We start from the raw sequence: 217950 nt of genomic DNA on the forward strand, positions 1-217950 counted from the left end.
ATCGGGGACTGGCGGACCTCGACGCCCGCCTCGGTGAACAGCTGGATGACCAGCGGGTTGTTCGAGTAGGCCACGTCGAAGGCCGGACTCATGCTCTGGACGTGGCTGACCCACACCGAGTTGCGGTCGAGGTCCTCGATGGGCACGGCGTAGGTCACCAGGTCGAGGTCGACCAGCGACTTGGTTATCATCATGATTCGCTCGCCCGCCGTGAACGGGTCGTGGCGGGAGTGTGAATCCCCCGCGCTCCCGATGCCGAGGACGAGCTCGTCGACCTCCTCGGCGATGCTCTGGACCACGTTGTGATGGCCGTCGTGGTACGGCTGGAAGCGACCGATGTAGAATCCCCGCGTCATACCTATCGTTGCGGCGGGACATTTTATAAGGGTGGCGAGTCGACTCGTCCGAGCGAAACGGCTTTTTCAGACCGTCTCCGACCGATTGGGCCGCTCCACTCTCGGCGAATTCGAGGGAGAAAGTATATCAATTCTCCGGCCCTCCATTCGGACACGTACAGGACAGTTCTATGAGCAAGGACACCGACAACGAGGCTCCGCCGCCGGAGCAGACCCGCGAGCGAGCGGACGTGGTCCGCGAGCGCGCGAACGAGCCCCGCGAGCAGACCCCGGACGCCGACCGGGACGGCCCGGAGAGCGACCGGAACGACTCGGGGTTCGAGGACCTCGGCAGCGACGTCGCGCCGGACGTCGACGACGAGGAGGTACTCGAGGACGACCTGCTCGGCGGGTTGGACATCGAGACGACCGACGAGATAGAGATTCCCGACCGGCTGGTCGACCAGGTCATCGGCCAGGACCACGCCCGCGACGTGGTCCAGAAGGCGGCCAAGCAGCGCCGCCACGTCATGATGATCGGTACGCCCGGGACGGGCAAGTCCATGCTGGCGAAGGCGATGAGCGAACTCCTCCCCAAGGAGGACCTCCAGGACGTGCTGGTCTACCACAACCCCGACGACGGCAACGAGCCGAAGGTCCGGACCGTCCCGGCGGGGAAGGGCGAGCAGATAATCGACGCCCACAAGGAGGAGGCCCGCAAGCGAAACCAGATGCGGTCGTTCCTGATGTGGGTCATCATCGCCATCGTGGCGGGCTACGCGCTGCTCATCGCGGGTCGGCCGCTGTTGGGCATCCTCGCGGCGGGGGTCATCTATCTGGCGTTCCGGTACGGCTCGCGGGGCAACGACGCGATGATTCCGAACCTGCTGGTCAACCACGCCGACCAGGCGACCGCGCCCTTCGAGGACGCGACCGGCGCGCACGCCGGCGCGCTGCTGGGCGACGTCCGCCACGACCCGTTCCAGTCGGGCGGCATGGAGACCCCGAGTCACGACCGCGTCGAACCCGGGGCCATCCACAAGGCCAACAAGGGCGTGCTGTTCGTCGACGAGATAAACACGCTCGACATCCGGTCCCAGCAGAAGCTGATGACCGCGATCCAGGAGGGCGAGTTCTCCATCACGGGCCAGTCCGAGCGCTCCTCGGGCGCGATGGTCCAGACCGAACCCGTCCCCTGTGACTTCATCATGATCGCGGCGGGGAACATGGACGCGATGGAGAACATGCACCCCGCGCTCCGGTCGCGCATCAAGGGGTACGGCTACGAGGTGTACATGGACGACACCATCGAGGACACGCCCGAGATGCGTCGGAAGTACACCCGCTTCATCGCCCAGGAGGTCGAGAACGACGGCCGCCTGCCCCACTTCGACGAGGAGGCCATCGAGGAGGTCATCCTCGAAGCCCAGCGCCGCTCGGGCCGGAAGGACCACCTCACGCTCAAGCTCCGGGACCTCGGCGGACTCGTCCGGGTCGCGGGCGACATCGCTCGCGCCGAGAACAAGGACAAGACCGAGCGCGAGGACGTGTTGCAGGCCAAGCGCCGGAGCCGGTCCATCGAACAGCAGGTCGCCGACGACTACATCGAGCGCCGGAAGGACTACGAACTCACCGTCAACGAGGGGGACGTGGTCGGGCGCGTCAACGGGCTCGCGGTCATGGGCGAGGACAGCGGTATCGTCCTGCCCGTGATGGCGGAGGTCACGCCCTCGCAGGGGCCGGGCGAGGTCATCGCCACCGGTCAGCTCAAGGAGATGGCCGAGGAGTCGGTCCAGAACGTGTCGGCCATCATCAAGAAGTACAGCGACGAGGACCTCGGCGAGAAGGACGTCCACATCCAGTTCGTCCAGGCCGGCCAGCAGGGCGTCGACGGCGACTCGGCGTCGATTACGGTCGCCACCGCGGTCATCTCCGCACTGGAGGACCTCCCCATCGCGCAGGACCTCGCGATGACCGGTTCGCTGTCGGTCCGGGGCGACGTGCTCCCGGTCGGCGGCGTCACCCACAAGATAGAGGCCGCCGCCAAGTCGGGGCTCGACCGGGTCATCATCCCGGCAGCCAACGAGGACGACGTGATGATAGAGGCGGAGTACGAGGACCAGATCGAGATCATCCCCGTCTCGCACATCAGCGAGGTGCTCGAAGTCGCGCTGGCGGGCGAGGCCGAGAAGGACAGCCTCGTCGACCGACTCAAGAACCTCACCGGCTCGGCACTCGACCGGCAGGTCGGTCGCTCGGGTACCGGCAGTCCGAGCCCGCAGTAGCCCCGCCGTCGTTCGGTTTTTCGGGGCTGGGCGTCCGGGGGTCCCGTGGGCCGGGGCGCGTCGGAATATACCGAAAGCGACAGACATTTCTTGGGACCGACCTATCCTTCGAACTGATATGGCACTCAAGAAGAGCCTCCTGAAGGGTCTCGTCGCGTTCGCGGTCGTAACGCTGCTCGCACGCAAGGTCGGCATCGAGGACCTCGCCACTCGCCTCGGTCTGGTGACCGGCGGGTCGGTCGTGGTCGGGTCGTGGCTGACCTCGGGCGAGGACGACGCCGAGATCGAGTTCGAGGACGAAGCGACCGTTGCGGAGTAACGCTACACGTCCCGTCCGGGCACCCGCCCGAAACGTCCCGTTCTACCGGCCGTCAGATTTTCCGGCCCCGCGTCGGCCCGAGCATCACGTACCCCAGCGTCTGGGCGAACCGGTGGAGCATGGCGAACTCGAACATCACGACGACCGCGCCACCGACCACCGTGGCGGTCCTGAGCTCTCCTTGGAGGCCGAACCTCGTGATACTCCAGTAGACCGCTGTCCCCGTCGCGACCAGCGTCGGCACGGTCACGGCCACGCAGATGGCGGCGTACGTGGCTATCAGGGCGAACTCTCGGAGGTACGCGACCGCTCGGAGGGCCGACCGCCGTCCGAGCTTCACGGCTCTCGCTCGTATCGACATGTCCGCAACGCTACGTGTCTGGATACATAATATTTGGGGTCCGGGTCGCGTTCCGGTCGCCGGCCCGACGGCGGCGAATCGACGCCGCTTTTTCCGCGCCGGACCGAGCCCCGGACATGGACGCTCCGGACGCGGACGCGCTCGGCGACCTCGTCGCCCGGAACCGGCGCTCGGACGACCCCGCACTGGTGGCGGCTCGGACGAACCGGCGGTACGACTACCGTCGGTTCTGCACGACCGCGTGGAAGACCGGCAACTTTTGGCGGCGGCTCGGGGTGCACCGCGGTACCGCGGTCGCGGTCGCAGCCGACCCCGTCCCGGAGCCGGTGTTCGCGCTGTTCGGCGCGGCGCTACTCGGCGCGCGGACCGAGTTCGGACTCCCCGAATCCGCGGCGACGCTCGACGCTCGCCTCGCGGTCGCGGCCCGGGAGGCGGTCGCCGACTACGAACTCCCGCCCGGCGGCCGGCGCGTGGCCTACGGCGGGCCGCCCGACGACCCCGGCGTCGCCCACTTCGAGCGCGACGTCTGGAGCGAGAATCCGGCCTTTCCCGACGCGTCGGTCGACCCGGATTCGGTCGCGCTCGCGGCCGGCGACCGGGCGTTCTCCCACGCCGACCTGCTGTCGGGTGCCCGCCGGGTCGCCGACGAGTGGGCGCTCGAACCGGGCGACGAGGTGGCGGTCCGCGCGTCGCTGGCCGACCCCGGCGCGGTCGTCGCGGGCGTCCTCGCGCCGCTGCTGGCGGGCGCGACGGTGCTGTTGCCCGGCGACGATGCGACCGGCGACGTCGCGGTCGTCGGCGAGGGACGCGCCGACGCGCCCGAGTCGCGGACGCTCGCGGCCGCCGAGTTCCCGTAGCCCGTCACGGCGGGGTCGAATCGCTCGGCTCCGGAGGGAAATCGGTTTACGTCGACGCGAGGAGGTCCCGATATGCCAGGCGTTGCCTTCGAGCGCGGCGAGCGCGTCGCGCTCTACACCGTCGAGCGCGACGACGCGACCGTCTTCCAGCGCGGGCGCAACCACCCCGACCTCCGGGGACCGCTCGGACTGGCCGACCCGACGAACGCCGCGCAGGTCGTCGACACCGTCGAGGACTGGGTCGAGCGCGACGACAGCGCCAACCTGCTGGTCTGTCTGCCCCCCGACGAGTCGAATCCCGAGGCCGCGACCGCCATGGGCGCGGGCGGCGGTCCGACCCCCGTCGGTGCCGTGAACGCGTGGGACCTCGACCGACCCCACGGACAGCTCTCCTACTGGCTGTTCCCCGCGTATCAGGGCGAGGGGTACGCTACCGAGGCGACGACCCTGTTCCTCGATTACCTGTTCGACGCCCGCGAGATTCGGGGCGTCGAGGCGCGCGTGTTCTCGCACAACGACGCCTCGGCCGCCCTGCTCGACCGGCTCGGGTTCACCCGGGAGGGACGCCTCCGGGAGCGCAACTTCGTCGACGGCGCGTACCGCGACGAACTCGTCTTCGGACTGCTCCGCGAGGAGTGGGTCGGGAACGAGTGAGTTTCCGGGGCGAGCGCCTACTCGGCGTCGGCCAGTTCGTCCAGCGCCTCGGGGTTCTCGATGCTGCTCATGTCGCCGAGGTCCTCGCCGGTGTACGTCGCCTCGATGGCCCGCCGGATTATCTTGCCCGACTGGGTTTTGGGGAACTCCTCGACGAACAGGACCTCGCGGGGTCGGAACGGCTTGCCGAGCTCTTGGCCGACCTGCGCGCGCAGCGCCTCCCGGAGGTCGTCGCTCTCGTCGTAGCCGTCGTCGAGGATGACGTAGGCCACCACGGCCTGTCCGGTGGTGTCGTCCGGCACGCCCACGGCGGCGGCCTGATTCACCGCGTCGTGGTCGATGAGCGCGCCCTCGACCTCGGCGGGACCGACCTTGCGACCCGCCACGTTGATGGCGTCGTCGGCCCGGCCGTGGAGGAACCAGAAGCCGTCCTCGTCCTTCTGGGCCCAGTCGCCGTGGTCCCACAGCGGCGGGTCCTCGAAGCTCGACCAGTACTCCGCGAGGTAGCGCTCGTCGCCCGACCAGAGGCTCTTGGTCATCGACGGACAGGAGTCCCGTGCCACGAGGAAGCCCCGCTCGTGGGTGTCGGCGATGGACTCGCCCGACGAGTCCACGACGTCGATGTCCATGCCGAGCCCCGGCCCGCCCAGCGTACAGGGCTTGAGCGACTGGATCGGCATCGGCATGAGAAAGCAGCCCATTATCTCGGTGCCGCCCGAGATGTTGATGATGGGCGCGTCGCCCCCGCCGACCTTCTCGTGGAACCACCGCCAGCTCTCGGGGTCCCACGGTTCGCCGGTCGAGCCCAGCAGTCGGAGCGTCGAGAGGTCGTGGCCCTCCAGCCACTCGTCGCCGTGCTTGCGGAGCGCGCGGATGGCGGTCGGCGAGATGCCGAACACGGTCAGCCCGTGGCGGTCTATCATCTCCCAGAACCGGTCGGGTTCGGGGTGGTCGGGCGCGCCCTCGTACATGAAGATAGTGCCGCCGAACGCGTGGTTGCCGATGAGCGTCCACGGTCCCATCATCCAGCCGATGTCGCTGACCCAGAAAAAGCGGTCGCTGGGCTTGTGGTCGAACCCGAAGTACATCTCCTTGGCGGCCTGCAGCAGCGCGCCGGCGTGGGTGTGGACGATGCCCTTGGGTTTGCCCGTCGTCCCCGAGGAGTACAGCAGCATCGACTCGGCCGAGGAGTCCAGCGACTTGGTGTCGTACTCGTCGGCCCGGGTTGCGACCGCGTCGGCCCACGTCGCGTCGCGGCTCCGCCAGGAGATGGACTCGCTCTCGCTGGAGACGAGCCCGAGTCGCTCGTAGACGACCGTGTGCTCGACGTGGCCGGCCTCGGCGATGGCGTCGTCGGCCGTGCCCTTCAGCCGTACCTCGCTGCCCCGCCGGTAGAAGCCGTCGCCGGTGAACAGCACCGAGCACTCGGCGTCCGCGATGCGGGTCGCGGTCGCGTCCACGCCGAACCCCGAGAAGATGGGGACCGCGATAGCGCCCACCTTGAAACAGCCGTAGAGGATGGCCTGGACCTCGGGCACCATCGGCATGTACAGCCCCACGGTGTCGCCGGTGCCGACGCCGACCGATTCGAGGTAGTTTGCCACCTGGTTCGACTGGCGGGCGAGTTCGTGGTAGGTGGTCTCCCGGACCTCGCCGCCCTCGCCCTCCCAGATGCACGCGACCTTGTTTCGGGTCTCGCTGTCGGGCGCGGCGTGGCGGTCGACCACGTTGTGCGCGGCGTTCAACTTCCCGCCGGGGTACCACTCGGAGAACTGCGGCCCGTCGCTGTCGTCTCGTACTGCGTCGTAGTCCTCGTCGAACTCGATGTCGAGGTAGTCGACGAGTTCGTCCCAGAACCACTCGACGCCCGAGGCCTCCTCGCCGGGCACCTCCGTCGTGGTCCGCTCTATCAGTTCGTCGTAGTCGTCGATGCCGTACTCCTGCATGAACTGGTAGACGTTGGTCGACTCCACGAACTCCTCGCTGGGTTCGTGGACGATTTCGTCGACGTCTTCGAGAGTCTCCATGATCTGAACCTCCTTGCGGCAAGAATCGACCACCAGTACAAAGTAAGTTACCGAAATCCCGTCACCTCGCCCACCCTGCGAGCGAGGCCCGCGTCGGCGGCCTCGCTCCGTTCGCGACCGTCAGGCCTCGCGCGGGGGCAACGCTCGGTCGAGCGCCGCCGCGACTGCCTCGACGTCCGCGACGTCGTCGCGGTCCCGACGCACGTCCCGCAGTCCCCACGCCGACCACCCGGCGCGGTGGACGACCACGGCGTCGTCCGTCACCTCGTAGCTCTCGAACGCCGACCACGGGCGCAGGTGCTTGGCGACCGGATTCCCGGTCAACAGTCCGGCGTCGGTGACCGCGACGGTCCGCTCGGCCAACGCGCCGGTCAGTCCCGCCCCGCCCGCGACCGCGACGTTGAACAGCCATCGGAACGCTTCGAGTTCGGGGACGAGGACCGACGCCGCGAACCCGACCATCCCGCCGACCATCAGCCCGGCCACGGCCCACCTCGCCACTCGCCGGTCGCGCTCGGGGCCGCGTGCCTCGAAGCGGGCGTACTCCTCGGCCGCCGAGACGACCGCCTTCGCGTGGCGGTTGCGGGCCGCGACCGCCAGTCCCATGCCGACGAACACGCCGCCCAGCGCCGCGAGCATCGAGACGGCCAGAACGCTGCCCGGCACGCCACCGTTCGGAATCGCGACGACCAGGGCCACGGCGTAGCCGGCGGGGACGACCGTCCCGAGCCACACCCACGGCGTCGACCCGAGGCCGACTGCGAGTCGCTCGGAGCGCGCGAGGTAGCCCACGACCGCCACGGTCGCGGCGACGCTCGCGAGCAGGACCGGGTACAGCGTCGCTCCGTCGGTGGTCACGCCGAGCGCGACCGCCGCGACGGCCGTCGGCGCGACCAGCACGGCGGCGTACAGCCCCACGAGAACGCCGAAGAACTCGTCGGTCCCGTCGAGCGGGAGGTCGGCGACTTCGCGGCGGTCGGTCTCGACTGCCATCGTCGGTAGTTGTCCGCGTTCCCTGAAAAGCGTTCGCACGCCAGTCCTCCCGGCGTCTCACGCCCACTCGATGCCCAATCCCTCGTGGACGGCGAACTCCAGCGCGTTGACCACGTAGTGGGCGACCACCACGACCAGCAGGCTCCCGGTGAGGACGTAGGCGGCCGCGAGCGCGAACCCGAGCGCGCCGGTCACGACGATTCCGCCGGGCCCCTGCGCGCCGTGGCCCGCCGCGAACGCGACGGTCGAGGCGACCGCGAGCAGCCACGGGGAGACGCCGAACCCGGTCGCGAACGCGCCGATCAACGCCGCGCGAAAGAGAAGTTCCTCGAACCCCGCGATGACCGGCAACACGACCCCGAGCAGGACCACCCATCCGCCGGTCGAGTCGGGCGCGAGCGAGTCCCGGACGCTCTCGGCGTACTCCACCCCGGCGGCGTCGAGGGCAGCGGCCGCCAGCTCGTCGGCGACGTACAGCGCCACCCCGACGGCGACGCCGAGTCCGACCGCCGGGAGGCCGGCGTTCCACGCCGCGCCCGGAACGACGCCGAGCGCCGACAGCGGGACGTTCCCGAGCCATATCGCGCCGACCAGCACAGCACCGAACAGCCCCTGACTCACCGCGACGTTGAGTAGCAACGCGGCGGGCGAGAGGTCGAGTCGCCGGACGTCGGCGTCGGTCCGACTGGTGTCGCCCCCGGCGCGCCGAGCGTCGGCTTCCGCCGGGTTCTCTCCCCACGGCGACGCCTCGGCGTCGGTCACCTCCACGCCGGCGTCATCGGCCCACGGACTCCCGTCTTCCGGTCGGTCGGCCTCGTCGTCGAGAACCTCGCGCTCGATGCGCTCGGCCCGCGACAGGCCGGTGTCCCGGTGGCGCTCGATTCGGGCCGCACCGGTCGCGGGGACCTCCGGCGATTCGCGGTCGCGGGTCCCGGCTCGCTCCGCCTGGCCGTCCTCACCGTCCGCGGGGTCGTCGAACATCGCCTCGGAGGCACGCGCGAGGAGAATCAGGAGCCCGAGGACCAGCAGCGTCACGGCGGCGAACGACTCGTACATCGGCGCTGGTGCCATCGGTTCGGCGTAGGGAGCCCGACGACAAAAATCGGTGGTTCGAGAAGCGGGTCGGGGAACGATGCCCGTTCAGCGAACGAGCCCGTAACGTCGTCGGGAGCCGGGCGCGCGTCTCGTCGCGCGCCCCGCGACCGCAGCAAAAGGTCGTCTTAGAAGGAGTTCTTTATCTTCTCGAAGAAGCCCTCGTCGACGCTTATCTCCTCGCCGCCGGCCTCGGCGAACCGTTCGAGGGCCTCCTGCTGCTCGTCGTTGAGGCTCTCGGGCGTGACGACCTGCACCTGCACGTAGAGGTCGCCGTGGCCCCGCCGCCGGAGCCGCGGCATCCCCTTGCCCTTGAGCCGGAAGCGCTCGCCGCTCTGGGTGCCGGCGGGCACGTCCATCTCGACCGTCCCGTCGAGGGTCGGGACCTCGACCGTGTCGCCGAACGTCGCCTGCGGGAACGAGATGGGGTGTTGGTGGTGGAGGTCGTCGTCGTCGCGCTCGAAGTCCGGGTGGTCCTCGACAGCGACCTCGATGAGCAGGTCGCCGTTGGGTCCGCCGTTGGGTCCGGGCGCGCCCTCCCGCTCCATCTGGAGGGTCTGGCCCGACTGGATGCCCGCGGGCACCTCGACCGACAGGGTCGCCTCCCGCCGGACGGTCCCGTCGCCGCCACAGTCCGAACAGGTCTCGCTGTAGATTTCGCCCTCGCCGCCACACCGCCGGCAGGTCTGGGTCTGCTGGACGCGGCCCAGCGGCGTCTGCTGGACCTGCGTGACCTGCCCGCGACCGTTGCACTCCTGGCAGGTCCGGGAGTCGGTTCCCGGCGGGTGGCCCTCGCCGTCGCAGGTGTCACACCGCTCGGGCCGCCGGACGCTGACCTGCTTCTGGACGCCCTCGTAGGCCTCTTCGAGGTCGATGGTCAGTTGCGTCCGGAGGTCTTGTCCCTGCTGCGGGCGGTTGGACTGGCGACCGCCGCCGAAGAACTGCTCGAAGATGTCTCCCATGCCGCCGCCGCCCATGCCTCCGAAGGGGTTCTGCCCGCCCATGCCGCCGGCCCCGCCAGCGCCGCCGCGACCGCCGTCGAAGCCGCCGCGCTTCTGGGCCTGCTCGAACCGCTCGTGACCCATCTGGTCGTAGGCCTGGCGCTTTTCCTCGTCGGTCAGCACTTCCTTGGCCGTCTGGAGCTTCTTGAACTTCTCCTCGGCGTCCGGGTCGTCGCTCACGTCCGGATGGTACTCGGTAGCCTTCTCGCGATAGGCCGCCTTGATATCGTCCTCGTCGGCGTCCCTGCTCACGCCGAGTATCTCGTAGAAGTCCTCGCTCATTGGTTGTCGTTCCGTAATCGGTTCTGCCACTTGAAGGAACGGGTTTCCGGGAGTTGGCGGCCCAGCCCCGGTCGAGGGTAACCGTCGGCGACGTCGCTCGACCAGTTATATGAAAATACATAGACTAAAAATTTATGTATCTGAAGTATAGTTCTTATTCTGGGTTAGACGATGAACTACAGACGATTCGCGATCACGCTCGTCGTCACGCTGAGTCTCCTGACCGCCGGTACGGGCGCGGTGTCGGCCGCCGACGCTGGCACGGACAAGTGCATGCCAGCTCAGGACGTCCCGACGACCGACTCCGGCGCGGGTGCGCAGGGCTGTACGCCGCCGCCGTGCGCGTACCTCTGTGACGACGTGCGGGCGAACGACCGCGTGAACGACGGTGGCCCGAGCGGCGGCCACCTGGCGTAAACCAGACCGGGAACGAGAACCGCGGCGGTACTCTCCCGCCCCCGATTCTCGCCGGGAGAGGCCGCTCCCGACAATCAGCGTCGCCGCAGTCGCGTCACGAGTTGACGTTGGTGACCGCGAAGTGGAACGTCTCCTGAGTGTCGTCGCCGTACTTCAGCGTCGCACCGACGTAGCTGCCGGCGGGCCTATCCGCGACGGGGTCGACGGTCAGCGCGACGTTCCCGCCGTCGTACTCTCCGAAGTCGACCTGACCGCTGGTACCCGGAGCGAGGGTGGCGGTGGCGTCCAGCGCCCGCAGCGCGTCGTCGGCCGGGAAGCCGGTCGCGTCGTCGGCACTGCCGTTCACGTCGCCCGCGATGGTCACCTCGGCTCCGGAGCGCTCGATGGTGGAGACGCCCACGTCGGTTTCAAGCGCGAACTCCTCGACGGTGACCGACTCCTCGCCGACGTTCTCGATGGTGAAGGTCAGACTCTCCGACTCGCTGGTCTGGGCCGAGACGCGACCGATGCGACCGGCGTCGCCGGACTGTCCCCCGCCGCCGCTGCCGGGGTCGGCGTCGGCGTCCGGATTCGTCTCGACGATGGTGCCGGATGCGCCGACGGCGATATCGTTGTTCGAGGCGTCGACGATGGCCTTGAGCCCCTGGCTGGTGGGCGTGTCGTCCTGGGACCACTGGCCGTTCGCCCGGTCGAACACCGCGCCGCCGTTGCCGACGACGTAGCCGTCGCCGCCCTCCAGCTCCACGTCGCGGAGTCCGGCCTCACCGAGCGTCTCCGAGGTCCACGTCGGTACGCCCTGGTCGTCGAGGGCGTAGTGGTAAACCGTGCCGCTGCCGGCCGCGACCCCCACGTCGTACTCGCCGTCTGAGTCGACGCCGTAGAGGGACACGTCGGCGTCGGCGATACCAATCCGGTTCCAGGAGGCTCCGTCCGCCGTGTGGAACACCTTCGCGTTGCCGTTGACGAGGTGGCCGGACTTCTCGCCGTAGAAGTCGATGGCCTTCAACGCGTTGCCCTGACCGACCGAGGCGGCGTTCCAGGTACCGCTCGCACCGTTGCCGAACGAGTAGTGGACGCTGCCGGAACCGCCGGCGACGTAGACGTTGGCGTCGCCCTTCGGCCCGGTGACGGCGATGTCGCTGAAGTTGTTGGTCACGTCGTTGGGCGCGGAGTGGTCGACGAGGCTGCCGGTCTCGACGTCGTACTCACCGATGGCGCCCGAGGACCCGGCGAACCAGAGTCGCTTGCCGTCGTCGGTCACGTCGGCACCGTAGAGGCTGTTACCGTTGCTGGTCGGGCCGCTCTGGAGGACCGTCGTCCAGCCCTGCTCGGTGCGCTCGACGACGATGCCGCCGCCGCCGACCGCGAACTCGTTCCGGTCCGTCTTCGCAACGTCCCACAGCGTCACGTCGACGGGGCTGGTGACGGACTCCCACGGGGCCGTCTCGGCGGCCGTCGGCATCGCGCCGACGGTTGCTACCGCTGCTATCCCACCGCTCGCCTGCAGGAACTCTCGTCGCGTCGTATTCTGTTCTCTACGCATACTACGTTCAACACTCGGTAGTAGTATCTTTTTAATTTTTTGGCAGCGTAATATATTGTGGAACCTTCCCACGGCTCGGGGTCTGGCGGCGTTCTTCCATCACGACACACCACCGACGAGACACGCTCGGCGACCCATCGTGGGGTAGACGCGGCCGGGACCCGCAAGAGGCAGGCCCGAGGCTATCGAGCGAAAGCGTCGGAGAAACCGGGGTCGGCCCGCCCGACCAGTGCTACTCGTCCTCGTCGTCGACGTCCTCGAAGTCGGCGTCGACGTAGTCGTCGTCGCCGGGTTCCGCACCGCCGGGACCGGCCTGACCCCCCATGCCGCCGGCCGCGCCGCCGGGGCCAGCGCCGGCCGCACCAGCGCCGCCGGCACCGGCCTGGGCCTGCTGTTGGTACATCTGCTTGCCGATCTCCTGTAGCTCCTCGCTCAGGGACTCGGTGGCGTCTTCGATATCGTCCTTGGTCGCGTCCTCGTCCTCGAGGACCGCCTCGACGCTCTCGATCTCGGCCTCGATGTCGGCGCGCAGGTCGTCGTCGACGTTCTCCTCGTTCTCGTCGAGCAGGGTGTGGGCGCGCTGGACCGCGCTCTCGGCCTCGTTGCGGGCCTCGATGCGCTCGCGGCGCTGCTGGTCCTCCTCGGCGTGCTGTTCGGCCTCCTGTTGCATCTGCTCGATCTCGTCGTCGGAGAGGCCGGCACCGCCCTCGATGGTGATCTCCTCCTGGTTACCGGAGCCCTGGTCCTCGGCCGAGACGTTGACGATGCCGTTCTCGTCGATGTTGAACGCGACCTCTATCTGGGGCGTGCCGGCGGGCGCGGGCGGGATGCCGGTCAACTGGAACTCGCCGAGCAGTTCGTTCTCCTCGGCGATCTCGCGCTCGCCCTGGAACACGCGGACCTGCACCGAGGTCTGGTTGTCGGCGGCCGTGGTGAACACCTTCGACTCCTCGGTCGGGATGGTGGTGTTCTTGTCGATGAGCCGCTCGAACAGCCCGCCCTTGACCTCGATGCCCAGCGAGAGGGGCGTCACGTCGAGCAACACGATGTCGTCGACGTCGCCCGCGAGGACGCCGCCCTGGATGGCCGCGCCCAGCGCGACCGCCTCGTCGGGGTTGACGTTCTTCTTGGGCTCCTGGTTCGTCATCTCCTCGACCTTCTCCTGGACCTGTGGCATCCGCGTCGAGCCGCCGACCAGGATCACTTCGTCGATGTCGGACTTGTCGTAGCCCGCGTCCTGGAGGGCCTGCTCGGTCGGGCCGACCGTGCGCTCGATGAGGTCGGCGGTCAGGCTCTCGAACTTCGCGCGGGTGAGGCTGTCTTCGAGGTGGACCGGACCCTCGTCGGTCGCCGTGATGAACGGCAGGTTGATTTCGGTCTCCTTGCGCGAGGAGAGTTCGATCTTGGCCTCCTCGGCCGCGTCCTTCAGGCGCTGGAGCGCCTGCCGGTCCTCGCGGAGGTCGATGTTGTGGTCGTTCTCGAACTCGTCGGCCAGATAGTCGATGACGGCCTCGTCCCAGTCGTCGCCCCCGAGGTCGTTGTCGCCGTTGGTGGCGACGACCTCGTAGACGCCGCCGCCCAGGTCGAGGATGGAGACGTCGAAAGTGCCCCCGCCGAGGTCGTAGACGAGGACCGTCTGGTCGGACTCGTCGTCGAGCCCGTACGCCATCGACGCGGCGGTCGGCTCGTTGACGATGCGCTCGACCTCGAACCCGGCGATCTCGCCGGCGTCCTTGGTGGCCTGGCGCTGCTTGTCGTTGAAGTAGGCGGGCACCGTGATGACCGCCTTCTCCACGTCGTCGCCGAGGTACTCCTCGGCGTCGCGCTTTATCTTCTGGAGTATCATCGCCGAGATCTGCTCGGGCGTGTACTCCTCGCCGTCGACCTCGACGGTGTAGTCGTCCTCGCCCATGTGGCGCTTGATCGACTGGATCGTGCGCTCGGGGTTCTGGACCGCCTGATTCTTCGCCGGCTTGCCGACGAGACGCTCGCCGTCGTCGAACGCGACGACCGAGGGCGTGGTGCGGTCGCCCTCGCCGTTGACGATTATCTCCGGGTCGCCGCCCTCCATCACCGCGAACGCGCTGTTCGTGGTCCCGAGGTCGATTCCCAGAATCTTGTTACTCGCCATCTTGTTCGGTATTTGCGCGTTCTGACCTTTAAGCCTTGCTAGTCCGGGCGTGAGCCGCCAGCGAGCTGCCTCGGCGCTTTCTTGCGGTTTCCTGTCGGGGCGTGTCCACGGATGCCATACTTATATATCCGACCGCAATTCGACCGGTCGATTCGGGGTTGGTGGTCGAGTGCGTCGACTCAATTCCGGACTTTCGCTCGCTGACTTGCTTTTCCACGTCGGCGCGCGATGGCGCGCCTTCTTGCCGCGCCAATTCGCGCGAGGGAGGCGAGCGCGTCGTCGGGAGCGAAGCGACCGACTGCTCGTCGGACGCGGATTGTCCGACGGCGTTCAGGCGCTCGCCGAGGCTGGGGCGGCGTGAGGTCCGCCGTCGCGGTGCGGATGCGGGTGCGGTGCGGTTACGGGACGGTGCGGATGCCCTCGGTGGACTGAACTGCACGCGAGCGCGCCGAGGGCTTTCGAGGCTGTGTTTGCGTCGCAGTTGTTGCTGAGCGTGCCGAGGGCGTTCAAGACTCCATCACACTGCCCCATCCGACCCCGATTCCACCGACGGGCACGCAGGTTAAGTTTCCGGGCGGCGTCCGTCCACTCGACCACTCATGGGGGACGTAGACAAGCGCGAGGCGGCCCGCCTCGTCGACCGCGTCATCGAGCAGGTGGCGGCGTGGCCCCACGTCAACACCGAGGAACACCGCTTCGAGGGCCGGGAGTTCACGCTCGGCCCGCGCGAGGTCGGCCACGTCCACCGCTGGGGCATCGTGGACGTGCCGTTCATCGAACGCCTGCGCGAGCAACTCGTCGCGGAAGGCAAGACTGGCGAACATCACGTCGTCCCGGAATCGGGGTGGACGACCTGCTACGTCGAGACCGAGGCCGACGTCGAGCGGTGCGTGTGGCTGTTGCGGCTGTCGTACCTCTATCACGTCGCCACGCTCAAGCGGACGCCCGCAGGGGCGGAGACGTTCGCGGCGGTGGACGTGAGCGAGGAACTGGCGGCGTTGGACGTGAGCGAGGAGATACGGACGGCGTTCGAGGAGCGGGAGTAATCGTGGGGACGCGTTCGATACGGATTCTGAATCCTTAAACGCGCCCGCCCGTTTGTATCGGATATGACCGACGAGGAAGCCACCGAGCAGGTGCGAGCCGACGCCGAGGAACCCGCGGCCGACGCGGAGCGAGCCGACGAGGACGCCGAGGAGCACTCGGACGCGGACGCGCTCGGGCCGACCAGCACCAGGCTCGTCGCGGAAGTCGCCACGGCGGACGCCGAACTCGCGACCGACCTCGAAGCCCACCTCGGGGACCTCGAAGCCGACCGGGACGACGCCGAGGCGCGCGCCGACGACCTCGAATCCAAGCTCAAGCGCGAGCGGGCCGACTTCCAGAACTACAAGAAGCGCGCGAAAAAGCGCCAGGAGCAGCTGAAAGACCGCGCCACGGAGGACCTCGTCGAGAACCTGTTCGACGTTCGGGACAACCTCGTGCGCGCGCTCGACGCCGACCACGACGACGTCGAGAGCCTCCGCGAGGGCGTCGAGATGACCCTCGACGAACTCGACCGCGTGTTCGCCGAGGAGAACGTCGACGAGATCGCGCCCGACCCCGGCACTGAGACCGACCCCCAGCGCCACGAGGTGATGATGCAGGTCGACAGCGACCAACCAGAGGGGACGGTCGCGGACGTCTACCAGCCCGGCTACGAGATGGACGACAAGGTGCTTCGGGCCGCGCAGGTGACCGTGAGCGAGGGCGGGGACGACTCGGATTCGGCGGAGTAGTTCGGAGCGACGGTTTGGGAACCCCCGCTCGCTACGTCTTCGAGACGTTGAAACGCGGGCGAACGCCGTCGAGAACGACGCCCCGAAAGCCCCGCCCGCTCGCCGCCGTCGGAAGCGAGTTCCGACGAGCCCTCGTTCACATCCACTCACGAGGACCTCGGACGCTGGCGCGGTCATGAACGACCGCCCCAGCGCGCGCCGACGTGGAAAAGCAACTCAGCGCGCGCCGACCGACGACGAGGACCACCAGCGCGGTCCCAGGGCGTTACGAAAGAGGTCGGGCTGAACACCTGAACGCCGCCTCTGCCGGCGGGCGAAGCCTTAACGCCCCGCGCCGCCACAGACGAAGGTATGCAGTGCATCGAGGTGGAAGACGGTGGCCGATAGGTCCCCGGTCGCACTGGTCGCACAGAGTCTCGCCATGGTGGTCGGCGTGGCCGCGGCGGTCGCGCTGGGATGGGTCCTGTTCGTGGACGTGCCCGACGGGAACCTCGCGCGACTGCTGGGCGTCGTGCTGGCGCTCCTCGCTGGCGCGCTCGGCGCGCGGACCGCCGGCCGAATCGCGTCGACCCAGTTCGCGCCCTACGACGTGGCCGAGGTGGCGGTCGAAGGGGCCATCACCCGCGACGGCGGCGGCGGCCGACTCCCGACGTCGACCGGCGGCACCCCCGCCGACGATATCGTCGAGCAGATCGAGGCGGCCGACGCCGACGACGCCGCGCGAGCGCTCCTGCTGAAGCTCAACACGCCCGGCGGCGAGGTTGTTCCCAGCGACGACATCAGGCTCGCGGCCGAGCGCTTCGACGGCCCCACGGTCGCGTACGCCACCGACACCTGCGCCAGCGGCGGTTACTGGATCGCCAGCGGCTGCGACGCCATCTACGCCCGCGAGGGGAGCGTCGTCGGCAGCATCGGCGTCATCGGCTCGCGAGTCAACGCATCCGAGCTGGCCGACACGGTCGGACTGGAGTACGAGCGCCTCGCGGCCGGCGCGTACAAGGACGCCGGCACGCCGCTGGCGGAGATGAGCGACGACGAGCGCGAGTACCTCCAGGGAATCGTCGACGGCTACTACGAGGAGTTCGTCGACCGCGTGACCGACGGCCGCGACCTCAGCGACGAGCAGGTCCGGGACACCGAGGCGCGCGTCTACCTCGGCGAGGACGCCGAAGCCATCGGGCTGGTCGACGAGCTCGCGACGAGGGAAGGAGTCGAAGACCGGCTCGCCGCCGACCTCGGCGAGGAGGCGGTCGAGGTCCGGGAGTTCGAACCGGACCGCGGCGTCGTAGAGCGGTTGCGGGGCGGCTCGCAGGCGGTCGCGTACGCGTTCGGCGCGGGCGTCGCCAGCGCCGTCGCGGGCGGGGACGGCTCGGGCGCGGACGGCTTCGAGTTCGAGTTGCGGTGAGCGTCGGGGCGCTGCCGTCGGTCACACGCTCCGAATCAGGTCGGTGACGCCGACGGTTTCGGCGACGACCCAGCCCACGAACAGGAGATAGGACAGCAACAGCGCGTACGACTCGCCGGTGGTCAGCGTGAGGTCGGTCCGCAGGACGACGAACAGCAGGATGGTCGCGAGCGTCAGCACGCCCATCATCGGGACCGCGACCGCGAAGTTGACGGGCGCGCTGCCCGCGATGAACACGCCGACCGGAATCGCGACGAGCAGGTCGAACGTGTTCGAACCCAGCACGTTCCCCAGGCTGGTCGCGCCGTTGCCTCGCCGCGCCGCCCGGACGCTGACCAGTGCGTCCGGGAGGCTCGTCGCAGCGGCGACGATGGTGACGCCCGCGAGGAACTCAGGGATGGCGAACGTGTGGCTCAGCCCCTCGACCGCGCCAACGAGTTGCTCGACCGCCACCAGGATGACGAGGAGTCCGACGGCCAGTTTCGCCCAGTGTCCGAGTATCGAAACGTCGCCGGAGGCGGCTTCGGCCTCGTGGTCCTGGACGTCCTGCCACTGGATGAAGACGTACAGACCGTACAACAACAGCGGGATGGCCGCCAGCGGTCGCACCAGTCGCCCGCCCAGCGCCGGCTCGCCCGCCGTCGGGAAGTAGATGACCGCCAGCGCGAACGTGACCAGCAGCGCCGAGACGGCGACCATGTAGAACTGGGCCTCCTTGTAGACGATGGCCCGGCTCGACTCGACCGGGTCGCCCGTCGTAATCCCCGAGAGGCCGGGAACGACGAGGATGTTGAAGATGGCCGAGCCGACGATGGCTCCGACGCCCATGTCGAACGAGCCCGCGAGCGCGGTGAAGACGACGCTCGCCAGTTCGGGGAAGCTCGACCCGACCGCGACCACGACCGAGCCCTGGATCACCGCCGGGAGCCCGTAGTACGTCGAGAGGTGTTCGGCCGAGCGTTCGAGCCAGCCGCTACCGAACCAGACGAGCCCGGTCGCGACAGCGACGACGGCGACGTTGGCGACCGGCGTGTTCGGGACGAGACCGTCGAGCGCCATCGAACCGACCAACCCAATCGGGCGACAAAATACGTTCGCTTCCGGTCGCGGCGCGGGCGTCGGGCCGCGTCACTTGAACCGGAACGTCTCCAGGTTCTTCGGCGCGAACGTCCGCATGTTGAACTCGTGGTACAGCGCCGACGAGAGGTCCTGCACGCTCGACTCGTCGCCGTGGACGCACAGCACCTTCTCGGGGCGGGGACTCATCGTCTTCACGAAGTTCATCAGCCCCTGCCGGTCGGCGTGGCCCGAGAAGCCGTCGACCGTCTCGACGTCGACGTTGAGCGTCAGGGTGTTGTTCCGGCCGCCCCGGCCGCCCGAGTGGCCGGTCGCGCTCGTCGGAATCTCGTCCCAGCCGTTCTGGATGCGCCGGCCGAGCGTCCCCTGGGCTTGATAGCCGACGAACGCCAGCGTGGAGTCGGGGTCGCCGCCGACGTGTTCGAGCCACGACATTATCGGGCCCCCCGTCACCATCCCGGACGTCGAGAGGATGATGCAGGGGTCGCCGTCGGCGACCTCCTGACGCTCGTCCTCGCCGCCGTCGATGTGGTTGAACTGGTCGGCGAGGAAGGGGTTCTCGTCCTCGTGGAAGATGCGGTCCCGGAGGTCGTCCCGGAGGTACTCGGGGTAGGTGGTGTGGATGGCGGTCGCCTCCCATATCATGCCGTCGAGGTGGACCGGCATCTCGGGAACGTCGCCCTCGCGCATCGCCTCTTCGAGGACGAGCATGAGCTCCTGGGAGCGACCCACCGCGAACGCGGGGATGAGGACCTTCCCGCCCCGCTCGTACGTCTCGTTGATGACCTCCTTGAGCTTGCGCTCGGAATCCTCCTGGTCGGTCTGGTAGTCGTTGCGACCGCCGTAGGTCGACTCGAAGACGAGGGCTTCGACCCGCGGGAAGTCGTTGACCGCGCCGTTGAACAGCCGGGTGTCGTCGTAGTGGATGTCCCCGGAGAAGGCGACGTTGTACAGGCCGTCCCCGATGTGGAAGTGCGCGATCGAGGAGCCGAGGATGTGGCCCGCGTTGTGGAGCGTGAGCTTCACGTCGGGCGCGATGTCGGTCACGTCGCCGTATTCGAGCGGGATGGTGTGCTTGATGGTCTCGCGGACCATCTCCGAATCGTACGGCGGCGCGCGGCCCTCCTTGGCGGCCACGTCGAGGTAGTCGAGCTGGAGCAGTCCCATCAGGTCCCGGGAGGGCTCGGTGGTGTAGATGGGACCGTCGTAGCCGTACTTGAACAGCAGGGGCAACAGCGCCGAGTGGTCGAGGTGGGCGTGGGTGAGCACCACCGCGTCGATGGTGTTCGCGCCAGCACCGAGCGCCTCCTCGACCTGGAGGTAGGGCACCTCGCCCTCCGCGCCGGGCTTGTCGCCGCAGTCGACGAGGACGCGGGTCTCGGGCGTCGAGAGGATGAAGGAAGCGCGGCCGACCTCCCGACAGCAGCCAAGCGTGGTCACGCGGACGTACTCCTCGTCGTCGGCCATCTTCTCGCGGTGAATCTGGCGGCCCACCTTCTCCAGGATGTCCCGGCGCTCGTCGCGCTCCTGCTTGAGGAAGTTCCGGACGTTCGAGACGGTCGAGGACTCGATGGGCGGCGTGCGGACCACCTCGGGCGTCCAGCCGACCTCCTGGGTTATCTCGCGCAGCGTCGAGCCGTGCTTGCCGATGACCATGCCGGGCTTCTCGGCCTCGATGACGACCTCGCCGGTGTCGGCGTGGAAGTCGAGGTCGGTCACGCCCGCCTCGTCGGGGACGACCCGCCTGATGTCGTCGCGGGCGTCGCTGGGCCGCGACAGCACGTCCGGGTCGGGCCGGACGGTGATGCGCTTGCGGAGCTGGCTCGCCAACTGCCGGACGAGGTCGCCGTTCCGGGCGAACCTTTTGGGGTCGCGCGTGTACACGACCAGTTCCGGCCCCTCGTACGTCACGTCCGACACCGAGATGTCGCTCGGTAACTCGCTCGTGATCTCTGCTCGCAGGTCCTCTAACTGTTGGTCTACGTTACTCATAGTGAAAAAGTCGCTCCGTCTGTGGGCCGTGTCTGCGCTCCGCAGTCCCGTCCGCCGGTCGGGCGGAATCTCGGTCCGCCGGTCGGGCGGGATTCCGGTCCGCCGGTCGGGCGGAACCCCGGACTACCTCGTCCGGGGGGCTCGAATCGGTCGTACCGCCGTGGGGACTACGATGCGAAGTACAACACAGCATAGATTTTTCCGCGGGATGTGGTAACTCGCGCGCGGCGAGTCGTCCGCGTCCCCGGGTCCACCGGGGATGACGGGACGCTCGTTCGGGGACGCAGGAAAACCCGCTTGGTCGGTAATACTCCCCGGCGTTATAAAAGCCTTCCCAAAGCGGACGACCCAAGCCCCCGGGGCCCGTCGCCCGGCGCATGCGCGTGACACCGGAGACGGTCGCCGAGGAGTACGAGTGGGTTCGCGAGCGCGACGACGCGGTCGTCGCGCTCGTCAACGACGTGCGCGACCACCTGGGCGACCTGTTCGACGCCGACGTGGACGCAGTGGCCGCCGGCCAGTACCGGGAGGAGGTCGACGCCGTCTTCGCTGACGGCGACCGCGCGGTCAACGTCGCCGCGCTGGTCGCCATCCTGCGGGAGTTGGACGTGGCCGACGACTACCCCGGGTTCGTGGTGGACGAGCTCCTCGGGCGCGAGCTCGCGGGGACCGTCGCCGGAACCCAGCCGTTGCGACTGCTGGGCGAGGCCACGTTCCACGTCGCGGACGTGCACGCCCACGGCGACCCGAGCGACGCCGCGGGCGCGGACGACCTCGACGCCGCCCTCGCGGCGGGGTTCCAGACCAGACTGCCGGGCTGGGACTGGACCGAGGCCAGGAGTCCCTTCGCGGTGAGGGACCGAGAGTAGCCCGGATACTCACCCGAGGACGTCGACTGCCGCCTGGGCCCGGGAGACGAGCGCCGGGTGCGGGTCGGCTTCGGGCCGGGACGCCCGGACCTCGGCGAGTGCGGTCTCGACCGAACAACCCCGGCGAACCGCGAGCGCGGCGGCCGCGACCGCCGGACTGCGGGAGCTCCCCCGCGAACAGTGGACCAGCACGGTCTCGTCGTCGCCGAGCGCGGCCACGACCGCCTCGACCGCCCGCCGGAAGGCTTCGGAGTCGTTTCGCGGCCCGTCCATCATCGGCGCGTCGACGACGACGCGGCGTCGGGATAGCCGCCGGCCGGCGGGTCGTGGGTGAGCGCACAGACCGTAGTAACTCCGGCCGCCCGCTGGCGGGACGCGTCGGCGGCCGCCTCCGCGCTCCCGACGAACAACCCCGGCGCGATGCGGTCCATGCGTGAGGGCTCTCGGTCGCGGTGCTTAACCCTCGGGTTTTTGCTCCCCTCGGGCCCACGGACCGAGTATGCAACCCGCGACGCTGTGTTACCTCCTGCGGCCCGACGACGAGGAGGTCCTGCTCATCCGGAAGAAGCGCGGCCTCGGCGAGGGAAAACTCGTGGGGCCCGGCGGCAAGGTCGAGGACGGCGAGACGCCCCGCGAGTGCGTCGTCCGCGAGGTCGAGGAGGAGGTCGGCGTGACCCCGCGCGACCCCGAGAAGGTCGGCGAGTTCGAGTTCGTGTTCGGGGCGGACGCGGAGATGTTCGTCCACGTCTTCCGCGCCGAGGCGTTCGCGGGCACCCCGACCGAGAGTCCGGAAGCCGACCCCGCGTGGTTCGACTACGACGCCGTGCCCTACGACGAGATGTGGGAAGACGACCGCTACTGGTTCCCGTACCTGCTCGACGGCGAGAGCTTCGCGGGCGAGTTCGTCTTCGACGACGAGGGCGAGGAACTTCGGGACTGGGCGGTCGAGACGGGCGTCGAGTGGTGAGGTGCAGTCGGGACGCGTGCCGCCGGCCAGTCGGGACCGACGGTACACCCGGACCTCGAGTTGAAGGTGTCCGAACTAAGGCCGACGGGCGAGTCCGTACGGAACGGGCGAAGATACCGCATGCCAGGGGACGACCGTTCATCGGAGGGTGACGCGGAGAACGCCGATACCGACGGGCACCGCTGGGAAGTCCGTCTCGAAGTCCCGGAGTCCGGGTCGGTGTCGGCGACCGTCACCGACGCCGTCTCGGAGGCGACCGGGAAGGACCTCCGGTCGCTCCGGCCGCTCCACGACGTCGTCGACCCCGATGCGCTCGACAGCCTCTGCTCGTCGGTTGACGACGCCGCCGGACGACCCACGGGCGGGTGTCGAGTCACGTTCCGTTACGAGGGACACCGGGTACGCGTGGTCGCCGACGAGCGAGTCGTCGTGATCCCTGTCCGCGACGAGTAGTCGGGCCGGACGGCGGCCGTCAGGAGTCGTCCGACCGGCCGCGATTCCGCGCGTCCGCCGTCGACGGCTCGAACAGAGTTGCGAGGAGCTTCCGCTCGGCGGCGTGGACGTGCTGGGAGAAGGTCGCCGACGTGATTCCGAGCGTCTCGGCCACCTCCTGGCCCGTACACTCGCGGGGCCAGTCGTAGTATCCGGCCTCGAACGCCGTTTCGAGTACTTCGTACTGCCTGTCGGTGAGCCGTTCCCGAACCACCCGCCGGAGTCCGTCGTAGTTCAACGGGGCCGCCGAGCGGTCCGTCTCGCGCTTGGCGACGAACTCCGCCGCGGGATACTCCTCGAGGAACGCCTCGACGACCGCGCCCGGGTCGGAGCCGGCCGGCAGTTCCCCGATTATCGTCCCCTCGCCGCGAACCCCCCGCACCGTCCGGGGAAGCGCCCCCTGCTCGGCCAGGGTCACCGCCGGACAGTCGTCCACGACGGAGAACTCGAACAGCCCGCCGTCCTCGTACTCGCGGACGAGTTCCGGCGAGACCGACTCGTGCTGGGTCGCGAGCGAGAGGATGCTGGCCGGGTCGGCACCCGAAACGCTGAAAAACTCCGCGTACTCCCCGTCGTCGCGGGGGACCATCTCCTCCAGTTCGACCCGACACTGCTCGGCGGCCGACGCGCCGACGAACGGATACGCCGGGTCGGTCACCGCGAACTCGAGTTCCACGACGCCGTCTCCGGGGTCGGAGTCGCCACGCTCGGACATTTGCCGTCACTGGTCGCTCCCGTCTCATTACCGTTCTGGCCCCACACGAACCAGTACCACAGCTTCATCGCCTTTAAGGCCACCTCGGCGGAACCTACACCCAATGAGCGACGACGAACAGGAACTCGGCATCACCGAGCGAAAGGAGTACAACCCCGGCGACTGGTACGCCGAGGTCGTGACGAAGGCCAACCTCGCCGACTACGCGCCCATGGGCGGGTTCATCGTCACCCGGCCCCGCGGGTACGCCCTCTGGGAGGCCGTGCAGGACAACCTCGACGAGTGGTTCAAGCAGACCGGCTCGCAGAACGCCTACTTCCCCGCGCTCATCCCCGAGAGCTATCTGGAGCGCGAGAGCGACATCGTGGAGGGGTTCGACCCCGAGGTGGCGTGGGTCACCCACGGCGGCCACGACGAACTCGACGAGCGACTCGCGTTCCGGCCCACCAGCGAGTCCATCATCACGCCGTTCATGAGCGAGTGGGTCCGGAGCCACCGGGACCTGCCCCTGCGGCTCAACCAGTGGTGTAGCGTCATCCGGTGGGAGGCCACCGAGACCAAGCCGTTCTTCCGCACCAAGGAGTTCCTCTGGCAGGAGGGCCACACCGCCCACGAGACCGAAGACGAGGCGTTCGAGGAGACGATGCTCCGGCTCGACCAGTACCAGCGCCTCTACGAGGACGTGCTGGCGATTCCGGTGCTTCGCGGCCGCAAGCCGCCCCACGACAAGTTCCCCGGCGCGCACACCACCACCACGGTCGAGGCGCTGATGCCCGACGGCAAGTCCGTACAGGGCGGCACCTCCCACTACCTCGGACAGGGCTTCGCGGAGGCGTACGACCTCACGTTCACCGACGCCGACGAGAACGAGCAGGTGGCCCACACCACCTCGTGGGGCCTCTCGTGGCGCGCGCTCGGCGCGCTCATCATGACCCATTCGGACGACCAGGGACTCGTACTCCCCCCGACCGTCGCGCCCGAGCAGGTCGTCGTCGTCCCCATCTGGAACGAACAGAACCGCGAGGAGGTGCTGGACTACGCCGAGGGCGTGGCCGACGACCTCGAATCGGCGGGCGTCCGCGTGGAACTCGACGACCGCGACGAGCGCAACCCCGGCTTCAAGTTCAACGAGTGGGAGCTGAAGGGCGTGCCCGTCCGGCTCGAAATCGGCCCCAACGAGGTCGAGGACGAGGAGATTACCGTCGTCCACCGGCCCGACGGCGAGGACTCGGTCGAGGACCGCGCTGGCATCGCCGAGACGGTCGACGAGCACTTCGACGCCGTGTACGACAAACTCTACGACGCCGCCGAACAGAATCTGGAGGAGAACGTCCGCGAGGCGTACGAGACCTCCGAGATTCTGGGCACCATCGGCCGGTACGGCGGCTACGTCAAGACGCCGTGGTGTGGCGACGAGGCCTGCGAGCAGGTCGTCAAGGAGGAGATCGCGGCCGAAATCGTGATGGTGCCGATGGACCGCGACGAGGAACCCATCGGCGAGGAGTGTGGCGTCTGTGGCGACGAGGCCGAGGAGACGGCGTACTTCGCCAAGTCGTACTGAGCGTCGCTCGTCGGGGTTCGATTCGGCGTGACGCGCGGGATTTTTGGATTGACAATGCGACGGCCGAGCGCGGAGATTCGTTCAGATGTTTGTCCAGATTATTAGACAGACAATTAGACAAACAATAGATGATTCCGGCGCGCGCGAGCAACGCGCGCGAGGGAGGCGGTCGCGCGGTCGGGAGCGAAGCGACCGACGGCGCGACCGTCGAGGCTGGGGAGGGGTGAGGCTCGCCGTCGCGGTTGCGGTGCGGTCGCGGTCTCTCATTGGTCGAGGCAGTAGCTAGCTTCGTGACGTGTTCAGTTCGTCGAGCATTCTGATCTTCGAGTGCATTCCGAGCTAGCTACTCCCGTCACCTATGAGAAGCCGCAACCTCGTCCTCCCCAGCCTCCTGCGCGTCTCCCTCGTCGCTCCTTTCAGTCGCTCCTCGGTGCGATGCTCGTCCCTCGCGCGCGTTGCTCGCGCGCGCCGGGCGGAGAACTGTCGACCTGTCCCTCCGGTCGTGAAGGGCCAAACCGGTCGACCGTTCCCATGTCTCGGTCGCAGTGCCATCGACGCCTCCGGACACCCCGACTCGACCGTACCAACCCTTAAGAATTCAGTCCCCTTACGCGCTACCGAATGGACGGACTGCGAGACAGCGTGCTGGACCGGGTGACCAAGCCCGAACTGGCGGTGTTCGTCTCCGGCGTCGCCAGCATGGGCCTGGAGATTCTGGCCGGCCGCGTCGTCGCGCCCGAGTACGGCAACAGCATCTACACGTGGGGCAGCATCATCGCCGTCTTCCTCGCGGCGCTGAGCCTCGGCTACTACCTCGGGGGCAAGCGAGCGACCCACCGAGCGACCAACGCCACGATGGTCCGGTTGCTGCTCGGGACGGCGGCGTACGTCGCGGTCCTCATCTTCGCGGGCGACCTGCTGTTGAACGCGGCGTCGACGATTCCGCTGCCCGCGCGGTTCGCGCCGCTGCCGGCCGTGACGCTGCTGTTCGGCCCGCCGACCTACCTGCTGGGATTCATCAGCCCGTACGCCGCCGAACTCTCGGGCACCGACGGCGTCGGGGAAGCCTCGGGGAGAGTGTACGCGGTCGGCACCGTCGGAAGCATCGTGGGCGCGTTCGGGACGACGTTCTTCCTCGTGCCCGCGATGGGAATTCAGGCCATCGAACTCGCGTTCGGCCTGTTGCTCGTCGCGACCGCGCTCGCGCTGCTGGCTCCGACGTTCCCGCGCAGGCAGGTGGTCGCCACGCTCGGGGTCGGCCTGCTGTTGAGCGCGGCGGTCGCCAGCGGGTCGCTCGGCGTCTCGGCCGGCGGGCAGGTCGTCCACCACGCCCAGACGCCGTATCAGGAGTTGGAGGTCGCCGACCTCGGGGACACCCGGACGCTGTACCTCGACGGCCAGCGCCACAGCGCCATGGACACGACCGACCCCGACCGCCACGTCTTCGAGTACACGCGCTACTTCCACCTGCCGTACCTGTTCGCCGACGACCCCGACGACGTCGACCGCGTGCTGTTCGTCGGCGGCGGCGGGTTCACCGGGCCGAAACACTTCGTCAGCGAGTACGAGAACGTGACGGTCGACGTGGCCGAAATCGACCCCGAGGTCATCGACGCGGCCGAGCGGTATTTCGGCGTCGAGGAGTCCGAGCGACTGAACATCCACAACGAGGGCGGTCGGCAGTTCCTCGAAGACACCGACCACGAATACGACCTCGTCGTACTCGACGCCTACAAGCGCGACAAGGTGCCGTTCCAGTTGACCACCGAGGAGTTCATGCGGCTGGTCGACGACCGACTCTCCGAGGAGGGGATGCTGATGGCGAACGTCATCTCCGCGCCCGACGGCCCGGCCTCGCAGTTCTACCGCGCCGAGTACAAGACGATATCGCAGGTGTTCCCCAACGTGTACGCCTTCCCGACCGCCGACGTGAGCGCGATACAGAACGTCGAGGTGGTGGCGACCAAAGCCGAGACGCCGATTTCGCAGGCCGAACTCGAACGTCGGAACGACCGCCGGGACATCGGCATCGACCTGTCGAGCGAGATCGAGTCCTACCGCGACAGCGCGCCGACCGACGACGTGCCGGTGCTCCGGGACGACCACGCGCCGGTCGACTCGCTGCTCGACCCGATGGTCGGCCAGCGGTACGTGATTCAGGAGTCCGGGGAGAACGCGAGCGTCGAGAGCCGGGTCGCGCCCTCGGGTCACTCGCTGGTCTCGCACGGGACCCACGAGTAGCACGGACGAAAATCCTGCAGGAAACTGATAGTCCCGGGCGGATTCGAACCGCCGTCATAGGCTCCAAAGGCCCATATGATTGGCCACTACACCACGGGACTGCATCCATTCGTAATCGGATAACGCACTTGAACGTATCGCAATCGAAAACGCGACACCGCAGTTTCAGTCCGCCTCGCTCTCGCCCACCAGTTCCGCGCACATGTCCGCTTCGGCGTCGAAGCAGTCCGGACACTGGGGTTCGCGCTCGATGATGGTGTCGAGTCGCTCGGCGACCGTCTCGTCGATGACGCTCTCGAGGGCCTTGGCCTCGCTCGGGAACTCCTCGACCTCCAGCACGTTGTGGAGGAAGCGCTCGATGATGCAGTAGGTCTGGAGCGCGTCGCGGGCCTGCTCGATGCCCTCGTCGGTGAGCGTGACGCCCTTGTACTTCTCGTGGTCGGCCAGCCCTCGGTCCTGAAGCTTGCCGATCATCTCGTTGACGCTGGCGGGGCTCACGTCGAGGCGGTCGGCCAGCGCGCCGGTCGAGGCCGGGCCGTTCTCCATCCGTTGTACGAGGTAGATCGCCTTGAGATACTGGTCTGCCGTGTTCATTCTCTGGCCTCCATGACCGCGGTCACGTCCTCGACGCCGTCGGCCTCCTCCTCGCGGATGTCGGTCAGCGTGGCGAGTAGTCGCTCGCGGTCGAGGCCGAACTCGGCGTCGCTGGCCTCGACTGCCTCTATCAGGTCGTCGTAGAACTTGTAGGCGGTCTCCTCGCCGTGCAGTTGGTCGTAGAGCACCCCGTCGAAGTCCTCCGGACCGGTCCGGGCGTACTGGCCCTCGACCAGCGCCTCGATTTCCTCGATCGGGACCGCCTCGGCGTCGAGTTCGTCGATGAGCGCTTCGAGTCGCTCGCGGTGGTCGGCCGACTCCTCGCGGGCGTCTTCGAGCAGTGCCTCGATGGCGGCGTCGCGCTCGCCGGGAGAGAGGGCCTCGTAGTGGCGGGCGGCTCGCACTTCCACGACCTCCTCGAGCACGACGCCGATCTGGAGCAGACGGGCGAGCTGGGTGTCCGTCGAGACGCGATGGGCGACGCTCACGCCGACCACCCGCGCTCGAACGGCGAGACGTCAGTCATCGGGCGTACGTCGGAGACTCGGGAACTTAACAGGTGTGGTTGTGACGCGAGTCGCGGCGAAAACGAGCCGTTCGGGACCGGGAGTCCGGTCGGCTCGACCTACCGGAGCCGTTCGCGCACGCGGGTTTCGAGGTCGTCGCGCAGCTCCTCGACCTCGATTTCCTCGAGCACCGGCACGAAGAAGCCCTCGACCAGCATGTTGCGCGCGGACTCGGGGTCCACGCCGCGGGAGGTCATGTAGAACAGGTCCTCCACGTCGATCTGGCCGACCGTGGCCGAGTGGCTGGCCTCGGTGTCGTGGTTGTTGATGATGAGCTTCGGCGACGCGTCGGCCTCGCTCTCGTCCGAAAGCATCAGCGTGTTCTCGCGCTGGTAGGAGTTGGTGTCCCACGCCTCGCGGCCGACGTCCTGGACACCCTCGTACACCGACCGGGCGTCGTCGTCGAGGACGCCCCGGGTGACGAGGTCGGCGGTAGTGTGGGCGGTGTTGTGCCACACGCGAGCGGCGATGTCGAAGTGCTGGTCGTCGTGACCGAAGAAGGCCCCGACCGTCTTGGTCTCCGAGCCCTCGCCATCGAGGTTGGTCTCGACCGACGACTTCGTCAGGCGCGAGCCGAGGTTGCCGTCCACCCAGTTGAGGGTGGCGTAGTCGGCGGCCTCGCCGCGCTTCAAGGCGTAGTTGTACGTCTCCTCGTCGAGGTCCTGGAGCGAGCCGTACTGGACGTGGCTGTTCTCGCCGGCCGCGACCTCCACGATGCCGCTGTAGTACTGGTCGCCCTCGACCGACTCGCCGGTGTCCTGACGCTCCAGAATCGTCACGGAACTCGACTCCTCGGTCACGACCAGCGTGTAGTTGAACAGCGACCGGGAGTTCTGCGTGGTCCGGATGGTCACGTCCTCGGCGTCGACGCTGCTGGGGACGTAGACGACCGTCCCGGTGCTGAACAGCGCGGTCGACAGCGCGGTGAGGTAGTTCTCCTGCGGGTCGATTACGGACCCGAACTGCTCGCGAAGGAGGTCCTCGCGCTCGTCGACTGCCTCGGCGAACGGCAGGACGTCGACCTCGTCGGGACCGACCTGGTCCTTGTCCTCGGCGGCGTTCAGCGGGTCGACGAGGCCCTCGAAGTCGAGCGCGTGGAGGTTGGTCCAGTCGCGGCCCGGCGTCCGGATGACGTCGGGCATGTCGAGGTCTTCGAGCGCGTCGAGCGCGTCGAGGCGGGTTTCGAGCAGCCACTCGGGTTCGCCGAGCGACTCGGATATCTCGCGGACGGTCTCCTCCGAGATGGTCTCGTGAATCTGGGTCGCGGTCATCCGAGGCTCCCCTCCATTTCGAGTTCGATGAGGCGATTGAGTTCGACGGCGTACTCGATGGGCAGTTCTTCGGTGATGGGTTCGATGAACCCAGAGACGATCATCTGCTTGGCGTCGTCGTCATCGAGGCCCCGCGATTGGAGGTAGAACACGTCCTCGTCGCCGATCTTCCCGACCGTCGCCTCGTGAGCCACGTCGACCTTGCTCTCGTCGATCTCCATGTACGGCATCGTGTCCGACGTACTCTCGTTGTCGAACATCAACGCGTCACACTCCACGCTCGTCGAGGCGTTCTCCGCGCCCTCCGAGATGTGGACCAACCCACGGTAGTTCGTGCGGCCGCCGTCCTTGCTGATGGACTTGGACTCGATGGTGGAGTTGGTGTCAGGCGCGTTGTGGTAGACTTTTGCGCCCGTGTCGATGTTCTGGCCCTCGCCCGCGAACGCGATGGTGATGTTGTTCGCCGACGCGCCTCGGCCCTTCAACACCGAACACGGATACAGCATCGTCGCTTTCGAGCCCATACTGCCGGACACCCACTCCATGCGCCCGCCCGATTCGACGAGCGCGCGCTTGGTGTTGAGGTTGAACGTGTTTTTCGACCAGTTCTGCACTGTCGAGTACTGGACGTGGGCGTCCTCGCCCACGAACACCTCGACGCCGCCACTGTGGAGGTTGTGCGTGCCGTATTTCGGCGCGCTACAGCCTTCGATGTAGTGGACCTCGCTGCCGGGTTCCGCGATGATGAGGGTGTGTTCGAACTGGCCCATCCCCTCGCTGTTCATCCGGAAGTACGCCTGGACGGGCATGTTGACCGTCACGTCCTCGGGGACGTACACGAAGCTGCCGCCCGACCAGACGGCGCCGTGCAAGGCTGCGAACTTGTTGTCGCTCGGGGGCACGCACGACGTCATGAAGTGCTCTTTGACGAGGTCTTCGTGTTCTTGGACGGCTTCGTCCATGTTCATGAAGACGACGCCTTTCTCCTCCCAGCGTTCCTGCATGTTCTGGTAGACGACCTCGGACTCGTACTGGGCACCCACGCCCGAGAGGGCTTCGCGCTCGGCGTCCGGAATCCCGAGTTTCTCGAAAGTGTCCTGGATTTCGTCGGGCAGGTCCTCCCAGTCGTCCGCACCCGAGCGCTTGTCGACGTCCGGCCGGATGTACGGCACGATCTCCTCGACGTCGAGTGCCGAGAGGTCGGGCTGGCCTGGCCAGTCGGTCGGCAGCGGCATCTCCTGCCAGTGCTCCAAGGCCCGGAGGCGTCGGTCGAGCATCCACTCGGGCTCGTCCTTGTCCTCGCTGATGAGGCGGACGACCTCCTCGGTCAGCCCCTTCTCGGACCTGACCGCAGAGTGTTCCTCTTTCTTGAACGCGAACCGCTCCTCCGTGTCGGTCTCTTGTAGGTGGTCTTGTTCCGAACTCATTGTATCACCTTACGCGGCCTCGTACGCTTCGTCGCGGACCCAGTCGTACCCCTCGTCTTCGAGCTTCTCGGCGAGTTCCGGACCGCCGCTCTTGGCGATCTGGCCGTCGAGCATCACGTGGACGTGGTCTGGCTCGACGTAGTCGAGAATGCGCTGGTAGTGGGTGATCTGGAGGATGCCGGTGCCCTGCTCGTCCCGGAGGGCGTTGATGCCCTCGGAGACGTCCTGTAGCCGGTCGATGTCCAGCCCGGAGTCGATCTCGTCGAGCACCGCGATGGACGGTTCGAGGATGGCCGCTTGCAGCACCTCGTTTTGCTTCTTCTCGCCGCCCGAGAAGCCCGCGTTGAGGTATCGCTGGGCGAACGCCTCGTCCATGTCGAGCAGTTCCATCTTCTCGGAGAGAATCTGCTGGAACTCGGCGACGTCGACCTCGCCCTCGTCGGCGGGGCCTTCCATCGGGCTGGTCTCGTAGCCGGCGTCCTCGTCGTCCGCCTCGCCCTCGTCGTCCTCGAACAGCTCCTCGCGCTCCTCGAGCTTGGCGTTGAGCGCCTGCCGGAGGAAGTTTACCATCGTGACGCCCTCGATCTCGGCGGGGTACTGGAACCCGAGGAAGATGCCGAGCGCGGCGCGCTCGTTGGGTTCGAGGTCGAGCAGGTCCCACGTTCGCTCGTCCTCGGACAACTCCTCGCCGAACTCCTCGTCGTCGAGTTCGAGCAGGACTTCGCCCTCGGTCACCTCGTAGGCCGGGTGGCCCGCGATGACCTTCGCCGTGGTGGACTTCCCGCTCCCGTTGGGACCCATCAGGGCGTGAATCTCTCCGGACTCGACCGTCAGGTCGACGCCGTCCAGAATCTTCTCGTCGGCCTCGACGACCTCCGCGTGCAGATTGTTGAGTTGTAGCGTTGCCATTGTTAGGTTCACCTAGGTCGTTCGGACGAAGGGGTGAGCGACCCATAATGCTTTCGCATCTTAGCGAAGATGGTTTCGCGCAGCGAGAAATAACTTTCGCGAATGGGGAAACGTGCCACACCCGGCGAGGGGCCAGACCGGGTCGCCGACGACGGCCGCAGTCAGACGAAACTGCCGAGTCCGGTCTGCTCCTGGCCGGTCTTGACCTCCTTCCAGGAGACCCCCAGAGCTTCGATGATGCGCTCGATGGGACCCTCGAGGGTCTTGTCGAGCATCTCGTCCCAGTCGACGTCGAACTCCTCGGGAATCTGGTCGGCGAACTCGAAGCAGATGACGTCCGGGTCCCGCTTGAACTCCCGGTAGAGTCGGTCCGCCCTGGAGTTGCCGCTGGGGTCGAGTCCGCGCTCGTCTTCCATCCGCTGCCAGAAGTCCGGATGCACCCCGTCGAGGTAGAGTCGCTTGGGCTTGCTGCCCCGCTGGAAGTTGGTGCCGAGCAGGAGGTTGGCGTACTTCGCGCCCCGGACCTGCGCGGTGTCGGTGTCGTAGTTGTCGAGGCGCTTGCCGATGCCGCCGGGGATGCCCACGTCGTCCAGATTCACGTTGCCGCTCTGGTAGTCCTCGATGACGTCGGCGACGTACTCCTTGACCGCCTCGGTGTCCTCGCCGTGGACGATCATGTCGATGACCTCCTTCTGGACCTCCTTGGTGATGGGCGCGATGTCCGAGCGCTTGTACTCGAACCCGGTGATGTCGACGTCGTCGACGTCCTTGCCCTCCTTCCACACGATGTGCCCCGCGTACCGTTTTTTCGTCCCGGCCTGGAAGAACCGGCGGTAGAGCTTCTCGAACTCGATCTGGAAGCGATGCTCGTCGGCGTCGAGGCGCTCGCTGGCGAACGCGTCGTACGACTCGTTGATGCGTTTTTCGAGTTCGAAGGAGTTCTCGATGGCCTCGGCCTTCGACACTTCATCCCCGATTTCTAACATGACGGAGTCGGTGTCCCCGTAGATGACGTCGTAGCCGAAGTCGTTGACCGACTCCTCGGTGTAGTTGATGACCTCCCGGCCGGTCGCAGTGACGGCCGCCGCGTTGTCCTTGTCGTACAGGCGGAAGCGGTCCCAGCCCGACACGCCGTAGAGGCTATTCATAACTACCTTGACAGAAGCTTGCTGGTTGTCGAAGCGCTCGTACGGCTCCGTCCCGGGGTCGTGCTGGTCCCGCAGGTTCTTCTTCTCCTCGCGTTCGGTCAGCAGTTCGTCTATCATCTCCCGCATCATGCCGGCGGGCTCTTTCTTGAAGTGCTGGCCCGTGGGCGTACGGTAGGTCTCGCCCTCGTACTCGTCGGGGTCGACCTTGGTCTCGGGCGAGGCGTTGACCGTCCACATGCACATCGGGTAGAGGCTCTTGAGGTCGAGTACCGAGACGTTCTCCCGGACGCCCCGGATGGGTTCGAAGACCGCGCCGCCCTCGAACTCCTCGCCGGACTCGACGGTCCCCTTCGAGGGGAGCGCGAACTCGCCGTGGGCCTTGTGGAGGACGTACATGTCGACCGCGTCGCCCGCGGTCGGGGCGTCTTCGAGCTTGCAGCCGACGAACGACGCCACCTCCTCGAAGAAGGCCACGATGTCCTGCTTGCGGTCGAGTTCGACGCACAGCTCGACGTCCCGGAGGTTGTACTCCAGCAGGCGCTCGGGGTCGTCTTCCCAGAGGTCGCCGATGTCGCCGCTGTACCGCTCTTTCCCGACGCCGAGTTCGACCTCGCCGACCGCGTCGAGCCGGTAGGACTCGAGTTCGGTGCGCTGGGTGCTCTTGTACGCCCGCAGCAGGTCGAAGACGACCCGACCCTTGACGTCGGGGCCGTTCCAGTCGCTCCGCCACACCTCGTTCACCCGCGAGAGGCGGTCGACGTCGAGGTCGTACTCGTGGCCCCGGTCCTGCAGTCGCTCCATCCGGTCGATGAGGTAGGGCGCGTCGAAGTCGTCGACGTTCCACCCGGTGAGGATGTCGGGGTCGGTGTCTTCGATGTACTCGACGAACTTCGCCAGCATCTCCTCCTCGGACTCGAACACCTTGACCTCGGCCTCGAAGTCGTCCTCGATGGGTTCGTAGTCGGCCAGCGCGTCGGGGCCCTCGACGACGTCCGACGACCGGTAGAGCCAGTTGACGTACTCGTCGCGGTACGAGTCGTGGGACGTGAGACAGACGATGGTCTCCTCGCCGTCTTCCGGGAACCCCTGCCGGTCGTCGACCTCGATGTCGAAGGTGTTGATGCGGGGCGTGGCGTTGACCTCGGCCGGCGTTACCTCCTCGTGGTGGACGTGGACGCCGCCGTCGTCGTCGCGGCGCTCGGGGACGCGCACGCCGCTGTTGACGTCCTTGTCGATGAGCAACCGGTCCGGGAACAGGATGTCGGCCTCGTAGTGGTCGAACTCGTCGCGGACCTGCCCGACGTCGCGGGGCGTCCGGCCGATGACCTTCACCAGTCGCTCGCCACGGATGGACTCGAACGGCTCGCCGTCCGCGTCGGTCTCGCGGTAGTCGACCAGCCCGTCGTACTCGGCGATGCGCTCGTCGTCGACGGTCCCGGCGGGCGCGTAGAAGTACGGCTCGAACTCGTGGACGTGGACGTGTTCGAGTGTCGGCTGACCGTCGTCGGTCGGCCGCCTGCCGAACACGTGGACGACGGGCTCCTCGTCGTCGCCCGACCCCTCGACGGTGTAGTCGACCTGCATCACCGACAGCTCGAGCTCGCCGTCGGCGTCGGGAAGCCAGTCGGCGTCGTCGACGACCGAGTCGGCGCGCTGGCGGTCGCCGCCGGCGACGGCGCGGGCTTCCGCCTCGGCGTCGCGCTCGTCGCCGCCCCCGGAGAACCGAGTGAGGTCGGCCTGACGCTCGGGAGACCCGGAATCGTTCATGTATTCCGGGTTTGGTGCGTTCGGGATAAAACCCCTTGCTTTCACCGGGTTCGGCGGGGGAGCCGGTTCCTCGACCGCCCCCCGGTCGCGGCGGCGAGCGCGGACGCCAGCGTCCTCGAATCGCGGCCGACGACGCGGCCCGCTTGCGGTTCCGGCGAGCGTCTGCCCGATGGAAAGACATATAACGTGTTAACACATACCACAGGCCGAGGTGACGCCAATGTCCGACCACGCCAACGCAGGCGACGAGCTGGACCGTGCCGAAGCGGCGCTTCCCCAAGGCGACGACGCCGACGCCGCCATCGAATCCTACGAGACGAACGACGGGGTCGTATTCTACGACGCGGGCAATCCGCTGGCGTGGTTGAAGGCGGGCGAACCGCTCGCGCTCGACGAACAGGTCTGACGCGCCGGTGTGACCGACTCGGGGTCGCCGACGCCGCGAACGAGCGCGGGACCCCGGACGAAGCGCTTTTGCGCGTGCCGTCTCGACTGTCGGGTAGTGGCTGACGACGACCCGATAGACGACCCGATTCCGGACGGCACGGACGAGACCGAGGCCGAACTACGGCCCGACGACCCCTCGGAGGGGCTCGAACCGGACGCGCCGACGGTGTCGGACCCGTCCGAGGACCTCGGCCCGGAGATTCCGGAAGTCGCCGACTTCGACGAGGCAGACGCCGACCCCGAACTCCAGCGACAGTTCTGGACGCTCGTCGTGCTGTTCAACGTCGCGCTGTTCGGCGCGAGCCTCGGCCTGATGCTGGTCGGCTTCGAGGGGCGGTGGCGCGTCGGCGGCGCGATGTTCGCGACGGGCGCGCTGGCGTTCGCTCGCGGGTGGCGCAAGTACAGGGCCGTGACGAGCGACCTCGGGGGCGAGTCGGTGCCGGCCGACGATTGACCCGCGTCGCTGGTGCGGTCGGCGTCGCGGTCGCTGTTGCGGTCGCTGATGCGGTTCTCATTGGCTCAAGCATAGTTGCGGTCGTCGTCGCTATTGCAGGTGGTGTTGCGGTCAGCGTCGCGGTCGCTGTTGCGGTTCTCAATGGCTCAAGCATAGTCGCGGTCGTCGTTGCTGTCGCTGTTGCAGGTGGTGTTGCGGTCCGCGTTGCTGTTGTTGTCGCTGGTGCGATTGCGGTCGCGGTCACAGATGCGGTCGCTGCGGTTACGGTCGCCGTCACAGATGCGGTCGCTGCGGTTACGGTCGCTCTCACAGATACGGTCGCTGAGATACGTCCAGACGCAGGTGTGGTCGCTGTCGAACCCCGTCGACTCCTGGACCCCGTCTCCGCAAGGGCTAACCGCGATTCCCACCAACGCCCACACATGAGAACCGTCCGCGACGGAAGCGGGGAGACGTACCTGGTCGTCACCGAGTCCAGCGACGCCTGCAAAGTCCGGGACCCCGAAACCGGCGAGGAGGGCTACCGCGACCGCGACGAACTCGAACCGGTCGCGGGCGAGTCGCCGCTGGCCACGTCCGCCCGCGCGGTGCCCGAACCGGTCAGGCGAGTGCTCACGGCCGCGCCCGACGAGCGCGCGCTGGGCCTGCTCGTCGAACTCCACGAGCGCGGCCCCCTCTCGGTTCGGTACCTGCTCGACGCGACCGACCTCTGCGAGAGCGACCTGCTCGGCCTGCTGACCGAGTTCCGCGCGGCCGGACTTCTCGCGGAGTCGGCCGTCGCGGGCGAGCGCGGCTACGCGACGACCGAACTGGCCGACGACGGACTGGCGTCGCTGCTGGACTGACGAGCCGCGAGAACGGTTCGTGGGCGAGGACGCGCCCGAGCGCCTACTCCTCGGTGTCGTAGGGCTCGCCGACAGCGTCCGGAACTCGCGTGTAGCCGACCAGCGTGAGCACCACCAGCACCGCCGCGTAGGGGAACAGGCCCACGAGGCTGTTGGGGATCGAGATGCCGACGGTCTGGAACTGGACCTGGAGCATCTCCGTGCCGCCGAACAGCAGCGAGGCCGCGAACGCCCCGACCGGGTTGTAGTTGCCGAACAGGTACGCCACGATGGCGATCCATCCCCGGCCGTTGACCATCGTCACGCCCGTCCCGGTGAACCCGCTCCCGATGCCGATGGCCAGCACCGCGCCGGCCAGTCCGGCCATCGCGCCCGAGAACACGACCGTCGCGTAGCGGACGCGGTTCACGTCGACGCCGGAGGTGTCGAGCGCCTCGGGGTTCTCGCCGGCGGCCTGCACCCAGTAGCCGTACCGGGTGCGGTAGAGCACGACCCACGCGGCGGCGACGACGAGCACGGTGAACAGCACGAGCGGCGACGCGTCGAAGAACAGCCGGCCGACCACCGGCACCTCCGACAGCACCGGCACGACCACGTTGTCGAGGTTGGGCATCGACGGGCTCGACACGCCGCCCCAGATGACGGTCGCCGCGAACGGACCGAAGCCCAGTCCGATGAACCAGACCGCGAGTCCGGCGACTATCTGGTCGGCCTCGTACCGGATGGTCAGCACGGCGAACGCCACGGTCAACAGCGCACAGACCGCGACCGACGCGAGGACGCCGACCCAGAGGTCGAGTTGCGTTATCGCGTCGCCGGAGACGAGCCACGCGACGGCCGCGGCCGTGACCGCGCCCAGTATCATGAACCCCTCGAGGCCGATGTTGAACACGCCGCTCTTCTCGGCGTACAGCCCGCCGACCGCCGCGAGCGCGATGGGCGTCGCGGCCCGGAGCGTCCGCTCGAACATCCCGACCGTCAACAGCTGGTCGACCGGCAGGTCGAGCGCGACCGCGAGCACCGCGAGCAGGGCCAGCAGGGCCGCGCCACCGCCCAGCGCGGTCCGATTGCGGGCGGCGTAGTCGGCGACGCTCATCGGCCCTCACCTCCGACGGCCGCGACGAGGGCGTCGCTCGCTCCGGGTGGAAGGGCGCTCATTCGTCGTCACCTCCCAGTCCGGTTCGCCGACCGGCCATCCGGAACAGTTCGGGCGCGGCGACGAACAGAACCACGAGTCCGACTACGCCGTCGACCAGTTCGGGCGGTACGTCGAGGGTGAACCCGATGTACTGGCCGCCGGCGTCGAGCCCGCCGAACAGCAGGCCGGCCGGCACGACGCCCAGCGGGTTGTTGGCCGCGAGCAGGCTCACCGCGATGGCGTCGAAGCCGAACCGCGGGAACGTGTTGGGGTCGCTGTAGTAGCCCAGAATCATGATGGTGAACATCGCGCCCGCGAGGCCGGCGACCATCCCGGAGAACGTCATCGTGGTGACGACGTTGCGCTTGGGGTCGACGCCCGAGAAGGCGGCCGCCGACTCCTGATGGCCGCTGGTGACGAGGTCGTAGCCGAAGCTGGTCCGGCTCATGACGACCGCGACGACGGCCACCGTGGCGAGCGCCACGCCCAGCCCCACGATCGAGAACGAGCTACTGTCGAACACCACCGAGGGGAGCGCGGCGTACTCGGGGAACTGCTCGGTGTTGGGCGCGGCCGCACCCTCCGCGCGGAGGTAGTTGTCGACCACGAAGAAGACGACGCCCGACGCGATGAAGTTGAGCATGATGGTCGTGATGACCTCGTTGGCGTCGGCGTACGCCTTCATCACGCCCGGCAGGGCCGCGTACGCGCCGCCCGCGAGGACGGCCGCGAGAGCCCCCAGAACCAGTAGTCCGACGCCTCCGACGACCCCGTCGGGAAGGTACGGGGCGGCGAACAGCACGGTGACGGCCGTCGCGAACCCGCCGACGACGAACTGCCCTTGCACGCCGATGTTGAACACGCCGGCCCGGAACGCCACCGCCACCGCCACGCCCGCGAGGATGAGCATGGTCGACTGACGGAGCGTGAACGCCACGTTCGACTCGCTGCCGAACGCGCCGTACGCCAGTGCGGAGACGAACTCGACCGCGTCGTAGCCGGTCGCGGCCACGACGACCGCGCCGAGCGCCAGCGCCAGCAGCGTCGAGGCCACCGCGATGGCGAGCCGTTCGAGCGCCGTCGCCCGGAGCATGCGGTCGGCCGCCCGGTCGAGGCTGGCGCGTACGCCCTCGCCGCTCACGACTCGACACCCCCGTCCTCGACCGTGCCGTCGGGAGGCGAGCCGGCGGCGTCGTCGGCCCGCGTCGCGTCGTTCGCCCCGTCCGTCGCGGTCGCGTCCCCGGGCTCGTCGGTGCGAACGTCCGCGCCCGACTCGTCGACCCGTGCCGCGGTCTCGACCTCGTCGAGCGTGCGCCCGGCCATCAGCAGGCCGAGTTCCTGCTCGGTCACGTCGTCGGGGTCGACCACGCCCACGAACTCGCCCTCGTACAGCACCGCGATTCGGTCCGAGAGCTTCCGGACCTCGTCGAGCTTCGAGGAGACCAGCAACACCGCCAGCCCCTCGTCGCGCATCTCCAGCAGGCGCTCGTGGATGAACTCGATGGAGCCGATGTCGACCCCGCGGGTCGGGTGGGACGCGACCACGAGGTCGGGCTGATGTTCGAGCTCCCGACCGACGACGAACTTCTGCTGGTTGCCCCCCGACAGCGACGCCGCCTCCGCGTCGGCGTCGGGCGGCTGGACGTCGTACTCGTCGACGATGGCCTCGGCGTGGTCCCGGACCGCGTCCCAGTCGACGAAGCCGTTCTCGACGTACGGCTCGACCGTCTGGTTGCCCAGCAAGGCGTTTCGGACGAGGTCGTAGTCCTGCACCAGGCCCTCTTCTTGGCGGTCCTCGGGCACGTACGCGATGCCGGACTCGATGCGACGCCGCCGGCTCGCGTCGGTGACCTCCGACCCCTCGAACGTGACGGTGCCGGCGTCGACGTCCCGGAGGCCGGTTATCGCTTCGACGAGTTCGGCCTGCCCGTTGCCGTCGACGCCCGCGACGCCGAACACCTCGCCCTCGCGGACGGTGAAATCGACGCCGCCCACCTGTTCGAGCCCCCGGTCGTCGCTGACCCGGAGGCCGTCGACGTCGAGGGCGACCGCGCCGGGTTCGGTGTCGCGCTCGGGGTAATCGAACAGCACGTCCCGGCCGACCATCATCCGCGCGAGCTCCTCGCGGTCGGTCGCGTCGGCCGCGACCGTACCGACCGACTTCCCGTCCCGGAGGACAGTGATGCGGTCGGCGACGCCGAGCGCCTCGTCGAGCTTGTGCGTGATGAAGATGAGCGAACGCCCCCGGTCGGCGAGTTCGTTCATCACGTCGAACAGCGACTCGACCTCCTGGGGCGTCAGCACGGCGGTCGGCTCGTCCAGGATCAGGACGTCCGCGCCCCGGTAGAGGCTCTTGACGATCTCGACCCGCTGCTGGACCCCGACGCCGACGTCCTCGACGCGCGTGTCGAGGTGCTCGTCGACGTCGAAGCCGTAGGTCGAGCAGATGTCGGCGATGTCCTCGCGGGCGCTGTCCTCGTCGACCAGTCCGCGCCGGGACGGCTCGTGGCCGAGGACGACGTTCTGGACGACCGTCATGGTGTCGACCAGCTGGAAGTGCTGGTGTATCATCCCCACGCCGGCGTCGATGGCGTCCCGGGGCGAATCGAACCGCCGGGGACGACCGTCGATGGATATCGTGCCGGCGTCGGGCTCGTAGAGACCGTAGAGGACGCTCATGAGGGTGGTCTTGCCGGCCCCGTTCTCGCCGACGAGCGCGTGGACCGACCCGGACTCGAGCGTGAGGTCGACCGCGTCGTTGGCGACGACGTCGCCGAACCGCTTGGTGACGCCGTCGAGTTCGACGGCTGGTTCCTGTGTGTCGCTCATGGAAGTGATATGGTATCGTAGTGCATAAAGTGGCGACGGAGAGAGCGCCGGGTCAGTTCTGACAGCCGGCGGCGCTACACGGCACCGTCACGTCGCCGTTCACGATGGCCTGCTTGGACTCTTCGAGGTTCTCGGTCACGACGTCCGGGAGTTCCTCACCGACCGCCTGCCCGAGGACGACCTCGACGGCGTCCTCCTCGAGGCCGACGACGTTGTTGCCCTGGACGCTGTCCCAGTCGTCGTTCACGATGGCCTGGGCGACCTCGCGGGTGCCCTCGTTGATGAACTTGACCGCCGACCCCATGATGACGTCCTGGTAGTCGGGCAGGGTCTGGGACTGGTCGGAGTCGACGCCGATCGCGAACCGATTGGCGTCCTGGGCCGCCTGGAACACGCCCTGTCCGGCCGCCGAAGCGGCTTGGTAGACGATGTCCGCGCCGGCGTCGTACTGGGAGGTGGCGATGTTGTTGGCGGTCTGGGTGTCGGAGTAGTCGCCGATGTAGCCGACCCGGACGTCGGCGTCCTCGTTGACCCACTCGACGCCCGCGGTGTAGGCTCGCTCGAAGGCGTTGATGAGCGACTCGTCGACGCCGCCAACGAAGCCGACCGTCGCGTTCCCGGGGTCGGTCGAGTTGCCCTCGTACTCCAGTTCCCGGGTCGTCATCGTGCCCGCGAGCACGCCCGCCTGGAACGACATCTCGTGGTTGGCCCACGTGTAGCCAGCGACGTTGGGCTGGTCGACGTGGTCGTTGATGAGCATCCACCGCTGGTCGGCGTAGTCGGCGGCGTTCGATTCGAGCGCCTGCGTGTGGTTGTACCCGACCATCACGATGAGGTCGTAGTCGGGGTCGGTGCTCTCGGCGAGCCGCGACTGGACCGTCCCGTACTGGGACTGGTCGGTCTCCTCGACCTGCTGTATCTGGATGTCGTCGTCCTCGGCCGCGCTTTCGAGTCCCTGAAGCGCGAGGTCGTTGAACGCGCCGTCGCCGAAGCCGGCGGGGCTGGAGATGATGGCGACGTTGGTCGTTCCGCCGCCGCCCGAGTCGTCGGACTCGGTGGTGGCGTCGCCACCTCCGCCGTCGGTCGTCGTCCCGTCGCCGTCCTGCCCGCCCACGCACCCAGCCAGCGCCATGCCGCCGGCGAGCGCCGCGCCCGACTGGATGACCGAGCGTCGGCTCACGTTGGAACCCGTCAGTTGCTGTCGATACGTATCCGAAAATCCGTCGTCTGCGCCGGTATCGCTTGTCACAGTGCTCCCCTGAGCATATTTACTTGGCCTTGCATAAATAATTACCTAGGAGAGTTTAATCGGGTATCAGGCGTTTAACTCGGCCGCGAAGCCGCGTCGAGCAGTCGAAACGCCAAGGCTAATGTGGTCCCGACCCCGTGATGACCACGATGGACGACAACGAGCGCCGCGTCCGCGTTCGGCTGGTGGACGCGTTCACCGACGACCCGTTCGCGGGAAACGCCGCCGGGGTGGTCCCCGAGGCCGACGACCTCACCGAGAGCCAGATGCAGGCCGTCGCGAACGAACTCGGCGCGAGCGAGACCGCCTTCCTCCGGGAGAGCGACCGGGCCGACCGCCGCGTCCGGTACTTCACGCCGACGACCGAGGTGGACCTCTGCGGTCACGCCACGGTCGGGCTCCACGCCCACCTGTTCGAGGACGGGACTATCGAGGCCGGCACGCACAGCCTCGAAACGAACGTCGGCGTCCTCGACGTCGACGTGACCGACGACGGCACGGTGTGGATGACCCAGGACGACCCCGAGGTCCGGCGGGTCGACCTCGACCGCGAGCGGCTGGCCGACGCGCTGGGGGTCGACCCCGCCGCGCTGGCGGACGTGGGCGCCGACCTGCCGATGGCGGTGGCCACGACCGGCCTCCCGTTCCTCGCGGTGCCGGTGAACTTCCTCGAACACGTGAGCGGTCTCGACCCCGACCTCGGGGCTGTCGAGGCGCTGAGCCGCGAGATCGACGCCACCGGAATCTACGCGTTCACCTTCGACGCGCTCGGAGCCGACTCGACGCTGCACGGTCGGATGTTCGCGCCCGCGGCCGGCGTGCCCGAGGACCCGGTGACCGGCACCGCCAGCGGCGCTGTCGGGGCGTACCTGCGCGAGTACGAGGTATTCGACGGGGATTTCCCCGAGGAGATGGTCTTCGAGCAGGGTCACTTCGTGGACAGGCCGGGGTACGTCCGCGTGCGCGTGGGCGAGCAGGTCCGCGTGGGCGGGCAGGCGGCCGTGGCGCTCGACGGGGAGTTGCGGGTTCCCGGCGACGACGAAGAAGAGTTCATCGACGCGACCTGACGGGGAAAGCAGGGAGTCGCTATCCGCCGCCGCCCGCGACGGCGCTACCGATGGCCGCGCCACACTCGTTGCAGGCCACGACGTAGAATCGCTTGGAGGACCGGAACAGGCCAGCCATCTTGGCGTCGAGGTCGAGGAATTCGACGTCCGACTCTTCGGCTATCTCGCCGTCGCATTCAGGGCAGTGTACCATGCCCTCGGCGATAACGCGGGCCGTGGTATATGCTTTCTGTGACTCACCCGAGCAGTTGGCGGGCCGCGCGTCGATGGCGCGCGGCCGTCCGCTCGCGCTCGGCGTCGGACTGGTCGCCGTACCACAGCGAGAACCACGCCAGCGGGAACAGCCGAGTTACCGCGAGGTAGAGGTCCCGACGGCGCTGGGCGTCGCCGTCGCGTTCGAGGGGGCTCGCGGCCCCACCGTCAACGCCGCCAGTCGTCCGCCCGTACCCCTCGCGCAGGGCCGCGCGGACGCGCTCGCGGCGCGGGTCGTCGTGGGTCGCCCACCCGGCGAGGTACTGCTCGGCGAGGACCAGATTGTACTGGGGTTCCAGCGTGTGTGCGTTGCCCCAGTCCAGCACCGCCCGCGTCCGCCCCGAGTCGGCGTCCACGAGCAGGTTCCCGAGGCGGTAGTCGTCGTGGCCGAGCACCGGGGCGAACGACCGGTCGAGCGCGTCGAGTCGGGCGTCCGCGAACGCCCGGAGGTCGCCCGCGCAGTCGGCGAATCGCTCCTCGACGCCGTCGAGCGCGCCGTCGGCGAGGGCCTCGACCTGCGCGCGCCACGACTCGCGGCCGGCGTCGCCCACTGCGAGTCGTCGGTCGCCGACCGCGACGCCGCCGGCCGGCTCGCGGTCCGCGTCGCTCGCGAGTCGAATCGGCCCGAACGCCTCGAAGTCGCCGAGTCGGTGGAGTTCGCCGAGGTGTTGGCCGGCCTCGCGAGCGAGCCGTTCGACCGTTTCGACCGGGAGGTCCCCGGCCTCGTTCTCACGGACCTCGCCGTCGAGTCGCTCGATCAGGAAGAACGGCGCGGGCAACTCCGAGTGGCGGTCGACCGCGCCCGCGACGCTCGGGACGGGAATCGAGGTCCGGGACTCGACCAGCGACAGGAGGTGCGGTTCCGGCCGGAACTCGGCGGGGTCGAGGAACTCGCAGGCCTTCAGCACGCACTCGCGGGGCCCGGCGGGCGTCTCGACCGCGAGGAAGTACACCGCGTCGGTCCCCTCGGCGGCGGGCGTCGCCTCGCGGAGCGACCACGCCGGGCGAACCGCCCGGACCATCCGGTCGAGGGTCGCCTCCGAGAGCATCGCGTCGGCGGCGTCGGACTCGTCCATGCCGGACGGTCGAGGTCGGTCGGTAGAAATCTTGTCTCGGCGTGCGAATCGATGGCGGTCGTCACCACCTCATCCGTCCAGCACGGCCGCGAGCGCGTCCATCGTGCGCTCGACCCGGTCGGGGTCGGCGTTGTACCCCATGTGACCCACGCGGAGCAGGTCGTCGGCGCGCTCGCCGAGTCCGGTCGAGAGGACGACGTCGTGGTCGGCTTCGAGTCGGCGCTTGAGGTCGGTCGCCCGACCGTCGACCTCGAAGGCGGTGACGGTCGGCGAGTAGCGGTCGGGGTCGGCCGGGAACGGCTCCAGTCCGAGGTCGCGACCGCGCGCCCGGCACTGCTCGGCGACCGACTCGTGGCGGTCGAAGACGGTCGCCAGCCCCTCCTCGAGCAGGCGGTCGAGCGACGCTTCCAGCGCGTAGAGGTTCGACACCGAGTGGGTGTAGGGCAGCAAGACCGGCTCGCCGTCCTCGAACGACGGGTCGCGCCACGGTTCGAGGCTGGTGTAGAAGGTGTCTTGCTCGGTGTCCTCGACTTTCGCCCACGCCGGGTCGCTGACCGAGAGCGTCGTCAGTCCGGGCGGCGAACTGAAGCACTTCTGGGACGCGCCGAGACAGACGTCGACGCGGTCGACCGGCACCGACGTTCCACCCAGCGACGAGACGGCGTCGACCACGGTCAGCACGCCCGCGTCCTGTAGCACGCCGAGCACCTCGTCGAGGTCGTTCAACAGCCCGGTCGGCGTCTCGCAGTGGACGGCGGTGGCGACCGCGAAGTCGTGGGCCTCGACGGTCTCTTTGACGGCGTCCACGTCGAACCCCTCGTCGTGGGGCGTCTCGTGGACCACCGGCTCGCCCCCGTGCATCTCCACGAAGTCGGCGAAGCCAGCGCCGAAGAGACCGTTGGCCAGACACAGCACCTCGTCGCCGGGCGAGACCAGCGAGGCGACGCTGGCCTCCAGCCCGAGCATCCCCTCGCCGCTCAGCACCACCACGTCGTCGTCGGTGTCGTAGACCCGGGCCAGTTTGTCGAGCAGCGACTCGTAGTACGTGGCGAACTCGGCCTCGACGTCGGGGTTTATCAGCGGACGGCTCGTCGCCTCCCGGACCGCCGGGGGCAGCGCGGTCGGGCCGGGCGTCATCAGGAGTTCGTCGCGGTCGTCCATGCCGGCGGGTTCGAACCGGGCCTCCCTAAAGCTGGCCGAACCGGCAGGTCGGAATCGAGCGCGGTCGCCGGGATTCCAAGGCGGTCGACGCGACGGCCCCCGGCTCACGAGTCGCCGAGTCGGACCGGGCCCGACCGCTCGTCGGCGTCGGGGTCGAACAGCCGGACGAACGCCGGCACGTAACAGAGCCACGCGAGGACGTACGCGACCCCGACCGCGACGCTCGCCGTGTCGACGACCGCGAACAGGCCGTCGACCACCCCGACGACGAGGACGACCGCGACCAGTACCGGCAGCGACGGTCGGTCGAGCCAGTCGTAGAGGACGCCGACGAGCGACCCGACCACGTAGCAGATGGCGTAGCGAGCCACCCCGGCGAGGACGGCGTTGGCCCAGAACAGCGCCGACACCGCGAGTCCGGCCTCGACCCCGGCCGCGCCGAGCAGGACGTCCATCATCCGATAGAACGAGTCACGGCCCTCGTGCAGGCTGGCGATCACGACGACGGCCGTCAGCAGGCCGACGACGCGGCCGGCTTTCACGCCCGCGCGCCCGGGGTCGTTGCGTTCGACCATGAGTGGAGAAAGTCGTCTCGTGGCCGGTTGCGGTGGCCTACGCGAGTCGGACGGCGGTGCCGTACGCGATGACCTCGGAGCCGCCGTTGGCTATCTCGGAGCTCTCCAGCCGGACGTTGACGACCGCGTCCGCGCCGAGCGACTCGGCGTCCTCGGCCATCCGCTCGAGCGCCTCGTCGCGGGCGTCGGTCAGCAGTTCCGAGTAGGCCTTCAGCTCGCCGCCGGTGATGTTCCGGATGCTCTGGGTGATGTCCCTGCCGACGTTTCGGGCCTTGACGGTGTTGCCGCGGGCGATGCCGAGGGTCTCTTGGATTTCGCGACCGGGGACCGTCTCCGTGGTGACAAACTCCATACGTGACGACTCGCGCGAAGTGGACATAAAACCTAGCACGGGCGGCGGTCACGTTCGGATACGCAGGCCGGACTCGGTCGCGAACCGTCCTCGCGCAGGCTCCTCAAAGAGCTGAACGCTCCCGCTTGTCCGCCCCAACTGCTAAGTCCGGGCTCGGCGAACGACCGCCATGGGAATCCTGGAGATACACTTCCACGACGCGCAGTTCGAGTGGACGTTCGACGCCGGGACCGACGACGAGCGGTCGTTCGCCGTCGGGACGGGGAGCGACTCCCGATCCGAGCGCGGCGGGTCCGGCGACGCCGCCGGCCCGTCGGCCGCTTCGAAACTCCGGTCGGTCGGACTGGTGGCGCTCGTCGTCGGCGCGGCCGTCGCACTCGGGCGATTCCGGTCGCGGCGCGCGCGAGCGGCGGCCGAGTCCGACCGGGATTCGGGGACAGGGAGCCGCCTTCGGTCGCTGACTCGATAGGCCGACCGACTCGTCGCACCGTCGTCCGACCGCCCCGCCGCCCCTCGACCCACCCGCCGCCGCTCGCCCGCCACTATGCTTTTCGCCCGGCGCGTCGAACTCGACGCGATGTCCGAGCACACCTACTCCGTGTACCTGGTCGAGCGAGGCAGCGAACAGGGCGGCCAGCGGGCGATCACGTCGCCCATCGAGGGCCACGAGCTGGAGTTCTACGACGCCGGCGTCTGGCTGAACCGCGAGCGGGGGCGGAACTTCTTCCCGTACGAGCAGGTCCGGACCGTCCGCGAGCACGCGAGCGAACAGCCGGCAAGCCCAGCGGACCAGCCCGTCGACGGGCGAGAGTCCGCGGACCGCGACCCCGAATCCGGTCCCGGCGATGCGCCCGCGGGGACGGGCCGCGACCAGGGAGCCGAGGAGGACCTGCTGGAGTAGCTCCGCCGGGCGCGGCCCTCGACGGGTCGACCGGACACGGGGTCACGCGGCCGGTTCGTAGACGACCACGCCGCCGCGCTCGCGGGTCTCGACCGCGCCGCGGTCGACCAGCACGTCGAGGTGACCGACCGCCTCGCTCATGCCCGCGAAGTACTCGGTCGCGGGGAGGTCCTCGAACAGTTGGTCCATCACCTCGCGAGCGGTGGTCGGGCCGTCCGCGACGACGTCCCGGACGTTCTCGGTGCGGTCCTCGTGGGCCGACAGAATCGCGTCGATGCGCCGGCGGGGGTCCGTGATTTCCTCGCCGTGGCCCGCCAGCAGGCGGTCGAACGCCCGGTCGCGGAGGGCGGCCAGCGAGCGGTTGTACGCCGGGAGGACGCGGGGGCGCTCGCCGCCCGGCTCGGCGGGCGGCTGGAGCAGGGGGTTCGGCGTGACGTCCGGGAGGACGTGGTCGCCGACAACGGCTCGCAACTCGTCGGACTCGCGCCCGTAGGTGAAGATGGTCTCGCCTACCGCGTGGCCGTCGACGCGCTCGGCGGTGAGCGTGGTGCCCGCCACGTCGACCGCGTCGCCGTCGCGGAGCTCGCGGTCGGTCTCGACGCCGGGCGCGACCCGGAGGAACGTCTCGGGGAGCTCGGTGACGGTCTCGGCGGTCGAGCGCGCCATCCCGTGGCGCTCGAAGAACTCGACGAAGTACGAGCGCTCGTACTCGAACCGGGCCTCGAAGTCCGCGACGACCGCGGCCGTCGCGGGGCTGGCGAGCACCCGCGCGCCCTCGGCCCGCAGGCGCTCGGCGAGGCCGAAGTGGTCGGGGTGTGGATGGGTCACGAGCACGCGCTCGACGTCGCCCGGCGCGAGCCCGCGCGCTTCGAGGCCGTCGAGCAGCGCCGCCCACGCCTCCTCGCTTCCCGGCCCGGGGTCGACCAGCGTCCGGCCGGCGAGGTAGGCGTTCACCGGACCGACAGCGAACGGCGTCGGAATCGAGAGCCGCGCGAACATACGGTCACACTGGGCGGCTCCCGACATACAGTTTGTGACCTGGCGGGCGGACCGCCCGGCGGACGCGAGACTCCCCCGGCGACCGGGCCGAGCGAAAGACGTATATCTGTCGTCTGCGTAAGAACATAATGGTGGACGAGAAATGAACAAGCACTTCGAAGACGCGTGGTACTACGCCCGACGCGCCGGCACCAACCTCTCGCGGGGGCTCCGCGAGGAACTCGAACCCGTCGAGCGCCGCGTTCGCGCGGCGGCCGGTCGCGAGGTCGAGGACCAGTCGCGTTCGCGACGCTGGCGGTCGAAACTGAACGAGGCCGAGCGAACAGTCGAGCGCCGCGTCCGACGTGCGCTCCGGCGCGTCCGCCGGGGCGCGTGAGCGGTCTCGACGGCCCGTCGGGCGGATTCCCCGACCGCTCGGGTTCCGGCGTAAAGTAAGTCTTAAGTCCGGGAAGAGGGAAAGGCCGGATGCGCGGGTCGGTAGTCTAGTCCGGTTATGACAGCTCCTTCACACGGAGCAGGCCGGCGGTTCGAATCCGCCCCGACCCACTTCTGACGGCCCGACGCGACGAGCGACGCGAGAAGGCTGGGCCGGGAACGGGAGTCGGGTGAATTCGAACCCCGTCAGCCACCCCAGCGGGACCTTTCCACCGATTGACGGGGCGATACTCCTCGGCCGGACCAACCGGTTTACTATCTCCCGTCACTTCCGGCGAGGCCGCCAGACCGCCGAACCACCCCTGAAAAGAGCGGGGGAGCGAAGTTTCCGCAAAAACACGTCCTCGAGCGACGAGCGTCTTGTTTACGGCGCTCGGGGAGCATCGCTCGTCCGAGCCGGGGCCGATAGGGTTATTGAGTACTACGTTGCGCTATTGTGCGGTGTTATCTCGTGAAGGGAGTTATCTTAGCGGCCGGCATCGGGTCTCGCCTGCGGCCGCTAACGTTGCACGAACCAAAGTGTTGTATCACAGTGGGGAACGTTCCGGTACTCGAACGGCAGTTGCGCGCGTACGTCGACGCCGGGGTCACCGACGTCACGGTCGTCGCGGGCTATCTCGCCGACGACGTGCGGGCGCTCTGTGCCGCAGTGGCCGACCGGCACCCGGACCTCGACGTGACCGTGGTCGAGAGCGAGGTGTACGCGAACACGGACAACATGTACTCGCTGTACGTCGCCCGCGAAGCGGTCGCGGGCGAGCCGTTCGTCCTGAGCAACGGCGACGCGGTCTTCGACCCCGGGCTGCTCGCGGACCTCGTGGCGGCCGACCCAGAGAGCGCGGTCGCCGCCGACCCGGGGACCTACACCGACGAGGCGATGAAGGTCACGGTCGACGACGCGGGCTCGGTGAGCCACATCGCCAAGGACGTGCCCGCTGACGTGGCCCGCGCCATCTCGAACGACGTCTATCGGTTCTCGGCCGACTTCTCGGAGCAACTGTTCGACGAGATCGCTCGGACCATCGAGCGCGAGCGCGAGTACGGCGAGTGGACCGAACTCGCCATCGACCGGGTGGTCCGGACCCGCGACCACGACCTCGAACCCGTCGACGTGGGCGACTACCGGTGGGTCGAGATCGACGACCGGGAGGACCTCGCCGAGGCCGACCGCCGGTTCTCGGCCCTCTCGACGCTGGCCGACAAGGAGGCGGTCTTCTTCGACCTCGACGGGACGCTCTACCTCGACGACGACCTCGTGGCCGGCGCTGACCGCGTCGTCGACGCCCTCCGAGCGGCGGGCACGGACGTCTACTTCCTGTCGAACAACTCCTCGAAGTGGAAGGACGACTACGCGGCGCGGCTCTCGGACCTCGGCATCTCCGCCGGGCCGGAGGACGTGTTGCTCTCGACCGACGGCGTCATCGACTACCTCGCGGCCGACGTCGGCGGGGCCGAGGACGCACGCGGCGGGACGACCGCGAACGGGGGAGCGATCGTCGAGGGAGAAGCGACCGACGACGGGGAGACGACCGCCGCAGACGGCGGGGCGGCGGTGTCGGACGCCGGCGCGACCGCGCCCCGGCCCGGCGAGACGTACGTCCTCGGGACGGCGGCGATGCGCGAGGCCCTGGCCGACCGGGGCGTTCCGGTGACCGACGACCCCGGCCTCGGCGCGGACGCGCCCGAGCACGTCGTGGTCGGCTTCGACACCGAACTCACCTACGAGAAGGCCCGGCGGGCGACGCTGGCCGTCCGCGACGGCGCGACGTTCCTGCAGGCCCACCCCGACGAGGTCTGCCCCACCGCCGACGGGTTCGTGCCCGACTGCGGGTCCATCGCCGCGATGGTCGAACGCGCCGCCGAGCGGACGCCCGACCGGGTGTTCGGCAAGCCCGACGCCGCGATGGTCGACCACGTCGTGGACGCGAACGGCTACGACCCTGCGGACGTGCTGGTCGTGGGCGACCGACTCGAAACCGACGTCGCCCTCGCGGAGAACGTGGGTTGCGAGTCGGTCTGCGTCCTGACGGGCGACGCCACCCGGGTCGGGGTCGAGCGCAGCGACGTCGACCCCACGCTGGTCGTGCCGACCGTCGGCGCGCTCGCTCGACTCCTCGACGCCGACGCTTCCGCGAGCGCGAGCGGCGACGGGAGTGGGAGAGGCGACGAGGGGCCGAGCGCGGACGAGGCCCCCAGCGCCGACGAGACCGCGACGCCGTCGGCGGTGCGCGGAGGCGACTCGACGTGAGTGCGGACGGGAACGGGACCGACGCCGAGAACCGGGTCCGGACCGGGTACGTGACCCAGACCCACACGGGCGCGGTGTCGTGGGAGCGGGCCGTCAGCGACGGGGAGCGACTCGATTTCGACTTCGTGGAGCTGTACATGGACGGCGCGACCGAGCGCACCAACCTCGACCCGAGCGCGGTCGCCGCGGCGGTCGAGGCGGCCGACCTCGACCTGCTGGTCCACCTCCCGTTCGCCGACCTCGAAATCGGGTCGCCGCGCGCGCCGGTCCGGCAGGGGTCGGTGACCGAACAGCGGGGGTGCATCGAAATCGCGGCCGAAATGGGCGCGGAGAAGGCGGTCCTCCACGCCGGCACCAGCGCGAGGCCGCCCGAGTGGGAACTGGACGCGGTCGCGCCGACCCTGCTCGCGTCGGTCCGGGAACTCGACCGGTTCGGGGCCGACCGGGGCGTCGAAATCTGCGTCGAGAACCTGCCGGGCGTCCCGCTGACCGTCCACCAGTTCGACCGGGTGTTCGCCGACACCGAGGCGTCGATGACCTTCGACACGGGCCACGCCCGCGTGGACGGGATGAGCGCCGGGGAGATGGCCGCGTTCCTCGACGACCACGCCGACCGCGTGAGCCACGTCCACGCCAACGACTCCCGGGAGGCCCGCGACGAACACGTCCCCACGGGGTCGGGGACGCTGGACTTCGAGACGGCGCTCGCGCCCCTGCGCGAGGGGTGGGCCGGCACGGTCTCGGCGGAGGTGTACACCTTCGACGCCGACTATCTGGAACTCAGCGGGCGGAAACTCGACGAGGCCCTCTGAGGGGCGCGCGGACCGCCCCGGCGGCGCGGCGACCGGACACCCCTCTCGACCGACAGATTTAATATCTCGTGTAAAGCAGACTTTACTGTAAAACGTACTTTACAGTGATTCCCATGAGCAGTGAACTACCGATGGAGGACCGAAGGCGGTATCGTGAGTTGATGAGTCGGTCGATGGGCGCGGGCGTGGTCGCCCTCCTCGCCGCGACGGTGGCCGCCGTGGTCGTCACGGGGCGAGCGAGCGACTCCCTGCTTCTCGCCGGGGTCGGTCTCTACTACCTCGGCGTCGTCGGCTACCTCGTCGTCTGGCAACGCACGGGCGTCCGGCTGTTCGACGAGCGCGAGCAGCGAATCGAGCGCCGGGCCGGCCAGTCCGTGGCGCTCCTCGTGGCGTTCGTGACGATTTTCGGAATCCCGGCCGACGTGGCGCTGGACGTGACCGGCGTGGTCGAGGTCCCGCTCGCGCTCCGAGGAGCCATCTGGGGGTACGCGCTGCTGGCGGTCGCGTTCCTCGTCGCCTACGGGTACGCCGAGAACCAGCACTCGTGACCGCCGTGCCGAAGCGAGCGCGCCTCCGACGACCGTGGGGTCACGGCTCCGTGGCGTTCCCGGTCGGATTCTCGTCGAGCCATCGTTCGAGCGCGTCCCCGTGAGCCCGCCACTCCGCGAGCAACTGCTCGTACTCCTCGCGAGCGGCGTCGGCTCCCCGGTAGCTGGCGATTGACTTCAGCCGGTTCCGGAGCATCTTCCGACACGCGGTCGTCTCGTCGTACCAGTCGTATCCGCACTGCACGAACAGGTCGTGGAGTACCGCCCAGAAGCCGAGTTCTATCGGGTTCCCGTCGCGGTCGTCGCCGACCGCCGGGAGCGGTTCCCCGAACTCCCGGCGGTACGCGAGCGCGAACCGCGCGGCGAGGGGTTTCGCCCTGTACTCCCACTCGCCGCCGATTTCACCCTTGGCGTCCCGCTGCTGTTCGAGGAGGCTGTCGTACCCCTCATCGTCGTACCGTCGGACGCGCCACGACGCGAGGCCGTCGAACTCGTCCCACCGGTCGGATTCGGCCGCGACGAGTCCGTCCGGGTCGCCCTCGAACACCAGTCTGACGAGTCCGCCGTCCGGTCCCGAGTCGTACTCCGCGAACTGCGCGTACGACCAGAACCAGCCCGTGGAGTCCAGACGGAGTTCTGATATAGTTTCTGTCCGGGCCGGCGGTCGGTCACGACTGCAGGCGCGAGTGGGGCCGCGACTCACGCCGAGGAGTAGAGGTCCGACCCGTGCCAGACGACCGCCCAGTCGGCCGGACTCGGGAGCGCGCAGGCGGTCACGGTCACGAGCGCCACGGTCGCGACCGAGTCGCCGGTCGCGAAGGGATTGGGCGCGAGGCCCGCCGCGACCAGCGCGAACGGGACCGCGAGCGCGAGCGGCGCGAGCGCGGCCGCCCGGAGCAGCCACTCGGGCGTGGCACGCGGGAGGCGAGTGACTTCCACCCGGACGAGACTGCCCGCGAGGACGTGCTTGAGCGCGGGCCAGTCGGTCGGCGCGGACGCGCCGCGCGCCGCGACCCCGGCACGCGGGAGGACGCTGACGGTGTACTCGGCGTTGGTGAAACTGAGCGGGACGACGTGACAGAGCTCGTGTGCGCAGATTCCCGCGGCGAGCGTTGCGACGAACGTCAGGCCGAGCGCGAGCCAGTGGCCTGCGGCGTCGAGCGCGAACAGGGGACTACCGGCGTCGAGCGCGAACCGGTGGAGGGCGGCGTGCATCGACGGGGCGGTGCTCGGTCAGGGGACTCGAAGCTTTCGGAATCGGGCCTCGCGGGTCAGGAACGGGCGCGGTCGACAGCTCGAATCCGCCGTCACTTCCACTTGATGGAACAGCCCCGCGAGGGCATGAACTCGAGGGCCACGTCCTCGCCCGCCAGCACCGCGTCGATGGCGTCCTCGACGTAGCGTTCGGTCGGCTCGTCGTCGGGGTTGAGGGCGTCGTCGAGTCGGCCGTGGTACGCCAGCGTGAACTCCTCGCCCTCGTTGCGCAGGAGGAACGGGTCGGGCGTGCAGACCGCGCCGTACGCCTCGGCGACTTCTTGGCTCTCGTCGCGGAGGTAGGCGTCGTACCCGACGGTCCCGTCCTCGACCCACTCGACCATCGTCTCGAAGTCGTCGTCGGGGTACTCCGCGGCGTCGTTGGGGTTGATACCCACCACGGCCGCGTCGTCGTACTCCTCGGCGACGCGGTTCAGCAGGTCGAACTTGGCCTGGGCGTACGGGCAGTGGTTGCAGGTGAACACCACCAGGACCGCCTCGTAGTCGGCGAAGTCGGCCAGCGAGTGCGTCTCGCCGTCGGCTCCCGGAAGCTCGAAGTCGGGAACCGGCTCGTCGCGCGCCAGTTTCTCCTCGGACTCTTTTGCGACCATGTTCGTTCGCGGGTTGGTCTGCCGGCGGAAAATACGTTGGGCTTGCGGGTCGGTTCGCCGGGCTCGCGGCTCAGCGCACGACCGCGTCGAGTTCGGTTGGCGGGCCGCCCGGCAGTTCGTCCCGGTCGTGGGACGCCTCGAAGTCGGGGTCGGGCCCGAGCGGGACGATGCGCTTCGGGCTGACGTCCGGGTGGGTCGTGTAGTAGTGTTCCTTGATGTGGTCCATGTGGACCGTCTCGCCGAACCCGGGCGTCTGGTAGAGGTCCCGCAGGTACGGCCAGAGGTTGTCGTACTCCCGGACGAACTGGCGGTTGCACATGAAGTGCGTGTGGTAGACCTCGTCGAACCGGACCAGCGTGGTGAACATCGCCACGTCGGCCTCCGTGAGGCGGTCGCCACAGAGGTAGCGCCGGTCGGCCAGCAGGTCGTCGTAGCGGTCGAGCGCGTCGAACAGTTCGGTGATCGCCCGGTCGTAGGCCTGCTGGGTGCCGGCGAACCCAGCGCGGTAGACGCCGTTGTTGATGGGGTCGTAGATGTCAGCGATGACCTCGTCGACCTCGTCGCGGTAGCCCTCCGGGTAGAGGGTCACGTCCCGGTCGGCGACGCTCGCGAGCTGGGTGTCGAACATCCGCATGACCTCCTTCGACTCGTTGTTGACGACGGTCTCGCGCTCGGTGTCCCAGAGGACCGGCACCGTGACCCGGCCCGTGAACTCGGGGTCGGCGGCGACGTACGTCTCGCGCAGGTAGTCGAAGCCGTTGACGCGGTCCTCGGTGCAGCCGTCCTTCTCGGGGCTGAACTCCCAGCCGTCGTCCTCGCGGTAGGGGTCGACGACCGACACCGCGACCGCCTCGTCCAGTCCGAGCAGGCTCCGCGTCACCAGCGCGCGGTGGGCCCACGGGCAGGCGTACGAGACGTACAGGTGATAGCGACCGGCTTCGGCCGGGAACTCGGCGTCCGGGTCGTCCTCGATTCGGTCCCGGAAGCTGGTCTCCTGGCGGTCGAACTCGCCGTCCTCGTCGGTGTATTCGTCGACGTCCACGCGCCACTCACCGTCCACGAGCATGTTCATGCGTCCGAATAGGCCTCGTGGGCGTAAAGAGCCACTGCCTTCGGCAGGTGGGGCCGCGAGGCGGGTCGAGTCGCTCGGAGGTCCCGACGTAGGCTCGCCCGACCCACAGACTCAACAGCCCCGGCCGCGAACGACGCGACGACGATGGCTCGACGATGGGAGACGCTGAGCGTTCTCGTCGCGTTGGAGTTCGTCGTGGTCGCCGGTTTGCTGCTCCTCCTGGTTCCGTTCGAGGTCGCGGCTCCGGTCGTGCCGCTGTTTCTGGTCCTGCTGGTCGCGCTCCACCTGTATCGCTCGTGAGCGCGACCGCCCGAATCACGCGCGCCGACCCCCGACGTACAAGTCCGGCCTCGCCCAACTCCGGGCATGCACCTCTCGGACGCGACGTGGACCGACGCCGACGCGGCCGCGACCGACCTCGCCGTCCTCCCGGTCGGCAGCACCGAACAGCACGGCCCGCACGCGCCGCTCGGGACCGACGCGATTACGGCCGAGGCGGTCGCGAAGGCGGGTGCGGCGGCCTACGAGAGCGGGGCTGACGGCCGGGCGGTCGTGGTCGCGCCCGCGATTCCGGTGGGCGTGGCCGCAGAACACCGCCAGTTCACCGGGACGCTGTGGGTCAGCCCGGACACCTTCCGGGACTACGTTCGCGAGACGGTCGCCAGCCTCGCCCACCACGGCTGGGACCGGGTGGTGCTGGTGAACGGCCACGGCGGCAACGTGACCGCGTTACGCGAGGTCGCGGGCACCATCGCCCGCGAGGACGACGCGTACGCCGTCCCCTTTACGTGGTTCGAGGCGGTCGGCGAGTACAGCGACGAGATGGGTCACGGCGGCCCGCTCGAAACCGCGCTCTTGCGCCACGTCGCGCCAGAAACTGTCCGCGAGGACCGCGTCGAGGCCGCCCGCGAGGGGGCCAGCGACGGCTGGGGCGAGTGGGTCAGCTACGCGAACCTGGCGTTCGACTCGGCGGAGTTCACCGACAACGGCGTGGTGGGCGACCCCGGCGAGGGCGACGCCGCGCTCGGCGAGGAACTGCTCGACCTCGCGGCCGCGGCGCTGGCCGACCTGCTGGCGGCCGTGGCCGAACGCGACGTCTCGCGGCCGGCCCACAAGTAGCGCAGGGTCAGATGGACGACAGCCGCGCGATGTAGACGAGGCTCGTGACGTGGTCGTCGACGTCGAGGTCGGCCGGGCCGGGTTTGTCGGGGTCGAAACTCTCGACCTCCGAGAACCCCCGCATGTAGTTGCGGAGGTCCTCGCGGACCGACCCGGTTATCCAGTCGACCTCGGCGTAGTACTCGAGGGCGTTGCCGGTGTTCTCGAATCCGGCCTTGTTGATGAGCAGGTCGAGCCACTCGAAGACGACGACCTCCGCCGCGTAGCGGTCGGGGAGGCCCTCGAGGTAGGGACGCTCCGGGAGCGCCCCGACCGACGCCAGTTGGCTCTGGAGCCGGACCAGTTCGTCGCGCTGCTCGTGTCGCAACACCTCGCCGGGGTCGGCCGGCAGGTCGGCGTCCTCGAACTCGGCGGGCGACTCCCGGTCCGGGTCCGCGAGGCGGCGCAGGTCGTTCAGGTCGTACGCTCCGGGCGTCGGCGGCATGGTCGGGTACGTGGCGCTAACTCACACGCGCCATTTAAACTTTCGTGCCCGCGGCTCGCGCTCGCGAGCCCCCGCTCGCAGCGGCCACCCGACGCAGTCGAGCGAATCCCGGCGAGTTCGGTTCGAGGGCGACCCGCAACTTTCAACAGCCTCTCATTCGTTTCCCGAGTCAATGGAGCACGCCGACGACTCGATAACCGAGGGCGGCCTCGTCCGCCCGATGTTCCGGCTGGCGTGGCCCATCGTCGTCATCCAGCTGTTGCAGGTGACGTACAACATCGCGGACACGTTCTGGCTCGGGCGGCTGTCGGCCGACGCGGTGGGTGCCATCAGCCTCGCGTTCCCGCTGGTCTTCCTGTTCATCTCCATCGCCGGCGGGTTCACCACTGCGGGCTCGATACTGGTGGCCCAGTACACCGGCGCGGACAGCGAGGGGTCGGCCGGCAAGGTCGCGGGCCAGATTCTCGGATTCGTCGCGGTGCTGGCGGTGATACTCGGGGGACTCGGCTACTTCGCCACCGAGCCGATGCTGTCGGCGCTCCCGAGTCAGGGCGACACGGCCGCGCAGGTCATCCCGATGGCAGCCGACTACATGGAGGTGTTCTTCCTCGGACTCCCCTTCCTGTTCGGGTTCTTCGTGTTCTCCGCGCTGATGCGGGGCTACGGCAACACCCGGACGCCGATGCGCGTGATGTTGGTCAGCGTCGCCATCAACGTCGTCATCGACCCGGCGCTCATCTTCGGCTGGGGACCGTTCCCCGCGATGGGCATCGAGGGCGCGGCGCTGGCGACCATCTTCTCGCGGGCCATCGCGAGCGTGTTGGGCTTTTACGTCCTGTTCGTCGCGCGGGCCGGCCCGGACGTACAGGTCGGCTATCTCGTGCCCGACCTCTCGTACATCCGCGACATCGTTCGCATCGGCGTCCCCTCGACGGTCGAGCAGTCGATGAGCGCGCTGGCGATGATAACGCTGACCGCCATCGTGGTCCAGTTCGCGCCGCCGGTGGTGTCGGCCTACGGGCTGGGCAACCGGCTCGCGTCGCTGGTGTTCCTGCCCGCGATGGGGCTGGGCCGAGCGACCAACACGATGGTCGGCCAGAACCTCGGCGCGCGCAGGCCCGACCGGGCCGAGCGGGCGGTCTGGCTCGCGGCCAAGGTCGGCGGGGCCGTGATGTTCGCGGTCGCGGTCGTGGCCGCGCTCGTCCCCGAACCCATCGTCTCGGTGTTCATGGCGACCGGGACCGACGCCGCCGCCCAGACGGTCGCGTACGGCTCGGAGTACCTCCGCATCCGGTCGGTCGAGTTCACGTTCATGGCCGTCCTACAGGTGATGCTCGGGGCCTATCGTGGCGCGGGCAACACGAGGACCGCGATGGTGTTCTCGATGCTCGCGCTCTGGATCGGCAGGGTGCCCGCCGTCTACGGACTCGCGTTCGTCGCCGACTGGGGGCCGACCGGCATCTGGGTCGGGATGGCGCTGGGCAACGTCCTCGGCGCGATCGCGGCCGCGCTGTGGTTCACGCGCGGGACGTGGAAGGACGTGGTCATCGACGAGGAGGAGGCCGAGACTGCTCCGGCGGACGCGCCCGACGTCTCGGACGCCCCCGACGGAGCCGACGCACCGGAGCCGTCCGAGGGGAAGTGACCGGTCGGCTCACGACCCGGTTTCGATGGGACCGCCGACCGCCTCCCACTCGGTCAGGCTCCCCTCGTAGAACGCCAGTCGGTCGTAGCCCAGCGACGACAGCACGACGTAGGTGTGGCTGATGCGCCGGGCGGTGTTGCAGTACAGCACCACGCGCTTGTCCGGGGTGACGCCGTGGTCGGCCAGAATCGACTCCAGTTCGGCCCGGGGCTTGAGCCCTCGCGTCCCCTCGTCGACCAGTTCGCGCCAGTCGAGGTTGACCGCGCCCGGAACGTGACCCTCCTCGAACTCCCAGTCGTCGCGGGTGTCCACGATGACGGCGTCGGGGTCGTCCATCGCGTCCTCGACCGCCTCGCGGCCCACGAGCGGCGATTCCTCGGACTCGCGGCTTCCCGCGACGGTACCACTCGCACCTTCGGCGGTGCCGTGCACCGTCCGGACCTCGTACGTCGTCGGCTCGATTTCGGGGGCCTCGCTACTCGTCTCGTGGTCGCGCATCCACGAACTGTAGTCGCCGTCGAGCAGGTGGAGGGCCTCGTGGCCGTAACACTCGGCGGTCACGAGGAAGCGGGCGGCGAACACCCCGTGAGTGTCGTCGTAGGCGACGACGGTGTCGTCGGCCGAGACGCCCGCCTCGCCCAGCAGGTCGGCCCACGCGTCCGCGCCCGGTAACATTCCCTCGTCCGCGTCGCCCCCGCTCCGGAACTCCTCGAAGGGAATGTTGACCGCGCCCGGAACGTGGCCGATGCCGTCGTACTCCCACGCGTCGCGGACGTCCACCACGGTCACCTCGTCGGGACCGTCGAGGCGGTCGGCGAGCCAGTCGGCGCTGACCACGACGTTCTCGTGCATCGCGCGAGGGTAGGTCGCGGGCCGGTAAAGATGCCGCGTTTCGAGGGGTCTTCGCCCGGTCTCCCAGCTACCGGAAGGTTCTGCCGGCTCTCTCCGGGCGACCTGTTCGACCCGACCGCCGCCCCGCCGTCGGGCCGGCAGGTCGCGCACGAGACGGCAAGAATCTCCGGCAAAGGCGACAGGGGGCGGAACCTACCGTGAGTAACAACGATAAGGGTCCGGGCCGTGTAGTCGTACCTGCAATGAGTGATTCAGAGTACGCGAACGACGTCCTCGTCTCGGCCGACTGGGTCGAGGACAACCTCGAGGAGTTCGAGAGCGACGACCCCGAGTACCGACTCGTGGAAGTCGACGTCGACACCGAGGCCTACGAGGAGGCCCACGCGCCCGGCGCTATCGGCTTCAACTGGGAGACCCAGTTGCAGGACCAGACGACCCGCGACATCCTGACGAAAGAGGACTTCGAGGACCTGCTGGGGAGCCACGGCGTCTCCGAGGACTCGACGGTCGTCCTCTACGGCGACAACTCGAACTGGTTCGCGGCCTACACCTACTGGCAGTTCAAGTACTACGGCCACGACGACGTCCGCCTGCTCGACGGCGGCCGCGAGTACTGGCTCGACAACGACTACCCGACCACCGACGACGAGCCCGACTTCTCGGCGGTCGAGTACGAGGCCTCGGGTCCGCGCGAGTCCATCCGCGCCTACCGCGAGGACGTGGACAACGCCATCGAGCGCGGCCTCCCGCTCGTGGACGTGCGCTCGCCCGAGGAGTTCTCGGGCGAAGTGCTGGCACCGCCGGGACTCCAGGAGACCGCCCAGCGCGGCGGCCACATCCCGGGCGCGCAGAACATCTCGTGGGCGGCCGTCACGAACGCCGACGGCACGTTCAAGGACTTCGACGAGTTGCAGGAGCTGTACGCCGAGGAGGGCATCGACGGCGACGAGACCACGGTCGCGTACTGCCGCATCGGCGAGCGGTCGTCGGTCGCGTGGTTCGCGCTCCACGAGCTGCTGGGCTACGACGACGCCGTCAACTACGACGGCTCGTGGACCGAGTGGGGTAATCTCGTCGGCGCGCCGATAGAGACCGGCGAGGCCGACGACTGAACGAAGTGACGGAGGAGGCCTCGCAGTAGAGCCCGAAAAAGCGACTCGCGGAACCAGTCTTGCCGACCGATTTCTTCCATCGGTAGTCGTTTTCGGAGACGCCGAGTACAGCAACCGCATCCTCGAACGCCCTCGGCGCGCTCGCCGATAACGCTGGAACAGCAACAACAGCCTCGAAAGCCCTCGGCGCGCTCTCAAACAACAGAATCGCAACCGTATCCTCGAACGCCCTCGACGCACTCTCTGACACAGAACCGCAAACACGTCCTCGAAAGCCCTCGACGCGCTCGCGGTCGCTGAGCGGGATATCCGCGCTCTCCGCACCGCCCGCGCGGATAGTGCCCGCTCAGGCGACTGAACTGCACGCGAGCGCGCCTCGCCCTTTCAGTCCACCGAGGAGACCGCACTGCGTCCGCACCGCCCCGCGCCCGCATCCGCACCGCGAGGGTGGGCCTCACGCCTCCCCAGCCTCGGGGCGCACGAGCGCGCCCCTCCCTCGCACGCTTTGGCGCAGTCACGAGGACCGCGCCAGCGCGCGCCAACCGTGGAAAATGGAGCCAGTGCGCCGCGTGGAACGAGAATCAACGGCCGAGCCGTGGAACGTGTCGGAGTCCGAACTGCGTTCCTGAACGCTGCCGTACGTGTTCGGGCCAAGAGCGAAATACGGTCCCCGTCAATTCGAACCTGGGCGAGACGCCCGGCTTCTACCATTTCCCGACGAGCAGTCTGCCAGTATCGGGGAGCGCCGCAGTTTTCCGTCTGGAGTGTGACCATTCAGTCCATCCATGTCACTGCTCGGGGAACTCGTCGCCGGACCGCTCGTCGCGAACGCGCGGTCGTCGAACGCGACGCCGAAGCATCGCGACGACTACCGGCGGGCCGCAGCGTGTGCGGTCATCGCGCTGACCGGCTTCGCGCTGCTGGTCCCGACCGTCACGCGACTCCTCTCGCCGGGCGAGTCGCTGGCCGCCACGATTATCGCGGCGCTCGGGACCGCCGTGGCGGTCGTCCTCGTGGCGGTCAGCTACCTCATCTATCGCGCCGAGTTCCCGGCCGACGACACGCTCCGCATCGCGGCGTGGAACACGCTCGGGGTGGTCGTGCTGGGGCTGGTGCTGACGCTGGTGTACCTGTACCGGCCCGAGGCCATGCCGCCGTTCGTCGTGGCGACCGTGCTGGGCGTGAGCGCGGCCGCTCACGTCATCATCGGGGTCAACGACGTGCGCCGCATCCGCGCCGAGGAGTTGGCGACCGAGCGCGAGAAGACGGCGGTGCTGAACCGGCTCATCCGTCACAACCTCCGGAACGACGTACAGGTGCTGGGCGGGTTCGCCGAGCAGCTGTCCAGCGAACTCGAGGACGACGACCTCGCGAGCGCGGCCGACCGCATCCACGGCAAGGCCGACGACCTCGGCGGAATGTACGACAAGGTGGCGGCGGTCCAACAGACCATCGAGGGCGGCCCCGCCGCGACGACCGCCGTCGAACTCCGGCCCGTGGCCGAGTCGGTCGCGGCCGAGTATCGCGAGGCGTATCCGGACGCCGACATCGCGGTCGACGTGCCGGCCGGCCTGTCGGTGACCGCCGACGACGAACTCGACCGCGTGCTGGCCAACCTCGTCGAGAACGCGGTCGTCCATCACGACGGCGACGAGCCCGAAATCACCCTCTCGGCGGCCGCGACCGACGACGGCCGAGTGACCGTCCGGGTCGCCGACGACGGGCCGGGCATCCCCGACGACGAGGTGGCGGTGCTGACCGACGACCGGCCCATCACGCAGCTCGACCACGGCAGCGGCTTCGGCCTGTGGCTGGTGAAGTGGGTCGTCGACTCGTACGACGGCGAGTTGCGGTTCGAGACGTCGGCGTCCGGCGGGACCGTCGTGGCGCTCGAGCTCGACCGGGCTGCGGCCTGATTGGTGTCGCCGTCGCTACTTACAAGCGACTGCTGTTCGTACACCCGAGTATGAATTCCGACGAGTTCCTCGACGCAGTGCGGGACGACAACGAGACCGCGCTCTCGCGGCTCGGCTCCTCGAAGTCGCTGTACGCCGAGACCGAAGGCGAGATGGAGGCCGAGGGCGTGTACCGCGCCGCCGCGGCGGCCGAGCACGCCGCGAGCGAGACGTTCCAGAACTGGGCCGACGACGAGGCGGGCGGCCAGCAGGTCCGCGAGGCGTTCGCGGCGTTCGCCGAGCAGGAGCGCGACCACTACGAGCAGGTCGTAGCGAAGCTGGACGGCGAGACAGTGGACGACCACGACCCGGGCGAGGTCCCGGCCATCCACGAGTACCTGCGGGACCTCGACGGCGACGCGGCCCGAGTCGGCGGGTTTTTGGGACGCACGCTCGCCAGCGAGAAGTCCAAAGAGCAGATGGTCGGCTTCTTCGTCGGGCAGGCCGACCCGCAGACGGCCCAGTTGTTCCGCGACCTCGGCGGCGACCTGGACGGCCAACTGGAGCGCGGGACGGAAGTGCTGGCCGCGGTCTGCGACGGCGAGGACGACTGGGACGAGGCGCTGGCGGCCGCCAGCGGCGCGATTCAGGCTGCCTACGAGGAGTACACCGAGACGCTGGAGGGGATGGGCGTGAATCCGAAGCCGGTGTGTTAGACGGTCGTTCGCTGCGCTCGGGAGCGGCGAGCCATCGACTCGCGGTTCCCGGGCGAAGCGTGACCACGACGAGAGCGTAAAGTAGCTCCAATCCCTACCTCGCTCTACAATGAGCGACGCCGACAGCGGCCCCCTCTCGCCCGACAGGCCCGAGGCCGAGACCGAGTTCCGGGTCGACGCGCCCTTCGAGCCGGCGGGCGACCAGCCCGACGCCATCCGCCAGTTGGCCGACGGGTTCCGGTCGGGCATGGACAAGCAGACGTTGCTCGGGGTGACGGGGTCGGGCAAGACCAACACGGTCTCGTGGGTGGTCGAGGAGGTCCAGATGCCCACGCTGGTCATCGCCCACAACAAGACGCTGGCCGCCCAGCTCTACGAGGAGTTCCGGAACCTGTTCCCGGACAACGCGGTCGAGTACTTCGTCTCCTACTACGACTACTACCAGCCGGAGGCCTACGTCGAGCAGACCGACAAGTACATCGAGAAGGACGCCTCCATCAACGAGGAAATCGACCGCCTGCGCCACTCGGCGACCCGGTCGCTGTTGACGCGCGAGGACGTCATCGTGGTGGCTTCCGTCTCGGCCATCTACGGACTGGGCGACCCGCACAACTACGAGGACATGAGTCTCCGGCTCGAAGTCGGCGACGAGGTGGGCCGGGACGAACTCCTCGCGCGGCTGGTGGACCTCAACTACGAGCGCAACGACGTCGACTTCACGCAGGGCACCTTCCGAGTGCGCGGGGACACCGTCGAGATATTCCCGATGTACGGCCGGTACGCCGTGCGGGTCGAGCTGTGGGGCGACGAGATAGACCGCATGACGAAGGTCGACCCTCTGGAAGGCGAAGTCGTCTCACAGGAGTCGGCGGTGCTGGTCCACCCCGGCGAACACTACTCCATCCCCGAGCAGACGATGGAGGGAGCCATCGCCGAGATAGAGGACGACCTCGACGACCGCATCCGGTACTTCGAGCGCAACGACGACCTCGTGGCGGCCCAGCGCATCGAGGAGCGCACCACCTTCGACCTCGAGATGATGAAGGAGGCGGGTTACTGCTCGGGCATCGAGAACTACTCGGTGTACCTCTCGGACCGCGAGCCCGGCGACGCGCCCTACACCCTGCTCGATTACTTCCCCGACGACTTCCTGACGGTCATCGACGAGTCCCACCAGACCGTCCCGCAGATAAAGGGCCAGCTCGCCGGCGACAAGTCCCGGAAGGAGAGCCTCGTCGGCAACGGTTTCCGGCTTCCGACCGCCTACGACAACCGGCCGCTCTCGTTCGAGGAGTTCGAGGCCAAGACCGACAAGACGCTGTACGTCTCCGCGACGCCCGCCGACTACGAGCGCGAGCACTCCGAACAAATCGTCGAGCAAATCGTCCGCCCCACGCACCTCGTCGACCCCAAGGTCGAGGTCACGGACGCCAGCGGCCAGATAGACGACCTGATGGACCGCATCGACCGCCGGACCGACCGCGACGAGCGCGTGCTGGTCACGACCCTCACCAAGCGCATGGCCGAGGACCTCACCGAGTATCTGGAGGAGGCCGGCGTCGCGGTCGAGTACATGCACGACGAGACCGACACGCTCGAACGCCACGAACTCGTCCGGGGCCTGCGCCTCGGGGAGTTCGACGTGCTGGTCGGCATCAACCTGCTGCGGGAGGGACTAGACATCCCCGAAGTGAGTCTGGTCGCCATCCTCGACGCCGACCAGCAGGGATTCCTGCGCTCGGAAACGTCGCTCGTCCAGACGATGGGCCGGGCCGCGCGGAACGTCAACGGCGAGGTCGTCCTCTACGCCGACGAGACCACCGACGCGATGGCGGCCGCCATCGACGAGACCCAGCGCCGGCGAGCCATCCAGCAGGAGTACAACGAGGAGCACGGCTTCGAGGCCACGACCATCGACAAGGAGGTCTCGGAGGCCAACCTGCCGGGGAGCAAGACCGACACCTCCGGCGTCGCCGACGGCGAACCCGAGACCGACGACGAGGCCGCCCGCCGCATCGAGGAGCTAGAGGAGCGCATGAACGAGGCCGCGAGCAATCTGGAGTTCGAGCTTGCAGCGGACATCCGTGATAGGATTCGGGAGTTACGCGAGGAGTTCGAGGTCGACGTGGACGTGGAGGGTGGGGTTCCGGAGCCAAACGGGGAGTTCTGAGAGGTGAAATAGGACTAAACGACCCATCCGTCGAAGTACAAATAGATTGTAAGATCCACGTGATATATAAAACACATATGGTGGGTCACATGTGGGTGAAGAATAGCATAATTGCGATAAAGAGCGAGAAGAGCCTGAATATATGGAATATAAAAAATTGAGATATGTTACGCCATAAAAGGGGTCGCGTTTCAGGTGTGATGCAGTCATCCGGCCTCTTTCGACATATCTGTCGATTTTTATTCCTTTAGTTCACCGGATATAATTGACTGAATACTCATATGAGGACGTAGAAGTGGCCAAAATGGATCACTCGTTTTGCGGTTCGAGTGGCAGCCGTTCGACACCGACCTCGTCGTAGTCCTGCTCGGACGACAGCACGGCTCGCTCGCGCGTTTCGGCCGTGGCTGCATGGAAGGCGTCGAACGGCGTCATCCCGTCAGCGTAGTAGTTCACGGCCTTCAGCACGATCTGGTACTCCTCGTCGTCCCGCACCGGGACGAGTTCGAGCAGGTTCGCTATCAGGGGGACGTAGTCGAACTCGTAGCGTTCGCGCGCGAGGAGGACTTCGAGATAGGCGAACGCCGAGGTCTCCACGTTGCGTTCCGCGAGCGCGTCCTCGGCTTCCGACTGGAGCCAGTCGGAGTCTTTCACGAGCGCAATCAGGAAGTCGGACTCGACGTAGACAGTCATTCGTCAGTGTTCCGGGCGGCGTCTCGTTCCGCTTGATCGGCGATAGCGTCCTCGATCTCCTCGTGGGAGGCATCTCGAAGCCCCCCAGCCGCGTCTCGGGCAGCGGCGAGCGGATCGTCGGCGATGGGGACGAGTTCGATCTTCTCTTCGTACTCGATGACGTGGTACCTCTCGCCGTACTTCTCACGCACGTCCTTCGACAGGTAGAGCCGTCCCTGCGAGTCGGTCTCTGTAGCCATATGTACGCATTTTGTGTCACGACATAAAATTCTTACCACCACTTCGAGTATAGTGGTATAGATTCGGCCCCGAACCATCATCTGACGGGGCGCTCCCGTCGAGAGCTACTCCGATTCCGAGAGCTCCGTCGATTCGAGGTCCGACTCGCCCCCAGCGACCTCCACCTCGCTGTCGCCGTTCAACCCCGCCACCATCCCCTCGACGTCGTCCATCCCGAGCAGTTCCGCGGTGTCGGCATCGAAGTCGAGGCTCTCCAGGGACTCGCCGCCCTCGCTCACGTCGCTGCCGGTCAGATGCTTGCCGTACCGGCCCAGCAGCGACGACACCTCTTGGGGAAGGACGAAGGTGGTGGACTCGCCCTGGCCGATGGATTCGAGCGTCTCCATTCCCTTGTCGATGACGGCGCGCTCGCCCATCGACTCGGCGGACTTCGCGCGCAGGACCGTCGACACCGCGTCACCTTGGGCTTCCAGAATCTGGCTCTGTTTCTCGCCCTGCGCTCGGATGACGTTGGATTGCTTGTCACCTTCGGCCTGCTCGATCGCGCTCCGGCGCTCGCCCTGCGCCTCCAGAATCATGGCGCGACGCCGGCGCTCGGCGGCGGTCTGCTGTTCCATCGCGCTGACGACCGTCGCCGTGGGCATCACCTCCTGGACCTCGACGGCCTCGATGCGGACGCCCCACTCGTCGGTCGGCCTGTCGAGTTCCCGGCCGATGCGGGCGTTTATCTCCTCGCGGCGCTTGAGCGTGTCGTCGAGTTCCATGTCGCCGATGACCGCCCGGAGGGTGGTCTGGGCCAGGTTCGACACCGCCTTCCGGTAGTCATCGACTTCCAGATACGCCTTCTCGGCGTCGACTACCCGGACGTAGATGACCGCGTCGGCGGTCACGGGCGAGTTGTCCTCGGTGATGGCTTCCTGGGGCGGGACGTCGAGCATCTGCGTTCGCACGTCGAACGAGTGGGTCCGGCTGATCAGCGGCGGGACGACGTTCAGGCCGGGTTCGAGCAGCTTTCGGTACTCGCCGAACACGGTGAGCGCGCGCTTCTCGGTCGCGTCGACGACCTCGACAGCGCTCGCCAGCACCGCGACCGCCACCCCGAGCGCGAGCAGGCCGACCAGCGCCGCCGGGTTCGACAGCGGCAGGACGAAAAAGAGCGCGAGGACGGCGACGCCGACCGCCAGCGCACCCGAAAGGTCCACGCCGGCGGTGAGCCGCCCGAGCTCGTAGAAGGGGTTGCTCATGTCGTGTACTCGACGCTATGGACGTTTAGCGTTTGGCATTTATGTCGGTGGACGAACAAGGTGACTGCATGGCGAACGCGCGCGCTGCCCTGGCCCGGGGGTTTTCGGTCGCGGTCGTGTTAGTCCTGCTGCTCGTCGGTGCCGCCGTCCTCGGCGGCGGCGGGTTCGCGCAGGCGGGGCTACTGTCGTATCTGCTCGCGCTCCTGCTGGCGACCGCCGGCGCGGCGGGCGTCTGGACCGACCGCTATCGGGTCGCGCTCGTCGGCACCGCCGGCGTGGCCGCGCTGGCGTTGTTGCAGGGCGCGCAGGGCGCGTTCCTGCTGGGACTGGCGGTCCTGCTGGGGGTCGCGGTGGTGGTCGGGTACTCGGGGCGGACGCGCGAGCGATTGGACGCGGACGACTAGAGCCGCGTCTCGATGGTCTCGGCGGTCTTCTCGCCCACGCCCTCTACTGCCTGCAACTCCGCGACCGACGCCGACCTGACGCCGTCGACGCTCCCGAACCGCCGGAGGAGCCGCTTTCGCGTCTCGGGGCCGACGCCCGGCACGTTGTCGAGTTCGGTCGAGACGTCGTCCCGGACCGTCTGGTGGTATCGGACCGCGAACCGGTGGGCCTCGTCGCGGACCCGCTGGAGGACGTGGAGGTGGTCGGCGTCGTCGGGCCAGTCGAAGGTTCCGTCGGGGGTGACCACCACCTCCTCGTCCTTGGCGAGCGCGACCGCGGGGACGTCCCACCCCGCGTCCGCGAGCGCGTCGCGGGCCGCGCCGAGTTGTCCCCCGCCGCCGTCGATGAGCAGGAGGTCGGGGTCCGGTCGGTCGTCGCGGGCGTCCCCGACGTCGGCCCCCGCCGCGCGTCCGGCCCGCCAGCGAACGAGGTCGTACATGTTGGCGTAGTCGTCGTTGCGGTCGTCGAGCTTCTTCCGGCGATAGTTGGCCTTCTCCGGCGAACCGTCCGCGAACGTCACGTCGCTGCCGACGGCCGCCCGGCCCTGGGCGTGGCTCACGTCGAACCCCTCGATGCGGCGGGGCACGGCGTCGAGGTCGAGGGCGTCTCGGAGCGCGGCGAGCGCGTCGGGCTGGCTGGCTCCCCGCCGGGCGTTCTTCAACGCGAGGTCCACCAGCGTCGCCTCCCGACCCGCGCCGGGGACGCGGGCCGCCACGCCCTCGCGGTCGAGCCAGTCGAGCACCTCGCCGTCGTCGGGCCGGTCCGAGAACAGGAGCGCGTCGGGCAGGTCGCGCTCGGCGTAGAACTGGGTCACGAACGCCGAGAGCACCGCGCCGGCCCGGGTGTCCGTGGCGCGTGCCTCCGCCCGGCCGTCGCCGCCCGGGTCCGGCTCGCCCTCGGGAATCGTCACGGCGTGACGGTCGCGCTCGACGAGCTGGCCCGACTCGCTGTGGAGTCGGGCGACCGTCGCCGACTCGCCTTCGAGCGCGACGCCGAGGACGTCCACGGAGCGCTCGTCGGCCTCGCTGGCGACGGCCTCGCCCGCGCCGCCGTGGAACCCCTCGACGGCGTCGAGCCGGTCCCGGAGGTTGGCGGCGCGCTCGAACGACCTGTCGGCGGCGGCTCGTTCCATCTCCCGGCGGAGCGGGTCGGCCAGCACGCCGGTCTCGCCCTCGAAGAATCGGACGACCGACTCCACGTCCGCGACGTACGACTCGCCGTCGATTTCGCCCGTGCAGGGCGCGGTACACAGCCCGATGTCGTAATCGAGGCAGGGCCGCTCGCGGTCGGCGAACTTGTGGTCCGAACACCCCCGGACGCCGTAGGTCTCCCGGAGCGCCTTCACCACGGTCTCGACGCGGGTCTTGTTCGTGAACGGGCCGAACACGCGAGGCCCGGACGTCGTGGGGCCGGTTCGGCTGCCCCCGCGAGTGCGCGTCCCGCCGTCGCTCCGCGCGCGGGCCGCCGGGTCGGGGTCGCGGGTAATCTCGATGCGGGGGAACTCGTGGCCGGTAAGCTGGACGAGCGGGTAGGACTTGTCGTCCTTCAGCCGGACGTTGTACCGGGGCTGGGACCGCTTGATGAGGTTGGCCTCCAGCAGGAGCGCCTGGGTCTCGGTGTCGGTGATGGAGTAGTCGATTCGGTCGGCCCGGTCGACCATTCGCCGGATGCGTCTGCTCCGTGGCTCGCCGTACGACCGCACCCTGTCGCGCAGGTCCACCGCCTTGCCGACGTAGACGACTGTCCCCCCGTCTTCGAACTGATAGACGCCGGGCTCGCGTGGCAACTCCCCCGCTCGCTCGCGGACCGCGTCCCCATCCATCGAGCGCGGCTAGTCGCTCGGCGATGTTGAACCTGTCCCTACCGCCGCGCGGAGCCCGCGAGCGACCTGCTCGCCCGCCTCGCCTCGGACGGGGACCCGCATCGGGTCCCTGCCCGCGCGCTCGATGACGAGTTCCTGCTCGCGGGACCGCGCGTAGAGGCCGACCAGCGCGCCGGCCGCGAGCAACAACAGTGCGCCGACCAGCAGCGCGACCGTGGTCAGCGTCGCCAGCGCCGACGGGAGCAGCGAGACGAGTTCCGAGACTCCGGTCGCGCCGGTGTCGCTCGCGGCGTCGAGTTCGTCGAGGACGCCGCTGAGGTCGAGGACGAGGCTGCCGCCGAGCAGGACCGTGCCGTAGACCGCCGACCGGACGCCCCACTCGACGTACGACTCCCGACCGGTGGTCTCGAGGCTCGCGCCGAGGACGTTCGGCCGGTCGGCGTGGTCGAACCGCCGGCCGTCGCCGTCCGGGGTGAACACCAGAGCGCGGTGGGTCGTGACCGCGACGCGGGCGTCCGAGACCGTAAACTCCTCCTCGATCTCCTCGCCCTGAAACAGCATGTTCGAGAGCCGGTCGTCGGTCGCCTGTGACAGCGGGGACTGAGTCACCGTCATCTGGTCGTCGACCGCCGACCGCGACGGTTGGACCCGATACACCGTCCTCCGCGTTCCTGCCACCCGTACTCGGTCATCGTCACACGATACGCCGTTTTCCGTCTTAACGCTACTGGCGGTGTCAGCCCCCGGATACGTCCGGCCGAGCCGGGCTGGGCGTCGAAATCGGGGCTTTGCAGAGTCGGCACGACCGCACCGCCGCCGGCCGGACCCGATGGATTCAATTCCGTCGCCCCGAAGCGTGACCCATGGACGAGGGAGACGCTTCCGACGCGGCGAATGGCGACGACTCCGACGCGGAGGGCCGACGGCTCTGGCTGGTCGAGCGCACCTACACCGACAAGGGGCTGGTCTCGCTGGTGTACGCCACGCCCGACGGCGCGTACGCCGTCCAGCGCCAGCGCTCGACAAACATGCTCCGGCGGGGCGGGGGCGTCACCGCCGCCACGACCGTCGATGGCGGGAGCCTCGACCCCGTCGAGGACGAGCGGACTCGCGAGCAGTACGCCGACGAGGCCGAGCGGATGGCCGACCGCCACGACCCGGACGACGCGGTCTGAGCGGGTCGGCGAGCGCCCGGAAAGGAGGACGGGTCCCTGGGCGTCAGTACGACCGGCTGTCGGCTTCGTCGCCGTCCTCGTCGTAGAGGTACGCCGTGTCGCCGTAGTCGTTCCAGACCTCGTGGCCGAACTCGGCGTAGAGGTCGTCGTAGTCGGCGTCGCCGCTCCCGGAGTGGACCCAGACCGACGCGCCGGGGGCGAGCGTGAAGCCGTCGGGGAACGTGTAACTGTTTCCGGCCGCGTCTTCGAGCGTGTACCCCGACAGGTCGAGGTCGCCGTCGCCGGTGTTGGTTATCCGGACGCGCTCGTCGTTCAGATAGTCCGCCTCGGCGTACACCCACTCGATAGTGGCCTGTCCGCTTTCGCCGCCGTCGCCGCCGTCACCGCCGTCGTCCGTCCGGCAACTCCAGAGTCCGGTGCGGTCGTCTTGGGCGGTGGTCTCGGCGCTGTAGAACGAGTCGCTCTGGCTGAACGTGCTGTCGTAGACGCGGGCGTGGCCGAGCTCGACGAGGTCGAGGTTGAAGTTCTCGCCGTCAACGTAAATGTAGCCCAGCAGCCGACCGTAGCCGCCGCGGCGGTCGGACGTGCTATCGAACTTGAGCGTGACCTGCTCGCCGAGCAACTGGTCGGTGGCGTACTGGCTGGCGTCCTCGCCGTAATCCCGGAGACAGTCAGCGCCGGCCTGCGTGTCGGGCACGCCCTCGAACTCTTCGGGGGTGTTGTCGACGTTGACCTCGGGCGTGTCGACGCCGAGCAGTCGGACCGTCTCGGTCGTTCCGTTCTCGTACTGGACGTCGACCGTGTCGCCGTCGGCGACGCTGGTCACCGTCACCGTCACCGACCCGCTGATGGTGCTCGCGCTCGCGTCGGCAGTCGTCGGCGCGACCGCCCCGCTCGCGGTCAACGCCGTGCTTCCGACGAGCGCGACGACCAACACCGCCGACAGGAGTTGTTTTCGAGTCACTTATGGTAGATTAGAACGCCCAGCCAAGTAATTTTCTATTTTATTTAGAGTGAATAATATCTTCCGGGCCGCCGCTGCTATCGTCTGGGAACGGTCGTCTCCCAACCGGCGAGCGAGTTCACGGGAAGTCGGCGCAACAAGACAAGGGTTTACATACGAGAGCGAAAAATCCGCAATCATGACCGCCATCGAGATCGACGGCGTAACGAAGCGGTTCGGCGACGTGGTCGCCGTCCGTGACCTCTCGCTCGACGTCGAGTCCGGCGAGGTGTTCGGCTTTCTGGGGCCGAACGGCGCGGGCAAGTCCACGACCATCAACATGCTGCTGGACTTCGTGCGCCCGACCGAGGGCGAGATACGGGTGTTGGGCCGCGACGTCCACGACGAGAGCGTGGCGGTGCGCCAGCACCTCGGCGTCCTGCCCGAGGGATTCTCGACGTACGACCGGCTGACCGGCCGCCAGCACCTCGAATTCGCCATCGAGTCGAAGGGGAGCGACGACGACCCCGACGCCATCCTCGAACGCGTCGGCCTCGACGACGCCGGCGACCGGACGGCCGGCGGCTACTCGAAGGGGATGGCCCAGCGGCTCGTCCTCGGGATGGCGCTGGTCGGCGACCCGGACCTGTTGATTCTGGACGAGCCCTCGACCGGACTCGACCCCAACGGCGCGCGCCGGATGCGCGACATCGTACGCGAGGAGGCCGACCGGGGCGCGACCGTCTTCTTCTCCAGTCACATCCTCGGACAGGTGGAGTCGGTCTGCGACCGGGTGGGCATCCTCCGGGACGGCGAACTCGTCGCCGAGGACTCCATCGAGGGCCTGCGCGAGGCCACCAGCGCCGACACCGTGCTCCGAATCGACGCCGACGGCGTGACCGACGACGCGCTCGCGGCGGTCCGCGGAATAGAGGGCGTCTCGGAGGTCAGCGACTCCGACGAGGCCCTCCGGGTGTCCTGCCAGAGCGACGTGAAGACCACGGTGCTGTCGACGCTCGAAGACGCCGGCGTCGACGTCCGGGACTTCGAGACAGAGGAAGCGTCGCTGGAGGACCTGTTCGTGGCCTACACCACCGACGGGCGGGAGGTCGAAGCATGACCTGGCAGGCCATCGCCCGGAAGGACTTCCGGGACGCGGTGCGCTCGCGGTGGCTGTGGGGGCTGTCGGCCGTCTTCCTCGGCCTGTTCGTCGGTGCCGCGTACGTCCTCGGGTCGAACCTCTCGGCGGAGGCCCAACAGCAGGTCACGGTCAACGCGTTCTTCCAGTCGATAGTCGGGCAGGTGCTCATCACGTTCATCGTGCCGCTGGTCGCCATCGTGGTCTCGTACGGAGCGCTCGTGGGCGAGCGCGAGTCGGGGTCGCTGAAGCTGCTGCTCTCGCTGCCCCACTCCCGGCTGGACGCCGTCGCCGGCAAGACCGTGGGTCGGAGCGGCGTGGTCGCGCTCCCGATTCTGCTGGGCCTCCTGTTCGCGCTCGTGGTGTTGGGCATCTACGGCGTAGGCGTGGACGTGATACACTTCATCGTCTTCGCCGCGCTGACGATGCTGCTGGGCGTCGCGTTCGTCAGCATCGCGGTCGGCGTGTCGGCGGCCGCCTCGACGAACCGCCGGGCGATGCTCGGGAGCGTCGGCCTCTTTTTCCTGTTCACGTTCCTGTGGAACCGGGTCCGACAGATACTCTCGGTCGCCAACGAGCAGTTGTCGCTCGGCCTCGAGATCACCGAACTCCTCCAGTACGGGCTGTTCGTCAAGTTCCTCAACCCCATCCGGGCCTACCAGACGCTGGCGGCCCGCCTCTACACCGACTCGGTGCTGGGCGCGCGCCTCTACAACACCGGGACGGCCGGCCAGTTGGCCCGCCAGCGAATCGGCGAGGTGCCGTTCTACCTCTCGGACCCCGCGGTCCTCGCGCAGTTCCTGCTGTGGGTGCTCGTCCCCGTCGCGCTGGGCTACTGGGTGTTCAAGGACGCGGACCTCTGAGCCCCGGCGAGAAAAGATATATTTCCGCCCCAAAATATTACTTTTCCGAGTCCGTGGTCTCGTCCATGCCGACCGACGACGAGGTCGACGCGCCGCCGTCCGTCGACGACGTCGAACCGTTCGACTCCGACGAACTCTCCGGCCGCGTTCCCGACGACCTCGACGACGCGGTGACCGCCGAGTGGACGGAATCGACGACCGCGTTCGAGCGCATCCACGCCGTCCTCAAGGACACCACGGAGCCGCACACGACGGGCGAACTCGCCGACGCGGCCGCCACCACGAAACCGACCGTGCGAAAACACGTCCGGCCCCTCGTCGACGCCGGAATGGTCGAGGAGGACGCGAGCGCCACGGCGACGCGATACGTCTGGAGTTCGACCCAGCGACGCGTCGACCGCGTGGCCGACCTCGCGGCCGACCACTCGCCGAGCGAACTCGACGCCAAACTCCGACGGACGAAAGAGCGACTCGCGTCGCTCGAAGAGACGTACGGCGTGGATTCGCCGTCGGAACTCGTGGCGCGGCTCGACCCCGACGACGACGCTGGCTGGGCGGACCTCTCGGTTTGGCGGACGCTCGAAGCCGACCTGAAGCGACTCAGGGCCGCCCAGTCGATGACGGAGTACCTTTCGAAGTCGGACCCGGCCGATTCCCGCGGTGACGCGTCCTATCATGCGTAGGGCCGAGCGAGGGGGCATCTCCCGACGCAAGCTCGAAACCGTCGAGACGACGTTCAGGAAGCGGCTCGACGGGCTGGTCAAATCCGTGGAGTGGGTGCCCGAATACGACGTTGGCCTCGAAGAACTCCGAATCGAACTCTGGGACGGGATTCTGGGCGATGAATCCCGATTCGACGTCGCGTGGTGGACCCGCCACGGGTACAAGTACCACTACGTCGAAAGCACGGAGAGCGACGCGACCGACGAGGGCAGCGACCGCCTTCAGTTCCGGTTCGGGTGGGAGGAGCGGCCAGGCGTCCCCGACAAGCACTTCCATCCACCCGAGAACCTCGACGCTCACCGGGAATCGTGCGTCAGACACGAAGACCCGAAGCGAGTGACGCTCGCGGTCCTCAAGTGTTGGCACACCGCCGCGACTGCGGGCGACCCGGCGAAGCTGAACGCGCTCGCCGACCCGCCATAGCGTCCGGCTACAGCGCGCCGTACGCCTTCAGTTTCTCCTCGAATTCGTCCGCGCCGTCCAGCACCGGCACGTCCTCGGCCTCGGCGTCGTCAATCTTCGTTCGCCCCGGACTGTCGCCCGCGACCAGATAGTCGGTGTTGCCCGAGACGCTGGTGGTGGCGTCGCCGCCGTGGTTCTCGACGAGTTGCTGGGCTTCGCTGCGAGTGTAGCCCGTTAGCGACCCCGTGAACACGAAGGTTTCGCCCGCCAACTCGTCGCCCGTCTCCGCGGCGTCGGGCGTCTCCAGGGGCCCTACCGCGTCGAGCAGGTCGTCGATGGCGCGCCGGTTCTCGGGCGACTCGAAGAACGCCGCGATACGGTCGGCCACCGTGGGGCCGATGCCGTCGACCGCCGCCAGTCGCTCGCGGTCCGCGTCCCGAATCGCGTCGAGGTCGCCGAACTCCCGCGCGAGGTCGTCGGCCGTCGCCGGCCCGACTCTCGGAATCCCGATGGCCGACAGGAACGCCCCGAGTCGCGGGTGCTCGGACGCGTCCAGTTCGCGGACGAGGTTCTCGGCGCTGGTCTGGCCCCAGCCGTCGAGTTCCGCGAGGTCCCCAACGTCGAGGTCGTAGAGGTCCGCGATGCCGTCGGCGACGAGACCGGCCTCGAGCAACTGGTCGACCCGCTCGCCGCCCAGCCCCTCGACGTCGAGGCCGTCCTCGCTGGCGTAGTAGGCGACCGCCCGCCGAAGCTGGGCGTCGCAGGCCAGCCCGCCGGTACAGTAGGCCATCGGGCCGTCGAACTCGACCGGGCTCTCGCAGACCGGACAGACCTCGGGGAACTCGTAGTGGCCCGGCGCGCGCTTCTCGACCACCTCGGCGACGTAGGGGATGACGTCGCCCGCGCGCTCGACCCGGACCTCGTCGCCGACGCCCACGTCCATCGCGGCGATCTCGTCGGGGTTGTGGAGGCTGGCGCGCGAGACGGTGACCCCGCCCACGTCCACGGGTTCGAGCAGGGCGACCGGCGTGAGCCGGCCCGTTCGGCCGACCTGCACCACGACGTCCGTGATGGTGGTGACCTCCGCGCGCGCGGGGAACTTGTAGGCGAACGCCCACCGGTAGTGGCGCTCGGTCGCGCCCAGCCGCTCGCAGGTCGCGAGGTCGTCGACCTTTATGACGACGCCGTCGATCTCGTAGTTCAGGTCCGGGCGGGCGTCCAGCAGTCGGTCCCGATACGCGATGGCGTCCTCGACGTCGCGGGTGCGCTCCGACCGGTCGTTGACTTTCAGACCCCACTGGGGTAGCGTCTCGTGTTGCTCCCAGTGGGACTCGAAGTCGTCGGTCGATTCGAGTACGTCGAAGAAGAACACGTCGAGGGGCCGCTCCGCGGTCACGCCGGGGTCGAGCTGTCGGAGGCTCCCGGCGGCCGCGTTCCGCGGATTGGCGAAGGGGTCGTCGCCGCGCTCGACGCGCTCGCGGTTGTGTTCGCGGAAGGCGTCCTCGGGCATGTACACCTCGCCCCGGACCACCAGTCGGTCGGGGTAGTCGCCCCGAAGCCGGTGGGGGACGCTCCCGATAGTCCGGACGTTCTCGGTCACGTCCTCGCCGGTGTGACCGTCCCCGCGCGTGGCGGCCCGGACGTACTCGCCGTCCTCGTAGGTCACCGCCACCGAGAGCCCGTCGAACTTCGGCTCGCAGACGTACGCGACCTCCGCCGACCCGCCCGTCTCGCGCCGAATCCGGTCGTCGAACGCCCGAACGTCGTCGGGGTCGCCGCCCGACTCGATGGAGAGCATCGGCGCGACGTGCTCGACGGTGCCGAGTTCGTCGAGCGGCTCGCCGCCGACCCGCCGGGTCGGGCTGTCGTCGGTCCGGAGGTCGAAGGCGGTTTCGAGGTCCTGCAACCGGGAGAACAGCGCGTCGTAGGTCCGGTCGGCGACGAGAGGGTCGTTCTCGACGTAGTACCGGTAGTCGTGGTACCTGATGGCCGCCCGGAGGCGTTCGGCCTGCGTTTCGGCCTCCGACTCGGTCAGCTCCTCGACCGGCTCGAAGTCGGTCGGCGGCTCCTCGACGTAGGGGTTCTCGTCCGGACTCGCCTCTGCCATCGGACGAGGCTTGTGCGTTCTCGGGTATTAAACTCCGGTTTCGCGCCCTCTATCCGAGGTCGGCGCGCTCGAACCGGAGGTAGCCGACGACTATCGGGACCACGAGCCAGCAGCCGAGGACGACCAGCGCGAACCAGTCGTCGAGGTACAACGGCACCTCGCCACCGAGTCGCTCGGCCAGCGTCGGGGCGGCACCGCTCGCTCCGCTCGCGCCCTGCGCGCCCCCGCTCGTCGAGACCTGCACGCCTTCCACGTCACCCGGCAGGAACGTTCCCGCGACGGTCTTGAACGCCTCGCCCGGACTCGCCCGCTGGAGGAAGACGTACCACCCGGGCACCGCCACGCCGGGGAGGTCGCCGAGCGTGACCACGTAGTAGACGCCCTTCACGAGCGTCGACCAGAGCAACTCGAACACGAAGAAGGCCCCGACGGCCAGCGTCATCGCACGGCTTCGGCTCGCGGCACCGGCGGATATCGCGACCGCGATGCCGACGAAGGCGACGGCGAGGACGACCGTGAGCGCGCCGAGTCGGACGTACGACCCGTACGGAAGCGACCCGTACATCGCGACGCCGACGACGCCGGCCACGACGAAGCTGACGAGAACCGCAACGCTCACCACCGCCGCCCGGCCGAGATACTTGCCGACGACCACGTCGCGGCGGGTGTAGGGCAGTCCGAACAGCGTCTTGATGCTCCCGGTGTCGCGTTCGCCCGCGATGGCGAGATAGCCGGTCACGAGCGCCGTGATGGAGACGAACGTGGTGACCGGCGTGAGCATGTACTGGGGGACGACTACCGGGTCGACCGAGTCGAGCGCGACAGACGGCAGGAAGACGGCCGCCGACGCCACCACCGTCAGGAGCGCGGTCGCGGTCCACAGTCCGCGCGACCGCATCGAGTCGACGAACTCCTTCCGGACGAGGAGCGGGATGCTCACGCTTCGACCACCTCCCGGTCGTCGGAGTCGGTGTAGCTCTCGAACAACTCCTCCAGCGAGGCCTCGTCTATCTCGACGTTTTCGACCGCCACGCCGGTCGACTGGACCGCCGCGATGGCGTCGCTTTTCACGTCGTCGGCCTCGCAGGAGACGACGACTCGGTTCCCGTCGACTCGAACGCCGGTGACACCGGGCACGCTCCGGATCGAGTCGAGCGAGGGCACCGAGTCCACGGTCAGGGTCACGCGCGACCCGCTGCCGAGCGACTCACGGAGACCGTCGATGCTGTCCTGTGCGACCAGCTCCCCGTCGTTCATGATGCCGACGCGGTCACACACCGCCTCGACCTGACTCAGGATGTGGCTGGAGAAGAAGACGGTCGCCCCGCGGTCGCGTTCGCGCCGGATTATCTCGCGCATCCGACTCACGCCGTGGGGGTCGAGCCCCGACGAGGGCTCGTCGAAGATGAGCAGGTCCGGGGAGCCGACGAGCGCGATGGCCAGCGAGAGTCGCTGTGCCATCCCCTTCGAGAACCCACCGGCCTTCCGGTCGGTCGCGTCCGCCAGCCCGACCCGTTCGAGCAGGTCCTCGACGGAGTCGTCGGCCTCCTTCGAGGCGACCGCGAACTCGACGTGTTCGCGAGCGGTGAGGCGGTCGTACAGGCTGGCACCGTCCGGCAGGATGCCGATGCGTTTGCGAATCTCGCGGGTCTCGGTCCGACTGTCGTAGCCGAGTACGGACGCCTGTCCGGACGTGGCGTGGGCGTAGTCGAGCAGGATGTTGATGGTCGTCGACTTCCCCGCGCCGTTCGGTCCGAGAAAGCCGAATATCTCCCCCGACTCGACGGTCAGGTCGAGACCGTCGACTGCGACCACGTCACCGTATCGCTTGGTCAAGTCGGTCGTTTCGATCGCTACCATTGGATACTATCGAATTTCTGTCGTATTTAGTATTTTTCATTTGGGCGCGTGTGCGGGAAACGAGGCGTCGCGCGTCGGACCGGCGTGACTACGCAACGATTAAGGCGGCCCACTGATACCACGGCTCACGTCGATGTCCGCGCCCTCCGACGCCCCCGACTCCCCCGACCCCCTCGAATCGCCCGCCGAATCGTCCCCCGAACTCGCCGAGTCGTCCCCCGAATCGGCCGGGCCGCCCACCGGACCGCTGGCGGCGTCCTCCGAGTCGTCGAACTCGGACGAGGACCCCCGGCTCCACGAGGCGTTCGTCCGGACCGTCCCCGCGCCCGACGAAAGCCGGGGCGGCCGCGTCACGCTCGTCGGCGTGGTCCACGACCACCCGGCGAGCGCGTATCGCGCGCGGACGGTCGTCCACCAGCGCGACCCCGAGGTGGTCGCGCTCGAAGTGCCGCCGGTCGCGGTACCGCTGTATCGCGCGTACGCCGACTCGGATTCGCCGCCGTCGTTCGGCGGCGAGATGAGCGCCGCCGCGCAGGCCGCCCGCGAGTCCGACGCCGAGGTGGTCGGGGTCGACGGCCCGACGACGGCGTTTTTCGCTCGGCTCGCTCGGACCTGCTGGGACGAGCGCATCTCGCCCGACGCGCTCCGCCGAGTGCTCTCGGGCGTCGCGTCGGTGACTCGCCACGCCGTCGTCTGCCGCCTCGCGGCCGCAGTCGCCGACCGGACCGGCCTCCGCGTCGAGGTCGACGACCCGGTCGCCCACGACTGCGAGCGGACCGACCCGCCGGCCGAACAGGCCCGCGACGAGCGCGCGCAGGCCCGGCGGTCGCGGTCGCTGTTGCGGGCCGTCGACCCGCCCGAGCCGGTCGAACTCCGCGAGGCGACCCGCGAGGCGTGCATGGCCGACGCGCTGGCCGACCTGCGCTCGCGGGGCGACGCGGTCGCGGTCGTCGGACTCGACCACCTCGACGCCGTGGCCGACCGACTAGTGGAAAAATAGGCGCTCCGGCGCGACTACATCTGGTTGCGCAGTCGGACCTCGTCGTCGGTGATGGTGTCGACCATCTCGTCGCGCAGCGGGTAGGTGTCCTCGTCGGCGTCGCCCCAGTCGAGCGACGCCTTGATGCGGTCGCTGACGCCCGCGTCCGGGTTCACGTGCGCGGTGCCCCCCTCGACGTTCTGAACCATTCCCACCGTCTCGTCGCCCATGACGACGCTCTTGCCCTCGTCGTCCTCGCTGAACTGTGCCATTGCACTCAAACCGACGACGAGAACACGCATGACTACTGTGGCCCGCAGACGGTAGTTTCAAAACTGGCGGCATTTGCCAGACCCCGCTCACTTATGCCGCGCCGCGGCCAGTGTCCCCGTATGCGCGAGGACTTCCTCCTCCTGAATCCCGGGCCGGTTCCCGTGAGCCGGGACGTGCGGCAGGCGACGAGCGAGCCGATGGTCTCGCATCGCTCGGCCGAGTTCGAGGCGATATACGAGCGCGCCCAGACCGCGCTCGACACCGTCTTCACCGAGGCCACGCTCGACGGCGAGTCGACCGCGAACGACGGCACCACGCTCATCTTCAACGGAACCGCCACGATGGCGATGGAGGCGGCGGTGGCCAACCTCGTGGGCGGCCTGAGCGGTCGCGACGACGGCGGGAGAGTCGTCCCGCTGGTCAACGGCAAGTTCGGCCGGCGGTTCAAGCGCATCGCCGACCGGTACGCCTCGGTCGACCCGGTCGAGGCGACATGGGGCGAGTCGCTCGACCTCGACGAGGTGGCCGAGACCGTCGACGACGACACGGACGTCGTGACGATGGTCCACAACGAGACCTCCACGGGCCTCCGGAATCCAGTCGAGCGGGTGGGCGAGATTGCGTCCGACCACGACGCCGCCTTCGTCGTGGACGGCGTGACCTCCATCGGGGGCGACGAGTTCCGCATCGACGACTGGCACGTCGACGTGGCGGTCACCGACGCCCAGAAGTGTCTGGCCGCGCCGCCGGGCACCTCCGCGATGTACGCCACCGAGCGCGCCCAGGAGCGGTTCGACGGCGACGCCGCGCCGTTCTACGAGGACCTCGACTGGCACCTCCGGAAGGCCGAGAGCCACCAGACGCCGTTCACGAGCGCGGTGCCGCTGTTCAGGGGGCTCGCGGTCGCCGCCGAGAACATCGTCGACGAGGGGATGGCCGACCGCATCGAGCGCCACCGCCGCCAGTCGGAAGCCTTCCGCGAGGCGTTCACCGCGATGGGGCTGGAGCTGTTCGGCGAGCGCAACGACGCGACCGACTACTCGAACACCCTGACCGCCGTGGCGCTCCCGGCTCACACCCGCGAGGACCCCGACGCCTTCTTCGACGCAGTCGAGGAACGGGGCGTCTCCATCTCGGGCGGACAGGCCCACCTCGGCGGCGACATCTTCCGCGTGAGCAACATGGGCAACCTGTCGAGCGAGCAGATTATCCGGGGCGTGCGGACCGTCGGCGAGGCGTTCGAGGAGACCGGCGAGGACGTGGACAAGCAAGCCGGCGTCGCGGCGGCGCGCGAGGCGCTCCGATAGGGCACGCTACCCGCCGTACTTTTGCGCCCAGTAGGCGATGAGCGGGACGCCGACCGCCGTCGGCCACAGCCACGCCACGACCCCGAGCGCCCCCGTGAGGTTGACCGCCGAGACGGCGCTGACCGTCGCCACGAACGCCCCCAGCATCCGGGTGAGGTGGAGCGCCACTCGTGACTCCGGGCGCTCGGACGCCCGGAAGCGCCGCAGGTCGTTGACCCCGAACGCCAGTCCGATGGCCCCGAACGCGACCAGCACGACACCGAACGACGACCCGCCGGCGAGTCTGACGACGCCCCAGCCGCCGAGACCCAGACACGCGACCGCGACCCCGACGGCCGCCGCCCAGTCGACCGCCCCCGGGTCGTCGCCGGCGGGCCCGCGCGACAGGACGCGATAGCCCGAGAACGCGAGATAGCCGCTGAACACCGCGACGAGCGCGAGGAACACCCGAAAGCTCGTGGGGCCGAGCGCCAGAATCAGGAACGTGGTCGCGACGACGAGCCCCATCGACGCGACGAACGTCCGGCCGGCGAGTCGGTGCCGTCGGCCGCCCTTGGCCGTCACCAGCGCGGAGAGCCCCGCGAGGACCGCGAGCACCCCTGCGGCGACGTGCAACTGAATCGCCCACGTTCCGAGTGCAGTCACGTGCCCACGTACAGACGCCTGATACATAAACCGAGGGTCAGGTCGCGCCGGGGACGACGGGAGCGAACCGGCGGTCCGAACGCCGAGGTTCCGGGTCGGCCCGGCTCTCGCTATCCCCCGAACGCGACCGTCTCGCTCGCGGGGTCGACCGTCACCCGGCCGCCCACGGGAACGGGAACCACGGGTGCGGTGTGGCCGAAGTCCAGGTCGAGCACGACCGGCGCGTCCGGGTTGTACTCGCCGACCACCTCGGCTATCGCGTCGCGCTGGCGCTCGCGGTACGCGGCGCGCGCCGAGGGGCCGGGGTCCTCGACGGGGCTGCGCGCCTTGGCGCGCCCGACCAGTACCGCGTCGAACCGCTCCAGCAGGCCGCGTTCGCCCATCCCGACGAGGACCTGCCGGACAGTCAGTTCGTCCGGTAGTTCCTCGGAGGTCTCCAGCAGGAGGACCGTCCCGTCGAGGTCCCCGGCGTCCGGGAGGTAGCGGTCGGTCCGGAGTTGCATGTCGAGCGTACTGAGACAGCCGCCCCACGTCCGACCCGACGCCCGACTGTCGGCCCCGCGCCACGTCCAGCCCGGATTCGGCTCCAGCTCGCGGCGGCGGTCCAGATTCTCGGGGTCGGCCCAGTCGAGGTCCTCGTCGGTGAACTGCTCGGCCGGCCGGAGGTCGCCGAACGCCGAGAGGTCGTCGGCGAAGAACGCGGTTTCGAGGTACTCGACCGTGTACTCGTGCATCGACCCCTGCATGGCGAGGTCGGTCATCACGGTCCCGCCGTAGAACGAGACGACGCCGAGGGTCCAGAGGTAGCTGGCGAGGTTGGTGTTGTCGCTGATGCCGTAGAACCGGGTCGGGTTCTCGCGCAGCACCTCCGGGTCGAGGTGGGTCAGGATTCGAATCTGTTCCCAGCCGCCGATGACGGTAACCACGCCCCGAATCTCGGGGTCGGCGAACGCGTCCATCACGTCCCGCGCGCGCTCCTCGGGGTGGTCGTAGAGGTACTCGCTGTCCTTCGTCGCGGTCGGGAACTCGACGGGTTCGAGGTCGAACACTTCCCGGAGGCGCTGGAGTCCGAGTTCGTAGACGTGCGGGTAGTCGGTCGCCCGGTTGGACCCGGGCGCGACGACCGCCACTCGGTCGCCGCGTTCGAGCGCCGGCGGGACGACGAAGTCGGGCATGGACGGGGATTCGATGTCGGGTTCGGTATGCGTTTCGGTGGTCCGTGAAAAAATACCATTGGCCGAAATACCAATAGACAAGTTTATGCCATTGGTCTGAGTACCAATAGAAGAGGATGGCCTCACGGACTGCCGACGACCTCGATGGCCTTAGCGAGGTGGAGAAGTACCCCGATGGAACCGTCGTCCGCGTGTTCTGCATGCGGACGGACCGAGACGCATACCCGTGTGGGTGGGCGTACAAGCTCCACTACGGCGCGACGGAACCCGACCTCGAACGGACGCTCGAAGACGGTACGATTCGCCGGTACGACAACTCACACGAGGACACGAAGGGCCACGAACTCCACGTCGCACCCGACCCCGAACCGGAGGGTATCGAGTTTCCTGGGATGGTCGAGCTCTGGCGACGATTCTGGAGCGAGATACCGAAGTCCGAGTTCGAGGTCGTGTGAGGCCATCCCAACGGTGATACCCATGAACGATTCCACGCCGCCGCTACACCCGATGGAACGCGAACGGCTCCGGACCGAATCGACGCTCGTCGTGACGGTGGAGTCGCCCGAAGAGTTCCGCGACGAAGTCTCCGAGGGCATCGCGGCACTCGAACGGGGGGAGTCCACGGACTCCCCACCGACGCTCTCGTTTACCAGCTACGACGACCTGATGGCGACGCTTACGCCGCGTGTGCTCGACCTCGTCGAGGCCATCCGCCGCGAGGAGCCGTCCAGCATCAACGAAACCGCACGAACCGTCGACCGAGATGTCAAGAACGTCCACGAAGAACTCAGCCAGCTCGCCCGGTTGGGCGTCATCTTCTTCGAGGAGGAGGGCCGGAGCAAGCGCCCGGTCGTCTGGTTCGACGAACTCGTGATCAATCTCCCGTTGGACGGGGGAACGAGCGACACTGCGACCGTAGCCCCCTGACGGAGATGGGAGCAATCGGACGCCGAAAATCACAGCGTTGACGAGAATAGCGCAGCGAGCGACTCGTATGGCCGACCCCGAACTCCTCGCTCACGGTGAAACCGTTCGCGTCTTCGAGGCGTGAGACGCCTCGCTGTCGACCGCATCGCCCTCCTGCTGGTCGCGTTGCTGGCCGTCGAGCTGTTCGAACTGCTCGACGTGGATTTGCTCTCGGTCGTACTCGTCGGGGTCGCGGCGCTCGTGGCCGGCTTCGCGTTCCTCTGGGGCCGGTCGGTGGTCGGACTCCCGTTCGAGGAGAACGTCTGAACCGCCGTCGGTCCCCGAGGCGATGTCGCTCACGTCTCGGCCTCGCCCGCCGGGACCGGTCCCCCCGCGCTCGGCGTCCCGTCGCCGACGACCGGCCAGCCGTCCTCCCACCGGACGGGGTCGAGCATGAGGACCCGCCGGGGCGTGTCGCCGACCCACGGATTGCCGGCCTCGTAGGCGTGATAGAGCAGCCACCAGTCGCCGGCCGCATCCCGGACCGTCGCGCAGTGGCCGGGGCCGAGAAACCGGTCGTCGCTCTCCAGAACCGTGGTCCCGGTCGCGCCCTCGGCGGTGAGTCGCTCGCCCTCGCGGTTGCGGTACGGGCCTCGGAGGGCCTCAGCCCGTCCCGCGACGACGCGGTAGGTCGAATCCGGGCCCGCACAGCAGGTGCCCCGCGAGCCGAGGAAGTAGACGGAGTCGCCGCGCTCGACGAGGGAGGGTGCTTCGACGCCGTCGCCCACGACCTGGAACTTCTCGTCGGGCGGAACTGCGGTCGAGAGGCCGTCGGCCGCGAGTTCGATGCCGTAGATGCCCTGATGGCTCCCCCAGAACAGGTATGGCGTCGCCTCGCGCACGACCACCGCCGGGTCGATGGAGTTTGGGACGCCGACGGCTTCGCTCCGGAGGAGGCCGCCCCGAGGCTCGAACGGGCCGGCGGGGTCGGGTGCGCTCGCAACTCCGATGCCGGGGTTGGCCGCGCCGAACTCCGAATCCGAGTAGTAGAGGACGATTCGGTCGCCGAACCGGCCCACGCCGGGTGCCCACAGTCCGCGATACCGGGACCACGCCGGCGGTTCCTCGAACGCCGGGCCGACTGGCTCCCAGTCGACGAGGTCGGGCGAGCGCAGAATCGGAATCAGTTCGCGGTCGGGGCCCTCGCCTTCGGTCCACGGGTGGTAGGTGCCGTAGGCGTAGTAGGTGCTGCCGACCCGGAGCACGTCGGGGTCGGGGAAGACGCCGTCGTAGACGGGGTTCCGGTAGGCGTCCTGCCGGCCCCGCGTACCGCCGACCGCCAGCACGCCGACGCCGACGGTTTCGAGGAACTCGCGGCGATGCACGCCGGGCGTACCACGACCGGTGACAAAAGCCCTCTGTCCGGTCGGCTCGCGCCGGGGGACGTGGCCCCGGCCTATCGCTCGGACCCGGCGGTCCGCTCGGCCAGAGTCACGAGACCGACCAGCACACGCCACGCCGCCGCGCCGACTCCGGCCCCCGCGAGGTCGGCGGCCATGTCCCCGAGCGAGAACGCCCGCTCGGGAATCGTCGCCTGCACGAACTCGATGCCGACGCCGTAGCCGACCGCGAGCAGGATTGCGAGCGCGACGACCCGGACCCTCCGGCCGCGGAGGCGACCACGGGTCGCGAGCGCCCCGGCGAGCGCGCCCGCGAGCGCCGCGTAGCCCAGCGCGTGGAGCCACTTGTCGAGGCCGAACAGCCCGAACGGCCCGACCGGGGAAAGTCCGGACCCGGGCGAGTCGAGGACCGACCCGTAGAACAGCACGCCGGCCACGGCCACGACCGCGAGCCAGCGCAGCCACGTCGGCGGACGGAAGCGGTCGAGCGCGACCGTCGCGGGAACGTCACCCTCCATCGTCGCGGGGTTGTCACCCCCGCGAGTAAAGGCCGGCGGTCGAGGGCGGGGACCGACACCGCCCCGACCTCCGGCCCCGCGCCGCGAGGCCGTAACTGGAATCGGTTACTCGAACACGGCAATCACTAACACAGTTGCGACCTAATACAATTATAGGACGTTACCATGACTGACCTCGGCGGATTCCACGACCGCGTCGCCCGCATCGACCTCTCCGAGGAGGGGGTAGCCTACGAGGGCATCGACGACGAGGACGCGCACAAGTACATCGGCGCGCGCGGCCTCGGCGTGAAGTACGTCTTCGACAACGGCGTCGACGTCGACCCGCTCGGCCCCGACAACCTGCTCGCGTTCATGAACGGTCCGCTGACGGGGACCCAGACCGTGATGAGCGGCCGCATCGCGGTCGTCACCAAGTCGCCGCTCACCGGCACCGTGACCGATTCGCACCACGGCGGCTGGTCGGGCGCGCGGCTCAAGTGGGCCGGGTTCGACGGCCTGCTGTTCGAGGGCGAGGCCGACGAGCCGGTGTACGCCGTCGTCGAGGACGGCGAAGTCGAACTCCGCGACGCCTCCCACGTGTGGGGCTGGGGCGTCCACGACACGATGGACGAAATCGAGGACGAGATGGACGGCGCGTTCGGCAAGAACCTCTCGGCGATGGCCATCGGGCCGGCCGGCGAGAACGAGGTCCGGTACGGCTGCATCATCAACGAGGACGACCGGGCGTCGGGCCGCGGGGGCACCGGCGCGGTGATGGGCTCGAAGAACCTCAAGGCCGTGGTGGTCAAGGCCGGCACCGACATGCCCAAGCCCGAGGACGAGGAGACGTTCCGGAAGGGCCACAAGCAGGCCATGCAGGTCATCCAGGAGTCGGACGTGACCGCGCCCAACGAGGGCGGCCTGTCGATGTACGGCACCAACGTCCTGATGAACGTCACCGAGGAGATGGACGGGCTCCCGACCCGGAACGCCCAGTACACTTCCACCAGTAGCGAGGCCAAGGCCGACGCCAGCGAACCCAACATCGACGCCGAGCGGGTGTCGGGCGAGAACGTCCGCGAGAACATCCTCGTGGACGAACCCACCTGTCACTCCTGTCCGGTCGCGTGCAAGAAGGAGGTCGAGGTCGACGTCCACCACAAGGGCGAGGACCACAACGTCCGGATGGAATCGTACGAGTACGAGTCTGCGTGGGCGCTCGGCCCCAACTCGATGTCCGACGACCGCGACAAGGTCGCGATGATGATAGACCGGTGCAACGACGTGGCGCTCGACACCATCGAGATGGGCAACACGATGGCGATGGCGATGGAGGCCACCGAGGAGGGCCGCCTCGACGCTGGCCTCGACTGGGGCGACACCGAGACCATGATCGAGATGATAGAGCGCGTGGCCCACCGCGAGGACGACCTCGCGGACCTGCTCGCGGAGGGTGCCAAGCGCGCCGCCGCGGAGTTCGGCGACCCCGACATGAGCCTCGACGTGAAGGGCCAGACCATGGCGGCCTACGACCCCCGCGCCATGAAGGGGATGGCCATCGGCTACGCCACCTCCAACCGGGGTGCGTGTCACCTCCGGGGGTACACCCCTGCGGCCGAACTGCTCGGCATCCCCGAGAAGGTCGACCCTCGCGAGCCCGAGGGGAAGGGCGAGCTCTGCGCGACGTTCCAGGATCTCCACGCCATCTCCGATTCCTTCGACATCTGCAAGTTCAACGCCTTCGCCGAGGGCATCGAGGAGTACGTCCTCCAGTACGCCGGGATGACCGGTCGCGACGTGAGCGAGGAGGACCTGCTGGACGCGGGCGAACGCATCTACAACCTCGAACGCTACTACAACAACCTCGCGGGCTTCGACGGGAGCGACGACGACCTGCCGGTCCGGTTCGTGGAGGGCGAGCCCAAGGCCGTCCCCGGTCAGGGCGGCTCCGAGGGCGAGCTCGCGGAGCTCGACGAACTCAAGCGGGAGTACTACGACGTCCGCGACTGGGAGGACGGCGTGGTGCCCGACGAGAAACTCGACGCGCTCGACATCGATGTCGGGCCCGGAACCGGCGTGAGCGCCGGCGGCGCGGCGGCCTCGGGCGACGACTGACCGACCGGAGTCTCCGTTTTCGGAGGCGTTCGCTACAGTGTTTTCGCGCGGTCGACGATACTGTCGAGGTCGCGTAAGTCGTGTCGCGTAGCTCCGGGAGTCGGCGTCCCACGTTTCGATTGTCCGGCTCCGGCTTTCGAATCCCCTATCGTCGGAGCCCGGAGCCGAACCATCGCCGGGCGAAATACGGTTTTCGAGCCTCAGAACGGCCCTTCGTCGACGACTTCCCACGTCTGGACCGTCCCGTCAAGCGTGAACGTGGCCCGGACCCACGTCTTCCCGTTGTGCTCGACCACGGCGTACGAGACCTCCTCGCCGTCGAGGTAGACGGCGGGGCTGAGCGAGAAGAAGTCGCCGAGTTCGTCCTGGTCGTCGCCGTCCTCCTGGGTGAGGTACAGGGTCGTGGTCTGGCCGGCGTCGCCCTGCACGGTCCCGATTATCTCGTCGGCGGTCGCCGTCTCCTTGACGAACGTCGTGCTGTCGAGGTCCTCCTCGTCGATGCGGGCGTTGTTCGCCAGCGAGTCGGGGGCGATGTTGGACGTCGGCACGAATGCGGTGTCCTCGAACGGGGTCGCCGCGGTGGCGGAGCCCCCGAGCGCGCTCAGTCCGACTACCGATGCACCGGTCACCTTCAGGAACGCTCTTCGTTGCATGGTGCACATTAATATTCATTCTTTTTCTACTTGAATTTATCTTAACTGTAGAGTGAATTGCGTGTGGTTCTCACGCGCTGACATCGGCGCGCGACGGGGTCGGCGACGTCCTCCGGCGCTACGTCCGCCCGGACCGGTGGAACGAGGACATGAGGACGGCCCCGCTGGAAGCGGCCCAGCAGCGGCTGGCCGAGCTGGTTGCGGAAACGGTACAGGCGAGGGTGCTGGCCGACGACGAGACCGGCACCGCCTCCGACGAGCGGCGGGGCTTCGAGAGGACCGGCGGGGTCGAGGCGCAACTCGACGGCACGACCCGCACCGAGAACGGCTACGCGAAGGTGCGCTGACCGCCGCTACTCGGGGTGAGTCCCGACGACCCGGACCTCGTCGCCGACCGCTATCTCCGCGCCCCAGTCGGACTCGGGGACGCGAGTGTTGACCATCAACTGGTAGTAGTGGTCGAGCCGGTCGGAGTCGGCCCACTCGGGCAGGGTCGATTCGCGCCGTTCGAGGAACGTCTCGCGGAACCCCTCGGTCGGTTCGCCGGTGTCGGGGTCGCGGGTCGGGACGACGCACCGCGAGCAGGGCCGAACGCCCTCGAACCGGACGCCGCCGATCTCGAACGCCACGACCTCGCCCGAGTCGGCGTACAGGCGGTCCTCCCAGAACGCCGGGACGCCCCCGATTTCGAGGCTCGCGCGGAACCGCCGGCGCGCGCCCGCGAGGTCGACGTCGGGAAACCACGACGCCACCTCCCGGAGCGTCGCGGTCGAGACGACGGTGGGGCCGGGCGCGTCATCGTCGTCGGGGAACCCGCCCGCCGGTTCGCGCCGGACGCTCACCGGGTAGCCGAAGTAGTCGCTCAGCCAGTCGTTCAGGTCCGAGCGGTCGCCGTCGAGGCCGAACGTCCGGGACTCCTGTTCTCCCTGCACGCGGAGGGTCAGGGTCCGCGCGTCGGGGTCGAACGACGACCGGAGCCGATGGACGGCGGCGGTCCGCTTGCCGTTCACGTAGTCGCCGTCGCCGGCGACGGACGCGCTCGCCCGGTCGTGGGCCGCGTCGGCCGGCGCGTCGACGACGGCGAACTCGCGGTCGCCCGCGAGCGCGCCGCGCTCGACCAACCGGACGCGCTCGGGCGTCTCGGGGTCGAGCGACTTGACGGGGTGGACCGCGATGCGTTCGAGCGTCGGCGTCATCGGCGGATGGTCGGGGTGTCGGGACCTGAATCCTGTGGTCGTCGCGATTTCTGCGCCGCCGCTGGACCGCGGGTCGGACCCGCGGACCGCTGGCCCTGCAGGTCTCGACCGCCACAGCCCGACCCTACGACGGGACAGGAGCGCCCTACGGGCGCGGAGACCCGATTTGGGCGCGAATACTAAAGACCGCGAGCGGTGAACGCCGGACTATGCCCGCGAGTCGCGACGATTCGCCGTCGGTGCTGGTGCCCACGGGCGTCGCGCCCTACAGCTACCCCTGTCTGCGGTCGCTCGCCCGCAGGGGCGTCCACACCGTCGCCGCCTCCGAGCGCGACCACGTCCCCGTGTTCGCCTCGCGGTTCTGCGACGAGACCGCCCGCCTCCCCTCGCCCGAGGAGAATCTGGTGGCGTACGCCGAGGCGCTGCTCGACCTCGCCGGACGCGAGGACGTCCGGACCGTGATTCCGATTCGCGAGCACGACGCCTACGTCCTGTCGAAGCATCGCGAGGCGTTCGCCGACCGCGTTTCGCTCGAAGTACCCGACAGCGAAACACTGGCGCGGGTCCACGACCGGGTGGAACTCGCGGCGGCGGCCGAGGCGGCGGGCGTCCCGGTCCCCGAGACCCGCACCCTCGACGCTGTCGACGACTGGGACGACGACTACGTAATCAAGTCCCGGTACAACCTGCTGGCCGACGCGTACGTCGACTCGTACTCGGCGAGCGAGGCCGAGGAGGTCGGCACCGTCGTCCACACTGGGCCGGGCGAGGAACCCGACCGCGAGGAACTCGTGGCCGAGATGAACCACGTCCCCGTGGTTCAGGAGTTCGTCCCCTACAGCGACGAGTACATGTTCGCCGCGCTGTACGACCACGGCGAGCCGGTCGCCACGTTCCAGCACGAACAGATACGGGGCAACTCCTACACCGGCGGCGGCGGGGTCTACCGCGAGTCGACCTACGACCCGGAGCTCGAACGCGTCGCCCGCGACCTGCTCGCGGAACTCGACTGGCACGGGCTGGCGTGCATCGAGTACATGGAGCACGCCGAGACCGGCGAGTTCGTCCTGACCGAGATCAACCCTCGGATGTGGCAGTCGCTGCCCTCGACCGTGCAGGCGGGCGCGGACTTCCCGTACCACTACTGGCTCCAGTCGCAGGGTCGGGCCGACGAGATAGAGCCCGACTTCGAACTCGGCGTGGGCAGCCACCTGCTGTACGGCGAACTGGGCTACCTCGCCAGCGTGCTCCGGGACGAGTCGCCGCTGGTCGAGCGCCCGACCCTGCGTGAGACCGCGTGGGAAATCGCCGAGTCGACCTACCGACAGCCCCGATTCGACTTCCTCCGGCTCGACGACCCTCGGCCGTTCGTCCACGGCGTCCTCCGAACGCTGCGGACCGACCGGTGACGGAACTGGTGCGATATCTCCGTGGTTCAGGCGAGCAGGTCGTCCGAGAGATAGTCCGAGCAGTCGACTGGGACGGCTTTCCACGCGGCCTGAATTGCTTGATACCCCGTCCATCCCTCGCCGCGAAGCAAATCATCACATGCTTGACAGAACTCCGCGACCGTACATTCGCCCTCGTCGAGTAGCAGATACAGCAGAAAGGTGGGCGCGACCGCTCTCCCGCTCGTCTCCGCCGCCTCGTCGAACACTCGGTATATCGACCGACGCCCGTGTGAATCCATCAGGATTGCGAACCGATACAGTTCGGTCTCCCGTTCGACCTCGGTCCGAACCGACTGCTCCCCGGCGTCCTCGCCGTGCGGTCGCGGGACGCACGGAACCGCCGTAAACGCCTCGTTTTCGTCGTCCTCGAACGGTTCGAGTGCCGTCTCGCTTCCGTCGTGGAGCCACCGCTCTCTCGTGCCCTCGGGCGCTTATTCGGACGTCTCCCGAACGTGGCGTTCGAGTTCGTGATAGCAGACGTTCGTCGTCGTCAGCCGCAGATGCCCCGTAATTCGAGGCCAGAGACTCGTGTTCGCCACGGCTATCAGCGCGTCGGTATCCGCGATAATTGGGTGGCGGGACTCGTCGTCGACCATCCCTACCGCTGGAAAACGTCCGTCCTATCGAGTTCCGAAGCGTCCTCGAACGCCTCGCGCTCGCGCTCGATTTCTTCCAAGGCGTCACCCAGTAGTATCTCCGCAACCTCGTCCGAGAGTTCTCCCTGCTCGTACCGCTGGTGGAGAGTGGCCTTCTCCTCGTCCGAGAGCGTCTCCCGAAGCTTTTCGGCAAGTCCTCGTCGAGCGAGCTCGCTGACGTTGATGCCTCCGAGACGAAGTTGGTCGACGACGTGCGTCGCCTCCTTTTCGGCCGCTCCCCGGAACTGAATCTTGTCGTTGGGAGTCGCCATCTCGGCGTTAGATTCGGCCCGCGCCGACATAACTGTTGTGACGTGCCATCCGTGTCATCACAGACGTTCACGTTGGAGCGCTCTGATTTCGCAGGGAGTCCGCAAACGTGCGTGACCACCGGACTACGGTGTGGCGTCCGCGACGAGTTCCGCGAGGTCCGCCCGAACCGCCTCGTCGACTTCCCGGTGGGGCGACCGGGCGTACCCCGCCGGTGCGCCGCGCTCGCGCATCGCGGCCTTCGCGCCCGGCACGCCGTGGGTCGCGGTGACTGCGCGATTTAGCTCGACCAGTTCGGCGTTGAGCCGTCGGGCCTGCTCGTCGTTGCCCGCCCGGTGGAGTCGGTAGATTTCGCTGGCGCGCTCGGGCGCGACGTTCGCCAGTCCCAGAATCCCGCCGTCCGCGCCCGCGTCGAGGGCGTGAGCGTAGACGCTGCCGCTGCCGACCAGCAGGTCGAAGTCGGCGTCGGCGGTCAGTCGGCGCTCGCGCTGGAACGCGTCGAGGTCGCCGCTCGAATCCTTCATCCCCGCGACGTTGTCGTGGCTCGCGAGCCGGCCCACCACCTCGGGCGAGAGTGTGACGTCGGTGTAGGCGGGCACGCTGTAGAGGTAGACGGGAATCGGGCTCTCGTCGGCCACCTCGCGGTAGTAGGCGTCCAGCGCCTCGTCGCCGTGGTCGTAGTAGAACGGCGTGACCACCAGCGCGGCGTCCGCGCCGGCCTCGGCCGCGAGGTCGGTCTGGCGGAGCGTCTCGCGCAGGCCGGGGTGGCCGGTGCCGGCCAGCACCGGCACGTCGGCCGCGTCGGCGACTATCTCGACCACGCGGGCGCGCTCCTCGACGTCCATGAGTTCGGCCTCGCTGTTCGACCCGCACGGCACGAGGAAGTCGACGCCGCCGTCCTCGACCCACGCGACCAGTTCGGCGAGCGCGTCGGCGTCGAGGTCCCCGTCCCGGTCGAAGGGCGTGACCAGCGGCACGCCGGTTCCGTTCATGTCCTACGCCTCGGCTCCGGCGCTCTTGAATGTGTGCGAGTCGGCAACCGCCGGTTGCGGTCGACCGCTCCGGTCGCACGACCGATTGCGGTCGCACGGCCGCCCGCGTCTGACGGGTTTTTAAGTGGCCGCCGTACGGAAGCCCGACCGGGCGCGCGAGGCCTCTCTTCCCCATCCTCCCCACACTGCGCGCCCGGCACACCACACTCCCCTCTCGCCTGGCTCCGGTTGCGTTCGCGTCCGCTCGTCGGCCGTCCGCTCGCTCCGCCCGCCGGTCCCCGCTCCGGGGTCGATCGCCCCGGACTCCCTCTTCGTCCCCGTCTCGGACGACGCGCGACCCGAACGGAAGTCGCTGCGGTAACTCCGGCTTACGGCCCGCACAGGTCGCGTCTGGTCCACACCCAATCGGTGCCTACGGCCGCGCAAGCCGGCGCATAACAAAGTCCGAATCCGCAGTAGCAGTCGACGCGCCCGACGGCTTGGGCGCACGCGTGCAGCAGTCTCCCGGTCGGCGTCCCGACGATGCCGGAGGCCCTGGCGGCGGGCTGGCCTCCCGCCACAGTGTCACCAACCCTCCCGCGAAAGTTCTCGTCTCGGGGTGCCAGCCGCGACCCCGCGCTGCCGCCTGCCCTCCCGTTTTCGTGGTCGGTCTTACGACGCCGAAGCGGCCGCGTCGCCCTGCAATCGCTGGCGGACCTCGGCCAGCGCCTCGCGCTCGGTGATGACCGCGAGCCGGTCGCCGGCCTCGACGGTCGCGTTCGGCAGCGGGATGGTCATGCGCTCGCGGCCGTGGCCGTGGGCGTAGACGCGGGCGTGCCGGGGAAGGTCGACGCCCCGGACCTGCTGGCCCACCACCGGCGACTCGTCGGAGACGACCACGGTGGCGAGCGCGAGTCGTTCGGTCAGGTCCGCGACGACGTTGAAGTCCCCGCCGAGCAACGCGGTCTTCGCGCCCGCCGCCCCCAGCCGCTCGGGGTAGACCACCTCGTCGACGTCGCCGGCGAACTTCCGGTAGATGTCCTCGCGGTAGTCGGCGTCGATGCGCAAGACGGTGCGCGCGCCGTGGTGTTTGCCGAGCATGCACGCCGCGAAGTTGACGTTGAGGTCGCCGGTCAGGCCGCCGACCGCGTCGGCGCTCCCTGGGTCGGTCCGTTCGAGCACCGACTCCGTGGCTCCGTCGCCCTCGACGACCTCGAATCCGTCCGCGCGGACGCGCTGGGCGGTCTCGGGGTCGTTCTCCACGAGCGTCACGTCGTGGCCCTCCTCCCGGAGGATGCGGGCGGTTCGGAAGCCCACCCGTCCGGCACCCACGATAACAAGTCGCATGGATACGGGTAGGGCGACCGCGACCAAAAGCGTTCGCGCCGAGACTGCGGCCCGGGGAGTCAGCGCGAGACCCGTCCGCCGAGCAGGTCCGACACCGTCTCGCGGAGCACGTCCGTCTCGCCGATGGGTTTCGTGAGATACGCGTCGCAGTCGAGGTCGGCGGAGGGGTCGCTCGCCGAAACGATGGCGACGCTGCAGTCGTGATTGCGCTGCCGTATCTCGTCGAGGACGTCGCCACCCGACCCGTCGGGCAGGTGCCGGTCCAGCAGGACCACGTCGACCGTCGGCGTGAGCGATTCCCGGGCCTCTTCGACCGTGTACGCGGTCCGAACGTCGTAATCGGTCGCGAGCGCTCGCGCGAACCCGTCCGCGAGCGGCCGGTTGTCGTCGACCACGAGCACTGTATCTGTGTCTGTCATTTGAATGGTTGAGGGCCCGTCGACCCACCGAACGTAGACGCCCCGGCGTTAACCATCGAGCGTTCGTTGCGGACCGTTGTAGTTCGTTCCAGTGGGCGGAACGGACGTTCCGTACCGGACTCGGCCGGACGGCCCGCGCCAGAGTTCGCGCGAGTCACGCGGTCGACGCGGCCGCCGGGACGGGTCGCCGAACGATGAACACGTCGAAGGCGTCGTCGGACGCGACCGAAGTGCCGACGCTGTGTATCGAAGACACCAGACTCCCCGCGTTGTCGCTCCCGATCACCACGAGCGAGGCGTCGACCTCCTGTCCGACGTCGCGAATCTTTCGGGCGATGGTGCCCGCCGAGGCGTGTCGACCGACGAACTGGTGGCGGAATCCGGCTGCCGGTGCTAGCTCGGCGACCTCTCGGCCGAGCTGGTCGACGGCGCTGTGCCTGTCGTACTCCTCGTCCGGACCTATCCAACCGTGCTCTCGGGCGTACGCCGCGTTCGCCGTGGGAACGATAGACACTGCCAACACGCGCTCGTCGAAGACGTCACGGAGTTCGGTCGCACGCACGAGCGCCGACTTCGCGAGCGACGACCCGTCGAACGGAACGAGTATCGACATGGCTTACTGTTCGTACGTTTGGGCCCGGTAGACCTTCTCCTTTCCCATACGCTCTTTGCAGTGACGGCGACGGTACAATCCGTATCACTGTTACGGAGCGTCGATTCGCCGAACCGTTCCCGCGACGCGAAAACCGCGACGTTCTTATTTCCGCCCCGGATAGGAACGGCCGAACGTAATGTACGACACGGTGTTGCTCCCCACCGACGGAAGCGAGTCCACAGAGACCGTCGTCGAACACGCGCGGGACGTCGCGGCCAGACGCGGGGCCGACGTCCACGTCCTGTACGTGATCGACGACCGGGCGTTCCTGACGATGGACGACGACCGGGCGGCCGAAGCGACCGACGAACTCCGCGAGGAGGGCGAGCGCGCGACCGCCGAGGTCGCGGCCGCTTTCGAGGCCGAGGACCTCGAGGTGACGGCCGCCATCCGACGGGGCGACCCCGGCGACGAGATTCTCGCGACGGTCGACGACCGGGACGCCGACCTCGTGGTGATGGGATCGCACGGCGCGGACCCCACGCGCAACCTGCTCGGCAGCGTCTCCCAGAAGGTCGTCACCGAGGCCTCGATTCCGGTGTTGACCGTGGACGTCTCCGGCGAGAACGCGTAACCGGTGACTGTCGGTCCTTCACCGACACCGGGGAGTCCCGCCGGGACTACGCCGGCCGCCAGATAGCTGTCAGCACGGCCTCGTCGCCGTCGACGGTCTCGAAGGCGTATCCCCTGTCGTCGAGTTTCGGGTAGAGGTGCTGTGGCGCGCGGTCGTTGACCTGCACGAGGACCGCGTCGTCGTCGAGGTCCGGCAGCGTCTCCAGCGTCTCCCGCAGGGGATTCGGCGGCCCGAGGTCCCGCACGTCGAGCACCTCTCGCGGTCGGTCGTCCGGTGCGTCCGTCTCGCGTATCGCCCGTTCGACGGCGTCGACTTGCATACGCGACCGAACGCGCTCGGTCGGGACGGCGCTTCCGGCGAACGTGTTCGGGAATGCTTATCCGGACGCGGGTGCCGAACGTGTTCGTATGCCCACCGCAAAGCTACAGATCACACTCCCCGAGCAGGTGTGGATATATCAGATATCCTCGGAATACCCCGAGGCGGAGTTCCGGGTGCTGGCCGCGTTCCCAGCCGAGGGGACGGGCGTGGGGCTGCTGGAGATCACGGCCGAGGACCTGCCAGCGGTGGTGGGCGCGATGGACGACCGCGAGGACATCGTGCGCCTCGACCTCCAGCAGGCCTCCGAGGAGACCGCGCTGGTGGAGTTCGAGACCAGCGAACCGCTCCTGCTGTTCTCGGTCCGGGAGGCCGGCCTCCCGCTGGAACTCCCCTTTCCCATCCGGGACGGCGTGGCCGAGGTCGAGGTCACGGCCTCCCGGGACCGGCTCTCGTCGTTCACGTCCCAACTGGAGGCGTTCGGAATGAGCTTCGACGTGGAGTACGTCCGCGAACTCGTCAACTCCGAGAGCCTGCTGACCGACCGCCAGCGCGAACTGCTCGGCGAGGCGGTCGAGGCGGGCTACTACGACACGCCCCGGGAGTGCTCGCTGACCGAACTGGCCGAGCAGGCCGGCGTGGCGAAGTCGACGGCGAGCGAGACGCTACACCGCGTCGAGGAGAAGATAATCAAGGAGTACGTGGAGGGGTAGCTATCGTGGGTTTTTCCTCTACGACTTCGAGCATCAGGGTTTAACTTTATTAGATGAATAATAAAGGGAGGGTCGAACTAGTCACGCGTTGTTCGCGTAGGACAGCTCGAACCACGCGTTCTCTGCATAGATGAGTGTCAGAGTATCAGCCTCAGACTCTAACGTCCTATTGGATGGGACTCGGATGTTTCCTGTCTTATCCTCAATAGTTATCGTTTCCCCGTTTGTGCCGTGGATGATGAGCAGTTCTGTCTCTGTTTGCCCGCTAATTGAAGTTAGAGTGTCGGACGACTCTGATTCGGTTGTGAGCTGAATCTGTGGAGCATCGGCTGTTATCGACCCGCTGGAAATCGTTTTCGTGACGGTCTGGCCGAAGTCAAGTTGGTCGGTGATGGAGACACTCCCTGCACTTACCGAATTGGCCTCGACCTGATCGACGTCGATTCCGTCGTGGTTCGACGCTTCCAGAAGCCCGTCGTCGTCGCTGTCGACCAGCGCACCGTCGCCGCCACCGATGCCCAGATCGACCCATCCGCTCCCGTTGTGGTAGTATATCGTCCCGAAGTCTTTCGCGAAGAACAGCCACCCCTTCGAACCGAGGCCCTCCTTGTCCGCGTCGTCACCGATGAACGCGTCCCGAAACGCCATCAGCTCGTGAGCGGCGGCGCTTCCGGAGAACATTCCGATGCCGCTGGTTCCCGCCAGCGTCGCGCCGAGCGCGAGCAAGCCACGTCGACTGAGTCTCGATACGCCGTCTCGGTCTGCAGGACTCGTTTCGTCCATACGGACAAGTGTAGAAACCAGCAAAATTCTAGCTTTCTTATATTTAATCATCCGATTGGCCTGCACGAAAAGGGGTCGGCTCGGAGGAGGAACGAAACGGAAGGCAGCGTGAGAGGAAAACGGGAAGAGAGCGTGATTCAACTGGGCGAGGTGGCGAGGTGTCGGCGCGCCGATTGCGTCCGTTCCGCGAGCGCTTCAGCCACCTGCTCGGCCTCCCGAATCCGCCCGGGAATCCCGGCTCTCGCGGTGTAGTTCGTGCAGAGGTGGACGCCATCGGGCGCGGAGATTCGGTCGAGCGCGGCCCAGCTTCGGTCGTAGGCGGGCATCCCGCGCCGGAGTCGGTGGACTGCGAGCGGTCGCGCCGACGCGCCCGTCAGCTCCTCGAACTCCGCGACCGCGACGGATTCGAGTCGCTCGTCGGACCACTCGACCGCTTCCGGGTTCTTGAACCCGCCGAGATAACAGGTGTGAACCCCGTCCCTGTCGAGCAGGCTGGCGTTCCACGTCGCGCCGAGCGTCCGGAAGTCCTCGTCGTACTGGACCTGAAAGCCCGCGCCGGTCAGGCCGGCGTCCGAGTGGAGGTGGACCACGACCTGTGGATTGTAGTTCAACTCGCGGAGCGCCTCGGCCGACTCGCGGACGGACTCGGGGTCGTCCGACCCGTCCGCGAGTCCCGCGAACAGGTCGGCGGTCACGTCGCCGGGCGTGGTCACGACGAGTCGGTCGGCGCGCTCGATGCCGGCCGAGGTCCGGAGGACGAACGTCCCATCCTCGCGCCGGACGCTCTCGACCGGCGTGCCGAGGTGGACGCTGTCGGCGTGGGCGTCAGCGAGCGCTTCGGGGAGCCGTTGGAGGCCGGCGTCGAACGAGACGATTGGCGGGGTGTCGCGGTCGCTGCGAGTCCTCCGGAGGAGCTTCCGGGCGACCGAGACTAGCACGCTCCCCTCGATGCCCGCCGCGTCGAGCGCGCGCGACAGCGAGTACTCCATCGGCATCTCGTCGGGGTGGGAACCGTAGATGCCGCCGTACAGCGGTCCGACGTAGTACCGGGCGACCTCCGGGCCGAAGGTGCGGGTCAGGAACGCCTCGACCGTCTCGCCCTCGCGAGCGGCGTCGGTCAGCGGTTCGAGCAGCGCGCGGACCTTCCCGCGCCACGAGAGCAGGTCGGTTGCGAGGGCGTCTCGCGGGGACCGAGGCACCAGTCGGAGCCGCCCGTCGCGGTAGACGTACAGCGGGAGGTCGTCGGCCGCGCGCAGTTCGTCGCCCAGGGCCAGCGACTCGACGAGGTCCCCAATGCCGGGCGTGAGCCGGGTTCGCTGCGGCCCGAGGTCGAGGACTCGCCCCTCGACGCGTCGGCTCCGGACCACGCCGCCCGGTTCGTGGTCCGCCTCGAAGACGACGCTCTCGACGCCCGATTCGCGCAGGTAGTGGTGGACCGCGAGCCCGGAGACGCCCGCGCCCACGACGGCAACGGTCATGTCCGGAACTGCTCGCCACACGGTCGTACGCTCACCCCCGAACTGGTTCGGTCGGGCCGGGACTACTCGACCAGCAGGTCGCGGACGGCCTCGGCGTCGGTGGCCTCGTCGCCGAGCGCGGCGGTCCAGCGGTCGGCCAGCGCGCCCGCGACGGACGCCGAGAGGGCGGCGACGATTCGTCGCTGTTCGGGCGTGACCTCGCCGCGCGCTTCGAGTCGCCCGAGCGCGTCGTCGAGTTCCCGACGCCGGACGCGTTCGACTCGCTCGCGAATCTCCGCGACCGCCGGGTCGGAGTCCGGGCGCGCGTCGGCGTTCGCCACCGTCCCAGCGTCCCCGGCGGGGCTGGCGGTCGAATCGTCACGGCGCTCCACGAGGTCGTTCACGCCTCCCGCTTCGAACGTCGGCCCCGAATCGACTATCCCGAACTCGTTCGGGTCGAATCGCGGCGACGCCCCGGATTCGACCGCGACGACTGCGGCTGCAGCCGAACGTTTTTCGCGGGTTCGCGAGACGCGGGTTTCGTGACCAACGACCGCGCAGACGCCGAAAACGACGACCTCGAAAGTTCGAGGCCCGACCACGCCGACCCCGAGCGCGCGGGCCAACTTCACCACGTCGAACTGTACGCCGACGACCTCGACGCGTCGCTCGCGTTCCGGGACTGGCTGCTGGGCGAACTCGGCGACGACCGGAAGAACGACTGGGCGGGCGGTCGCTCGTGGCGACGCGGCCCGACGTACCTCGTCCTCGTGGCGGCCGACCAGCGCGACCACCCGTTCGACCGGCGAGCGCCGGGGTTGAACCACCTCGCGTTCCACGCCGCCTCCCGCGAACAGGTCGACGACCTGACCGACGGCGTCCGCGAGCGCGACGACACCAGCCTCCGCCACGAGGACCGCCACCCCTTCGCGGGCGGCTACTACGCGCTCTACTGCGAGGGCCCCGAGGGCGTGAAAGTGGAGGTCGTCGGGCCGGAGTGACCGCACTCACTGCGCTCGCCAGTCGGCGAGTCCCCGCAGTTCGTCGCTCACCTCGCGAACCCCCTCGGCGTCGAGCACGCCGCGCTCGGTGATCACGCCCGCGAGGAGGTCGGCGGGCGTCACGTCGAAGGTCGGGTTGAGCGCGGCCACGTCGGCGTCGCCGTCGTAGACCGCCGCCGGGTCGCCGTCTTCCAGGTGGACCGCGTCGTCGGTCCGGACCTTGTCGCTTGCCGCGACCGCGTAGGTCGGGACGTCTTCGCGCGCCGCCGCGAGCGCGGCGGCGCGCGTGCCGGTCTTGTTGACGACTCGGCCGTCCGGGAGTACCGCGTCCGCGCCGACCACGACGGCGTCGACGTCCTCGGTCGCGAGGACGTGGGCCACGGCGGCGTCGGTGTGGAGGGTCACGTCGATGGCGGCGTTCGCGTCCGTGGCTGACGTCGCGTCGGCGCTACCGGGGGTCGCCTCGGCGCTGGCGGTTTCGTCGTCGTCTGCGGTCCCCGCGGCGCTCGCGTCCGCGAGCGCCGCCGCGACGTCCACGCCCTCCCGCGCTGGCCGGGACTCGGCCACGAACGCCGCGTCTGCGGCGGGAAGGGCGTCGAGGACCGTGCCCGACCGCGAGAGCGTCAGGACCGACCGGCCCCGAATCTCGGCGGCGGCGTTCGCGGCGGCCCGCTCGTCCGCGCGGAGCCCGCGCTCGATGCCCTCGCGGGCGGCCCGCTCGAGGGCTCGCGGCGTTCGCTCGTCGGTCGAGGCCACTGCGTCGCCGACCCCCGAGGCCTCGGCCATCGCGCGATTCACGCGATTGGCGACCGCGGCCATGCTCGGTCGGGCCGCGACCAGTCGCTCGGCGATGGCGGTCAGGGCCGACCAGTCGCCCGTCCCCCGGGCGGCGAAGCTCCCCGCCCGGTCGCGGAGGACCTCGAGCGCGCGGACCGAGAGGTAGGCCGAGCCGTGCTCGGCGTCGCCGGCGACCGCCTCGATGGTCGGGGCGACCCGCGAGTAGGCCGCCCACAGCTCCGGCACCGTCTCGCGAGCGAGCAGTTCGGGTGGGTGGAGCCACTCGGCCTCGGCGGTCTCCCAGTCGAGGTCGGCGTCCCGACGGTCGCAGTCGAACAGGTACGGGTGGACGACCCACCGCACGTCCTGCTCGTCGTCGTCGACCGGAAACGGCGTCCCGGTCCGGGCGAGCGCACACGCGTCGAGCAGCCCGGTCTCCTCGGCTATCTCCTCGCGGGCCGCCCGGTCGGGGTCGCCCTCCGCGTGACCCGACACGCCGGCCCACAGCCCTCGATACGAGCCGACCGCCGCCGAGCGCCGGAGCGCGAGCACCTCGCCCCGGTTCCGGAGGAAGCAAGTCACGACGTGGGTCCCGTCCATGGTCGAGGCGTGGACCCCGAGCGGCTTGAGTCCGACGGAGACCGGACCGGGGACGCGAGGGACGGACCCGACGCGCCCACCGTCGTCCCGTTGTCGGCCGGGGCGTCGCCGACCGTCGCCGGGTCGTCCGTCGTTGGAGCGTCGGTCGTCGTCGCGGTCCCCGCGTCACCTTCCGCGGCCGAACCGTCGGCCGCGACCGGGTCGGCGTCGGACCGGACCGCCGAGAGCTGGTCGACGGTCGGCGCGTTTACGACGGTGACGGTCGTCTCGTTCACGTCGAGGTAGAAGGCGTCGGCGAAGCCCCCTTCGTCGATTCGCCACGTGTTCGGGCCGACCTGCTCGCCGCCCCAGTACTCGACCACTCGCTCGTAGCCCGCGACGAACTGCTGGGCGTCCTGCGGGGAGTCCCACGCCAGCCGCCAGACGTACCCCTGTTCGCCCGACTCGTTCTCGTAGACGTGAAGCCGGTCGCCGTCCCAGCCCGCCGAGTAGTCGGACTCGTAGTTCAGCGGGTCGAAGTCGCCGACGTTGCCCGTCTCGTTGTACTCGAACCACTCGTCGGGGGAGACGATCTGGGTGTCGCCCTGACTGTCGTAGTAGGGGTAGACGAACAGCATCAGCACCCCGACCTCGCCGACCCGTCCGTAGTCGGGCCGGTCGGGCGGTCGGACGCGCTCCCACGCGCCGGTCGCGGCGTCGTTCAGCGCCACGTCGGTCGGCGGGTCGGCCCGGTACCGCTCGGGGTGGATGACCTGCTCGGCGCTGGCCGGCGGGTCCTCGTACAGCGCGTTCACCGCGTCCCACCCGCCGAGGTTCCGGGCCAGCCGAACGAACGTCGGGCCGTCGCTGTACGGCTGGTAGGACAGCATGTAGACGCCGGCGTTGGCGAGGTCGCCCGCCCCGCCGCGCTCGGGCGCGTCGAGACAATCCCACGACCCGCCACACCGGCTCCGGTAGAGTCGCTCGACGTAGCTCGCGTCGCCCTCGACCAGCCCACGTACCGCGTTCGCCCGGTCGCGGAGTCGCGCGTCGAACGGGGCCGTCGAGAGGTCGAACTGCTGGTCCTGCCACGCGTGGACCAGTTCGTGCGCCAGGGTGAGCTCGTCGATGGCGAGCGCGTCGGGGTCGTCCGAAACCACGACGATTTCGTCCGTCTCGGGGCTGTAGAACCCGAGGACGCCGGTCCCCTGATTGCGGTTCTGGACCGCGATGGAATCGGCCTCCTCGTCGACGAGGAACATCGCCTCGAACTTCGCATTGTCGAACGCCCGGAGGTCCTCGGGGACCTGCTGGTTCGTCCGTCGTTCGCGGAACTGCTCGCGGCTCACCACCGACACGGGCACCTCCGCGTCGAACTCGACGCACCTGAGGGCCTCGACGCGGGCGGTCGTCCGGGCGACGACCGCCTCGCGCTCGTCGCCCTCGACGCCGTCGCCGACGTCGACCGCCAGCGACTCGTCGTACCAGTAGCCGTTCTCCCACCCGACGACGTCCGACTCGGGGTCGGCCCGGTCGTCGGGCGGCGTGGCCGCGCACGCCGCGGTGGCGTTCACCGAGCCGTCCTGTCGGCCCGCCGCGCCGTCGTGTCCGGCCGCTCTATCGGCGGTCTGTCCGGTCGCACGGTCCCCGGTCGCGCCCGCGACCGGTTCGGATTCGGTCGCGAGCGCGCCCGCCGTCCCACCGACCACCCCGGAGGCGACCAGTAGGACGACCAGAAGCACGGTAGTCGTCCCGTTCGCGTACGTTGACATTTCCCACGTTCCCCCGTGAGCGACACGGTAGCATCCGGCAAAAGGACACCGACGCCGGGACCGGCGACGAGCCCGGACGCCGGAGGACGCTTCGCACACGTTTTTCCGGTCGCCCGGCGAACCCACGCGCATGCCCCGAATCGCGCTCGTCAGCGACACGCACGTACCCTCCCGCGCGGACGCCGTCCCGGCGTGGGTCGCCGACCGCGTCCGCGCGGCCGACCATACCGTCCACGCGGGCGACCTCGACAGTCCGGACGCCTACGAGACCGTGGTCGACCTCGCGGACGGCGACCTCACGGCGGTCGCGGGGAACATGGACCCGGCGTCGCTCGACCTCCCCGAAGTCGCCACGCTCGACGTCGAGGGAGTCCGGTTCGTCGTCACCCACGGTATCGCCCGGTCGAGCGAGGAGTACGTCGCGACCATCACCGAGGCCGTCGAGACACGACTCGACGGCGAGGGCGTCGCGGTCGCCGGTCACACTCACGCTCTCGTCGACGACGAGATGGCAGGCGTGCGCTTCCTGAACCCGGGGAGCGCGACCGGGGCGGACCCGGCCGAGCGCGCGACGATGCTGACGGTCGAGGTCGGAGACGGCGAGGTCGACGTGACCGCCTACGAGGACGACGAGGAGGTCGACGTCGGCGAGTAGTCGACGGATTCGACCGGCGCGGGTCAGTCCTCGGCGGGTTCGGCCGTCGCGGGGTCGCCGTGGTCGACCTCGGTCCCCAGCACGTCGAGGAACTGGGCGAGCCACTCGACGTGGTCGCTCCAGTCCCGACCCGTCACGAGGTTCCCGTCGGTGGTCACGCCGTCGTAGTACTCGCCGCCCGCGCCCTCCACGTCGGACTCGAGCGCGCTGTACGCCGAGCAGGTCCGACCCTCGATCACGTCGGCGGCCGCGAGAATCTGGGCCGCGTGACAGATGGCCGCGACCGGCTTGTCCGCCTCGAAGAAGTGTCGGACCGCGTCGAGGACCTCGTCGTGGGTCCGGAGGTACTCGGGCGCGCGCCCGCCGGGCAGGACGAGGCCGTCGTAGTCGCTCGGGTCGACCTCGTCCATCGAGGCGGTCAACTGGAAGTCGTGCCCGCGTGACTCCACGTAGGTCTGGTCGCCCCGGAAGTCGTGGACCGCGGTCTTGACGACGTCGCCCGCCTCGCGCTCGGGACACACCGCGTCGACCTCGTGACCCACGGCCTGAAGCGCCTGAAACGGCACCATTATCTCGTAGTCCTCGCCGAAGTCGCCCACTATCATCAGGAGTTGCGTACCGGACATGGCACGTCGAAGTACGGCCGGGAAGCGAAAATAGGTGTCGCCGACCCCGCAGTTCCGTCCCGGGACCCGACCTGGACAGTTGGCCGGTGTCCATCGGCGTCGACTCGCGGTGAGCGACGCGCGGCCGACTATCGGTCGTCGCTACCGGACTCGGCGTCCAAGAAACGTCGAATCAGGCCGGCGCGACGCCGGTCTCGCTCGCTTCGAGCAGTTCGTGGTAGCGGTTGCGGATGGTGACCTCGCTGACCTGCGCGACCTCGCTGACCTCGGCCTGCGTGACCTTCTCGTTGGTCAGGAGCGGGCCGGCGTAGACGGCGGCGGCCGCCAGCCCCACGGGCGACTTGCCGCTGTGGATGCCCTGTCGCTTGGCGGTCCGGAGCAGTTCGCGGGCGCGGCGCTCGGCCTCGTCGGAGATGCCGAGGTCGCTGGCGAACCGCGCGACGTACTGCTCGGGGTCGGCGGGCTGGATTCCGAGGTTGAGTTCGCGGACGATGTAGCGGTAGGTCCGCTTGAACTCCATCTCGTCGATGCGGCTCACGTTCGCCACCTCGTCGATAGACCGGGGCGTGCCGGTCTGTCGGGCCGCCGCGTACACCGCGCTGGTGGCGACGCCCTCGATGGAGCGGCCGGGGAGGAGGTCCTCGTCGAGGGCGCGCCGGTAGATGACGCTGGCGGTCTCGCGGACCTCCTCGGGCAGGCCGAGCGCGCTCCCCATGCGGTCGATTTCGCCGAGCGCCTGCTTGAGGTTGCGCTCCTTGGAGTCGCGGGTCCGGAATCGCTCGTTCCACTTGCGGAGCCGCTGCATCTTCTGGCGCTGCTGGCTGCCCAGCGAGTTGCCGTACGCGTCCTTGTTCTGCCAGCCGATGTTGGTCGACAGCCCCTTGTCGTGCATCATCTTGGTCGTCGGGGCACCGACCCGGCTCTTCTCGTCTTTCTCCTTGGAGTCGAACGCCCGCCACTCCGGGCCGCGGTCGACCTGGTCCTCGTCGACCACGAGGCCACACTCCGCACAGACCGTCTCGCTCCCGTGGCTGGCGAGGTCGCCGCCACACTCGGGACAGACCTGCTGGTCCTCGCGTTCGACCGTCTCCTCGTCCTCGTCGGCTCGCTCGGGCTCGTTCGTTCGCTCTGTCTCGTCGGTCCGGCCGGTTACGCCGGCCCCTTCGTCGTAGCTCTGGATGCGCGTACTGGTCATGGATGGATGGGTTGGGAGGTGCTCCGGGAGGGGAGAAATCCTGAAGAAGCTCCGGACACCTCGCTTCCTAACCATCGGTAAGGCCGGTAAGTACTTAAACCTTTTGCTGCCGTGTCCGTCTCGCGCACTCGAATCCGGCAGATTCGGCCGGTAGCGTCGATTCGCTGAAGTGGCCGATAACCAGCGATAGAGACCATTTACGTGGCGGTAATGGGAGCCACTCACGCGACTTCTCGAAACTTTGGTCTTGTCTGTATTAGACAATATCGTTGCGCTCCGGCCGGTGTCACGCGTCGGCCTAGGTCGCCGCTCGCCCGCCGGACACCGGCCGCTGCCTCGCGAGGTCGGGCGACCGGCATCGAGGAGTACCGTCGCCCGCTCGGGGAAAAGAGGACAAAACCCATATGTTCCGGGTAGGTGTACGCGAGTGTATGCCGAACGACTGGAAGCCGCGACTCTCGCGGCCGTGGCTGGTACGCGGCGTCGTGTTGTTGCTCGTCGCGTCGCTGCTCGCGCCCTCGGCGGTCTCCGCGCTCACGTACGAACCCTCGAACACCGACCTCCAGCGGGGGACTATCGAGGAGCCCGCCGACGGGACCACGGTCATCTCCATCCAGGGCTTCAAGTTCGCCGGACAGTCCAGCGGGAAAAAGCCCGCGCGGCTCGTGGGCGTCGGACCCCGCGGCGAGGTGGAGTGGGTCCACGACGGGTCGGACAACGACGTGACGTGGTTCTACGATGTCGACCCGCTCGACAACGGGAACCTGCTCGTGACCGGAACCGAGACCGGCGGGAGCAGCGTCTACGAGTACGACCCCGACAACGACGAGATCGTCTGGTCCGAGTACTTCGACGGCGTCCTCGACACCCACGACGCCACGCTCATCAACGACAAGTCCGAGATTCTGGTCGCCAACATGCGGAACTACAACACCTCGACCGACGACAGCGAGGACCGCATCTTCGTCTACGACCGCGAGCAGGGCGAGATCACGTGGGAGTGGCACTTCGACGAACACACCAACTGGACCGCGGACATGGGCGGCACCTACGAGGCCGAACCGCCGAACAACGACTGGACCCACGTCAACGACGTCGAGAAGATAGCTGACGGGCAGTACCAGATATCGCCCCGGAACATGGACCAAGTGCTGGTCGTGAACCGCTCCACCAAGGACATCGACATGCGCCTCGGGGAGGACGACAACTACGACATCATGCACGAGCAGCACAACCCCGACTTCCACCGGAGCGAGAACGGTACGGCCACGATAACGGTCGCCGACAGCGAGAACGACCGCATCGTGGAGTACCAGAACCCCGACGGTGACCTCACCGACGGCGACGGCTGGCAGCAGACGTGGGAACTCGGGTCGAGCCAGGACTTCAACTGGCCACGGGACGCCGACCGACTCCCGAGCGGTAACACGCTGGTCACCGACTCGAACAACCAGCGCGTCATCGAGGTGACCCCCGAGGGCGAGATCGTCTGGGAGTTCTACGCGCCGTGGGCACCCTACGACGCCGCGCGGGTCTACCTCGACGAGGAGTCCGACGGCCCGACCATCGCCGACCAGAACGCCGAAGGCCAGTACGACGTCACGGGCAGCGCGGGGCTGACGCCCGGCTCGGGGGAGCAACTCACCTTCTCGCAGTGGGTGAGCGCCTCGTTCGCCGACACGCCGGTCGCGAATCAGGCCGACTGGTTCGCGAGCCGCTGGTCGAAGATCGCGCCGTGGATTCGCCCGGTGTGGATGGGCCCGTGGGACTTCGTGGGCGTCGTGGTGGCGTCGCTACTGCTGGTCGGGTGGCTGCTGAGCGAACTCGTCTACCAGCGCCGCCGCATCGCCAACGGCGTTAAAAGCCGATTCGCCTGACCGGGGTTCGGTCGTTCGGAAATCGTGGTGGGGTTGCTGTCACGGTCGTTGCGGTTGCTGTCGCGGTCGCGGTTGCTGCGGTTGCGGTCGTTGCGGTTGCTGTCGCGGTCACGGTCGTTGCGGTTGCTGTCGCGGTCACGGTCGTTGCGGTTGCGGTTTTCATTGGCTCAACGATAGTAGCGGTCGGGATTTCGGGTGCTGTCGCGGTCGTGATTGCAGGTGCGGTTGCTGTGGTTGCTGTGGTTGCTGTAGCGGTTGCGGCCCCACTGGCCCGAGCATAGTAGCGGTCTCAGTTGCTGTTGCAGTCGCTATCTGAGGTGCGGTCGTTTTCTCCGTCTCGACCGGAGGCAGTTTCGCCGTCGCTCACGGGAGCGGAGCCGTCGGCGAGAGGCTAGCTATCGCCGAGACCTATGAGTTACCGCAACCGCACCGCCACCGCGCAGCACGGCACCGCAACCGCATCGCCACCGCCAGCACGACACCGCAACCGCACCGCCACCGCACAGCACGACACCGCGACGGCAAGCCTCACGCCTCCCCAACCGCCTCCCTCACTTCGTTCGGTCGTCCCTCGCGCGCTTCGGCGCGGTCATGAACGACCGCGCCAGCGCACGCCGACGTTCCGAGGTCAGACGAGCGCTATCGGTCCGGAGTCGAACCAGCACGCAGGGCGGTGAGAGTGAGACGACTCGGCCGATGGGGCGTCTACCGGTACGCCGACGTTGCCCGCGAAACCTATGAGACTGCTCGGCGCGCGCTCGCACGGCTCGTACTTCCACGAGAGCGTTCGCGGCCAGTACGACTACCACCGGATTCGATGATGCGGGTTCTGCCACTCCAGAACTCCCGACGCTTTAGGTCCCCGGAGAGCGAACCGCCGCCATGATACGGAACCGCGACCGACTCCTCGGCTCCGACGAGCGCGAACCCACTCGAAGCCTCGCGCTCGACTGCGTCGAGGCCGGAATCCGCGCCGCCGACCCCTACCGAGTCGTCTCCGAGGCTGTCGAAGTCCGCGACGGCGTCTTGACCGTCGCCGGGGAGAGCTACGACCTCGGCGACTACGAGGAAGTCGTCGTGCTGGGCGGCGGGAAGGCGGCGGTCGGCACGGCGGCTGCGCTCGAAGCCGCGCTCGGCGACCGAATCGACCGGGGCGCGGTCGTCACCGACGACCCCGAAAGTCGAAGCGACGCCGACGCGCCGGCGCTCGACCGCGTGACCGTCCGGGCGGGCGACCACCCGGTCCCGAGCCAGCGGGGCGTCGCGGCCACGCGCCGGGTACTCGACCTCGCGGACGCGGCCGACGAGTCCACGCTCGTCCTCGCGGTCGTCACCGGCGGCGCGAGCGCGCTCCTCCCGGCCCCCGCCGGCGACCTCTCGCTGGCCGACCTGCAAGCGACCACCGAGGCCCTGCTGGCGAGCGGCGCGACCATCGGGGACCTCAACGCGGTCCGCAAGCACTGCTCGGCGCTCAAGGGCGGGCGACTCGCCGAGCGCACGAGTCCGGCCACGGTCGTCGGACTCGCGGTCAGCGACGTGGTGGGCGACGACCTCGGCACGGTCGCCAGCGGACCGCTCTCGCCCGACGACTCCACCTTCGCGGACGCCCGGCGGGTGCTTGCCCGGTACGACGTCGACCCGCCCGCCGCGATTCGGGACCGACTGGACCGGGGCGCTCGCGGCGAGGTATCGGAGACCCCGACGGCGGGCGACCCGGCGTTCGAGCGGGTGTCGGTCCACGTCGTCGCGAGCGCGACCACGGCGCTCGACGCCGTCGCCGAGGTCGCCCGCGAGCGCGGCTTCGACCCGCTCCTCGTCTCGTCGCGGATTCGCGGCGAGGCCCGCGAAGCCGCCAAGACCCACGCCGCCATCGCCGAGGAGATGCCCGACACCGGCCAACCGGTCGACCCGCCGGCCGTGGTGCTGTCGGGCGGCGAGACGACCGTGACGGTCCGGGGCGACGGCGACGGCGGGCCGAACCTGGAGTTCGCGCTGGCGTGGGCGCTCGACATCGACGCCGACCCGGACGCCGACCTCGCGCTGGCCAGCGTCGACACCGACGGCGAGGACGGCGGAACCGGGGTCGCCGGCGCGCTCGTGGGGCCGGAGACGGTGGTCGAAGCCGGGGCGGCCCCGGCGGGCAAACGTCGCCTGTCGGCCGAGACCGCCCGGGACGCGCTGGCCGACAGCGATTCGCTCGGCGCGCTGGCCGACGCCGACTCCGCGATTCGGACCGGGCCGACCGGGACGAACGTCAACGACCTCCGAGTGTTGGTGGTCGGCGAAACGTCGGGGTCGGAGTGACCTCCGAGACCGGCTGGTTCGTCTCACCCCTTCTCCGACATTCTCTTAACGCACCGCCGTATACACTCCGGTAAATGACGGTTGAAGCTACGAGCGCGGGTGCGATCCTCTACCGGGATACCCGCGGTCGCCGGGAATACCTCCTCCTCAAGTCCCGTCCGGGCGACTGGGAGTTCCCCAAGGGCGGGGTCGAGGGTGAGGAGGAGCTACAGCAGACGGCCATACGCGAAGTGAAAGAAGAGGCGGGCATCGAGGACTTCCGCCTGCTCGACGGCTTTCGCGACGACTACGACTACGTGTTCGAGGCCAACGGCAACACCATCCACAAGACGGTCCACCTGTTCGTCGCCAAGTCCTACGAGGCCAGCGCGGAGCTGTCCCACGAGCACCGCGACCACCAGTGGCGCGACTACGAGCAGGCCATCAACACCATCACGCAGGACGGCCCGCGCGAAATTCTCGAAGACGCCCACGAGTTCCTCAACGAGAAGGAGGAGAACGGGGACGTGTGAACGTCGCCGGCGGCTCGGACCCGGAGTTCGTCTTCGAGTTGCGGACCTGCCGGTGGGCCGAACGCGAGTGGCCGCCCACCGACGACGGCGGAGTCCGTCCCGCCATCGTGGCCCGCCAGCTCGGCACCGAGCGCCGCCGGTGGGACACCATCGTCGTGGAGGTCGACCCCGAGGGGCTGCGCCGACGCCGCCGGTTCGGCCCCCGGCGGCTCGACTCGGACCTGCTCGACGTGATTCCCCACGCGCCCGCCGACTGGACGTGGTACCGCGACGCGCTCCCGGACCCCGGTTACCCGTGGCGCTACGTCCGGGAGTCGATTCATCGGGCCGACGACCGCGGTATTCTGGACGTGCGAAAGCGCGACAACCGCATCCAGATTCGCCGCAAGTGGGCGTACCCCGACTGGGTCGAGCGAATCGTCGCCGTCGAGAACAAGCCCGACCTGAGCGCGAGCGCGGCCCGCGACCTCGCGCCCCAACTCGAGTACGACGTGGCGCTGTCGCTGGCCGACGAGGTGTGGGTCGCCACCCGAGCGACCGCCGAGTCGGTCGAGCCCGCGCTGCTCGAACGTCTGCCGGTCGAAGCGGGCATCCTGACGCTCGACTCCCGCGACGGGGACGCCGAGGTCGAGTGGTTCCCTCGGAACCTCGACGCGGACGCGCCCGGCACCCGAATCCTCGAACGCGGCGAGGAGACCGAGTACGGCACGACCGCCGGCCGGTTCGAGTACGCCGACCCCGACTGGAAGCGCGCCAAGCGGCTCGAAATCGCCGAGCGCGCCTACGAAACCGGGTGGCGCGACTACGCCGAGACCATGCGGCCCGACTGCCGACACTTCGAGTTGGGCCGCGACGGGCGCGCACTCCTGCCGTGGTGTTCGGCCACGGACTGCCACCAGACCAGCGCGGCGTGTTCGGGGTCGTGTCCGGAGTTCTCCCCCGAACCCCCGCAGTGGCGCACGCGGGGCTGGCCCATCGAGGGCGGTCCGGGAAAGGGGATTCGGCGACTGCTGGCGGACAGGCGGGAGCGAAATCGACCGGAGTGAGCCGTTCGGTGTGAAACCGTGGCTCTTTTTCGTTGGCTTTGTCTGACAACTACTGTGAAGTCGCCTCCCGTCTCCAGGCGCGCGCTGTTGGCCGGCGCGGCCGCCGGTGCGCTCGGTGGGACCGTCGCGTTCGGTGCGTCCACGCTGAAGCGCGCCCCCGACTCGGTGTCGACGTGGGTGGACAGTTCCGACTGGCCGCTGGTTCACCACGACACGCACAACACCGGGTTCAACTCCCACGCGGACGGACCCGCCGGCGACCCCGACGTTCGCTGGTCGGTCGAGCAGTTCGCCCCGGAGAATCCGTTTCGCGGCTACCTCAACCTCCCGACGCCGGCGGTCGTCGGCGACGCCGTCTACGTCGGCGGGTCGTCGGCTTCGGCCCGCCGGGTCGGCGACGGCCGCGAGCGCTGGTCGGTCGGTGGCGACTCCGACCGGACGTTCCACGGGGTCGCCTTCGCCGACGGGACCGTCTTCCTCTCGACGCGACGACCGGACGGCGCGGGCGTCGCTGCGTTCGACGCGACCGGCCAGCGCCGATGGCAGCGCGACGTAGAACTTCGCCGGGCCGGACCGCCACTGGTGGCTGGCACGACCGTCTACGTGCCCGGCTACGACTACCTCGTGGCTCTCGACCGGTCGTCGGGTACGAAACGGTGGCGACTCGAAACCGAATCCCAGTCGGTCGGCCACCCGGTCGTGACCGACGCGAGGCTCTACACGCCGATGGGGTGGCAGGGACTGCTCGCAAGGGACCGCCGCACCAGCCTGTCCGGTGCGCTGCTCGGGGACCCGCCGGCGGTCCAGTGGCGATACGAACCGGACGAACGCGCGTATCCGTCTCCGGCGCTCGGCGGCGGCCGGGTTTTCGTCCCCGTGAGCGAAGCGTGGTACCCCAGCGACGCCGAGGGTCTGGGAGCGCTCGCCGCCCTCGACACGGACGGGACCCGACGCTGGACGCACTCGGGCGGAACGTTCGGTACCTCCCCGGTGGTCGCGGACGGGACGGTCTACTACAAGTGCGGCGCGAACGCCGAGACGATAGACATGGGCGAGTACGTCCAGAGCCAGTCCGACGCCCGAGTCACGGCCCACGACGCCGCCGACGGACGCGTTCGGTGGACCCGGTGGTTCTCGGACCTCGGCGACTGGCAGATAGAACCGGTGGCCGACGACGAGCGCCTCTACGTGCCGCTCCACGACGACGTCGGTGAGCGGAGCGCGCTGGTCGCGCTCGACGCCGCGACCGGCGAGACGCGGTGGCGACGGACGCTGGACGCACCCGCCTACCACCTCTCGCTCGCCGGCGGAACGCTGTACGTCAGCACGACGGACGGAACGCTCCTGGCGCTCGGCTAATCCGACACCGACACCTCGACCGCGTCGCGCTCCACCGCCAGTTTGAACGTCGGCACCGTCCGATAGACGACCTCCACGACGCCCTTGCGCCGGAGGGCCTGAAGCGCGCTCCGGACGTCCTCGGCCTCGGGGTCGACGCCGTACTCCTCGCGGAGTTTGTTCAGAACCGACACCACGCTCTCGGATTCGTCGTCCGGGCCAGCGACCACCGAGAACACCTGCGCCTGTAGCTCCGGTACCCGGATGGCCTCGGGCACGCCGGTCTCCTCGTCGTCGACGACGCCGGGTTCGACGTCCACGAGGTCGTTGGCCTCGCCGGTCGCGCGGATGAGACTGTCGTCGTCGCGGTAGTAGTAGTCGCCCAGTTCGCTTTCGAGGTACTGGTGGACTTCGCTCCCGCCGTCGAGGCCCCACCGCTCCTGCAGTTCGGCGTTCTTGGTCGGCTGTAGTTCCACGAGGTCGGCGAGTCGCTCGCGAGCCTCCTCCGAGAGGGTCATCGGGCGTCGGTACGGCGGGGTGATATTTCCGCTTTCCGGAAAGGCGAACCGCGAGCGGCGGCCCGGATTCCGGGCCGATACGGGGTTAGCGCGACGCTCGACCCTCGATTTTAAGTGCGAAAACGGGACGAAACGTCGACGTGACGAGCCACCGACTGAAATCCGTAGCGAGCGCCGCGACCGCCGTGGCGGCCCTCGCCGTTCCGACCATCGCCACCGTGGTCCTCCCGCCGACAGTCCGAACTGGGTCGTTCACCCCTCGTACGCCGACCCGTCGGGGCGCTTGGCACCCTCGGAGTCGTGGACGACCACGCCGTCGTCGGGGTCGGCGGGTTCGTACGCGTCGCGGACCGCGATGGCCTCCGCCAGTTCCCGGACCGCGCGCTCCTTGAGCGCCGCCGCGAGCGCCTCCGCGTCCTCGCGAGAGATATCTCGGCCCAGCCCCTCGCACTCGTGGGCGCGGACCATCCCCGCCTCGTCGACAGCCTCGCCCATCGGCTGGCTGGTGCCCCCGAGCGCGACGCTGAAGGGGTAGGTTTCGCAGATGAGCGGTCGGCTGTCGTGGACCGAACACGCGCCGGTGCCGGCTGCGTCCTCCGTGTAGAAGACGCAGTCACCACACGCGTCGGTCTGGAGCGCCCACTCGAACGTCTCGCCCGTGGGGTCGGACCCGCCGTCGCGGTCGGCAGTCTCGACTCCGGCCTCTTCGCGCGCGTCGAGCCCGTACGGCATCGGCCGAGCGACCTCGCGCCAGTCCCGCGAGACGTCGGAGTCGGAGCTCGAAGCAGCGTCGCCGCGCCCGTAGTCGTCGGTGGCGTCCTGCAGCGCCCGGACCTCGTCGGGGAAGACGGTCGCCGTGTGGGGGTCGTCAGCCTCGGCTTTACAGCAGGCTCCACAGCGCGTACACTCGAAGCCGATTGACTCGATTGCGTCCGCGAGGTCGTCGACGGCGAGGTCCCGGGCGCGCTCCAGTTCCGCGTCGAGGCTCTGCACACGCCGGGATTGGTCGTCGCGGATAGAAGGGTGTTTCGGGGTCGCCGAGGACTACGACTCCGCTACCGGCCGCACCCGCTCGCCGTCCCAGTCGACCTTCGCCTCGACGGCGAGCTTGTCGAGGTGCGCGGCGACCGTGGTCCGCGCGAGGTCCCGAACGCCGGAAACGTCCTTGTCGTAGGCGGCGTCCACGACCTCGTCGAGCCGGGTCGCGCCCGACCGGACGGCCGCCAGCACGCTCGCCTCGCGATCGAGGCGATGGCGGAGCAGTCGCTCGATCTCGGCCCGCGCGTCCCCGATTTCGGGGCCGTGGCCCGGATACAGTCGGTCGGGGTTCCGAGCGTACAGCCGGCGGAGCGAGGTCAGGTACGCCCGGAGGTCGCCCTCGTCCGCGCCGACCACGACGCTGCCCGACGAGACCACGAGGTCGCCCGTGAGCATCGCGTCGCCCGCCGCGAGCGCGACGTGGTCGGGCGCGTGGCCCGGCGTAGTCACGACCTCGACCCCGCCGATTTCGGTCCCCTCGCGGAAGGTGCGGTCCGGCGCGACGCCGGTGGCGCGCTCGAACCGACCGTCGCGGCCCGCCAGCGCCCAGACGGTCGCGTCGCAGGCGTCGGCGTAGTGAGCGACAGCGCCGACGTGGTCGGGATGCGCGTGAGTGACGAGGACGTGGTCCACGTCGTGGGTCTCGACCGCGCGGTCGAGGTCGTCGGTTCGCGCTGCCGGGTCGACCAGCAACGCGTCCTCGGCGTCGACGAGGTACGCGGTGGTCGTCCCGTCGGGCGCGAGCGTCTCGGTCGGGACGGGGATGGCTCGGACGTTCACGTCGGGCCGGACGCGGGCCGTCGAGAAAAGCGAGGTGGTCGAACGCGGGAGTCAGCGGTTCAGGAAGTACACCTGCTTGCGGGCGTCCTTGAAACTGTACCGGGAGTCGACGAGGTCCTCGTCTTCGAGCCGGTTCAGCGCGTACCGGACCGTGCGGTCGGGCAGCAGCGATTCCTCGGCCAGTTGACCCTGCGAGAGGGGCGCGTCCATCTCCAGTACCTTGGCTACGAGCTTCGCACTCGGGGGGAGCTCGCGAAGGGTCTCGCGGAAGTCTTCGGCCGACTGCTCGGTGACGGGGGTCTCGTCCGTAGTCGCACTCATGTTCCTCCCACGAGCGAACGTACAGGTAAATGTTGGCTATATGTGCGACTGTAGAATCTAAAGTCCTTAAAGGAGTATTAACGCTCCTTAAATTCATTTCACGCCGAGAGTTCGGCAAAAATTACGGTGGCGGGGAGCGTCAGCCCTCCCATGGAGTCGATTCCCGAGTCGTTCCACGACTTGTTTGAGCGCGAGACGTTCGCCAATTTCGCCACGCTAATGGCCGACGGCACCCCGCAGGTGACGCCTGTCTGGATAGACCGCGACGAGGAGGACTACCTGCTGGTCAACACCGCACGCGGCCGTCTGAAGGAGCGCAACGTCGAGCGCGACCCGAAGGTCGGCCTCTGCGTGATGGACCCCGACGACCCCTATCGGTACGTCTCGGTCCGCGGCGAGGTGGTCGAGGTGACCGAGAACGGCGCTATCGAGCACATCGACGAACTCGCTCGGCAGTACATGGACGTCGAGGAGTACCCCAACCACGGCGAGGAGTCCGGCCCGCGAGTCGTCGTTCGGATTCGGCCCGACCGCGTCGTCACCAGCGGCGAGTGACCCCGGTCACTCGCTCGCCTTCGGGTCGGTCGACCGCTCGCCGTGACGGTTGTATCGCCCGAGCGTTCGCTTGCAGTCCGGACAGTGGACGACCACGAACCGGCCCCGCTCGTGGCGCACGAGTTCGTCCGGGTCGAGGTCGCGCCCGCACCCCTTGCAAGTCGTCATCGGTTCCAGTACGGTTCGGACGGTCAAAGTGCTTGTCACTGTCTCCCAATCACGGGCGGAGCCGGCGACGAAACGCTTCCAGTACCGTTTTAGTCCCCCGGTGGCCAACGTACTGACGAGAAGCGTGAAAGGAGCGGAGTGGTACCAGACCGACGAGGTCGCCGAGGAGTACGAGGAGAAGCGGTTCTCCCGAGGCGGACGACTCATCGACCGGCGCGAGAAGCGCGCCGTACTCGACGCCGTCGAACCAGTCGATGAGAAGCGAATGCTCGAAATCGCCTGCGGGACCGGTCGGTTCACCGTCATGCTGGCCGAGCGCGGGGCCGACATCGTGGGACTGGACATCTCGGCCGCGATGCTCCAGCAGGGCCGCCAGAAGGCCCGAAACGCGGGCGTCGCCGACCACCTGGAGTTCATGCGCGGCGACGCCGCGCGGCTCCCGTTCCCCGACGACCACTTCGACACCGTGTTCGCCATGCGATTCTTCCACCTCGCGGACACGCCCGCGACCTTCCTCTCGGAGATGTGCCGGGTCGCCAAAGAACAGGTGTTTTTCGACACGTTCAACGCACGGAGTACCCGGAGCGTCTACAACTGGCTGCTCCCGATGGGGTCGCGTCTCTACACCCGCTCGGAGGTCGAGGGACTGCTCGACGGCGCGGACCTCCGACTCGTCGACGCCGACCACGACTGGATTCTGCCCTACGGCTTCTACCGCAAGATTCCCGGCGGAATCGCCGACCCGATACGGAGCGTCGACGAGGCCATCGGTGGCTCGCCGCTGGGCGACCCCCTCGCGTCGGTGTCGTACTGGAACGCCCGCGTGGAGTGACCAGCCGGGGAACGCAGAACCGACGAGCGCGGGCCGAACCGCTTTTAAGCCTCCGACGGGAGAATCCGGGATATGGAGCTCTCCGTGGTGGTCCCCACGCTCAACGGCCGCGAGCGCCTCGCCGCCTGCCTCGACGCGCTCGCGGCGAACGCGCCGGCGGCCGAGGTGGTCGTGGTCAACGGCCCCTCGGCCGACGGGACCACCGGGATGGTGCAGGCCCGCGACGACGTGGACGTGCTCGTCGAGGTGTCCGACAGGCGGCTCAACGTCGCGCGCAACGCCGGGCTCTCGGTCGCGACGGGCGAGGCCGTAGCGCTCGTCGCCGACGACACCGAGGTCGAGGCGTCGTGGACCGACGCCGTCCGCGAGACGCTCGCCACCGCCGACGCGGTCACGGGGCCGGTCCACCGCTCGGTTCGGGCGGGCGTGACCACGGAGTCGCCCGACCGAACCACCATCGACGGCCGCGAGGTGACCTACTTCGACGGGGGGAACGTCGCGTTCGCCCGCGAGGCCATCGACGCCGTGGACGGGTTCGACGAGTACCTGGCCACCGGCGGAGCCCGGGACTGCGCCCACCGCCTCGCGGCCAACGACTACGAGGTGGCGTGGTCGCCGTCCGCGACCGTGACCCGAAACGACGGCGAGCCCGACGACGAGGCCGACGAGCGCGACTGGGGGTGGAAGTACCGGGCGCTGGCCTACCGACTCGTGAAGAACTACGGACCCCGGCCGGGCATCTTCCGTCGACTCGTCCGGGACGCCGCGGCCGACGCCACCGCATCTGCCGCCGACGTGATCCGGGGCGACGCCGACCCCTCCGAGTGGCTCGGCAACGGCAAGCGGGTCGTGACCAGCGCCGCGACCGGGACCAAGGACGGGCTGGTCGCGCTGGTCCGCGACCGGAGTCCGGCCCGGAACCCCCACGGCGTCTCCGACCGGGCCGACCGCGCGGTCGAGCGCTACGACTGGCGCACCGAACCGGAAGAGGCTCGACAGTAGGGCCGCCGCGAGCGGGACGGCCCGGGAACACTGCCGCGAGGGCAGAACAGTTACCGCTGGAACGGCCGGGACGGAGCAGGGCGTGTTAGGTTCCGCGTCCCGTTCCGACGAGTGAATCGTTCGACACGGCGTCTCCGCTCGCGAGCGCGTCGACCGTTCGTGTGACCTGCCGGAGAGCGCACATCGGCGGTACGTACTCGACGCGCTCCGGTCGGGCGGCCCGGCCACGGTCGCCGACCTCGCAGACGAGGTGGTCGCCGACCTCGCGGACGCGGGGCTCGACTGAGCGTCCGCAGGGCGCGACCGCGTCACTCCTCGCCCGCACGGATGCGGTCGTGCCACGCCTCCAGCCGGTCGTCCGACCAGTATCGGACCTCCTGGCTCCGAGCGTCGTAGGCCACGACGCCCGCGTCGGCGAGCTTCGGGAGGTGGACGTGGTGGAGCGTGGTCGTGACGTGACCCCGGCCGGGACGCTCGCCGGTCCGCTCGGCCCGACGCGCCACGAGGTGGTCGACGAGTTCGTCGACGGTCGCGGTGCCGTCGGGGGCGTCCATCAGCCACCCGAGGACGTCCCGGCGCTCGTGGTTGGCGAGTATTTCGAGCGTCTCGTCGAGCGACAGCGTCCCGGGACCGCCCGGATTCGGGGCGGTTCCGTCGCACTCGTCGCCGGGGTCGTCGTCAACGGAGTCGCTCTTTTCGCCCCCGTCGTTCACCATGTCGTTGCGCCTCGCAACCGTACTCGACAGCCTCGGTGGTAAGCGTTTTGACCAGACCGTGGCAGGCTCCACGAGCTAGAAGTCGCCGGGCAGCGAATCGCCGAGGACCCGCCGGGCGTTCTTGTCGAACACCTTCCGCATGGCGTCCTCGGGCACGTCGAGGGTGAGTATCTCCATCACCGCCACGTTCGGGTGGGAACTGGGCGCGCCGCTGCCGAACAGCACCCGGTCGGGGTGTTCCATCACCGCGCGCTCCAGCAGGTCGCGGTACCGGACGTAGCTGGTGTCGAGATAGCAGTCGTCGTGTCGCTCGAGCAGGTCGACCGCCCCGCTCATCAGGTCGCGGTTCAGCGGGTGGCCGCCGAAGTGGGCCAGCACCACGGGGAACGACCGCGAGAGGAGGGCGTCGGCCGCCGCCTCCGGCGGGAACCCCTCGCCGGCGTGGACGAGGACCGGCAAGTCGACGTCGTCGAGCTGGTCGAGGGTCTCCTCGTCGGGCAGTCCGTCCGCGACGGGGTCGAGCTTGAACCCGTGGAACCGGTCGTCGTAGGCGTACTGCTCGACGTCCTCGGGCGAGGTGTGGTGGTCCTTGCGCCGGGCCGCGAGGTTGCGGAGCCGCGAAGTGGCCCGGTCGCCGGGGTCGCGGGGCCCGTCGATGCGGGCGAACGCGAGGAACGGCCGGTCGACGCTCCGGCGCGCGACGGCGTTGTTCGCGCTCACGTAGCTCCCGCCGTCGCGCTCGCCGGAAAACACCACCGACCGCACGACGCCCGCCTGGTGCATCTCGCGTTCGAGCCGGTCCGGGCTGATGGCCCGGCCCCGGGTCTGGACGCCCCCGGCGTCGGCGTTGAGCCGGGCGTGGACGTCCACCACCCGAAACCGGTGCTCCAGCTCCAGCATTACGCGCACCTTCGGAACTACCCTATTTTCCAGTGTCGGTTTCGTCGTGGGACGAGAACCCACGGGTGGCTCGCTCGCGGAAAATTTATATAGAAGTTCAATCATCTTCCGTATGGGGAACAACCATGGCAGAATCCCATTCCGGACAGCCACGCATGGGCGGTCGACCGGTGTTCGTGCTGAGCGACGACGCCGAGCGGACCCAGGGCGAGGACGCCCAGTCCTCGAACATCGCCGCCGGCAAGGCGGTCAGCGAGGCGGTACGCACCACGCTGGGCCCGCGGGGCATGGACAAGATGCTGGTGAGCGACACCGGCGACGTCACCATCACGAACGACGGCGCGACCATCCTCGACACCATGGACATCGAGCACCCGGCGGCCCAGATGCTGGTGGAGGTCGCCGACGCTCAGGAGGAGGAGGTCGGCGACGGCACGACCACGGCCGCCGTGCTCGCGGGCGAACTCCTCTCGAAGGCCGAGCGCCTGCTCGACGACGACGTCCACCCGACCACCATCGTCGAGGGGTACGCCGAGGCCCGCGACATCGCGCTCGACGCCGTCGACGACCTCGCGGACGCCGACCTCGACGACGACCTGCTCGAGCAGGTCGCCGAGACGAGCATGACCGGCAAGGGGACCGGCGACGTGACGACCGAGACGCTCGCGGACCTCGTGGTGCGGGCCATCGGTCACGTCGACGGCGAGGACGGCATCGCCCGCGACGACGTCCGGGTCCACACGCAGGCCGGCGGCTCCTCCTCGGCGACCGAACTGGTCGAGGGCGTCGTCAGCGACGCCGAACCCGTCCACGAGAACATGCCCCGGCGCGTCGAGCACGCCACGGTCGCGGTGGTCGACGAGGCGTTCGGCGTGCGCGAGACCGAGATCGACGCCGAGTACAGCGTCGAGAGCGTCGACCAGCTCACGGCGGCGATGGACGCCGAGGAGAGCGAACTCCGGGCGTACGCCGACGCGCTCGCCGACGCCGGCGTCGACGTGGTGTTCTCGACCGACTCCATCGACGACCGGCCCGCCGGGTTCCTCGCCGCCGAGGGCATCCTCGCGTTCGAGGACGTCGACGACGACGAGGCCCGGGCCATCGCCTCCGCGACCGGCGCGACCCGGACGAGCAAGGTCGAGGACCTCGAGGACGCGGAACTCGGTGGGGCCGACGCGATCCGGGCCCGGACGTTCGGCGACGAGGACCTCGCGTTCGTCGAGGGCGGCAGCGCCGCCGAGGCCGTCACCGTGCTGGTGCGGGGCGGCACCGAACACGTCACCGACGAACTCGAGCGCGCGCTCGCCGACTCGCTGGACGTGGTGACCGCCGCGCTCGAATCGGGCGGCGTGGTGCCCGGCGGCGGCGCGACCGAGATCGCGGTGGCCGACCGCGTCCGCGAGGCGGCCGCCGGTGTCGAGGGTCGCCAGCAGCTCGCGGTCGAGGCGTTCGCCGACGCGGTCGACGTCCTGCCCCGCACCCTCGCGGAGAACACCGGCATGGACCCCATCGACGGGCTGGTGGACCTCCGCACCGGCAACGAGGACGAGCCGGGGCGGGCCGCCATCGTCGCCTCCGGTGAACACGGCGAGATCGGCGACCCCGTGGAGGCCGGCATCCTCGACCCGGCCGCGGTCAAGCGCGAAGCCGTCGAGTCCGCGACCGAGGCCGCGACGATGATCGCCCGCATCGACGACGTCATCTCGGCGGAGTAGGCGTCGCGAGGGCGAGCTATCGGCGGTCCGCCGGGACGGTCACGACCGACACCGCGTCGCGGAGGCCCGACCCCTCCCGGTCGTCGGTCGCCTCCCGACCGATTTCCGCCAGCCGACCGCCTTCCTCTCGACGCGCTTCGTCCCGCGAGCGCCGCGACCGTCCGAGCAGCGCCAGCGCGGCCGCGCCGAGGCCGGCGAGCGCCGCGCCGGCCAGCCCCCGGCGCTGGGCGAGCCTGGTGTAGAGGCTGGTCTCGGCCACGTGGCCCTCGTAGTCGCCCCGCGCTCGGCGGTCGCCGACCGGTTCGTCGACGACGTTCTCCTCGCTCCGGAACGTCGGCTCGTCCCTGCGCTGCTGGTCGAAGAACACCCGCTCCATAATCGTGTCCGTCAGCCCGGACGCGAAGCGCCCGAGCGCCGACAGGACCGGCGCGGCCCCGCCGACCATCACGTCGCGCTGGGGGGTCTCGGCGGCGTCGAGGATGGCCCGCGCGACCGTTTCGGGGGCGTATGCGGGTGCCGGGAGGTCGGCGGCCTCGTCCATGTAGTTCTTGGCGTGTTCGGGGTACGGCGTGTCGATGGAGGTCGGTTTCACCAGGGTCACCGAGACCGGCGCGCCCGCCTCGTGGAGTTCCATCCGGAGCGCGTCGGTGAACCCCTTGACGGCGTGCTTGGACGCCGAGTAGCTCCCCTGAAGCGGGACGGCGCGGTCCGAGACCACGCTCCCGACGTTGATGATCGCGCCGCCGTGGCCCTCGGGGTGGCCCGCGCCGCGCTCCCGCAGGTGGTCGGCGGCCTCCAGCGAGCCGTACAACAGCCCCCAGACGTTGGTGTCGAACTGCTCGCGCATGTCCTCGACCGGCGTGTCGGCCAGTCTACCGTAGATGAACTGGGCCGCCACGTTGACCCACGTGTCGAACCCACCGTACGTCTCCTCGGCGACGCGGGCGATTTCGCGCACGTCCTCGCGGTCGCTCACGTCGGCCACGACGGCGGTCGCGTCCCCGCCGGCCTCCTCGATCTCCGCGACGAGGTCCCGGAGCGCGTCCTCGCTCCGGGCGGCGACCACCACCCGCGCGCCGCGCTCGGCGGCCATCCGCGCGGTCGTCAGCCCGATGCCCGACGACGCGCCGGTTATCACGACGACCTGCTGGTCGAGCGGTTTCAGTTGCGGTTCGGTTCGGTCGATGCCGGCGGTCTCCGGTCGTGCTTGCTGACTCATGAGTCGTCTCCCCCACGTCGGGGAGGGGTACGACGGGACTGACGGCCTTAGGCGCGGTGGCTATCGCCGGGGGCCGCTCCGCTCGTCGTCTCTCGACCGGTCCGTTCACTCGTCGGCCAGATGCGCGCCGTCGGGCGAGACCGCCGTTCGATTCGCCAGCACGCCCTCGACGCCCACCGCGAAGACGGTCTCGCCGACCATCGCCATGCTGGCGACGCCACCGGCCGCCTCGACATCGGCGACCGCTTCGCGGACCTCGTCGGTCGGCAGGTCGACGGCCTGCGCGAACGTCCAGCCCTCGCAGGTCACGTCGGCCATCGAGGGCTCGTCGGGGAGCGCGTCGAGTGCGGCGGTCCCCTCGCGCTCGATGCGGGCCATCAGGTCGTCGTCGGCCAGCGCGTCCTCGGTGGCGATGGAGCCGAACGACGCGTACTCGATGGGGTCGTCGCGGTCGAACCGCCAGCGGGTAGTGCCGTCGCCCAGCACGAGACCGCCCATCTGCTGGACGAACACGTCGCCCAGCCCGGTCCCCGCTTCGACTTCCGCGCGGTGGGCGACCTCGACCAGTTGCTCGCGCGTTCGGTCGAGTCCGAACTCGGCGTTCGCGGCCAGCGCGGTCGCCAGCGTGGCCGCGCCGCTCGCGCCGAAACCCCGGCCGATGGGAATCTCGACGGTGAGCTCCACGCTGGCGTCGTCCGCGAGGCCGAGTTCCCGGAGCGCGATCTCGACCGGCGCGAAGTCGGCCGGCTCGCCGTCCAGTACCACGGCCGACTCGGTGCGGGTGGCGCTCTCGGCGGGGCGCACGTCGGCCGTGATGCCGTCGGCGACCGTGAAACTCGCGCCCATCGACTCGTCGCCCGACCCGGCCGGGGCGAAGATGGCGGTCACGCTTCCGGGGGCGAAGGCTCTCATGGTCGTACGTTGGAGCGGAGGCCCATTTGAACGCTCGGAACTCGCCCGACCGACGGGCGAGGCTGGGAGCCGGGCGCTCGGAAACGCCGCGTTTCGGTCGGGTAAGACGGGCGTAATCGACCGCCGGCCGGACCGTCAACTCTTTATCCCGTGCGCGCCTGAACTCGGACAACTGTGACGTCGGCTCTGACGGACGCGCTCGCGTGGGTCGTCGTCGGTCTGTTCGTCGCGGCCGCCGCGCTCGACTGGTACGACGGCGACCGTGGCGTGGGCCGAGCGAGATACCTCGCCGCGAGCGCGTGGGTGGTGTTCGGCGTGTTCTGGGCGGTGCTGTTCCCCCACTTCGCGTTCGAGCAACGCAGCTTCATCGAGGGCGCGCTGAGCCTCGCGGCGCTGCCCGCCTGCCTGTACGCCGCCTACCTGCTGGTCGACGGCCGCGAGACGCTGTTCTTGCTGTCGCGGGCGGTCGCGTTCATGGGCCTCATCTACCTGCCGTTCACGATGCTCGTTCCGGCCCGCGAGGCGCTCATCGAACTCGTCGCGTGGCAGGGCGAGCTCGTGATGAACGCGCTGGGGTACGGTCCCCAGTTCGAGGTGGTCGAGCGCGGGATAGCCACGGGCGGGGACCACACCATCCGCGGTCAGTATCTGTTCCCGAACGAGGAGCTCGGGGACTTCCGGGTCAGCGTGTTGCTGGCCTGTACCGGGCTGGGAAGCATGGCCATCTTCGGCGGGCTGATCGCGGCGGTCCGCGCGCCGCTCCGCCGGAAGCTCCGGGCGCTCGCGCTCGCCATCTCGGTCATCTGGGTGCTGAACCTCGCCCGCGTCGTCTTCATCTCGCTGGCGTTCAGCCAGCAGTGGCTCCAGGTTCTCGTCGACCCGACGATGGCGCTGGTCGGCTACGACAACCCCAACATGGTGTCGTTTTTCCTCTCGGACCGGGTCATCGCACAGAGCCTCTCGGTGGTCGCGCTGGTGGGCATCGCGTGGGCGGTCGCCCGCGAGGTGCCGGAACTGCTCACGGTCGGCGAGGACGTGCTGTACATCGCCACGGGCGACGAGTACGACCTCCACGAGGCGGTGGGGACCGACCGGCCGGTCCGGACGGACGGCGAGGGCGAGTGAAGCGTCTCGATTCGGGTGTTCGCTCGGACTGGATTGCCGTCTCGGACTCGATTCATCTGGTTTCTGTCTCAAATCCGACATATCTAACTCTCGTCTCGAACCCGATTTTCCGGACTGGCGCGCGCTGGCGAACCCTCGTGGTTCGCCAACTCGTGCGAGGGAGGGGCGCGTTCATGCGCCCCGAGGCTGGGGAGGTGTGAGGCTCGCCGTCGCGGTGCGGTGCCGTGCGGTCACTCATTTGTCTCGGCAGTAGCTAGCTTCGCACTGTCTTCGATTTCTGTCGAGTGCGTTCGAGCTAGCTACTGCCTCGACCTATGAGTGACCGCACCGCCACCGCACAGCACCGCACCTCGTCCTCCCCAGCCGCCTGCGTTGCTCGCTTCGCTGCGCTACTCGGCCCTCGCACGACGATGGCGCGACACGAGGTCGCGCCAGCGCGCGCCGGGGGTAAGAAACCAGCTAGTGCGGCTGACCGGGAAATAAATCTCGAAACGAACGAATGGGCACCCGTCTCATTCCACCGCGACCAGTTCCTCGGGCGAGTCCGCCAACGCCCGCAACGCGTCGGCCTCGACGTGGTGGAGGTCGCCCGGCACCACGAGCAGGTGGAGCGGGTCGCCAAAGTCGCGGTCGGCGAGCGCCGAGAGCCGGTCGGCGACCACCAGCGGCTCCGGACTCCCCGCGCGGGCGACCACGACCGCCAGCACGTCCTCGTAGTCGTCGGCCAACAGTCCGGCCGCGTGGTCGGCGGTCATGTACTCGTCGCGCTCCGCTTTGATGTCCAGATAGACCAGCGTGTGGAGGCCCCGCTCGCGGTTCCCGTCGAGCGCGTCGGTCACGCTTGCGGGCACGCCCTCGGCACCGTGGGCGTAGTCGAACGGGAGCGTGGTCGCCTTGCCGAACCGGTAGTTCTGGAGGCCCGTGAGTCCGCTGGCGGCCGACTCGGCGGTGGGCGCGTGGACGACGCGCGTGTCGATGCCCCGCGATTCGGCCCGGAGCCGGAGGTCGACGTGCGTGGTCGATATCATCGTGTCCCCGGCGGTGAGGAAGGCGGCGTCGCCGTCCTCGGCCGCCCCGAGAATCGCCTCGGGGTCGCGCTCGACGCCCGCGCGGTCTCGGACCTCGATGTCGACGCCGTGGTGCGATTCGAGGTCCGCGACGCTCGCGCCGAGGAGCCGGCTGGTGTAGAACTCGGCGAACACGCGGTCGGCGCTCCGGAGCGCGTCCCGGCCCTCGACCGTAATCGAGCGCTCGTCGTAGAGCCCGAGCCCGATGAACGTGAGCATGGCGACGACTACGGTCCCGCCGGGGCTATAGCCTTTCGAGTCGATGCGGTCGCGGTTGCGGTTCTCATTGGTTCAAGCGTAGTAGCGGTCGCTGTCGCGGTTGTGGTCGCTGTCGCTGTCGCGGTAGCGGTTCTCATTGGTTCAAGCATAGTGGCGGTCGCTGTCGCTGTCGCTGTCGCGGTTCCCATTGGTTCAAGCGTAGTGGCGGCCGTCGGTGCCGTAGCGGTCGCGGTTGTGGTCGCTGAGTGGACCGATTCCGCACTGGTCACCGCGACCGTGACCGAAGCTATCGTTGAGCCGATGAAAACCGCCTCCGCGACCGCAACCGCATCCGCGACTGCCTCCGCCTCCGCGACCGCAACCGCATCCGCGACTGCCTCCGCACCCACAACCGCGACCGCACCAGCCACCGTGACCGAAGCTATCGTTGAGCCGATGAAAACCGCGTCCGCAAGCGCCTCCGCCTCCGCATCCGCATCCGCGACTGCCTCCGCAACCGCCACCGCATCCGTATCCGCAATCTCCTCCGCACCCGCCCAACGGAATTTTACGTGGAAACGGTGTAGCCGGTTGTCGAATGGCCGCCTACGAAGTCGCGCTCGTCCTCGCCGGCGTCGCAATCTTCGGAGCCGTCGTGTTGCCCCGAATCCTCTCGGACAAGCCGATGTCGTTCCCGCTGCTCTACGTGGCGGCCGGGATACTGCTGTTCTCGCTCCCGCTGGGGGTCGAGATTCCGAATCCGGTCGAACACGGCGAAATCGCCGAGCGGCTCACCGAATTCGTGGTCATCATCGCGCTGATGGGCGCGGGGCTCAAGCTCGACCGCCCGTTCGACCTGAGCGCGTGGTCGAACACGTGGCGACTGCTCGGCATCACGATGCCCCTGACCATCCTCGCGACCGCGCTGCTGGGGTGGGGCGTGCTGGGAACGTTGCTGCCGACAGCCGTCCTGCTCGGGGCCGTCGTCGCGCCGACCGACCCGGTGTTGGCCTCCGACGTGCAGGCCACGCCGCCGACCGAGGAGGTCGACGAGGACGCCGACCCCGACCAGCAGGAGGGCGAGGTCCGGTTCGCGCTCACCTCCGAGGCGGGGCTCAACGACGGGCTGGCGTTCCCCTTCACCCACTTCGCCATCGCGATGGCCGCAGCCTCCGGGACCGCGTCGCTGGGATGGGTCGGCGACTGGTTTCTGGTCTACGTCCTCTACGAGATCGCGGTCGGCGTCGTCGGGGGCTACGTCGCCGGACAGCTACTCGCACGGGCCATCTTCAGCGAGCCCGTTACGACCGAACTCGGCAAGCTGATGGAGGGCGCGGAGGCGCTGGCGGTCACCCTGATAACCTACGGCGCGACCGAACTCGCCGGCGGCTACGGCTTCATCGCGGTGTTCGTCGCGGCGCTGGAACTCCGCCACTACGAGTGGGAACACGAGTACTACCTCGCGCTCCACGACTACGCGGTGATGATAGAGCGCATCGTGATGGCGACCGTGCTGGTGCTGTTCGGCGGAGCCATCGCGGGCGGCCTGCTCGCGCCGCTGTCGCTGCTCGACGCGGCGGTCGGGCTCGTCGTCGTGTTCGTCGTTCGTCCGGTGACCGGGATGCTCGGCCTGCTCGGGACGTCGTTGCCGTGGAGCGAGCGTCTCGTCGTCGCGTCGTTCGGCATCCGGGGCATCGGCTCGTTCTACTATCTGGCGTTCGCGCTCAACGAGGCGTCCTTTGGCGAACTGGAGCTGCTCATCGCGGCCGACCAGCTCTGGGCGCTCGTCGGGTTCGTCGTCCTCGCCTCGATGGTCGTCCACGGCGTCTCGGCCAACGCCGTGATGAGTTGGATGGAACAGCGCCGCGAGGTCACCGCGACCACGGAGTCGCCGGCCGACGCGTCGTGATTCGGCCGACGCCCCGCAGGTCGAATCGGAGCGGCGAAGCGTCACGCTTACCGCCGTCCTCCGGCTACGGCGGGGTATGGAAGCGCCGTGCGTGCGCGTCGACCGCGAACGCGGCGAGGAGACTCGCCGGCGACTCGGCGACGCCGACCTCCTCGCCGACGAGTTCGAAATCGAGGTCGCCGAGGGTGTTCTCTATCTCCCCGTCGAGGACGCCGACACGGTGCCCGAGGACCTCGACGTGGTGGTCCGCGAAGTCGGGGCGCGCGACACGCAGGACACCCCGGCGGACCTGCTGGGCTTCGAGCCGACCTACGAGCGCCTCGGCGACGTCGTCATCCTCGACGAGGACGACCCCGAGCGCGCCCGCGAGGTCGCCGACGCGGTGATGGCCTCGGACCTCCCCGTCCGGACGGTCATCAACCGCGACTCGAAGGTCAAAGGCGAATTGCGCGTCCGCGACTGGGAGGTGCTGGTCGGTGCAGGAACCGAGGAGAGCGAAGCGAACCGAGCGACCGAAAGCGGGTCGCCCGCGACCGAGACGGTCCACCGCGAGTACGGCAACGAGTTCCTGGTCGACGTGGCCGAGGTGTACTTCTCGCCGCGACTGGCCACCGAACGCCACCGGGTCGCCGACCAAGTAGGCCCCGGCGAGCGCGCGTTCGACATGTTCGCGGGCGTCGGTCCGTTCGCCGTCCCGATGGCCGAGCGAGTCGGTCCCGAGGGCCGGGTCGTCGGCGTCGACCTCAACGAACCCGCGGTCGAGTACCTCCGGGAGAACGCCCGTCGGAACGGGGTCGACGAGCGGGTGACCGCGATTCAGGGGGACGTCCGGGAGGTCGCGCCCGACTACGCCGACTGGGCCGACCGACTCGTGATGAACCTGCCCCACAGCGCCGACGACTTTCTGGACGCGGCGGTGACGATTGCGGGCGACGACTGCGTGGTCCACTACTACGACATCCAGCACGAGGAGGACCCCTTCGGGCCGGGCGAGGCCGCGATTCGGGCGGCCGCCGAACCAGAGTACGAGGTCGCGGTGCTGAATCGCCACGTCGTCCGGTCGTACGCGCCCCACGAGCTCAACGTCTGTCTCGACGTGCGACTGTCTCGGTAGCGGCGGGCGATTCCGGAACGCTTAAACCGATTCTGGTAGCTATATCTGGGTGCGTGCCGGTGTAGCTCAGACTGGCTAGAGCGATTCCTTCGTAAGGAATAGGCCGAGGGTTCAAATCCCTCCACCGGCTCTCGAACGTTTCTTCGGGCCCGCGCGACGCCACTTCCCGAGAGCCGTGAGTTGGTTCCCAAGCCCCGCCAGATACCCAGCGAGGAGCGTCACGGCGGTCCGCCCGCCCCGGCGTGCGGGTCGGCGGGCACCAACCACCGTGCGATTCCGCCGCAGTCCGGCGACTCCTCCGACCGGAATCGCAGGCGTTCGAGCCCCATCTTCGCCGCGTAGAACCCACCGACCAGGAGGACGACCTCGACCCGCTCGACGACGGGGTCGGGAGCCACCACGCCCACGAGCGCGAGCGTCAGGAGGAACGCGACGAAGCCGACGACGACAGTCCCCGCGTAGACCGCGACGAACCGGGCCGGGCGTTCGAGGGTCACGTACGCCGAGGTCGCCTCGTGCTCGCCCCGGCGGAAGTACCTGCGCGGCACGACCAACAGGTGGACGCCCGCCATCGCCAGCCCCGTCCCGAGCACGAGCGGCGACGCGAACACCGAGAGCGCCGAGACGAACGGCTCGACCGGCGTCCGCGGCCGCCGTCCGGGCCCGGAGATCGTCGCTCGGGTGGTCAGGGCGATTCCGGCGGGGACGATGACGAAGCAGACGAACGCCACCAGCGTCGGAACGACGGTCCGCAGGTTACGAGGATAGAGCGGCGGCAGCGACCGGTGGAGGTCGAGACGTCGCGGGTCGTCGGTCCAGTCCCCGCCGAGGACAGGGAGGTGGGTCCGCTCGCGTTCGTCGACGAGGACGCCGGGCCTCGCGAACGTCGCGGCGAGGCCGTACGCCACGAACAACCCGACGGCGTCCAGGCAGTACAGTTGTACGACGGTGACGAACGCCCAGTCGAGTGCGAGGGAGCCGACCAGCGGCAACAGATTGACTACCAGCAACAGCCCGAACTCGAAGCGGTCGGCGACGGCCGGACGGCCGCCACCGGCTCGTGGCCCGACAGCCAGTTACCGGCTCGCGGCCCGACCTGCATTTAAGTAGTTCTGGCGACAACGGGTAGATACGAAGGGCCTTTTCGCGGTGCCACTCCGTCCGAGCGAGGTCACTCCCTCCGGGCGAGCAGCGTCTCTCGGCGACCGCTCTATCGGTCAATCGGACCTACAGCCCCGCTTCCGGGCTTCCCTCGAACAGCATCGCCTCGAACATCGACTCGAAGCGCTCGCCGTCGAACGACTCGATTACGCTGGTCCGGGCCTCGCCGTCGGTGACGTCGTTCTCGTCGACGGAGGTGTAGCCCCGGGTGAGTCCCTCGCGCTCGTCGACGTCGACGTGGTAGGTGCCCGACTCCTCGACGAGGTCGGGTTCGATGAGCGCGCCCACCAGTCCGGCGTCGGGCTGGGTCGTCATGTCCTCGCCGAACGACTCCTCGTTGAACTCCCGTACCGACTGGGTTATCTCCGCGAAGAACTCGGCGTAGTCGGTGTCGCTCTCCTCGAACCGCGCGAGGGTGTCGGCGTCGAACGCGGTGTCCCGGACGGTGACGCCCCAGTCGAACAGCGTCACGTCGAGTTCGCGCAGCGCGACCTTCGCGGCCTCGGGGTCGACCCAGAAGTTGAACTCGGCGGCGGGCGTGATGTTGCCCAGGCAGTTGACGTTGCCACCCATCACCCACACCTCGTCGAGCAACTCGCCGAGGTTCGGCTCCTTCCGGAGCGCGAGCGCCACGTTGGTCAGCGGCGCGATGCAAACCAGCGTTATCTCGCCGGGGTTCTCGCGGGCTTTCTCCACGATGTAGTCCGCGCCGTGCTGGTCGCCCGACGGGATTCCGGTGTCGGGGAACAGGTCGCCGCCGAGGCCGCCCTCGCCGTGGACGTGCGTCGCGTGGTCGTGGGGCTTGACGAGGGGTTCGCTCGCGCCCTCGTAGACGGTGACGTCGTCGGTCGCGCCCGCGAGGTCGAGCGTGTACTTGGCGTTCTCGACCATGTAGTCGAACTCCACGTTGCCGGCACAGATGGTGACGCCTTCCACGTCGAGACGGTCGGACGTCGCCGCCAGCAAGAGCGCCTGCGTGTCGTCGCCGGCCGTGTCGGTGTCGATGATGACTTTCCGCGCGTCGTCACTCATGCACGGGCGTATGGAAAGCCCGGAGAAATAGCTACCGACACCGGAAACCGCGTCGCCTTCACTGCGTTTCGCCGGCCAGCCCCTCGACCGCTTCGCGGTCGGGCAGCGCCGGTACGACCTCGTAGTCGGTGCAGGCCAGCGCGCCCGCCCGACAGCCGAACTCGGCGGCCGTCACGAGGTCCGCGCCCTCGCCGCGAGCCACCGCGAAGCCCGCGTTGAACGCGTCGCCCGCGCCGGTGGTGTCGACCACGTCGACCTCGACCGGCGGTACGCGGGTTTCGGACTCGTCGGTGACCACGAGCGCGCCGTCGCCCCCGAGCGTCAGGACCACGGCCTCGGGACCCCGGTCGAGCAGGTCGCGGGCGAGCGCGGCCGGCTCGCGGTCGGCGTCGGGCGGGTGGCCCGTGAGGACGTTGGCCTCGGTCCGGTTGGGCGTCAGCACGTCGACGCCCGAAAGCAGGTCGGCGGGGAGTTCGCGGGCCGGCGCGGGGTTCAACACGAACTCGGTGTCGGTCTCGGCCGCGAGTTCGGCCACGGCCGCCACGGGCTCGTCCTCGATTTCGAGCTGGGCCAGCGCCACGTCGGCGTCGGCGACGGCGTCGCTCGCCGCTCGGACCGCCTCGCCGTCGAGGCGAGCGTTCGCGCCGGGCGCGACCGCGATGGCGTTCTCGCCGCTCTCCTCGACCACGACGAAGCCGACGCCGGTGTGGGTGTCCGGGACGCGCTCGACCGCCGCCGTCACGCCTTCCTCGTCCCAGAGCGCGAGCGCGTCGTCGGCGAACCGGTCGTCGCCGACCCGGCCCACGAAGGTCGCGTCCGCGCCGAGTCGGGCGGCCGCCACCGCCTGATTCGACCCCTTGCCGCCGACGCCCTCCTCGAAGTCGCCGCCCAGCACCGTCTCGCCCGGCACCGGGATGTCCGGGACCGACATCGTCAGCCCGTGGTTGTACGAGCCGACGACCGCGACGCTGGCGACCCCCTCAGTACTCATGGTCGCCGTCGTCGCTCGCGCTTCCGTCTCGCCCGTCCCCGCCCGTGACTATCTGGACGCCCGAGGACGCCCCGAGCAGGTCGGCCCCGGCGTCGAGCAACTCGCGGGCCTGCTCGGCGGTCTTGATGCCGCCGGAGGCCTTGACCCCCACGTCGTCGGGGACGCGCTCGGCGATGAAGCTCACGTTCTCGACGGAGGCCTGCCCGCCCGCGCCGAAGCCGCTGGAGTTCTTGAGGTAATCGAAGCCGGCCTCGACCGCGTACTCGATTTCGCGCTCGGCCTCCTCGTCGGTGAGCCCGCCGAGTTCCAGCATCAGCTTGACGGTGGCGTCGCCCGAGGCCGCGACCAGCGTCTCCAGTTCGTCACGGAACGCCTCGTCCTCGCCGGACTTGAGCAGCCCGAGGTTCGCCATCACGTCGAGTTCGTCGGCCCCGGCCGCCACCGCGTCCCGCATCCCGGCGGCCTTGGTGAGCGGGACGTCGCCGCCCATCGGGTAGCCGACCGCCGTGCAGACCGACACGTCGGTATCGGCGAGTCGCTCGGTCGCCAGCGGGACCCAGCACGGCTGGACCATCGCGCCGTCGAAGCCGTACTCGACGCACTCGTCGAGGACGTCGAGGACGCGGTCGCGGTCGGCCGTGGGGCCGACCTCGGTGTGCTGGATTCGTCCGGCGAGTTCCGAATCGTGTGCCATGGGTCTACTCCGTGGGCGGGCGGTCAAAAAACGGTCGCTCCCGGCGAAGCAGTCGGACGGGTTCGGTCGGGGGTTCGAACTCGGCGACGGTCGCACCGTCGACCCGCCTCGACCACCGGCAGAGCAGCGACAGACGCCAACAATTAACCCGCATCAACTCCAAGTTCGGGTACTGCGGGCGCGCTGCTACACGGCCGGACTCTGCACAACCAAGTGAAAAGCGATGGTCACAGACCAACAACTCCGACGAAGCAAGGCGATTCAGCAGCGAACCGGCAGAACCTTCTCGTTCGCGACGCGGCTGCTCCCCGAGCGGGTCCGCCACCCGACCTACGTGCTGTACGCGTTCTTCCGGGTGGCCGACGAGGTCGTCGACGGCGACGACGACCCGTCTGCGGCCGAACAGCGCGAGCGACTCGAACGGCTCCGGGCCGAGGCGCTCGGCCGGGACGACACCGACGACCCGGTGGTGGCGGCCTTCTCCGAGCTGCGCGAGGAGTACGACATCCCCGAACGGGAGGTCGAGGTGTTCATCGACGCGATGGCCGAGGACGTCGAGACGGAGCGTTACGAGACCTACGACGAGCTCGCGTCGTACATGCGCGGGTCGGCCGCGGCGGTCGGCGTGATGATGCTGTCGGTGATGGACGCCGCGAACGAGACGACCCGACCGCCGGCGGTCGCGCTGGGCGAGGCGTTCCAGTTGACCAACTTCCTGCGCGACGTGCGCGAGGACGTCGAGGACCACGGTCGCATCTACCTGCCCGCGGCCACGCTGGAGCGACACGGCGTCACGGCCGCCCAGATTCGGCGTTGCAACCCGACGAAGGGCTTTCGCGCAGCCATGGCCGAGGAACTCCGGCGGGCCGAGCGCAAGTACCGCGAGGGCGTGGCGGGCATCGAACACCTGCCCGACGACTGTCAGTTCGCGGTGCTGTACGCCGCCGTGCTGTACGCCGAACACCACCGGGGCATCCGGGCGCGGGACTACGACGTATTCGGCTCGTCGCCGGAGGTCGGCGCGCTCCGCGCGGCGTGGCTGTGGGCCAGGACCCGATGGCACTGGCGGCGGAGCCGCGACCCCGTGACGGTGTTCCACCGCGTGAGCGCCGTCCCGGACCGCGAAGACGGTCACGACGCTCCGGACCCCACGGGCGGCGTGCCACACGTCGAGTAGTTCAGCCCCGTTCCGGAGCGTTCCGCCCCGACGCCGCGAAGTCGAAGCGGTCGGTCCGAACGAGTCCCCCGGCGAGCGCCACGGCCAGCGCCACCGCGACCCAGTTGCCGAAGTAGACGTTCATCGCGCCCCACAGCACCACGAAGCTCACGAAGTCGTCGAGCGCGAACTCACAATCCGCCAGCCGCGCCGCCACCGCCTCGCGGTCGAACCCCCACTCGACCAGCCCCAGCGCCACCAGCCCGCTGAGCACCCAGCCCGCGTAGTTCGACAGCGGGACGCCGTAGTAGGCACCCCCGGCGTCGTACGCCCAGAAGCCCAGCCCGACCGCAGCCGGGTCGAGGACGAGGTCGACCGCGAGGACGACCGCGAGCGCGGCCCCGAGCCGGACCGCACGCCCCGCGCGGGGCAGGAGGAGCAACACCAGCAGGTAGCTGTTCAACACCAGCGGGACGAAAAAGACCGGGAGCCCGACCGGGACGCCCCCGACCATGGGGCCGAGCGAGAGCTGGTAGCTGAACTCGCCGTACGGCACGCCGTAGTGGACGCCCACGGACTCGATGGCGTAGCTGTACGCCGCGACCGCCAGCAGGCCGAGACCGGCCCGCCGGTCAACGAGGGGCGCGAGCGCGGCCGCGAGCGGCGTCCGCATCACGAGCGTCCCGAACAGCACCAGCGCGGGGTGCATCGCGAGCCACGCCGGGAGCCACCGCTCGGCGCTGGCGACGAACAGCGCGGCCCCGACCAGCGGGAAGACCACCGCGATGGTGAACCGGTTCTGACGGACCAGCCCGGCGAATCGGGCCTCGGCCGCACGGCGGTCGAACCCCGTCGTCCCGGAGCCGCCCGACCGTCCGACGCCACCCGACTGTCCGGCGTCGTCCGACCGCTCAGACACGCACGACCCTCCAGAGGCCGCCGAGCGTCAGCACCGCGCCGACGACCGCGTTGACGGCGGGATACCACCAGTAGGCGCGCGCCACGTCGACGTCGGTCTCGGCCACGGCGACCGCGAGGACCGGGTACAGCGACAGCAAGACGCCGGCCCGGGGGTCGAGCAGGCCGAACAGAACCGCCGCGAGGAGCCAGCACGCCGCGCAGTACGCCAGCGTCGCGCGCTCGCCCAGCGCGGTCGCGGTGGTCCGGAGTCCGGCCCGCCGGTCGGGTTCGATGTCGGGCACCGCCGAGAAGGTGTGCATCGCCATCGTCCACAGCCAGCCGGCCGCGAGCGCGAGCGCCGGGGGCTGGCGGCCCGCGAGCGCGACGTAGGCCGCCGCGCCCGGCAGGACGTACAGCCCGTTCGACACCGAGTCGAGCGGCGGGGTGGTCTTGAGCCGGAACGGCGGGCCGCTGTAGGCGTATCCCAGCGCGAGAAAGGCCAGAATCCACGCGCCGGCGGCCGGTCCCGCGCCCGCGGGGGTGAGCGCGCCCGCGGCCAGCAGGCCCGCGACCGCGAGGCCCGCCAGCCCACAGAGCGCCACGACCGCCGTGACCGCGCGGTCGCCCCGGTAGCGCGCTTCCCGGGCGTCCTCCCCCGTCTTCTTCGGGTTCTCGGCGTCGGCGTCGACGTCGAAGGCGTCGTTGACGCCGTAGAGGTAGACGTTCGCGGGCACGAGGAAGTACGCGAACAGCGCGAGCGCGGCGGGCGACAGCAGGTCGCCGACCGCCGACGCGCCGTACGCGACCCCGACGAGGACGGGTCCCGCGAGGTAGAGCCAGAAGCGCGGCCGCGAGAGCGCGAGGAGGTACCGGAGCATCGCTACCCGGCGTAGTCGTCGAGGACGGCGTCGGCGGCGTGTTGGCCGCCGGTGAGACACATCGGGACGCCGATGCCGGGCGTGGTGAACCCGCCGGTGAAGTACAGCCCCGGCACCTCCGACGAGCGGTGGCCCGGCCGGAGCGGCCCGGTCTGGCGCAGGGTGTGGGCCAGCCCGAGCGCGGTGCCTTCGCGGGAGTTGTACCGCTCGGCGAACTCCGAGACGCAGAACCGTTCCTCGACCACGATGCGGTCCCGGAGGTCGACGCCCGCGTTGGCCGTGATGTCGTCGAGAACGAGGTCCCGATAGCGCTCGCGGGTGGCCTCGTCGTCGTCGAGTCCGGGCGCGATCGGGACCAGCGCGAACAGGTTGCTGTGGCCCTCGGGCGCGACCGTGTCGTCGGTCTTGCTGGGCACGCACAGATAGTAGGCGGGGTCGTCGGGCCACGCGGGGGCGTCGAATATCTGCTCGAAGTGGTCGTCCCACTCGGTCGGCAGGACGAGCGTGTGGTGTTCGAGCGGTTCCACGTCGCCCTCGACGCCGAGATACAGCAGGAACGCGGAGGGCGCGTAGGTCCGCGAATCCCAGTAGTCGGCGTCGTACTGCCGGCTCTGGGGCGGCAGGAGTTCCTGCTCGGTGTGGGCGTAGTCGGCGTCGCTGACCACGAGGTCCGCGCGGAGGAACTCCCCGTCGGCCATCTCGACCCGGAAGTCGCCCGCCGCGCCGAGGATGGCGGTCACCTCGCTGTCGGTGCGGTACTCGACGCCCAGTTCCGAGCCGAGGTCGGCGATGCCGTCGACCACGCCGCCCATCCCGCCCTCGGGATAGTGGACGCCGAGGTTGAAGTCGACGTGGCTCATCAGGTTGTAGAGCGCGGGCGTGTTACTGGGCGACCCGCCGAGGAAGACGAGCGTGTACTGCATTATCTGCTGGAGCTTCGGGTGGTCGAAGTACTCCTCGACGTGGCCCTGCATCGACCCGAGGAACGTCAGCCCGCGCGCGTGACGGACGACGTCGAGGTCCACGTAGTCGCGGAATCGCGGGCGGTCCTCGTAGACGAAGTGTTCCATCCCGACGTCGTAGGTCTCCTCGGCCTCCGCGAGGTAGGCGTCGAGCGCGTCGCCCGCGCCCGGCTCGTACGCCTCGAAGGCGGCCTTGGTCGCCTCGCGGTCGGCGGTGACGGTCACCTCGTCGCCGTCCTTGAAGAATATCTTGTAGTGAGGGTCCAGGTGCTCCAGTTCGTAGTAGTCGCCGGGCTCGCGGTCGAAGTGACCGAAGAAGCGCTCGAACACGTCGGGCATCAGGTACCACGACGGTCCCATGTCGAACCGGAAGCCGTCGCGTTCGAGTACGCTGGCCCGACCGCCGAGCTGGTCGTTCTTCTCCACCACCGTCACGTCCGCGCTCGCGTCCGCGAGATAACAGGCGGTCGAGAGGCCGCCGAACCCGCTGCCGACGACCGCGACCGACCGACCTTCGAGCGTCATGCGCGTTTCTGAGGACGGCGCGTCCTTAAATCGACGGTACATCGTCGCGGGCAGTCGAGAACGCCACGCACCGATACCCTTTTGTCTAAACGCTTATCGTATCGAAGTACGGATGAATCCGGCGAAGTTCGCCGTGGTGCTGGGCGTCGGCCTGCTCGCCGTTCTGTTCGTGGCCACACTCTACGTGGTCTGGACCCGCATCGTGGGTCTGGACCCGACCGTCGCCCAGTGGTTCGCGGCGCTGTCGACGCCCGTGCGGTCGGCGCTCGCGCTGGTCTCGGGCGTCGCGCTCGGCGCGGCGAGTCTGGCCGCGCCCACGGTCGCGGCCGGGGTCGCCGGGCTGGTGTTGCTCGCGGCCAGCGGCTTCGCGGCGGTGATGGCGTTCGAGTTGGTCCGCCAGCGCGAGCGCGCCGGAATCTGAGTCGCGCGGACGCTCCTGTCACTTGGTGAGCGCGACCCGGTAGTGAACTTCCTCGGCGTCGTACCGCACGTCCGCGACCGACCAGTCGGTCGCCACGGCGGCCGCCCGGACGCGGTCCGGGCTGAACAGCCGGAAGAGGAGGACGTCGCCCACGTCGCCCTCGTACTCGAAGTACATCACGCGGTAGCCCAGCCCCGGCGTCGGGTCCGCGCGGTAGCCCAGCATCTCGACCTCGGCCGCGCCCGCCGGGTCGTAACAGTCGAGGACCGCCGTCGCGTCGTCGGTCGTCACGTGTGCGAGGTCGGACAGAAATCGGCGGAGACCGTCCATCGACCCCGCGAGTCCCATCTGGGTGCCGACCGCGAGCGCGGCCCCGAACCGGTCGCGGTCGAACGACTCGCGGAGCGCGAACATGTCGGCCCGCCGGGCGTCGCGGACGCCCCGCTCGCGCATGGTCTCGACGAGGTGGTCGCTCACCTCGACCGCGACCGTCTCGAACTGCTCCTGAAAGTACAGCGCGTGGCGGCCGGCACCCGCACCCATGTCGAGCAGCGGGCCGTCGAGCCGCGAGGCGACCCACCGGCCGTCGGGGTCGTCGGCGTCGAACCCCGAGAAGTAAAACTCCTCGATGGGATGCTCGCGGGTCCACTCGCCGTCGCGCTGGACCAGTGGTTCGTCCTGCTCGCCCCGGTGGAAGTCCCGAATAGCGCGTCCGAACGGGTCTGGCATGCGTCGAATCGCATCGGGCTGGCGGAAAAGCGTTCGTGAGAATCGGTAGCGTGCCCGCGTCGCCGGGCAGGGCGCGGGAGCGGACCTGCGAGGCTACTCGACTCGCGCGCCGTGGGACGCGGACGCAGCGACCGCGTCCGCGACTGCCGCCAGGAGGTCGTCCGGGCCGACCACCCGCCCGCGCTCGCGGAGTTCCCCGTAGAGGGCGGCCGCCTCGCTGCCGGCGTAGTTGCGCTCGTCGAACGACCGCTCCTCGACCACCACCACCACGGAGTCGGCCCCGCGGGCGGCCCGGAGGTTGGCGAGGTTGCCCGCGCCGACCTCCACGTCGCCCAGCACCGTCGCGTCGGCCTCGCTGACGCGCCGTTCGACCTCGGCGCGGGCCGCCTCGCCGACTGGGGCGAACGGCTCCTCGGCCACGGCGTCGAGGCCGAGGCTCCGAGCGGTTTCGAGGTCCGAATCGCCCTCGTTGAGCGCGCCGACCGACACCTCGTAGCCGGCGGCCGACAGCAGGTAGAGCAGTCGGGAGACGGTGCCGCCGCCCCCGACGACGTGGACCCGACCCTCGGGCTCGGCCTCGGCCGGGCGCTCGGGCAGCGCGGTCACGTACGTCGACCCCGTGACGGGGTGGCGCGAGACCACGGCCCGCGTGTCGAAGGCGGCTTCGAGGTGGTTCTCCGAGAGGACCGACGCCGGGTCGCCGCTGGCCCGGACCTCGCCGTCGGCGAGCAACAGCAGGTCGTCGCAGTAGTGGGCCGCGAGGTTGAGGTCGTGGATGGCCGCGACCACGGTCTTGCCGTCGTCGTCGACCAGTCGCCGGACGAGTTCGAGCGTCCGCACCTGATGGTTGATGTCGAGGCTCGCGGTGGGTTCGTCGAGCAGGAGGACGGGGGCGTCCTGTGCGAGCGCGCGCGCCAGCAGCACGCGCTGGCGCTCGCCGCCCGAGACGGCGGTGATGGGCCGGTCGGCGAGGTGGTCGACCTCGGTGCGCTCCATCGCGGCGGCCACCCGCTCGCGGTCGCGCTCGTCGGACCCCGAGAGCCGCGACCGGTGGGGATGGCGGCCCATCGCCACCACTTCCTCGACCGGGAAGTCAAAGGAGAGGTGAGTGTCCTGGGGCACGACCGCGACCCGCCGGCTGGCCTGCTTGGAGGTGAGACCCTGCACGGGGTCGTCGTCGAGTCTGACCTCGCCGCGGTCGGGGTCGAGTGCGCCGGTGACCGTTCGCAGGAGGGTGGTCTTGCCCGCGCCGTTGGGTCCGACGAGGCCGACGAACCGGCCCCGCTCGACGTGGGCGTCGACGTCGTCGAGTATCCGCGTGCCGCCGAGTTCGACCGCGACGTCGTCTATCCGTATCATCGATTCTCCTCCGTGGCTCCGTTCGCCCGGGTCGACTCCCGCCGCGAGATGCTACGATTACTTCTTGACCCGTCCGTGATACTCCGGCTACCTTCCGAACCGGGTGGAACAACGTCCGGAAAGCCCCCGCCCGCTCGCTGTGTATTGTTGGCTCGGTCGGTCGCGTCTCGATTACCGTGGTGAACGACACCCCGAAAGCCCCCGCCCGCTCGCGGTCGCTCAGCGACATATCGCGGGCCTCTCTGCACCGCCCGGCCCGCGATAGCGGTCGCTGAGTCGACCACGGCCTTCGGCCGCGAGCGGGCGGCCCCTTTCAGTCCCGCCGCCACGGAGTTCGGGCGGTCGAGCGCGACCGGTGGACCGTCGGTCGAGCGCGAGTGCCACGTCCTCCCCAGCCGACTGCGTTGCTCGGCCGTCGCTTCGCTCCGGCCTGCGCTACTCGTCCACCGTCGGAGCAAGCTCCGACGAGCCGTCGGTCGCGTTCGCTCCCGAAGACCTCGCGCGGTCGGCGCGGCGCATGAACGCGCCGCGCCAGCGCGCGCCGGAGTCGGACGGTCGAACTGAGGTGACTCCGGAAATGGGTCCAGATACCGCCTCATAGCGCGTGGACCTCCCGAGTTCGGAGCAGGTAGAGGAAGAAGGGCGCGCCGAGGAACGCGGTCACGATGCCGACCGGCAGCTCGGCGGGAGCCGAGCGCGCGAGGGTGTCCGTGGCAACGAGGAAGGTCGCGCCCGCGAGCGCCGACGTGGGCAGGAGGATGCGGTGGTCCGGGCCGACCAGCAGGCGCATGACGTGGGGCACCACCAGTCCCACGAAGCCGATGACGCCCGTGACCGCGACCGCTGCGCCGGTCATCACGCTGGCGACTGCGAGCAGGAGGCGCTTGGTGCGTTCGACCTCCACGCCGAGCGCGTGGGCGTCCTCCTCGCCGAGCAGCAGGACGTTGAGGTCCCGCGCGTACGCCAGCAGGCCGCCGAAGCCCAGCAGCGCGACCGGCAGGACGAGGGTCACGTCCGACCACGACGCCAGGTGGAGGTGGCCCATCAGCCAGAACACCGCCTGCTCCATGCTCTCGCCGCTCTGGAGCAACAGGAACGAGACCACCGCCCCGAGGAACGTCTGGACGGCCACGCCCGCCAGCAGGAGCGTCGCCACCGGGGTCCGACCGCCCTCGGTCGCCAGCAGGTACACCCCGAACGCGGCCCCGATCGCGCCGAGGAACGCCGCCGTCGGGAGCGCGAGCGGGACCGCGTACGGCAACGCGATGGTCGCCACCGCGCCCACGGCCGCGCCCGACGAGACGCCGATGATGGAGGGGTCCGCCATCGGATTCCGGAAGAAGCCCTGCATCACGACGCCCGCCGTCGCGAGCGCGAACCCCACCACCCCACCCAGCGCGATGCGGGGCAGTCGGACCACGGTGACGATGGTAGTGGCGGCGTCGGCCACGCCGAACTCGAACAGGGGCGCGAACTCCACGGCCAGCGTCGGAATCGTCAGCCCCGCGCCCGCGACCCGGAGCGTCTGCTCGCCGACCCCGACGCCCACCGGAATCGCGAGGGCGTTCAACAGCACCTTCGCCACCACGAGGTAGTCGAGTTCCACGGGGCCGATGGCGGCGCTGACGACGACGACCACCGCCAGCGTGGCGACCAGTCCGGTCGACCACCCGACCACTCGCGCGGCGTCACGCATGATTTGAAACCGAGTTTGCTTTAGGTAAATACTTATTGGATACTCCCGGAGGTGGGGACGCATGAGACGAGCGTTCACAGTCGCGGTCGCGGCTCTGCTGGTACTCGCGGCGGGCGTCGCGCCCGCGGCGGCGGCCTCCGGGAGCGCGGCCGGCGCGGCGCAGGCGGACTGTTCGTTCCCCGTCACGAGTACGGACGCGACGGGAACCGAGGTAACGGTCGAGGAGCGCCCCGAGCGAATCACCACGCTCTCGCCGAGCGCGGCCCAGACGATGTGGGAACTCGGCGCGGAGTCCCAGGTGGTCGGGGTCACCAAGTACGCCACCTACCTCGAGGGCGCGGACTCGCGGACCAACGTCTCGGGCGCTGGCCAGAGCTACGCCAGCGTCGAGTCGGTCGTCTCGACCGAGTCCGACCTCGTGATCGCGCCCAACGTGGTTCCGAACTCGACGGTCGAACAGCTCCGGGAGGCCGGGCAGACCGTCTACAAGATGGAGTTCGCCACCTCGGTCGACGACATCTACGACAAGACCGAGCTGTTCGGCGAGTTGACCGGCAACTGCGAGGCGGCGTCGGAGACGGTCGCCTCGATGCGCGACCGCATCTCGACGGTCCGCGAGGCGGTCGAGAACAGCGACCGGCCCCGCGTGTTCGCCTCGCAGGGCGGCGGCTGGACTCCCGGCTCGGGCACGTTCATCGGCAACATGGTCGAGCTCGCGGGCGGTACCAACGTCGCCGCGGAGGCCAACATCTCGGGCTACGGCCAGATAAGCGAGGAGGTCATCGTCACCCAGGACCCCGAGTGGATAGTCCAGATCGGCCAGTTCGGCACCTATCCGCAGACCGAGGCGTACAACGGCACGTACGCGGTCCAGAACGACCAGATACTCACGGTGACCAGCGAGAACGTCAGCCAGCCCGCGCCCCGCGTCGTGAACGCGGTCGTGAAGATGGCCGAGGCGTTCCACCCCGAGGCCTACGCCGAGGCCAACGCGACGACGACGGTCGAGACCACGACGAGCGAGACCACGACCGAACTCGAGACGACGGTCGAGCCGACCACAGTCGAGCCGACGGAGACGACCACCGAGGCCGCGATGCAGGAGGAGACGACCACCGCGGCCGACGACTCGTCCGGCGGCGTCCCCGGCTTCGGCGTTCCCGCCGCGGTGTTCGCGCTCGCGGGCGCTGCGCTGCTCGCCCGACGTCGCTGAGCGGGAGTCGTCTCCCGCGTCTTTCCTAAGGTGTTTAACCGACGCGCGAGCACCTTCGGGTATGGTCGAGAAAGTGCTGTGGCCCGCCTACTTCGACGCGGACAGGACCCGCTCGGAGGGACGACGGGTGGCCACCGAGATGGCCGTCGAGGACCCGACGGTCGACGAGATAGCCAAGGCAGTCCAGCAGGTGGGGTACGACGCGGTCATCGAGCGCGACAAGGCCTACTCCCGCCAGAACTGGACCGAGTCGGGCCGCGTGCTGGTCCGGAACGCCGACGACTCCACCAAGAACGACCTGATACAGGCGGTGGCGGCGTACGTCACCGCCCTCCGGGAGTGATGCACAGGCTCGGCGAGGTGGTCCGGACCGCGCAGGGGCTCGCGGTCGTCCGGTGTCCCGGCGACGACCCGCCGGACGTCGGCACCGAGGCGGTCGACGAGCAGTTGACCGCCGTGGGCCGGGTCGTGGACGTGTTCGGCCCGACCGCCCGGCCTTACGTCGCCGTCTCGCCCGACGACGGCGTCGCGCTGGCTCCCCTGCTGGGGTCGAAGCTCTACGCCCGGTAAGCGCGAAGCCGAGGCCCCCGGTGGCCCCGACTTCTTACCCTGCTCGTGCTCGACCGACCAGCAGCGCGGCCCCACCGACGCCCACAAGCGGCGTCAGCGCCCCCGGCCCGCCGGTCCCGCTCGCTTCGGAACCGCCGACGGCGGGGTCCGCGCTCGCGTCGGCGGTCGTCGGGAGCGCCTCGGTGGTCGTGGCGACGCCCTCGCCGCCGAACTCGACCACGGCACCGTCGAAGACGAACTCGCCGGTGGCGTTCAGGTACGGCTGGTCGGTCGCTCCGGCGTCGGCCACGAAGTCGAACGCCTCGTCGCCGTCGGTGTCCCGGTGGGCGACCACGACGACGGCCTGCTGGCCCGACCGGTCCTCGGTCAGCGCCACGGCAACGTCCTCGGACTCGCCGGGAGCGAGGTACGCCGAGGCCCCGACGAACGCGCCCTCGGCGTCGTAGGCCGCCACGAAGCCGCCCTCGGGCAGGCCGGCGGACTCGACCGCTATCTCCCCGTCCTCGACGCTCTGGTCCTCGACCGAGACGCTCGCTTCGGCGACCGTGGTGGTTTCGGTCGTCGTGGTCGTGGTCTCGGTCGTGGTCGGCTCTTCGGTGGTCGTCGTCGGTTCTTCGGTCGTGGTGGTCGCCTCCGTGGTCGTTGGTTCTTCAGTCGTGGTGGTTGCGTCGGTGGTCGTCGCAGTCGTCGTCATCTCCTCGGTCGTGGTCGTCGTTGGCTCTTCCGTGGTCGTCTCCTCGGTCGTGGTGGTCGCTTCCTCGGTGGTCGTGATTTCCTCGGTGGTCGTGGTCGGTTCCTCGGTCGTAGTCTCCCCTGTGGTGGTTTCCTCAGTCGTGGTGGCCGCTTCCTCGGTGGTCGTGGTTTCTTCAGTCGTGGTCGTCGGCGCTTCGGTCGACGTTGGTTCCGCCGTCGTCGGTTCTTCGGTCGTGGTGGTTTCCTCGGTCGTGGTCTCGGTCTGTTCAGTCGCCTCGTCTTCGGTCGTCGTCGCTCCGCCGTCGCCGTCGGTCGCGGTCGTCTCGGGCGTCGCTTGCGCGGTCACCTCCACGACCGCGCCGGCCGCGACCACCCGGTCCTCGACCGCGTAGGGCACGTCGACCTCGCCCTCGCTTTCCACGAAGTCGAACGCCTCGTCGTCGTCGGTGTCGCGGTAGACGACCGCGTACAGCGCTTGGGTCTCGTCGACCGACTCGTCGAGTTCGACGGTCACGTCCTCGGACTCGCCGGGGTCGAGGTACGCCGAGACGCCGACGACGCTCCCGACGAGGTCGCCCGCGACCGCACCGCCGTCGTGGACCGCGACGAAGCCGCCCTCGGGCAGTTGTGCCGATTCGACCGCGACCGCCTCGCCGTCGAGGGACTGGTTCTCGAACGCGACGGCCGGTTCGTCGGCGCGTTCGGCCGTGGTCGGTTCCTCGGTCGTGGTTTCCGTCGTGGTGGTTTCGGTCGGTTCTTCGGTGGTCGACTCCTCGGTCGTCGTCGGTTCTTCGGTTGTTGGCTCTTCGGTGGTCGTTGGCTCGTCCGTGGTGGGCTCTTCGGTCGTCCCCTCCTCCGTGGTGGGCTCTTCGGTCGTCGTGGCGGTCTCCTCGGTCGTCGTCGCTTCCTCGGGGACGCTCACCTCGGCCTCCGCAGTCACCGCCTCGTCGTCGGCAACGTAGAGCGTGTCCGATTCGCCGTCGGTCTCGACGAAGTCGAACGTCTCGTCGTCGTCGGTGTCGCGGTACGCGACGGCGACCAGCGTCTCCCCGTCGGCGACCGCGCGGTCCAGCGCCACCGTGACGTTCTCGGACTCGCCGGGGTCGAGGTACGCCGAGACGCCGACGACCGCCTCGGGTATCTCGCCTTCGGCGGGGCGCTCGCTCTGGACGGCGACGAACCCGCCCTCGGGGAGGGTCGCCGAGGCGATGGTGACCGTCTCGTCGTCGACGGTCTGGGCTTGGAAGGTGACGCTCGCTCGCTCGGTCGTGGTTTCTTCGGTGGTCGTCTCCGCAGTCGTGGTCCCTTCGGTCGTCTCGGCCGCGGTCGTCGTTTCCGTCGTGGTCGTCGCGGTCGGCTCCTCGGTCGGGGTCGTGGGTTCGGTCGTCGTCGTAGTCGCCTCGGTCGTCGTGGTTTCCTCGTCGGGTTCGACCTCGATGCTCGACGACTCCTCGCTGGCGCGGTCTTCGAGGTCCTCGGGGTCGGCCTCGGCGTCCTGCTCGACCGCGTCGCTCGCGGCGACCGCCCCGTCGCTGGCCGCCGTCTCGACCTCGCTCGCGTCGGTGAGGTCCCGCTCGCCCGCCGACTGTGCCGCCCCGCTGGCCGCGCCCTGCGCGATGGCCTGTATCTGCTCGATTTCGACGGTCTGTATCGCAACGATTCGGTCGACGGTCCCGCCGGCCGCGCCGGACGAGGCGGCCTGAATCTGCTCGACCGAGGCCACCTGGCTCTGGGAGATAGCGCCGGTAGAGGCCCCCTGCGCGGCGGCCTGGACCTGCGCTATGTTCACTTCCTGGCGCTGGACCGTCCGGGTCGCGCCCGTGGCCGCGCCCTGCGCGGCGGCCTGAATCTGGGTCACGTCGGCGTCCTGGGACTGGACGAGCGCGCCGCCCGCCGCCCCCTGCGTGGCCGCCTGCACCTGCGCGATGGATATCTCCTGGGTCTGGGTCACGCCGCCTCTGGCCGCGCCGTGGGCGGCGGCCTGGACCTGCTCGACGTTCACGACCTGATTCTGGACGGCCGAGAACGCGGCTCCCGACGCCGACCCCTCCGCCGCGACCTGAATCTGAACGACGTTGACTATCTGAATCTGGACCAGCGTCAGCTGGACGACCACGCCGCTGGCGGCCCCTTGCGCGGCAGCCTGGACCTGCTCGACGTTCACCGATTGGGTCTGGACCAGCGACCCCCGCGCCGCGCCCTGCGAGGCCGACTGTATCTGGTCGACGGTTATCTTCTGGCGCTGGTCGACGTCGACGTCCTGAATCTGGGTGACCGTGCCGGCGGCCGCGCCGCGACAGGCGGCTTGGACCTGCTCGACGCTGACCGACTGGCGCTGGCTCACGCCGCCTCGGGCCGCGCCCAGCGCGGCGACCTGCACCTGCTTGACGGTGACCTGCTGGACCCCTGCCAGCGCGCCATCGGCGGCCCCCCGGACTGCGGCTTGCATCTTGTCGAGGCCGACCTGTGGGGGCTGTTCGAACGCGCCGTAGGCGGACCCCTGCGCGGCCTCCTGAATCTTGCCGACGTCGGTCACGCCGCGCTCGATGGCCGACCGGGCGGCCCCGCTGGCCGCGCCCGTCGCGGCGGTCCGTATCTGGGTCAGGTTCGCCCGCTGCATCTGGGCCAGCGAGCCGTGGGCCGCGCCGTAGGTCGCGCCCTGAATCTGGCCCTGGAAGATGTCGACGTCCTGCATCTCGACCAACCCGCCGGCGGTCGCGCCCCGGACCGCCGACTGTATCTGGGTCGCGTTCGCGTCCTGGGACTGGACGAGCGCGCCGTGGGCCGCGCCGCGTGCGGCGATCTGTACCTGTGCGGCGGTGACCGACTGGGACCGGTCGACGGCCGCGACCGCGGCCTCGACCGCGGCCGCCCGCTGCTCCTGAGTCACGTCGACGCCCTGCGACTGGGCGAGGGTCGCGCCCTCGTCGGCCCCGCGCTCGGCCGCTTCGACCCGCACGTCGTCGCCGTCCTGCGCGGCGTCGTCGTGCGGGAGTACCGCGTCGGCGGACGTCGGCGCGTCGGTGCGCCCGGCCGGCGTGGACAGGAGTTCGGGCGTCTCGACGTCCGGGGTCGCGTCGGCGTCGGGCGACGTCGCGCCCTCCAGCGCCGCGTCGGTGTCCGTCGCGAGAACCGGCGTGCCCCCCGCGCCGACGAGCAGCGCGACGACTAGCAATCCCGTGAGAACGCGTCCGGCTGGCGTCATGAGTGACGTACGTACGCCGGCCCCCGAACGTCAACCCCGCCAACAGTTGATTCCGTTCGCGCGTCGGGGCCGCGGGAAACGAGCCGTGTCGCGGATTCCAGCCGTCGCTACTCGCGGACATTCGGGATTACGGGCCGCGAATCCGCAACCCCAAAGGCCGAGGGGTGTCACCCACCGGGCATGGAGACTCGAACGCGCGCGCTCGCCGCCTCCGGGTTCACCGTGGGTCTGTTCCTGCTGGTCCAACTCGGCGCGCTGGCGCTGGTCGAACCGTTCCAGCGGGCGGGCTACCAGCAGACGCCGAACCCGTCGGACCCGACGAACGCGGTCGTCTACGTGGCCGCGATACTCGTGATGACCGGCGTGATGCTCGCCATCATCAAGTTCGGCGTCGAGTGGATACTCCGGGCCGTCATCGTCCTCACGACCGGTCTGCTGTCGTGGTACGTCTTCTCGGTCGTGGTCCCGCCGGTCCTCACCGCCACGGTCGGCGGCGCGGCGGTCAACGTCCTCGCGGTCGCGGCGTCGGCCGGCACCGCGCTCGCGCTCGTGGTCCACCCCGAGTGGTACGTCATCGACCTCGCGGGCGTCGTCATCGGCGCGGGCGCGGCGGGCCTGTTCGGCATCAGTTTCGGCCTGCTCCCGGCCATCCTGCTGCTCTCGGCGCTGGCGATTTACGACGCCATCAGCGTCTACGGCACCGAACACATGCTGACGCTGGCCTCGGGCGTGATGGACCTCAAGATTCCGGTCATCCTCGTCGTCCCGCTGTCGCTGTCGTACTCGTTCCTCGACGACGCGGCGGCCGCCGGCGAAGCGATGGACGACGCGGCGTCGGACGAAGCCGAGGCGGCGGACGAGAGCGCGAGCGACGGGGAATCGTCAGAGGAGGTCAGTGCCCCGAACGGCGGGCAAGTCAGCGCGGAGGAGACCGAAGCCGCGACCGACCCCGCGGACGAAACCGACGCGGCGGCCGAGCGTCCGGACGCGGCCGACCGGGACGTGTTCTTCATCGGCCTCGGCGACGCGGTGATGCCGACCGTGATGGTCGCCAGCGCGGCCTTCTTCGCGCCGGCCGACTCGCTCGTGTCGGGCATCGCGCTCAACCTGCCCGCACTGACCGCGATGGTCGGGACGATTGCGGGCCTGTTCGTGCTACTGTGGCTGGTGCTGAAGGGCCGAGCGCACGCGGGACTGCCCCTGCTGAACGGCGGGGCAATCGGCGGCTATCTCGTGGGTGCGGTGGCGAGCGGGATTCCGCTGATGCAGGCTGTCGGGCTGTAGAACGTGAGTCTTCGGGTTCGAGTGTTCGACTCTTTTTCGTCGTTCAGAGCCACTCGCGGGCCGACGGAACGACCCGGAGCGCCGTCGCGACGAGGTAGAATCCGAGAGCGATTGCGACGACGCCGGAACCGAGACGCGTCCTCGAACGCCCTCGGCGCGCTCTCCAACGACAGGTCAGCAACTACGGCCCCGAAAGCCCTCGGCGCGCTCTGCGACGACAGGACCGCAACCGACTCCTCGAAAGCCCTCGGCGGGCTCGCGGTCGCTCTGGCGGATATCCGACGGACGTAGTTGCGACGGATAGGGCCGCCAGAGACGACCACGGGCCTCCGGCCCGCGAGCCCGCCTCGCCCTTTCAGTCCGCCGAGGTGGTGGTTGTGTCACCGCCCGCGACGGAGGAGGGGTCGAACTGGCCCTACCGTCGTCGTCCCTGCGCTTCGATTGGAGACGCCTACTTCCCCGTGAGCGCCTCGCTCGCGGGTGCGAACGATATCTCCGACCCGAGCCCCTCCGCCTTCGCTTTCTCGTAGAGCATGTGGGCCGCCGCGACCGTCTCGATTCCCGTGCCGCCGCTGTCGAACACCGTGATGTCGTCGGGCGATTCGCGGCCCGGCGCGGTGCCGGCGACGACCTCGCCGAGTTCCGCGTGGACGTGGTCCTCCGACACTGCGCCCTCCTCGACCGCCGCGATGAACGACCCCGCGTCCCGCGTGACGCGCTCGCGGAGGTCGGGCACGTATCTGGCGCGCTCGATGGTCGTGGCGTCGAGTTCGCGCTTCTCGGGGTGGTACTGGCCCATCGCGGTGACGTGAGTCCCCGGCGCGAGCAGGTCGCCGTCGAACACGGGTTCGCTCGCGGTGGTCGCGGTGATCACCACGTCGGCCTCCTCGACGGCCGCCGCGCTGGAGGCCACGGCGGCCACTGAGGCGTCGAGTCGGTCGTTCATCTCGCCCGCGAACGACTCGCGGTTCCCCTTGGTGGGCGAGTACACCCAGACGCTCTCGAAGTCCCGGACGGTCGCGGCCGCGCGGAGTTGGCCCCGCGCCTGCGAGCCGCTGCCGACGACCGCGAGCGTCCTCGCGTCCTCGCGGGCCAGCGCGTCGATGCCCACCGCGCCGGTCGCGCCGGTCTTGAAGGGATTCATGCTCGCGCCGTCGAGCAGGGCGAGGGGTTCGCCCGACTCGGCGTCGAACACGGGGGCCACGAACCACGCGTCGCTCTCGCCGAAGCCGGCGGCGTACATGTACCCGCCCATCGCGCCCGTGTCGGGCAGAATCGCCGAGTAATCCGTGAGCATCCCCGGCGGGTCGGCGCTGGTGAGTTTCTCGCGGGGACGCGCGGGCGCGCCCTCGCCGCGCTGGCGATATCCCTCGCGGACCGCCTCGACGTACTCCTCGGGCGAGGCGAGGCCCGAAACCTCCTCGCTGGTCAAGAACAGGGCGTCTGCCATGGGTGAACCGAGACGCGCGAGCCCCAAAACCGTCCCGGTCAGGTCGCCCGGCCCACCCCTCTCGGTCGTCTCGACCGGCTCACTCCGAGGCGAGGTCCGCCAGCGCGCCCGCCAGCACTCGGGTCGCGGCCGCGCAGTCGTCCCAGTCGGTCCACTCCCTCGGGTTGTGCGAGATACCGCCCTCCGAGGGCGCGAACAGCAGGCCGGCGTCGGTGACGCTCGCGACGTGCATGGTGTCGTGAGCCGCGCCCGAGTGGCAGTCCAATGTTTCGATGCCCGCGCTCGCGCCCGCGTCGCCGGCGGCCTCGCGGACCCGGTCGCTCATGGGCGTGGGGTCGAGGTCGAACGGTCGCCGGAACTCGGTCTCGACGCCGCGCTCGCGTTCGAGGCGCGCGAGGCTCCGGCGCGCCCGCGAGACGATGGCTTCCATCGCCGCGCGGTCGACGTCCCGAACGTCGACGCCGACCTCGACCGCGCCGGGGACGACGTTGGTCGCGTTCGGGCGCACGTCGAGGCTTCCGACCGTGCCGACCGCGGTGGGGCTGTCGCTCGCGACGACCTCGGTAGCGGCCCGCTCGACGTCGCGGACGAACTCGGCGGCGGCCGCCAGCGCGTCGGTCCGGTCGCCCATCGGCGTCGCCCCGGCGTGGTCGGCCTCGCCGCGAATCTCGACCTCGCAGTGGGTGATGCCCGTGATGGCGGTGACCACGCCGACCGGGACGCCGGCCGATTCGAGCCGCGTACTCTGTTCGACGTGAAGTTCGAGCCACGCGTCCCACTCGCTCGCGTCGAGGCGGCCCTCGCCCCGGAAGCCCATCCCGTCGAGCGCCCCGTCGAGCGCGAGTTCGGGGTCGTCGTCCGCAGTGAGGGCGAGCGCGTCGGCGACCGACCGCTCGCCCGCCGCGACCGACGAGCCGAGCAGGCCGGAGGCGAACCGCTGGCCCTCCTCCTCGGTGAACGAGACGACCTCGACCGGGCGCGCGAGGTCGACGCCCGCGTCTCGCATCGCTCGCACGGCTTCGAGCGCGGCGTACGCGCCCAGCGGGCCGTCGAAGATGCCGCCCGCCGGCACCGAGTCGAGGTGGCTCCCGGCCGCCACGGGGTCGGCGTCCGAGTCGGCACCGTCGGGCGTCCACCGGCCCGCGACGTTGCCCACCGCGTCGACTCGCACGTCGAGGCCGGCGGCGTCGAGTCGGTCGACGAAGCGCCGGCGGGCCGCCCGGTTGGCTTCGGTGCCGGTCAGCACGGTCCGCCCTCGCCCCTCGTCGGTGTCGATAGCTCCGAACTCGGCGTTGGCCTCGAGGTCCGCCCGGAGGCGCTCGCGGTCGACGTTCATGTCGGGCGGGTCGGCCGCCGGGGTATTGAGTGGTGGGTTCGGGGCAGACGAGGCGAGGCTTCGGGGCGGGCGGGGGACGGCGGGTCGCGACACCGGAACCGGTTTACGGCGGCCGTCCGAACTCCCCTGCCGTGTTCCCGGCCGACGCCCCCGGACGACTTCGTTCGCGACCGACGACCACGTCGGAGTGGTCCGAGTGAACGAGGTCGACCGATGGCAGGCCGCCCTCGACGAGGCCGGCGAGCTCACGCCGGCGGTCACCGACCGCATCCTCTCGGTCCACGACGACCGGGGAGCCCGGGCCATCGAAGCGGTCTCGGAGGGCCGGGTCAAGGAGTACCGCGACTTCACGGTGGTCGTGGGCCACGACGACGAGTACGTCGTCGAGGGCCGGGGCTGTGGCTGTCGGGACAGCGAGTACAACCTCGACCCCGAGGACCCCACCGAGCTCTGCTGGCACGTCATCGCGGTGGCGATCGCGCGCCGGATTGGCGAGGTCGACGACCACGACATGTGGTACTCCGACGTCCGGGACTTCCTCTGAACCGTCGACTGCCTCCGGGCGGTCCGTCGCGGCGAGACCCGCCAACCGCGCTCCGGACGGCGTTCGACCGGGCGCGTCCGGCGACGGCCTCAGACGCCGTCCGACTCGGGGTCCCCACAGAGCGACACGAAGTTCCGGAGGATTCGGAGGCCCGTCTCGCCGCTCTTCTCGGGGTGGAACTGGGTGCCGAAGACGGTGCCCGTCTCGTCGGCGACGATGGCGGGGAACGACCGCCCGTACTCGCTGGTGGCGACGACCGCGCGGTCGTCGTCTGGGACCGCGTAGTAGGAGTGGACGAAGTAGGCGTACTCGCCGTCGACCCCCTCGACCAGCGGATGGTCGCGCTCGACCGAGAGCCGGTTCCAGCCCATGTGGGGCACTTTTTGGCCCTCGGCGAACCGAACGTTGGTTCCGGGAATCAGGTCGAGGCCCCGGACCTCGCTCGCGCTCTCGCCGGACCGCCCGTCCGCGGCGCGTTCGGCCTCCTCGCTGGTCGTGAGCAGCATCTGCATCCCGAGACAGATGCCGAAGACCGGCGTCCCGCGCTCGGCGGCGTCGAGGAGCGCGTCCCGATACGGCCCGGCGTTCTCGACCCCCTCGCGGAACGCGCCCACGCCGGGCAGGACCACGCCGTCGGCCGATTCGAATGCGTCGGGGTCGTCGCTGACCTCGACGCTCGCGCCCGCTCGCTGTAGTCCCCGCGTGACGCTCCGGAGGTTGCCGAGCCCGTAGTCGACGACCACGACCGAGGCCGACGCCTCGCGCTCGCGTGCCCGCTGACCGTTCATGTTCGAACGTGAGCCTGACGGTCGGAAGACCCTTTCCCTCGTGGCAACTCAGGCGACGGCGTTCGCATCGCGACGAGCGCTCGCGGGACGCTCGGACGCTCTCGCTACGTGTGGGTATCTTTCTCTCGATAGCTCCGCGGGATACAAATAGGAACCTTTTTCAGATAACTCTTTTACCGTTTACACGATTCGGCATGGCTAAACGACGCACGTTCCTCAAATCGGCAGGCGCGGCAGGTGCAGTCGGACTGAGCGGCCTCTCCGGTTGTATCGGGCAGTTCGGTAGCAACCAGGCGTACGGCAACGGCACCGTCCGGTTCCTCATGTCGCCGACCGAGGAGCAAGAGACGATGCGGGCGCAGTACCAGCCAGTGGAGGAGCGACTGAACAACCACATCGAGGACGCCGACGCTGAGGTCCAGTTCGCGGCCGACTACAGCGCCACCCTCGAGGCGCTCGACAGCGGGACGGCCGAAGTGGCCGAGACCGGGCCGTTCGCCGCAGCGCTCGGCGCGGACACCGACAAGGCCGAAATCGCCCTTCAGCGACGGGCGTACGGCGGCTGGACCTACGGCAGCTACCTCATCACGACGCCGGACTCGGACATCGGGTCGGTCGAGGACCTCGAAGGCAAGACCATCGCGTTCGCCGACGCGCTGTCGGCCAGCGGCTCGCTGTACCCGCTGTCGCTGCTCGCCGACGCCGGCCTCTCGGTGCCGGACTCGCCGGGCAACGACCGGGGCGCGGACTTCTCGGCGAGCTGGTCGACCCACGAGCAGGCGCTGGAGTCCCTGCTGAACGGGCAGGCCGACGCGGCCGGCGTCGGCGCGTTCATCGCGACCAACGACGAGAACGAACTCCTCGAGGAGGTCGAGGAGATCGACAGCCGGGAGGGCATCCCGCGCGCGCCCATCCTCGTCGCGCCCGACCTCTCGGACGACGAGAAAGACCAGATCGTCACGGCGTTCACCGAGGCCCCCGACGAGATGTACTACGGCGACGACGGCGAGCAAGACACCGACGACGACCTCTGGTTCGACGGCGTTCGCGAGCGCGGTGCGGACACCTACCAGCCGGTCATCGACGCCGCGAACGAGCTCGGCTACGGCGAAGAAATCTTCACCGACGAGTAACGCGCCCACTTCGGCGCGTTTAACAGGCCTCATTTTGGTACTACAATCAATGGCAACGGTCACGGCACAAAGCATCAGCAAAGTGTACGGCGGACACACCGTCGCACTCGACGACGTCTCGTTCGAGATTCCCGACGGCGAGTTCGTGGTCCTGCTGGGTCCGTCCGGCGCGGGCAAGTCGACGCTGCTCCGACTGCTCAACGGACTCGAACAACCCACCGAGGGGAGCATCAGCATCGGCGACGAGGTGGTGACCGGCACCCGCAGCGACGTGGCGATGGTGTTCCAGCGACACAACCTCGTCGAGAGCATGAGCGCCTACCGGAACGCGCTGACCGGCGCGCTCGCCCGGACCGGGACCGTCGAGAGCGCGCTCACGCACTACGACGAGGCCGACAAGCGGACCGCGCTCGAAGCCCTGGAGACGGTCGGCCTGCTCGCGGAGGCCGACCAGCGCGCGAGTTCGATGAGCGGCGGCCAGCAACAGCGGGTCGGCATCGCGCGGGCGCTGACCCAGAATCCCCAGTTGCTCATCGCCGACGAGCCGGTCGCCAGCCTCGACCCGAAGGCGGCCCAGGACGTGATGGGCTACCTCAAGCAGGCCGCCGACGAGCGCGACCTCACCACCATCACGAGCCTCCATCAGGTGAACATCGCCCGCGAGTACGGCGACCGATTCATCGGCCTCCGGGACGGCAACGTCGTGTTCGACGGCACGCGCGACGAACTCACGATGGAGGTCGTCGACGACATCTACTACGGCGAGGCGGACTCGGCCGGCGACGTCGGCGTGAACGACGTGGTCGCAGGGAGTGAGTCGTAGATGGTGAGCATCGACGAGATAAAGGAGGGAATCGAACGACGCCAGCGGGTCCGCCGCACCGGCGCGACGGTCGGTCTGCTCGTCGTCCTCACGCTGACCGCGGCCGGCGCGACCTACCTCGGGTTCACCATCGCGGAGATCGTCCGCCAGTTCGGGACGTGGACGGAGTTCCTGAGCGCGTTCCTCTCGCCCGACTTCTCGGAGTTCACCGTCTACTCGCGCCAGAACGGCCTCGCCGGTCTCGACGCGTTCTTCGGGAGCCTGCTCAACCCCTCGACGCTGCTTTCGAGCAGCGGCCTCCAGTGGAGCGGCACCCTGTTGCTCGGGTCGGCGGTCGCCACCATCATCATCGGCTTCACGGGCACCGTCATCGGCTTCCCGCTCGCGCTCACCTTCGGCATCCTCGGCTCCGAGCGCGTGACGCCGTTCCCGTTCAACTTCATCTTCCGGGGCATCATGAGCAGCATCCGCGCCATCCCGGCGCTGGTCTGGATTCTCATCTACGTCCCGCTGGTCGGCATCAGCCCGGAGGGCGCGATGCTGGCGGTGGCGACCGACACCATCGGCAACCTCGGGCGGCTGTTCACCGACGAGCTGGAGGAGATCGAGGACGGTCCCATCGAGGCCATCGAGTCGACCGGCGCGAAGCGGCCGCAGGTCGTGTTCTTCGGCATGCTGAGTCAGGTGTCGAACGGGTTCATCGCGTGGACGCTGTACGTGCTGGAGATAAACACCCGCATCGCCATCAGCCTCGGCGTCGTCGGCGCGGGCGGCATCGGCCAGTACATCGAACTGGCGGTTCGCGGGTTCCGCTACGGCGAGGCGGCCGCCGGCATCTTCGTGGTCATCGTCATCGTGCTCAGCGTGGAGATGCTCTCTTCGCGCGTCCGCGCCCGGCTCCGCCCCGGCGAGCACGAGGGCAAGGGGCTGCTCGACTCGCTCCGGGACCTCGGCGACGGCGGCAAGTGGTTCGGCGCGTCGAAGCAGTAAGCGAGCGCCACTCCTCCGTTCGCGGAGTCGCGACGACGGACGATTCTCCGGCGACTCAGTAGTCCCCGAGCCGTGACTGACCGCCCGCGCCGCCCCCGCTCACCATCCCGGCGGCCTTGTCGAGCGCGGCGTCGAGCGTCTCCTCTTGGCTCCGGTCGTAGAGGGTCGCGGCCGGGTGGACGCAAATCAGCACGTCCCGGACCGCGCCGCCGAGGTCGGCCTGCGCGAGCGACCCGGCCTCGGTCGTGACCGCCACGTCGCGGTCGAGCAGGTGTTCGCTGGGCACCTTCCCGAGCGTGACTATCACGTCGGGGTCGACCTGCTCGATTTCGCGCTGGAGGTACGGGAAGCAGTTGTCCAGCTCCTGACTCTTGGGGTCGCGGTTCTCGGGCGGGCGACACCGCACGCAGTTGGTGATGCGAACGTCCTGGCGGGCGAGCCCGCGCGCGTCGAGTTTCTCGTCGAGGATGGAACCGCTCCGCCCGACGAACGGTTCGCCCTGCTCGTCTTCCTGCTGGCCCGGCCCCTCGCCGACGAACAGGAGGTCGGCGTCGGCCGGCCCGGTGCCGTCGACGATTCGGCTCCGGCTGTCGACCAGTTCGGGACAGCGCGTACACTCGGTGACCTCGAGGCCGTCCATGTCGTCCATGGGTGGGCGCACGGGTCGGGGATAGTAAATGTCGGCGGCCTCGGGCCGGACGTCCGGCTACTCGCGCCGCCGGAGTCCGTCGGCGGCCCGCGCCGCCAGCCGCGCGACTCGGAGCGGTTCGGGACGGCCGCCCTCGGGCGTGAACGCCCGCACCGCGTCGCGGGCTTCGCTCGAATCCACGCCGACCGAGCGGACGAACAGGCCGTGGTCGTCGACGGAGATTCGCTCTCTGGGCGGCTGGCGCTCGAAAATCGCCTCGCGCTCGGCCAGTCGTTCGCCCTCGAACTCGGCCGCGAACGCCTCGGCCAGTCCGGAACTCCCCTCGAAGGTGACCGAGAGGACGGGCCGACCGGTCGCCTCGTGGACCCGGCGGAGGTCGACGACGTTGTACCACGCCAGCGCGACGCCCGCGACGAACACGTAGCGGACGTCCTCGCGGTCCAGATCGGAGAAGAGGTCGACGATGGCGTCCGTGGCGTCGAGACCGCCGACGGTGCAGGTTCGGTAGGCGAAGCCGTCGGCGACGCGGTCGGCGCGGACCACCGCGCCCGCGAGCGTGCTCCGGTCGCCCCGGTAGGACTCGGCGACGCCGAGCGCGCGGACGCCGGACTTCACGACTCGGCTCCCGTCACGGTTCGGACAGGCTCACGGGTCGGGAGTCCCCGAAGTGCGGGCCATCGCGGCTCAGGTCTCCTCGGGGCCGTCGGCTTTGATGTCCTGGAGCCGGTCGAGGAGTTCGTCGTTCGAGGCTCCGATCTCGAAGTCGACGGTACCCTCGTGGGAGTTCTCCTCGGCGCTAACGCTGCTGTCGTCGTCGATGTCGGCGTCGTACTCCTGGTTGTCCTGTTCGGACTCGTCGTAGCTCCCAAAGCCCATGTGTAGCCGATACTACGCGTCTGGGCCACTAAAGCCTCCCGCCGCCCGTCAGGGTTTTGAGGAGTGGGCGCGAAGCGCCCGCCATGCGAGTCACCAACGTCACCGCCGACGCGGAGACGTTCACCTGCAACGCGTATCTCGTCGAGGGCGACCGGACGGTGCTGGTCGACGCCGGGAGCGTGGCCGGCGTCGAGGCGGTCGTCGCCGACCGCGTCGACGACGTGGACGCGGTCGCGCTGACCCACCAGCACGGCGACCACGTCGGACAGCTCGACGCGGTGCTGGACGCCTTCGACGCCGACCTCCTGTGTTACGACGACCACCCGCGCCGGACCCGGGAACTCCGGGACGGCGACGCGCTCCGCATCGGCGACGAGGCGTTCGAGGCCATCTACTCGCCGGGCCACGCCGACGACCACCTCGCGTTCGCGAGCGACTCGACGATATTCAGCGGCGACGTGGTGGTGTACAGCGACGGCGCGTTCGACGACGGGAGCTTCGGCCGCACGGACATGGCGGGCCAGTCCCGCGAGCGCGAGATAGAGAGCATCCGGACGATACTGGACCGACTCCCCGAGGGCGTCGAGCACATGTACGCGGGCCACGGCGAGCCGTTCCACGGAAGCGTGCGCGAGGTAATCGAGCGCGCGTTAGCGCGGGCCGAGCGCCGCGAGCCCAAGTATCCCGACGAGTGAGACCGCCTCGGCGAGTAATCGACAGCCACTTTATGGTTCGGCTCCGGACGTCGAGTCGGACCCATGGACGCCCAACGCAAGGTCGCACAGTTCCTCGCGACCCACGAGATGGACGCCGACCCGGCCTACCGCGCGCTCGACCTCGCCTCGGAGGTCGGCGAACTGGCCAGGGAGGTGAACGACTCGACCGACTACGGCGACTCGCCCGGAGACGTGGCCGCCAGCAGCGACGAACTCGGCGACGCGCTGTTCGCGCTGCTCGCGCTCGCGGCGTCGCTGGACGTCGACGCCGGCTCGGCGCTCGACGAGTCGCTGGCGAAGTACGAGGACCGCATCGACGAGACCGGCGACCCCGGGTCGGGCGAATGAGGTCGATTCCGGCGTGGACGCGCCCGGACTCGGCCGAGCGCGTTCGCCAGCGAACCGGGCATGAAACTCTTAAGGGTCGGGCGTATAGCCGCGTGCAGTGACGACGACTCGCGCGGGAACCGGGAGCGGAGTGGGCATCCGGCAGGCGACCCGGCTCGACCTGCTGGCGGTGTTGCGCATCGAGCGCGCGTCGTTCGACCAGCCGTGGCCGTTCGCCGCGTTCGAGCGCTACCTCGGCGAGCCCGGCTTCCTCGTCGCGACCGCCGGCCCGGACCGGACCGGCGACGACGCCTATCGGTTCGACGAGTCCGGCGACGACGAATCGAGCGAGAGCGTGCTCGGCTACGTCGTCGCGGACCTCGTTGCCAACCACGGGCGGGGACTCGGCCACGTCAAGGACGTCGCGGTCCACCCCGACCATCGCGGCGAGGGCGTCGGTGGGGCCCTGCTCGAACGCACGCTCTCGGTGCTGGGGGCGCGCGGCGCGCGCAGCGTCAAGCTGGAGGTCCGGGAGAGCAACCACCGCGCGCTGTCGCTGTACGACGACTTCGGTTTCGAGCACCTCCGGACCGTCCCCCGGTACTACGACGACGGCGAGGACGCGCTCATCATGGTCGTGGACTTAGACGCGTAGCGGTCGAACGTGGCGCTTTTCGGTCCCGGCGACCTACCCGCGCACATGGGATACGCCTGCCCGGTCTGCGAGACGCCCCAGTCCGACGCCGAACACCTCGCGAACCACCTCGCGTTCACGGCGATGCTCGGCGACGACGACCACGAGGCGTGGCTCGACGACCACGCGCCCGGGTGGGACGAGGACGGCGAGGACGAACTCGCCGACCGCGTCGAGGAGTACGCCAAGGAGGTGGGCTTCCCGCAGGTGTTCGACGACACGACCCACGACCACCGCCACGCGAGCGACGAGCCGCGCGGCGGCGACCTGTTCGAGGACGAACTGGCGCGCGCGAACGGACGCGGCCGCGGGTCGATGGCCGGCGGGACGGGCGGTGGCGCGCTCGACGGCGAGGCACAGGAGATTCTGCAGGAGGCGCGGGACATGACCCGCGAGATGCTCGACGACGAGGACGAGAGCGCGGACGGGAACTCCGACGAGCGCGACGAGTAGCGCTCCGAGACGGAGCGCGAGGTGGACGCCCCGACCGAGCGAACGGATTCGACGACGCCGACCGCTTGAGCCACGGGGCCCCATCCACTCGCGACCGCACGGCACCGCCCCGCATCGTTCCGCACGGCACGCTCCGCCCTGCATCGCTCCCCAGTGCGAACGCGACCACCGTCGTTCGGAGGACGAAACGCAGTAGTCCCCGCCGCCCGAACGACCGGACATGGAGACGCACGGCCTGTTCTCACCCGACGACGAGGCCGACGCCCGCGAGCGGTTCGAGGCGCTCGGCCCGGCGGCCCAGACGGTGGTCAAGGAGACGGCGAAGGCGATGGCGTTCGACGCCGACGAGTACGACGAGCGCGTGACCGGCGAGGTGGTCGAGACCGCCCGCGACGCGCTGTTCGCCTCGCTGCTGGCGGTCCGGACCGGGACGCGCGAGGCGTACGACGAGTGGCTGGCCGACCGCGACCGCAAGGTGGTCGAACACGGGAGCGGGAACGTCTCGCGGGTGGCGTGGCACGACGCGTTCGGCGAGACGGTGGTCGCCGCGACCTACGAGAGCGAGGAGCGCGCGGCCATCGAGACGCTCCGCCGGCAGGCCTACGGTCGGGTGTACCGCGACGTGGTGTAGGTGTCCCGGGACGCGAGGGCGGTACCGCGGCGCGGCGTTCTCACTCGTCGCCAATCGGCGAGCGATTTTTGTTCGACCGGCATCCACGTTCGAACATGACCGAGATATCAGTGGCGAAGCTCGGCTCGCTGGGCATCCTCGGCGTCCTCGGCGTGTGGACGAACCAGCCCGAACTGTTCGGCCTGTTCGGCCTGTTCGCGCTGTTCGCTTCGGACCGGACGGTCGAACTGCCGCTTCCGAACGCGGGGTAGCGAGGGAGCGACGAGCGTCGGTTCCGATAGCCACGTTTTAGCGCGCTCGTCGCGCAGTCGTCACCATGAACGAGGAGTGGCGCGTCGTGGAGTCGGTCGTCGAGTACGAGACCCCGTGGTACACCGGCGGCTACGACCTCGTGGAACAGCCCGACGGCTCGACCAAGCGGTACTACTGGGCCGAGCTTCCGCCCGCGGTCGTCGTGGTGGCGGTCGCCGACGGGCAGGTCGTGTTGGTCGAGCAGTACCGGCCGGCCACCGGAGAGACGTACCTCGAATGTCCCGCCGGCATCGTCGAGCGCGAGCCGCAAGGCGGCCCGGACGGGTCGAGCGGTCCCCGGCCGGGAGACGGCCGCGAATCGTTCACCGCCGCCGGCGCGCGCGAACTCCGCGAGGAGACCGGCTTCGAGGCGGCGGACGTGAGCCTGCTGGCGTCGTTCGACGTCGCCACCGGCTTACTGCGCCACGAGCGCGGCATCGTCTTCGCCGAGGGGCTCACGCCGGTCGAACAGGACCTCGACGACAACGAGTTCCTGACGGTGCGGACCGTCCCGGTCGAGGAGGCGCTCGACGTCGCGCGCGCCCACCCCGCCAACGACGCCACCATCGAGGCGCTGTTGCTCGCGGCGGAGGACGGATTCCTCTGACTACCGGCAGTGCTCGACGGTCTCCCGAATCGCGGCCACGTACTCCTCGCGCGAGTAGCCGAGCCGGGGCAACCAGACGTTCTGATACGAGGGATGAACCAGCGGCAGGACCGTCGCGTCGAACGACGGGGCGTCCCGCGGGTCGAGCACCGAGTCGAGGAAGCCGTCCGGGAGGGCGTCGTCGCCGAGAATCGACAGCGTGGCGTGCTTGCCGGTGGTCGCGACCACCGCGGGCGCGACCCGCTCGACCTCGGCCCGGAGGTGCTCGCGGCAGGTCGCGCGCTCGGCGGCGGTGGGTTCGCGATTCGACGGCGTCCCCTCGCTCGAATCGCCGCCTTCGGGGAAGCACTTCACGGCGTTGGTGTAGTAGCACTCGCCTCCGAGTCCGGCGTCGGCGAACAGCTCCCGGACGACCCGACCGGAGTGGCGGGACGTGTACGCCATCCCGGTCCAGTTGCCGCCCCGCCAGCGGTCGGCGTCCGGGTCGCCGTAGGCCGGCGCTTCGCCGACGACCAGCACGTCGGCGTCGAGCGAGCCGTTGCCCCACGCAATGCGCTCGCGCGAGTCGGCCAGCGCGGGACACCGCGAACAGCCCGGTTCGAGGACGGTCCGCGAGTCGGGGTCGGGAAATTCGGCCACACTCGGCCTTGACTCCCCGACGTCGTGAATCTCACGCTCCGCGTTCCCGAGTGCGGGACCGCGTCCGGGCAAACTATTTGTCGCTCGCTCGACGTGCTACCGGCATGGACGTCGAGATAGCGACCGCGACCCCGGACGACGCGGGCGCGGTCCAGCGGGTCGCCCGCGAGTCGTGGCACGCCGCCCACGACGGCGTGGTCGGCCCGGACGTCGTCGAGACGGCGATAGACGAGTGGTACGACGTCGACAGCCTCGCGGCGTCGATGGACCGCGACGACGGCCGGTTCCTCGTGGCGCGGGCCGACGGCGCAGTCGTCGGGTTCGCGCAGGCCGTCCTCGGCGACGAGGACGACCCCGCCTACCTCGCACGCATCTACGTCGCGCCCCACTGCTGGGGCGAGGGCGTCGGCACCGACCTGCTCGGCCGACTCGAACGATGGCTCCGCGAGGCGGGAGCCGACCGGCTCCGACTGGCCGTGATGACCGACAACGAGGTTGGCAACGCCTTCTACGGGGAACGCGGCTACCGGGTACTCGACGAGCGCGAGGGCGAGCTGTTCGGCGCGACCTTCGAGGAATCCATCCGCGAAAAGCGACTGTAGTCGGGTCAGGCGGGCGACCCCATCCGGTCGAGCGCGGCCGTCACGTGGGCCAACAGGAGCTCCGCGAGTTCGAGGTCGCGGTCGTCGAATCCGCCGACCTCCCGGGAGACCGCCTGAAACACCCCGTATCCGTCGACGGGGACGGCCATCGCCGAGAGGTAGTCGGGTTCGGCCGGGGCGGCCTCGTGGTCCCGGAGGTCGTCGATGCGGACCGACTCCCCGCGCTCGAACACCTGGCCCGCGAAGCTGTCGTCGTCGTCCAGATGCGTCGCCCGGTAGTAGCCGTCCGACGGGATGCCCTTCGAGACGGCCTCCGGAACCAGTCGGTCCCCGTCGCGGAGGCTGATGTCGCACAGGTCGAACGCCAGAATCTCCTCGGCGGCCTCGACCGCGAGCCGACAGAGTGCGGTGGGGTCGGTGCAGGTGGCCGCCTCCGCGGCCGTCTGGTGGAGCGCCTCTATCTTCTCGTTGGTCCGCCGGAGTTCGAGCTCGGTCCGGCGCTGGGAGATGGCGTTCTCGATGCGCTTGGCCAGCACCTCGTAGTGGTCCCGCCCCGAGTTCTTCTGGACGTAGTCGGTGACGCCGGCCGAGATTGCCTCGGAGGCAATCTCCTCGCTCCCCCTGCCCGTGTAGAGGATGAACGGGACCGAGGGCCGCTCGTCGCGGACCGCCGACAGCAGTTCCAGCCCGTTCATGTCGGGCATGTTGTAGTCGGACACGACGCAGTCGAACTCCCGTTCCCGGACGAGCGAGAGCGCCTCGGTCGCGGACGTCGCAGTCTCGGTCCGCAGCGAGTCGGTTATCCGTCCGAGGTATGCGGCTACCAGCTCGGCAAGCTCCGATTCGTCGTCGACGACGAGTACCCGCCCGTCAGAGGCCGCCATGGTTGATAGAGCCTGACACTGTAGGATAAGTTTTCCGACTGATACTCCCGGACCGGAACCCGACCGCGGTCGAAGCCCCGCGGGCCGCGACCGGGTCCGGGGCGGCCTACTCGTCGACGACCTCGAGTCCGCGATTGTTGACCGCCGCCGGGTCGAGCCCGTGGTCTTCGAGCACCTGCTTGTACTCGCGCTCGCAGGCCTCGGCGTCGGCCTGCTTGTCGCTGGCGCGGTCACACAGCGCCACGAGGTCCTCGGGCACGTCGTTGGTGTACACTATCCAGTGGTTGATGAGGTCGGAGAGTCGCCGGATGGGGCTGGTGAAGTGGCCGTATATCTCGAAGTTGAGCGCGTGGTGACCGCCGAACGGGTCGTTCATGTACTTGGCGCGGGGCATCACCTTCATCACGGCCCACTGTATCTTGTCGAGCTGGCGCTGGGGAGCCTCTTCGAGCGTGGCGTTGACCGCCTTCCGGGGGTCGTCCCACGCCTCCCCGGGGATGGAGACGCCGTCGAGGTCCTGAATCTCCTGGAGGGCCTCGCTCCACTCGTCGGGACTGGGCTGGGGGTGGACCCGGTACATCGCCTCGACGCCCCGGTCCCACATCAGGGTGTGCGTGACCGCCTTGTTGGCCTTGAGCATGCACTCTTCGATGATGGTGTGGGCGCGGTCGCGCCGGGGATTGAGGACGAGGCTGCCGTCCTCCTTGCGCTGTTCGTGCATCCGGTCGGCCAGTTGCCAGACCAGCTCGTTGCGCTCGGCGAGGTCGACCTCGGCGTCTTCGAGCAGGTCCTCGGCGGTCTCGGGCTCGTCGAGCAAGGTCTCGGCCTCGCTGTAGGTCAGCCGGGCGTCGCTCCGGACGACCGACTTGTAGATGTCTATCTCCTCGTAGCCCAGGTCCTCCTTGTCGAGGTGCATCTCGACGGTGTGGGCCAGCCGGTCCTCGTTGGGCACCAGCGAGCAGACGGTCTCGGCGAGGACGGGCGGCAGCATGTGGACGGTGTAGGCCGGCAGGTAGACGGTGTTGGCCCGCTCGACCGCCTCCTCCCACATGCTGGTCTCGGGGTTGACGTAGTGGGTCACGTCGGCGATGTGGACCCACAGCACGTACTCGTCGGGCCGCTCCTCGACCGACAGCGCGTCGTCGAAGTCCTGGGCGTCGATGGGGTCGGTGGTCCAGGTCGTCATCTCCCGGAGGTCGCGGCGCTCGTCGACCTCGTCGGCGATCTCGGACTGGATGTCCTCGGTCCGCTTCTCGGCCTCCGTGAGCACCGCGTCGGGGAACCCGTCGCGTATCTCGAACTTCTCGAACAGCTCCTCGCGCTCGTCGGCGAGCCGGTCGGCCGTCTCCCGGGATATCTCGACCGGCCCCTGTCCCTCGACGGTTCCGGCCTCGGCCTGCGCGTCACTCGTCATACCGACGACTAGTGGTGTCGAGTAGTTAGTCGTATCGGAGCATCCCGGTCGCCGGGGTGGGTCGGTCCCGCGGGAGCGTCGCCGACGCGCGCCCCGACAGTGATGTCGGCGGTCGACGCTATCGCTCGGAGTCGACCGGACCGTAGCGGTCCTCGACGGCCCGACAGTAGCGGTCGAGAAACTCCAGTTCGTCGAGGCCGCCGGCGTCGATGTCCACGAGCAGGGCTTCGAGTTCGTCCCGCGGCTGGTGACAGAGGTCGGTGTGACACGACTTGCAGAGGTGCTCGAACTCCTTGCCCGTCCGGTCCCACCGGTCGCCCTCCTTGTCGTACTCGCGGGCGTCCGAGCGGTCGACGGTCTCGCCGCAGGCGATGCACTCGACGGTGTCGTCGCCCCGGCGCTTCCGGGAACCCCACATACGCGCACCCACGTCCCGGCCGTACTTGCTGTTTTTGGTCACCCCTTCGGGACGTTTACGCCAGTCGGCCACGAGAGTAAGGAGTGCTTACCCGTCGTTCTGCCCGCATCCGCCCGGATGTCGGACGCGGAGGGGACGTGCTGCGCGAGTTCCTCACTGCTCGGACCGATTCATCTCGTCCCAGCCGGGAAGGAACGCTACGTTTTCGGTGACGACCGCGAGTAGATACGTCGAGAAGGGCAGAATCAGTCCAATCGTGGCGAGATACGTCAGGTCGAGTTCCCCGGACGCTTCGAAGAACACGCCGACGTACTGAATAACGGCTATGGTCGCCAGAACGGTGGCTATCGTGCCGAGATACGTCTTCGGGGCGGGCCTCGGGAGCCTCATAGAACGAAAGACGTGTCTATTAAATCATAAATCTGCTGACGGAGTCGGCTACGTGAACCGCGGAACCACCGCACGGCGACAGCAACCCCGCGAAGCGTCCCGACCGCAACCCCGCCCGCCACCGCACTCCATCAGGGGGCTTATTCGGCCGGCCGACCAACCTCGGTCCGATGGACGCCGAAATCTCCCCCGAAGCCGTCGAAGACCTCCTCGACGCCGGCGAGGACGTGCGCATCGTCGACATCCGGCCGGCCGACGCGTTCGAGCGCGGCCACATCCCCGATAGCGAGAACGTTCCGTTCCACGCGCTCGCCGACGAAATCGAGCGGTTCGACGGCGCGAGCCGAGTCGTGACCGTCTGCCCGCACGGCAAGTCGAGCGTGCAGGCCGCCCGGTTGGTCGCCTCCTACGAGGGACTGTCCGACGACGCCCGCGTCGAGAGCATGGCCGGCGGACTGTCGGCGTGGGACGGCGAACTGGCGACCGAGGACGACGCCGACGAACCGACGACTCAGCGCGGGGACGACGGTCCGGACGCCCCGTTCTGAGGAGCGTCGCGACTCGTCGACCCGGTACGAAGCTGGAAAACGGACGTGAACGTTAGGCTACGTTGAATCCCTTGTCACGCAGGAAATCCTCGACGCGCCCGGTGTGGTTGCCCTGGAGCTCTATCTGGCCGTCCTCGACCGTCCCGCCGCACGCGAACTTCGACTTGAGGTCCGAGGACAGGCTGTCCAGATCGACGTCTTTTGGGTCGAATCCTTCGATGATCGTTACCTCTTTACCGTAGCGGCGCTCGTCGATGCGGATGGTGATCTGCTGGGACTCTTTGGCGACGTCCTCGCAGACGCAGAGCTCCTGAGGCAGCCCGCACGTCGAGCAGACTTCCGACATTACGCATGGGCCTACGAAAGCAACCTATTAAACGTTGTCGGGAACTCCGTTAGTGTATCGGCCACCCGGCGGGGGAACGCCGGCACGTCACCCACCGCCGAGCGCGGCGCGGCGAGCCGGCCGCCGAATCGGAGCGGTCGTGCTACCGGCCGCCGAACCGACCGCGCTTCTCGCGGACCAGTTCGTCGACCAGTCCGACCGCCTCGTCGGCGAGGTCGCCGTCGGCCTCCCCGGCGTACCGGACCCGCTCGTAGATGTCGCCGACGCGCTCGACCCGGTCGTCGAGGTCGGTCCGGACCCCGAGCGCCGAGAGGTACTCCCGCGGCGTCTCCGCCGGGCGGCGCTCGCGGTGTTGGGCACCCAGCAGGGTTTCGAGCCGGTCGAACGCCCGCGTCACGTCGGTCTCGGGGTCGCTTCGGGGTTGCCACCGGAGCGCGACCGCTCGCCGGAGCCGGTCGAGCAGTCCCGCCCTGCGGGCGGCCGCGAGCAGACCCACCGCCGCGAGCCCGCCCAGAATCGTCTGCTCGCGCGAGGGCGGCTCGACCGGGAGGCCGCCGCCCCCGTCGGCCGACTCGCCCGCGCCGACCGTGTCGTCGGCGGTAGACGTCTCGGCCGTGCCGTCGAGCGAGCCGTCGTCGAGCGGGTCGAGTCGCTCCCGGTCGACCGGGGCGCGGGGGTCGGCGAGCGTTCCGTTCGGGACGTCGCCGGCCGTCTCGGTGTCCGCCTCGCCGGGTTCTTCGGTCGGTTCGGCGGCCGTGGTCGTCAGCGACTCGCCCGCGCTTTCGTCGACGTCGACGTTCGAGACGTCGGCCTCTCGACCCTGCTCGACGCGGGCGTTCTCGGCCTGCTGGCGCGCGGCGGCGGGCGTGGGGTCGAACTCGACCCAGCCGACGCCGGGGAAGTACGCCTCGACCCACGCGTGGGAGTCGAGCCCGCGCACGACCCACTCGTCGTCGGCGACCTGCTGGCCCGACGTGTAGCCGACCGCGAACCGGGCGGGCACGCCCTGCGAGCGCAACATCGCGACCATCGCGGTGGCGTAGTAGGTGCAGTAGCCCCGCTCCATCTCGAAGATGAACTCCTCGGCCACGTCGCCGTCGGGCCGGTCGACGTCGAGCGAGTAGCGCTTGTTGGCTTCGAGCCAGTCCTCTATCGCCACGGCCCGCTCGTAGGGCGTGTCGGCGTCCTCGGTCACCGCAGCGGCGCGGTCGCCGATTCGGTCGGCCGAGCTCTCGGGAAGCTGGAGATACCGGTCCTCGACTCCCTCGGGGTAGTCGGTGCCGGCCGACCGAAGCAGGCGGCGCGAGGACTCGGGCGTCCTGCTCTCGACGGTGTAGGACTCGCCGTCGCGGAGCGCGCCCACCGGTTCGAACGCGCCCAGCGCGGTGACCCGGACGTTGCTCCGGTCGCCGCCCTCCACCCGGACGGGCTTCCACGCGGCCGGCATCGCGGTCACCCGGTCGGCCTCCACGGTGACGGTCTGTTCGAGTCGCGACTCGGGGCCGGGCGGGCCCTGCTGGGCGGCGTACTCGGTGGAGTCGCCCGTCCTGAGCCAGCCGTCGCCGTCGTAGCGGTCGTACGCCCCGACCCGCCAGTACGCCGACTCGTCGGCCTCGACGGTGAACCGGACTTTCGGCGAGAGCCGGATGGAGCCGACGACCGTCATCCGCTGCTGGTTGGAGACGAACGACCCCTCAACCGTGGGCGTGCCGCCGCTCGCCCCCGGCAGGACGGGATTGGTCGCGCCGCCGGGGACGACGCTGACCGTCGACGCCAGCACCACGATGACCACCAGCGCGACCCCGATGGCGTCGACCTGCGCGGCGGTGCCGCCCCGGCGAGCCAGCGTGCCGAACCCGAGCGCGGCGGTGGCCGCGAGCGCGCCGACCAGCGTGGGGAAGCTCCCGGCGTCGCCCGTCAGCACGAAAAAGCCCAGCGCGGCCCCGCCGGCCGCCACCGCCAGCGCGTACCGCCGCCGGAGCACGAGGTACCACGGCGCGAACACCAGCGCGGGGGCGACGCCCAGCGCCCACGCGCCGACCTCTGCCATCCGCAGCACCGACAGCCCGGTCAGCAGGGCGACGTTGTCGGCGACGATCTTCCCGGCCGACACCGCCACGAGGTAGGCGCTGGGCACCGACAGGTAGTAGCCCGCGAGTCCGAGCGCGAGCAGTCCCGCCGCGAGGACGGCCGCCCGACGCGGCGCGAGCCGGCGAGCGACCAGCGTGGCCGTCCCGAGCGCGGCCGCGACCAGCGCGACCAGCGTCGCGGTCCCGCCGACCACGTCGGTCACGTGATAGAGCACGCCGACGTAGGTGGCCATCAGCACGGCGACCGACCCGACCGCCAGCCGGTGGTACGACGCCGCGCCCCCGCCGATTCGGAGGTCCCGCCGGAGCGTCCCGTCCGCGCTCACGCTCGGTCACCTCCGAGCGTCCCGGTCGCGTCGGCGCGCGCTCGTCCGCCGTCCGCGAGGGTGGCCGTCCCGGACGATGCCGACTCCCGGTCGCCACCGGTCGCGCCGTCGGCCCCCGCCGCGTCACCCCCGCCGTCACCGGCCAACTGACCGAAGGTGACGGTCCGGCCGCCGACCGTGACCTCGACCGCCTCGGCGTCGGTCGGTCCCCGAACCAGCACGTCGACGTCCGCGCGCCGGGACTCGCCGACCGTCCCCGGCCGGCTCCGGGCCAGCGCGGTCAGCAGTTCGGTCCGGTGGTCGGGGCCCGCGCCGGGGTCGACCCGGTCGCCGGGGACCGTCAGGCCGACCGCGAAGCCGGCGTCGAGCAGGTAGGCGGCCACGCTGGCCGCCGCCTCGGCCACCTCGTCCATCCGGCCGCCGTCGGCCTCCGCGAGCAGTTCGACGCGCCTGCGGTCCTCGCTGGCCGCGAACTCCATCACCACGAGGTCCTCGTCCGGGCGCTTGGCGCTGGACTTCCAGTGGACGTCCCGGAGCGGGTCGCCGCGCTCGTACTCGCGCAACCCCTCGAAGCGGTCCCGGCCGCCCGCGCCGAACTCGCGGTCGAGCGCCGCGAGTTCGCCCGCGTCGGTCAGCCGGTGGACGGTGGGAAACACCACGACGTCGGTGCTGGCCGGGTAGGCGTAGGTCGTCCGCCAGACGCCGAACACGTCCTCGGCGACCACCTCGACCGGGCCGACCGACCGGACGCCCCGGTCGTCGAGTCGGACGTCGAACGTCACCGTCCCGTCGGTCACCGTGGTCTCGACGGCGTCGGTCTCGACGGCGAGCCCGTCACCGGCCCGCAACTCGACGGTCGCGGCCAGCGGGGTCGCGGTCTCGAACGCCAACGACGCCGTCACCGTCTCTCCCGCGAAGCCGTACTCGGGCATCTCGGTTCGGAGGTCGGGCTGGTCGGCGCGCTCGACCCGAAACCACCCCGCTACCAGCACGACGACCGCGGAGGCGACCACGGCGTCGAGCGAGCGGGCGCTGAACCACGCGGCCATTCCGAACCCACCGACCGCGACCGCCGCGACCGTCCAGCCGCGTCGGGTCAGCATCTCACTTCACCGGGACCGCGTCGAGCGCTTCGGCGACGAGGTCCTCGCCGGACGCGCCGCCGGTCTCCGCGCCGGTCCGGACCCGGTGGGCTAGCACCGGTTGGGCCTCGGCCTTGACGTCGTCGGGGACGACGTACTCCCGGCCGTCGAGGACCGCGCGGGCCTGCGCGGCCCGGAGGAGCGCGATAGAGCCCCGGGGACTCACCCCGAGGTCGGCGTGGTCGCGGGTGTAGTTGGCCAGCCGGGTGACGTACGCCCGGACCGGCTCCTCGGCGGTCACGCGGGCGACCGTCTCCCTGGCTCGGACGACCTCCTCGCCGGTCGTCACGGGGTCGAGGTCCTCGATGGGGTGGCGGCCCGAGAGCCGCCGGAGCACCTCGGCCTCCTCGTCGGGCGCGGGGTAGCCCAGCGAGAGCCGCTTGGTGAACCGGTCGACCTCGGCCACGGGGAGCTCGTAGGTCCGGTCGGCCTCCACGTCGTTCTGGGTGGCGACGACCGCGAACGGCTGGTCGAGTTCGTACGTCTCGCCGTCGACCGTGACCTGGGCCTCCTCCATGGCTTCGAGCAGGGCCGACTGGGTCTTGGGCGGCGCGCGATTTATCTCGTCGGCCAGCACCACGTTGCCGAACACCGGACCGGGGCGGAACTCGAACTCCCGGCTCTGCTCGTCGAAGACGTTCACGCCCGTCACGTCGGTCGGCAGGAGGTCGGGGGTGAACTGGACGCGGGAGAACTCGCAGTCGATAGAGCGGGCGAGCGACCGGGCGAGCATCGTCTTGCCGACGCCGGGCACGTCGTCGAGCAGGAGGTGACCGCGAGCGAGCACGGCCGTCACGATGTGTTCGGTCACGTCGTGGTGGCCGACGATGACGCGCTCGACGTTCTCGACGACCCGGTCGGCGAGGTCGGCGGCCTCGGAGACCGGAAGCGGGTCGGGCGACGCGTCGGTTCGACGCTGGGTGGGGTTGGCGTCCGTCATGGGTGGCGTCGTCCGCACGCGGCGGGCGAGAAGGTCGGGGCGGGTCCCGCAGAGGCGTGCGTTCGCTGCCCCTACCTTTCGTCCCCACCTTTGAAACTTTTGTCCCGGCAGGAAGACGCTTGGAAACAGGTTGCGGTTCGTTACAGGATTGAAAAATAGATATACTAATCGAAATATACCACATTATTACACTGCGTGACGCCGACGGGGCAGGCGAAACAGTCTCCAAGTCCGATGGGACGATAACTCCCTAAAGTTTGGCACAACTAGAAAGAACTACGTTCAAGAAAGCGGACTAACAGTATGGAAACTGGTTCTAAATGACTCTTTCAGAATTCATTTCTGATATTTTATACGGTATAGCAGGTTGGCTGTTAGTTGCTATGGGTTTTTTGTCCATCTTCGGTGTCTTCCTCCACGCGTTCAACGGAAGCGCAGAGGCGATACCTATCGCTTCTCTGACTGTTCTTTCGGTACTCTTTCTGATTTCCGGCATGCTGGTGAATCCGGGGTTTCGGAGACGAATCGCACGGCGACGGAGGCTCACTCGATTCGGCAGAGTATCAAGGGTTGACCAACGCGTCGTTCACTCGTCTGAAAACCACGAGCAATCATGCATAAGCTGTGGTAGTCAGGTGGAACACGGCATCAAACGACGGTATCGCGAAGAGTACGTCGTCGCCGGGATTCCGATCTTCACCGCGTCCGAAGGTCGTAACTTCTACTGTCCCAACTGCGCGATGCAAGAGATGAACACGCCTAAAGACGAGGGGTCAGCCGGTGACGGGCAGCGTAATCCGGAACGCCACCGAGAAACATCCCGATAAGCAATCCCGTCCGATTCAGTCCGGTCGTTCACGTCTTTTTATCCCCCTGTGTATGATTTCATCTCCTGTTATTCCGCGTGGATTTCGGTGGTTGAGCGCTCCGACCCAACACGAGTTCCGACAGTTCCGGACGTCAACACCAGCACACGGTAGCGCGGCGCACGTGAACGACGCGCAAGGACCGGGGAGCACAGGCTGGACCGGTGCTTACAGGGCGCAAATCGCCCCACTAATCTGTGAACGATGTTCCCAGACGACGCAGGCGGCTGGGAAGACGTGAGGTTCGCGGTTGCTGTGCGGGGCGGTGGCGGTGCTCTACGGTGGTCCTCTACACCTTGGTAGAAGCTAGCGCCCTCGATACTCCCCTCCAGCTCTCCCGGCGCATCACCACGCCTTGCAGTCCGGGCAGACCAGTTCGCCCTCGCGCTGGCCGTCGCGCCGCCAGCGGCGCTCGGCCGACCTACCGCAGTCGGCACACTCGCCGCCCGCCGGCGTCCACTCGAAGGTCGAGCGCGCCGGAGCGACTGCGGACGACTCGGCGACCTCCGCCGAGTCGTCCGCATCCGATTCGGCGTCCCCGTCGCTCTCGTCGGGCGAATCGAACGCGTCGAGCGTCGCGTCGTCGGTCACGCGCAGGGCTACACAGTCCCCCGTCGTAAGCGTAGCGGAGGAGACGCGAGTGTGTCGAAGTCGAGGCGGTCCGAGTGTCGTGGTCACACTGCGACGGCACGCTCGACCGTGGCCTACCGATTCCGCTCGATCCAGTCCACGAATCGCTGGAAATCGTTCATACCGGCTTTTTCGCCGATACTTCGGAGGGTTCCTTCGTTCAGTTCGTCGTGAAGCGGGACGGGTACCGTTCGAGCGTCCGCATCGTGGTCCGCTGGTGGCTCCCACCGGAGAATCGCGTGGTCGCCGTTCGTTCGGTCCCACTCGTAGATACCACAGTTCACCACGACTTTGACGACTTCTCGACCGGAGAACGTTCCACGTGCCATCGATTCCGAATCGAAGAAACGGTGCTATTCGAACATCTCCGAGTCGTCGAGCGACCCGGACTCGTTGTTCGCCGGGTCGATGCCCAACTCACGAAGGTCGTCTTCGGAGGGTTTCTCACCCTCTCCACGGTACCCGGCGAGCGCTTCGTCGAGGTTCGCCAGTGCCTCCTCGCGAGTTCGGCCCTGTGAGGTGACGCCCGTTTCGGTGTCTCTCGCTACCCACCAATCGTCCCTGTCCGAAAGCGTGATCGTCGGCTCGATGCCGGTACTCATCACTCCCTTCTTGGAGTTAATCGGTGAAAAACCTACCTGCGACCGTGATGGGTTTGGGCTGTGGTCGGAAGTTCGATTGCCGGAATCCATCTCGCTCCCCGCAGACGAATCGTACAAGTACCCCCGCGCCCCACGGACCCACATGGTGAACCTCATCCAGGACGTCCTCGACATGGCCGGATACATCGGCGACGCCGCCACCGCGTTCCCGACCTCGGCGCTCCTCGTGGCGGTCGGCGCAGTACTGATCGCCGGCGCGTCGCTCGCGCTGGCGTACTTCGCGGCGGGCGCGGTCGTGGACTCGCTCCTCCCCGAATCTATCGGTCGGCCGCCCCAGCAACGAGGCTGACCGCCGCCGTCGGGTCCGGGCCGAGCGGCGACCCCGCGACGAAGCTGTCGGCGTACGACAGCACCGCGTCGATTCGCTCGCTCGCTTCCTCGGGCGTCCCGGCGATGCAGAAGGCGTCTATCATCGCGGGCGTGACCGCCTCGAACGCCGACGAGAACTCGCCGGCTTCGATGGCCTCGCCGATGGTTTTTGCGCGCTCGCGGTCGATGCCGTGCCGGTCGAGCACCGGCGGGGCCGCGCCGGCCGCGATGAACGCGACCGGCGGGCGGGCGGCCTCGCGGGCGGCCTCGCCGTCCTCGGCCACGCTGACGCTGGCGTAGGCCGCGAAGTCGAACGCCTCTCGGTCGCCGTACTCGGCGGGGCGCTCGGCGACGCCCTCGCCCACGCGCCCGTCGGCCCACGCGAAGTCGTCCGGATGGGCGGCGTTGACCAGCACGCCGTCGGCGTGCTTGGCGGCCATCCGTATCATGTGTGGCCCCTGCGCGCCGACGTAGACCGGGAGTCTGCCGACCGCGTCCGGGCGGTCGGGAATCGCGTCCGGGTAGTTGAGCCCGGCGTCGGTCGCCCGGAAGGTCCCGTCGTGGTCGACGCGGTCGCCGGCCCAGAGCCGGCGGGCGACCCGCATCGTCTCCAGCACGCGCCGGAGCGGCCGGTCGCGCTCGACGCCCAGATTCCGGAGCGTCGAGCGGTCGCCCGCGCCGAGCCCGCAGACCGCCCGGCCGCCGCTGGCCTCGGCGAGCGTGGCGACCCGCGAGGCCAGCGAGACGGGGTGGGTCTCGTAGGGGTTGGCGACGCCCGGTCCGAGCAGGAGGTCGTCGGTCGCAGCCGCGACCCGGTCGAGGACGACGAACGGGTCGCGGTTGTTGTAGTGACAGCTCGCGAACAGCGCGTCGAAGCCCGCGTCCTCGGCCGCGCGGCCGAGGTCCACGAGTTCCGACACCGGGTGTTCGGGCGTGAGTTCAATCCCGAGCAAACTCCCACCCCCGGAGCGCCTGCCGAACGAAGTCGCCCTCGACCTCCCGATAGAGGTGTTCGCTCCCGTCGTGGTCGCCGAACGCCCAGTCGCGGACGACCGCGACCGGCAGGCCGTCGTCGCCCTCGCCGGTCACGAGGTTGGCCGCCGCCGCGAGCTCGTCGACCACCGCCTCGACCGTGACTTCGAGTTCGTGGCCGTCGCGGTCGCGTTCCCCGCGCCAGTCCCTGCTGGCCGGGATGCCGGCCCACCCGAGCGCGACCCCGCGCTGGCCGTGCCGGAACGGTCGCCCGGAGGTATCGGTCACGATTACCGCGGGGTCGGCCGCGAGGTTCCGGCGAATCCGGGCCGCGCTCTCGTGAGGTCGCTCGGGCAACAGCAACAGGTCGGCGTCGCCGTCCCCGACGTTCGACCGGTCGATGCCGGCGTTGACCCCGACGTGGCCGAACTTGGTCGCGGTGAGCAAGAAGGGGGCCTCCACGATAATCTCGGTGCTCTCCTCCAGCACGGCCTGCGCGAACCGGGGGTCTTTGTCCTCGTCGGCTATCTCGGCGAGCCTGGCGGCGAGTTCGCGCGCCCTCGGACTCGCCGGGAAGTCCTCGAGGTCGGCGCGCCGGTCCTCGGCCTTCGAGACCACCGTGCTGGCGACCGCTACCACGTCGTCGTCCCGGAGGTCGGTCCGGTCGTCTATCAGCGCCGCGAGGTCGTCGCCGGGCCGGACCTCGGGGAGGCCCGGCACCGCGAACACGTCCATGGCTCAGGATTGGCGCGTCCCGGGTAAAAACCCGTCCGAAACGGGCAAGCGCGACCGCGCCCGGGCGGGCCGGGCCGGGAACGCCCCGAGACCTCGCGCGGTCCGGACCTCACTCGTCGTTCTCGCCCTCGCTCGCGCGGACCGTCAGCACCGGCACGTCCGACAGGCGGACCACCTTCTCGGCCACGCTGCCCAGCAGGTATCGCTGGAGGCCAGTTCGGCCGTGGGTGCCCATCACCACGACGTCGACGCCGTGGTCCTCGACGTACGACAGGATGGCCCGGTGGGCCACGCCGTCGAGTACCTCGGTCCGCACGTCGTCGAGGCCCGCGTCGGCGGCCCGGTCGGCGAGGTCGGCGGTCAGTTCCGCCCCGCGCTCGCGGAGGTCCTCGAGCACGGTCACCGGCCGGAACTCGCCGGCCTCCGACGAGACGTCGACGACGTGGAGCACGAGGAGCCGCGCGTCGTAGGTCTCCGCGAGGTCGAGCGCGCGCTCGAACGCCCGTTCGGCTCCGGCGCTGCCGTCGGTCGGGACGAGGACGTCGTCGTACATACCCCGTCGTTCGAGGCCCGCGGTAGAAAGCACTGGGGGTGATTCCCGGCGGTCGGGACCCGCCAGTACGCCTTTGGCCGGACCTGTGGTAGCACGGACCATGCAGTACGACGAGTTCACGGGCCAGATACAGAGCCGGCTCGAACTGTCCGACACCGGCCGGGCGGTCCGGGCGACCCGCGCGGTCCTCGAAACGCTGGGCGAGCGACTCCAGGCGGGCGAGGCCACCGACCTCGCCGGCCCGCTTCCGATGGAGATAGACTACTACCTCGAGTCGGCCGACCACGGCCAGCGGTTCGACTACGACGAGTTCGTCGACCGGGTCGCCGACCGCGCGACCGTCGACGCCTCGGACGCCAACTACCACGCGCAGGTCGTGGTCGGGCTGGTGAGCGAACTCGTCGCGCGGAGCGAAATCGAGCAGGTCCGGGCCCAGCTTCCCGACGACTTCGACCCGCTGTTCAAGCTGATGGATGCCGAGGAAATCGAGGAGTAGGCGGACCGGGCGAGCACGGGCCCGCGCCGGCCTCCGGTCGGTAGTGGTCGCCGACGTCCGGCGCAGGTGGTCGGTCTCGGCGCGGGGAAGAGACGTTCCGGCGCTCAGAGCGTCATCGTCATCTCGGGCATCCGGACGAACGCGGTCTCGTAGCCCTCGTGGCGGGAAATCTGGGGCGGCGCGTCGACCGTCAGCGTCAGCGAGTCGCCCGATTCGAGCGAGTCGACGCCCGCGCCGTAGTGGTAGCCGAGGTCGGGGTCGACTGCGGGGTCAAGGGCGTCGTCGAACACCGTCGAGCCGTCCCGGCGGAGCGTGGCCGACAGCGACATGAACGGCAGGGGATAGCGGTTGTACGGCGTCCGGGGCGACACCGCGAGGTAGGTCCGGTCGTCGCCGACGAAGTGGGGGTTCTCGTCGGGCCGGAACACCGCGAAGTCGGCGTCGCCGCTCGCGCTCGTGGCGAGCATGCCCGGCAAGTCGCCGAGTTTGGGGACCTGGGCCAGCGGCGCGTCCATGCCCATCGGGTCGAGCGCGCCCGCGTCGCCCTTCCTGTCGGGGAGTTGCTCGTAGGGTAGCTCGGAGAGCTCGTCGCGGCTGTGCTCGAACTCCACGTCGACGGTCGTCCCCTCCTCGAACGCGCCCCGCAGGTCGCCCATCCGGCGGGTCTGCATCGCGCCGACCGAGAGCTCGGCGGTGTAGGTGCCGTCGCCGTCGAACGCCACGTTGTCGCCGAAGTGATACCCCATGTTCTGCGAGAGCATGGTCCACAGCGACCGCGAGTCGGTCTCCTCGCCGTCCGCGTAGAAGGTTCCGGAGACGTTGGCGGTCGGCAGCACGGTCCCGGTCTCGTCGTCCCAGATGGTCGCCATGACGTGGGCGGTCACGTCGTCGCCGACCTGGTTGAGGTCGAGGTCCGTCCCCGTGATGGTCCAGAAGGCGTGGGGGATGCTGTACATCAGGCCCGCCCGGTACCGCCCACTCTTACCCATGCCGAGCATCGCCATCCCCTCCTCGTGGGTTGGGTAGTACACCTGCTCCTCGCGGTCCTCGACCGTCGTGAACTGCCTCGACAGCGCGGACTGGGTCTCGAACAGGCCCATACAGCCGGCCAGCCCCGCCATCCCGAGGCCCGCTCCCGCGCGCAGGAAGTCGCGTCGCTCCATCGTTCGAGCGTAGTGGCCTCGGGGAGATACGGGTTCTGGTACGGGCGTCGAAAAGCGGGCGTCGCGACCGGACGCGCTACCGGAACGACGGTGGCGCTCGCTACCGGACGTGCTCGTCGAGGAACGCCCCGATGCGCTCGAACTGCTCGATGCGGTTGTCGAGCTTCGTGGTGTGGTGGCCCTCGTCGTCGAAGACGCACGTCTCGACCGGCACCCCGCGGTCGGCCAACTCGTCGGCTATCCGGCGAGCCTCGCCGACGGGCACGCGGGGGTCGTTCTCGCCGTGCTGGACGAACAGCGGGCACGAGATCTCGTCGACCGAGTGGATGGGGCTGATGGCTTCGAGCAACTCGCGGTCCTCGGAGAGGCTCCCGTACTCGGCCTCGCGGTGCGAGCGCCGCCAGTCGCCGGTGTTTTCGAGGAACGTCACCCAGTTGGCGATGCCGACGAAGTCGACGCCCGCCGCCCAGAGGTCGGGATACTCGGTCAGCGCCGCCAGCACCATGAACCCGCCGTACGACCGGCCGTAGGCCACCACGCCGTCGGGGTCGATTTCGGGGCGGTCGACCAGCCAGTCGACCGCCTCGGCGACGTCCCGGACCGAGTCCATCCGCTTTTCGACGTCGTCGAGCGCGGCGTACGCCCGGCCGTAGCCCGACGACCCCCGGACGTTGGGCTCGAACACCGCGTAGCCGGCGTCGAGGAAGTACTGGCGGATGGGCCGGAACCAGGGCCGGCGCTGGTAGTGGGGACCGCCGTGGATGTCGACGACTACGGGGACCTCGCCGGCCGACGCCTCACCCTCGGCCGCGCTGCCGTCGGCCTCTTCGGGGAGCGTGAAGTACGCGGGAATCTCCCGGCCGTCGAACGTCTCGTAGCGAACGAGGTCGGGCGAGTCGTAGGCGTCCAGCGACAGCCCGCCCGGCGAGGGCCGGGTCCAGCGCTCGGGGGCCAGCGGGTCGTCGGTCGCGAGCGACGACTCGCCCGTGCCGCCCGCGGCCGAGTCGTCCGCGCCCTCGCCCGCGGTCCCGACCACGAACACCGAGTGGTTCAGGTCGGGCGCGGAGACGGTGGCGGCGACGCGCTCGCCCCCGGGCCCCATCGAGAGACCGTGGACCACGCCGTCGGGCAGGTCGACCTCGGCGGTGGCCGCGCCCCCGTCGTCGGTCAGCCGGCCGACCCGGAGGTCGGCGTAGCCGTCGACGTTCCGGCTGAACGCGAGTCGGCCCGAGTCGGCGTCGAGCGCGAGGTGGTCGAGGCTCCAGTCGCCGCCGGAGACGACCGTCTCGGTCGCGCCGGTCTCGACGTCGACTCGGACGAGTTCGAGGGCGTCGCTGTCGGCGTCGCTCAGGCAGTAGACCGCGTCGCCCTCGGGCCCGAACGTCGGCTCGCGGTAGCGCACGTGACCCTCGTGGGGCGTGACGTGGCGGCGCTCGCCGGTCTCGACGTCGACGACGTAGAGGTCGTCGTCGGAGCTCGCGCGGGCCTTCACCACCAGCAGGCGGTCGCCCGAGGGGCTCCAGCCCGCGACGCCGAGAAAGCCCTCCATCTCGCTCTCGCGGACGAGGTCGGGCTCGGCGGTCGCGGTACCCGTGCTATCGCCGACGGCCATCGCGTACACGTCGAACGTGTCGGACTCGCGCCGGTTGGCGGTGAACGCGACGCGGTCGCCGCCGGGGCTCCAGCCGCCCCACATGTGGATGGCGTCGGGGCGGTCGGTGAGCCGCGTGACGGCGTTGTCCGCGGGGTCGAGCGCGAACAGTTGGTCGTGTTCGTCCGCGCCGGCGTCCTTGCCGAACGCGAGGCGGTCGCCGGCGGGCGACCACGAGACGAACGAGACGCGCTCGTCGTAGAAGGTGCGCTGTCGGGGCCACGCCTCGGAGTCGGTGACGGTCCACACCTGCTTCGTGCCGGTGGTGTCCGCGAGGACGGCGAGTCGGCCGTCGGGCGCGAGCGTCGGGTCCGTGGTCTGCCGTGCGGTCAAGTAGGGTCGCACGTCGTGAGCCATGCTGCCGGGGTCGGGACGAGCGCAAGAAAAGGTGTGGGTCGCGGAACCGTGCGTGGTCGAGGGAGTCGGCGTCACCGGGAGCGAGACCGCGAACGCCCTCGGCGCGCTCTCCAGCGATACAATCACTGCAACCTCCTCGAAAGCCCTCGGCGCGCTCTGCTACATTGGAACCACAAACACAGCCCAGAAAGCCCTCGGCGCGCTCTGCTACATTGGAACCACAAACACAGCCCAGAAAGCCCTCGGCGCGCTCTGCTACATTGGAACCACAAACACAGCCCAGAAAGCCCTCGGCGCGCTCGCCCGGCCGGGACTCGCTGCGCTCCTCGGCCGCCGGCCTGCGGTGCTTGCGTCGTCCAGGCCGGACCGACCCCGCCTCGCCCTTTCAGTCCACCAGGGTTGCTGGCTGTGTCACCTGCCGAACCCGACGTTTCCAGGCCGTGGCGCGACTACCGAGCCTCCCAGTCCGGCGCGTGCTGGCGTCTTGGCGAGCGAAGCGAGCCAAGGCTCGTGGGAGCTTGCTCTCACGGCGCGAGTTCATCTCGCGCCAAACGCGCGAGGTCGTCGGGAGCGATGCGCGGCGCTTCGCGCCGCGAACAGCGAGCGGTGAAACCGCGAGCAAGCGACCGACGGCTCGGAAGACGCGGTTTGTCTTCCGGTGGATGAGGACCGCAGCGAAGCGAGGACCGCAATCGGTTGGGGAGGCCTGTGGCTCGCTGTCGCCGGTCGGGTGGGATTGAAAGGGGCCGCCCGCTCGCGTGCAGTTCAGTCGTCCGTGCAGGCTCTATTCCGGCCTGGCGGTGCGGAGAGGCCGGAATATCCTAAACAGCGACCGCGAGCGGGCGGGCTCTCTACGAGGAACCCGGAGAAGGCGAGATGGTCAATAGGTGGCGAGTCACCCCGACGGCGTAATCAGGAGTTCCAGGACGGTGCCAGCCAAACTCAGACAGGCACCGGCGACCAGTACGAGAAGGACGCCTCCCGAGACCTCGAACTCGGCCGGGTCGGTCGACAGCGAGTCGTAGACAGCAGCCACGACCAGTCCGCTTGCACCGACTGCCAGCAGTAGTAGCGGAATGCTCCGCTCTCCTGCGACCAGCGAGGGTATCGCTTGGAGTCCCATCGAGACCCCAATGACGGCAAGTGCGGCGTTATACGTGTACAGGCGCTCCATGCAGTCGAAACCCCCCCGAAGCCCGAAATAAGTGAGGGTAGTCGCTGTTCCGACCTTTCCAGCGGAGGGTGACCAGCGTCGCAAGCGCACGGAGAAGACAGTCGCCGGGGTATCGAACGCGGTTCGCTCCCGTTTCAGTCCTCCCGAACGTCGTGCCGAAGCGTCCCCACGCCCTCGACCTCGACCTCCACGGTGTCGCCGCCCTCCAGCGGCGCGACGCCGGCGGGCGTGCCGGTCGAGAGCACGTCGCCGGGTTCGAGCGTGAGATAGGCGGTGACCTCTTCGAGGAGTTCCGGCACCGACCAGATGAACTCCGACCGCGAGGACGACTGGCGCGTCTCGCCGTTCACGCGCAACTCGACGCCAGCGTCGTCGGGCACCTCGTCGGGCGTCGCCAGCACCGGCCCCAGCGGCGCAGAGTTGTCGAACGCCTTGCCCCGGACCCAGTTCTGCTCGCGGTCCTGGTCGTCGCGGTTCGACACGTCGTTCATGCAGGTGAAGCCCGCGACGTACTCCATGGCCTCGTCGGCGTCGACGTTCCGGGCCTGCTCACCCATCACGACCGCCAACTCGGCCTCGTGGTCCACTCGCTCCTTGCCCGGCGGGAGCGTCACGGTGTCGCCGTGGCCCGAGAGGGTATTTGGCGGCTTGAGAAACAGGAGTGGTCGGTCGGGAATCTCGCTGTCGCGCTCGTCGGCGTGGTCCCGGTAGTTCAGCCCCACGCAGACGATTTTGGTCGGTTCGGCCGGCGGGAGGAGTTCGACCGCCGACTCGTCGTAGGTCTCGCCCGCCGCCTCGATGCCGTCGTCGGTCCACTCGCCGGTTCGTGTGGTGCCAGCCGGGTCGCGGAATCTGACTTCTCGCATGTGGCGAGGTGGGCGGCGCGGCGGTAAAGAGGTTCGCCGTCCGGCAACGCTTCGGGTGTTCTGTAACGTGAGAGAGTGGTCGTGGTGTGGCCGTGTGGTCGCGGTGTGGCCGTGTGGTTGCGGTGTCGCCCGTGTGGTTGCGGTGTCGTCCGTGTGGTCGCGGTGTCGCCCGTGTGGTTGCGGTGTCGCCCGTGTGGTCCCGGTGCAGTTACGCCTCGGTTCGAGCGATAGCTCGCGTTCTCGAAGCGGCTTCCGCTCTCGAAACAGGTGTTGGCGGAGGCACGAAGCTAGCTTCTGCCTCGACCTGTGAGAGACCGCACGGCACAGCACCGAAACGGCGAGCCTCACACCTCCCCAACCGCTTGCGGTCCTCGCTTCGCTGTGGTCCTCAGCCCTCGCGCGTCTTGGCGCGACACGAGGTCGCGCCACCGCGCGCCAAACCGATACGTCGAGGCAGCCAACGCCGGTCCGAGATGTCGAGATAGCGCGCTGGATTCCGGGTCGATACCGACGAGTCCTCACGCCGGGTTCGGCTCGGGGAGCGCCCGACGCTCGCGGGGCGGCACCAGGAAGTTCCCGCGCCGGAGCACCGCCATGTACTGGAGGATGCCGTTGTTGTTCTTCTGGCCTACCGCCGCCCCGTCCGCGAGGTCCTCGCCGGTCATCGCGTCGCGGGTGTCCACGAAGTCGCCGATGGTGCGCTGGAGCGACACGAAGTGGAGGCCCGCCCGGCCGTCGTCGGTCGAGTTGACGTCCCGACGGAGCATCAGCGGGGAGCCGTCCTCGTCGCGGGCGCGCGCGGACTTCTGGGAGTGGCCCACCACGCCCTTCGTCCGGGCGTGGTCGTCGGCGTGGGCGGGACAGCCCCGTTCTTCCATCCTGGCGGAGTCGCCGAGGTTGTTCCCGACGCCCTCCACGAGGTCCTCCTCGGCGTGGACCGGGCAGAACATCTTGCTCACGCGCTGGGACCGGCTGTCCTGCTCGTACCACTGGTCGAGGTTCAGGCGTATCTTCGAGAGCTGGTGGGTGGTCCCGCCGGCGAACGGCCCCTCGGGGATGGTCACGCGGTCCTCGCTGGCCTGACTCCGGTCGTAGCCCGACTTGAACCCCATGTAGAGGGGCGCGTCCTCGTCGACCGGCTCCGAGTCAGGGATGCCGTCGACGTCCTGGTTGTCGGCCGGCAGCCCCTCGCCCGTGAACCCGGTCCGGCGGTCGGCGCGCTCGAAGACCCCCGAGAGGTCGGCCGCCAGCTCGACGCCGTTGAGTTCGGACTGCTCGCCCAGCAGGGCCTCCTCGGCCGCCAGCACCACGGCGGCGTGGTCGCTGGCGAGGTGGACCACCGCGTCCTGTTCGTCGAGCGCGGGGTCCTCGAAGGGCGTGAGCGCCCGCGGGGGCCGGAGGTCGACCGACCCGGGCAGGTCGGCGTCGAACCGGTCGAAGTACGACGGCGAGTAGCCCACCGTGAACAGCAGTCCGTCGTGGCCCCGGCGGTAGGCGCGTTCGAGGCTCCGGAACGCCGACTCGACCGTCTCGCGCTCGGCGTCGGTCGGCGTCCCCTCGCCCGCGTAGTTCAGCAGGACCAGCACGCGGTGGCGCGGCGCGACGTCGTTGCCGTGGTCGTCGGTCGCGAGAAACTCGTTCCACGCGTGCTGGCGCGCGGGCAGCGACGAGAGGTCGTCGGGGCCCTGCGGGACGTCCGGGTCGCCGCCCCGGTCGAGACACGCCGACAGCGCCGACGCCCCGCCGATGGCGACCGCCGCCTTGGCGAACTGCCTGCGCGAGAGTCCGCGATGGTCGCGTCCGTCGGTGTCGTCCATCGGGAGTTAGTAAGGACGGCGGACGAAAGGGGATTCTGGTTCGCGCGTCGAAAGCCGCCGGGCAGACTCGGTGCCGGCCGACGCTATCCGTCCTCGACCAGCCCGTCGACCAGCTTCGCGAACCGGTCGACCATGCGCTCGGGCAGCGAGGGCGTGACCGTCCCGAGCAGGTCGGCGGTCGCCTCGGGCCGGACGAGTTCGAGCCACACCCGGTTGCCCGACCGCCGCTTTGCCACGAGGTCCCGGGCGACCAGCTCGTCGAGGTGCCACTCCACCGTGCTCCGGGCTACGCCGAGGTCGTCGGCGAGGTCGCCGGGCGTGGCTGACCCGCGGTCGAGCAGGTGGGCCAGCAGGTCGCGGGCGGTCTCCCGCCGGAACATCGCGAGGGCGGCCCGCTCCCAGTCGTCGTAGCCAGGCGGGTAGAGGTGAGTCCGGCCCCGGACCTCCTCGGCGACCACGCGGTCGTCGCGCCGGAGCCGCCGGAGGTGGTACTGGACCTGCCCGGGCGCGAGGTCGAGCGCGCGCACCACGGCGCTGAAGTGGACGCCCGGATGGTCGCGGACGTGGTCGGCGATGGCGCTGCGGGTCTCGCTCACGGCTCGTCCCCCCGCGAACCGTCGGCTGGCGAGTCGTGTTCGCGCTCACCGGAGTCGGTCCCCCCGTCGCTCCGGACCGACGGGTCGCGGTCCGTCCCCGAGGACTGTCGGACCGCGCGGGCGTCGTACACCGCCGCCACGACCAGCGCGGCCATCGCGGCGTCGAGCCCGTGTTCGAGCCAGTGGTGAACCCCCGCGTCCATCGACCCGGCCAGCGACAGCGCCGCCACGCCGGTCCGGGCGAGCAGGGTGGCCAGCGCCAGCGTCACCAGCAGGTACGACCGCGAGCGCCGGCGGACCAGCGCGGCCAGCGCCAGCCCCAGCACGGCAGCCGACCCGAGGCCGGCCAGCGCGAGCACGGCGGTAAAGGCGAGGTCCGGGCCCGCGGCGGGGGCGGCGTGCAGAGTGACTCGGCCCGAAGCCGGGAGTTGCATGGCTCGGCGTTGTGCCCGAGCGAATTTACGGGTTTGGATGGTGCGCTCACAGCAATCGCGGGTCCTCGGACTCGACGGCGTGACCACAACGCGGGCACCGGTAGCTAGCCCTGCCGTCCGTGGCGAACCGCCGCGTCGGGCCGACGTATCCGCAGTTCGGACACCGCCGAATCGGCAGGCGTATCACGCCCCGAACGACGGCCGGGGCGGCCAAAAGCCGGTCGGCGACGAGTCCTCGGAGCCGACCGGCGGCCCGGACGAGTCGAACCGGCAGGCCCGGCCCCAGCATCAACCTTTAGGAGCGTTCGGGGTAAACGAGTAAAATATGGCAGACGTTGCAATCGTCGGCGGCGGTCCCGCCGGACTCAGCGCCGCACTGTTCACCGCGAAGAACGACCTCGACACCGTGGTCTTCGACACCGACGAGACGTGGATGCACAAGGCCCACCTGTACAACTATCTGGGCATCGACTCGGTCGACGGCACCGAGTTCATGGAGCAGTCCCGCGAGCAGGTCGCCGACTTCGGGGCCGACGTCCGCGTGGGCGAGGAGGTCACCGCCGTCGAAGACGCCGGAGACGCCTTCGTCGTCACCACGGACGACAGCGAGTACGACGTGCGCTACGTCGTCTTCGCCACCGGGACCGACACCGAGCTGCTGGACGGCCTCGGGGTCGAGTTCACCGACGACGACCTCGTGGACGTCGACCTCTCGATGGAGACCAGCGTCGACGGTGCGTACGCCACGGGCGCGATGGTCCGCGACCAGGAGTGGCAGGCGGTCATCTCGGCCGGCGACGGCGGCGCGGCCGCGCTCGACATCCTCAGCAACGAGAAGGGCGAGCAGTACCACGACTTCGACGTCCCCGACGACGCGTAGCGACCGAACGAAGCCGCGTTCTCGCCGCTCGGACCGACCGACTCAGACCGTCCGACGAACCACGTTCACGACTTTCTCGCTGACTCCGGGCGTCGCTCGCGCCATCGCGCCGATCAGCACGTAGACCCCGAGGTCGCGGTCGAGCCACGACGCCGAGATGCCGTCGTCGCTGGCGTTGCCGGCGAGTCGCTCCTCGGCGTACGCGAAGTCGCCGCCGATCTCCGAGAGGAGCGTGCCGCTGAGAGGGTCGGACTCGACGCCGGACGCGACCGCCTCGAAGGCTCGCTCGCGGATAGTCCGCACGTCGTCGGCGGTCTCGACCGTGACGTGGTCGCCGTCGGCGACGCGGTCGCACAGGAGTTCGAACGCCCGGATTCGGACCAGCGTCTCGTGGACCGACCGGACCGCGCTGGCCAGCCGACCCGTCGCACGCTCGTCGTCGAGGCCGTCGGCGTACTCGAACGCCCGGGTCAGGTCGGTCAGCGCGCTCGCGACCGGCGTGCCCTCGACGTCGCGGTCAACGAACGACGAGGCGTCGTCCGGGTCGCCGTCGGGCAGCGATTCCCGGCGGTCGTCGAGGGTCGCGACGAGTTGCTCGACCGCGCTCTCGAACCCGCCGCGAATCCGCCGCGAGTCGTCGAGCGACCCGGCGAACCGCCCGTAGAGGTACTCGGCGTCGTCGAGCGCGACCCGCGCGTCCGCGATTCGGCCGGCGAGGTCGCCGACGGTGAAGGGGTTCTCCGGCCTGTGAGCGCTTCGCTCGCCCGCGCCCCGGAGCCGTCGGACCGCGAGCGCGACGAGGCTCTCGACCTCGGCGTGGACCAGCACCGCTCGGACCGAGTCGTCGCCGACGTAGCGCCAGCGCCGCCGGAATTCGTCGACCCCGTCCCGGACGTCGGGGACCCCGGCCAGCACGTCGTCGGCGGTCAGCCCCTCGTCGATGGCCGCCCACGCGCCGGCGACGCCCCGAGCGCTCTCGCGGGCGTCCCGGAGCCGGTCCATCGTCTCGAAAGCCGAGTCCGCGTCCGGCGCGCCCTCTAACTCCTCGGTCGCGTCCTCGTACCGCCGGGAGAGTTCGGCCCGGATCGCGCCGTTGGGGACCGCTTCGCGGTCGAGCGGCGCGGGCACCGCCGACAGCGACTCGCGGGAGTCGGCGGCCGACTCGTCCAGATACGACTGCTCGATGTCGACCGGCAGCGTCTCGGCGACCGACGGCGGGTCGGTCGAGAGCGCGTCGGCGTACGCCTCCGGGTCGATGGTCGGTCCGTCCTCGCCGTCGTCGCCGCCGAAGGCGTTACAGCCCGCGAGCGCCGCGCTCCCCGCGAGCGCGACGAACCCCCGGCGGGTCACAGCCACCGACCGACTCTCGGAGCCGGCGCGCCGGTCGGTCATCGCTCGCCCTCCGAGGTCGGCGCGTCCTCGGTCGCGGTAGCGTTCGTCGCGGGACCGAGGTGGGGCGCTTCGGTCGTCGTGCCGGCCTCGCGGTCCCGGCGGGGCGGACGACAGCCGGAACTGCTCCAGCCCGACCCGTAGCTCGACACCGCGTCGGGGTCGAGCACGTCGGGAACGCGGATGAGCCACGAGACCGCGACGGTCGCGTCGGCCTCGCAGGGGACGTCGGCGTCGCGGTAGTCGCCGCCGTACTGGGTGTCTATCTCGCCCGTCGACCACGTGACGTGACAGAGTTCGGGCGACCGACACGCCTCGACCGGTCGGGACTCGACGTAGAGGGTCCGGGCGTCGAAGTCGGTCTCCGAGACGAACGCGCGGGCAGCGTCGGCCCCCTCGACGTCGGCGAATCGGAGCCGTGCGGCCGTCTCCTCGGACGCCACGAGCGCGCGAGGACGCGCGTCCCGGGGTCTGCCGGTGGTGCCGTCGCGGGTCGTCTCGCCCTCCCGCTCGTCGGGGAGCCACGCCGGCGGCTCCTCGGTCGGACTCCGCAGGGCGTAGCTCTCCGGGTCGCGCGCGACCTGCTCGGCGTCCCCGGGCGTCCCGGGCGAGGAGTCGCTCCGGGACGCCCGGTTGCACCCGGCCAGTCCCGTCAGAAGTGCGGCGGTTCCGTGGAGGAGGCGTCTCCGCGTGCGAGAGACCATACTCGTCGGGCCGGACGAGAGCTCAATAACTCCTTCGGGTCAGTTGACCGACCGCTCGCCGGAACGTTCGGCATGCGTGACACTGACTCGCAGGGATACTCTCGGCCGCGACGACAGTTACCCCACGGCCGCGATTCCGCGACGAGGCGTCACGACTGGCCCCGACACGGGGCGTTTCCCGACCGACACGTCCCGTGAATCGGTCTGAAAGGTATGAACGATTCGTGAACGGTCCGTGGAGTCGGAACGTCCGGACTCAAACCCGCGTTGTCGCGTCCCGCACCGTTCGAACCGGCGGAACGGCGCTCAACCGAGTCACCGCTTGATGGGGGAGTACCCCGACCATCGAGCGGGGAGACAGATGGCAACGAAAAATGCAGCGTTCACCGAGACCGTCGAACCGTGCGAGGAATGCGGGGAGCAGACGCCACACGACGTGCGCATCGAGATTCAGACCGAGAGCACCAAGTCCGAGAACACCGAGTTCTCCCGGGAGCCGTACCGCGTCACCGAGTGTTCGAAGTGCGGGCGGACCCGCGACAAGCGCATGAACAACGCGTAACGCCGACGCCGTAGACGGGGTTCCGTTTCGGACCGAGACGTCGCGGGCCAGTTCTGTATAGCGCAATAGAATTTATAGGGTGGTACTCCGCGTCCGCCGCGCGACCGACCCGACGACCCAGCCCATCCGAATCGAGGTGGAGGCTGGGCGACCATCGACGCCTGAGTGCCCGCCGAGCCGTCGGAGACGACTACGGCCCCGCCGCGGAGCCGACGAGGGTCGCGCGCACGCGCGAAAGCAAACACGGGCACGAGCAGAAACCGAACAAAATCAGCTACGGCGGCGGAGAGACGAACGACGCGAGACGACAGCGCCGACCGCCGGCAGTCGCCCGTCGCGGTGGGACCGAACCCGCGCTTCGTCCGGAACGGCCGGCAGGTGCGGGCCAGAGGTCCGAGCGCGCGTACTCGCCGTTCCCCGCGAGTCGCACGCGACGGATGACCGCGAGCGACTGCGCTGGGCGTCCGTTCTCGTGGGCGGCGACGCGACGCCGGCCAACGGGCACGGCCTCCGGCGGACCCCGACCCGCGGGCGAACCGACGCGGCCGCGGGCAGTCGAAACCCGAGCCGACCCGAGCCGAGCGGGACCGGCTGTCGGTACAAGCACTGCAGGCCCCGCGGGGCCCCAAGGTCCCGCGAGGGGAGACCCGAACGCAACGAGACGGCACGGGAGTCCCGCCGGACACGCGTCGACCGCCCGAGGTTCGGGCCCCGACCAGCTCCGGCACGCCGCCGACCACGACGGGCCAGACCGTTCACGCACAGGGCGGGGCCGCCACTCTGGGGCGTCCGCCGGCACCGGGTCGGCAGATGGCCGCCGGAATGCCGTGAGGCGACGAACGTGAACGCCGCCGGTCGTCGAACCCCTCCGAGACGGCTAGACGGGGCTGAGGGCCGCTCGGCGCGCAACTTGTAAATTGCATCTCGCTATATCAAATCGGGCGGCGAGCGGCCGTCCGGGCCCTGCGCCCGGAGCGGGGTGCGCTTGTCGGCGCTCCCCGAGCGCCGGCCCAGCGCGCTCGCGGACGGAGAGTCCCGACGTGGAGTTGGTCGCGTCCGAACATGTGCCGGACAACGTCCACGGGGGTTCGCTCCGAACGGGGTCACATGGCGACGGTAGAACCGCTCTCGTCGGTCGTGATGGTACTCCTTCTGCTCGGCGTCGGACTGTGGTTGCGAACGGTCGAAGACTGGCGGTCGTACGTGCCGGCGGCCGGCGGGACGGCCTCCGGCGACTCGGCGTACGGCACCGCCGAGAAGCCGTCCGGTCTCGTGCGCTGGCTGACGACGGTCGACCACAAGGACGTCGGCCTCATGTACGGCACCTTCGCGCTGCTGTCGTTCGCGTGGGGCGGCATCGCGGTCGTGTTGATGCGGACCGAACTCGTGACCCCGCCGGTCGACCTGCTCGGGGCGAACTTCTACAACGCCCTCCTGACGACCCACGGCATCACGATGCTGTTTTTGTTCGGCACGCCCGTCCTCGCGGCCGTCTCGAACTACCTGATTCCGCTGTTGATCGGGGCCGACGACATGGCGTTCCCCCGCATCAACGCCATCGCGTTCTGGTTGCTCCCGCCGGGGGCGCTGCTCATCTGGGGCGGCATCCTGCTCGAACCCCTCGGCGTCGGCGTCGAGGGCGCTCAGACCGCGTGGACGCTGTACCCGCCCCTCTCGGTCGAGCAGGCCAATCCGGGCGTCGACCTGATGTTGCTCGGCCTGCACCTGACGGGCGTCTCAGCCACGATGGGCGCGATCAACTTCGTCACGACCATCTTCACCGAGCGCGGCGAGGACGTGACGTGGGCGAACCTCGACATCTTCTCGTGGACCGTCCTCGTCCAGTCCGGCCAGATACTGTTCGCGTTCCCGCTGCTGGGGAGCGCGCTCGTCATGCTGTTGCTCGACCGCAACTTCGGGACGACGTTCTTCGCGGTCGAGGGCGGCGGGACGATGCTCTGGCAGCACCTGTTCTGGTTCTTCGGGCATCCGGAGGTGTACATCCTGGTTCTTCCACCGATGGGGCTGGTGAGCTTGATTTTGCCCCGGTTCGCGGGCCGGAAGCTGTTCGGGTTCAAGTTCGTCGTCTACTCCACCCTCGCGCTGGGGGTGCTCTCCTTTGGCGTCTGGGCCCACCACATGTTCGCGACCGGGATGGACCCCCGCATCCGGGCGTCGTTCATGGCGGTCTCCATCGCCATCGCGCTCCCGAGCGCGGTCAAGACGTTCAACTGGATCACCACCATGTGGAACGGCCGGCTCCGGCTGACCGCGCCGATGCTGTTCTGCGTCGGGTTCGTCGCGAACTTCATCGTCGGGGGCGTGACGGGCGTGTTCGAGGCCGCGATTCCCATCGACCTCGTGCTCCACGACACCTACCACGTCATCGCGCACTTCCACTACGTCATCATGGGGGCCATCGCGTTCGCGGTGTTCGCGGCGGTGTACTACTGGTTCCCGCTGTACACCGGCCGGTGGTACCAGCAGACGCTGGCGAAGTGGCACTTCTGGCTGTCGATGGCCGGCACCCAGCTCACCTTCTTCCCGATGATACTGCTGGGCTACGGCGGGATGCCCCGGCGGTACGCGGGCTACGACCTCGGGGTCGGGCCGGTCGCCCAGTTCGCGGACCTCCACCAGCTCGCGACGCTGGGCGTCTACCTGCTCGCGGTCGGCCAGCTCGTCTTCCTCTGGAACGTCGTCACCTCGTGGCTCGAAGGACCTCGCGTCGAGAGCGGCGACCCGTGGGACCTCGAAAAAGACGACTTGCGCACCCACGAGTGGGCGTGGTTCGAGCGCGAACGCGAACGGGACCTCGCGGTCGCGGACGGCGGTCCCGAACCCGAGGGCGACGACTGAAGCGGGCCGCGCCGAATCGCGTCGACCCGCCAGCCCGGCTGCGCTACACCAGCGTCTCGGGCCGGTCGCCGAGGTAGTCGAACACCGCGCCGAGCGAGAAGCCGTACGCGAAGTGCGCGCCGAGCGTCAGGCCGAGGTACACCACCATCGCGAGTCCGGCGTACCCCTCGTAGAAGGCGGGCGCGAACCCCGTCCAGAGCACGAACCCGAACGCGAGCCCCCTGACCGCGTACCGCTCGCCCGGCAGGTAGCGCCCGATGGACGCGAACAGCAGCGGCCACATCACCATCCCGGTCAACAGGAACAACACGAAGCCCACCGCGGTCGGAGTCAGCGGCAACAGCGCGTTGAACCCGGTGAGCTCGGCCAGCGTGCCGAAACTCGACAGTTCGAACGCCCCCAGCGACCGGGCGATGAGCAGTCCCACCGTCAGCGCGCCGGTACCGACCAGCCCGCCGACCGCGCCGACGACGCCGTCGGTCACGATACCCGCGAGGTGGTCGAAGTCGGCCTCGCCGACCTCGGCCACGTCCTCGGAGATGTCCGCGGTCGACTCCCCCCGTTCCCCATCCATGAACATCGGTACCGTGGAACAATCCAAAAGTCTTCTTGCCAGCCCGCGGACGCCCGTTCGGAATCGGCGAGCGGCCGCCGACGCGCAGTCGACGAGCCCGTCGACCGACGGCACGGACGACGGGAGGCTGTTCCGCGCGTCCGACGGAGTGTCGTCCCGCGACCGTGCGAAACGACACCAACCCTCAGTCAGTTTTATTAGAAGACCGGTAAAAGCTGCTGGTACGTCAGTCGCCCGGACCGGCCGGGCCCACGAGGTGACGACCCCATGACCAGCCTACCCGACCCGACGGACGCCCGCGCCGCTATCGGCAGTAGCGGGCGGTCCGGCACGTCGGCGTGCGTCGCCGCCCGCGCGTCCGGGCGGGGGCCAGACGCCGACCGGGTGGGCGTGATGGGCGATTCGTATCGCCTCGCCGAGACCACTCCGACCGCGTAGGCGGCGGCCGGCGGACCGACGTTCCGCCGCGCCCGCCGGGTCGGCCCGCTTCCTTCCGAACCCACGACTCGGAAGCGGGCCGCGTGCGTCGGAGCGTGGTCTCGGACCCACGTCCTTCTCCGGCGCACTCGCCCGGTAGCTGTCCGCCTCCCCGCGACTCGGACCCGACCGAACAGAGCCATCTGTGCTCCCGACAGCGCCGCGAGTGCGGCCGCGGGGTCACACCCGACGGGAGCGCCACACCCATGAACGCACTCCAGATCGACGCGACGGCAGACCTCGAAGTCCAGGTCCCGCGCGGCGGCGACGGCACGCTCGAGGACGGCGTCACCACCGTCGTCGACCGGAGCGGCGCGGTCGCCAGCGCCGAGGTCGTGGACGTCAACGGCGTCACGCCGACGCTCAACGACCTCCGCGTGGACGCCTCGGTCCGCGTCCGCGTCCGACTCGACGAGTCAGTCGACGACGAGCGGGCGGCGGTCCGGGACGCGGTCGCCGACGGCTTCGGCGTCCGCGACGTGACGGCGGTCGAGACCGACCGCTCGGCCTGAACGGCCGACGACCGACCGCGGGACGCCGACCGCCCACCGCACGCCGCCGACCGACCCGACGACGCTCGGGCCGACGCGCGCGGGCTTCGACGAATCGCCCGACGACCGACCACACCTATCCGAACCCATGCGATACACGCACCACTCGACGTCACTCCCGAATCGAACGACGATGCGACGAGCGGCGGCGCGCACCGCCGACGCCGCGTCGGATTCGGCCGCCAGCGCGGCGGTCGCCTGCGCGGCGCTGGGGACCTTCGCGGCCGGCGGGGTCGGCCTCGCGGTCGCGCTCGCCGGCCTGGTCGCCGCGATGCCCGCTCACCCGCCCGCCCTGCTCGCGACCGCCGCGGCGACGACGGTCGCCCTCCACGCGCTTCCCGTGATCGCGGTTCGGGCGGCCGCCCGCGTCGCTCGCGCGACCGAGTAGCGCCCGCTGGCCCGCGTCGGCCGACCGCCGCGGAAAGCGGTCGCCTACGGCTCTAGGCTCTCCTTGTCGACCGTAAGCCACGCCATAACAATGGGAACGCGGCCACGACAACCTGACGACATGGACCTGTTGAAAGACATTACGCGGGAACTGCGAGGCGGGGACGAGTCGGCCCGCAGCGACGGCCAGACCCCGACAGCGTCGACGCGGCCGACCGACACCGCCGAGCGCGACCGCGCGAGCGAACGCACGACCGCCGACTCGACGGACGGCGACCGACCGACCGGCGACGAATGCACCGCCTCCTCCCGTCCGGACACGCACGTCTGCTCGTTCTGCGAGACCGAGTTCGACGCCGACCGGGAGGTCTGTCCCGACTGCGACGCCGAGATAGTGTTCCGGGGCGCGCGGTAGGCCCGGAAAGCCGGCGTTACGCGGGTCGACAGGCCGGACGTATCGCGGAACGTAGCTCGGTCTTTACACGCGTGGGTATCCTGGCTGGGAGCGATGAGCCGCCGCCACACCCGCCGCCGACTCCTGCGGGCCATCGCCTCGACCGGACTGGGCGGGGTCGCTGGCTGTGCCGGACCGGCCGCCCTAGGCGACGGGGACGCCCCGCAATCGACCGACCGGGGGTCGGCGAGCCTCGCCCCCGTGGACGTGCGCGGGGCACTGTACGTTCCCGCGCGGGCGTGGAACACGTTCCAGATGTGGCACGACTACGACGAGGCCGTCGTCGAGCGCGACCTGGGCTACGCGACCGAGGTGAACCTCAACGCCGTCCGGACGTGGGTGAGCTACGAGCAGTACCGGCGGGACCCCGCGGCGCTCGAACGCGCGGTCGACCACTTCCTCGCGACCGCCGACGAGCGGGGAATCGAGGTGCTGTTCGGCCTGTTCGAGAGCGTCGGCAAGGAGCCGACCGAGGAGCACCTCCACGACACCGACCCGGTGACCGCGCCGCCGGTCCAGTCGCCGGCCAGCGACGTGCTCGTCGACGAGTTCCGGTGGGACGGTCCCCGCGAGTACGTCCGGTGGTTCATGGAGCGGTACGGCGACGACGACCGCCTGCTCGCCGTCGAGGTGATGAACGAGCCCGGCTGGCTCGACGCGATGAAGAACTTCGCGGCCGGAATGTTCGAGACGATGGTCGACCACCGCGGGTCCGTGCCGCTGACGGTGGGCTCGACCAGCATGGCCAACAACGCCGAGTACCTCGACTGGGGCGCGGACGTGCTCCAGTTGCACTACAACTTCCCCGACTCGGAGGCGGCGTTCCACGACCTGCTCCCCCAGGCGCTCGAACTCGGCCGGGACCTCGACGTGCCGGTGTACCTGAGCGAGTGGCAGCGGGTCGCCGACTTCGGGTGGGACGAGTCCGAGGTCGTCGACGAGCCCGGCCCCGATTACGCGTCGCTCGCGCCCGCCATCCGCGAGTACGGCGTCGGCAACTTCTTCTGGTCGCTGATGGTCAAGCCCGCCTACGTCCGGTACATGCGCGAGCGGGGCATCATCAACGGCCTCTTCCACGAGGACGGGGCGGTGTGGAGCCGCGAGGACGCCCGCGCCATCAAGGCGATGTCGGGCGAGCCCGACCTCGACCTCGAACAGCGCCAGGAGTGGCCCGACTGGGCGGCCGAGGTCAAGCGCGATGCGTTCGACGACGAGTGAGCCGAGTGCGACCCGCGCCGGACAGTCAGTACAGTTCGCCCCCGAGCGGGACGTCCGCGTCGGGACCGACCAGAACGGGATTGCCCGCCTCGTCGGGGACGCCGACCGTCAGCGCCTCGCTCTTCTCGCCCGCGATGCGGACCGACCCGAGGTTCGTGGCACAGAGCACCTGCCTGCCCACGAGGTCGTCGGGGTCGTAGTTGTAGCCGGTCTGGGCGACCGACTGGACCGTCTCCTCGCCGAGGTCGACCTGTAGGATGGCCATCTCGGGCTTTTCCGTCTCGGGGAACGACTCGGCGTCGACCACCTCGCCGACGCGGAACGTCGTCTCGAAGGGACTGTCGGCCATGACGGCCGTGGGTTGGGTCCGCGGGGACTTAAGCCTCGATGCGGACGCGATTTTTGTCCATCGACCGCGCCAGTCGGCGGCCGCGCATCCGTCCGCTGGCGAGCGCGCGTCGCACAATCTTCAAGTCCGAACCGCCCGAATCGGCGGTCATGGACGAGACTGGTGGCGACGGAGACGGTGACGCCCCCGATACTGCGACCGACGAGGCGGCCCCGGTCGGAGCGGACGAACTCGACGGCGACGGCGTGACGGGCATCTTCGCCCGGGAGTCGTCGTACCTCGACCGGTACGTCCAGTTCGGCCTCGCCAGCGGGCGGGTCCTCAGCGTCTCCTTTCCCGAGACGCCCGACGAGGAGGCCCGCCCGGACCACGACCTGCTCGACCGGGCGTTCGACTACCTCGACGGGGTCACCAGCGAGGAGTTCGACGACGTGGCGGTCGCGCTCACGGTCCCCACCGACCAGCGCCGGGTGCTGGACGGGGTCCGGGAGATTCCGTACGGCGACGAGATAGACGTCGAGACGCTCGCCCGGATGACCAGCGGCCTCGACCACGCCGACGACGAGGACCTGAACGCGGTCCGGGCCGCGCTCGCCGAGAACCCCGCGCCGCTGGTGATTCCGGACCACCGGGTCAGGGACGGGCCGAGCGCCGCGCCGCCGGGCGTCGAGCAGAAGCTCCGGTCGCTGGAAGGGCTGTAATCGCGCTACGGCTCGGCTGACCCGCGGTCGGTCGCGTCGTCGGTGCCGGCCCGGTCGCCTCCCGCGTCGCGCTCGGCGTCCGAACTCGTCCGCACGTCGCGCTCGGATTCGGCGTCGACGCGCTCGACGGGCGCGCCGAGCGCGTTGCGCTTCACGCTCCGCAGCCCCGCTTGGGCCGCTCGGCGCGACGAGTACCCCTGTCCGGAGTCGGCGAGCACGTTGCCGTTGTCGTGGACGAGCCGCCAGCGCCACTTCCCGGCCTCGTCCCGATACACCTCGAAGCCGGCCTGCGCGGGCGGGTCGAGCGCCTCGACGGTCGAGCCGTCGGGCTGGCGCATCTGGACGGTCCCCGGCGCGCGACTCGCGAGCGACCTCGCGGTCCGCTCGACCCTGCGCGCCACCGAAGGGGCGACGCGCTCGACGAGCGCCATCGCGTCGCGGGCGTCGGACGCGAGCCCCGACGAGACCTCCCGGGCCACCACAGGCTCGCCGTCGCGGTAGAGCGCGACCCGGAACCCCCGCCAGTCGACGGTCGCCTCGTCGGCGGGTTCGGGCAGGTCGACGGCGGTACCCGCCTCGGTCCACCCGTCGTCGCGCCGGTAGTCGAGTCGGACGGTCGCGGCCCCCAGTTCGTTGCCCTCGCGCCGGTAGGAGACCCGCGCTCGGAGCCGCGGGTGGGCGACGAGCGTGTACTCGTGGTCGAACACGGGGGCACTATCGGCCCGACGGGCATGAGTCTGTTCGCCGGCCGGGGTCGAGCCGTAGCGGTTCCGCCGGCTCCGGTGCCCCCACCCCGGCCGAAGACAAAAAGCTAACAATGGGGTCCTCCCTCTTCCCGAGCGTGTTCACGCCCAGCGTCCACGTGCTGTTCGAACTGCCGTCGTTCGGGGGGTTCGAGTGGATGGCGCGGCTCGTCGAGACCGCGACGGGATGGGTCGGGCTGGGCATCATCTTCGTCTACTCGTTTCTCATCGCGTTCGCGCTCCCCGGCGTGAGCGAGGTGGTGCTGGCCGCCCCGCTCGACCTGGGCCTCTCGGAGCCGGTCAAGTACGCGGTCATCATCGTCGTCAGCGGCCTCGGCAAGGCCGCCGGCAGCGTCCTGGCGTTCCACATCGGCCAGGAGGCCAAGGAGTCGGGACCCATCATCCGGTGGCTCCGGCGCTCGCGGTTCGACGTCATCGAGTGGTCCGAGCGCAAGACGGTGCAGGTCGCCCAGAAGTGGGGCTACCTCGGCATGGCGCTGGCGCTGTCGGTCCCCTTCTTCCCCGACACCATCTCCATCTACGCGTTCGCCATCCTCGAAGAGGACTACACCAAGTTCGCGCTGGCGACGTTCGCGGGGAGCGTGGGTCGACTCCTCGTCACGATGGGGCTCGTCGGCGGCGCGCTGCTCGCGTTCTGACGACGCCGGTTGCCGGACGGGGCACCGCACGCGGATACGCGCGACAACGACTCGGTGCGCTCGGCGAATCCAGCAGCGTCCCGGCGTCGGAGAGCGCGCCGAGGGCTTTCGAGAACCCGCCGTCACTCGGACTCGCCTCTCCGAACACCGTCGGCGGACCGAAAGCGGGGGTTTTTCAGTCCGGGTCGCGTCCGTCGAGGTATGCAGGGTAATCTGCCGCCGGAAGCACAGGAGAAACTCGAAGAGCTACAGGACCTCCAGGACACGGCCCAGCAAGTCGCGGTCCAGAAGAATCAGGCCGAGACCCAGCTCAACGAGGCCCGGACCGCGCTCGACGAGCTCGACGACATCGACGAGGACACCACGATGTACCGCGAGGTCGGCGAGCTGTTCGTCAAGACCGACTACGAGCAGGCCGAGTCCGACCTCGACGAGAAGGTCGACAGCCTCGAAATCCGCGTCGAGACCCTCGAAAAGCAGGAGGAGCGCGTCCAAGAGCAGTTCGAGAGCCTCCAGTCCGAGCTCCAGAACATGCTCGGCGGCGGTGGCGGCCCCGGCGGCCCGCAGGGACCGGGCATGGGCGGCCCCGGCGCATAGATGCCGACCGACGACGAGCGGGCCGCAGGCGACGACCAGTCCCCGACCGACGACGAGGTCGTCCGGACGGCCGCCGAGGCCGCCGAGGGACTCATCTTCTCGCGGCTGTCGAACTCGGCGGTTCGCGACGTCGACGTGACCGTCAACTTCGAGGACGGCATCCTCGACGTGGACGTCTACCTCAACGCGCCCGAGGCCGGCGACGAGGAGCAGGTCGCCGAGGACGCCGCGCTCGCGGCCCGGTCGGCGGTCGACGACCTGTTCGCCGACGTCGAGGACTGAGCCCCGGCCGGCGGTTTTTCGAGCGCCGCGCTCCCGACTACTCACGTTTTCGTCCCCGTCCGACGCTCTCCGGAAGCGACAGACCAAAGACGGCGGCTCGTGACTGTTAGTACCATGCCAGCGTCGCGAACCACCGCTCCACGACCGGAGGCACGATGACCGAGACCAACGAGGCGCTCGTCGACCAGTTGGAGGCCCTCGGCGTCGAGTACGTGTTCGGCTACCCCGGCGGTCGCGCCATCGAACTGCTCGACGAGCTCCCCGAGTCCGACGTGGACGTGGTCCGGCCCCGCGACGAGCGCGAGGGCAGCGTGATGGCCGAGGTGTACGGCCGGCTCACCCAGACGCCGGGCGTGCTCACCGGACAGGGGCCGTGGATCGGCAGTCTCGGCGCTATCGGCCAGATGGAGGCCCGGCTCTCCTCGTCGCCGATGGTGGTCCTGACCGAGGCCAGCGAGCGCGGCGACTACTCCACGCTCGCGCCCTACCAGCAGGCCCGGGGCGACTACGGCGGCCTCGACCTCCCCTCGATTCTCGACGGCGTGACCAAGGAACACTGGTTCCCCCGCTCGCCGACCGAGACCCTCCGGAGCGTCCAGTTGGCGTTCAAGCACGCCACCGCCGGCCGGCCCGGCCCCACGGCGGTCGTCCTCGACGGCGACGCCATCACCGAGGAGGTGCCCGACGAGTCGATTCCGCCGGTCTGGGACGCCGACGAGCAGGTCCGCAACTGGGACGCCGCGCCGACCGACGACGACGTGGCCGACGCCGCAGGCGCGCTCGCCGACGCCGAGCGTCCGGTGATAATCGCGGGCAACGGCGTCCACGCGGCGCAGGCCTACGACGAGTTGGAGGCGGTCGCCGAAGCCTACGACGCGGTCGTGACCACCTCGTATCTGGGCAAGTCCACCATTCCCGAGACCCACGACCTCGCGGCGGGCGTCATCGGCTCGTTCGGCCACGAGGGCGCGAATCAGGCCGTGAGCGAGGCCGACTGCCTGCTGGTGGTCGGCTGCCGGATGAACCCGATGGACACCAACTGGCAGGCCCCCGAGTTCGTCCGACCCGACGAGCAGACCATCGTCCACGCCGACGTGACCACGAAGAACGCGGGCTGGGTGTACCCCGCCGACGTGGGACTCATCGGCGACGCGACCCAGAGCCTGCGGGCGCTCGCCGAGGCCGGCGGCGGGGACAACGACTGGGCGCGCGACCGGGCCGCCGAGGCCCGCGAGTCGTTCCACGCGCCGGCCTGTGACTCCGACGCCTCGCCCATCAAGCCCCAGCGGGCGGTCACGGAGATAGAGCGCGTCGTCGACGAGGACACCATCGTCACGGCCGACTCGGGCAACAACCGCTTCTGGCTGCTCAACTACCTCCAGACGCCCGGCACCCGGACCTACTTCGGGTCGGGCGGCGTCGGCGGGATGGGCTGGGCCACGCCCGCCGCCGTCTCGGCCGCGATTACGACGGACCGCGACGTCATCGGCGTCGCGGGCGACGGCGGGTTCACGATGACGATGACCAGCGTCGAGACGGCCGTCGAGCAGGGCGTCGCGCCCACCTTCGTCGTGCTCAACGACACCAGCCTCGGGATGGTCCGCCAGATGCAGGACGGCGAGGACGACATCGCGGGCGTCGAGTTCCACGACACCGACTTCGTGACCGTCGCGGAGGGGTTCGGCGCGAACGGGGTGCGCGCGACCACGCCCGACGAACTCGCCGACGCGCTCCGGGAGGGGAAGGCCTCGGACGTGCCCACCGTCATCGACGCGCGCATCGACCGCGAGGAGGAGATGGCCGACCAGCTACAGTCGTCGTTCTACGCGGACGTGGGCGGCCTCCACGAATAGGTTCCCCCTCGCGGTCCCGCCCGCCGCCACACCCGTCGCGCGATGCCCAGACCCGTCGCCCAGTCGCCGTGACCAGTCACTGCCGAACGTGGCTGTCGCGCAAGTAATACGGTTCTCGCGGGCGATTTCGGTTTCATGCGAGCGTACAAGTCGAAGGTCGTCTCCCCGATTCGGTTGCCCGACCGCGAGGAACGAGTCGCCGCCCTCGAACGGGCGGGGTACAACGTCTTCGAACTCGACTCGGCGGACGTGTACGTCGACCTGCTGACCGACAGCGGGACGGGGACGATGAGCGAGTCCCAGTGGGCCGCGATGATGCGCGGCGACGAGGCCTACGCCGGCAGCGAGAGCTTCGACCGCCTGCAGGACGCGGTCTCCGAGGTGATGGGCTTCGAGCGCATCGTGCCCGCCCATCAGGGCCGGGGCGCGGAGAACGTCCTCTACGGCGCGCTGGTCTCGGAGGGCGACTACGTGCCGAACAACACCCACTTCGACACGACCCGGGCGCACGTCGCCAACAACGGGGCCGAGCCGGTCGACTGCCCGCTCGACGGCGCGCTCGGGGACGAATCCGGGGGCGACGCCGACGAACGCCGATTCCCGGGCGACCTCGACGTGGCGAAGGTGCGCGCCCTCGCCGACGAGGTGGGCAGCGAGCGCATTCCGGCCGTGGTCGTGACCCTCACGAACAACTCGCTGGCGGGCCAGCCTGTCGGCGTCGAGAACGTCCGCGAGGCCGCCGCAGTCGCGGACGACCTCGACGCCACGTTCGTCGTCGACGCCTGCCGGTTCGCCGAGAACGCCTACCTCGTCCGGGAGCGCGACCCCGAGTACGCCGACTGCTCGGTGGCCGAAATCGCGCGCGAACAGCTCTCGCACGCCGACGCGGTCGTGATGAGCGGCAAGAAAGACGGGCTGGTCAACGTCGGCGGGTTCGTCGGCATCCGCGACGACCCCGCGCTCGACGACCTCTACGAGCGCGCCCGCGAGCGTGGCATCCTGTTCGAGGGGTTCACGACCTACGGCGGGATGGCGGGCCGGGACGTCGAGGCGATGGCGGTCGGGCTCCGCGAGGCGGTCGAGGAGCGCTACGTCGCCGACCGCGTGGGGCAGGTCCAGCGCCTCGGCGACCTGCTGGCCGACCGCGACGTTCCGGTGGTCCGCCCGACCGGCGGCCACGCGGTGTACGTCCGCGCCGACGAGTTCCTGCCCGACATCCCCCGCGAGCAGTTCCCCGGGCAGGCGCTGGCCTGCGAACTCTATCGGGAGGGCGGCGTCCGCGCGGTCGAACTCGGCAGCTTCGCGTTCCCCGACGCCGACCGGCCGGAACTCGTCCGGCTCGCGCTCCCCCGCCGGACCTACGGCGCTGACCACCTCGACCACGTCGCCGAGACGTTCGACGCGGTGGCCGAGCGCCGCGACGCGGGCGAGATTTCTGGGCTGGAGATAGTCGACGAGCCGGGGATGCCCGAACTGCGCCACTTCAGCGCCCACCTCCGGCCGGTCGAGACGGAGGAGGCTGAGGCGGCGTGAGGGCCGCGGTTGCGGTGCGGGGCGGTCGTGGTGCGGGGCGGTTGCGGTGCGGGGCGGTCGTGGTGCGGGGCGGTTGCGGTACTGTGCGGTTTCATCGGTCGAGGCAGTAGTTTGCTTCTACCCCTCACGACGGCATCGACTACTACTCCGGCTACATCGACTACTACTCCGGCTACATCGACTACTACTCCGGCTACATCGACCGCTATTCCGGGTGATTCCGAGCTAGCTTCTCCCGACGCCTCTGAGAGACCGCAGCCTCGCCCTCCCCAGCCTCCTCACTCCCTCGCTCCGCTCGGTCGTTCGTCCCTCGCGCGCGTTACTCGCACGCGCCAAGCGGAAAATCTCGGAAATTCGCGTGTAGAAGATTCGCGTACTGCGTTTCGGCGGTTGCTCACACCCCGTCCACCGTCTCACGGTACGCCCGAACGTCCGCCAGCGCCTCGTCCACCGCCTCGGCTCCCTCGTCGTCCAGTTCGCCCCGCACGTCCTGCAACCCGTGTTCGAGGCGAGCGAGACTGCCGTGGTCCGGGCCGCGGTCGCCCTCGGCCATTCCGCGGACGCGCTCGGCGAAGCCGTCGAGTCGGTCGTCGGCGTCGGGGCTGGCCGCGCTCTCGCGGGCGGTTTCGAGCGATTCGGCGGCGCTTCGGAGCGGGTCGTCGTCGGTCACAATCGAACGTACGAACGAGGCGCGCAAAACCGTTTTCCTGTGGCGAGGTTCGGCACGGCGAACGCGACGACGGCGTTACCGTCTCACTCGTGACTCGACACCTCGACCGGCTCGTAGGGCTCTTCGAGGTACGCCATGTCGCCCGACGAGAGGTCGATTTCGAGCGCCTCCACCGCGTCTTCGAGGTGCTCGACGCTCGTGGTGCCCACGATGGGCGCGTCGACCCAGTCCTTGTGGAGGAGCCACGCCAGCGAAATCTGGGCCATCGTGACGCCCTTGTCGGCGGCGAGTTCGCCGACGCGCTCGTTTATCTCGTCGCCGCCGCCCTCCCGGTAGGGGTGCTCGTAGAGGTACTGCTCGGTCTCGCCCCGGGTCGTGGCGTCGATTTCCTCGTGGGGTCGGGCCAGGTACCCGCGCGCGAGCGGGCTCCACGGCAGCACGCCGATGCCCTCCTTCTCGCAGAGCGGGAGCATCTCGCGCTCCTCCTCGCGGTAGGCGAGGTTGTAGTGGTTCTGCATCGTGACGAACCGCTCCAGTCCCAGCGCGTCGCTCTTGTACAGCGCCTCCGCGAACTGGTGGGCCCACATCGAGGAGGCCCCGACGTACCGGACCTGCCCCCGGCGGACCGCGTCGTCGAGCGCGCGTAGCGTCTCCTCGATGGGCGTGTCGTAGTCCCAGCGGTGAATCTGGTAGAGGTCGACCGTCTCCATCCCGAGGCGGTCGAGCGACTTCCGTAGCTCCTGCTCGATGGCCTTCCGCGAGAGGCCGCCGGAGTTGGGGTCGTCGTCGTCCATCTGGAAGTAGCCCTTCGTGGCGACCACGCTCTCGTCGCGCCGGCCGTCGAGCGCCTCGCCCAGCACGCGCTCGCTCTCGCCGTTCGAGTACATGTTCGCCGTGTCGAAGAAGTTGATTCCCAGTTCGATGGCGCGCTCGATTATCTCCTCGCCCTCCTCGGGGTCGAGCACCCACGGCCGCCAGTCGCTCGACCCGAAGCTCATCGTCCCGAGACAGAGTCGACTGACCGTCGTGCCGGTGTCGCCCAGCGTGGTGTACTCCATGCCACCACCCTCGCGCGACGGGACCAAAAAGGTGGGCTCCCCGACAGCGGTCGTGTCAGATGTGTGGACCCGGCGGGATGCGAGTCCCCGAATAGCCCTCGACGCGAGCGCGCCTCGCCCGTTCAGTCCGCCCTCAGGTCGCGTCGCTCGGGACGAGCCCGCGGTCATTTCGCCGTGGCATCGCCGCGCTCACGCCACCGACCGGGCGACGTCGACCGCCTCACTGGCCTCGTCGGCCGACACGCTCTCGGGCGCGAACGCCGCCCGCTCGTAGATCGCGGTGAGTCGCTCCAGTCGTTCGAGTCTGTCGGCCGACAGGTCTGCCGCCCGGCAGTCGGCGTAAAACTCCCAGTGGGTGCGCGCGCCGGCCGGCCGGTCGACCCCGGCCTCGCCGGCGGCGAGTCGCCGCCGGACGGAGGCGTAGGCCGCTCCTGCGGCCGCATCGTACGCCCCGTCGTCGAGCGCCGCCGTCGCCGCGTCGAGGAACACCTCGGGCGAGCCCCAGCCGGCACCCCCGGACTCGCGCTCGCCGGCCCCGTCGTCGGGCGCGCCCGTCTCGGGCGAGAACGTGCCCGTCCGGAACCGCCAGACCGCCACCCCGACCGCCGCGACCCCCAGCAGGCCGGCCACGCCCAGTTCCAGGGGGTCGACCGGCAGGCCGCCGTCGGCCGACGAGCGCGGGACCCGCGCGGTCGCCCGGGCACGGTCGAGGTTGCCCGGCGAGGCGAACGCCGCGACTACCTGGAGCGCCGAGCCGTCGGTCTCGTTGGACGGGAGCCCGACGGTCGCTGCGAACCTGCCGGCGTCGTCGGTACTCACGTTGCCCGCGCTCGCGCCGTCCACCCGGAGCGCGACGGTCTCGTTGGCGACGGGCGCGCCGTCGCCCGCGACGAGCCGTCCGGTGACGAACGCGCTGGCTTCGAGCGGTTCCACGCGGGATATCGACAGCTCGGTGGGCGTGGACTCGACGCTCACGCTCGCGGACGCGTTCGCGGGAGCCAGCGCGGCCGGCCCGTCGAGCGCGTCGCTCTCGGCCGCCAGCAGGTCCGACCACGGCGTCCCGTCGGCTCCGCTCGCGCCCGACGGGCCGCCGGCCCGGTTCGCGCTCGCCGCCCGGGAGTCGTTCGCGCTCGCCGTCCCGTTCGAGTCGCCGACCGCGAGCCGGACACGGACCCGCCGCTCGCCGGCCGAGACGTTCGCCGGGAGCGGGGCCCTCGCGTCGAACGAGCCGTTCGCGTCGGTCGCCACGGTCGCGAGCGCGACGCCGTCCACGGTCACCGCCACCGGCACGTTCGGGACGCCCTCGCCGCCGGCCGCGACGGTGCCGGCGACGCGGAAGGGGTCGCCGTAGCCGACCGATTCGGTGTGGGTCGCGATTGCGACCGTCGGGCTGACGCGCTCGACCGCGAACGTCACGGCGTCGCTCGCGCGGCGGTACGCCGAGTCGTTGGCGGGCAGGAACCACACCGTCCGGTCGCGCTCGCCCGCCGCGTCGAGCGTGGGTCGGTAGTCGAACGCGAACCCGCCGGTCGCGTCGGTGGTCGCGTCGTAGACCTGCCCGCCGACCGCGACCGTGACGGTCTCGTTCGCCAGCGGGTCGCCGTCGGCGGTCCGGAGTTGCCCGGCCAGCCTCACGGGGTCGGCGAACGACCCCGACGGGTCGTCGGCGATGACGTTCAGCCGCGTCCGGACGAGCGTCCGGTCGCGGACGCTCACCTGCGAGGCCGTGACGTTGTCCCGGACCCGGGCGACGGTCCGACTGCGGTTCGCCTCCTCGACGCGTTCGGCCGACCCGAGTTCGGCGTCGCTCCCGTCGAGCAGTCGGGCCGAGCGGTTCACCGCGGCCGCGTGGCGTTCGAGTCGGTGGGCGAGCCGACGCTCGCGGTCGGTGCGATTACCCTCCCGGGCGCGCTCGTACGCCCCGTGGGCGTCGCGGTACCGCTGGACGTCGGCGAAGAACTGGCGCTGGGCCGCCCCGAGGGCGTCGCTCCCCTCGACCTGCCGGTCGCCGGCTCCCTCGCCGTACTGGGCGGCGAGGTCGGCGAGTTCGGGGTCGCTCTCGACGAGTTCGCGGGCGCGCCGGCGGTCCTCGTCGCTGAGGTCGACGCCCCCGGCTCCGCCGACCTCCCGAGCGAGCCACTCCTCGACCGCGCCGGGCGCGGACTCGTCGGCGACCTCGTCGGGGTCGCGGTGTGCGACCGAGGAGTTGTTCCCGGGGGTCTCTTGGGCGGGCGCGGTCGACGCTCCGGCGAGCGCGGCCGGCGCTCGGACGCCGCCGTCCGCGGGTCGGTCGGTCGCGTCGCTGCCGGCGTCGAGCGTCCCGACCGCCCCCGCGACGGGCCAGGCGGTCGCCAGCAGGACCGCGACGACTATCCACCCGGCGGTTCCCACGCCCCGTTCCACATCCCGAGTACCCCGGCCACGCTAATACGTCTGATGGAGGGCCCGGTCGTGCGCGCCGGACTCGTCGGGCCGACCGCCCGGGTCGGACGCTCGCCGGGCCGAACCGCTCAGACTTCAAAGAAACAGCCCAACCTTTCTTTATCGTGTAGTCCGCACGATGGAGTATGGTAGAAGTCGGGGCGTTCGCACTCACTGTCGTCATGGGGGTCCTCCTCCTCGCGGTGGCCGCCTACGTCCTGCGGCTCGAAGACTGGCGGTCGTACGCGCCACTCGGGAGCGGGGCGGGCGGGTACGGCGACCGCGGGGAGACAGGCCACGAGGAAAAGCCCGGGGGGCTCGTGCGCTGGCTGACGACGGTCGACCACAAGGACATCGGCCTGCTGTACGGCACCTTCGGCATCGTCGCGTTCGCGTGGGGCGGCATCAACATCGTGCTGATGCGGACCGAACTCCTGACGCCGGAGTCGGTCGTCGTGGGGGCGAACTTCTACAACTCGCTGCTGACTTCCCACGGCATCACGATGCTGTTTTTGTTCGGGACGCCCATCCTCGCCGCCTTCGGCAACTACTTCATCCCGCTGTTGATCGGGGCCGACGACATGGCGTTCCCCCGCATCAACGCCATCGCGTTCTGGCTGCTCCCGCCGGGGGCGTTGCTCATCTGGGGCGGCTTCTTCGCCGCGCCCCTGGGCGTCGGCGTCGAGCCCGCCCAGACCGCGTGGACGATGTACACGCCCCTCTCGGTCGAGCAGGCCAATCCGGGCGTCGACCTGATGCTTCTGGGACTCCACCTGACCGGGGTGTCGGCGACGATGGGCGCGATCAACTTCGTCGCGACCATCTTCACCGAGCGCGGCGAGGACGTCGGCTGGGCGAACCTCGACATCTTCTCGTGGACCATGATAACCCAGTCGGGCATCATCCTGTTCGCGTTCCCGCTGCTGGGGAGCGTCCTCGTCATGCTGTTGCTCGACCGTAACTTCGGGACGACGTTCTTCGCGGTCGAGGGCGGCGGGTCGCTGCTCTACCAGCACCTGTTCTGGTTCTTCGGGCATCCGGAGGTGTACATCCTCGTTCTCCCGCCGATGGGGCTGGTGAGCCTGATTTTGCCCAGATTCTCGGGCCGGAAGCTGTTCGGGTTCAAGTTCGTCGTCTACTCGACGCTGGCCATCGGCGTGTTGAGCTTCGGCGTCTGGGCCCACCACATGTTCGCCGCGGGGATGGACCCCCGCGTCCGGGGGAGTTTCATGGCGGTATCGCTGGCCATCGCGGTGCCCTCGGCGGTCAAGACGTTCAACTGGATCACCACCATGTGGAACGGCCGCTTGCGGCTGACCACGCCCATGCTGTTTTGCGTCGGCTTCGTCCAGAACTTCATCATCGGCGGCGTCACCGGCATCTTCCTCGCTTCGGTCCCCGTGGACCTCGTGCTCCACGACACCTACTACGTGGTCGGACACTTCCACTTCATCGTGATGGGGGCCATCGCTGTCGCGGGCTTCGCGGGCATCTACTACTGGTTCCCGCTGTACACCGGCCGGATGTACCAGCAGACCCTGGGAAAGATACACTTCTGGCTCACGATGGTCGGGTCGAACGTGGTGTTTTTCGCCCTGCTGATACTGGGCTACGGCGGGATGCCCCGGCGGTACGCCACCTACCTCCCGCAGTTCCAGGACCTCCACGTGGTCGCGGGTGCCGGGACCTTCCTGCTGGCGTTCGGCCAGCTCGTCTTCGTCTACAACCTCGTCATCTCGTGGCTGGAGGGCCCGCCGGTCGAGGGCGGCGACCCGTGGAACCTCGAAGGCGACGGGCTCAAGACCCGCGAGTGGGCGTGGTTCGAGCGCAAGCGCGAGACCGCCATCACCGACGGTGGCGAGGACGAGGTGGCGACGGACGGCGGCGACGAGTCGGTCGCCCGCGGGGACGCTGACGACGCGAGCGGGTCCGACGACCCGGCCGGACCGAGCGACGCGGACGGACGGGACGGCGCGGGCGAATCGAGCGACGCGGGCGAGCCCGACCGAGAGTGATCGGCGTCACTCCGCGTTCGCGAACGGACCGACCTCGTCGACCGGAATCACCGAGTAGTCGACCGTGAGGGTGTCCTGGGTCGCGCGTATCTTGCCCACGAACGTCGAGATGGTCTCGAGGTCGCCTTCGAGGATGAACAGCTCCATGCAGTAGTGGTCGCCGACGTGGTTGTGGACGTTCGAGGCGACCAGCCCGTCGTACTCGTGGCGGAGCCGGATCATCCGCTCCTCGACGGTGGTGCTCTCGTAGTTGAACAACACGGTGACCACGCCCATCAGGTCCCGCTCTTCGAGCTTCCGGTCCTCGAACTCCCCGAGCAGGTTGCGGGCGGCCTCGCGGAACACCTCGCTCCGTCCGGTGTAGCCGTGTTCCTCGGAGAACTCGTCGACGCGGTCGAGCAGTTCGTCGGGCATCGAGATGCTGACGACGGCCATATGTTAACTGAACGCCGCCGCGTTGATACGCTTTGTTACTACGGCCGCGCTATAGGGCGGCCAGTTAGCAACCGCGGGGCCGGGGCGACCGCCGAACGCGGCCGCGGCGGGCTCAGAGCTGGTCGATGCACTCGTCCATGAACGCGTTCAGCTGGCGCGCGGCGTTCGGGTCGAGCGTCACGACGATGCCCCGCGACTGCGCCAGCGGGAAGTGCATCACGACCGCGTCCTCGAACGACCGGACCGTGCCGTTGAGCTCGCCGAACGGGAACGTCCGCCGTTCGCGCGACCGCGACTCGTGTCGGAGGTACTGCACCGCCCGTTCGGCGTCGGACTCGACGTCCGAGCGGTCGCCGCGCGCGAACAGGACGTCGGTCTCGTCCTCGCCGTAGCACACCACCCTGCGGAGGTCGTCGCCGACTCGCCGCCGCAGGTACTCGACGAGTTGCGGGGCGCTCGCTGGCTGCACGGCCGGGATTTGGCGGGGTCGCGGGATTAGTTTTTTGGTCGTCGGAGTTCCGAACGATTAAACCGACTGCCGTCTCGTTCAACCCGAGGCGGCCCGTAATCCCGGTGGCCGGTCCGGCCTACCGTCGCGCCCGGGCCACCAGCAGGGCCGCGAGCAGCGCGGCGACCGCCGCGCCGACACCGAAGCCGGGCACGCCGGGCGCGTCCGGCGCGATGCCGTCGCCGCCCTCGGCCGACTCGACGTCGAGAGTCGCAGTCTCGCCGTCGACGTCGACCTCGTAGCTCCCGGGCGCGTCGACCTCGCGGACGAAGCTGACCCGCTCGGTCTCGCCGCCCGCCACCGCGACGGTCTCGGTCGCGAGTTGCTCGCCGAACATGGTGAGCGCGACCGTGCGCTCGCCGGCCTCGTCGCCCGCGTTCTCGACCGTCGCGCGTATCTCGACCGACCCGCCCGCCGCGATGGTCGAGGCGTTCAGCGACACGTCGGTCACCGACAGGTCGGCCGGCTCGGGCTCGGCGACCGCGAGCGTCCCGGCCGACCGGTTCCCGACCGCCACCTCGTAGGAGCCGGGCGTCGGCGCGGTCCCCGAGAGGGTCAGCTCCTGGGCCTCGCCGGGGCCGAGTTCGACCGTCTCGGAGGCGACCACGCTCCCCGCGAGGGTGAGGTTCACCGTCTCGGTCCGGGCGGTCGAGCCGCCGTTCTCGACCGACGCGTTCGCCGCGACGGGCTCGCCGGCCGTCACGCCGTCGCTCGCCAGTTCGACGTCGGTCACCGCCAGCCCGGCCGTTGCGCCCACCGCGAGCGCGCCGGGGCCGTCGACGGTGGCCTCCAGCCGGTAGGCGTCGTCGGTCGTCTCGACGACCGTCGCGTCGAGTTCCGTCCACGTCCCGTCGTAGCCGTAGGCCGTCACGTCCTCCGCTCGGGCGTACTCGCCGAGCGCGCTCCGCTCGACCGCGAACGTCACGGTGGCGTTCTCGACGCCCGAGTCGACGTACTCCACGTCGAGGTCGAGGTACGCCAGCGTCTCGTCCGGCGGGGTCGCGTCGCCCGCGTCCGTCCCGGTCGAGTCGTCCCCGGTCGCGTCCGCTCCGCCCAGCGCGGGCGCGTCCTCGGGCGCGCCGGCGCTCGCGACGGTCCGAACGACGACGTGAGGGTCGTCGTCGCCGACGTTCAGGGCGAGGGTTCGGAACCGGACGCCGGTGTCGTCGGCCACCTCGCTGGCGGGCAGGTCCGACCGGATCGCCTCGTCGCCGCGAGCGTTGCGCACGTCGATGGCGGCCTCGTTCGGGCCGACCCGCTCGGTCTCGGTCAGGACCGGCGGCGGGCCGAGGCTCACGGAGCCGCCGCCACCGCTACTGCCGCCACCACCGCCCTGGGCCTGCTCGTTCGACTCGACCGCGACGGTGGCGGTGGCGGTGGCGGCGCTCCCCTCGTCGTCGACGACGTTGACCGTCGCGTCGTAGGTCCCGCCGCTGCCGTAGGTCGTCTCGATGCTGGCGTTGTCGGTCGTGTTGCGCTCGAACTCGCCGTCGCCGTCGACGTCCCACTCGTACCGCGCGATGGCACCGTCGTCGGTCGAGTTGCTCGCGTCGAGGGTCACCGTCTCGTCGACGTCGGCGTCGGCGGGGTCGGCCGACAGCGCCGCGTTCGGCGTGCCGGTGACCGCGACCGCCGCGCTGGTCGAGGTCGTCCGGCCGGTCGCGTCCTCGACCACGAGTTCGACCGTGGCGTTCCCCTGGTCGTCGAACGAGTGGGTCGCCTGCGGGCCGGCCTTCTCGGTCGCGTTGCCGCCGCCGGCGAACGTCCACGCGTAGGTCAACTCGCTCTCGTCGGTCGCGTTCGCCGACACCGCGAGCGACCCGGCGACCGACACCTCGGACGGGACGTCTATCGACTCGATGACCGGGGCGCTCCCCTCGCGCACCGAGACGGTGCGGTTCGCGACGTCGGCGTTGCCGTGGTTGTCGGTGACGGTCAGGGTCGCGTTCCGCTCGCCGGGGTCGTCGTAGGTCCACTCGACCCGTGGGCCCGTCTCCTCGGGCGCGCCATCGCCGTCGAAGTCCCACTCGTAGGAGACGAGTTCGCCGTGTTCGTCGCTGCTCGCGGTCCCGTCGAAGGTGACGGGCGCGCCGGCCTCGACCTCCGCGGGCGTCGCCGACGCCGCCGCCTCCGGGTCGTCCTCGGCGACGACGGTGACCGTCTTCGTGACGGCGTCGGTCTTCCCGCTGCGGTCGGTCACCGTCAGCGTCACCTCCTTGCCGCCCGGCGAGTCGAAGCTCCGGTCGACCCGCTCGCCGGTCGCGTTCTCCCCGTCGATGGTCCACTCGTACGAGGCGATGCCGACGTTGTCCGAACTCGCCGACGCGTTGAATCCGAGCGACTCGCCCACGACGTGGTGGTCCTCGTCGCCCACGTCGTCCTCGACCGCGAACGCGGCGCTGGGCGGCTGGTCGGCCCCGACCTCGACCGTCGTGCTCGCCGACGTGGTCTCGCTGCCGTCGAGGACCGTCACGCCGGCCTGTCGGTCGCCCGCACTCCCGTAGGCGTGCGAGACGGTGTTGTCCGAGGTGTTGGCCTCCGGTCGGCCGTCGCCGTCGAAGTCCCACCGGTACTCGTCGGCACCGCCGGGCGCGGTGAACGTCACGTTCCGGTCGACCTCGACCGGGTTCGGACTCGCCTCGATGGACGCGTGGAGGCAGTTCGCGCCCCGCTCGATGACCAGCGGCTCGCCCATCACGAGGTCGAGCTGCTCGCCGTTCGTGGTGCCGTCGTTGGTCCGGACCTCCCACTCCTCGATGCCGGAGAAGGAGTTGGTGATGGTCACGCGCTCGCCCGAGTCGAGGTTCTCGAAGCCCCGGTAGGCCCCGCCGTCGGAGCCGTGCTTGACGGTGCCCTGGCTGTTCTCCCAGGCGTCCCACGACCAGTCGATGCTGAAGTAGCCGCCGTCGAACGTTTCGAGGGGCTCGCCGGTCCCGTTCTCGACGTAGCCGGCCTCGCGGTGACCGTACCGGGTCCCCTCGGCGTCGACGTAGTAGTCGTCCATCCCGGGCTTGGGGTACATGTCGTCGATGTACGCCCACTCGCCGTCCGGAAGCCCCACCGCGTCGCCCCCGGTGACGAACTCCCACGATATCTCGCCGTCGCCGGGCGCGCGCTCGAAGAAGCCGTCACCGAGGATGTTGCCGTAGATGCCGTTGTACGGGCGGTGAGAGGCGGTACCGATGTTCTCGTAGAGCTTGTCGTGGCGGGCCACGAGGCTCACCTCGCCGTCGGCGTTCTCGTAGAAGAACAGGTGGCTGTGGTTGTTCTCCGACCAGTTGTACAGCCCGTAGGTGGCGTCCTCCCACGGCTCCCACCGGTACTGGGTGTTGAGATACGGCGCGTAGTAGGGCGTCTGGCCCGTCCCGTCGCCGCCCCGATAGCGGTAGTCCATGATGGACTCGACGGTGACCGGCCCGTTCCAGTCGGGGTTCTCGTACGGGCCGGTCACGTCGCCGACCTCGTTGCTGCCCCGCTTGCGGACCTCCGGCACCATCTTCTCGTGGTCGTGCGTGAAGGTGTCCACCTCGTAGCAGACGTCCGTGCCGGGCTGGCTGAGCGTGAACGTCTCGCCGCCGTGGCTGTTGGCGGCGGCGGTTCCGACGAATCCTGTTCCGCCCAGCGGAAGCGCCGACGCGACCAGCAAGACAGTCAGCGACAGGCTCAGTATCGTAGCTCTCTCGGGGGTCATCGGACTGATGACCAACCGTATTCCGGTGTTTCCCTTTGTTATGGCCTCGCTGGCGGGGCCACTCGGCAGTGACTACCCGAGGACAGCGGCGGCGTAACGTCGGCGCGAAATCGAAGGCCCGGCCTGTCGGTCGGGTTCGCCCCGACGCCGCCGCCGGGTCGGCGTCCCGGCACGGCCGACGGTCCGACGGGCGGCCGGAAGGGACGGCGTACCCGGCGAGGAGGCCTACGGTCGTCGGTCCTCGACGGCCGCCGCGTCGCGTTCGGTCACCCGGACGCCCTTCGACGAGAGGTGTTGCATGCGCTGGCGGGCGAAGTCCTCCTCGGTGGTGCCCCGGGTGGCGAGGACGTACATCCGCGCGCTGCCGGTGGGTCGCATGGTCCGGCCCGCCCGCTGTGCGCCCTGTCGGCGGGAGCCGCCCAGCCCCGACGCCACGATAGCGAGTTCGGCGTCGGGCAGGTCGATGCCCTCGTCGCCGACGCGCGAGACCACCAGAAGGTCGCGCTGGCCCGACCGGAACTCCTGTAGCAGGTGCTCGCGCCGGGCGTGGCGCATCTCGCCCGAGACGAACGGGGCGTTGAGCGCCTCGGCGAGTTCCTCGCCCTGGTCGAGGTACTCCACGAATATCAGGGCCTTCGCCCCCGGGTGCTCCGACAGGAGGTACCGAATCTCGCGCAGCTTGGCGGGGTTGCTCGCGGCGGCCTGGCGCTTCTCGTGGCCCACCGTGCTGGCGTACTCGCTCCGGGCGGCCTCGTCGTCCCACGGCACGTACCGTATCTGGACCGCCGGCTCCTGGACGTAGCCGGCCTCGAACAGCGCGTCCCAGTCGGTGCCGATGGGCGGGCCGACGAGGGTGAAGATGTCCTCCTCGCGGTCGTCCTCGCGGACCGGCGTCGCGCTGAGCCCCAACCGATGTTTGCTCTGGAGGTCGGCCGACCGCCGGAAGACGTTGCTGGGGATGTGCTGGCACTCGTCGTAGATAATCAGCCCCCACTCGCGGCTGTCGAACAGCTGTCGATGGCGGTCCATCCCGGCGGTCTGGTAGGTCGCTATCGTGACCGGCCGGACCTCTTTGGTGCCGCCGTGGTACTCGCCGACCTGCTCGTCGGCGAGGTCGGTGTGGGCGAGCAGTTCGTCGTGCCACTGGCCGGCGAGTTCGCGGCTCGGCACGAGAATCAGGGTCTCGCCGCCGACCGCCTCGATGGCTCCCATGCCGGCCACTGTCTTGCCCGACCCCGGCGGGCCGACCAGCACGCCCGACTTCCGGTCGACGAACGCCGCGACCCACTCGCGCTGGTAGGGTCGCAGGTCGAGGTGAAGGGTCACGTCCAGGGGCTCGCCCGTCTCCAGTTCGCGGTCGTCCTGCACGGGGTAGCCCGCCTCGTAGAGGACGCGCTTGACCTCGGCGACCGCGTCCTCGGCGACCCAGCTCTCGCTGTCGGAGATGGGCGCGCGGAGCTGGTCGCCGTCGAGTTTCTGGCGGGCGACGTTGCCCATCAGGTCGTCGCTGGCGGCGTCGAGGACGACGTAGCCGTCCTCGTGGGTCCGGAGGGTGAACCGGTGGGCGCGTCTCCACTGGCTTTCGAGCCACTCTTCGAGGTGGGGTTCCCGTCGGGCCAGCACGTCCCGGACGGTGGCTACCAGCCCCTCGAAGTCGTCGAACGGCGCGGCCCACACGTCCTCCTGGCGGATTTCGTACCGGTAGCTGCCGGTCGGCGTGGTGTCGGTGAGGTGGGCGAACTGCGAGAGCTGTGCGCGGGTGAACTGGGTGGGCTGGTCGACGACCAGCTCGCGGCGCTCGGGGAACGCCACCACGCGCTCGCGGTCGGCCAGTTTCCCCCAGTCGGTCGGATACCACACCACGGGGTCGGTCGAGACGTCGAGGCGCTCGACGCCCTCGTTCGCCGAGAGCGCGTCGAGCGCCTCGTCGGTCTCGGCCTGCGAGCGGTCGAGCGTGCGCGCGACCTCCCCGGCGGTCACGACCGGGCGACCCAACTCCTCGACCGCGTCGTGGAACGACTCCACGTCGACGGCGTCCGCCCCGTCGTCGGCCGACTCTCCTGACCCGCCCGGCGAGTCGTCGGCCGACTCGTCCGACGATGCCGGCCCGTCCCCGCCGGACGCCGGCGACCCGTTCGGCGACTCGTCCTCGGTATCGGTCATCGACGCCGGGTAGGAGCGTCGGGACTAAACGCGTTGCGTTATAAAGAACCCCGCCCTCGCATTGAAAAAGCGGCCGGATTTTCCGGTATCTGGCCACAAGGCTTATTTATTCAGGCTGACAGCCGGAGTAACATTTGAGTGGTGGGGGTTTGACAGGGGCAGGTATGGAAACGGAAATCGCGGCCATCGAACGCTGTGCGTACTGTCGGGAGTACGTTCCGATAACGGTACTGCCGGTCGGTGGGGCCGACGGACCCATCTCGGGCGAGGTGGCGGTCTGCGAGGCGTGTCGGGGCGACGGCCAGTAGCGCGCGACGGACCCCTCCCGCGGGCGCGCAGAGAGCCGCGTTAGTCCCGACGTACCGACCCGCTCGGCGTTCGGGCCGGCCCGAGCGCCCGGAGGGTATAACTGTGCGTCCGTCGTGGCCGGGTGCATGACGCGTCTCGCCCCTCGCACGCTCGCGGTTCTGGCGGTCCTCGCGGTCGCCGTCCCGCTGTTCGCGCTCGGTTCCGCTCCGGGGCTGGCGCTCGCACCGCCCCTCGACGCGGACCGCGCGGCCCAGACCGCCGTCGACTCGTGTACGACCATCGACCGACCCGGAACCTACGTGCTCGCCGCCGACGTCGAGAACGGCGGCGGGACCCCGATTTCGGGGACCTGCATCGAGATCACCGCCGACGACGTGACCCTCGACGGCGACGGCCGGACCGTCGGCGGACGCGGCGTGAGCCACACCACGGCGGTCGGCGTGGTCGGCGCGGACAACGTGACGGTCCGGAACCTGTCGGCGTCGGACTGGCACGCCGGCGTGCGCGTGGCCAACGGCTCGGCGACGGTCCGGAACGTCACCGTCTCGGCCAACGCCTACGGCGTCCGGCTCGTCGACGCCTCCGGGAGTACCGTCGAGGACAGCACCGTCGCGGACAACCTCGTCGGCGTCCACGCGAGCGCGTCCGACGTGACGCTGGCGGACAACGACCTCTCGGGCAACGAGATATCGGTCGAGCGCGACGGGGGCGAGTGAGGTGCTGTCGCGGGTGCGGACGCGGGGGGCAGTCGTGAGCCCGGTTGCGATGGCGGATGTGGACGCGGTCGCCGTGGCGGGCCGGTGCGGTTCTGATTGGCGCAAGCATCGCAGTCGTGGCTGTGGCGGGTGGTGCTGTCAGTAGTGCAAGCATCACAGCGGTCGCGGTTGCGCGTGTCGTCGCGTCAAACGGTCGTTCGCTTGCCGGGACCGGTGCAGGCTCGGCGGCGATTCGGCCCTAGTCGCTGCCGCGTCCGACGGAGACCGCCCGGCACCGCAACCACACAGCGCCTCTCGGAGCGAGTGACCGGTTCGCCGCGCGTATCGGACACGACTCGGTCACTCGCCGCCGCTCGACCACGTCCGGGCGCGGGTCCGGTCGTCCGCGAGCGCGATGCGGGCGTCGACGCCGGCCGCGTCGACCTCGACGGCCACGCGCTCGATTTCGGTCTCGTACACCCGGTAGTGGTTGCCGTCGGCGTCGATGCGGGTGTGCTCGACGAGCAGCCCGCAGTCGACCAGGTCGGGCAGCCGGCGGTAGAGCGTCGAGTCGGGGATGGCGAACGCCTCGCGCATTCGTTCGACCGACGCGGGGCCCGAACTCGCGGCCGCCAGCACGGCGCAGGTGTATCTGTCGAGCAGTTCGACGGCGTCGACCACGGTTCCATCTTCGCTCACGACACACGATTTCGTCGTGTACACCAAATGACTGGTCGGGCGTTCCCGGGAGTGGGAACGCCCACCCGTTCTTTTCACGGAGCCGCGAGTCCGCGCGAACGTGTCATCTAGCAGTCGTGAGTTCGCGGTGATGGTCGTCGAACCCGACGACGCGGTTCGGACGCTGTTCGTCGAGTGGTGTGCGGAGTACGGGCGAGCGGTGGGCGCGACCACCGTCGAGGAGGCGCTGTCGACCCCCGGCACGTTCGACGCGGTGTTCACCGAACGACGCCTTCCGGACGGGACGAGTCGGACGTTGGGGCGGCGACTCAGGGAGCGAAACCGCGAATGCTACGTCGCGCTCGTCACCAGCACGCGACCGCGACGCGACGCCCCTGACCTGCCGCTCGACGACTACCTCCGCAAGCCGGTGTCCAAGCGCGACATCCGACTCGCGCTCGAACGCGCGGTCGAGTAGCGCCCCAGTTTCCGCTCGACCTCGGCGGGCCGTGCGGCGTCGACTCCCGGGACGCCGCTGGCGCAAGCCTTATGTACAATTCCGTCCGTCAATGCACAATGATGGACGACACGAAGCTCGCGCCCGCCGTCGCCTCCATCCTGCGGGCCGCCGAGGCCCGAGGCGACCCGGCGGGCGGTCCCGTCTCGGTCGACCCCCGCTCGCTCCCCCGAGCGCTGGCCGACGCGGAAGCCGACGGGCGCACCCCGATTATCGCCGAGGTGAAGCCGACCAGTCCGACGACCGAGGGGACCCGGGAGGCCGACCCGGTCGAGTTGGCCCGCCGGATGGTCGCGGGCGGCGCGGCCGCGCTGTCGGTGCTGACCGAACCCGACCACTTCGAGGGGTCGCCCGAGAACCTCCGGCGGGTCCGCGAGGCCGTGGACGTGCCGGTCCTTCGCAAGGATTTTCTCGTCCGCGAGGCCCAACTCGACACCGTGGCGGCCGACGCGGTCCTGCTCATCGCCCGGTTCGTCGGCGAGGACCTCCCGGACCTCGTCGCGGCCGCGCGCGACCGGGGCTTCCAGCCGCTCGTCGAGGTCCACGACCGCGCGGAACTCCGGGCGGCCGTCGAGGCCGGCGCGGAGCTGATCGGCGTGAACAACCGCGACTTGGCGCGACTGGAGGTCGACCTCGGAACCTTCGAGAGAGTGGGCCGTGAAGCGCGGCGACTCGCTCGCCGCGAACAGTCGAGCGGTGACGCCGCGAGACCAGCGCCCGACGACGTGACCCTCGTCGCCGAGAGCGGCATCTCGACGCCCGAGGACGCGCGCCGGATGCGAGCGGCGGGAGCCGACGGCCTGTTGGTCGGGAGCGCGATAATGGACGGCGACGTCACGGAGAACGCGCGGCGACTGACGCGAGCGGAGCGAACGTGAGGAGAGTACCACTATGACGGAGACGACACGACCATGAGCAGCGAAACGGAGTCCAAGTTCGGCGACTACGGCGGCCAGTACGTCCCCGAGGCGCTGATGCCCGCCATCGAGGAGTTGACCGACGCCTACGAGCGCTACGTCCTCGACAACGAGGACGGCTTTATGGACGAGTTCAGGCGACGTCTGCGGGAGTTCGGTGGCCGGCCCACGCCGCTCCAGCGGGCCGACCGGCTGAGCGAGCGGTACGACCGCGAGGTGTATCTCAAGCGCGAGGACCTGCTCCACGGCGGCGCACACAAGCTCAACAACGCCTTGGGGCAAGTCCTGCTGGCCAAATACATGGGCAAAGACCGCATCGTCGCCGAGACGGGCGCGGGCCAGCACGGCACCGCGACCGCGATGGCGGCGGCCCACCTCGGGATGCCCTGCGAGATATACATGGGCCGGACCGACATCAATCGGCAGCGCCCCAACGTGTTCCGGATGCGGCTCCACGACGCCGCAGTCAACCCGGTCGACGCCGGGTCGGGGACGCTCAAGGAGGCCATCAACGAGACGATGCGCGACTGGGCCACCAACGTCGAGGACACCCACTACGTCATCGGCTCGGTCGTCGGCCCGCATCCGTTCCCCCGGATGGTCCGGGACTTCCAGTCGGTCATCTCCGAGGAGGCCCGCGAACAGGTTCGCGAGCGGGCGGGGCGACTCCCCGACAGCGTGGTGGCCTGCGCGGGCGGCGGGTCGAACACGATGGGCGCGTTCCACGAGTTCGTTCCTGACGG

At 69.5% G+C, this 217950-nt stretch carries 231 protein-coding genes, 3 tRNA genes and 1 pseudogene (2 of these 235 running past the window's edge); 103 read left to right on the forward strand and 132 right to left on the reverse strand.

All coding sequences use genetic code 11. The annotated features are described in order from the left end of the window. Window positions 1-356 carry the 5' portion of a nicotinamide-nucleotide adenylyltransferase gene (locus EPL03_RS09800; protein WP_135829145.1) on the reverse strand. Its footprint begins 163 nt before the window's first position, so the window shows 356 of its 519 coding nt (coding positions 1-356); it begins with the start codon at window positions 354-356; the stop codon falls past the left edge of the window. A 170-nt stretch (window positions 357-526) separates the two neighbouring features. Here EPL03_RS09800 and lonB point away from each other — a divergent pair, with 170 nt between their 5' ends. Next, on the forward strand, window positions 527-2620 hold the full coding sequence (gene lonB / locus EPL03_RS09805) for an ATP-dependent protease LonB (protein ID WP_135829146.1): 2094 nt from the start codon (window positions 527-529) through the stop codon (window positions 2618-2620). Between the two features lie 118 nt (window positions 2621-2738). Further along, window positions 2739-2939 carry a hypothetical protein gene (locus tag EPL03_RS09810; RefSeq protein WP_135829147.1) on the forward strand — a complete coding sequence of 67 codons (201 nt, stop codon included), beginning with the start codon at window positions 2739-2741 and terminating at the stop codon, window positions 2937-2939. 52 nt (window positions 2940-2991) lie between these two features. Here the strand turns inward: EPL03_RS09810 and EPL03_RS09815 are convergent, their stop codons facing one another. Next, window positions 2992-3300 carry a hypothetical protein gene (locus EPL03_RS09815; RefSeq protein ID WP_135829148.1) on the reverse strand — a complete coding sequence of 103 codons (309 nt, stop codon included), beginning with the start codon at window positions 3298-3300 and terminating at the stop codon, window positions 2992-2994. 116 nt (window positions 3301-3416) lie between these two features. On the opposite strand from EPL03_RS09815, the gene EPL03_RS09820 reads away from it, so the two are divergent. Together EPL03_RS09820 and EPL03_RS09825 are read left to right on the forward strand one after the other, a co-directional pair. Further along, window positions 3417-4157 (forward strand): acyl-CoA synthetase family protein, encoded by a 741-nt coding sequence (locus EPL03_RS09820; protein ID WP_135829149.1) that lies wholly within the window; start codon window positions 3417-3419, stop codon window positions 4155-4157. Window positions 4158-4229: 72 nt separating this feature from the next. Further along, window positions 4230-4811 (forward strand): GNAT family N-acetyltransferase, encoded by a 582-nt coding sequence (locus tag EPL03_RS09825; protein ID WP_135829150.1) that lies wholly within the window; start codon window positions 4230-4232, stop codon window positions 4809-4811. Between the two features lie 17 nt (window positions 4812-4828). Here EPL03_RS09825 and EPL03_RS09830 read toward each other — a convergent pair whose 3' ends face one another. From EPL03_RS09830 to dnaJ, 4 genes are all read right to left on the reverse strand, one after another. Then, window positions 4829-6838, reverse strand: coding sequence for an AMP-binding protein (locus tag EPL03_RS09830; protein WP_135829151.1), 2010 nt, complete (start codon window positions 6836-6838; stop codon window positions 4829-4831). Between the two features lie 120 nt (window positions 6839-6958). Continuing rightward, a complete protein-coding gene (locus EPL03_RS09835) occupies window positions 6959-7831 on the reverse strand; it encodes a hypothetical protein (RefSeq protein WP_135829152.1) in 873 nt (290 codons plus the stop codon). A 57-nt stretch (window positions 7832-7888) separates the two neighbouring features. Next, window positions 7889-8902: a CPBP family intramembrane glutamic endopeptidase gene (locus tag EPL03_RS09840; protein ID WP_244605241.1), complete on the reverse strand. Its 1014-nt coding sequence runs from the start codon at window positions 8900-8902 to the stop codon at window positions 7889-7891. Between the two features lie 149 nt (window positions 8903-9051). Then, window positions 9052-10206, reverse strand: a complete 1155-nt coding sequence (gene dnaJ / locus EPL03_RS09845; protein ID WP_135829153.1) for a molecular chaperone DnaJ — start codon at window positions 10204-10206, stop codon at window positions 9052-9054. A gap of 171 nt (window positions 10207-10377) precedes the next feature. On the opposite strand from dnaJ, the gene EPL03_RS09850 reads away from it, so the two are divergent. Continuing rightward, window positions 10378-10623 carry a hypothetical protein gene (locus EPL03_RS09850; RefSeq protein ID WP_135829154.1) on the forward strand — a complete coding sequence of 82 codons (246 nt, stop codon included), beginning with the start codon at window positions 10378-10380 and terminating at the stop codon, window positions 10621-10623. Between the two features lie 574 nt (window positions 10624-11197). Here EPL03_RS09850 and EPL03_RS09855 read toward each other — a convergent pair. Next, window positions 11198-12166 (reverse strand): annotated as a pseudogene (locus tag EPL03_RS09855) (WD40/YVTN/BNR-like repeat-containing protein); the annotation flags it as partial. Between the two features lie 232 nt (window positions 12167-12398). Then, complete coding sequence (gene dnaK, locus EPL03_RS09860; RefSeq protein WP_135829156.1) at window positions 12399-14297, reverse strand: molecular chaperone DnaK; 1899 nt, start codon at window positions 14295-14297, stop codon at window positions 12399-12401. 599 nt (window positions 14298-14896) lie between these two features. On the opposite strand from dnaK, the gene EPL03_RS09865 reads away from it, so the two are divergent. From EPL03_RS09865 to sppA, 3 genes are all read left to right on the forward strand, one after another. Further along, entirely contained in the window at window positions 14897-15343 is a 447-nt protein-coding gene (locus EPL03_RS09865) for a luciferase domain-containing protein (protein ID WP_135829157.1), read from the forward strand. 63 nt (window positions 15344-15406) lie between these two features. Further along, complete coding sequence (locus EPL03_RS09870; RefSeq protein ID WP_135829158.1) at window positions 15407-16075, forward strand: nucleotide exchange factor GrpE; 669 nt, start codon at window positions 15407-15409, stop codon at window positions 16073-16075. 421 nt (window positions 16076-16496) lie between these two features. Continuing rightward, entirely contained in the window at window positions 16497-17480 is a 984-nt protein-coding gene (sppA, locus tag EPL03_RS09875) for a signal peptide peptidase SppA (RefSeq protein WP_135829556.1), read from the forward strand. Between the two features lie 21 nt (window positions 17481-17501). Here the strand turns inward: sppA and EPL03_RS09880 are convergent, their stop codons facing one another. Both EPL03_RS09880 and EPL03_RS09885 read right to left on the reverse strand, forming a co-directional pair. Next, window positions 17502-18539, reverse strand: coding sequence for a sodium:calcium antiporter (locus EPL03_RS09880; RefSeq protein ID WP_135829159.1), 1038 nt, complete (start codon window positions 18537-18539; stop codon window positions 17502-17504). Window positions 18540-18608: 69 nt separating this feature from the next. Further along, a complete protein-coding gene (locus tag EPL03_RS09885; protein ID WP_135829160.1) occupies window positions 18609-20549 on the reverse strand; it encodes a beta-CASP ribonuclease aCPSF1 in 1941 nt (646 codons plus the stop codon). Window positions 20550-20926: 377 nt separating this feature from the next. On the opposite strand from EPL03_RS09885, the gene EPL03_RS09890 reads away from it, so the two are divergent. After that, on the forward strand, window positions 20927-21418 hold the full coding sequence (locus EPL03_RS09890; protein WP_135829161.1) for a hypothetical protein: 492 nt from the start codon (window positions 20927-20929) through the stop codon (window positions 21416-21418). A 9-nt stretch (window positions 21419-21427) separates the two neighbouring features. Here EPL03_RS09890 and EPL03_RS09895 read toward each other — a convergent pair whose 3' ends face one another. Together EPL03_RS09895 and EPL03_RS09900 are read right to left on the reverse strand one after the other, a co-directional pair. Continuing rightward, entirely contained in the window at window positions 21428-21694 is a 267-nt protein-coding gene (locus tag EPL03_RS09895; RefSeq protein ID WP_135829162.1) for a dual specificity protein phosphatase family protein, read from the reverse strand. After that, window positions 21691-21849: a dual specificity protein phosphatase family protein gene (locus EPL03_RS09900; RefSeq protein WP_135829163.1), complete on the reverse strand. Its 159-nt coding sequence runs from the start codon at window positions 21847-21849 to the stop codon at window positions 21691-21693. The genes EPL03_RS09895 and EPL03_RS09900 overlap by 4 nt, the downstream gene beginning before the upstream one ends. Before the next feature lie 68 nt (window positions 21850-21917). On the opposite strand from EPL03_RS09900, the gene EPL03_RS09905 reads away from it, so the two are divergent. After that, on the forward strand, window positions 21918-22385 hold the full coding sequence (locus EPL03_RS09905; RefSeq protein WP_135829164.1) for an 8-oxo-dGTP diphosphatase: 468 nt from the start codon (window positions 21918-21920) through the stop codon (window positions 22383-22385). 120 nt (window positions 22386-22505) lie between these two features. After that, window positions 22506-22838 (forward strand): HalOD1 output domain-containing protein, encoded by a 333-nt coding sequence (locus tag EPL03_RS09910; RefSeq protein WP_168216224.1) that lies wholly within the window; start codon window positions 22506-22508, stop codon window positions 22836-22838. Between the two features lie 19 nt (window positions 22839-22857). On the opposite strand, the gene EPL03_RS09915 is transcribed toward EPL03_RS09910, so the two are convergent. Then, window positions 22858-23592 carry a helix-turn-helix domain-containing protein gene (locus tag EPL03_RS09915; protein ID WP_135829165.1) on the reverse strand — a complete coding sequence of 245 codons (735 nt, stop codon included), beginning with the start codon at window positions 23590-23592 and terminating at the stop codon, window positions 22858-22860. 103 nt (window positions 23593-23695) lie between these two features. On the opposite strand from EPL03_RS09915, the gene proS reads away from it, so the two are divergent. Together proS and EPL03_RS09925 are read left to right on the forward strand one after the other, a co-directional pair. Next, window positions 23696-25153 (forward strand): proline--tRNA ligase, encoded by a 1458-nt coding sequence (proS, locus tag EPL03_RS09920; RefSeq protein ID WP_135829166.1) that lies wholly within the window; start codon window positions 23696-23698, stop codon window positions 25151-25153. A 621-nt stretch (window positions 25154-25774) separates the two neighbouring features. After that, window positions 25775-27394: a spermidine synthase gene (locus EPL03_RS09925; RefSeq protein WP_135829167.1), complete on the forward strand. Its 1620-nt coding sequence runs from the start codon at window positions 25775-25777 to the stop codon at window positions 27392-27394. Between the two features lie 28 nt (window positions 27395-27422). On the opposite strand, the gene EPL03_RS09930 is transcribed toward EPL03_RS09925, so the two are convergent. From EPL03_RS09930 to EPL03_RS09960, 7 genes are all read right to left on the reverse strand, one after another. After that, window positions 27423-27495, reverse strand: a tRNA-Gln gene (locus tag EPL03_RS09930). A gap of 64 nt (window positions 27496-27559) precedes the next feature. Next, entirely contained in the window at window positions 27560-27988 is a 429-nt protein-coding gene (locus EPL03_RS09935; protein WP_135829168.1) for a metal-dependent transcriptional regulator, read from the reverse strand. Next, window positions 27985-28476, reverse strand: coding sequence for a ferritin-like domain-containing protein (locus tag EPL03_RS09940; RefSeq protein WP_135829169.1), 492 nt, complete (start codon window positions 28474-28476; stop codon window positions 27985-27987). The genes EPL03_RS09935 and EPL03_RS09940 overlap by 4 nt, the downstream gene beginning before the upstream one ends. Before the next feature lie 137 nt (window positions 28477-28613). Beyond that, on the reverse strand, window positions 28614-29825 hold the full coding sequence (gene sufD, locus EPL03_RS09945) for a Fe-S cluster assembly protein SufD (protein WP_135829170.1): 1212 nt from the start codon (window positions 29823-29825) through the stop codon (window positions 28614-28616). Next, complete coding sequence (gene sufB / locus EPL03_RS09950; protein WP_135829171.1) at window positions 29822-31252, reverse strand: Fe-S cluster assembly protein SufB; 1431 nt, start codon at window positions 31250-31252, stop codon at window positions 29822-29824. Before sufB ends, sufD begins: the two co-directional genes overlap by 4 nt. Before the next feature lie 9 nt (window positions 31253-31261). Next, the gene (locus EPL03_RS09955; protein WP_135829172.1) at window positions 31262-32161 is read right to left on the reverse strand and encodes an ABC transporter ATP-binding protein; all 900 of its coding nucleotides are present in this window, start codon (window positions 32159-32161) and stop codon (window positions 31262-31264) included. 161 nt (window positions 32162-32322) lie between these two features. Then, window positions 32323-35076 (reverse strand): DNA-directed DNA polymerase, encoded by a 2754-nt coding sequence (locus EPL03_RS09960; protein ID WP_135829173.1) that lies wholly within the window; start codon window positions 35074-35076, stop codon window positions 32323-32325. A gap of 220 nt (window positions 35077-35296) precedes the next feature. Between EPL03_RS09960 and EPL03_RS09965 the strand changes: the two genes are divergently transcribed. Further along, window positions 35297-35482, forward strand: coding sequence for a DUF7331 family protein (locus EPL03_RS09965; protein ID WP_135829174.1), 186 nt, complete (start codon window positions 35297-35299; stop codon window positions 35480-35482). Window positions 35483-35578: 96 nt separating this feature from the next. Next, the gene (locus EPL03_RS09970; RefSeq protein ID WP_244605242.1) at window positions 35579-35977 is read left to right on the forward strand and encodes a DUF7322 domain-containing protein; all 399 of its coding nucleotides are present in this window, start codon (window positions 35579-35581) and stop codon (window positions 35975-35977) included. 146 nt (window positions 35978-36123) lie between these two features. Here the strand turns inward: EPL03_RS09970 and EPL03_RS09975 are convergent, their stop codons facing one another. After that, window positions 36124-36387 (reverse strand): hypothetical protein, encoded by a 264-nt coding sequence (locus EPL03_RS09975; protein WP_135829175.1) that lies wholly within the window; start codon window positions 36385-36387, stop codon window positions 36124-36126. 12 nt (window positions 36388-36399) lie between these two features. On the opposite strand from EPL03_RS09975, the gene EPL03_RS09980 reads away from it, so the two are divergent. After that, window positions 36400-36822 carry a DUF7346 family protein gene (locus tag EPL03_RS09980; protein WP_135829176.1) on the forward strand — a complete coding sequence of 141 codons (423 nt, stop codon included), beginning with the start codon at window positions 36400-36402 and terminating at the stop codon, window positions 36820-36822. A gap of 43 nt (window positions 36823-36865) precedes the next feature. Here the strand turns inward: EPL03_RS09980 and EPL03_RS09985 are convergent, their stop codons facing one another. Genes EPL03_RS09985 through EPL03_RS10000 form a run of 4 tightly spaced genes read right to left on the reverse strand, consistent with a single transcriptional unit; the run spans window position 36866 to window position 41921 of the window. After that, complete coding sequence (locus tag EPL03_RS09985) at window positions 36866-37918, reverse strand: ABC transporter permease (protein WP_135829177.1); 1053 nt, start codon at window positions 37916-37918, stop codon at window positions 36866-36868. Between the two features lie 58 nt (window positions 37919-37976). Then, entirely contained in the window at window positions 37977-39053 is a 1077-nt protein-coding gene (locus EPL03_RS09990; RefSeq protein ID WP_135829559.1) for an ABC transporter permease, read from the reverse strand. 44 nt (window positions 39054-39097) lie between these two features. Continuing rightward, a complete protein-coding gene (locus EPL03_RS09995) occupies window positions 39098-40789 on the reverse strand; it encodes an ABC transporter ATP-binding protein (protein WP_135829178.1) in 1692 nt (563 codons plus the stop codon). A gap of 52 nt (window positions 40790-40841) precedes the next feature. Continuing rightward, window positions 40842-41921 (reverse strand): BMP family lipoprotein, encoded by a 1080-nt coding sequence (locus EPL03_RS10000; RefSeq protein ID WP_135829560.1) that lies wholly within the window; start codon window positions 41919-41921, stop codon window positions 40842-40844. 266 nt (window positions 41922-42187) lie between these two features. Here EPL03_RS10000 and EPL03_RS10005 point away from each other — a divergent pair, with 266 nt between their 5' ends. Continuing rightward, window positions 42188-43105: a PhzF family phenazine biosynthesis protein gene (locus tag EPL03_RS10005; RefSeq protein ID WP_135829179.1), complete on the forward strand. Its 918-nt coding sequence runs from the start codon at window positions 42188-42190 to the stop codon at window positions 43103-43105. Between the two features lie 19 nt (window positions 43106-43124). Here EPL03_RS10005 and EPL03_RS19945 read toward each other — a convergent pair whose 3' ends face one another. From EPL03_RS19945 to EPL03_RS10025, 5 genes are all read right to left on the reverse strand, one after another. Then, complete coding sequence (locus EPL03_RS19945; protein WP_168216225.1) at window positions 43125-43298, reverse strand: hypothetical protein; 174 nt, start codon at window positions 43296-43298, stop codon at window positions 43125-43127. Between the two features lie 43 nt (window positions 43299-43341). Continuing rightward, window positions 43342-44433, reverse strand: a complete 1092-nt coding sequence (locus EPL03_RS10010; RefSeq protein WP_135829180.1) for a phosphotransferase family protein — start codon at window positions 44431-44433, stop codon at window positions 43342-43344. Between the two features lie 69 nt (window positions 44434-44502). Further along, a complete protein-coding gene (locus EPL03_RS10015; RefSeq protein ID WP_135829181.1) occupies window positions 44503-45594 on the reverse strand; it encodes a pyridoxal-phosphate-dependent aminotransferase family protein in 1092 nt (363 codons plus the stop codon). Between the two features lie 104 nt (window positions 45595-45698). Continuing rightward, a complete protein-coding gene (locus tag EPL03_RS10020) occupies window positions 45699-46169 on the reverse strand; it encodes a hypothetical protein (protein WP_135829182.1) in 471 nt (156 codons plus the stop codon). 37 nt (window positions 46170-46206) lie between these two features. Continuing rightward, complete coding sequence (locus EPL03_RS10025; protein WP_135829183.1) at window positions 46207-46521, reverse strand: YbjQ family protein; 315 nt, start codon at window positions 46519-46521, stop codon at window positions 46207-46209. A 169-nt stretch (window positions 46522-46690) separates the two neighbouring features. Here EPL03_RS10025 and EPL03_RS10030 point away from each other — a divergent pair, with 169 nt between their 5' ends. Together EPL03_RS10030 and EPL03_RS20320 are read left to right on the forward strand one after the other, a co-directional pair. Next, complete coding sequence (locus tag EPL03_RS10030; RefSeq protein WP_135829184.1) at window positions 46691-46990, forward strand: hypothetical protein; 300 nt, start codon at window positions 46691-46693, stop codon at window positions 46988-46990. 108 nt (window positions 46991-47098) lie between these two features. Beyond that, window positions 47099-47422: a hypothetical protein gene (locus EPL03_RS20320; RefSeq protein WP_210424950.1), complete on the forward strand. Its 324-nt coding sequence runs from the start codon at window positions 47099-47101 to the stop codon at window positions 47420-47422. A gap of 42 nt (window positions 47423-47464) precedes the next feature. Here EPL03_RS20320 and EPL03_RS10040 read toward each other — a convergent pair whose 3' ends face one another. Beyond that, window positions 47465-48421 carry an MBL fold metallo-hydrolase gene (locus tag EPL03_RS10040; RefSeq protein WP_135829185.1) on the reverse strand — a complete coding sequence of 319 codons (957 nt, stop codon included), beginning with the start codon at window positions 48419-48421 and terminating at the stop codon, window positions 47465-47467. A gap of 142 nt (window positions 48422-48563) precedes the next feature. Between EPL03_RS10040 and EPL03_RS10045 the strand changes: the two genes are divergently transcribed. From EPL03_RS10045 to EPL03_RS10065, 5 genes are all read left to right on the forward strand, one after another. Beyond that, entirely contained in the window at window positions 48564-48797 is a 234-nt protein-coding gene (locus tag EPL03_RS10045) for a DUF7553 family protein (RefSeq protein WP_135829186.1), read from the forward strand. 95 nt (window positions 48798-48892) lie between these two features. Continuing rightward, window positions 48893-48967 (forward strand) — tRNA-Val (locus EPL03_RS10050). Window positions 48968-49307: 340 nt separating this feature from the next. Then, on the forward strand, window positions 49308-51104 hold the full coding sequence (locus EPL03_RS10055) for an HAD-IIA family hydrolase (protein ID WP_135829187.1): 1797 nt from the start codon (window positions 49308-49310) through the stop codon (window positions 51102-51104). After that, entirely contained in the window at window positions 51101-51916 is an 816-nt protein-coding gene (locus EPL03_RS10060) for a sugar phosphate isomerase/epimerase family protein (protein WP_135829188.1), read from the forward strand. Before EPL03_RS10055 ends, EPL03_RS10060 begins: the two co-directional genes overlap by 4 nt. 113 nt (window positions 51917-52029) lie before the next feature. Beyond that, window positions 52030-52464 carry a hypothetical protein gene (locus tag EPL03_RS10065; protein ID WP_135829189.1) on the forward strand — a complete coding sequence of 145 codons (435 nt, stop codon included), beginning with the start codon at window positions 52030-52032 and terminating at the stop codon, window positions 52462-52464. Between the two features lie 40 nt (window positions 52465-52504). On the opposite strand, the gene EPL03_RS10070 is transcribed toward EPL03_RS10065, so the two are convergent. The 4 genes from EPL03_RS10070 to EPL03_RS10085 all read right to left on the reverse strand — a co-directional run bounded on the left by EPL03_RS10070 (window position 52505) and on the right by EPL03_RS10085 (window position 55401). Next, the gene (locus EPL03_RS10070; protein WP_135829190.1) at window positions 52505-53167 is read right to left on the reverse strand and encodes a hypothetical protein; all 663 of its coding nucleotides are present in this window, start codon (window positions 53165-53167) and stop codon (window positions 52505-52507) included. Continuing rightward, window positions 53164-53679 carry a hypothetical protein gene (locus tag EPL03_RS10075; protein WP_135829191.1) on the reverse strand — a complete coding sequence of 172 codons (516 nt, stop codon included), beginning with the start codon at window positions 53677-53679 and terminating at the stop codon, window positions 53164-53166. The genes EPL03_RS10070 and EPL03_RS10075 overlap by 4 nt, the downstream gene beginning before the upstream one ends. Before the next feature lie 92 nt (window positions 53680-53771). After that, complete coding sequence (locus EPL03_RS10080; RefSeq protein ID WP_135829192.1) at window positions 53772-54329, reverse strand: thioredoxin family protein; 558 nt, start codon at window positions 54327-54329, stop codon at window positions 53772-53774. 70 nt (window positions 54330-54399) lie between these two features. Next, window positions 54400-55401, reverse strand: coding sequence for a glutathione S-transferase family protein (locus tag EPL03_RS10085; protein ID WP_135829193.1), 1002 nt, complete (start codon window positions 55399-55401; stop codon window positions 54400-54402). A 144-nt stretch (window positions 55402-55545) separates the two neighbouring features. Here EPL03_RS10085 and EPL03_RS19950 point away from each other — a divergent pair, with 144 nt between their 5' ends. Beyond that, on the forward strand, window positions 55546-55701 hold the full coding sequence (locus EPL03_RS19950) for a hypothetical protein (RefSeq protein ID WP_168216226.1): 156 nt from the start codon (window positions 55546-55548) through the stop codon (window positions 55699-55701). Between the two features lie 66 nt (window positions 55702-55767). Continuing rightward, the gene (locus EPL03_RS10090) at window positions 55768-56520 is read left to right on the forward strand and encodes a creatininase family protein (protein ID WP_135829194.1); all 753 of its coding nucleotides are present in this window, start codon (window positions 55768-55770) and stop codon (window positions 56518-56520) included. A 7-nt stretch (window positions 56521-56527) separates the two neighbouring features. On the opposite strand, the gene EPL03_RS10095 is transcribed toward EPL03_RS10090, so the two are convergent. Continuing rightward, a complete protein-coding gene (locus tag EPL03_RS10095) occupies window positions 56528-57004 on the reverse strand; it encodes a FlaD/FlaE family flagellar protein (RefSeq protein WP_135829195.1) in 477 nt (158 codons plus the stop codon). Window positions 57005-57176: 172 nt separating this feature from the next. On the opposite strand from EPL03_RS10095, the gene EPL03_RS10100 reads away from it, so the two are divergent. Then, the gene (locus EPL03_RS10100; protein ID WP_244605245.1) at window positions 57177-58649 is read left to right on the forward strand and encodes an MATE family efflux transporter; all 1473 of its coding nucleotides are present in this window, start codon (window positions 57177-57179) and stop codon (window positions 58647-58649) included. Window positions 58650-58658: 9 nt separating this feature from the next. Here EPL03_RS10100 and EPL03_RS10105 read toward each other — a convergent pair whose 3' ends face one another. Next, on the reverse strand, window positions 58659-59501 hold the full coding sequence (locus tag EPL03_RS10105) for a sulfurtransferase (RefSeq protein ID WP_135829196.1): 843 nt from the start codon (window positions 59499-59501) through the stop codon (window positions 58659-58661). A 242-nt stretch (window positions 59502-59743) separates the two neighbouring features. Here EPL03_RS10105 and EPL03_RS10110 point away from each other — a divergent pair, with 242 nt between their 5' ends. From EPL03_RS10110 to uvrB, 4 genes are all read left to right on the forward strand, one after another. Continuing rightward, a complete protein-coding gene (locus tag EPL03_RS10110; RefSeq protein WP_135829197.1) occupies window positions 59744-60613 on the forward strand; it encodes a sulfurtransferase in 870 nt (289 codons plus the stop codon). A 785-nt stretch (window positions 60614-61398) separates the two neighbouring features. Beyond that, a complete protein-coding gene (locus EPL03_RS10115; RefSeq protein ID WP_135829198.1) occupies window positions 61399-62529 on the forward strand; it encodes a sensor histidine kinase in 1131 nt (376 codons plus the stop codon). Window positions 62530-62579: 50 nt separating this feature from the next. Next, window positions 62580-63224 (forward strand): rubrerythrin family protein, encoded by a 645-nt coding sequence (locus EPL03_RS10120; RefSeq protein ID WP_135829199.1) that lies wholly within the window; start codon window positions 62580-62582, stop codon window positions 63222-63224. A gap of 109 nt (window positions 63225-63333) precedes the next feature. Beyond that, a complete protein-coding gene (gene uvrB, locus EPL03_RS10125; RefSeq protein WP_135829200.1) occupies window positions 63334-65394 on the forward strand; it encodes an excinuclease ABC subunit UvrB in 2061 nt (686 codons plus the stop codon). Window positions 65395-65703: 309 nt separating this feature from the next. Here the strand turns inward: uvrB and EPL03_RS10130 are convergent, their stop codons facing one another. From EPL03_RS10130 to EPL03_RS10140, 3 genes are all read right to left on the reverse strand, one after another. Then, entirely contained in the window at window positions 65704-66087 is a 384-nt protein-coding gene (locus EPL03_RS10130; protein WP_135829201.1) for a PIN domain-containing protein, read from the reverse strand. Beyond that, complete coding sequence (locus tag EPL03_RS10135; RefSeq protein ID WP_135829202.1) at window positions 66084-66326, reverse strand: AbrB/MazE/SpoVT family DNA-binding domain-containing protein; 243 nt, start codon at window positions 66324-66326, stop codon at window positions 66084-66086. The genes EPL03_RS10130 and EPL03_RS10135 overlap by 4 nt, the downstream gene beginning before the upstream one ends. A 105-nt stretch (window positions 66327-66431) precedes the next feature. After that, window positions 66432-67571, reverse strand: a complete 1140-nt coding sequence (locus tag EPL03_RS10140) for an SPFH domain-containing protein (protein ID WP_135829203.1) — start codon at window positions 67569-67571, stop codon at window positions 66432-66434. 68 nt (window positions 67572-67639) lie between these two features. On the opposite strand from EPL03_RS10140, the gene EPL03_RS10145 reads away from it, so the two are divergent. Next, on the forward strand, window positions 67640-67975 hold the full coding sequence (locus EPL03_RS10145) for a hypothetical protein (RefSeq protein WP_135829204.1): 336 nt from the start codon (window positions 67640-67642) through the stop codon (window positions 67973-67975). Here EPL03_RS10145 and EPL03_RS10150 read toward each other — a convergent pair. Together EPL03_RS10150 and EPL03_RS10155 are read right to left on the reverse strand one after the other, a co-directional pair. After that, a complete protein-coding gene (locus EPL03_RS10150; protein ID WP_135829205.1) occupies window positions 67972-69837 on the reverse strand; it encodes an excinuclease ABC subunit C in 1866 nt (621 codons plus the stop codon). The two genes, EPL03_RS10145 and EPL03_RS10150, sit on opposite strands and share 4 nt — an antisense overlap. A 9-nt stretch (window positions 69838-69846) precedes the next feature. Next, on the reverse strand, window positions 69847-70515 hold the full coding sequence (locus EPL03_RS10155) for a hypothetical protein (RefSeq protein WP_244605246.1): 669 nt from the start codon (window positions 70513-70515) through the stop codon (window positions 69847-69849). A gap of 185 nt (window positions 70516-70700) precedes the next feature. Here EPL03_RS10155 and EPL03_RS10160 point away from each other — a divergent pair, with 185 nt between their 5' ends. After that, a complete protein-coding gene (locus tag EPL03_RS10160) occupies window positions 70701-71012 on the forward strand; it encodes a hypothetical protein (RefSeq protein ID WP_210424951.1) in 312 nt (103 codons plus the stop codon). A 43-nt stretch (window positions 71013-71055) separates the two neighbouring features. On the opposite strand, the gene EPL03_RS10165 is transcribed toward EPL03_RS10160, so the two are convergent. Then, the gene (locus tag EPL03_RS10165) at window positions 71056-71976 is read right to left on the reverse strand and encodes a thermonuclease family protein (protein ID WP_210424952.1); all 921 of its coding nucleotides are present in this window, start codon (window positions 71974-71976) and stop codon (window positions 71056-71058) included. A 178-nt stretch (window positions 71977-72154) separates the two neighbouring features. Between EPL03_RS10165 and EPL03_RS10170 the strand changes: the two genes are divergently transcribed. The 4 genes from EPL03_RS10170 (at window position 72155) to EPL03_RS10185 (ending at window position 75102) form a co-directional block, all read left to right on the forward strand. After that, a complete protein-coding gene (locus EPL03_RS10170; protein ID WP_135829206.1) occupies window positions 72155-73075 on the forward strand; it encodes an ABC transporter ATP-binding protein in 921 nt (306 codons plus the stop codon). Then, window positions 73072-73956, forward strand: a complete 885-nt coding sequence (locus EPL03_RS10175; protein ID WP_135829207.1) for an ABC transporter permease — start codon at window positions 73072-73074, stop codon at window positions 73954-73956. The genes EPL03_RS10170 and EPL03_RS10175 overlap by 4 nt, the downstream gene beginning before the upstream one ends. A 65-nt stretch (window positions 73957-74021) precedes the next feature. Beyond that, window positions 74022-74639, forward strand: a complete 618-nt coding sequence (locus EPL03_RS10180) for a winged helix-turn-helix domain-containing protein (RefSeq protein WP_135829208.1) — start codon at window positions 74022-74024, stop codon at window positions 74637-74639. Beyond that, window positions 74632-75102: a hypothetical protein gene (locus EPL03_RS10185; RefSeq protein WP_135829209.1), complete on the forward strand. Its 471-nt coding sequence runs from the start codon at window positions 74632-74634 to the stop codon at window positions 75100-75102. Before EPL03_RS10180 ends, EPL03_RS10185 begins: the two co-directional genes overlap by 8 nt. 7 nt (window positions 75103-75109) lie before the next feature. On the opposite strand, the gene ligA is transcribed toward EPL03_RS10185, so the two are convergent. Genes ligA through EPL03_RS10200 form a run of 3 tightly spaced genes read right to left on the reverse strand, consistent with a single transcriptional unit; the run spans window position 75110 to window position 79048 of the window. Beyond that, a complete protein-coding gene (gene ligA, locus EPL03_RS10190) occupies window positions 75110-77188 on the reverse strand; it encodes an NAD-dependent DNA ligase LigA (RefSeq protein ID WP_135829210.1) in 2079 nt (692 codons plus the stop codon). 49 nt (window positions 77189-77237) lie between these two features. Then, window positions 77238-78128, reverse strand: coding sequence for an ABC transporter permease subunit (locus EPL03_RS10195; RefSeq protein WP_135829211.1), 891 nt, complete (start codon window positions 78126-78128; stop codon window positions 77238-77240). After that, a complete protein-coding gene (locus tag EPL03_RS10200; protein ID WP_135829212.1) occupies window positions 78125-79048 on the reverse strand; it encodes an ABC transporter ATP-binding protein in 924 nt (307 codons plus the stop codon). Before EPL03_RS10200 ends, EPL03_RS10195 begins: the two co-directional genes overlap by 4 nt. Window positions 79049-79181: 133 nt before the next feature. Between EPL03_RS10200 and EPL03_RS10205 the strand changes: the two genes are divergently transcribed. After that, window positions 79182-80048, forward strand: a complete 867-nt coding sequence (locus EPL03_RS10205; protein ID WP_210424953.1) for a hypothetical protein — start codon at window positions 79182-79184, stop codon at window positions 80046-80048. Between the two features lie 14 nt (window positions 80049-80062). Here the strand turns inward: EPL03_RS10205 and EPL03_RS10210 are convergent, their stop codons facing one another. Continuing rightward, window positions 80063-80299, reverse strand: coding sequence for a PRC-barrel domain containing protein (locus EPL03_RS10210; RefSeq protein ID WP_135829213.1), 237 nt, complete (start codon window positions 80297-80299; stop codon window positions 80063-80065). 120 nt (window positions 80300-80419) lie between these two features. Between EPL03_RS10210 and EPL03_RS10215 the strand changes: the two genes are divergently transcribed. After that, on the forward strand, window positions 80420-81607 hold the full coding sequence (locus EPL03_RS10215) for a pyridoxal-phosphate-dependent aminotransferase family protein (RefSeq protein ID WP_135829214.1): 1188 nt from the start codon (window positions 80420-80422) through the stop codon (window positions 81605-81607). Window positions 81608-81613: 6 nt separating this feature from the next. Here EPL03_RS10215 and EPL03_RS10220 read toward each other — a convergent pair whose 3' ends face one another. Both EPL03_RS10220 and EPL03_RS10225 read right to left on the reverse strand, forming a co-directional pair. Beyond that, window positions 81614-82252 carry a DUF2306 domain-containing protein gene (locus tag EPL03_RS10220; RefSeq protein ID WP_135829215.1) on the reverse strand — a complete coding sequence of 213 codons (639 nt, stop codon included), beginning with the start codon at window positions 82250-82252 and terminating at the stop codon, window positions 81614-81616. 110 nt (window positions 82253-82362) lie between these two features. Continuing rightward, window positions 82363-83427, reverse strand: a complete 1065-nt coding sequence (locus EPL03_RS10225) for a S66 family peptidase (RefSeq protein ID WP_135829216.1) — start codon at window positions 83425-83427, stop codon at window positions 82363-82365. 116 nt (window positions 83428-83543) lie between these two features. On the opposite strand from EPL03_RS10225, the gene EPL03_RS10230 reads away from it, so the two are divergent. From EPL03_RS10230 to EPL03_RS10240, 3 genes are all read left to right on the forward strand, one after another. Beyond that, window positions 83544-83882 carry a toxin-antitoxin system TumE family protein gene (locus tag EPL03_RS10230; protein WP_135829217.1) on the forward strand — a complete coding sequence of 113 codons (339 nt, stop codon included), beginning with the start codon at window positions 83544-83546 and terminating at the stop codon, window positions 83880-83882. Window positions 83883-83904: 22 nt separating this feature from the next. Further along, window positions 83905-84354 carry an HVO_A0114 family putative DNA-binding protein gene (locus EPL03_RS10235; RefSeq protein WP_135829218.1) on the forward strand — a complete coding sequence of 150 codons (450 nt, stop codon included), beginning with the start codon at window positions 83905-83907 and terminating at the stop codon, window positions 84352-84354. 120 nt (window positions 84355-84474) lie between these two features. Continuing rightward, window positions 84475-84660 (forward strand): hypothetical protein, encoded by a 186-nt coding sequence (locus tag EPL03_RS10240; protein ID WP_135829219.1) that lies wholly within the window; start codon window positions 84475-84477, stop codon window positions 84658-84660. Between the two features lie 29 nt (window positions 84661-84689). Here EPL03_RS10240 and EPL03_RS10245 read toward each other — a convergent pair whose 3' ends face one another. Further along, entirely contained in the window at window positions 84690-85718 is a 1029-nt protein-coding gene (locus EPL03_RS10245) for a family 43 glycosylhydrolase (RefSeq protein WP_168216227.1), read from the reverse strand. A gap of 71 nt (window positions 85719-85789) precedes the next feature. Then, on the reverse strand, window positions 85790-86251 hold the full coding sequence (locus EPL03_RS10250) for a VanZ family protein (protein WP_135829221.1): 462 nt from the start codon (window positions 86249-86251) through the stop codon (window positions 85790-85792). A 165-nt stretch (window positions 86252-86416) separates the two neighbouring features. Between EPL03_RS10250 and EPL03_RS10255 the strand changes: the two genes are divergently transcribed. After that, a complete protein-coding gene (locus tag EPL03_RS10255; RefSeq protein ID WP_135829222.1) occupies window positions 86417-88348 on the forward strand; it encodes an aldehyde ferredoxin oxidoreductase family protein in 1932 nt (643 codons plus the stop codon). Window positions 88349-88548: 200 nt separating this feature from the next. Here the strand turns inward: EPL03_RS10255 and EPL03_RS10260 are convergent, their stop codons facing one another. Then, window positions 88549-89001: a hypothetical protein gene (locus tag EPL03_RS10260; RefSeq protein WP_135829223.1), complete on the reverse strand. Its 453-nt coding sequence runs from the start codon at window positions 88999-89001 to the stop codon at window positions 88549-88551. 149 nt (window positions 89002-89150) lie between these two features. On the opposite strand from EPL03_RS10260, the gene EPL03_RS10265 reads away from it, so the two are divergent. Next, window positions 89151-89348 (forward strand): hypothetical protein, encoded by a 198-nt coding sequence (locus tag EPL03_RS10265; protein ID WP_135829224.1) that lies wholly within the window; start codon window positions 89151-89153, stop codon window positions 89346-89348. A 6-nt stretch (window positions 89349-89354) separates the two neighbouring features. Here the strand turns inward: EPL03_RS10265 and EPL03_RS10270 are convergent, their stop codons facing one another. Further along, window positions 89355-90197 carry an MOSC domain-containing protein gene (locus tag EPL03_RS10270; RefSeq protein ID WP_135829225.1) on the reverse strand — a complete coding sequence of 281 codons (843 nt, stop codon included), beginning with the start codon at window positions 90195-90197 and terminating at the stop codon, window positions 89355-89357. 209 nt (window positions 90198-90406) lie between these two features. Between EPL03_RS10270 and EPL03_RS10275 the strand changes: the two genes are divergently transcribed. Further along, window positions 90407-91606 carry a carboxylate--amine ligase gene (locus EPL03_RS10275; RefSeq protein WP_135829226.1) on the forward strand — a complete coding sequence of 400 codons (1200 nt, stop codon included), beginning with the start codon at window positions 90407-90409 and terminating at the stop codon, window positions 91604-91606. Window positions 91607-91632: 26 nt separating this feature from the next. Here the strand turns inward: EPL03_RS10275 and EPL03_RS20465 are convergent, their stop codons facing one another. The 7 genes from EPL03_RS20465 to EPL03_RS10305 form a co-directional block, all read right to left on the reverse strand. Then, entirely contained in the window at window positions 91633-91854 is a 222-nt protein-coding gene (locus EPL03_RS20465; protein ID WP_244605247.1) for a hypothetical protein, read from the reverse strand. Between the two features lie 225 nt (window positions 91855-92079). Continuing rightward, window positions 92080-92244 carry a hypothetical protein gene (locus tag EPL03_RS20470; RefSeq protein ID WP_244605248.1) on the reverse strand — a complete coding sequence of 55 codons (165 nt, stop codon included), beginning with the start codon at window positions 92242-92244 and terminating at the stop codon, window positions 92080-92082. Window positions 92245-92246: 2 nt separating this feature from the next. Continuing rightward, window positions 92247-92585 carry a hypothetical protein gene (locus EPL03_RS10285; RefSeq protein WP_210424954.1) on the reverse strand — a complete coding sequence of 113 codons (339 nt, stop codon included), beginning with the start codon at window positions 92583-92585 and terminating at the stop codon, window positions 92247-92249. Window positions 92586-92678: 93 nt separating this feature from the next. Further along, complete coding sequence (locus tag EPL03_RS10290) at window positions 92679-93545, reverse strand: dihydrodipicolinate synthase family protein (RefSeq protein WP_135829227.1); 867 nt, start codon at window positions 93543-93545, stop codon at window positions 92679-92681. 651 nt (window positions 93546-94196) lie between these two features. Then, window positions 94197-94871 carry a potassium channel family protein gene (locus tag EPL03_RS10295; RefSeq protein ID WP_135829228.1) on the reverse strand — a complete coding sequence of 225 codons (675 nt, stop codon included), beginning with the start codon at window positions 94869-94871 and terminating at the stop codon, window positions 94197-94199. Between the two features lie 59 nt (window positions 94872-94930). Continuing rightward, window positions 94931-95290: a response regulator transcription factor gene (locus EPL03_RS10300; RefSeq protein ID WP_135829229.1), complete on the reverse strand. Its 360-nt coding sequence runs from the start codon at window positions 95288-95290 to the stop codon at window positions 94931-94933. Window positions 95291-95444: 154 nt separating this feature from the next. Then, window positions 95445-95903, reverse strand: a complete 459-nt coding sequence (locus EPL03_RS10305; protein ID WP_135829230.1) for a universal stress protein — start codon at window positions 95901-95903, stop codon at window positions 95445-95447. 178 nt (window positions 95904-96081) lie between these two features. Between EPL03_RS10305 and EPL03_RS10310 the strand changes: the two genes are divergently transcribed. Further along, window positions 96082-96519, forward strand: coding sequence for a universal stress protein (locus EPL03_RS10310; RefSeq protein ID WP_135829231.1), 438 nt, complete (start codon window positions 96082-96084; stop codon window positions 96517-96519). 46 nt (window positions 96520-96565) lie between these two features. Here EPL03_RS10310 and EPL03_RS10315 read toward each other — a convergent pair whose 3' ends face one another. Then, a complete protein-coding gene (locus EPL03_RS10315) occupies window positions 96566-96838 on the reverse strand; it encodes a DUF2249 domain-containing protein (protein ID WP_135829232.1) in 273 nt (90 codons plus the stop codon). Window positions 96839-96926: 88 nt separating this feature from the next. On the opposite strand from EPL03_RS10315, the gene EPL03_RS10320 reads away from it, so the two are divergent. After that, a complete protein-coding gene (locus tag EPL03_RS10320; protein WP_135829233.1) occupies window positions 96927-97550 on the forward strand; it encodes a helix-turn-helix domain-containing protein in 624 nt (207 codons plus the stop codon). An 81-nt stretch (window positions 97551-97631) separates the two neighbouring features. Here the strand turns inward: EPL03_RS10320 and EPL03_RS10325 are convergent, their stop codons facing one another. The 3 genes from EPL03_RS10325 to EPL03_RS19955 form a co-directional block, all read right to left on the reverse strand. Next, a complete protein-coding gene (locus EPL03_RS10325) occupies window positions 97632-98333 on the reverse strand; it encodes a hypothetical protein (RefSeq protein ID WP_135829234.1) in 702 nt (233 codons plus the stop codon). A 137-nt stretch (window positions 98334-98470) separates the two neighbouring features. Next, window positions 98471-99811 carry a protoporphyrinogen oxidase gene (gene hemG / locus EPL03_RS10330; RefSeq protein ID WP_135829235.1) on the reverse strand — a complete coding sequence of 447 codons (1341 nt, stop codon included), beginning with the start codon at window positions 99809-99811 and terminating at the stop codon, window positions 98471-98473. Between the two features lie 62 nt (window positions 99812-99873). Beyond that, window positions 99874-100194 (reverse strand): hypothetical protein, encoded by a 321-nt coding sequence (locus tag EPL03_RS19955; RefSeq protein WP_168216228.1) that lies wholly within the window; start codon window positions 100192-100194, stop codon window positions 99874-99876. A 138-nt stretch (window positions 100195-100332) separates the two neighbouring features. On the opposite strand from EPL03_RS19955, the gene EPL03_RS10340 reads away from it, so the two are divergent. Further along, window positions 100333-100791, forward strand: a complete 459-nt coding sequence (locus EPL03_RS10340; protein ID WP_135829237.1) for a VOC family protein — start codon at window positions 100333-100335, stop codon at window positions 100789-100791. 6 nt (window positions 100792-100797) lie between these two features. Here the strand turns inward: EPL03_RS10340 and EPL03_RS10345 are convergent, their stop codons facing one another. Both EPL03_RS10345 and EPL03_RS10350 read right to left on the reverse strand, forming a co-directional pair. Further along, window positions 100798-102168 (reverse strand): NUDIX domain-containing protein, encoded by a 1371-nt coding sequence (locus tag EPL03_RS10345; protein WP_135829238.1) that lies wholly within the window; start codon window positions 102166-102168, stop codon window positions 100798-100800. Beyond that, the gene (locus EPL03_RS10350; protein WP_210424955.1) at window positions 102147-103919 is read right to left on the reverse strand and encodes an Hvo_1808 family surface protein; all 1773 of its coding nucleotides are present in this window, start codon (window positions 103917-103919) and stop codon (window positions 102147-102149) included. The genes EPL03_RS10345 and EPL03_RS10350 overlap by 22 nt, the downstream gene beginning before the upstream one ends. A 130-nt stretch (window positions 103920-104049) precedes the next feature. Between EPL03_RS10350 and EPL03_RS10355 the strand changes: the two genes are divergently transcribed. Next, window positions 104050-104574, forward strand: coding sequence for a metallophosphoesterase family protein (locus EPL03_RS10355; protein ID WP_135829239.1), 525 nt, complete (start codon window positions 104050-104052; stop codon window positions 104572-104574). 23 nt (window positions 104575-104597) lie between these two features. Here the strand turns inward: EPL03_RS10355 and EPL03_RS10360 are convergent, their stop codons facing one another. Both EPL03_RS10360 and EPL03_RS10365 read right to left on the reverse strand, forming a co-directional pair. Then, the gene (locus EPL03_RS10360) at window positions 104598-105200 is read right to left on the reverse strand and encodes a DJ-1/PfpI family protein (protein WP_135829240.1); all 603 of its coding nucleotides are present in this window, start codon (window positions 105198-105200) and stop codon (window positions 104598-104600) included. Window positions 105201-105372: 172 nt separating this feature from the next. Further along, on the reverse strand, window positions 105373-106395 hold the full coding sequence (locus tag EPL03_RS10365) for a transcription initiation factor IIB (RefSeq protein WP_135829241.1): 1023 nt from the start codon (window positions 106393-106395) through the stop codon (window positions 105373-105375). Between the two features lie 431 nt (window positions 106396-106826). Between EPL03_RS10365 and EPL03_RS10370 the strand changes: the two genes are divergently transcribed. The 5 genes from EPL03_RS10370 (at window position 106827) to EPL03_RS10400 (ending at window position 113493) form a co-directional block, all read left to right on the forward strand. Further along, the gene (locus EPL03_RS10370; protein ID WP_135829242.1) at window positions 106827-108272 is read left to right on the forward strand and encodes an arylsulfotransferase family protein; all 1446 of its coding nucleotides are present in this window, start codon (window positions 106827-106829) and stop codon (window positions 108270-108272) included. A gap of 882 nt (window positions 108273-109154) precedes the next feature. Beyond that, complete coding sequence (locus EPL03_RS10385; RefSeq protein ID WP_135829243.1) at window positions 109155-110576, forward strand: glycerate kinase type-2 family protein; 1422 nt, start codon at window positions 109155-109157, stop codon at window positions 110574-110576. Between the two features lie 74 nt (window positions 110577-110650). Continuing rightward, entirely contained in the window at window positions 110651-111088 is a 438-nt protein-coding gene (locus tag EPL03_RS10390; protein WP_135829244.1) for a bis(5'-nucleosyl)-tetraphosphatase, read from the forward strand. Beyond that, window positions 111085-112134, forward strand: coding sequence for a DUF5787 family protein (locus EPL03_RS10395; protein ID WP_135829245.1), 1050 nt, complete (start codon window positions 111085-111087; stop codon window positions 112132-112134). The genes EPL03_RS10390 and EPL03_RS10395 overlap by 4 nt, the downstream gene beginning before the upstream one ends. A gap of 54 nt (window positions 112135-112188) precedes the next feature. Continuing rightward, a complete protein-coding gene (locus EPL03_RS10400) occupies window positions 112189-113493 on the forward strand; it encodes an outer membrane protein assembly factor BamB family protein (RefSeq protein WP_168216229.1) in 1305 nt (434 codons plus the stop codon). On the opposite strand, the gene EPL03_RS10405 is transcribed toward EPL03_RS10400, so the two are convergent. From EPL03_RS10405 to EPL03_RS10420, 4 genes are all read right to left on the reverse strand, one after another. Further along, window positions 113490-113990: a DUF5797 family protein gene (locus EPL03_RS10405; RefSeq protein WP_135829247.1), complete on the reverse strand. Its 501-nt coding sequence runs from the start codon at window positions 113988-113990 to the stop codon at window positions 113490-113492. The genes EPL03_RS10400 and EPL03_RS10405 overlap by 4 nt on opposite strands. A 252-nt stretch (window positions 113991-114242) precedes the next feature. Beyond that, entirely contained in the window at window positions 114243-114983 is a 741-nt protein-coding gene (locus EPL03_RS10410; protein WP_135829248.1) for a YkgJ family cysteine cluster protein, read from the reverse strand. A gap of 51 nt (window positions 114984-115034) precedes the next feature. Continuing rightward, window positions 115035-115808, reverse strand: coding sequence for an MBL fold metallo-hydrolase (locus tag EPL03_RS10415; protein WP_135829249.1), 774 nt, complete (start codon window positions 115806-115808; stop codon window positions 115035-115037). Window positions 115809-115859: 51 nt separating this feature from the next. Next, a complete protein-coding gene (locus EPL03_RS10420) occupies window positions 115860-116129 on the reverse strand; it encodes a MarR family transcriptional regulator (protein ID WP_135829250.1) in 270 nt (89 codons plus the stop codon). Window positions 116130-116279: 150 nt separating this feature from the next. Between EPL03_RS10420 and EPL03_RS10425 the strand changes: the two genes are divergently transcribed. Continuing rightward, the gene (locus EPL03_RS10425) at window positions 116280-116684 is read left to right on the forward strand and encodes a PPOX class F420-dependent oxidoreductase (RefSeq protein ID WP_135829251.1); all 405 of its coding nucleotides are present in this window, start codon (window positions 116280-116282) and stop codon (window positions 116682-116684) included. 6 nt (window positions 116685-116690) lie between these two features. Here the strand turns inward: EPL03_RS10425 and EPL03_RS19960 are convergent, their stop codons facing one another. After that, window positions 116691-116852: a hypothetical protein gene (locus tag EPL03_RS19960; RefSeq protein ID WP_168216230.1), complete on the reverse strand. Its 162-nt coding sequence runs from the start codon at window positions 116850-116852 to the stop codon at window positions 116691-116693. Between the two features lie 124 nt (window positions 116853-116976). Here EPL03_RS19960 and EPL03_RS10430 point away from each other — a divergent pair, with 124 nt between their 5' ends. Both EPL03_RS10430 and EPL03_RS10435 read left to right on the forward strand, forming a co-directional pair. Further along, window positions 116977-117684: a class I SAM-dependent methyltransferase gene (locus EPL03_RS10430; protein ID WP_135829567.1), complete on the forward strand. Its 708-nt coding sequence runs from the start codon at window positions 116977-116979 to the stop codon at window positions 117682-117684. Window positions 117685-117756: 72 nt separating this feature from the next. Further along, entirely contained in the window at window positions 117757-118686 is a 930-nt protein-coding gene (locus EPL03_RS10435; protein WP_135829252.1) for a glycosyltransferase family 2 protein, read from the forward strand. Window positions 118687-118994: 308 nt separating this feature from the next. Here EPL03_RS10435 and EPL03_RS10440 read toward each other — a convergent pair whose 3' ends face one another. After that, window positions 118995-119402, reverse strand: coding sequence for a DUF7344 domain-containing protein (locus EPL03_RS10440; RefSeq protein WP_210424956.1), 408 nt, complete (start codon window positions 119400-119402; stop codon window positions 118995-118997). Window positions 119403-119477: 75 nt separating this feature from the next. Continuing rightward, window positions 119478-120302 (reverse strand): amidohydrolase family protein, encoded by an 825-nt coding sequence (locus EPL03_RS10445; protein WP_135829253.1) that lies wholly within the window; start codon window positions 120300-120302, stop codon window positions 119478-119480. Between the two features lie 155 nt (window positions 120303-120457). Here EPL03_RS10445 and thsA point away from each other — a divergent pair, with 155 nt between their 5' ends. Next, on the forward strand, window positions 120458-122017 hold the full coding sequence (thsA, locus tag EPL03_RS10450; protein WP_135829569.1) for a thermosome subunit alpha: 1560 nt from the start codon (window positions 120458-120460) through the stop codon (window positions 122015-122017). Between the two features lie 16 nt (window positions 122018-122033). Here the strand turns inward: thsA and EPL03_RS10455 are convergent, their stop codons facing one another. Beyond that, complete coding sequence (locus EPL03_RS10455; protein WP_135829254.1) at window positions 122034-123236, reverse strand: SDR family oxidoreductase; 1203 nt, start codon at window positions 123234-123236, stop codon at window positions 122034-122036. Between the two features lie 105 nt (window positions 123237-123341). Beyond that, a complete protein-coding gene (locus EPL03_RS10460; RefSeq protein ID WP_135829255.1) occupies window positions 123342-124148 on the reverse strand; it encodes a GHMP family kinase ATP-binding protein in 807 nt (268 codons plus the stop codon). A 174-nt stretch (window positions 124149-124322) separates the two neighbouring features. Between EPL03_RS10460 and artA the strand changes: the two genes are divergently transcribed. Further along, on the forward strand, window positions 124323-125273 hold the full coding sequence (artA, locus tag EPL03_RS10465) for an archaeosortase A (protein ID WP_135829256.1): 951 nt from the start codon (window positions 124323-124325) through the stop codon (window positions 125271-125273). Between the two features lie 512 nt (window positions 125274-125785). On the opposite strand, the gene dph5 is transcribed toward artA, so the two are convergent. After that, a complete protein-coding gene (gene dph5, locus EPL03_RS10470) occupies window positions 125786-126559 on the reverse strand; it encodes a diphthine synthase (RefSeq protein WP_135829257.1) in 774 nt (257 codons plus the stop codon). Window positions 126560-126567: 8 nt separating this feature from the next. Beyond that, the gene (locus tag EPL03_RS10475; protein ID WP_135829258.1) at window positions 126568-127062 is read right to left on the reverse strand and encodes a hypothetical protein; all 495 of its coding nucleotides are present in this window, start codon (window positions 127060-127062) and stop codon (window positions 126568-126570) included. A gap of 74 nt (window positions 127063-127136) precedes the next feature. Between EPL03_RS10475 and EPL03_RS10480 the strand changes: the two genes are divergently transcribed. From EPL03_RS10480 to EPL03_RS10490, 3 genes are all read left to right on the forward strand, one after another. Further along, on the forward strand, window positions 127137-128447 hold the full coding sequence (locus EPL03_RS10480; protein ID WP_135829259.1) for a cation:proton antiporter: 1311 nt from the start codon (window positions 127137-127139) through the stop codon (window positions 128445-128447). A gap of 76 nt (window positions 128448-128523) precedes the next feature. Continuing rightward, entirely contained in the window at window positions 128524-129561 is a 1038-nt protein-coding gene (locus EPL03_RS10485) for a class I SAM-dependent methyltransferase (RefSeq protein ID WP_135829260.1), read from the forward strand. 55 nt (window positions 129562-129616) lie between these two features. Beyond that, window positions 129617-129691 (forward strand) — tRNA-Thr (locus EPL03_RS10490). A gap of 88 nt (window positions 129692-129779) precedes the next feature. On the opposite strand, the gene EPL03_RS10495 is transcribed toward EPL03_RS10490, so the two are convergent. The 4 genes from EPL03_RS10495 to deoC all read right to left on the reverse strand — a co-directional run bounded on the left by EPL03_RS10495 (window position 129780) and on the right by deoC (window position 133439). After that, window positions 129780-130571 carry a hypothetical protein gene (locus EPL03_RS10495; RefSeq protein ID WP_135829261.1) on the reverse strand — a complete coding sequence of 264 codons (792 nt, stop codon included), beginning with the start codon at window positions 130569-130571 and terminating at the stop codon, window positions 129780-129782. 217 nt (window positions 130572-130788) lie between these two features. Next, on the reverse strand, window positions 130789-131754 hold the full coding sequence (locus EPL03_RS10500) for a nucleoside hydrolase (RefSeq protein ID WP_135829262.1): 966 nt from the start codon (window positions 131752-131754) through the stop codon (window positions 130789-130791). Window positions 131755-131812: 58 nt separating this feature from the next. Continuing rightward, window positions 131813-132745, reverse strand: coding sequence for a ribokinase (locus EPL03_RS10505; protein WP_135829263.1), 933 nt, complete (start codon window positions 132743-132745; stop codon window positions 131813-131815). Next, window positions 132735-133439 (reverse strand): deoxyribose-phosphate aldolase, encoded by a 705-nt coding sequence (gene deoC, locus EPL03_RS10510; protein ID WP_135829264.1) that lies wholly within the window; start codon window positions 133437-133439, stop codon window positions 132735-132737. Before deoC ends, EPL03_RS10505 begins: the two co-directional genes overlap by 11 nt. A gap of 223 nt (window positions 133440-133662) precedes the next feature. Between deoC and EPL03_RS10515 the strand changes: the two genes are divergently transcribed. After that, window positions 133663-134616 carry a phytoene/squalene synthase family protein gene (locus EPL03_RS10515; RefSeq protein ID WP_135829265.1) on the forward strand — a complete coding sequence of 318 codons (954 nt, stop codon included), beginning with the start codon at window positions 133663-133665 and terminating at the stop codon, window positions 134614-134616. 1 nt (window position 134617) lies between these two features. On the opposite strand, the gene cruF is transcribed toward EPL03_RS10515, so the two are convergent. The 3 genes from cruF to EPL03_RS10530 are packed head-to-tail and all read right to left on the reverse strand — an operon-like array spanning window position 134618 to window position 137860. Next, entirely contained in the window at window positions 134618-135514 is an 897-nt protein-coding gene (gene cruF / locus EPL03_RS10520; RefSeq protein ID WP_135829266.1) for a bisanhydrobacterioruberin hydratase, read from the reverse strand. Next, on the reverse strand, window positions 135507-136373 hold the full coding sequence (locus EPL03_RS10525; protein ID WP_135829267.1) for a prenyltransferase: 867 nt from the start codon (window positions 136371-136373) through the stop codon (window positions 135507-135509). The genes cruF and EPL03_RS10525 overlap by 8 nt, the downstream gene beginning before the upstream one ends. A gap of 2 nt (window positions 136374-136375) precedes the next feature. Beyond that, a complete protein-coding gene (locus EPL03_RS10530) occupies window positions 136376-137860 on the reverse strand; it encodes a phytoene desaturase family protein (RefSeq protein ID WP_135829268.1) in 1485 nt (494 codons plus the stop codon). Between the two features lie 112 nt (window positions 137861-137972). Here EPL03_RS10530 and EPL03_RS10535 point away from each other — a divergent pair, with 112 nt between their 5' ends. Next, the gene (locus EPL03_RS10535) at window positions 137973-138281 is read left to right on the forward strand and encodes a hypothetical protein (RefSeq protein ID WP_135829269.1); all 309 of its coding nucleotides are present in this window, start codon (window positions 137973-137975) and stop codon (window positions 138279-138281) included. 18 nt (window positions 138282-138299) lie between these two features. Here the strand turns inward: EPL03_RS10535 and EPL03_RS10540 are convergent, their stop codons facing one another. From EPL03_RS10540 to btuC, 3 genes are all read right to left on the reverse strand, one after another. Next, window positions 138300-139010 carry a methyltransferase domain-containing protein gene (locus EPL03_RS10540; protein ID WP_135829270.1) on the reverse strand — a complete coding sequence of 237 codons (711 nt, stop codon included), beginning with the start codon at window positions 139008-139010 and terminating at the stop codon, window positions 138300-138302. Window positions 139011-139103: 93 nt separating this feature from the next. Further along, on the reverse strand, window positions 139104-140369 hold the full coding sequence (locus tag EPL03_RS10545) for a heme ABC transporter ATP-binding protein (protein ID WP_135829271.1): 1266 nt from the start codon (window positions 140367-140369) through the stop codon (window positions 139104-139106). Window positions 140370-140964: 595 nt separating this feature from the next. Further along, entirely contained in the window at window positions 140965-142065 is a 1101-nt protein-coding gene (gene btuC, locus EPL03_RS10550; RefSeq protein WP_135829272.1) for a vitamin B12 ABC transporter permease BtuC, read from the reverse strand. A gap of 61 nt (window positions 142066-142126) precedes the next feature. Here btuC and EPL03_RS10555 point away from each other — a divergent pair, with 61 nt between their 5' ends. The 3 genes from EPL03_RS10555 (at window position 142127) to EPL03_RS10565 (ending at window position 143848) form a co-directional block, all read left to right on the forward strand. Next, window positions 142127-143278 carry a PGF-CTERM-anchored ABC transporter substrate-binding protein gene (locus EPL03_RS10555; protein ID WP_135829273.1) on the forward strand — a complete coding sequence of 384 codons (1152 nt, stop codon included), beginning with the start codon at window positions 142127-142129 and terminating at the stop codon, window positions 143276-143278. Between the two features lie 61 nt (window positions 143279-143339). Next, the gene (gene srp19 / locus EPL03_RS10560; protein ID WP_135829274.1) at window positions 143340-143621 is read left to right on the forward strand and encodes a signal recognition particle subunit SRP19; all 282 of its coding nucleotides are present in this window, start codon (window positions 143340-143342) and stop codon (window positions 143619-143621) included. Continuing rightward, window positions 143621-143848 carry an H/ACA ribonucleoprotein complex subunit GAR1 gene (locus EPL03_RS10565; RefSeq protein WP_135829275.1) on the forward strand — a complete coding sequence of 76 codons (228 nt, stop codon included), beginning with the start codon at window positions 143621-143623 and terminating at the stop codon, window positions 143846-143848. The genes srp19 and EPL03_RS10565 overlap by 1 nt, the downstream gene beginning before the upstream one ends. A gap of 34 nt (window positions 143849-143882) precedes the next feature. Here EPL03_RS10565 and EPL03_RS19965 read toward each other — a convergent pair whose 3' ends face one another. Then, on the reverse strand, window positions 143883-147746 hold the full coding sequence (locus tag EPL03_RS19965; protein WP_168216231.1) for a DUF7282 domain-containing protein: 3864 nt from the start codon (window positions 147744-147746) through the stop codon (window positions 143883-143885). Window positions 147747-147926: 180 nt separating this feature from the next. Here EPL03_RS19965 and EPL03_RS10575 point away from each other — a divergent pair, with 180 nt between their 5' ends. Continuing rightward, a complete protein-coding gene (locus EPL03_RS10575) occupies window positions 147927-149030 on the forward strand; it encodes a presenilin family intramembrane aspartyl protease PSH (RefSeq protein ID WP_135829276.1) in 1104 nt (367 codons plus the stop codon). A 451-nt stretch (window positions 149031-149481) separates the two neighbouring features. Here EPL03_RS10575 and EPL03_RS10580 read toward each other — a convergent pair whose 3' ends face one another. Further along, on the reverse strand, window positions 149482-150480 hold the full coding sequence (locus EPL03_RS10580) for an ornithine cyclodeaminase family protein (protein ID WP_135829277.1): 999 nt from the start codon (window positions 150478-150480) through the stop codon (window positions 149482-149484). A gap of 79 nt (window positions 150481-150559) precedes the next feature. Further along, window positions 150560-151816 carry a M20 family metallo-hydrolase gene (locus EPL03_RS10585; protein ID WP_135829278.1) on the reverse strand — a complete coding sequence of 419 codons (1257 nt, stop codon included), beginning with the start codon at window positions 151814-151816 and terminating at the stop codon, window positions 150560-150562. 196 nt (window positions 151817-152012) lie between these two features. Here EPL03_RS10585 and EPL03_RS10590 point away from each other — a divergent pair, with 196 nt between their 5' ends. Beyond that, window positions 152013-152360 carry a hypothetical protein gene (locus tag EPL03_RS10590; RefSeq protein ID WP_210424957.1) on the forward strand — a complete coding sequence of 116 codons (348 nt, stop codon included), beginning with the start codon at window positions 152013-152015 and terminating at the stop codon, window positions 152358-152360. An 89-nt stretch (window positions 152361-152449) separates the two neighbouring features. Here the strand turns inward: EPL03_RS10590 and hisH are convergent, their stop codons facing one another. Continuing rightward, entirely contained in the window at window positions 152450-153148 is a 699-nt protein-coding gene (gene hisH, locus EPL03_RS10595) for an imidazole glycerol phosphate synthase subunit HisH (protein WP_135829280.1), read from the reverse strand. Between the two features lie 194 nt (window positions 153149-153342). Between hisH and phnD the strand changes: the two genes are divergently transcribed. From phnD to phnE, 3 genes are read left to right on the forward strand one after another with little or no spacing between them, the layout of a single operon-like run. After that, window positions 153343-154281 carry a phosphate/phosphite/phosphonate ABC transporter substrate-binding protein gene (gene phnD, locus EPL03_RS10600; protein WP_135829281.1) on the forward strand — a complete coding sequence of 313 codons (939 nt, stop codon included), beginning with the start codon at window positions 153343-153345 and terminating at the stop codon, window positions 154279-154281. 49 nt (window positions 154282-154330) lie between these two features. Continuing rightward, window positions 154331-155104, forward strand: coding sequence for a phosphonate ABC transporter ATP-binding protein (gene phnC, locus EPL03_RS10605; protein ID WP_135829282.1), 774 nt, complete (start codon window positions 154331-154333; stop codon window positions 155102-155104). Next, window positions 155105-156094, forward strand: coding sequence for a phosphonate ABC transporter, permease protein PhnE (gene phnE / locus EPL03_RS10610; RefSeq protein WP_135829283.1), 990 nt, complete (start codon window positions 155105-155107; stop codon window positions 156092-156094). 55 nt (window positions 156095-156149) lie between these two features. Here the strand turns inward: phnE and EPL03_RS10615 are convergent, their stop codons facing one another. The 3 genes from EPL03_RS10615 to EPL03_RS10625 form a co-directional block, all read right to left on the reverse strand. Beyond that, complete coding sequence (locus EPL03_RS10615; RefSeq protein ID WP_135829284.1) at window positions 156150-156743, reverse strand: uracil-DNA glycosylase; 594 nt, start codon at window positions 156741-156743, stop codon at window positions 156150-156152. Between the two features lie 57 nt (window positions 156744-156800). Continuing rightward, window positions 156801-157358: an endonuclease dU gene (locus tag EPL03_RS10620; protein ID WP_135829285.1), complete on the reverse strand. Its 558-nt coding sequence runs from the start codon at window positions 157356-157358 to the stop codon at window positions 156801-156803. 69 nt (window positions 157359-157427) lie between these two features. Continuing rightward, the gene (locus EPL03_RS10625; RefSeq protein ID WP_135829286.1) at window positions 157428-157619 is read right to left on the reverse strand and encodes a DUF5786 family protein; all 192 of its coding nucleotides are present in this window, start codon (window positions 157617-157619) and stop codon (window positions 157428-157430) included. Between the two features lie 83 nt (window positions 157620-157702). On the opposite strand from EPL03_RS10625, the gene EPL03_RS10630 reads away from it, so the two are divergent. The 7 genes from EPL03_RS10630 (at window position 157703) to EPL03_RS10655 (ending at window position 161338) form a co-directional block, all read left to right on the forward strand. Beyond that, on the forward strand, window positions 157703-158314 hold the full coding sequence (locus tag EPL03_RS10630; protein WP_135829287.1) for an MBL fold metallo-hydrolase: 612 nt from the start codon (window positions 157703-157705) through the stop codon (window positions 158312-158314). A gap of 63 nt (window positions 158315-158377) precedes the next feature. Next, entirely contained in the window at window positions 158378-158683 is a 306-nt protein-coding gene (locus EPL03_RS10635) for a MazG-like family protein (RefSeq protein ID WP_135829288.1), read from the forward strand. A gap of 97 nt (window positions 158684-158780) precedes the next feature. Then, window positions 158781-159317 (forward strand): GNAT family N-acetyltransferase, encoded by a 537-nt coding sequence (locus EPL03_RS10640; RefSeq protein WP_135829289.1) that lies wholly within the window; start codon window positions 158781-158783, stop codon window positions 159315-159317. Between the two features lie 45 nt (window positions 159318-159362). Next, the gene (locus tag EPL03_RS10645) at window positions 159363-159809 is read left to right on the forward strand and encodes a DUF5810 domain-containing protein (RefSeq protein WP_135829290.1); all 447 of its coding nucleotides are present in this window, start codon (window positions 159363-159365) and stop codon (window positions 159807-159809) included. Between the two features lie 220 nt (window positions 159810-160029). Continuing rightward, window positions 160030-160440 carry a DUF5809 family protein gene (locus EPL03_RS10650; RefSeq protein ID WP_135829291.1) on the forward strand — a complete coding sequence of 137 codons (411 nt, stop codon included), beginning with the start codon at window positions 160030-160032 and terminating at the stop codon, window positions 160438-160440. A 95-nt stretch (window positions 160441-160535) separates the two neighbouring features. Beyond that, window positions 160536-160691, forward strand: coding sequence for a hypothetical protein (locus tag EPL03_RS19970; RefSeq protein ID WP_168216232.1), 156 nt, complete (start codon window positions 160536-160538; stop codon window positions 160689-160691). A gap of 65 nt (window positions 160692-160756) precedes the next feature. Beyond that, window positions 160757-161338 (forward strand): NUDIX hydrolase, encoded by a 582-nt coding sequence (locus EPL03_RS10655; protein ID WP_135829292.1) that lies wholly within the window; start codon window positions 160757-160759, stop codon window positions 161336-161338. Here EPL03_RS10655 and EPL03_RS10660 read toward each other — a convergent pair whose 3' ends face one another. Then, entirely contained in the window at window positions 161339-161977 is a 639-nt protein-coding gene (locus EPL03_RS10660; protein WP_135829293.1) for a uracil-DNA glycosylase, read from the reverse strand. Between the two features lie 104 nt (window positions 161978-162081). On the opposite strand from EPL03_RS10660, the gene EPL03_RS10665 reads away from it, so the two are divergent. Beyond that, window positions 162082-162579, forward strand: a complete 498-nt coding sequence (locus EPL03_RS10665) for a GNAT family N-acetyltransferase (protein WP_135829294.1) — start codon at window positions 162082-162084, stop codon at window positions 162577-162579. 5 nt (window positions 162580-162584) lie between these two features. Here the strand turns inward: EPL03_RS10665 and EPL03_RS10670 are convergent, their stop codons facing one another. The 4 genes from EPL03_RS10670 to EPL03_RS10685 form a co-directional block, all read right to left on the reverse strand. Continuing rightward, complete coding sequence (locus EPL03_RS10670; RefSeq protein ID WP_135829295.1) at window positions 162585-163463, reverse strand: response regulator; 879 nt, start codon at window positions 163461-163463, stop codon at window positions 162585-162587. Between the two features lie 106 nt (window positions 163464-163569). Next, window positions 163570-164877, reverse strand: a complete 1308-nt coding sequence (locus tag EPL03_RS10675; RefSeq protein WP_135829296.1) for a ribonuclease catalytic domain-containing protein — start codon at window positions 164875-164877, stop codon at window positions 163570-163572. Between the two features lie 118 nt (window positions 164878-164995). Next, window positions 164996-165295, reverse strand: a complete 300-nt coding sequence (locus EPL03_RS10680) for a DUF7562 family protein (RefSeq protein WP_135829297.1) — start codon at window positions 165293-165295, stop codon at window positions 164996-164998. 153 nt (window positions 165296-165448) lie between these two features. After that, on the reverse strand, window positions 165449-165685 hold the full coding sequence (locus tag EPL03_RS10685) for a hypothetical protein (RefSeq protein WP_135829298.1): 237 nt from the start codon (window positions 165683-165685) through the stop codon (window positions 165449-165451). A gap of 170 nt (window positions 165686-165855) precedes the next feature. Between EPL03_RS10685 and EPL03_RS10690 the strand changes: the two genes are divergently transcribed. Next, window positions 165856-166233, forward strand: coding sequence for a rhodanese-like domain-containing protein (locus tag EPL03_RS10690; RefSeq protein WP_135829299.1), 378 nt, complete (start codon window positions 165856-165858; stop codon window positions 166231-166233). Window positions 166234-166285: 52 nt separating this feature from the next. On the opposite strand, the gene yciH is transcribed toward EPL03_RS10690, so the two are convergent. The 7 genes from yciH to EPL03_RS10725 all read right to left on the reverse strand — a co-directional run bounded on the left by yciH (window position 166286) and on the right by EPL03_RS10725 (window position 173175). Further along, window positions 166286-166579 carry a stress response translation initiation inhibitor YciH gene (gene yciH / locus EPL03_RS10695; RefSeq protein WP_135829300.1) on the reverse strand — a complete coding sequence of 98 codons (294 nt, stop codon included), beginning with the start codon at window positions 166577-166579 and terminating at the stop codon, window positions 166286-166288. Window positions 166580-166721: 142 nt separating this feature from the next. Continuing rightward, complete coding sequence (locus tag EPL03_RS10700; RefSeq protein WP_244605249.1) at window positions 166722-168995, reverse strand: transglutaminase TgpA family protein; 2274 nt, start codon at window positions 168993-168995, stop codon at window positions 166722-166724. Continuing rightward, complete coding sequence (locus tag EPL03_RS10705) at window positions 168992-170098, reverse strand: DUF58 domain-containing protein (protein WP_135829301.1); 1107 nt, start codon at window positions 170096-170098, stop codon at window positions 168992-168994. Before EPL03_RS10705 ends, EPL03_RS10700 begins: the two co-directional genes overlap by 4 nt. 1 nt (window position 170099) lies before the next feature. Further along, on the reverse strand, window positions 170100-171077 hold the full coding sequence (locus tag EPL03_RS10710; protein ID WP_135829302.1) for an AAA family ATPase: 978 nt from the start codon (window positions 171075-171077) through the stop codon (window positions 170100-170102). 1211 nt (window positions 171078-172288) lie between these two features. After that, on the reverse strand, window positions 172289-172534 hold the full coding sequence (locus EPL03_RS10715) for a DUF7573 domain-containing protein (RefSeq protein ID WP_135829303.1): 246 nt from the start codon (window positions 172532-172534) through the stop codon (window positions 172289-172291). 113 nt (window positions 172535-172647) lie between these two features. After that, entirely contained in the window at window positions 172648-172902 is a 255-nt protein-coding gene (locus EPL03_RS10720; RefSeq protein ID WP_135829304.1) for a type II toxin-antitoxin system HicA family toxin, read from the reverse strand. A gap of 24 nt (window positions 172903-172926) precedes the next feature. Then, on the reverse strand, window positions 172927-173175 hold the full coding sequence (locus EPL03_RS10725) for a type II toxin-antitoxin system HicB family antitoxin (protein ID WP_135829305.1): 249 nt from the start codon (window positions 173173-173175) through the stop codon (window positions 172927-172929). Window positions 173176-173317: 142 nt separating this feature from the next. On the opposite strand from EPL03_RS10725, the gene EPL03_RS10730 reads away from it, so the two are divergent. Then, window positions 173318-173524: a hypothetical protein gene (locus tag EPL03_RS10730; protein ID WP_135829306.1), complete on the forward strand. Its 207-nt coding sequence runs from the start codon at window positions 173318-173320 to the stop codon at window positions 173522-173524. Here EPL03_RS10730 and EPL03_RS10735 read toward each other — a convergent pair. The 3 genes from EPL03_RS10735 to EPL03_RS10745 all read right to left on the reverse strand — a co-directional run bounded on the left by EPL03_RS10735 (window position 173493) and on the right by EPL03_RS10745 (window position 175804). Further along, window positions 173493-174497, reverse strand: a complete 1005-nt coding sequence (locus EPL03_RS10735) for a 5,10-methylenetetrahydromethanopterin reductase (RefSeq protein ID WP_135829307.1) — start codon at window positions 174495-174497, stop codon at window positions 173493-173495. The two genes, EPL03_RS10730 and EPL03_RS10735, sit on opposite strands and share 32 nt — an antisense overlap. Continuing rightward, the gene (locus EPL03_RS10740; protein ID WP_135829308.1) at window positions 174484-175251 is read right to left on the reverse strand and encodes a coenzyme F420-0:L-glutamate ligase; all 768 of its coding nucleotides are present in this window, start codon (window positions 175249-175251) and stop codon (window positions 174484-174486) included. Before EPL03_RS10740 ends, EPL03_RS10735 begins: the two co-directional genes overlap by 14 nt. Before the next feature lie 109 nt (window positions 175252-175360). Further along, entirely contained in the window at window positions 175361-175804 is a 444-nt protein-coding gene (locus EPL03_RS10745) for a universal stress protein (RefSeq protein ID WP_135829309.1), read from the reverse strand. Between the two features lie 100 nt (window positions 175805-175904). On the opposite strand from EPL03_RS10745, the gene EPL03_RS10750 reads away from it, so the two are divergent. Continuing rightward, window positions 175905-176300 carry a DUF2267 domain-containing protein gene (locus EPL03_RS10750; protein WP_135829310.1) on the forward strand — a complete coding sequence of 132 codons (396 nt, stop codon included), beginning with the start codon at window positions 175905-175907 and terminating at the stop codon, window positions 176298-176300. A gap of 104 nt (window positions 176301-176404) precedes the next feature. Here the strand turns inward: EPL03_RS10750 and EPL03_RS10755 are convergent, their stop codons facing one another. The 8 genes from EPL03_RS10755 to EPL03_RS10790 all read right to left on the reverse strand — a co-directional run bounded on the left by EPL03_RS10755 (window position 176405) and on the right by EPL03_RS10790 (window position 184647). Next, entirely contained in the window at window positions 176405-177463 is a 1059-nt protein-coding gene (locus tag EPL03_RS10755) for a DUF7350 domain-containing protein (RefSeq protein ID WP_135829311.1), read from the reverse strand. Window positions 177464-177563: 100 nt separating this feature from the next. Continuing rightward, entirely contained in the window at window positions 177564-179471 is a 1908-nt protein-coding gene (locus EPL03_RS10760; RefSeq protein WP_135829312.1) for a S9 family peptidase, read from the reverse strand. A gap of 895 nt (window positions 179472-180366) precedes the next feature. Next, the gene (locus EPL03_RS10765; protein WP_135829313.1) at window positions 180367-180645 is read right to left on the reverse strand and encodes a hypothetical protein; all 279 of its coding nucleotides are present in this window, start codon (window positions 180643-180645) and stop codon (window positions 180367-180369) included. A 134-nt stretch (window positions 180646-180779) separates the two neighbouring features. Then, a complete protein-coding gene (locus EPL03_RS10770) occupies window positions 180780-181511 on the reverse strand; it encodes a fumarylacetoacetate hydrolase family protein (protein WP_135829314.1) in 732 nt (243 codons plus the stop codon). A 518-nt stretch (window positions 181512-182029) separates the two neighbouring features. Then, window positions 182030-183328: a DUF7405 family protein gene (locus tag EPL03_RS10775; protein WP_135829315.1), complete on the reverse strand. Its 1299-nt coding sequence runs from the start codon at window positions 183326-183328 to the stop codon at window positions 182030-182032. Between the two features lie 83 nt (window positions 183329-183411). Beyond that, window positions 183412-183924, reverse strand: coding sequence for a winged helix-turn-helix transcriptional regulator (locus tag EPL03_RS10780; protein ID WP_135829316.1), 513 nt, complete (start codon window positions 183922-183924; stop codon window positions 183412-183414). After that, window positions 183921-184358 (reverse strand): DUF7471 family protein, encoded by a 438-nt coding sequence (locus tag EPL03_RS10785; protein WP_210424958.1) that lies wholly within the window; start codon window positions 184356-184358, stop codon window positions 183921-183923. The genes EPL03_RS10780 and EPL03_RS10785 overlap by 4 nt, the downstream gene beginning before the upstream one ends. Window positions 184359-184404: 46 nt before the next feature. Then, the gene (locus tag EPL03_RS10790) at window positions 184405-184647 is read right to left on the reverse strand and encodes a hypothetical protein (protein ID WP_135829317.1); all 243 of its coding nucleotides are present in this window, start codon (window positions 184645-184647) and stop codon (window positions 184405-184407) included. A 36-nt stretch (window positions 184648-184683) separates the two neighbouring features. On the opposite strand from EPL03_RS10790, the gene EPL03_RS10795 reads away from it, so the two are divergent. After that, window positions 184684-185238 carry an NAD(P)/FAD-dependent oxidoreductase gene (locus EPL03_RS10795; RefSeq protein ID WP_135829318.1) on the forward strand — a complete coding sequence of 185 codons (555 nt, stop codon included), beginning with the start codon at window positions 184684-184686 and terminating at the stop codon, window positions 185236-185238. Between the two features lie 42 nt (window positions 185239-185280). On the opposite strand, the gene EPL03_RS10800 is transcribed toward EPL03_RS10795, so the two are convergent. Both EPL03_RS10800 and EPL03_RS10805 read right to left on the reverse strand, forming a co-directional pair. Further along, the gene (locus tag EPL03_RS10800) at window positions 185281-186630 is read right to left on the reverse strand and encodes a hypothetical protein (protein WP_135829319.1); all 1350 of its coding nucleotides are present in this window, start codon (window positions 186628-186630) and stop codon (window positions 185281-185283) included. Next, window positions 186627-187331 (reverse strand): hypothetical protein, encoded by a 705-nt coding sequence (locus EPL03_RS10805; RefSeq protein WP_135829320.1) that lies wholly within the window; start codon window positions 187329-187331, stop codon window positions 186627-186629. Before EPL03_RS10805 ends, EPL03_RS10800 begins: the two co-directional genes overlap by 4 nt. 361 nt (window positions 187332-187692) lie before the next feature. Here EPL03_RS10805 and EPL03_RS10810 point away from each other — a divergent pair, with 361 nt between their 5' ends. Both EPL03_RS10810 and EPL03_RS10815 read left to right on the forward strand, forming a co-directional pair. Continuing rightward, window positions 187693-187893, forward strand: coding sequence for a DUF7835 family putative zinc beta-ribbon protein (locus EPL03_RS10810; RefSeq protein WP_135829321.1), 201 nt, complete (start codon window positions 187693-187695; stop codon window positions 187891-187893). 1140 nt (window positions 187894-189033) lie between these two features. Beyond that, window positions 189034-190752, forward strand: coding sequence for a cbb3-type cytochrome c oxidase subunit I (locus tag EPL03_RS10815; RefSeq protein ID WP_135829571.1), 1719 nt, complete (start codon window positions 189034-189036; stop codon window positions 190750-190752). Between the two features lie 43 nt (window positions 190753-190795). Here EPL03_RS10815 and EPL03_RS10820 read toward each other — a convergent pair whose 3' ends face one another. Next, window positions 190796-191326: a DUF6789 family protein gene (locus tag EPL03_RS10820; protein ID WP_135829322.1), complete on the reverse strand. Its 531-nt coding sequence runs from the start codon at window positions 191324-191326 to the stop codon at window positions 190796-190798. A 267-nt stretch (window positions 191327-191593) separates the two neighbouring features. Between EPL03_RS10820 and EPL03_RS19975 the strand changes: the two genes are divergently transcribed. The 5 genes from EPL03_RS19975 to EPL03_RS10840 all read left to right on the forward strand — a co-directional run bounded on the left by EPL03_RS19975 (window position 191594) and on the right by EPL03_RS10840 (window position 194413). Continuing rightward, a complete protein-coding gene (locus EPL03_RS19975; protein ID WP_168216233.1) occupies window positions 191594-191764 on the forward strand; it encodes a hypothetical protein in 171 nt (56 codons plus the stop codon). 245 nt (window positions 191765-192009) lie between these two features. Continuing rightward, entirely contained in the window at window positions 192010-192315 is a 306-nt protein-coding gene (locus EPL03_RS10825) for a hypothetical protein (protein WP_135829323.1), read from the forward strand. A gap of 172 nt (window positions 192316-192487) precedes the next feature. Then, entirely contained in the window at window positions 192488-192742 is a 255-nt protein-coding gene (locus EPL03_RS10830) for a hypothetical protein (RefSeq protein WP_135829324.1), read from the forward strand. A gap of 120 nt (window positions 192743-192862) precedes the next feature. Then, entirely contained in the window at window positions 192863-193156 is a 294-nt protein-coding gene (locus EPL03_RS10835) for a hypothetical protein (RefSeq protein WP_135829325.1), read from the forward strand. 93 nt (window positions 193157-193249) lie between these two features. Next, complete coding sequence (locus EPL03_RS10840; protein ID WP_244605250.1) at window positions 193250-194413, forward strand: glycoside hydrolase 5 family protein; 1164 nt, start codon at window positions 193250-193252, stop codon at window positions 194411-194413. 25 nt (window positions 194414-194438) lie between these two features. On the opposite strand, the gene EPL03_RS10845 is transcribed toward EPL03_RS10840, so the two are convergent. Beyond that, window positions 194439-194762, reverse strand: coding sequence for a tRNA-binding protein (locus tag EPL03_RS10845; protein WP_135829326.1), 324 nt, complete (start codon window positions 194760-194762; stop codon window positions 194439-194441). A gap of 149 nt (window positions 194763-194911) precedes the next feature. On the opposite strand from EPL03_RS10845, the gene EPL03_RS10850 reads away from it, so the two are divergent. After that, window positions 194912-195463: an MGMT family protein gene (locus EPL03_RS10850; RefSeq protein WP_135829327.1), complete on the forward strand. Its 552-nt coding sequence runs from the start codon at window positions 194912-194914 to the stop codon at window positions 195461-195463. A 5-nt stretch (window positions 195464-195468) separates the two neighbouring features. On the opposite strand, the gene EPL03_RS20475 is transcribed toward EPL03_RS10850, so the two are convergent. Beyond that, on the reverse strand, window positions 195469-196170 hold the full coding sequence (locus tag EPL03_RS20475; protein WP_135829328.1) for an HVO_2922 family protein: 702 nt from the start codon (window positions 196168-196170) through the stop codon (window positions 195469-195471). Between the two features lie 194 nt (window positions 196171-196364). Here EPL03_RS20475 and EPL03_RS10860 point away from each other — a divergent pair, with 194 nt between their 5' ends. The 5 genes from EPL03_RS10860 to EPL03_RS10880 all read left to right on the forward strand — a co-directional run bounded on the left by EPL03_RS10860 (window position 196365) and on the right by EPL03_RS10880 (window position 201130). Further along, window positions 196365-196865 carry a YqaA family protein gene (locus tag EPL03_RS10860; RefSeq protein ID WP_210424981.1) on the forward strand — a complete coding sequence of 167 codons (501 nt, stop codon included), beginning with the start codon at window positions 196365-196367 and terminating at the stop codon, window positions 196863-196865. Between the two features lie 201 nt (window positions 196866-197066). Further along, window positions 197067-197462 (forward strand): prefoldin subunit beta, encoded by a 396-nt coding sequence (locus EPL03_RS10865; protein ID WP_135829330.1) that lies wholly within the window; start codon window positions 197067-197069, stop codon window positions 197460-197462. Next, window positions 197463-197744, forward strand: a complete 282-nt coding sequence (locus tag EPL03_RS10870; protein WP_135829331.1) for a DUF3194 domain-containing protein — start codon at window positions 197463-197465, stop codon at window positions 197742-197744. It abuts the gene before it with no gap. 155 nt (window positions 197745-197899) lie between these two features. Then, window positions 197900-199597, forward strand: a complete 1698-nt coding sequence (locus EPL03_RS10875; RefSeq protein ID WP_135829332.1) for a thiamine pyrophosphate-binding protein — start codon at window positions 197900-197902, stop codon at window positions 199595-199597. A 135-nt stretch (window positions 199598-199732) separates the two neighbouring features. After that, window positions 199733-201130, forward strand: coding sequence for a tryptophanase (locus tag EPL03_RS10880; protein WP_135829333.1), 1398 nt, complete (start codon window positions 199733-199735; stop codon window positions 201128-201130). Between the two features lie 394 nt (window positions 201131-201524). Here EPL03_RS10880 and EPL03_RS10885 read toward each other — a convergent pair whose 3' ends face one another. From EPL03_RS10885 to EPL03_RS19980, 3 genes are all read right to left on the reverse strand, one after another. Further along, window positions 201525-201800: a DUF7553 family protein gene (locus EPL03_RS10885; protein WP_135829334.1), complete on the reverse strand. Its 276-nt coding sequence runs from the start codon at window positions 201798-201800 to the stop codon at window positions 201525-201527. An 83-nt stretch (window positions 201801-201883) separates the two neighbouring features. Continuing rightward, window positions 201884-202858, reverse strand: coding sequence for an aldo/keto reductase (locus EPL03_RS10890; protein ID WP_135829335.1), 975 nt, complete (start codon window positions 202856-202858; stop codon window positions 201884-201886). A gap of 189 nt (window positions 202859-203047) precedes the next feature. After that, a complete protein-coding gene (locus EPL03_RS19980; RefSeq protein WP_168216234.1) occupies window positions 203048-205261 on the reverse strand; it encodes an alpha-2-macroglobulin family protein in 2214 nt (737 codons plus the stop codon). Window positions 205262-205461: 200 nt separating this feature from the next. Here EPL03_RS19980 and EPL03_RS10900 point away from each other — a divergent pair, with 200 nt between their 5' ends. Continuing rightward, window positions 205462-207294, forward strand: a complete 1833-nt coding sequence (locus EPL03_RS10900; protein WP_135829574.1) for a cytochrome c oxidase subunit I — start codon at window positions 205462-205464, stop codon at window positions 207292-207294. 6 nt (window positions 207295-207300) lie between these two features. Here the strand turns inward: EPL03_RS10900 and EPL03_RS10905 are convergent, their stop codons facing one another. From EPL03_RS10905 to EPL03_RS10920, 4 genes are all read right to left on the reverse strand, one after another. Further along, window positions 207301-207729 carry a CopG family ribbon-helix-helix protein gene (locus tag EPL03_RS10905; protein WP_135829336.1) on the reverse strand — a complete coding sequence of 143 codons (429 nt, stop codon included), beginning with the start codon at window positions 207727-207729 and terminating at the stop codon, window positions 207301-207303. Between the two features lie 112 nt (window positions 207730-207841). Further along, window positions 207842-208198 carry a DUF7522 family protein gene (locus tag EPL03_RS10910; protein WP_135829337.1) on the reverse strand — a complete coding sequence of 119 codons (357 nt, stop codon included), beginning with the start codon at window positions 208196-208198 and terminating at the stop codon, window positions 207842-207844. 118 nt (window positions 208199-208316) lie between these two features. Beyond that, window positions 208317-211928, reverse strand: coding sequence for a PKD domain-containing protein (locus EPL03_RS10915; protein ID WP_135829338.1), 3612 nt, complete (start codon window positions 211926-211928; stop codon window positions 208317-208319). Window positions 211929-212153: 225 nt separating this feature from the next. After that, entirely contained in the window at window positions 212154-214091 is a 1938-nt protein-coding gene (locus EPL03_RS10920; RefSeq protein ID WP_135829339.1) for a DEAD/DEAH box helicase, read from the reverse strand. Window positions 214092-214255: 164 nt separating this feature from the next. Here EPL03_RS10920 and EPL03_RS19985 point away from each other — a divergent pair, with 164 nt between their 5' ends. Then, window positions 214256-214399, forward strand: coding sequence for a hypothetical protein (locus EPL03_RS19985; RefSeq protein WP_168216235.1), 144 nt, complete (start codon window positions 214256-214258; stop codon window positions 214397-214399). A 126-nt stretch (window positions 214400-214525) separates the two neighbouring features. After that, window positions 214526-215116: a NosD domain-containing protein gene (locus tag EPL03_RS10925; RefSeq protein ID WP_135829340.1), complete on the forward strand. Its 591-nt coding sequence runs from the start codon at window positions 214526-214528 to the stop codon at window positions 215114-215116. 339 nt (window positions 215117-215455) lie between these two features. Here the strand turns inward: EPL03_RS10925 and EPL03_RS10930 are convergent, their stop codons facing one another. After that, a complete protein-coding gene (locus tag EPL03_RS10930) occupies window positions 215456-215794 on the reverse strand; it encodes a helix-turn-helix domain-containing protein (RefSeq protein WP_135829341.1) in 339 nt (112 codons plus the stop codon). A gap of 100 nt (window positions 215795-215894) precedes the next feature. On the opposite strand from EPL03_RS10930, the gene EPL03_RS10935 reads away from it, so the two are divergent. From EPL03_RS10935 to trpB, 3 genes are all read left to right on the forward strand, one after another. Continuing rightward, window positions 215895-216251, forward strand: a complete 357-nt coding sequence (locus tag EPL03_RS10935) for a DNA-binding transcriptional response regulator (protein WP_135829342.1) — start codon at window positions 215895-215897, stop codon at window positions 216249-216251. Between the two features lie 98 nt (window positions 216252-216349). Continuing rightward, window positions 216350-217168: an indole-3-glycerol phosphate synthase gene (gene trpC / locus EPL03_RS10940; RefSeq protein WP_135829343.1), complete on the forward strand. Its 819-nt coding sequence runs from the start codon at window positions 216350-216352 to the stop codon at window positions 217166-217168. A gap of 33 nt (window positions 217169-217201) precedes the next feature. Next, a protein-coding gene (gene trpB, locus EPL03_RS10945) for a tryptophan synthase subunit beta (RefSeq protein ID WP_135829344.1) crosses the window boundary here: on the forward strand, window positions 217202-217950 show its 5' portion. Its footprint extends 496 nt past the window's final position; only the first 749 of its 1245 coding nucleotides appear in the window; it begins with the start codon at window positions 217202-217204; the stop codon falls past the right edge of the window.

The sequence above is a fragment of the Halorussus halobius genome, from assembly GCF_004765805.1.
In the GTDB taxonomy this organism is placed as follows: domain Archaea; phylum Halobacteriota; class Halobacteria; order Halobacteriales; family Haladaptataceae; genus Halorussus; species Halorussus halobius.

What these genes read in the sequence shown, in the direction of transcription:
- btuC (WP_135829272.1), bottom strand. Translation starts at nt 142,065, where the DNA reads ATGCGTGACGCCGCGCGAGTGGTCGGGTGGTCGACCGGACTGGTCGCC.
- EPL03_RS10530 (WP_135829268.1), bottom strand. Translation starts at nt 137,860, where the DNA reads ATGACGCTCGAAGGTCGGTCGGTCGCGGTCGTCGGCAGCGGGTTCGGC.
- EPL03_RS09935 (WP_135829168.1), bottom strand. Translation starts at nt 27,988, where the DNA reads ATGAACACGGCAGACCAGTATCTCAAGGCGATCTACCTCGTACAACGG.
- EPL03_RS10215 (WP_135829214.1), top strand. Translation starts at nt 80,420, where the DNA reads ATGCGCGAGGACTTCCTCCTCCTGAATCCCGGGCCGGTTCCCGTGAGC.
- EPL03_RS10755 (WP_135829311.1), bottom strand. Translation starts at nt 177,463, where the DNA reads ATGGAGCGACGCGACTTCCTGCGCGCGGGAGCGGGCCTCGGGATGGCG.
- EPL03_RS10925 (WP_135829340.1), top strand. Translation starts at nt 214,526, where the DNA reads ATGACGCGTCTCGCCCCTCGCACGCTCGCGGTTCTGGCGGTCCTCGCG.
- EPL03_RS10805 (WP_135829320.1), bottom strand. Translation starts at nt 187,331, where the DNA reads ATGGTCTCTCGCACGCGGAGACGCCTCCTCCACGGAACCGCCGCACTT.
- EPL03_RS10900 (WP_135829574.1), top strand. Translation starts at nt 205,462, where the DNA reads ATGGGGGTCCTCCTCCTCGCGGTGGCCGCCTACGTCCTGCGGCTCGAA.
- EPL03_RS10305 (WP_135829230.1), bottom strand. Translation starts at nt 95,903, where the DNA reads ATGTCGATACTCGTTCCGTTCGACGGGTCGTCGCTCGCGAAGTCGGCG.
- EPL03_RS10040 (WP_135829185.1), bottom strand. Translation starts at nt 48,421, where the DNA reads ATGTTCGCGCGGCTCTCGATTCCGACGCCGTTCGCTGTCGGTCCGGTG.
- uvrB (WP_135829200.1), top strand. Translation starts at nt 63,334, where the DNA reads ATGAGCGACGCCGACAGCGGCCCCCTCTCGCCCGACAGGCCCGAGGCC.
- EPL03_RS10625 (WP_135829286.1), bottom strand. Translation starts at nt 157,619, where the DNA reads ATGGGCTTTGGGAGCTACGACGAGTCCGAACAGGACAACCAGGAGTAC.
- EPL03_RS10435 (WP_135829252.1), top strand. Translation starts at nt 117,757, where the DNA reads ATGGAGCTCTCCGTGGTGGTCCCCACGCTCAACGGCCGCGAGCGCCTC.
- EPL03_RS10655 (WP_135829292.1), top strand. Translation starts at nt 160,757, where the DNA reads ATGAACGAGGAGTGGCGCGTCGTGGAGTCGGTCGTCGAGTACGAGACC.
- EPL03_RS09865 (WP_135829157.1), top strand. Translation starts at nt 14,897, where the DNA reads ATGGGGGACGTAGACAAGCGCGAGGCGGCCCGCCTCGTCGACCGCGTC.
- EPL03_RS10485 (WP_135829260.1), top strand. Translation starts at nt 128,524, where the DNA reads ATGGAAGCGCCGTGCGTGCGCGTCGACCGCGAACGCGGCGAGGAGACT.
- EPL03_RS10100 (WP_244605245.1), top strand. Translation starts at nt 57,177, where the DNA reads ATGGAGCACGCCGACGACTCGATAACCGAGGGCGGCCTCGTCCGCCCG.
- EPL03_RS10460 (WP_135829255.1), bottom strand. Translation starts at nt 124,148, where the DNA reads ATGAGAGCCTTCGCCCCCGGAAGCGTGACCGCCATCTTCGCCCCGGCC.
- EPL03_RS10170 (WP_135829206.1), top strand. Translation starts at nt 72,155, where the DNA reads ATGACCGCCATCGAGATCGACGGCGTAACGAAGCGGTTCGGCGACGTG.
- EPL03_RS19945 (WP_168216225.1), bottom strand. Translation starts at nt 43,298, where the DNA reads ATGGTACACTGCCCTGAATGCGACGGCGAGATAGCCGAAGAGTCGGAC.
- EPL03_RS10665 (WP_135829294.1), top strand. Translation starts at nt 162,082, where the DNA reads ATGGACGTCGAGATAGCGACCGCGACCCCGGACGACGCGGGCGCGGTC.
- EPL03_RS10355 (WP_135829239.1), top strand. Translation starts at nt 104,050, where the DNA reads ATGCCCCGAATCGCGCTCGTCAGCGACACGCACGTACCCTCCCGCGCG.
- EPL03_RS10615 (WP_135829284.1), bottom strand. Translation starts at nt 156,743, where the DNA reads ATGGACGACATGGACGGCCTCGAGGTCACCGAGTGTACGCGCTGTCCC.
- EPL03_RS10025 (WP_135829183.1), bottom strand. Translation starts at nt 46,521, where the DNA reads ATGGAGTTTGTCACCACGGAGACGGTCCCCGGTCGCGAAATCCAAGAG.
- EPL03_RS10110 (WP_135829197.1), top strand. Translation starts at nt 59,744, where the DNA reads ATGAGTGATTCAGAGTACGCGAACGACGTCCTCGTCTCGGCCGACTGG.
- phnD (WP_135829281.1), top strand. Translation starts at nt 153,343, where the DNA reads ATGGCTAAACGACGCACGTTCCTCAAATCGGCAGGCGCGGCAGGTGCA.
- EPL03_RS09960 (WP_135829173.1), bottom strand. Translation starts at nt 35,076, where the DNA reads ATGAACGATTCCGGGTCTCCCGAGCGTCAGGCCGACCTCACTCGGTTC.
- EPL03_RS10795 (WP_135829318.1), top strand. Translation starts at nt 184,684, where the DNA reads ATGGCAGACGTTGCAATCGTCGGCGGCGGTCCCGCCGGACTCAGCGCC.
- EPL03_RS09965 (WP_135829174.1), top strand. Translation starts at nt 35,297, where the DNA reads ATGTCCGACCACGCCAACGCAGGCGACGAGCTGGACCGTGCCGAAGCG.
- EPL03_RS10010 (WP_135829180.1), bottom strand. Translation starts at nt 44,433, where the DNA reads ATGGACGAGTCCGACGCCGCCGACGCGATGCTCTCGGAGGCGACCCTC.
- EPL03_RS10090 (WP_135829194.1), top strand. Translation starts at nt 55,768, where the DNA reads ATGCACCTCTCGGACGCGACGTGGACCGACGCCGACGCGGCCGCGACC.
- EPL03_RS09890 (WP_135829161.1), top strand. Translation starts at nt 20,927, where the DNA reads ATGCGCGTGACACCGGAGACGGTCGCCGAGGAGTACGAGTGGGTTCGC.
- EPL03_RS10740 (WP_135829308.1), bottom strand. Translation starts at nt 175,251, where the DNA reads ATGGACGTGTTCGCGGTGCCGGGCCTCCCCGAGGTCCGGCCCGGCGAC.
- EPL03_RS10160 (WP_210424951.1), top strand. Translation starts at nt 70,701, where the DNA reads ATGGACGAGGGAGACGCTTCCGACGCGGCGAATGGCGACGACTCCGAC.
- EPL03_RS10825 (WP_135829323.1), top strand. Translation starts at nt 192,010, where the DNA reads ATGAACGCACTCCAGATCGACGCGACGGCAGACCTCGAAGTCCAGGTC.
- EPL03_RS10325 (WP_135829234.1), bottom strand. Translation starts at nt 98,333, where the DNA reads ATGGACGAAACGAGTCCTGCAGACCGAGACGGCGTATCGAGACTCAGT.
- EPL03_RS10790 (WP_135829317.1), bottom strand. Translation starts at nt 184,647, where the DNA reads ATGCTGGGGCCGGGCCTGCCGGTTCGACTCGTCCGGGCCGCCGGTCGG.
- EPL03_RS10770 (WP_135829314.1), bottom strand. Translation starts at nt 181,511, where the DNA reads ATGCGAGAAGTCAGATTCCGCGACCCGGCTGGCACCACACGAACCGGC.
- EPL03_RS10775 (WP_135829315.1), bottom strand. Translation starts at nt 183,328, where the DNA reads ATGGACGACACCGACGGACGCGACCATCGCGGACTCTCGCGCAGGCAG.
- EPL03_RS10745 (WP_135829309.1), bottom strand. Translation starts at nt 175,804, where the DNA reads ATGTACGACGACGTCCTCGTCCCGACCGACGGCAGCGCCGGAGCCGAA.
- EPL03_RS09815 (WP_135829148.1), bottom strand. Translation starts at nt 3,300, where the DNA reads ATGTCGATACGAGCGAGAGCCGTGAAGCTCGGACGGCGGTCGGCCCTC.
- EPL03_RS10730 (WP_135829306.1), top strand. Translation starts at nt 173,318, where the DNA reads ATGGTGAACCTCATCCAGGACGTCCTCGACATGGCCGGATACATCGGC.
- EPL03_RS10890 (WP_135829335.1), bottom strand. Translation starts at nt 202,858, where the DNA reads ATGGAGTACACCACGCTGGGCGACACCGGCACGACGGTCAGTCGACTC.
- EPL03_RS10205 (WP_210424953.1), top strand. Translation starts at nt 79,182, where the DNA reads ATGTCCGCGCCCTCCGACGCCCCCGACTCCCCCGACCCCCTCGAATCG.
- EPL03_RS09830 (WP_135829151.1), bottom strand. Translation starts at nt 6,838, where the DNA reads ATGGAGACTCTCGAAGACGTCGACGAAATCGTCCACGAACCCAGCGAG.
- EPL03_RS10270 (WP_135829225.1), bottom strand. Translation starts at nt 90,197, where the DNA reads ATGACGCCGACGCTCGAACGCATCGCGGTCCACCCCGTCAAGTCGCTC.
- EPL03_RS09885 (WP_135829160.1), bottom strand. Translation starts at nt 20,549, where the DNA reads ATGAGTAACGTAGACCAACAGTTAGAGGACCTGCGAGCAGAGATCACG.
- EPL03_RS10200 (WP_135829212.1), bottom strand. Translation starts at nt 79,048, where the DNA reads ATGGTAGCGATCGAAACGACCGACTTGACCAAGCGATACGGTGACGTG.
- EPL03_RS10120 (WP_135829199.1), top strand. Translation starts at nt 62,580, where the DNA reads ATGAATTCCGACGAGTTCCTCGACGCAGTGCGGGACGACAACGAGACC.
- EPL03_RS10685 (WP_135829298.1), bottom strand. Translation starts at nt 165,685, where the DNA reads ATGAGGCTCCCGAGGCCCGCCCCGAAGACGTATCTCGGCACGATAGCC.
- EPL03_RS10750 (WP_135829310.1), top strand. Translation starts at nt 175,905, where the DNA reads ATGCAGTACGACGAGTTCACGGGCCAGATACAGAGCCGGCTCGAACTG.
- EPL03_RS10720 (WP_135829304.1), bottom strand. Translation starts at nt 172,902, where the DNA reads ATGGCACGTGGAACGTTCTCCGGTCGAGAAGTCGTCAAAGTCGTGGTG.
- EPL03_RS10850 (WP_135829327.1), top strand. Translation starts at nt 194,912, where the DNA reads ATGGACGAGACTGGTGGCGACGGAGACGGTGACGCCCCCGATACTGCG.
- EPL03_RS10115 (WP_135829198.1), top strand. Translation starts at nt 61,399, where the DNA reads ATGTCACTGCTCGGGGAACTCGTCGCCGGACCGCTCGTCGCGAACGCG.
- EPL03_RS10585 (WP_135829278.1), bottom strand. Translation starts at nt 151,816, where the DNA reads ATGAACGTCGACCGCGAGCGCCTCCGGGCGGACCTCGAGGCCAACGCC.
- EPL03_RS10680 (WP_135829297.1), bottom strand. Translation starts at nt 165,295, where the DNA reads ATGTGGGGTTCCCGGAAGCGCCGGGGCGACGACACCGTCGAGTGCATC.
- deoC (WP_135829264.1), bottom strand. Translation starts at nt 133,439, where the DNA reads ATGGCACACGATTCGGAACTCGCCGGACGAATCCAGCACACCGAGGTC.
- EPL03_RS10175 (WP_135829207.1), top strand. Translation starts at nt 73,072, where the DNA reads ATGACCTGGCAGGCCATCGCCCGGAAGGACTTCCGGGACGCGGTGCGC.
- proS (WP_135829166.1), top strand. Translation starts at nt 23,696, where the DNA reads ATGAGCGACGACGAACAGGAACTCGGCATCACCGAGCGAAAGGAGTAC.
- EPL03_RS10650 (WP_135829291.1), top strand. Translation starts at nt 160,030, where the DNA reads ATGGAGACGCACGGCCTGTTCTCACCCGACGACGAGGCCGACGCCCGC.
- EPL03_RS10005 (WP_135829179.1), top strand. Translation starts at nt 42,188, where the DNA reads ATGGACGACAACGAGCGCCGCGTCCGCGTTCGGCTGGTGGACGCGTTC.
- EPL03_RS10250 (WP_135829221.1), bottom strand. Translation starts at nt 86,251, where the DNA reads ATGGAGGGTGACGTTCCCGCGACGGTCGCGCTCGACCGCTTCCGTCCG.
- EPL03_RS20320 (WP_210424950.1), top strand. Translation starts at nt 47,099, where the DNA reads ATGTCCGAGCACACCTACTCCGTGTACCTGGTCGAGCGAGGCAGCGAA.
- EPL03_RS10820 (WP_135829322.1), bottom strand. Translation starts at nt 191,326, where the DNA reads ATGGATGGGGAACGGGGGGAGTCGACCGCGGACATCTCCGAGGACGTG.
- EPL03_RS10425 (WP_135829251.1), top strand. Translation starts at nt 116,280, where the DNA reads ATGGAGTCGATTCCCGAGTCGTTCCACGACTTGTTTGAGCGCGAGACG.
- EPL03_RS10185 (WP_135829209.1), top strand. Translation starts at nt 74,632, where the DNA reads ATGCGTAGGGCCGAGCGAGGGGGCATCTCCCGACGCAAGCTCGAAACC.
- EPL03_RS10260 (WP_135829223.1), bottom strand. Translation starts at nt 89,001, where the DNA reads ATGCAACGAAGAGCGTTCCTGAAGGTGACCGGTGCATCGGTAGTCGGA.
- EPL03_RS10810 (WP_135829321.1), top strand. Translation starts at nt 187,693, where the DNA reads ATGGCAACGAAAAATGCAGCGTTCACCGAGACCGTCGAACCGTGCGAG.
- EPL03_RS10145 (WP_135829204.1), top strand. Translation starts at nt 67,640, where the DNA reads ATGGCGAACGCGCGCGCTGCCCTGGCCCGGGGGTTTTCGGTCGCGGTC.
- EPL03_RS19975 (WP_168216233.1), top strand. Translation starts at nt 191,594, where the DNA reads ATGACCAGCCTACCCGACCCGACGGACGCCCGCGCCGCTATCGGCAGT.
- EPL03_RS10420 (WP_135829250.1), bottom strand. Translation starts at nt 116,129, where the DNA reads ATGAGTGCGACTACGGACGAGACCCCCGTCACCGAGCAGTCGGCCGAA.
- EPL03_RS10065 (WP_135829189.1), top strand. Translation starts at nt 52,030, where the DNA reads ATGAGCAGTGAACTACCGATGGAGGACCGAAGGCGGTATCGTGAGTTG.
- EPL03_RS10320 (WP_135829233.1), top strand. Translation starts at nt 96,927, where the DNA reads ATGCCCACCGCAAAGCTACAGATCACACTCCCCGAGCAGGTGTGGATA.
- EPL03_RS10150 (WP_135829205.1), bottom strand. Translation starts at nt 69,837, where the DNA reads ATGGATGGGGACGCGGTCCGCGAGCGAGCGGGGGAGTTGCCACGCGAG.
- EPL03_RS10920 (WP_135829339.1), bottom strand. Translation starts at nt 214,091, where the DNA reads ATGACCGATACCGAGGACGAGTCGCCGAACGGGTCGCCGGCGTCCGGC.
- EPL03_RS10390 (WP_135829244.1), top strand. Translation starts at nt 110,651, where the DNA reads ATGACGGTTGAAGCTACGAGCGCGGGTGCGATCCTCTACCGGGATACC.
- EPL03_RS10290 (WP_135829227.1), bottom strand. Translation starts at nt 93,545, where the DNA reads ATGAACGGAACCGGCGTGCCGCTGGTCACGCCCTTCGACCGGGACGGG.
- sufD (WP_135829170.1), bottom strand. Translation starts at nt 29,825, where the DNA reads ATGACCGCGACCCAGATTCACGAGACCATCTCGGAGGAGACCGTCCGC.
- EPL03_RS10705 (WP_135829301.1), bottom strand. Translation starts at nt 170,098, where the DNA reads ATGCTGACCCGACGCGGCTGGACGGTCGCGGCGGTCGCGGTCGGTGGG.
- EPL03_RS10130 (WP_135829201.1), bottom strand. Translation starts at nt 66,087, where the DNA reads ATGACTGTCTACGTCGAGTCCGACTTCCTGATTGCGCTCGTGAAAGAC.
- EPL03_RS10760 (WP_135829312.1), bottom strand. Translation starts at nt 179,471, where the DNA reads ATGGCTCACGACGTGCGACCCTACTTGACCGCACGGCAGACCACGGAC.
- EPL03_RS10630 (WP_135829287.1), top strand. Translation starts at nt 157,703, where the DNA reads ATGCGAGTCACCAACGTCACCGCCGACGCGGAGACGTTCACCTGCAAC.
- EPL03_RS10515 (WP_135829265.1), top strand. Translation starts at nt 133,663, where the DNA reads ATGGTCACAGACCAACAACTCCGACGAAGCAAGGCGATTCAGCAGCGA.
- EPL03_RS10580 (WP_135829277.1), bottom strand. Translation starts at nt 150,480, where the DNA reads ATGGCAGACGCCCTGTTCTTGACCAGCGAGGAGGTTTCGGGCCTCGCC.
- EPL03_RS10535 (WP_135829269.1), top strand. Translation starts at nt 137,973, where the DNA reads ATGAATCCGGCGAAGTTCGCCGTGGTGCTGGGCGTCGGCCTGCTCGCC.
- EPL03_RS10300 (WP_135829229.1), bottom strand. Translation starts at nt 95,290, where the DNA reads ATGACAGACACAGATACAGTGCTCGTGGTCGACGACAACCGGCCGCTC.
- EPL03_RS10875 (WP_135829332.1), top strand. Translation starts at nt 197,900, where the DNA reads ATGACCGAGACCAACGAGGCGCTCGTCGACCAGTTGGAGGCCCTCGGC.
- ligA (WP_135829210.1), bottom strand. Translation starts at nt 77,188, where the DNA reads ATGGCAGAGGCGAGTCCGGACGAGAACCCCTACGTCGAGGAGCCGCCG.
- EPL03_RS10835 (WP_135829325.1), top strand. Translation starts at nt 192,863, where the DNA reads ATGGACCTGTTGAAAGACATTACGCGGGAACTGCGAGGCGGGGACGAG.
- dnaJ (WP_135829153.1), bottom strand. Translation starts at nt 10,206, where the DNA reads ATGAGCGAGGACTTCTACGAGATACTCGGCGTGAGCAGGGACGCCGAC.
- phnC (WP_135829282.1), top strand. Translation starts at nt 154,331, where the DNA reads ATGGCAACGGTCACGGCACAAAGCATCAGCAAAGTGTACGGCGGACAC.
- EPL03_RS10860 (WP_210424981.1), top strand. Translation starts at nt 196,365, where the DNA reads ATGGCGCGGCTCGTCGAGACCGCGACGGGATGGGTCGGGCTGGGCATC.
- EPL03_RS10785 (WP_210424958.1), bottom strand. Translation starts at nt 184,358, where the DNA reads ATGCAACTCCCGGCTTCGGGCCGAGTCACTCTGCACGCCGCCCCCGCC.
- EPL03_RS09895 (WP_135829162.1), bottom strand. Translation starts at nt 21,694, where the DNA reads ATGATGGACGGGCCGCGAAACGACTCCGAAGCCTTCCGGCGGGCGGTC.
- EPL03_RS10370 (WP_135829242.1), top strand. Translation starts at nt 106,827, where the DNA reads ATGCCGAACGACTGGAAGCCGCGACTCTCGCGGCCGTGGCTGGTACGC.
- EPL03_RS10445 (WP_135829253.1), bottom strand. Translation starts at nt 120,302, where the DNA reads ATGCTGGAGCTGGAGCACCGGTTTCGGGTGGTGGACGTCCACGCCCGG.
- EPL03_RS10080 (WP_135829192.1), bottom strand. Translation starts at nt 54,329, where the DNA reads ATGGTCGCAAAAGAGTCCGAGGAGAAACTGGCGCGCGACGAGCCGGTT.
- EPL03_RS10500 (WP_135829262.1), bottom strand. Translation starts at nt 131,754, where the DNA reads ATGAGTGACGACGCGCGGAAAGTCATCATCGACACCGACACGGCCGGC.
- EPL03_RS10845 (WP_135829326.1), bottom strand. Translation starts at nt 194,762, where the DNA reads ATGGCCGACAGTCCCTTCGAGACGACGTTCCGCGTCGGCGAGGTGGTC.
- sufB (WP_135829171.1), bottom strand. Translation starts at nt 31,252, where the DNA reads ATGAGTTCGGAACAAGACCACCTACAAGAGACCGACACGGAGGAGCGG.
- EPL03_RS10455 (WP_135829254.1), bottom strand. Translation starts at nt 123,236, where the DNA reads ATGAGTCAGCAAGCACGACCGGAGACCGCCGGCATCGACCGAACCGAA.
- EPL03_RS09870 (WP_135829158.1), top strand. Translation starts at nt 15,407, where the DNA reads ATGACCGACGAGGAAGCCACCGAGCAGGTGCGAGCCGACGCCGAGGAA.
- phnE (WP_135829283.1), top strand. Translation starts at nt 155,105, where the DNA reads ATGGTGAGCATCGACGAGATAAAGGAGGGAATCGAACGACGCCAGCGG.
- EPL03_RS10480 (WP_135829259.1), top strand. Translation starts at nt 127,137, where the DNA reads ATGGCCGCCTACGAAGTCGCGCTCGTCCTCGCCGGCGTCGCAATCTTC.
- EPL03_RS10870 (WP_135829331.1), top strand. Translation starts at nt 197,463, where the DNA reads ATGCCGACCGACGACGAGCGGGCCGCAGGCGACGACCAGTCCCCGACC.
- EPL03_RS09820 (WP_135829149.1), top strand. Translation starts at nt 3,417, where the DNA reads ATGGACGCTCCGGACGCGGACGCGCTCGGCGACCTCGTCGCCCGGAAC.
- EPL03_RS10505 (WP_135829263.1), bottom strand. Translation starts at nt 132,745, where the DNA reads ATGAGTACTGAGGGGGTCGCCAGCGTCGCGGTCGTCGGCTCGTACAAC.
- yciH (WP_135829300.1), bottom strand. Translation starts at nt 166,579, where the DNA reads ATGTCGGAAGTCTGCTCGACGTGCGGGCTGCCTCAGGAGCTCTGCGTC.
- EPL03_RS10915 (WP_135829338.1), bottom strand. Translation starts at nt 211,928, where the DNA reads ATGACCCCCGAGAGAGCTACGATACTGAGCCTGTCGCTGACTGTCTTG.
- EPL03_RS10675 (WP_135829296.1), bottom strand. Translation starts at nt 164,877, where the DNA reads ATGACGAGTGACGCGCAGGCCGAGGCCGGAACCGTCGAGGGACAGGGG.
- EPL03_RS10345 (WP_135829238.1), bottom strand. Translation starts at nt 102,168, where the DNA reads ATGGACGGGACCCACGTCGTGACTTGCTTCCTCCGGAACCGGGGCGAG.
- EPL03_RS10440 (WP_210424956.1), bottom strand. Translation starts at nt 119,402, where the DNA reads ATGGTGAACGACGGGGGCGAAAAGAGCGACTCCGTTGACGACGACCCC.
- EPL03_RS20470 (WP_244605248.1), bottom strand. Translation starts at nt 92,244, where the DNA reads ATGGTCGACGACGAGTCCCGCCACCCAATTATCGCGGATACCGACGCG.
- hemG (WP_135829235.1), bottom strand. Translation starts at nt 99,811, where the DNA reads ATGACCGTTGCCGTCGTGGGCGCGGGCGTCTCCGGGCTCGCGGTCCAC.
- EPL03_RS19970 (WP_168216232.1), top strand. Translation starts at nt 160,536, where the DNA reads ATGACCGAGATATCAGTGGCGAAGCTCGGCTCGCTGGGCATCCTCGGC.
- sppA (WP_135829556.1), top strand. Translation starts at nt 16,497, where the DNA reads ATGGTGGTCGGCGTGGCCGCGGCGGTCGCGCTGGGATGGGTCCTGTTC.
- EPL03_RS10670 (WP_135829295.1), bottom strand. Translation starts at nt 163,463, where the DNA reads ATGGCGGCCTCTGACGGGCGGGTACTCGTCGTCGACGACGAATCGGAG.
- EPL03_RS10405 (WP_135829247.1), bottom strand. Translation starts at nt 113,990, where the DNA reads ATGACCCTCTCGGAGGAGGCTCGCGAGCGACTCGCCGACCTCGTGGAA.
- EPL03_RS10690 (WP_135829299.1), top strand. Translation starts at nt 165,856, where the DNA reads ATGGACGCCGAAATCTCCCCCGAAGCCGTCGAAGACCTCCTCGACGCC.
- EPL03_RS10235 (WP_135829218.1), top strand. Translation starts at nt 83,905, where the DNA reads ATGAACGATTCCACGCCGCCGCTACACCCGATGGAACGCGAACGGCTC.
- EPL03_RS10075 (WP_135829191.1), bottom strand. Translation starts at nt 53,679, where the DNA reads ATGCACGCCGCCCTCCACCGGTTCGCGCTCGACGCCGGTAGTCCCCTG.
- EPL03_RS10385 (WP_135829243.1), top strand. Translation starts at nt 109,155, where the DNA reads ATGATACGGAACCGCGACCGACTCCTCGGCTCCGACGAGCGCGAACCC.
- EPL03_RS19965 (WP_168216231.1), bottom strand. Translation starts at nt 147,746, where the DNA reads ATGACGCCAGCCGGACGCGTTCTCACGGGATTGCTAGTCGTCGCGCTG.
- EPL03_RS10365 (WP_135829241.1), bottom strand. Translation starts at nt 106,395, where the DNA reads ATGACCAGTACGCGCATCCAGAGCTACGACGAAGGGGCCGGCGTAACC.
- EPL03_RS10180 (WP_135829208.1), top strand. Translation starts at nt 74,022, where the DNA reads ATGCCGACCGACGACGAGGTCGACGCGCCGCCGTCCGTCGACGACGTC.
- EPL03_RS10255 (WP_135829222.1), top strand. Translation starts at nt 86,417, where the DNA reads ATGACTGACCTCGGCGGATTCCACGACCGCGTCGCCCGCATCGACCTC.
- EPL03_RS10030 (WP_135829184.1), top strand. Translation starts at nt 46,691, where the DNA reads ATGGGAATCCTGGAGATACACTTCCACGACGCGCAGTTCGAGTGGACG.
- EPL03_RS10105 (WP_135829196.1), bottom strand. Translation starts at nt 59,501, where the DNA reads ATGCACGAGAACGTCGTGGTCAGCGCCGACTGGCTCGCCGACCGCCTC.
- EPL03_RS10350 (WP_210424955.1), bottom strand. Translation starts at nt 103,919, where the DNA reads ATGTCAACGTACGCGAACGGGACGACTACCGTGCTTCTGGTCGTCCTA.
- EPL03_RS09995 (WP_135829178.1), bottom strand. Translation starts at nt 40,789, where the DNA reads ATGAGCGACACACAGGAACCAGCCGTCGAACTCGACGGCGTCACCAAG.
- EPL03_RS10765 (WP_135829313.1), bottom strand. Translation starts at nt 180,645, where the DNA reads ATGGAGCGCCTGTACACGTATAACGCCGCACTTGCCGTCATTGGGGTC.
- EPL03_RS09985 (WP_135829177.1), bottom strand. Translation starts at nt 37,918, where the DNA reads ATGAGCGTCGCCGACTACGCCGCCCGCAATCGGACCGCGCTGGGCGGT.
- EPL03_RS10140 (WP_135829203.1), bottom strand. Translation starts at nt 67,571, where the DNA reads ATGAGCAACCCCTTCTACGAGCTCGGGCGGCTCACCGCCGGCGTGGAC.
- srp19 (WP_135829274.1), top strand. Translation starts at nt 143,340, where the DNA reads ATGGTCGAGAAAGTGCTGTGGCCCGCCTACTTCGACGCGGACAGGACC.
- EPL03_RS10225 (WP_135829216.1), bottom strand. Translation starts at nt 83,427, where the DNA reads ATGCCCGACTTCGTCGTCCCGCCGGCGCTCGAACGCGGCGACCGAGTG.
- EPL03_RS09925 (WP_135829167.1), top strand. Translation starts at nt 25,775, where the DNA reads ATGGACGGACTGCGAGACAGCGTGCTGGACCGGGTGACCAAGCCCGAA.
- EPL03_RS10865 (WP_135829330.1), top strand. Translation starts at nt 197,067, where the DNA reads ATGCAGGGTAATCTGCCGCCGGAAGCACAGGAGAAACTCGAAGAGCTA.
- EPL03_RS10210 (WP_135829213.1), bottom strand. Translation starts at nt 80,299, where the DNA reads ATGGCACAGTTCAGCGAGGACGACGAGGGCAAGAGCGTCGTCATGGGC.
- EPL03_RS09835 (WP_135829152.1), bottom strand. Translation starts at nt 7,831, where the DNA reads ATGGCAGTCGAGACCGACCGCCGCGAAGTCGCCGACCTCCCGCTCGAC.
- EPL03_RS19950 (WP_168216226.1), top strand. Translation starts at nt 55,546, where the DNA reads ATGGCTCGACGATGGGAGACGCTGAGCGTTCTCGTCGCGTTGGAGTTC.
- EPL03_RS10285 (WP_210424954.1), bottom strand. Translation starts at nt 92,585, where the DNA reads ATGTCGGCGCGGGCCGAATCTAACGCCGAGATGGCGACTCCCAACGAC.
- EPL03_RS19985 (WP_168216235.1), top strand. Translation starts at nt 214,256, where the DNA reads ATGGAAACGGAAATCGCGGCCATCGAACGCTGTGCGTACTGTCGGGAG.
- EPL03_RS19960 (WP_168216230.1), bottom strand. Translation starts at nt 116,852, where the DNA reads ATGACGACTTGCAAGGGGTGCGGGCGCGACCTCGACCCGGACGAACTC.
- EPL03_RS10360 (WP_135829240.1), bottom strand. Translation starts at nt 105,200, where the DNA reads ATGTCCGGTACGCAACTCCTGATGATAGTGGGCGACTTCGGCGAGGAC.
- EPL03_RS10565 (WP_135829275.1), top strand. Translation starts at nt 143,621, where the DNA reads ATGCACAGGCTCGGCGAGGTGGTCCGGACCGCGCAGGGGCTCGCGGTC.
- EPL03_RS10295 (WP_135829228.1), bottom strand. Translation starts at nt 94,871, where the DNA reads ATGCGACTTGTTATCGTGGGTGCCGGACGGGTGGGCTTCCGAACCGCC.
- EPL03_RS10230 (WP_135829217.1), top strand. Translation starts at nt 83,544, where the DNA reads ATGGCCTCACGGACTGCCGACGACCTCGATGGCCTTAGCGAGGTGGAG.
- EPL03_RS10275 (WP_135829226.1), top strand. Translation starts at nt 90,407, where the DNA reads ATGCCCGCGAGTCGCGACGATTCGCCGTCGGTGCTGGTGCCCACGGGC.
- EPL03_RS10045 (WP_135829186.1), top strand. Translation starts at nt 48,564, where the DNA reads ATGAACAAGCACTTCGAAGACGCGTGGTACTACGCCCGACGCGCCGGC.
- EPL03_RS10725 (WP_135829305.1), bottom strand. Translation starts at nt 173,175, where the DNA reads ATGAGTACCGGCATCGAGCCGACGATCACGCTTTCGGACAGGGACGAT.
- EPL03_RS09850 (WP_135829154.1), top strand. Translation starts at nt 10,378, where the DNA reads ATGAACTACAGACGATTCGCGATCACGCTCGTCGTCACGCTGAGTCTC.
- EPL03_RS09810 (WP_135829147.1), top strand. Translation starts at nt 2,739, where the DNA reads ATGGCACTCAAGAAGAGCCTCCTGAAGGGTCTCGTCGCGTTCGCGGTC.
- EPL03_RS10830 (WP_135829324.1), top strand. Translation starts at nt 192,488, where the DNA reads ATGCGACGAGCGGCGGCGCGCACCGCCGACGCCGCGTCGGATTCGGCC.
- EPL03_RS10020 (WP_135829182.1), bottom strand. Translation starts at nt 46,169, where the DNA reads ATGGTCGAACGCAACGACCCCGGGCGCGCGGGCGTGAAAGCCGGCCGC.
- trpC (WP_135829343.1), top strand. Translation starts at nt 216,350, where the DNA reads ATGATGGACGACACGAAGCTCGCGCCCGCCGTCGCCTCCATCCTGCGG.
- hisH (WP_135829280.1), bottom strand. Translation starts at nt 153,148, where the DNA reads ATGAACGGTCAGCGGGCACGCGAGCGCGAGGCGTCGGCCTCGGTCGTG.
- EPL03_RS09880 (WP_135829159.1), bottom strand. Translation starts at nt 18,539, where the DNA reads ATGGCGCTCGACGGTCTCGTCCCGAACACGCCGGTCGCCAACGTCGCC.
- EPL03_RS10015 (WP_135829181.1), bottom strand. Translation starts at nt 45,594, where the DNA reads ATGGACGACCGCGACGAACTCCTGATGACGCCCGGCCCGACCGCGCTG.
- EPL03_RS10000 (WP_135829560.1), bottom strand. Translation starts at nt 41,921, where the DNA reads ATGGCGCTGGCTGGGTGCGTGGGCGGGCAGGACGGCGACGGGACGACG.
- EPL03_RS10645 (WP_135829290.1), top strand. Translation starts at nt 159,363, where the DNA reads ATGGGATACGCCTGCCCGGTCTGCGAGACGCCCCAGTCCGACGCCGAA.
- EPL03_RS10880 (WP_135829333.1), top strand. Translation starts at nt 199,733, where the DNA reads ATGCGAGCGTACAAGTCGAAGGTCGTCTCCCCGATTCGGTTGCCCGAC.
- EPL03_RS10815 (WP_135829571.1), top strand. Translation starts at nt 189,034, where the DNA reads ATGGTACTCCTTCTGCTCGGCGTCGGACTGTGGTTGCGAACGGTCGAA.
- EPL03_RS09905 (WP_135829164.1), top strand. Translation starts at nt 21,918, where the DNA reads ATGCAACCCGCGACGCTGTGTTACCTCCTGCGGCCCGACGACGAGGAG.
- EPL03_RS10540 (WP_135829270.1), bottom strand. Translation starts at nt 139,010, where the DNA reads ATGCCAGACCCGTTCGGACGCGCTATTCGGGACTTCCACCGGGGCGAG.
- EPL03_RS10905 (WP_135829336.1), bottom strand. Translation starts at nt 207,729, where the DNA reads ATGGCCGTCGTCAGCATCTCGATGCCCGACGAACTGCTCGACCGCGTC.
- EPL03_RS10315 (WP_135829232.1), bottom strand. Translation starts at nt 96,838, where the DNA reads ATGCAAGTCGACGCCGTCGAACGGGCGATACGCGAGACGGACGCACCG.
- EPL03_RS09915 (WP_135829165.1), bottom strand. Translation starts at nt 23,592, where the DNA reads ATGTCCGAGCGTGGCGACTCCGACCCCGGAGACGGCGTCGTGGAACTC.
- EPL03_RS10840 (WP_244605250.1), top strand. Translation starts at nt 193,250, where the DNA reads ATGAGCCGCCGCCACACCCGCCGCCGACTCCTGCGGGCCATCGCCTCG.
- EPL03_RS09980 (WP_135829176.1), top strand. Translation starts at nt 36,400, where the DNA reads ATGAGAACCGTCCGCGACGGAAGCGGGGAGACGTACCTGGTCGTCACC.
- EPL03_RS09840 (WP_244605241.1), bottom strand. Translation starts at nt 8,902, where the DNA reads ATGGCACCAGCGCCGATGTACGAGTCGTTCGCCGCCGTGACGCTGCTG.
- EPL03_RS10085 (WP_135829193.1), bottom strand. Translation starts at nt 55,401, where the DNA reads ATGAACATGCTCGTGGACGGTGAGTGGCGCGTGGACGTCGACGAATAC.
- EPL03_RS10575 (WP_135829276.1), top strand. Translation starts at nt 147,927, where the DNA reads ATGGAGACTCGAACGCGCGCGCTCGCCGCCTCCGGGTTCACCGTGGGT.
- thsA (WP_135829569.1), top strand. Translation starts at nt 120,458, where the DNA reads ATGGGCGGTCGACCGGTGTTCGTGCTGAGCGACGACGCCGAGCGGACC.
- EPL03_RS10800 (WP_135829319.1), bottom strand. Translation starts at nt 186,630, where the DNA reads ATGACCGACCGGCGCGCCGGCTCCGAGAGTCGGTCGGTGGCTGTGACC.
- EPL03_RS10555 (WP_135829273.1), top strand. Translation starts at nt 142,127, where the DNA reads ATGAGACGAGCGTTCACAGTCGCGGTCGCGGCTCTGCTGGTACTCGCG.
- EPL03_RS10525 (WP_135829267.1), bottom strand. Translation starts at nt 136,373, where the DNA reads ATGCTCCGGTACCTCCTCGCGCTCTCGCGGCCGCGCTTCTGGCTCTAC.
- EPL03_RS10310 (WP_135829231.1), top strand. Translation starts at nt 96,082, where the DNA reads ATGTACGACACGGTGTTGCTCCCCACCGACGGAAGCGAGTCCACAGAG.
- EPL03_RS09990 (WP_135829559.1), bottom strand. Translation starts at nt 39,053, where the DNA reads ATGCTCCGGGCGACGGCGCTCGAACGGCTCGCCATCGCGGTGGCCTCG.
- EPL03_RS10545 (WP_135829271.1), bottom strand. Translation starts at nt 140,369, where the DNA reads ATGATACGGATAGACGACGTCGCGGTCGAACTCGGCGGCACGCGGATA.
- EPL03_RS09955 (WP_135829172.1), bottom strand. Translation starts at nt 32,161, where the DNA reads ATGGCAACGCTACAACTCAACAATCTGCACGCGGAGGTCGTCGAGGCC.
- EPL03_RS10095 (WP_135829195.1), bottom strand. Translation starts at nt 57,004, where the DNA reads ATGCCGCCGACGCCCGGAGCGTACGACCTGAACGACCTGCGCCGCCTC.
- EPL03_RS10135 (WP_135829202.1), bottom strand. Translation starts at nt 66,326, where the DNA reads ATGGCTACAGAGACCGACTCGCAGGGACGGCTCTACCTGTCGAAGGAC.
- EPL03_RS10710 (WP_135829302.1), bottom strand. Translation starts at nt 171,077, where the DNA reads ATGACGGACGCCAACCCCACCCAGCGTCGAACCGACGCGTCGCCCGAC.
- EPL03_RS10265 (WP_135829224.1), top strand. Translation starts at nt 89,151, where the DNA reads ATGAGGACGGCCCCGCTGGAAGCGGCCCAGCAGCGGCTGGCCGAGCTG.
- EPL03_RS09900 (WP_135829163.1), bottom strand. Translation starts at nt 21,849, where the DNA reads ATGGACCGCATCGCGCCGGGGTTGTTCGTCGGGAGCGCGGAGGCGGCC.
- EPL03_RS10635 (WP_135829288.1), top strand. Translation starts at nt 158,378, where the DNA reads ATGGACGCCCAACGCAAGGTCGCACAGTTCCTCGCGACCCACGAGATG.
- EPL03_RS09825 (WP_135829150.1), top strand. Translation starts at nt 4,230, where the DNA reads ATGCCAGGCGTTGCCTTCGAGCGCGGCGAGCGCGTCGCGCTCTACACC.
- dph5 (WP_135829257.1), bottom strand. Translation starts at nt 126,559, where the DNA reads ATGCTCACGTTCATCGGGCTCGGGCTCTACGACGAGCGCTCGATTACG.
- lonB (WP_135829146.1), top strand. Translation starts at nt 527, where the DNA reads ATGAGCAAGGACACCGACAACGAGGCTCCGCCGCCGGAGCAGACCCGC.
- EPL03_RS09910 (WP_168216224.1), top strand. Translation starts at nt 22,506, where the DNA reads ATGCCAGGGGACGACCGTTCATCGGAGGGTGACGCGGAGAACGCCGAT.
- dnaK (WP_135829156.1), bottom strand. Translation starts at nt 14,297, where the DNA reads ATGGCGAGTAACAAGATTCTGGGAATCGACCTCGGGACCACGAACAGC.